Annotated in this window: 206 protein-coding genes and 4 pseudogenes (2 of these 210 only partly in view); 121 read left to right on the top strand and 89 right to left on the bottom strand. The window is 64.7% G+C overall.

Features of this window, described 5'->3' with window-relative positions:
- The 3 genes in view from HZZ16_RS05880 to dctP are tightly spaced (each overlapping or abutting the next) and all read right to left on the bottom strand, a layout consistent with a single transcriptional unit that may run on beyond the window.
- A protein-coding gene (locus HZZ16_RS05880; protein ID WP_197947565.1) for a TRAP transporter large permease crosses the window boundary here: on the bottom strand, positions 1 to 244 show its start. It extends 1,112 nt beyond the left edge of the window; only the first 244 of its 1,356 coding nucleotides appear in the window; it begins with the start codon at positions 242 to 244; its stop codon lies beyond the left edge, outside the window.
- Positions 241 to 798, bottom strand: a complete 558-nt coding sequence (locus tag HZZ16_RS05875) for a TRAP transporter small permease (protein ID WP_197947564.1) — start codon at positions 796 to 798, stop codon at positions 241 to 243. Before HZZ16_RS05875 ends, HZZ16_RS05880 begins: the two co-directional genes overlap by 4 nt.
- Entirely contained in the window at positions 795 to 1,814 is a 1,020-nt protein-coding gene (dctP, locus tag HZZ16_RS05870; RefSeq protein ID WP_197947563.1) for a TRAP transporter substrate-binding protein DctP, read from the bottom strand. Before dctP ends, HZZ16_RS05875 begins: the two co-directional genes overlap by 4 nt.
- Positions 1,815 to 1,937: 123 nt before the next feature.
- Here dctP and HZZ16_RS05865 point away from each other — a divergent pair, with 123 nt between their 5' ends.
- On the top strand, positions 1,938 to 2,621 hold the full coding sequence (locus tag HZZ16_RS05865; RefSeq protein WP_197947562.1) for a GntR family transcriptional regulator: 684 nt from the start codon (positions 1,938 to 1,940) through the stop codon (positions 2,619 to 2,621).
- A 55-nt stretch (positions 2,622 to 2,676) separates the two neighbouring features.
- Positions 2,677 to 2,985 carry a hypothetical protein gene (locus tag HZZ16_RS05860; protein ID WP_197947561.1) on the top strand — a complete coding sequence of 103 codons (309 nt, stop codon included), beginning with the start codon at positions 2,677 to 2,679 and terminating at the stop codon, positions 2,983 to 2,985.
- Between the two features lie 420 nt (positions 2,986 to 3,405).
- Here the strand turns inward: HZZ16_RS05860 and ftsH are convergent, their stop codons facing one another.
- From ftsH to HZZ16_RS05840, 4 genes are all read right to left on the bottom strand, one after another.
- Positions 3,406 to 5,247 carry an ATP-dependent zinc metalloprotease FtsH gene (gene ftsH, locus HZZ16_RS05855; RefSeq protein WP_197947560.1) on the bottom strand — a complete coding sequence of 614 codons (1,842 nt, stop codon included), beginning with the start codon at positions 5,245 to 5,247 and terminating at the stop codon, positions 3,406 to 3,408.
- 237 nt (positions 5,248 to 5,484) lie between these two features.
- A complete protein-coding gene (locus tag HZZ16_RS05850) occupies positions 5,485 to 5,766 on the bottom strand; it encodes a hypothetical protein (RefSeq protein ID WP_197947559.1) in 282 nt (93 codons plus the stop codon).
- Positions 5,767 to 6,146: 380 nt separating this feature from the next.
- Positions 6,147 to 6,389 carry a hypothetical protein gene (locus HZZ16_RS05845; protein WP_197947558.1) on the bottom strand — a complete coding sequence of 81 codons (243 nt, stop codon included), beginning with the start codon at positions 6,387 to 6,389 and terminating at the stop codon, positions 6,147 to 6,149.
- Between the two features lie 259 nt (positions 6,390 to 6,648).
- Positions 6,649 to 7,473 carry an AraC family transcriptional regulator gene (locus tag HZZ16_RS05840; RefSeq protein WP_197947557.1) on the bottom strand — a complete coding sequence of 275 codons (825 nt, stop codon included), beginning with the start codon at positions 7,471 to 7,473 and terminating at the stop codon, positions 6,649 to 6,651.
- 432 nt (positions 7,474 to 7,905) lie between these two features.
- Here HZZ16_RS05840 and HZZ16_RS05835 point away from each other — a divergent pair, with 432 nt between their 5' ends.
- The 5 genes from HZZ16_RS05835 (at position 7,906) to HZZ16_RS05815 (ending at position 13,128) form a co-directional block, all read left to right on the top strand.
- On the top strand, positions 7,906 to 8,532 hold the full coding sequence (locus HZZ16_RS05835) for a (2Fe-2S)-binding protein (RefSeq protein ID WP_376707550.1): 627 nt from the start codon (positions 7,906 to 7,908) through the stop codon (positions 8,530 to 8,532).
- 2 nt (positions 8,533 to 8,534) lie between these two features.
- Positions 8,535 to 9,512, top strand: a complete 978-nt coding sequence (locus HZZ16_RS05830; protein ID WP_197947555.1) for an FAD binding domain-containing protein — start codon at positions 8,535 to 8,537, stop codon at positions 9,510 to 9,512.
- The gene (locus tag HZZ16_RS05825) at positions 9,509 to 11,620 is read left to right on the top strand and encodes a xanthine dehydrogenase family protein molybdopterin-binding subunit (RefSeq protein ID WP_197947554.1); all 2,112 of its coding nucleotides are present in this window, start codon (positions 9,509 to 9,511) and stop codon (positions 11,618 to 11,620) included. The genes HZZ16_RS05830 and HZZ16_RS05825 overlap by 4 nt, the downstream gene beginning before the upstream one ends.
- A gap of 22 nt (positions 11,621 to 11,642) precedes the next feature.
- Positions 11,643 to 11,813, top strand: a complete 171-nt coding sequence (locus HZZ16_RS05820; protein ID WP_197947730.1) for a DUF2783 domain-containing protein — start codon at positions 11,643 to 11,645, stop codon at positions 11,811 to 11,813.
- A 127-nt stretch (positions 11,814 to 11,940) separates the two neighbouring features.
- A complete protein-coding gene (locus tag HZZ16_RS05815) occupies positions 11,941 to 13,128 on the top strand; it encodes a CaiB/BaiF CoA transferase family protein (protein ID WP_197947553.1) in 1,188 nt (395 codons plus the stop codon).
- A gap of 1 nt (position 13,129) precedes the next feature.
- Here the strand turns inward: HZZ16_RS05815 and HZZ16_RS05810 are convergent, their stop codons facing one another.
- Positions 13,130 to 13,852, bottom strand: a complete 723-nt coding sequence (locus tag HZZ16_RS05810; RefSeq protein WP_197947552.1) for a DUF72 domain-containing protein — start codon at positions 13,850 to 13,852, stop codon at positions 13,130 to 13,132.
- A gap of 87 nt (positions 13,853 to 13,939) precedes the next feature.
- On the opposite strand from HZZ16_RS05810, the gene HZZ16_RS05805 reads away from it, so the two are divergent.
- Positions 13,940 to 14,155 carry a hypothetical protein gene (locus HZZ16_RS05805; RefSeq protein WP_197947551.1) on the top strand — a complete coding sequence of 72 codons (216 nt, stop codon included), beginning with the start codon at positions 13,940 to 13,942 and terminating at the stop codon, positions 14,153 to 14,155.
- A 1-nt stretch (position 14,156) separates the two neighbouring features.
- On the opposite strand, the gene HZZ16_RS05800 is transcribed toward HZZ16_RS05805, so the two are convergent.
- The 4 genes from HZZ16_RS05800 to HZZ16_RS05785 form a co-directional block, all read right to left on the bottom strand.
- The gene (locus HZZ16_RS05800; protein ID WP_197947550.1) at positions 14,157 to 15,305 is read right to left on the bottom strand and encodes an amidohydrolase; all 1,149 of its coding nucleotides are present in this window, start codon (positions 15,303 to 15,305) and stop codon (positions 14,157 to 14,159) included.
- Positions 15,306 to 15,495: 190 nt separating this feature from the next.
- The gene (locus HZZ16_RS05795; RefSeq protein WP_197947549.1) at positions 15,496 to 16,584 is read right to left on the bottom strand and encodes a mandelate racemase/muconate lactonizing enzyme family protein; all 1,089 of its coding nucleotides are present in this window, start codon (positions 16,582 to 16,584) and stop codon (positions 15,496 to 15,498) included.
- A gap of 143 nt (positions 16,585 to 16,727) precedes the next feature.
- Complete coding sequence (locus HZZ16_RS05790) at positions 16,728 to 17,921, bottom strand: M20/M25/M40 family metallo-hydrolase (RefSeq protein WP_197947548.1); 1,194 nt, start codon at positions 17,919 to 17,921, stop codon at positions 16,728 to 16,730.
- 67 nt (positions 17,922 to 17,988) lie between these two features.
- Positions 17,989 to 19,230 carry an MFS transporter gene (locus HZZ16_RS05785; RefSeq protein ID WP_197947547.1) on the bottom strand — a complete coding sequence of 414 codons (1,242 nt, stop codon included), beginning with the start codon at positions 19,228 to 19,230 and terminating at the stop codon, positions 17,989 to 17,991.
- Positions 19,231 to 19,468: 238 nt separating this feature from the next.
- Between HZZ16_RS05785 and HZZ16_RS05780 the strand changes: the two genes are divergently transcribed.
- The 3 genes from HZZ16_RS05780 (at position 19,469) to HZZ16_RS05770 (ending at position 21,624) form a co-directional block, all read left to right on the top strand.
- Complete coding sequence (locus tag HZZ16_RS05780) at positions 19,469 to 20,908, top strand: TAXI family TRAP transporter solute-binding subunit (protein WP_197947546.1); 1,440 nt, start codon at positions 19,469 to 19,471, stop codon at positions 20,906 to 20,908.
- A 126-nt stretch (positions 20,909 to 21,034) separates the two neighbouring features.
- Positions 21,035 to 21,265: a hypothetical protein gene (locus HZZ16_RS05775; RefSeq protein WP_197947545.1), complete on the top strand. Its 231-nt coding sequence runs from the start codon at positions 21,035 to 21,037 to the stop codon at positions 21,263 to 21,265.
- Positions 21,266 to 21,438: 173 nt separating this feature from the next.
- Entirely contained in the window at positions 21,439 to 21,624 is a 186-nt protein-coding gene (locus HZZ16_RS05770) for a hypothetical protein (RefSeq protein ID WP_197947544.1), read from the top strand.
- A gap of 59 nt (positions 21,625 to 21,683) precedes the next feature.
- Here the strand turns inward: HZZ16_RS05770 and HZZ16_RS05765 are convergent, their stop codons facing one another.
- Together HZZ16_RS05765 and HZZ16_RS05760 are read right to left on the bottom strand one after the other, a co-directional pair.
- Positions 21,684 to 22,064 (bottom strand): avidin/streptavidin family protein, encoded by a 381-nt coding sequence (locus HZZ16_RS05765; RefSeq protein WP_210342359.1) that lies wholly within the window; start codon positions 22,062 to 22,064, stop codon positions 21,684 to 21,686.
- A 10-nt stretch (positions 22,065 to 22,074) separates the two neighbouring features.
- Complete coding sequence (locus HZZ16_RS05760) at positions 22,075 to 23,595, bottom strand: CYTH and CHAD domain-containing protein (RefSeq protein ID WP_197947543.1); 1,521 nt, start codon at positions 23,593 to 23,595, stop codon at positions 22,075 to 22,077.
- 161 nt (positions 23,596 to 23,756) lie between these two features.
- Here HZZ16_RS05760 and HZZ16_RS05755 point away from each other — a divergent pair, with 161 nt between their 5' ends.
- Entirely contained in the window at positions 23,757 to 23,894 is a 138-nt protein-coding gene (locus HZZ16_RS05755; protein WP_197947542.1) for a hypothetical protein, read from the top strand.
- Between the two features lie 121 nt (positions 23,895 to 24,015).
- On the top strand, positions 24,016 to 24,189 hold the full coding sequence (locus tag HZZ16_RS05750; RefSeq protein ID WP_197947541.1) for a hypothetical protein: 174 nt from the start codon (positions 24,016 to 24,018) through the stop codon (positions 24,187 to 24,189).
- 195 nt (positions 24,190 to 24,384) lie between these two features.
- Here the strand turns inward: HZZ16_RS05750 and HZZ16_RS05745 are convergent, their stop codons facing one another.
- From HZZ16_RS05745 to HZZ16_RS05740, 3 genes are all read right to left on the bottom strand, one after another.
- On the bottom strand, positions 24,385 to 25,953 hold the full coding sequence (locus HZZ16_RS05745) for an autotransporter outer membrane beta-barrel domain-containing protein (RefSeq protein ID WP_197947540.1): 1,569 nt from the start codon (positions 25,951 to 25,953) through the stop codon (positions 24,385 to 24,387).
- Between the two features lie 442 nt (positions 25,954 to 26,395).
- Positions 26,396 to 26,632, bottom strand: a complete 237-nt coding sequence (locus tag HZZ16_RS37870; protein WP_283815754.1) for an HGGxSTG domain-containing protein — start codon at positions 26,630 to 26,632, stop codon at positions 26,396 to 26,398.
- Positions 26,633 to 26,661: 29 nt separating this feature from the next.
- Positions 26,662 to 27,294, bottom strand: coding sequence for a hypothetical protein (locus tag HZZ16_RS05740; protein ID WP_197947539.1), 633 nt, complete (start codon positions 27,292 to 27,294; stop codon positions 26,662 to 26,664).
- 429 nt (positions 27,295 to 27,723) lie between these two features.
- Here HZZ16_RS05740 and HZZ16_RS05735 point away from each other — a divergent pair, with 429 nt between their 5' ends.
- Positions 27,724 to 28,707, top strand: a complete 984-nt coding sequence (locus tag HZZ16_RS05735) for a Bug family tripartite tricarboxylate transporter substrate binding protein (protein WP_197947538.1) — start codon at positions 27,724 to 27,726, stop codon at positions 28,705 to 28,707.
- 9 nt (positions 28,708 to 28,716) lie between these two features.
- Here HZZ16_RS05735 and HZZ16_RS05730 read toward each other — a convergent pair whose 3' ends face one another.
- Positions 28,717 to 29,175, bottom strand: coding sequence for an NUDIX hydrolase (locus HZZ16_RS05730; protein WP_197947537.1), 459 nt, complete (start codon positions 29,173 to 29,175; stop codon positions 28,717 to 28,719).
- 108 nt (positions 29,176 to 29,283) lie between these two features.
- Here HZZ16_RS05730 and HZZ16_RS05725 point away from each other — a divergent pair, with 108 nt between their 5' ends.
- The gene (locus HZZ16_RS05725; RefSeq protein WP_197947536.1) at positions 29,284 to 30,375 is read left to right on the top strand and encodes a DUF1236 domain-containing protein; all 1,092 of its coding nucleotides are present in this window, start codon (positions 29,284 to 29,286) and stop codon (positions 30,373 to 30,375) included.
- A gap of 42 nt (positions 30,376 to 30,417) precedes the next feature.
- On the opposite strand, the gene HZZ16_RS05720 is transcribed toward HZZ16_RS05725, so the two are convergent.
- On the bottom strand, positions 30,418 to 31,380 hold the full coding sequence (locus HZZ16_RS05720; RefSeq protein ID WP_197947535.1) for a lytic transglycosylase domain-containing protein: 963 nt from the start codon (positions 31,378 to 31,380) through the stop codon (positions 30,418 to 30,420).
- 177 nt (positions 31,381 to 31,557) lie between these two features.
- Between HZZ16_RS05720 and HZZ16_RS05715 the strand changes: the two genes are divergently transcribed.
- Positions 31,558 to 32,595 carry a L,D-transpeptidase family protein gene (locus HZZ16_RS05715; RefSeq protein ID WP_376707549.1) on the top strand — a complete coding sequence of 346 codons (1,038 nt, stop codon included), beginning with the start codon at positions 31,558 to 31,560 and terminating at the stop codon, positions 32,593 to 32,595.
- Here the strand turns inward: HZZ16_RS05715 and HZZ16_RS05710 are convergent.
- The 3 genes from HZZ16_RS05710 to HZZ16_RS05700 all read right to left on the bottom strand — a co-directional run bounded on the left by HZZ16_RS05710 (position 32,592) and on the right by HZZ16_RS05700 (position 35,149).
- On the bottom strand, positions 32,592 to 32,867 hold the full coding sequence (locus tag HZZ16_RS05710; protein WP_197947534.1) for a hypothetical protein: 276 nt from the start codon (positions 32,865 to 32,867) through the stop codon (positions 32,592 to 32,594). The two genes, HZZ16_RS05715 and HZZ16_RS05710, sit on opposite strands and share 4 nt — an antisense overlap.
- A gap of 77 nt (positions 32,868 to 32,944) precedes the next feature.
- Positions 32,945 to 33,802 carry a VOC family protein gene (locus tag HZZ16_RS05705; RefSeq protein WP_197947533.1) on the bottom strand — a complete coding sequence of 286 codons (858 nt, stop codon included), beginning with the start codon at positions 33,800 to 33,802 and terminating at the stop codon, positions 32,945 to 32,947.
- 156 nt (positions 33,803 to 33,958) lie between these two features.
- Entirely contained in the window at positions 33,959 to 35,149 is a 1,191-nt protein-coding gene (locus HZZ16_RS05700) for a urate hydroxylase PuuD (protein WP_197947727.1), read from the bottom strand.
- Between the two features lie 232 nt (positions 35,150 to 35,381).
- Between HZZ16_RS05700 and HZZ16_RS05695 the strand changes: the two genes are divergently transcribed.
- Positions 35,382 to 36,722, top strand: coding sequence for a PQQ-dependent sugar dehydrogenase (locus HZZ16_RS05695; protein WP_197947532.1), 1,341 nt, complete (start codon positions 35,382 to 35,384; stop codon positions 36,720 to 36,722).
- Between the two features lie 157 nt (positions 36,723 to 36,879).
- Here HZZ16_RS05695 and HZZ16_RS05690 read toward each other — a convergent pair whose 3' ends face one another.
- Positions 36,880 to 37,680 (bottom strand): SDR family NAD(P)-dependent oxidoreductase, encoded by an 801-nt coding sequence (locus tag HZZ16_RS05690; RefSeq protein WP_197947531.1) that lies wholly within the window; start codon positions 37,678 to 37,680, stop codon positions 36,880 to 36,882.
- 243 nt (positions 37,681 to 37,923) lie between these two features.
- Between HZZ16_RS05690 and HZZ16_RS05685 the strand changes: the two genes are divergently transcribed.
- Genes HZZ16_RS05685 through cyoD form a run of 4 tightly spaced genes read left to right on the top strand, consistent with a single transcriptional unit; the run spans position 37,924 to position 41,771 of the window.
- Complete coding sequence (locus HZZ16_RS05685) at positions 37,924 to 38,757, top strand: cytochrome ubiquinol oxidase subunit II family protein (RefSeq protein WP_197947530.1); 834 nt, start codon at positions 37,924 to 37,926, stop codon at positions 38,755 to 38,757.
- The gene (gene cyoB / locus HZZ16_RS05680) at positions 38,747 to 40,747 is read left to right on the top strand and encodes a cytochrome o ubiquinol oxidase subunit I (RefSeq protein WP_197947726.1); all 2,001 of its coding nucleotides are present in this window, start codon (positions 38,747 to 38,749) and stop codon (positions 40,745 to 40,747) included. The genes HZZ16_RS05685 and cyoB overlap by 11 nt, the downstream gene beginning before the upstream one ends.
- Positions 40,747 to 41,388: a cytochrome (ubi)quinol oxidase subunit III gene (locus tag HZZ16_RS05675; protein ID WP_197947529.1), complete on the top strand. Its 642-nt coding sequence runs from the start codon at positions 40,747 to 40,749 to the stop codon at positions 41,386 to 41,388. The genes cyoB and HZZ16_RS05675 overlap by 1 nt, the downstream gene beginning before the upstream one ends.
- Entirely contained in the window at positions 41,385 to 41,771 is a 387-nt protein-coding gene (gene cyoD / locus HZZ16_RS05670; RefSeq protein ID WP_197947528.1) for a cytochrome o ubiquinol oxidase subunit IV, read from the top strand. The genes HZZ16_RS05675 and cyoD overlap by 4 nt, the downstream gene beginning before the upstream one ends.
- Positions 41,772 to 41,992: 221 nt before the next feature.
- Here the strand turns inward: cyoD and HZZ16_RS05665 are convergent, their stop codons facing one another.
- The gene (locus HZZ16_RS05665) at positions 41,993 to 42,781 is read right to left on the bottom strand and encodes a thermonuclease family protein (RefSeq protein ID WP_197947527.1); all 789 of its coding nucleotides are present in this window, start codon (positions 42,779 to 42,781) and stop codon (positions 41,993 to 41,995) included.
- Between the two features lie 202 nt (positions 42,782 to 42,983).
- Between HZZ16_RS05665 and HZZ16_RS05660 the strand changes: the two genes are divergently transcribed.
- From HZZ16_RS05660 to HZZ16_RS05650, 3 genes are all read left to right on the top strand, one after another.
- Positions 42,984 to 44,582 carry a GMC family oxidoreductase gene (locus HZZ16_RS05660; protein WP_197947526.1) on the top strand — a complete coding sequence of 533 codons (1,599 nt, stop codon included), beginning with the start codon at positions 42,984 to 42,986 and terminating at the stop codon, positions 44,580 to 44,582.
- Positions 44,583 to 44,802: 220 nt separating this feature from the next.
- Positions 44,803 to 45,252 carry a hypothetical protein gene (locus HZZ16_RS05655; protein ID WP_197947525.1) on the top strand — a complete coding sequence of 150 codons (450 nt, stop codon included), beginning with the start codon at positions 44,803 to 44,805 and terminating at the stop codon, positions 45,250 to 45,252.
- A 92-nt stretch (positions 45,253 to 45,344) separates the two neighbouring features.
- Complete coding sequence (locus HZZ16_RS05650) at positions 45,345 to 46,364, top strand: S1C family serine protease (RefSeq protein WP_197947524.1); 1,020 nt, start codon at positions 45,345 to 45,347, stop codon at positions 46,362 to 46,364.
- Positions 46,365 to 46,508: 144 nt separating this feature from the next.
- Here the strand turns inward: HZZ16_RS05650 and HZZ16_RS05645 are convergent, their stop codons facing one another.
- Positions 46,509 to 50,066, bottom strand: coding sequence for an indolepyruvate ferredoxin oxidoreductase family protein (locus tag HZZ16_RS05645; RefSeq protein WP_283815752.1), 3,558 nt, complete (start codon positions 50,064 to 50,066; stop codon positions 46,509 to 46,511).
- Between the two features lie 84 nt (positions 50,067 to 50,150).
- Here HZZ16_RS05645 and HZZ16_RS05640 point away from each other — a divergent pair, with 84 nt between their 5' ends.
- The 3 genes from HZZ16_RS05640 to HZZ16_RS05630 all read left to right on the top strand — a co-directional run bounded on the left by HZZ16_RS05640 (position 50,151) and on the right by HZZ16_RS05630 (position 53,686).
- Positions 50,151 to 51,092, top strand: coding sequence for a hypothetical protein (locus HZZ16_RS05640; RefSeq protein ID WP_197947522.1), 942 nt, complete (start codon positions 50,151 to 50,153; stop codon positions 51,090 to 51,092).
- Positions 51,093 to 51,309: 217 nt separating this feature from the next.
- Positions 51,310 to 52,008, top strand: coding sequence for a cysteine hydrolase family protein (locus HZZ16_RS05635; protein WP_197947521.1), 699 nt, complete (start codon positions 51,310 to 51,312; stop codon positions 52,006 to 52,008).
- 10 nt (positions 52,009 to 52,018) lie between these two features.
- Positions 52,019 to 53,686 carry a regulator gene (locus HZZ16_RS05630; protein ID WP_197947520.1) on the top strand — a complete coding sequence of 556 codons (1,668 nt, stop codon included), beginning with the start codon at positions 52,019 to 52,021 and terminating at the stop codon, positions 53,684 to 53,686.
- Positions 53,687 to 53,743: 57 nt separating this feature from the next.
- Here HZZ16_RS05630 and HZZ16_RS05625 read toward each other — a convergent pair whose 3' ends face one another.
- The 10 genes from HZZ16_RS05625 to HZZ16_RS05580 all read right to left on the bottom strand — a co-directional run bounded on the left by HZZ16_RS05625 (position 53,744) and on the right by HZZ16_RS05580 (position 63,131).
- Entirely contained in the window at positions 53,744 to 54,568 is an 825-nt protein-coding gene (locus HZZ16_RS05625) for a carbohydrate ABC transporter permease (protein ID WP_197947519.1), read from the bottom strand.
- The gene (locus HZZ16_RS05620) at positions 54,565 to 55,503 is read right to left on the bottom strand and encodes a carbohydrate ABC transporter permease (protein WP_197947518.1); all 939 of its coding nucleotides are present in this window, start codon (positions 55,501 to 55,503) and stop codon (positions 54,565 to 54,567) included. Before HZZ16_RS05620 ends, HZZ16_RS05625 begins: the two co-directional genes overlap by 4 nt.
- The gene (locus HZZ16_RS05615; RefSeq protein WP_197947517.1) at positions 55,500 to 56,849 is read right to left on the bottom strand and encodes an ABC transporter substrate-binding protein; all 1,350 of its coding nucleotides are present in this window, start codon (positions 56,847 to 56,849) and stop codon (positions 55,500 to 55,502) included. The genes HZZ16_RS05620 and HZZ16_RS05615 overlap by 4 nt, the downstream gene beginning before the upstream one ends.
- Positions 56,850 to 56,905: 56 nt before the next feature.
- A complete protein-coding gene (gene soxA / locus HZZ16_RS05610) occupies positions 56,906 to 57,685 on the bottom strand; it encodes a sulfur oxidation c-type cytochrome SoxA (RefSeq protein ID WP_197947516.1) in 780 nt (259 codons plus the stop codon).
- Positions 57,682 to 57,999, bottom strand: coding sequence for a thiosulfate oxidation carrier complex protein SoxZ (gene soxZ, locus HZZ16_RS05605; protein WP_197947515.1), 318 nt, complete (start codon positions 57,997 to 57,999; stop codon positions 57,682 to 57,684). Before soxZ ends, soxA begins: the two co-directional genes overlap by 4 nt.
- Positions 57,999 to 58,466 carry a SoxY-related AACIE arm protein gene (locus HZZ16_RS05600; RefSeq protein ID WP_197947514.1) on the bottom strand — a complete coding sequence of 156 codons (468 nt, stop codon included), beginning with the start codon at positions 58,464 to 58,466 and terminating at the stop codon, positions 57,999 to 58,001. Before HZZ16_RS05600 ends, soxZ begins: the two co-directional genes overlap by 1 nt.
- A gap of 4 nt (positions 58,467 to 58,470) precedes the next feature.
- Positions 58,471 to 58,902: a sulfur oxidation c-type cytochrome SoxX gene (soxX, locus tag HZZ16_RS05595; RefSeq protein WP_197947513.1), complete on the bottom strand. Its 432-nt coding sequence runs from the start codon at positions 58,900 to 58,902 to the stop codon at positions 58,471 to 58,473.
- Positions 58,903 to 59,106: 204 nt separating this feature from the next.
- On the bottom strand, positions 59,107 to 60,378 hold the full coding sequence (locus HZZ16_RS05590; RefSeq protein ID WP_197947512.1) for an NAD(P)/FAD-dependent oxidoreductase: 1,272 nt from the start codon (positions 60,376 to 60,378) through the stop codon (positions 59,107 to 59,109).
- A 104-nt stretch (positions 60,379 to 60,482) separates the two neighbouring features.
- On the bottom strand, positions 60,483 to 62,669 hold the full coding sequence (locus tag HZZ16_RS05585) for a xanthine dehydrogenase family protein molybdopterin-binding subunit (protein ID WP_197947511.1): 2,187 nt from the start codon (positions 62,667 to 62,669) through the stop codon (positions 60,483 to 60,485).
- Between the two features lie 12 nt (positions 62,670 to 62,681).
- Positions 62,682 to 63,131, bottom strand: coding sequence for a (2Fe-2S)-binding protein (locus HZZ16_RS05580; RefSeq protein ID WP_197947510.1), 450 nt, complete (start codon positions 63,129 to 63,131; stop codon positions 62,682 to 62,684).
- A 339-nt stretch (positions 63,132 to 63,470) separates the two neighbouring features.
- Here HZZ16_RS05580 and HZZ16_RS05575 point away from each other — a divergent pair, with 339 nt between their 5' ends.
- A complete protein-coding gene (locus HZZ16_RS05575; RefSeq protein ID WP_197947509.1) occupies positions 63,471 to 65,075 on the top strand; it encodes a B12-binding domain-containing radical SAM protein in 1,605 nt (534 codons plus the stop codon).
- A gap of 4 nt (positions 65,076 to 65,079) precedes the next feature.
- Here the strand turns inward: HZZ16_RS05575 and HZZ16_RS05570 are convergent, their stop codons facing one another.
- The 6 genes from HZZ16_RS05570 to HZZ16_RS05545 all read right to left on the bottom strand — a co-directional run bounded on the left by HZZ16_RS05570 (position 65,080) and on the right by HZZ16_RS05545 (position 72,008).
- The gene (locus HZZ16_RS05570; protein ID WP_197947508.1) at positions 65,080 to 66,468 is read right to left on the bottom strand and encodes an MFS transporter; all 1,389 of its coding nucleotides are present in this window, start codon (positions 66,466 to 66,468) and stop codon (positions 65,080 to 65,082) included.
- 416 nt (positions 66,469 to 66,884) lie between these two features.
- A complete protein-coding gene (locus tag HZZ16_RS05565; protein ID WP_197947507.1) occupies positions 66,885 to 67,631 on the bottom strand; it encodes an SDR family NAD(P)-dependent oxidoreductase in 747 nt (248 codons plus the stop codon).
- A 156-nt stretch (positions 67,632 to 67,787) separates the two neighbouring features.
- The gene (locus HZZ16_RS05560) at positions 67,788 to 68,699 is read right to left on the bottom strand and encodes an MBL fold metallo-hydrolase (RefSeq protein ID WP_197947506.1); all 912 of its coding nucleotides are present in this window, start codon (positions 68,697 to 68,699) and stop codon (positions 67,788 to 67,790) included.
- 33 nt (positions 68,700 to 68,732) lie between these two features.
- Positions 68,733 to 69,938 (bottom strand): NAD(P)/FAD-dependent oxidoreductase, encoded by a 1,206-nt coding sequence (locus HZZ16_RS05555; RefSeq protein ID WP_197947505.1) that lies wholly within the window; start codon positions 69,936 to 69,938, stop codon positions 68,733 to 68,735.
- 41 nt (positions 69,939 to 69,979) lie between these two features.
- Positions 69,980 to 70,969: an alpha/beta fold hydrolase gene (locus HZZ16_RS05550; RefSeq protein ID WP_197947504.1), complete on the bottom strand. Its 990-nt coding sequence runs from the start codon at positions 70,967 to 70,969 to the stop codon at positions 69,980 to 69,982.
- 97 nt (positions 70,970 to 71,066) lie between these two features.
- The gene (locus HZZ16_RS05545; RefSeq protein WP_197947503.1) at positions 71,067 to 72,008 is read right to left on the bottom strand and encodes a helix-turn-helix domain-containing protein; all 942 of its coding nucleotides are present in this window, start codon (positions 72,006 to 72,008) and stop codon (positions 71,067 to 71,069) included.
- 477 nt (positions 72,009 to 72,485) lie between these two features.
- On the opposite strand from HZZ16_RS05545, the gene HZZ16_RS05540 reads away from it, so the two are divergent.
- A complete protein-coding gene (locus HZZ16_RS05540; RefSeq protein ID WP_197947725.1) occupies positions 72,486 to 73,415 on the top strand; it encodes a helix-turn-helix domain-containing protein in 930 nt (309 codons plus the stop codon).
- A gap of 183 nt (positions 73,416 to 73,598) precedes the next feature.
- Here HZZ16_RS05540 and HZZ16_RS05535 read toward each other — a convergent pair whose 3' ends face one another.
- On the bottom strand, positions 73,599 to 74,342 hold the full coding sequence (locus tag HZZ16_RS05535; RefSeq protein ID WP_197947502.1) for an SDR family NAD(P)-dependent oxidoreductase: 744 nt from the start codon (positions 74,340 to 74,342) through the stop codon (positions 73,599 to 73,601).
- A gap of 163 nt (positions 74,343 to 74,505) precedes the next feature.
- On the opposite strand from HZZ16_RS05535, the gene HZZ16_RS05530 reads away from it, so the two are divergent.
- The 4 genes and pseudogenes from HZZ16_RS05530 (at position 74,506) to HZZ16_RS38085 (ending at position 78,610) form a co-directional block, all read left to right on the top strand.
- Positions 74,506 to 75,276 carry a methyltransferase domain-containing protein gene (locus HZZ16_RS05530; protein ID WP_197947501.1) on the top strand — a complete coding sequence of 257 codons (771 nt, stop codon included), beginning with the start codon at positions 74,506 to 74,508 and terminating at the stop codon, positions 75,274 to 75,276.
- A gap of 195 nt (positions 75,277 to 75,471) precedes the next feature.
- On the top strand, positions 75,472 to 76,485 hold the full coding sequence (locus HZZ16_RS05525) for a DctP family TRAP transporter solute-binding subunit (RefSeq protein WP_197947500.1): 1,014 nt from the start codon (positions 75,472 to 75,474) through the stop codon (positions 76,483 to 76,485).
- Between the two features lie 148 nt (positions 76,486 to 76,633).
- Positions 76,634 to 77,113: pseudogene (locus tag HZZ16_RS38090) on the top strand (TRAP transporter small permease); the annotation flags it as partial.
- Between the two features lie 216 nt (positions 77,114 to 77,329).
- Positions 77,330 to 78,610, top strand: coding sequence for a TRAP transporter large permease (locus HZZ16_RS38085; protein WP_246509988.1), 1,281 nt, complete (start codon positions 77,330 to 77,332; stop codon positions 78,608 to 78,610).
- Positions 78,611 to 78,751: 141 nt separating this feature from the next.
- On the opposite strand, the gene HZZ16_RS05515 is transcribed toward HZZ16_RS38085, so the two are convergent.
- Complete coding sequence (locus tag HZZ16_RS05515) at positions 78,752 to 79,822, bottom strand: glycosyltransferase family 4 protein (RefSeq protein WP_197947498.1); 1,071 nt, start codon at positions 79,820 to 79,822, stop codon at positions 78,752 to 78,754.
- A gap of 275 nt (positions 79,823 to 80,097) precedes the next feature.
- Between HZZ16_RS05515 and HZZ16_RS05510 the strand changes: the two genes are divergently transcribed.
- The 4 genes from HZZ16_RS05510 to HZZ16_RS05495 are packed head-to-tail and all read left to right on the top strand — an operon-like array spanning position 80,098 to position 86,001.
- On the top strand, positions 80,098 to 81,861 hold the full coding sequence (locus HZZ16_RS05510; RefSeq protein ID WP_197947497.1) for an ABC transporter ATP-binding protein: 1,764 nt from the start codon (positions 80,098 to 80,100) through the stop codon (positions 81,859 to 81,861).
- 58 nt (positions 81,862 to 81,919) lie between these two features.
- The gene (locus tag HZZ16_RS05505; protein ID WP_197947496.1) at positions 81,920 to 84,124 is read left to right on the top strand and encodes an amylo-alpha-1,6-glucosidase; all 2,205 of its coding nucleotides are present in this window, start codon (positions 81,920 to 81,922) and stop codon (positions 84,122 to 84,124) included.
- 18 nt (positions 84,125 to 84,142) lie between these two features.
- Positions 84,143 to 84,664: a PRC-barrel domain-containing protein gene (locus HZZ16_RS05500; RefSeq protein WP_197947495.1), complete on the top strand. Its 522-nt coding sequence runs from the start codon at positions 84,143 to 84,145 to the stop codon at positions 84,662 to 84,664.
- A 23-nt stretch (positions 84,665 to 84,687) separates the two neighbouring features.
- Positions 84,688 to 86,001: an MFS transporter gene (locus HZZ16_RS05495; RefSeq protein WP_197947494.1), complete on the top strand. Its 1,314-nt coding sequence runs from the start codon at positions 84,688 to 84,690 to the stop codon at positions 85,999 to 86,001.
- A gap of 43 nt (positions 86,002 to 86,044) precedes the next feature.
- Here HZZ16_RS05495 and HZZ16_RS05490 read toward each other — a convergent pair whose 3' ends face one another.
- From HZZ16_RS05490 to fixL, 4 genes are all read right to left on the bottom strand, one after another.
- Positions 86,045 to 86,743, bottom strand: coding sequence for a helix-turn-helix domain-containing protein (locus tag HZZ16_RS05490; RefSeq protein ID WP_197947493.1), 699 nt, complete (start codon positions 86,741 to 86,743; stop codon positions 86,045 to 86,047).
- A gap of 102 nt (positions 86,744 to 86,845) precedes the next feature.
- Positions 86,846 to 87,262: a response regulator transcription factor gene (locus HZZ16_RS05485; RefSeq protein WP_197947492.1), complete on the bottom strand. Its 417-nt coding sequence runs from the start codon at positions 87,260 to 87,262 to the stop codon at positions 86,846 to 86,848.
- 43 nt (positions 87,263 to 87,305) lie between these two features.
- Positions 87,306 to 87,923, bottom strand: coding sequence for a response regulator FixJ (gene fixJ, locus HZZ16_RS05480; protein ID WP_197947491.1), 618 nt, complete (start codon positions 87,921 to 87,923; stop codon positions 87,306 to 87,308).
- A gap of 3 nt (positions 87,924 to 87,926) precedes the next feature.
- A complete protein-coding gene (gene fixL, locus HZZ16_RS05475) occupies positions 87,927 to 89,444 on the bottom strand; it encodes a sensor protein FixL (RefSeq protein ID WP_197947490.1) in 1,518 nt (505 codons plus the stop codon).
- A 217-nt stretch (positions 89,445 to 89,661) separates the two neighbouring features.
- Between fixL and HZZ16_RS05470 the strand changes: the two genes are divergently transcribed.
- The 10 genes from HZZ16_RS05470 to ccoS all read left to right on the top strand — a co-directional run bounded on the left by HZZ16_RS05470 (position 89,662) and on the right by ccoS (position 99,098).
- Positions 89,662 to 90,495, top strand: coding sequence for a universal stress protein (locus HZZ16_RS05470; protein ID WP_197947489.1), 834 nt, complete (start codon positions 89,662 to 89,664; stop codon positions 90,493 to 90,495).
- 39 nt (positions 90,496 to 90,534) lie between these two features.
- Positions 90,535 to 90,960 (top strand): CBS domain-containing protein, encoded by a 426-nt coding sequence (locus tag HZZ16_RS05465; protein ID WP_197947488.1) that lies wholly within the window; start codon positions 90,535 to 90,537, stop codon positions 90,958 to 90,960.
- A gap of 224 nt (positions 90,961 to 91,184) precedes the next feature.
- On the top strand, positions 91,185 to 92,834 hold the full coding sequence (ccoN, locus tag HZZ16_RS05460; protein WP_197947487.1) for a cytochrome-c oxidase, cbb3-type subunit I: 1,650 nt from the start codon (positions 91,185 to 91,187) through the stop codon (positions 92,832 to 92,834).
- Positions 92,835 to 92,846: 12 nt separating this feature from the next.
- Entirely contained in the window at positions 92,847 to 93,581 is a 735-nt protein-coding gene (gene ccoO, locus HZZ16_RS05455) for a cytochrome-c oxidase, cbb3-type subunit II (protein WP_197947486.1), read from the top strand.
- Positions 93,582 to 93,594: 13 nt separating this feature from the next.
- Positions 93,595 to 93,759, top strand: a complete 165-nt coding sequence (locus HZZ16_RS05450) for a cbb3-type cytochrome oxidase subunit 3 (protein ID WP_172783919.1) — start codon at positions 93,595 to 93,597, stop codon at positions 93,757 to 93,759.
- A gap of 6 nt (positions 93,760 to 93,765) precedes the next feature.
- Positions 93,766 to 94,641, top strand: coding sequence for a cytochrome-c oxidase, cbb3-type subunit III (gene ccoP / locus HZZ16_RS05445; RefSeq protein ID WP_197947485.1), 876 nt, complete (start codon positions 93,766 to 93,768; stop codon positions 94,639 to 94,641).
- A gap of 121 nt (positions 94,642 to 94,762) precedes the next feature.
- A complete protein-coding gene (gene ccoG / locus HZZ16_RS05440) occupies positions 94,763 to 96,229 on the top strand; it encodes a cytochrome c oxidase accessory protein CcoG (RefSeq protein WP_197947484.1) in 1,467 nt (488 codons plus the stop codon).
- 15 nt (positions 96,230 to 96,244) lie between these two features.
- On the top strand, positions 96,245 to 96,730 hold the full coding sequence (locus HZZ16_RS05435; RefSeq protein ID WP_197947483.1) for a FixH family protein: 486 nt from the start codon (positions 96,245 to 96,247) through the stop codon (positions 96,728 to 96,730).
- Positions 96,731 to 96,741: 11 nt separating this feature from the next.
- Complete coding sequence (locus tag HZZ16_RS05430) at positions 96,742 to 98,931, top strand: cation-translocating P-type ATPase (protein ID WP_197947482.1); 2,190 nt, start codon at positions 96,742 to 96,744, stop codon at positions 98,929 to 98,931.
- Entirely contained in the window at positions 98,931 to 99,098 is a 168-nt protein-coding gene (ccoS, locus tag HZZ16_RS05425) for a cbb3-type cytochrome oxidase assembly protein CcoS (protein WP_197947481.1), read from the top strand. Before HZZ16_RS05430 ends, ccoS begins: the two co-directional genes overlap by 1 nt.
- Here ccoS and HZZ16_RS05420 read toward each other — a convergent pair.
- Both HZZ16_RS05420 and HZZ16_RS05415 read right to left on the bottom strand, forming a co-directional pair.
- Positions 99,095 to 100,297 carry an MFS transporter gene (locus HZZ16_RS05420; protein WP_197947480.1) on the bottom strand — a complete coding sequence of 401 codons (1,203 nt, stop codon included), beginning with the start codon at positions 100,295 to 100,297 and terminating at the stop codon, positions 99,095 to 99,097. The genes ccoS and HZZ16_RS05420 overlap by 4 nt on opposite strands.
- 112 nt (positions 100,298 to 100,409) lie before the next feature.
- The gene (locus HZZ16_RS05415) at positions 100,410 to 100,889 is read right to left on the bottom strand and encodes a cupin domain-containing protein (RefSeq protein WP_197947479.1); all 480 of its coding nucleotides are present in this window, start codon (positions 100,887 to 100,889) and stop codon (positions 100,410 to 100,412) included.
- A 260-nt stretch (positions 100,890 to 101,149) separates the two neighbouring features.
- On the opposite strand from HZZ16_RS05415, the gene HZZ16_RS05410 reads away from it, so the two are divergent.
- Complete coding sequence (locus HZZ16_RS05410; protein WP_197947478.1) at positions 101,150 to 101,866, top strand: peroxiredoxin-like family protein; 717 nt, start codon at positions 101,150 to 101,152, stop codon at positions 101,864 to 101,866.
- A gap of 207 nt (positions 101,867 to 102,073) precedes the next feature.
- Here HZZ16_RS05410 and HZZ16_RS05405 read toward each other — a convergent pair whose 3' ends face one another.
- Positions 102,074 to 102,961, bottom strand: a complete 888-nt coding sequence (locus HZZ16_RS05405) for a LysR family transcriptional regulator (protein ID WP_197947477.1) — start codon at positions 102,959 to 102,961, stop codon at positions 102,074 to 102,076.
- A gap of 180 nt (positions 102,962 to 103,141) precedes the next feature.
- Here HZZ16_RS05405 and HZZ16_RS05400 point away from each other — a divergent pair, with 180 nt between their 5' ends.
- The 3 genes from HZZ16_RS05400 (at position 103,142) to HZZ16_RS05390 (ending at position 106,209) form a co-directional block, all read left to right on the top strand.
- Positions 103,142 to 103,966 (top strand): 3-hydroxybutyrate dehydrogenase, encoded by an 825-nt coding sequence (locus tag HZZ16_RS05400; RefSeq protein ID WP_197947476.1) that lies wholly within the window; start codon positions 103,142 to 103,144, stop codon positions 103,964 to 103,966.
- A 58-nt stretch (positions 103,967 to 104,024) separates the two neighbouring features.
- Positions 104,025 to 105,170 (top strand): DUF3734 domain-containing protein, encoded by a 1,146-nt coding sequence (locus HZZ16_RS05395; protein ID WP_197947475.1) that lies wholly within the window; start codon positions 104,025 to 104,027, stop codon positions 105,168 to 105,170.
- A 91-nt stretch (positions 105,171 to 105,261) separates the two neighbouring features.
- Entirely contained in the window at positions 105,262 to 106,209 is a 948-nt protein-coding gene (locus HZZ16_RS05390; protein ID WP_197947474.1) for an oxygenase MpaB family protein, read from the top strand.
- Positions 106,210 to 106,351: 142 nt separating this feature from the next.
- On the opposite strand, the gene glgA is transcribed toward HZZ16_RS05390, so the two are convergent.
- Positions 106,352 to 107,767: a glycogen synthase GlgA gene (gene glgA, locus HZZ16_RS05385; protein ID WP_197947473.1), complete on the bottom strand. Its 1,416-nt coding sequence runs from the start codon at positions 107,765 to 107,767 to the stop codon at positions 106,352 to 106,354.
- 193 nt (positions 107,768 to 107,960) lie between these two features.
- Between glgA and HZZ16_RS05380 the strand changes: the two genes are divergently transcribed.
- The 8 genes from HZZ16_RS05380 to HZZ16_RS05345 all read left to right on the top strand — a co-directional run bounded on the left by HZZ16_RS05380 (position 107,961) and on the right by HZZ16_RS05345 (position 116,956).
- On the top strand, positions 107,961 to 109,157 hold the full coding sequence (locus tag HZZ16_RS05380; RefSeq protein ID WP_197947472.1) for a CaiB/BaiF CoA transferase family protein: 1,197 nt from the start codon (positions 107,961 to 107,963) through the stop codon (positions 109,155 to 109,157).
- Positions 109,158 to 109,288: 131 nt separating this feature from the next.
- On the top strand, positions 109,289 to 110,824 hold the full coding sequence (locus HZZ16_RS05375; RefSeq protein WP_197947471.1) for an ABC transporter substrate-binding protein: 1,536 nt from the start codon (positions 109,289 to 109,291) through the stop codon (positions 110,822 to 110,824).
- Positions 110,825 to 110,831: 7 nt separating this feature from the next.
- Positions 110,832 to 111,782 carry an ABC transporter permease gene (locus HZZ16_RS05370; protein ID WP_197947470.1) on the top strand — a complete coding sequence of 317 codons (951 nt, stop codon included), beginning with the start codon at positions 110,832 to 110,834 and terminating at the stop codon, positions 111,780 to 111,782.
- A complete protein-coding gene (locus tag HZZ16_RS05365) occupies positions 111,769 to 112,641 on the top strand; it encodes an ABC transporter permease (RefSeq protein ID WP_197947469.1) in 873 nt (290 codons plus the stop codon). The genes HZZ16_RS05370 and HZZ16_RS05365 overlap by 14 nt, the downstream gene beginning before the upstream one ends.
- Complete coding sequence (locus HZZ16_RS05360) at positions 112,638 to 113,630, top strand: ABC transporter ATP-binding protein (protein ID WP_197947468.1); 993 nt, start codon at positions 112,638 to 112,640, stop codon at positions 113,628 to 113,630. Before HZZ16_RS05365 ends, HZZ16_RS05360 begins: the two co-directional genes overlap by 4 nt.
- Positions 113,627 to 114,598, top strand: a complete 972-nt coding sequence (locus HZZ16_RS05355) for an ABC transporter ATP-binding protein (RefSeq protein WP_197947467.1) — start codon at positions 113,627 to 113,629, stop codon at positions 114,596 to 114,598. Before HZZ16_RS05360 ends, HZZ16_RS05355 begins: the two co-directional genes overlap by 4 nt.
- Before the next feature lie 75 nt (positions 114,599 to 114,673).
- Positions 114,674 to 115,741: an alcohol dehydrogenase gene (locus HZZ16_RS05350; RefSeq protein ID WP_197947466.1), complete on the top strand. Its 1,068-nt coding sequence runs from the start codon at positions 114,674 to 114,676 to the stop codon at positions 115,739 to 115,741.
- Between the two features lie 135 nt (positions 115,742 to 115,876).
- Complete coding sequence (locus tag HZZ16_RS05345; RefSeq protein WP_197947465.1) at positions 115,877 to 116,956, top strand: isocitrate/isopropylmalate dehydrogenase family protein; 1,080 nt, start codon at positions 115,877 to 115,879, stop codon at positions 116,954 to 116,956.
- A 184-nt stretch (positions 116,957 to 117,140) separates the two neighbouring features.
- On the opposite strand, the pseudogene HZZ16_RS05340 reads toward HZZ16_RS05345, so the two are convergent.
- The 5 genes and pseudogenes from HZZ16_RS05340 to HZZ16_RS05320 all read right to left on the bottom strand — a co-directional run.
- A pseudogene (locus HZZ16_RS05340) lies at positions 117,141 to 118,010 on the bottom strand (translation factor GTPase family protein); the annotation flags it as partial.
- Between the two features lie 242 nt (positions 118,011 to 118,252).
- Positions 118,253 to 118,999 carry an acyl carrier protein gene (locus HZZ16_RS05335; protein WP_197947463.1) on the bottom strand — a complete coding sequence of 249 codons (747 nt, stop codon included), beginning with the start codon at positions 118,997 to 118,999 and terminating at the stop codon, positions 118,253 to 118,255.
- Positions 119,000 to 119,053: 54 nt separating this feature from the next.
- Positions 119,054 to 119,875 carry an enoyl-CoA hydratase gene (locus tag HZZ16_RS05330; protein ID WP_197947462.1) on the bottom strand — a complete coding sequence of 274 codons (822 nt, stop codon included), beginning with the start codon at positions 119,873 to 119,875 and terminating at the stop codon, positions 119,054 to 119,056.
- Between the two features lie 283 nt (positions 119,876 to 120,158).
- Complete coding sequence (locus tag HZZ16_RS05325; RefSeq protein ID WP_020608151.1) at positions 120,159 to 120,530, bottom strand: helix-turn-helix domain-containing protein; 372 nt, start codon at positions 120,528 to 120,530, stop codon at positions 120,159 to 120,161.
- A 29-nt stretch (positions 120,531 to 120,559) separates the two neighbouring features.
- On the bottom strand, positions 120,560 to 121,609 hold the full coding sequence (locus tag HZZ16_RS05320; protein WP_197947461.1) for a LysR family transcriptional regulator: 1,050 nt from the start codon (positions 121,607 to 121,609) through the stop codon (positions 120,560 to 120,562).
- Positions 121,610 to 122,109: 500 nt separating this feature from the next.
- Here HZZ16_RS05320 and HZZ16_RS05315 point away from each other — a divergent pair, with 500 nt between their 5' ends.
- From HZZ16_RS05315 to HZZ16_RS05285, 7 genes are all read left to right on the top strand, one after another.
- Positions 122,110 to 122,376, top strand: a complete 267-nt coding sequence (locus HZZ16_RS05315; protein ID WP_025034806.1) for a hypothetical protein — start codon at positions 122,110 to 122,112, stop codon at positions 122,374 to 122,376.
- A gap of 207 nt (positions 122,377 to 122,583) precedes the next feature.
- On the top strand, positions 122,584 to 123,315 hold the full coding sequence (locus tag HZZ16_RS05310) for a cytochrome c biogenesis CcdA family protein (RefSeq protein ID WP_157280996.1): 732 nt from the start codon (positions 122,584 to 122,586) through the stop codon (positions 123,313 to 123,315).
- 143 nt (positions 123,316 to 123,458) lie between these two features.
- Positions 123,459 to 123,731: a hypothetical protein gene (locus HZZ16_RS05305; RefSeq protein WP_036025895.1), complete on the top strand. Its 273-nt coding sequence runs from the start codon at positions 123,459 to 123,461 to the stop codon at positions 123,729 to 123,731.
- 260 nt (positions 123,732 to 123,991) lie between these two features.
- Complete coding sequence (locus HZZ16_RS05300; RefSeq protein WP_197947460.1) at positions 123,992 to 125,536, top strand: peroxidase family protein; 1,545 nt, start codon at positions 123,992 to 123,994, stop codon at positions 125,534 to 125,536.
- A 311-nt stretch (positions 125,537 to 125,847) separates the two neighbouring features.
- On the top strand, positions 125,848 to 126,846 hold the full coding sequence (locus tag HZZ16_RS05295) for a TRAP transporter substrate-binding protein (RefSeq protein ID WP_197947459.1): 999 nt from the start codon (positions 125,848 to 125,850) through the stop codon (positions 126,844 to 126,846).
- 82 nt (positions 126,847 to 126,928) lie between these two features.
- Positions 126,929 to 127,444: a TRAP transporter small permease gene (locus HZZ16_RS05290; protein WP_197947458.1), complete on the top strand. Its 516-nt coding sequence runs from the start codon at positions 126,929 to 126,931 to the stop codon at positions 127,442 to 127,444.
- A complete protein-coding gene (locus HZZ16_RS05285; RefSeq protein WP_197947457.1) occupies positions 127,441 to 128,760 on the top strand; it encodes a TRAP transporter large permease in 1,320 nt (439 codons plus the stop codon). The genes HZZ16_RS05290 and HZZ16_RS05285 overlap by 4 nt, the downstream gene beginning before the upstream one ends.
- Positions 128,761 to 128,811: 51 nt before the next feature.
- Here HZZ16_RS05285 and HZZ16_RS05280 read toward each other — a convergent pair whose 3' ends face one another.
- Positions 128,812 to 130,086 (bottom strand): serine hydrolase domain-containing protein, encoded by a 1,275-nt coding sequence (locus HZZ16_RS05280; protein WP_197947456.1) that lies wholly within the window; start codon positions 130,084 to 130,086, stop codon positions 128,812 to 128,814.
- 161 nt (positions 130,087 to 130,247) lie between these two features.
- Between HZZ16_RS05280 and HZZ16_RS05275 the strand changes: the two genes are divergently transcribed.
- The 3 genes from HZZ16_RS05275 (at position 130,248) to HZZ16_RS05265 (ending at position 132,337) form a co-directional block, all read left to right on the top strand.
- Entirely contained in the window at positions 130,248 to 131,165 is a 918-nt protein-coding gene (locus HZZ16_RS05275; protein ID WP_197947455.1) for an intradiol ring-cleavage dioxygenase, read from the top strand.
- Positions 131,166 to 131,333: 168 nt separating this feature from the next.
- Positions 131,334 to 131,732, top strand: a complete 399-nt coding sequence (locus HZZ16_RS37080) for a hypothetical protein (RefSeq protein WP_197947454.1) — start codon at positions 131,334 to 131,336, stop codon at positions 131,730 to 131,732.
- An 80-nt stretch (positions 131,733 to 131,812) separates the two neighbouring features.
- A complete protein-coding gene (locus tag HZZ16_RS05265) occupies positions 131,813 to 132,337 on the top strand; it encodes a hypothetical protein (RefSeq protein WP_197947453.1) in 525 nt (174 codons plus the stop codon).
- Positions 132,338 to 132,445: 108 nt separating this feature from the next.
- Here the strand turns inward: HZZ16_RS05265 and HZZ16_RS05260 are convergent, their stop codons facing one another.
- Together HZZ16_RS05260 and HZZ16_RS05255 are read right to left on the bottom strand one after the other, a co-directional pair.
- The gene (locus HZZ16_RS05260; protein WP_197947452.1) at positions 132,446 to 134,173 is read right to left on the bottom strand and encodes a bifunctional protein-serine/threonine kinase/phosphatase; all 1,728 of its coding nucleotides are present in this window, start codon (positions 134,171 to 134,173) and stop codon (positions 132,446 to 132,448) included.
- A gap of 67 nt (positions 134,174 to 134,240) precedes the next feature.
- Entirely contained in the window at positions 134,241 to 135,080 is an 840-nt protein-coding gene (locus tag HZZ16_RS05255) for a formate/nitrite transporter family protein (RefSeq protein WP_197947451.1), read from the bottom strand.
- 678 nt (positions 135,081 to 135,758) lie between these two features.
- Between HZZ16_RS05255 and HZZ16_RS05250 the strand changes: the two genes are divergently transcribed.
- From HZZ16_RS05250 to HZZ16_RS05200, 11 genes are all read left to right on the top strand, one after another.
- Positions 135,759 to 137,081 (top strand): CmpA/NrtA family ABC transporter substrate-binding protein, encoded by a 1,323-nt coding sequence (locus tag HZZ16_RS05250; protein WP_197947450.1) that lies wholly within the window; start codon positions 135,759 to 135,761, stop codon positions 137,079 to 137,081.
- Between the two features lie 63 nt (positions 137,082 to 137,144).
- Positions 137,145 to 138,041 carry a nitrate ABC transporter permease gene (ntrB, locus tag HZZ16_RS05245; RefSeq protein ID WP_197947449.1) on the top strand — a complete coding sequence of 299 codons (897 nt, stop codon included), beginning with the start codon at positions 137,145 to 137,147 and terminating at the stop codon, positions 138,039 to 138,041.
- An 11-nt stretch (positions 138,042 to 138,052) separates the two neighbouring features.
- On the top strand, positions 138,053 to 138,847 hold the full coding sequence (locus HZZ16_RS05240; RefSeq protein WP_197947448.1) for an ABC transporter ATP-binding protein: 795 nt from the start codon (positions 138,053 to 138,055) through the stop codon (positions 138,845 to 138,847).
- 341 nt (positions 138,848 to 139,188) lie between these two features.
- Positions 139,189 to 140,580 (top strand): MFS transporter, encoded by a 1,392-nt coding sequence (locus tag HZZ16_RS05235; RefSeq protein WP_197947447.1) that lies wholly within the window; start codon positions 139,189 to 139,191, stop codon positions 140,578 to 140,580.
- Between the two features lie 130 nt (positions 140,581 to 140,710).
- Positions 140,711 to 141,139 (top strand): globin family protein, encoded by a 429-nt coding sequence (locus HZZ16_RS05230; RefSeq protein WP_197947446.1) that lies wholly within the window; start codon positions 140,711 to 140,713, stop codon positions 141,137 to 141,139.
- 10 nt (positions 141,140 to 141,149) lie between these two features.
- Positions 141,150 to 142,367: an NAD(P)/FAD-dependent oxidoreductase gene (locus HZZ16_RS05225; protein WP_197947445.1), complete on the top strand. Its 1,218-nt coding sequence runs from the start codon at positions 141,150 to 141,152 to the stop codon at positions 142,365 to 142,367.
- A gap of 1 nt (position 142,368) precedes the next feature.
- On the top strand, positions 142,369 to 145,071 hold the full coding sequence (locus HZZ16_RS05220; RefSeq protein ID WP_197947444.1) for a nitrate reductase: 2,703 nt from the start codon (positions 142,369 to 142,371) through the stop codon (positions 145,069 to 145,071).
- Between the two features lie 284 nt (positions 145,072 to 145,355).
- Positions 145,356 to 146,252 carry an SMP-30/gluconolactonase/LRE family protein gene (locus HZZ16_RS05215; RefSeq protein WP_197947724.1) on the top strand — a complete coding sequence of 299 codons (897 nt, stop codon included), beginning with the start codon at positions 145,356 to 145,358 and terminating at the stop codon, positions 146,250 to 146,252.
- An 8-nt stretch (positions 146,253 to 146,260) separates the two neighbouring features.
- A complete protein-coding gene (locus tag HZZ16_RS05210; RefSeq protein ID WP_197947443.1) occupies positions 146,261 to 147,100 on the top strand; it encodes an aldo/keto reductase in 840 nt (279 codons plus the stop codon).
- A 187-nt stretch (positions 147,101 to 147,287) separates the two neighbouring features.
- On the top strand, positions 147,288 to 148,229 hold the full coding sequence (locus HZZ16_RS05205; RefSeq protein ID WP_197947723.1) for a DMT family transporter: 942 nt from the start codon (positions 147,288 to 147,290) through the stop codon (positions 148,227 to 148,229).
- A gap of 60 nt (positions 148,230 to 148,289) precedes the next feature.
- Positions 148,290 to 149,369, top strand: a complete 1,080-nt coding sequence (locus HZZ16_RS05200) for a zinc-binding dehydrogenase (RefSeq protein WP_197947442.1) — start codon at positions 148,290 to 148,292, stop codon at positions 149,367 to 149,369.
- A gap of 5 nt (positions 149,370 to 149,374) precedes the next feature.
- Here HZZ16_RS05200 and ppk2 read toward each other — a convergent pair whose 3' ends face one another.
- Together ppk2 and HZZ16_RS05190 are read right to left on the bottom strand one after the other, a co-directional pair.
- A complete protein-coding gene (ppk2, locus tag HZZ16_RS05195) occupies positions 149,375 to 150,289 on the bottom strand; it encodes a polyphosphate kinase 2 (protein WP_197947441.1) in 915 nt (304 codons plus the stop codon).
- 93 nt (positions 150,290 to 150,382) lie between these two features.
- The gene (locus HZZ16_RS05190) at positions 150,383 to 150,844 is read right to left on the bottom strand and encodes an Lrp/AsnC family transcriptional regulator (protein ID WP_027571162.1); all 462 of its coding nucleotides are present in this window, start codon (positions 150,842 to 150,844) and stop codon (positions 150,383 to 150,385) included.
- Between the two features lie 131 nt (positions 150,845 to 150,975).
- Here HZZ16_RS05190 and HZZ16_RS05185 point away from each other — a divergent pair, with 131 nt between their 5' ends.
- A complete protein-coding gene (locus HZZ16_RS05185; protein ID WP_197947440.1) occupies positions 150,976 to 153,339 on the top strand; it encodes a thiamine pyrophosphate-binding protein in 2,364 nt (787 codons plus the stop codon).
- A 329-nt stretch (positions 153,340 to 153,668) separates the two neighbouring features.
- Positions 153,669 to 154,775: pseudogene (locus tag HZZ16_RS05180) on the top strand (aldehyde dehydrogenase family protein); the annotation flags it as partial.
- 258 nt (positions 154,776 to 155,033) lie between these two features.
- Here HZZ16_RS05180 and HZZ16_RS05175 read toward each other — a convergent pair.
- Positions 155,034 to 156,011 (bottom strand): SMP-30/gluconolactonase/LRE family protein, encoded by a 978-nt coding sequence (locus HZZ16_RS05175; RefSeq protein WP_197947439.1) that lies wholly within the window; start codon positions 156,009 to 156,011, stop codon positions 155,034 to 155,036.
- A 90-nt stretch (positions 156,012 to 156,101) separates the two neighbouring features.
- On the opposite strand from HZZ16_RS05175, the gene HZZ16_RS05170 reads away from it, so the two are divergent.
- A complete protein-coding gene (locus tag HZZ16_RS05170; protein ID WP_197947438.1) occupies positions 156,102 to 156,926 on the top strand; it encodes an NAD-dependent epimerase/dehydratase family protein in 825 nt (274 codons plus the stop codon).
- A 63-nt stretch (positions 156,927 to 156,989) separates the two neighbouring features.
- On the opposite strand, the gene HZZ16_RS05165 is transcribed toward HZZ16_RS05170, so the two are convergent.
- Together HZZ16_RS05165 and HZZ16_RS05160 are read right to left on the bottom strand one after the other, a co-directional pair.
- Positions 156,990 to 157,553 (bottom strand): hypothetical protein, encoded by a 564-nt coding sequence (locus tag HZZ16_RS05165; protein ID WP_197947437.1) that lies wholly within the window; start codon positions 157,551 to 157,553, stop codon positions 156,990 to 156,992.
- A 33-nt stretch (positions 157,554 to 157,586) separates the two neighbouring features.
- Entirely contained in the window at positions 157,587 to 158,750 is a 1,164-nt protein-coding gene (locus HZZ16_RS05160; protein WP_246509971.1) for a TAXI family TRAP transporter solute-binding subunit, read from the bottom strand.
- A 216-nt stretch (positions 158,751 to 158,966) separates the two neighbouring features.
- On the opposite strand from HZZ16_RS05160, the pseudogene HZZ16_RS37075 reads away from it, so the two are divergent.
- Positions 158,967 to 159,259 (top strand): annotated as a pseudogene (locus HZZ16_RS37075) (NAD-dependent epimerase/dehydratase family protein); the annotation flags it as partial.
- A 7-nt stretch (positions 159,260 to 159,266) separates the two neighbouring features.
- Here the strand turns inward: HZZ16_RS37075 and HZZ16_RS05155 are convergent.
- Genes HZZ16_RS05155 through HZZ16_RS05140 form a run of 5 tightly spaced genes read right to left on the bottom strand, consistent with a single transcriptional unit; the run spans position 159,267 to position 161,705 of the window.
- Complete coding sequence (locus HZZ16_RS05155) at positions 159,267 to 159,677, bottom strand: cupin domain-containing protein (RefSeq protein WP_197947435.1); 411 nt, start codon at positions 159,675 to 159,677, stop codon at positions 159,267 to 159,269.
- 43 nt (positions 159,678 to 159,720) lie between these two features.
- Positions 159,721 to 160,173, bottom strand: a complete 453-nt coding sequence (locus HZZ16_RS05150; protein WP_197947434.1) for a carboxymuconolactone decarboxylase family protein — start codon at positions 160,171 to 160,173, stop codon at positions 159,721 to 159,723.
- Entirely contained in the window at positions 160,166 to 160,288 is a 123-nt protein-coding gene (locus tag HZZ16_RS37860) for a hypothetical protein (RefSeq protein WP_283815748.1), read from the bottom strand. The genes HZZ16_RS05150 and HZZ16_RS37860 overlap by 8 nt, the downstream gene beginning before the upstream one ends.
- Positions 160,289 to 160,333: 45 nt before the next feature.
- Positions 160,334 to 160,861, bottom strand: a complete 528-nt coding sequence (locus tag HZZ16_RS05145) for a YkgB family protein (protein WP_197947433.1) — start codon at positions 160,859 to 160,861, stop codon at positions 160,334 to 160,336.
- A 31-nt stretch (positions 160,862 to 160,892) separates the two neighbouring features.
- Complete coding sequence (locus tag HZZ16_RS05140; protein WP_197947432.1) at positions 160,893 to 161,705, bottom strand: SDR family NAD(P)-dependent oxidoreductase; 813 nt, start codon at positions 161,703 to 161,705, stop codon at positions 160,893 to 160,895.
- Between the two features lie 104 nt (positions 161,706 to 161,809).
- Between HZZ16_RS05140 and HZZ16_RS05135 the strand changes: the two genes are divergently transcribed.
- Complete coding sequence (locus tag HZZ16_RS05135) at positions 161,810 to 162,742, top strand: LysR family transcriptional regulator (RefSeq protein WP_197947431.1); 933 nt, start codon at positions 161,810 to 161,812, stop codon at positions 162,740 to 162,742.
- Positions 162,743 to 163,273: 531 nt separating this feature from the next.
- The gene (locus HZZ16_RS05130; protein ID WP_197947430.1) at positions 163,274 to 164,986 is read left to right on the top strand and encodes an IlvD/Edd family dehydratase; all 1,713 of its coding nucleotides are present in this window, start codon (positions 163,274 to 163,276) and stop codon (positions 164,984 to 164,986) included.
- Between the two features lie 12 nt (positions 164,987 to 164,998).
- On the opposite strand, the gene HZZ16_RS05125 is transcribed toward HZZ16_RS05130, so the two are convergent.
- Positions 164,999 to 165,793 carry an enoyl-CoA hydratase/isomerase family protein gene (locus HZZ16_RS05125; RefSeq protein ID WP_197947429.1) on the bottom strand — a complete coding sequence of 265 codons (795 nt, stop codon included), beginning with the start codon at positions 165,791 to 165,793 and terminating at the stop codon, positions 164,999 to 165,001.
- 227 nt (positions 165,794 to 166,020) lie between these two features.
- On the opposite strand from HZZ16_RS05125, the gene HZZ16_RS05120 reads away from it, so the two are divergent.
- The gene (locus HZZ16_RS05120; protein WP_197947428.1) at positions 166,021 to 167,238 is read left to right on the top strand and encodes an NAD(P)/FAD-dependent oxidoreductase; all 1,218 of its coding nucleotides are present in this window, start codon (positions 166,021 to 166,023) and stop codon (positions 167,236 to 167,238) included.
- Positions 167,239 to 167,242: 4 nt separating this feature from the next.
- Here the strand turns inward: HZZ16_RS05120 and HZZ16_RS05115 are convergent, their stop codons facing one another.
- Positions 167,243 to 168,151 (bottom strand): ribokinase, encoded by a 909-nt coding sequence (locus HZZ16_RS05115; RefSeq protein ID WP_197947427.1) that lies wholly within the window; start codon positions 168,149 to 168,151, stop codon positions 167,243 to 167,245.
- Between the two features lie 6 nt (positions 168,152 to 168,157).
- Positions 168,158 to 169,051 (bottom strand): sugar kinase, encoded by an 894-nt coding sequence (locus tag HZZ16_RS05110; RefSeq protein WP_197947426.1) that lies wholly within the window; start codon positions 169,049 to 169,051, stop codon positions 168,158 to 168,160.
- Positions 169,052 to 169,263: 212 nt separating this feature from the next.
- On the opposite strand from HZZ16_RS05110, the gene HZZ16_RS05105 reads away from it, so the two are divergent.
- The 9 genes from HZZ16_RS05105 to HZZ16_RS05065 all read left to right on the top strand — a co-directional run bounded on the left by HZZ16_RS05105 (position 169,264) and on the right by HZZ16_RS05065 (position 179,001).
- A complete protein-coding gene (locus HZZ16_RS05105; RefSeq protein ID WP_197947425.1) occupies positions 169,264 to 170,112 on the top strand; it encodes a VOC family protein in 849 nt (282 codons plus the stop codon).
- A 192-nt stretch (positions 170,113 to 170,304) separates the two neighbouring features.
- Positions 170,305 to 171,012 carry a TetR/AcrR family transcriptional regulator gene (locus HZZ16_RS05100; protein WP_197947424.1) on the top strand — a complete coding sequence of 236 codons (708 nt, stop codon included), beginning with the start codon at positions 170,305 to 170,307 and terminating at the stop codon, positions 171,010 to 171,012.
- A gap of 202 nt (positions 171,013 to 171,214) precedes the next feature.
- Entirely contained in the window at positions 171,215 to 172,024 is an 810-nt protein-coding gene (locus HZZ16_RS05095) for an ABC transporter permease (protein ID WP_124160619.1), read from the top strand.
- 56 nt (positions 172,025 to 172,080) lie between these two features.
- Positions 172,081 to 173,073: an ABC transporter substrate-binding protein gene (locus HZZ16_RS05090; RefSeq protein WP_197947423.1), complete on the top strand. Its 993-nt coding sequence runs from the start codon at positions 172,081 to 172,083 to the stop codon at positions 173,071 to 173,073.
- A 114-nt stretch (positions 173,074 to 173,187) separates the two neighbouring features.
- Complete coding sequence (locus HZZ16_RS05085) at positions 173,188 to 174,036, top strand: ABC transporter ATP-binding protein (RefSeq protein ID WP_197947422.1); 849 nt, start codon at positions 173,188 to 173,190, stop codon at positions 174,034 to 174,036.
- 225 nt (positions 174,037 to 174,261) lie between these two features.
- Entirely contained in the window at positions 174,262 to 175,653 is a 1,392-nt protein-coding gene (locus HZZ16_RS05080; RefSeq protein ID WP_197947421.1) for an enolase-like domain-containing protein, read from the top strand.
- Positions 175,650 to 176,801 carry a Gfo/Idh/MocA family protein gene (locus HZZ16_RS05075; RefSeq protein WP_197947420.1) on the top strand — a complete coding sequence of 384 codons (1,152 nt, stop codon included), beginning with the start codon at positions 175,650 to 175,652 and terminating at the stop codon, positions 176,799 to 176,801. The genes HZZ16_RS05080 and HZZ16_RS05075 overlap by 4 nt, the downstream gene beginning before the upstream one ends.
- 131 nt (positions 176,802 to 176,932) lie before the next feature.
- Positions 176,933 to 178,138: a dihydrodipicolinate synthase family protein gene (locus HZZ16_RS05070; RefSeq protein ID WP_197947419.1), complete on the top strand. Its 1,206-nt coding sequence runs from the start codon at positions 176,933 to 176,935 to the stop codon at positions 178,136 to 178,138.
- Entirely contained in the window at positions 178,138 to 179,001 is an 864-nt protein-coding gene (locus HZZ16_RS05065) for a sugar phosphate isomerase/epimerase family protein (protein ID WP_197947418.1), read from the top strand. The genes HZZ16_RS05070 and HZZ16_RS05065 overlap by 1 nt, the downstream gene beginning before the upstream one ends.
- Before the next feature lie 18 nt (positions 179,002 to 179,019).
- On the opposite strand, the gene HZZ16_RS05060 is transcribed toward HZZ16_RS05065, so the two are convergent.
- The 3 genes from HZZ16_RS05060 to HZZ16_RS05050 all read right to left on the bottom strand — a co-directional run bounded on the left by HZZ16_RS05060 (position 179,020) and on the right by HZZ16_RS05050 (position 183,792).
- Positions 179,020 to 180,474 (bottom strand): Spy/CpxP family protein refolding chaperone, encoded by a 1,455-nt coding sequence (locus HZZ16_RS05060; protein WP_246509970.1) that lies wholly within the window; start codon positions 180,472 to 180,474, stop codon positions 179,020 to 179,022.
- 658 nt (positions 180,475 to 181,132) lie between these two features.
- On the bottom strand, positions 181,133 to 182,347 hold the full coding sequence (gene rocD / locus HZZ16_RS05055) for an ornithine--oxo-acid transaminase (RefSeq protein ID WP_197947417.1): 1,215 nt from the start codon (positions 182,345 to 182,347) through the stop codon (positions 181,133 to 181,135).
- A 224-nt stretch (positions 182,348 to 182,571) separates the two neighbouring features.
- On the bottom strand, positions 182,572 to 183,792 hold the full coding sequence (locus HZZ16_RS05050) for a cytochrome P450 (RefSeq protein ID WP_197947416.1): 1,221 nt from the start codon (positions 183,790 to 183,792) through the stop codon (positions 182,572 to 182,574).
- A gap of 105 nt (positions 183,793 to 183,897) precedes the next feature.
- Between HZZ16_RS05050 and HZZ16_RS05045 the strand changes: the two genes are divergently transcribed.
- The 9 genes from HZZ16_RS05045 (at position 183,898) to cnbZ (ending at position 195,332) form a co-directional block, all read left to right on the top strand.
- Positions 183,898 to 184,440 carry a phosphonopyruvate decarboxylase gene (locus HZZ16_RS05045; RefSeq protein WP_197947415.1) on the top strand — a complete coding sequence of 181 codons (543 nt, stop codon included), beginning with the start codon at positions 183,898 to 183,900 and terminating at the stop codon, positions 184,438 to 184,440.
- Positions 184,437 to 185,027: a thiamine pyrophosphate-dependent enzyme gene (locus HZZ16_RS05040; RefSeq protein ID WP_197947414.1), complete on the top strand. Its 591-nt coding sequence runs from the start codon at positions 184,437 to 184,439 to the stop codon at positions 185,025 to 185,027. The genes HZZ16_RS05045 and HZZ16_RS05040 overlap by 4 nt, the downstream gene beginning before the upstream one ends.
- Before the next feature lie 139 nt (positions 185,028 to 185,166).
- On the top strand, positions 185,167 to 185,868 hold the full coding sequence (locus tag HZZ16_RS05035; RefSeq protein WP_197947413.1) for a TetR/AcrR family transcriptional regulator: 702 nt from the start codon (positions 185,167 to 185,169) through the stop codon (positions 185,866 to 185,868).
- A gap of 1 nt (position 185,869) precedes the next feature.
- Positions 185,870 to 187,063, top strand: a complete 1,194-nt coding sequence (locus tag HZZ16_RS05030; protein WP_197947412.1) for an efflux RND transporter periplasmic adaptor subunit — start codon at positions 185,870 to 185,872, stop codon at positions 187,061 to 187,063.
- Between the two features lie 70 nt (positions 187,064 to 187,133).
- Positions 187,134 to 190,229, top strand: a complete 3,096-nt coding sequence (locus tag HZZ16_RS05025; RefSeq protein WP_197947411.1) for a MexW/MexI family multidrug efflux RND transporter permease subunit — start codon at positions 187,134 to 187,136, stop codon at positions 190,227 to 190,229.
- 131 nt (positions 190,230 to 190,360) lie between these two features.
- Positions 190,361 to 192,943: an ATP-binding protein gene (locus tag HZZ16_RS05020; RefSeq protein WP_197947410.1), complete on the top strand. Its 2,583-nt coding sequence runs from the start codon at positions 190,361 to 190,363 to the stop codon at positions 192,941 to 192,943.
- On the top strand, positions 192,940 to 193,329 hold the full coding sequence (locus tag HZZ16_RS05015; protein WP_197947409.1) for a response regulator: 390 nt from the start codon (positions 192,940 to 192,942) through the stop codon (positions 193,327 to 193,329). Before HZZ16_RS05020 ends, HZZ16_RS05015 begins: the two co-directional genes overlap by 4 nt.
- Positions 193,326 to 194,576 (top strand): adenylate/guanylate cyclase domain-containing protein, encoded by a 1,251-nt coding sequence (locus HZZ16_RS05010; protein WP_197947408.1) that lies wholly within the window; start codon positions 193,326 to 193,328, stop codon positions 194,574 to 194,576. Before HZZ16_RS05015 ends, HZZ16_RS05010 begins: the two co-directional genes overlap by 4 nt.
- Positions 194,577 to 194,585: 9 nt before the next feature.
- Positions 194,586 to 195,332: a 2-amino-5-chloromuconate deaminase CnbZ gene (gene cnbZ, locus HZZ16_RS05005; RefSeq protein WP_197947407.1), complete on the top strand. Its 747-nt coding sequence runs from the start codon at positions 194,586 to 194,588 to the stop codon at positions 195,330 to 195,332.
- Positions 195,333 to 195,503: 171 nt separating this feature from the next.
- Here cnbZ and HZZ16_RS05000 read toward each other — a convergent pair whose 3' ends face one another.
- From HZZ16_RS05000 to HZZ16_RS04945, 12 genes are all read right to left on the bottom strand, one after another.
- Positions 195,504 to 196,388 (bottom strand): ABC transporter permease, encoded by an 885-nt coding sequence (locus HZZ16_RS05000; RefSeq protein WP_197947406.1) that lies wholly within the window; start codon positions 196,386 to 196,388, stop codon positions 195,504 to 195,506.
- Positions 196,389 to 196,391: 3 nt separating this feature from the next.
- The gene (locus HZZ16_RS04995; protein WP_197947405.1) at positions 196,392 to 197,333 is read right to left on the bottom strand and encodes an ABC transporter permease; all 942 of its coding nucleotides are present in this window, start codon (positions 197,331 to 197,333) and stop codon (positions 196,392 to 196,394) included.
- 10 nt (positions 197,334 to 197,343) lie between these two features.
- Positions 197,344 to 198,852, bottom strand: a complete 1,509-nt coding sequence (locus HZZ16_RS04990; RefSeq protein ID WP_197947404.1) for an ABC transporter substrate-binding protein — start codon at positions 198,850 to 198,852, stop codon at positions 197,344 to 197,346.
- A gap of 22 nt (positions 198,853 to 198,874) precedes the next feature.
- Complete coding sequence (locus tag HZZ16_RS04985) at positions 198,875 to 199,981, bottom strand: ABC transporter ATP-binding protein (RefSeq protein ID WP_210342356.1); 1,107 nt, start codon at positions 199,979 to 199,981, stop codon at positions 198,875 to 198,877.
- A complete protein-coding gene (locus HZZ16_RS04980) occupies positions 199,981 to 200,970 on the bottom strand; it encodes an ABC transporter ATP-binding protein (protein WP_197947403.1) in 990 nt (329 codons plus the stop codon). Before HZZ16_RS04980 ends, HZZ16_RS04985 begins: the two co-directional genes overlap by 1 nt.
- The gene (locus HZZ16_RS04975; RefSeq protein WP_197947402.1) at positions 200,967 to 201,677 is read right to left on the bottom strand and encodes a DUF1028 domain-containing protein; all 711 of its coding nucleotides are present in this window, start codon (positions 201,675 to 201,677) and stop codon (positions 200,967 to 200,969) included. Before HZZ16_RS04975 ends, HZZ16_RS04980 begins: the two co-directional genes overlap by 4 nt.
- Before the next feature lie 9 nt (positions 201,678 to 201,686).
- The gene (locus HZZ16_RS04970; RefSeq protein WP_197947401.1) at positions 201,687 to 203,492 is read right to left on the bottom strand and encodes a gamma-glutamyltransferase family protein; all 1,806 of its coding nucleotides are present in this window, start codon (positions 203,490 to 203,492) and stop codon (positions 201,687 to 201,689) included.
- A gap of 88 nt (positions 203,493 to 203,580) precedes the next feature.
- Positions 203,581 to 204,570 carry an ABC transporter ATP-binding protein gene (locus HZZ16_RS04965; protein WP_197947400.1) on the bottom strand — a complete coding sequence of 330 codons (990 nt, stop codon included), beginning with the start codon at positions 204,568 to 204,570 and terminating at the stop codon, positions 203,581 to 203,583.
- A complete protein-coding gene (locus tag HZZ16_RS04960) occupies positions 204,567 to 205,553 on the bottom strand; it encodes an ABC transporter ATP-binding protein (RefSeq protein ID WP_197947399.1) in 987 nt (328 codons plus the stop codon). Before HZZ16_RS04960 ends, HZZ16_RS04965 begins: the two co-directional genes overlap by 4 nt.
- 13 nt (positions 205,554 to 205,566) lie before the next feature.
- On the bottom strand, positions 205,567 to 206,538 hold the full coding sequence (locus HZZ16_RS04955; RefSeq protein ID WP_197947398.1) for an ABC transporter permease: 972 nt from the start codon (positions 206,536 to 206,538) through the stop codon (positions 205,567 to 205,569).
- Between the two features lie 10 nt (positions 206,539 to 206,548).
- Positions 206,549 to 207,529, bottom strand: a complete 981-nt coding sequence (locus tag HZZ16_RS04950) for an ABC transporter permease (RefSeq protein WP_197947397.1) — start codon at positions 207,527 to 207,529, stop codon at positions 206,549 to 206,551.
- A 104-nt stretch (positions 207,530 to 207,633) separates the two neighbouring features.
- The gene (locus tag HZZ16_RS04945; RefSeq protein WP_197947396.1) at positions 207,634 to 209,229 is read right to left on the bottom strand and encodes an ABC transporter substrate-binding protein; all 1,596 of its coding nucleotides are present in this window, start codon (positions 209,227 to 209,229) and stop codon (positions 207,634 to 207,636) included.
- Positions 209,230 to 209,553: 324 nt separating this feature from the next.
- Between HZZ16_RS04945 and HZZ16_RS04940 the strand changes: the two genes are divergently transcribed.
- From HZZ16_RS04940 to HZZ16_RS04915, 6 genes are all read left to right on the top strand, one after another.
- A complete protein-coding gene (locus HZZ16_RS04940) occupies positions 209,554 to 209,811 on the top strand; it encodes a DUF6489 family protein (protein WP_197947395.1) in 258 nt (85 codons plus the stop codon).
- Complete coding sequence (locus HZZ16_RS04935; RefSeq protein WP_197947394.1) at positions 209,811 to 210,611, top strand: esterase/lipase family protein; 801 nt, start codon at positions 209,811 to 209,813, stop codon at positions 210,609 to 210,611. The genes HZZ16_RS04940 and HZZ16_RS04935 overlap by 1 nt, the downstream gene beginning before the upstream one ends.
- 46 nt (positions 210,612 to 210,657) lie before the next feature.
- Positions 210,658 to 212,208, top strand: a complete 1,551-nt coding sequence (locus tag HZZ16_RS04930) for a WS/DGAT/MGAT family O-acyltransferase (protein ID WP_197947393.1) — start codon at positions 210,658 to 210,660, stop codon at positions 212,206 to 212,208.
- A 10-nt stretch (positions 212,209 to 212,218) separates the two neighbouring features.
- Positions 212,219 to 213,214: an alpha/beta fold hydrolase gene (locus tag HZZ16_RS04925; RefSeq protein ID WP_197947392.1), complete on the top strand. Its 996-nt coding sequence runs from the start codon at positions 212,219 to 212,221 to the stop codon at positions 213,212 to 213,214.
- A 131-nt stretch (positions 213,215 to 213,345) separates the two neighbouring features.
- Positions 213,346 to 216,585, top strand: coding sequence for a bifunctional cytochrome P450/NADPH--P450 reductase (locus HZZ16_RS04920; RefSeq protein ID WP_197947391.1), 3,240 nt, complete (start codon positions 213,346 to 213,348; stop codon positions 216,583 to 216,585).
- A 30-nt stretch (positions 216,586 to 216,615) separates the two neighbouring features.
- Positions 216,616 to 217,290, top strand: a complete 675-nt coding sequence (locus HZZ16_RS04915; protein WP_197947390.1) for a spermidine synthase — start codon at positions 216,616 to 216,618, stop codon at positions 217,288 to 217,290.
- A 127-nt stretch (positions 217,291 to 217,417) separates the two neighbouring features.
- On the opposite strand, the gene HZZ16_RS04910 is transcribed toward HZZ16_RS04915, so the two are convergent.
- Together HZZ16_RS04910 and HZZ16_RS04905 are read right to left on the bottom strand one after the other, a co-directional pair.
- On the bottom strand, positions 217,418 to 217,879 hold the full coding sequence (locus tag HZZ16_RS04910) for a nuclear transport factor 2 family protein (RefSeq protein WP_197947389.1): 462 nt from the start codon (positions 217,877 to 217,879) through the stop codon (positions 217,418 to 217,420).
- A gap of 122 nt (positions 217,880 to 218,001) precedes the next feature.
- On the bottom strand, positions 218,002 to 218,916 hold the full coding sequence (locus tag HZZ16_RS04905) for an alpha/beta fold hydrolase (RefSeq protein WP_197947388.1): 915 nt from the start codon (positions 218,914 to 218,916) through the stop codon (positions 218,002 to 218,004).
- A 162-nt stretch (positions 218,917 to 219,078) separates the two neighbouring features.
- Between HZZ16_RS04905 and HZZ16_RS04900 the strand changes: the two genes are divergently transcribed.
- The 10 genes from HZZ16_RS04900 to paaC form a co-directional block, all read left to right on the top strand.
- The gene (locus tag HZZ16_RS04900; RefSeq protein WP_172784029.1) at positions 219,079 to 219,459 is read left to right on the top strand and encodes a hypothetical protein; all 381 of its coding nucleotides are present in this window, start codon (positions 219,079 to 219,081) and stop codon (positions 219,457 to 219,459) included.
- On the top strand, positions 219,456 to 220,538 hold the full coding sequence (locus HZZ16_RS04895) for a PHA/PHB synthase family protein (protein ID WP_197947387.1): 1,083 nt from the start codon (positions 219,456 to 219,458) through the stop codon (positions 220,536 to 220,538). The genes HZZ16_RS04900 and HZZ16_RS04895 overlap by 4 nt, the downstream gene beginning before the upstream one ends.
- Complete coding sequence (locus HZZ16_RS04890; protein WP_197947386.1) at positions 220,535 to 221,128, top strand: GNAT family N-acetyltransferase; 594 nt, start codon at positions 220,535 to 220,537, stop codon at positions 221,126 to 221,128. The genes HZZ16_RS04895 and HZZ16_RS04890 overlap by 4 nt, the downstream gene beginning before the upstream one ends.
- A gap of 212 nt (positions 221,129 to 221,340) precedes the next feature.
- Positions 221,341 to 221,796, top strand: coding sequence for a phasin (locus tag HZZ16_RS04885; RefSeq protein ID WP_197947385.1), 456 nt, complete (start codon positions 221,341 to 221,343; stop codon positions 221,794 to 221,796).
- Positions 221,797 to 221,995: 199 nt separating this feature from the next.
- Entirely contained in the window at positions 221,996 to 223,282 is a 1,287-nt protein-coding gene (locus HZZ16_RS04880; RefSeq protein ID WP_197947384.1) for a DUF445 domain-containing protein, read from the top strand.
- 188 nt (positions 223,283 to 223,470) lie between these two features.
- Positions 223,471 to 224,241 (top strand): esterase/lipase family protein, encoded by a 771-nt coding sequence (locus tag HZZ16_RS04875; RefSeq protein ID WP_197947383.1) that lies wholly within the window; start codon positions 223,471 to 223,473, stop codon positions 224,239 to 224,241.
- A 223-nt stretch (positions 224,242 to 224,464) separates the two neighbouring features.
- Positions 224,465 to 225,331, top strand: a complete 867-nt coding sequence (paaX, locus tag HZZ16_RS04870) for a phenylacetic acid degradation operon negative regulatory protein PaaX (RefSeq protein WP_197947382.1) — start codon at positions 224,465 to 224,467, stop codon at positions 225,329 to 225,331.
- Between the two features lie 75 nt (positions 225,332 to 225,406).
- Positions 225,407 to 226,399: a 1,2-phenylacetyl-CoA epoxidase subunit PaaA gene (gene paaA / locus HZZ16_RS04865; RefSeq protein WP_197947381.1), complete on the top strand. Its 993-nt coding sequence runs from the start codon at positions 225,407 to 225,409 to the stop codon at positions 226,397 to 226,399.
- 9 nt (positions 226,400 to 226,408) lie between these two features.
- Positions 226,409 to 226,696, top strand: coding sequence for a 1,2-phenylacetyl-CoA epoxidase subunit PaaB (gene paaB / locus HZZ16_RS04860; protein ID WP_197947380.1), 288 nt, complete (start codon positions 226,409 to 226,411; stop codon positions 226,694 to 226,696).
- A 13-nt stretch (positions 226,697 to 226,709) separates the two neighbouring features.
- Positions 226,710 to 226,816: the beginning of a 1,2-phenylacetyl-CoA epoxidase subunit PaaC gene (paaC, locus tag HZZ16_RS04855; protein WP_197947379.1), read on the top strand. 670 nt of this gene lie beyond the right edge of the window; the window shows 107 of its 777 coding nt (coding positions 1–107); it begins with the start codon at positions 226,710 to 226,712; its stop codon lies off the right edge, out of view.

Below are 226,816 nucleotides of genomic sequence, written 5' to 3'. Positions count from 1 at the left end.
CCTGTCCGGCCTTCGACTTGCCGATCGCGGCGCCTTTCAGGATGAAGAGCGGGATCGCCAGCAGCGTGATCGAGGCCATCTCCTCGTAGACGTTCTGCGTCACCGTATCGAGCGATGCGGCGGGCATGAAGTAGTACATGAAGATGACGGCGACCGCGCCGAGCGCGAGCGCAATCGGCATGCCCGAAGCCATGACGGCGAGGGTCGCACCACCATACATCAGTCCGACGGCAAGCGTGCTCATTTGCTCCTCCATGTCTCGAGGCTCGCGGCGAGCTGAAGCGCGATCTGCAGCGTCATCAGCGTCATGCCTAGCGACATCATGCTGTAGGGAATCCACAGCGGCGGGGCCCAGGTCGATCCGGACACCTGTCCGTCGACCCAGGCTTCGTGGAACAGCGTCCAGGATTTCCAGGCGAAGAAGGCGCAGAACAGCAGGCTCGCGGCGTCGACCACGAGAATGCGGATCGCATTGCCGCGCTTCGACAGATAGCCGGTGAGGGCCTCGATGCCGATATGGCCGCGCCCGGCCTGCACGAACGCGGTGGACAGGAACGTGGCGCCGACCAGCAGGAACACCGCGGCCTCGTCCTGCCAATAGGTTGCCGCGTCGAAGAAGTAGCGCGCGGCCACGCTGTAGCTCAGGATCGTGCTCGCGACGATGAGCGCAATCGAGCAGAGCACGACGATGGCCCTGTTGAGCAGGGTCATCGCGCGCGCGATGCGTCCGACCGGGGAGCCGGGGCGCGCCGCGGTCACGGCGGCGGAATGGCCGAGATCGATGCCGTGTGCGCTCATGAGCCCGCCTCCATGGCGAGCTTGATCAGGCGAGCGCAGTTCTCGTTCTTGCCCGCGTAGTCCTTCCAGGCCGTCTCGCGCGACAGATCCCGCCAGGCCTGAACGGTCTTGTCGTCGAGATCGTGCACCGTCGCGCCGGCGGCCTGGTAGACCTTGGCGACACGGACATCGTCCTCCACCGCTGCATTGCGGCCGAACGCTTCGAGCTCGGCGCCGACCGAGACGATGATGTCGCGCTCCTCGTTCGACAGCCGGTCGAACACCGCCTTCGACATCACGAGCGGCTCGAGCATGAACCAGTAGCTCTTGGCCCGCCCCGTCGTCAGATGCTTGGCGAGTTCCTCCAGACGGAAGGAGGTCAGGCTGGTCGAGGAGGTGAGGGCGGCATCGCACGCCCCGGTCTGCATCGCCGCATAGAGCTCGTTGGAGGGCAGCGAGAGCACCGAGGCACCGGCAGCCTGCAGCACGAGGTCCATCTCGCGCGAGCCGCCGCGGACCTTCATGCCTTTGGCATCGCCGACCGCGACCAGCGGGCGCGAACGGCTGGCGACGCCGCCGGCCTGCCAGATCCAGGTGATAATGACGAGGCCCTTGGCGGCGAGGAATTTGCTGAACTCCTGGCCGATCGGCATGTTCTTCCAGCCGAGTCCTTCGTCGTAGCCGGTGACGAGGCCCGGCATCAGGCCGATGTTCAGCTCGGGAAGATCGCCGCCCGCGTAGGAGATCGGAATGAGGCTCATGTCGAGCGCGCCTTTGCGCATCGCCGAGACCTGGGCGTTGGTCTTCATCAACGACGAGCCCGGATAAACTTCCGCGGTCATCGCGCCCTTGCTGCGCTCCTGGATCAACGCCGCGAAACGCCGGCACAGCCGGTCGCGGAAATCGCCCTCGGTGGCGGTGCCTCCCGGAAACTGATGCGAGATCTTCAGGGCCGTCGCCGCGCGCGCCTCTCCGAACCGGAGCAGAGCCGGGGCCGCGATTCCCAAGGCGAGGGCTTGGCGTCTTGAAATCCTCATTCCATACCTCCCGTTGCTCGATTGCATTTTTTATTTCCTATCTTGCATACAATTCGCATATCAACTGCATGCTGTATGTTTTGTCAAGCGTATGGTATGGAAACGTACGATAAGGTGTATACAATGAGCCAGGCCTTCAGACTGAAACAGGCGATCGAAGACGCTGTGATTGCTGGGGAATTTCAGCCCGGCGACCGCTTGGACGAAGCCTCGCTGGCGGAGCGATTCGGGGTATCGCGGACGCCCATCCGGGAGGCGCTGCTGCAGCTCGGGGCCGAAGGCTTCATCGATGTCCGCCCGCGCCGCGGCGCCATCGTCAGCGTCCCGTCACCGACCCGGCTGTTCGAGATGTTCGAGACCATGGCGGAGATCGAAAGCGCCTGCGGACGGCTGGCCGCGCGGCGGCTGACGCCGGACAATGATGCGGCGATGGAAGCTGCGCACCGGGCCTGCGAGACGGCCGCGCGAAACGGCGACAGCGAGCAGTACTACGCCGACAACCGCAACTTTCACGAAGCGATCTACCGCGCCAGCCGCAACAGCTTCCTGGCCGACCAGGCCTTCGCCCTGCACAAGCGCTTGAGCGCCTATCGCCGCATCCAGCTGCGGGCCCGCAACCGGCTGCTGCAGTCGCTGCAGGAGCATGCCGGCATCCTGGAAGCGATCCGCGCCGGCGACGAGCAATTGGCCGCAACGCGCCTGCACGACCACGTTCTGGTGCAGGGCGAACGATTCTCGGACATGGTCCTCGGCCTTTCACCTGCCGGCCAGTCTCCTGCCGAAGGCAGGAGGGAGACAGCGAAATAGAGCTGGCCGCTCGGATCTGCTCTCCGAGCGAAGCGGACATGCTCCAGACAGGCTCTTGAAACGCGAAGCCTTCACTCCAATCTGGTCCACGCAGGCGCCGATGAGGCTGCACGCATGTTTGGTTCGTGGGATGGATGATTATCGTGATCTCGTGAGCGCGGCTCTTGCGCTGTTTTGCGCCGGCTTGATGTTGGTGGCTGGCCATCTCCTGATCGAATGGCACGCCAGAAGTACCGATCCCGGCATGAAGATCGAGGCGCCGAAGGGCGAAGGCGCGCCCGCGCCGCTCATCTCGAACGGTTCGCCACCGGACAGGAGGATGATCGAACTTCCCGCCGAGATCAGGCGCAAGCGCGCTGCGTGAGGGCCCGGACCGAGTCCAAGCGCGCGACGAAATGAGGCTCGATCGCCGCAAAGAGGGAGGTGCGCTCCCGCTTGCGGGAGAGGGTTGGGGAGAGGGTGTCTCCGCAATGGGACAATCCCCAAGCGGAGAAAGCCCTCACCCGGCCCTTCGAGCCGACCTCCGCTGCAGGCGCGGGGCAATCGCATATGGACATCACTGTGATTGTCCGCAGGTTTGCTCGGCCTCTCCCGCTTGCGGGAGAGGCCGACGCGCTCGCAGAGCGCGGCGGGTGAGGGCTCTCGCCGCGCAGGGAAATCTTCCGCAATCCCGAGCAATCCCGACGCGAAAACACCCTCTCCCCAACCCTCCCCCGCAAGCGGGCCCCGCAGGCAGGAGGGTAAACAAGCCGCGGCAATCGATTCGACTTAAAGCCCTTCCGCCCTAGATGGCCCGCAGTCCTTCCTTGGGCATCTCCCGGATCAGCGCATCGATGTCGCTCTGCTCCAGCGTCTCCTTCTCGAGCAGCTTCTTTGCGGCGCGGTCCAGGATCGGCCGCCGGGTGGTCAGGATGCCCTGGGTGCGCTGGAAGACCTGGTCGACGATGGTTTTCACCTCGTGGTCGACCGCGGCGGCGGTCTCTTCGGCATAATCGCGCTCGCGCGTCGGATAGGGACGGTCAGGACCGGCCAGGAAGTTGCCGGGATCGCGCTCATAGGCGACGCTGCCCAGACGCTCAGACATGCCGTAACGCGTCACCATACTGCGGGCGATGTCGGTCACGCGGCGCAGGTCGTCCGCCGCACCGGTCGACAAGTGCCCGAACACGATCAGCTCCGCGGCGCGGCCGCCGAGCAGCACCGCCATCTTGTTCTCCAGCTCCTCCTTGGTCATCAGGAAGCGGTCTTCGATCGGCCGCTGAATGGTGTAGCCGAGCGCGCCGACGCCGCGCGGGATGATCGAGACCTTGTGCACGGGATCGGTCCCCGGCAATGAGAGCGCGAGGAGGGCGTGCCCCATCTCGTGATAGGCGACGATCTCGCGTTCCTTGGCGTTGAGCAGGCGGTTGCGCTTTTCCAGCCCTGCGACCATGCGCTCCACCGCATTGGTGAAATCGCTCATGGTCACCGCCTCGGCGGCGCGGCGCGTCGCCAGCAGCGCGGCTTCGTTGACGAGGTTGGCGAGATCCGCGCCGGTGAAACCAGGGGTGAGCGCGGCGACGGCGTCTGCGTCGACATTCTCGGCGAGGCGCACCTTCTTCATGTGCACCTTGAGGATCTCGATGCGGCCCTTCTTGTCGGGCCGGTCGACCAGCACCTGCCGGTCGAAGCGGCCGGCCCGGAGCAGGGCGGGATCGAGGATTTCGGGCCGGTTGGTGGCGGCGAGGATGACGAGCCCGGAGCGCGAATCGAAGCCGTCGAGCTCGACGAGCAGCTGGTTGAGCGTCTGCTCCTTCTCGTCATGGCCGCCGGCGAAGGGGCCGATGCCGCGGGCGCGGCCCAGCGCATCGAGCTCGTCGATGAAGATGATGGCCGGCGCCTTTTCGTGCGCCTGCTGGAACAGGTCCCGCACCCGTGCCGCACCGACGCCGACGAACATCTCGACGAATTCCGAGCCGGAGATCGAGAAGAACGGCACTCTGGCCTCGCCGGCCACGGCCTTGGCGAGCAAGGTCTTGCCCGTGCCCGGCGGCCCCACCAGCAGCACGCCTTTCGGCATGCGGCCGCCGAGGCGACCATAGTCGGTCGGATTCTTCAGGAAATCGACGACCTCGCGGAGCTCGTCCTTGGCCTCGTCCACGCCTGCGACGTCGGCAAAGGTGACGCCGGTGTCGGATTCGACGTAGACCTTGGCCTTGCTCTTGCCGATCGCCATCAGCCCGCCGCCGATGCCGCCGCCTTCGGCCATGCGGCGGCCGATGTACCACCAGATGCCGAAGAACAGCAGCACCGGCATGACCCACGACAACAGGTCGCGCAGAAACGTGCTCTCGATCTGCCCGGTGAAGCGGACGTTGTACTTCTCGAGTTCCTGGGCGACGTCCTGGTCGACGCGCGTGGTCACGAATTGCTTCTGGCCGCCGGGCAGCGCTTCCTTCAATGTGCCCTGCAAGGTGCGGTCGGAGATGCCGACCGTCTCGACTTTCCCCTGACGCAGCAATTGCTGATATTCGCTGTAGGGGATCACGGCGATCTGGTGCGCCGCCGAGATCAGATACTGAATCAGGAAGACCGCGAAGATCGCGGCGATGGCATATCCGAGATTGAAACGGGCGTTCTTGTTCATGCGAAGACCAGATCCGATCGCGTCAGGCGGGCCGGGCTAACATCGTGGCGCATCTTGGCGCGCGCTCGGGCCCGGTGCGCGTCCGGACCTGCATCTTACGGGCAAAACGTCTCCCGCTGCCCTCGGTTCCCGATCCGCTTCCGGTGAGAGGCGCCTCGCATGCGATGCGCCGTGCTTAGGCGATCGAGATGCCGGGCAGCGATAAGGCCCGGTTGCAGGCCGGGCCTTTGCATCAGCTCACCATGGATACCAGTAAGGGTATGCCGCGGGATAATACCGGACGGTCCGATAATATCGGGGTCCGTAATAATATCCCGGCGGACCATAGACCGGCGCATAATAGACCGGAGGTGCGGCCGCTGCGGCCAGCGCTCCGGTGAACAGTCCGAGCGCGAGGGCCGGACCGATGCCCGGACCTCCCCAGTGATGATGATGGCCCCGCCAATGGGCCGAAGCCGGCGCAACCGTTCCGATGAGGAGCGTTGCTGCCGCGGCGATTGCAAGAGCAAGCTTTCTCATGTGACTTCCCTCAGGTACGCGCCCGCGAAACGCACGGGCTTCTCGATCCTCTGCATGAGTTTGGTTTCGCCGGGCGCGGCGCCCGGCAGTGCTTGAACTTAGGATTGGCGATGACGACTTCAAGTCTCGGGCAAGCCTTCACGGATCCGACCTTTGGTCGCAGTGCGCTGCCATCATTGCCGCCTCACTGTTGGGCGGCGCTTTCGCTGCCGGGGCCGCTGAGCCACAGGGGGCCTGTACTCATCGATCGGCTGGCCGACGCGACGTCCGTCTGACCGCCGGCGGCGGCCTTCTCCCTCTCGCGGCGCGCCCTCTACAGGGTGATCGGAAAGCACACTGGAGAGGCCGCCCTGGAGCGGCCTCTTCTTTCGCAGAGACCGTTATTGGCCCCGCAGCTTTTCCCCCGTCTTGTCGCCGTGATCGGTGGAGCGTTTGACTTTGCTGCTGGACGTGGTGCCAGCGCCAGTCGTCATCTTCGGGGAACCCTTGCCAGCGTCATTCGACATGCTGTTATTGGTCCGATCAACGCCCGGGCTTCCGGCCCCGCCGCCGCCTTGGGCCAAAGCAATCGTGGAAGTCATAGCCAACGCAGCAGCAGTCGCAATCGTCGGTAGTTTTCTCATCGCGCTCTCCTTTTCATGGAAGAGAAACAAACGTCCGATGCTGGATTTGTTCCTACCGATTTAGGGCTGGCCGCGATCAATCGAAGCCGTCTTCAGGTTCTGTGATTGCACTCCTCCAAAAGCGCTGGGGAGCGATGATTTGCAATGGGGCAAACTGCGAAGAACTCAGGTCGGGCAAATCAGGCTCGCTGAAGGGCGATGACCGAACTTCAGTTCGCCAATGCTCAAGAAGTGTCACAAGCAGACATCCGATGTGACTCTACAAGGATCTGCGGAAATTTCGCGGCGTCGTGCCGACAATTCTGCGGAAGGTCTGTGCGAAAGCCGACGGCGTCGAATATCCGACTGCAAGCGCAACTTCACTGATCGAGAGATTTGGATCATTCAGAAGCCGTTGTGCAAGCAACATGCGTTGCCGAGTTAGCCAGACATGCGGCGTCAATCCGGTCGAGAGACGGAACGCCGTGCAGAAATGATAGCGGCTGCGGCCGACCAGCGACGCCAGTTCGTCGAGGCCGATCGGCTTGTCGAGATGAGCCAGCATGTAATCGGTCACACGCTTGAGCTGCCAGCGCGCGAGCCCGCCGCGAGCATAGGCGAGGCTTTGCGGCATCTGTACTACGCTGTGCAAACGCAATAACTGGATGCAGAGGAGGTCGACCGCGCGATCGACCAGCAACTTTGCCGAAGGATCGACAATGACGTCGGGATTGCTGAGGATCGCGAGAATCTGCGAGGTCACAGCGTCTTCGCTGCCGACGCGTGGCATCAGCTCTACATTGCCTCGTCCACCGATGAGTGTTCGGCAATGCTCTAGTCGTTCGTTGGTGAGATAGACATGGGAGACGTGTAGCGGTCCTTCAACTTCCCAATCTCCATCATGCCGATCGGGAATCACAGTGATGGAATTCGGCCGCAGCGGGGCAGAGAGCCGCCGTCGCTCAACCGTCCATGCACTGTGCTGAGGCTCACCATAATAGGTGCCGACAAGGTGTCCGGGCATGCCTGGGGCATAGCCGTAACGCGTGCCGCGAACAAAACGATGAGTGAGTTGAGTGCCGCACTTTAGCTGGATGGGTGCCAAAGGCGGGGGTGCCTCCGATAGCAGCCGGATCATCGACTGGAAAGGATTTCGTTCTCGTGTGTGTACCGGATCAGGCATCGCTTTGGTTACGCAATATTTGACCGCACCCGTGACCGGCGCCTTATCGATACCAATATTTCACGACATTGCGGGGAATGGAAGCTGGTGGTCCCGAAATGTCGCAATGTCTGGCCGATTGCACAAATAGTGATCATGATTGACATCGCGGTTATCGAGGCAACTCCGATGGCAACATTGCGCGAGGGGCGGGCTTGATTCATTGCGCCCAGTCTACCCCTCACAGCTGGGGCGGCCGCGAGAGGCGAGAGGCACTTCGTCGCAAGATTGCGATGGTCGCCGCAATATCGGAACGGTGCGTCCGCCGGGATCATGGCCTACTGGGCCGGATCATCCGAGGGGATTCCGACCACCATGACAAACCAAGAGCCGTTCGCCGCCGGCTGTGCTGAGACCGAAAGCACGCAGGGAGGAGTATCGCGTCGTTCGGTTCTGCTGACCGTCGGGGGAGCGGCGTCCATGGCGGTCGTGCCCCAAGTTGCCGCGCAATCGACATCCGAAGGTAGTCCATCCGCGCCAACGGCACGGGTTCGTCTGGCAGTGAACGGGGTGCGGCACGAGCTCGACCTGGATACGCGGCAATCCCTGCTCGACGTCCTGCGCGAAGATCTTGGTCTCACCGGCACGAAGAAGGGCTGCAATCAGGGCGCCTGCGGCGCTTGCACTATCCTCCTCAACGGCAGGCGCGTCGTGTCGTGTCTGACGCTGGCTGCGATGCATGACGGGGCCACAGTCGAGACGATTGAGGGTCTGGAGAAGAATGGCGAGCTTCATCCGCTCCAGAGCGCGTTCGTCGAGCACGACGGCTTGCAATGCGGCTTCTGTACCCCGGGGCAGATCATGTCGGCCGTCGGCTGCATCGCCGAAGGACATGCCGGCTCGCCGGACGACATTCGGTTCTGGATGAGCGGCAACATCTGTCGCTGCGGGGCGTATCCCGGGATCGTCGCCGCCGTTGCCGACGCTGCCAAGAGGGTTTGACCATGCTCCCGTTCACGATCGAGAAGGTGAGGTCCGTCGAAGCCGCCATCGCCGCCGCGTCCTCCGGACGCCGACTCATCGCAGGCGGGACGACGTTGATTGATCTCATGCGCGACGAGGTGGAGCAGCCGCAGCAGCTCGTCGACATCAACGCGCTTCCGCTTTCCGAGATCCGCGTCGACCGATCCGATCTCGTCATCGGCGCGCTCGCGCGGATGGCCGACGTGGCCGCCCATCCCGACGTCCAGCGCCTCCACCCGATGGTCGCCGAGAGCCTGATCGAAGGAGCCTCGCCGCAACTGCGCAACATGGCCTCCATCGGTGGCAACCTGCTCCAGCGCGTGCGATGCCCCTATTTCCGGATGCTGGACGCAGCCTGCAACAAGCGCAGCCCTCTCTCCGGTTGCGCCGCGCTCGGCGGCCTCAATGCCGGCCACGCCATTCTCGGCACCAGCGATCACTGCGTGGCAACGCACCCCTCGGACGTCGCGGTCACGCTGGTCGCACTCGACGCCACGATGAGGGTCGTGGGTCCGAAGGGCGAGCGCACTTTCCTGGTCGAGGAGCTGTTTCGCTTGCCCGGCGATACTCCCCATCTTGAGCACACGCTTCTGCCGGGCGAGCTCATCGTCGAGGTGCGGGTACCCGGAGGACCGGTTGGCCGCCGGGGGCGCTATCTCAAGGTGCGTGACCGCGCGTCATATGAATTTGCGCTGGTCTCCGCGGCAGCGGCCCTCGACGTTGCGGACGGTGTGATCCGCGGCGCGCGGCTCGCGGTTGGCGGGGTCGGCACCCGACCGTGGCGAATGCGCGCCGTGGAATCGGCGCTGATCGGCAAGGTGCCGGATCGGAAGGTGTTCGAGGCGGCCGCCAGATTGGCCTTGGAAGGAGCGCTTCCGCTTTCCGGCAATCGCTACAAGCTCGAACTCCTGCCGCGGACGATCGTCCGCGCCTTCGAGATGACGGGAGGAATCGCATGACGATGGCCATCATCGGACGGCCGCTGGCTCGCGTGGATGGCCGCGCCAAGGTCACGGGCGCCGCCCGGTATGCAGCCGATTTCAATCAGCCGGGCCAGGCCTATGCGGTCATCGTCAGCGCGACCGTGGGACTCGGCCGCGTGACCGGCATGGACAGCGCTGCAATCGAGAAGATGCCGGGCATTCTCGCCGTTCTCTCGCACCTCAACGCGCCGCGCCTGGCGTACGGGCAGCACAAGAGCTACATTGATCCGGCGACAGGCGAGCGGCTGCACGTGCTGCAGGACGAGCGCATACGCTTCCACGGCCAGCCGGTGGCGGTCGTCGTTGCCACGACCATCGCGCAGGCGGAGCGCGCCGCCGCGGCGCTGCGCGTCTCCTACAATGCCGAGCGGCCGGTCGTCGATTCCGCCGGTCCCGAAGCCCGTCCCATCGTGCCGGAGGCGGGCAGGCAGCCGGATGCCCGGCTTCCGGCCGACAAAGCGCGCGGCGACGCCGACCGCGCGCTCGCCGAATCGCCGGTGAAGGTCGACGAGACGTACGACATCGCGCGCGAGAACCATAATCCGATGGAGCCGCATGCGACGATTGCCAGCTGGAACGGCGACCGCCTGACCCTTTGGAGCAAGAGTCAGTTCGTCGTCAACGAGCAGGCCGAGATCGCGGCCATCTTCGGTCTGCCGCTTGAGAACGTCACGGTGATTTGCCCGTTCATCGGCGGCGCTTTCGGCACCTCGCTCAGGACCTGGCCGCATGTGACGCTCGCGGCCATGGCTGCCCAGCACGTTCGGCGCCCCGTCAAGCTCGTGCTGACACGCAAGCAGATGTTCTTCACGACCGGACACCGGCCGCGCACGGTGCAAAGAATCGCTCTCGGCGCCACCGCAGACGGCAAGCTGACCAGCGTCGTTCACGAAGGCACGGGCGAGACGAGCCGCTACGAGGAGTTCATGGAGGCCCTGACCTCGGTCACGACCTTCCTCTACTCCTGTCCGAACGTGCGGACGCGCTACCGCCTGGTGCCGGTCGATACCGGCACGCCAAACCACATGCGTGGTCCCGGCGAGGCGAGCGGTGTGTTTGCTCTCGAATGCGCCATGGATGAGTTGGCCTACAAGCTCCGCCTTGATCCGATCGATCTGCGGCGCCGCAACGAGCCGGCAATCGACGAGGGAGAAAACAAGCCCTTCTCGAGTCGGTCGCTGATGAGGTGCTACGACCTTGGGGCCGAACATTTCGGCTGGGCGCGGCGTACGCCCGAACCGCGCTCGATGCGTGACGGCCGGCTGCTGGTCGGGATGGGCGTTGCTTCCGCAAGCTATCCCGCCTTTCACGCGCCGGCCACCGCGCGTGCGCGACTGCTGCCGGACGGCACCGCCGAGGTCGAGATCGCGGCCAGCGACATGGGCCCGGGCACCTATACGTCCATGACGCAGGTCGCGGCCGAGACCCTCGGTCTTCCCGTCGAGCGGGTGCGCTTCAGCCTCGGTCGCTCGGACTATCCGCCCGCACCGTCTCATGGCGGCTCGTGGACCATGGCCTCGGTCGGCTCCGCGATCCGCGCCGCCTGCATTGCTGTGCGCGAAGAGGCCGCGAAGGGTCGGACCGATCGACCGATCGAAGCCACGGCCTCATCCCAGCGGGATCCCCAGGCCGCCGAAAGATTCTCGATGCACTCCTTCGGCGCGGTCTTCGTCGAGATCGCCGTGGATCCCGACGTCGGCACGATCCGCGTCCGTCGCGCGGTGGGCGCCTATGGCATCGGCCGCGTCGTCAATCCGCGCCTCGCCCGCAGCCAGTGCACCGGCGGCATGGTCGGCGGCATCGGCATGGCGCTCATGGAGCGCACCGTCCTCGATGCTCGCGACGGCCGCCCGGTCAACGCTCACATGGCGGACTACCTGATGCCGGTCAACCTGGACATTCTGCAGCTCGAGGCGCACTTCGTCGAGGAGGCGGATCCGCACGTCAATCAACTCGGGGTCAAGGGTTTGGGCGAAATCGCCCTGGTGGGTATCGCCCCCGCGATCGCCAACGCCGTGTTTCATGCGACCGGCAAGCGCGTTCGCGCCCTCCCGATCCGGATCGAAGACGTGCTGACCGCTTAGTGCTGGGCTCAGACTCGGCGATCTGCCTCCGCATGACGGCTTCTACGCCGAGCTGATCAACGGCCAGCGCGATCTCGACGAGGAGCAGGCATTGCGCATGAACGCGCGGCTGATCCTCATTCTCGCCAATCACATCGGCGACCGCAAGGTGCTCACCGAGGCGATCGGCTGCGCCCCCGCAGGCGGCGGCTGAGTCATGGAATTTCGCCTCGCGAGAGACGGCGACGCCGGCTGTGCCGGCTGCCTAGGCCCATGCCTGCCGCGATCTTGCCGCGGCAGCTAGTCCCTGTAATCTGCAGGAAACAACAGGGAAGGGTGCGATGGGAGGAGTCTTGGAGGGCGTGCGCGTGCTCGATTTCGGGCGCTATATCGCAGGGCCCTATTGTGCGACCTTGCTGGCCGAGTTCGGGGCCGAGGTCATCCGCGTCGAGAAGCGCGACGGCAGCGAGGATCGGTTCGTCGCGCCGGTGGGTGAAGGCGGCGAGGGCGCGCTGTTCCTCCAGATCAATCGCAACAAGAAGGGCATCACGCTCGATCCGATGAAGGCGGAAGGCCAGGAGGTGATGCGCCGCCTGATCGCGACCGCGGACGTCGTGGTCGCCAACCTGCCGCCGCAGACGCTGCGCGCGATGAAGCTCGATTACGACTCGCTGAAGGCAATCAAGCCGGACATCATCCTGACCACGGCGACCGCGTTCGGCGGGCCGGGCCCGTGGTCCGACCGCGTCGGCTTCGATGGCGTCGGCCAGGTGATGTCGGGCTCGGTGTACATGACGGGCACCGGCGATCCGCCGTACCGGGCCGCGGTGAACTGGGTCGATTTCGGCACCGCGCTGCACTGCGCCTTCGGCACGCTCGCCGCGCTGATCGAGCGCGGCAAATCCGGGCGCGGGCAGATCGTCGAGGGCGCGCTGCTCGCAACCGCTTTGTCCTTCACCAATGCCACGCTGATCGAGCAAGCCGTCATCGACGTCAACCGCGTGCCGACGGGCAATCTCGGCCAGACCGCTGCGCCCGCCGACATCTACCGCACCAGGGACGGCTGGGTGCTGTGCCAGGTCACCGGTCATCCGCTGTTCAAGCGCTGGGCGCGGCTGATGGGCGAGGAGGAGCTGTGGCTGAACGATCCGCGCTTTGCCGATGACATCAGTCGCGGCAACAACGGTCGCATCATCAGCGAGCGGATGGCGCGCTGGTGCGCCGAGCGCACCACGCAGGAGGCCGTCGACACGCTGGGCCAGGCGATGATCCCGACCGGCCCCGTGCTCTCGCCGCAGCAGGCGCTGGATCATCCGCACATTCGCGCCGCCGGCTTCATGCAGGACGTCGGCTATCCGGGCCTGCCGAAGCAGGCACCGGTTGCCCGCGCCGCGGTGCGGCTGTCGGAAACGCCCGGCGAGATAGCAAGCCGCCCTCCGACGCTCGGCGAGCACACCGATCGCGTCCTCGCCGACCTCGGCTATGGTGCGGACGAGATCGCGGCGCTTCGGCAAGGCGGCATCATCTAGATCACAGCAGCTGCTTCAGCGCCTTGGCATCGGCGGGTGCCGCGCTCTTCTGGTCGTTGTCGAAATAGACGTAGACGTCACAGCCCTGCCGCTTCCACGACTTGATGCGCTTGGCCCATTGCGCCAGAGTAGCCTTCGTATAATGCCCGTGATAGCGCCCGCCCGGCCCGTGTCCGCGCACATAGACGAAATCCGCGGTGCGTTTCCACGGCGCCGGCGCATCGTGATGGTCGGACAGGCACAGCGAGATGTTCTCCTCCGCCAGCATCCGCAGGATGCGCGGCTGATACCAGCTCGGATGTCGGAATTCGAAGCTGTAGCGCCGCTTTCGTGACAGCAGCTTGAAGAACGACGCGAGCCGGTCCGCGTTCGCCTCGAATTGCGGCGGCAGCTGGAACAGGATCGGGCCGGCCTTGCCGCCGAGCCTGGATATGCGGTCCTCGAGCAGCTCGAGGCTGTTGACGGAGCGGTCCGACAGGCGCTTCCAGTGCGTGATGAATTTGGAGGCCTTCCAGGCGAACACGAAATCGCGCCCGGTCTGCTCCCGCCAACCCGTCACCGCCTCCGGCGTCGGCGTGCGGTAGAACACCCCGTTCAGCTCCGTGGTGTCGAACTGCCCGGCATAGTAGCTGAGCTGCTGCTTCAGCGTCACGCCCTCGGGAAAGAACGGGCCGCGCCAGGAGGCGTAGTGCCAGCCCGATGTTCCGATCAGAACGCGCGCCATGTCTCACGTGCCATCGTTGCCATGTGCCGGGGGGAACGTCCGTGCGGCCGATACGTTTCTCGTCAGCATCAACGAGGACCGGAACCGATGTACGCGCTGTTCGAAGGCAACAAGCAGATCGGCAATCCCTTTCCGACCGAGAAGGAGGTGTGGGAAGCCGCCTTGATCGAGGGCCTCGTGACCGACGTGCCCGTTGCGGACGAGGAGGGCGGCCACATTCTGCCTGCCGGATATCACGTCGAGCGCGTGGAGGAGACATTCGCGCCGCGGCCGGACTGGAAGCTGCCGCGGGAAATCTCCTGAGCTAATTCGTCGCCAGCGCCGCCTTGGCCACTTCGGCCATCCAGTGCGAGGCGACGGGCAGGATCGCGTCGTTGAAATCGTAGCGCGGACCGTGCAGCTCGGCGCCATCGCGCAACTCGCCATTGCCGATCCAGACGAAGGCGCCCGGCCGCTGCTGCAGGTAATGGGCAAAATCCTCGCCGGCCATGCTGGGCGCGAGATCGCGCCGCACCGGCGCCTGCACCTTCTCCGCGGCCATGCGGGCGAGGTCGGCCTCATCGGGCGTGTTGATCACGACGCCGACACCCCAGACGATCTCGGGCGTGACCTTGACGCCGAAGCTGGTCGCGATTCCGGCGCAGGTGCGCTCGATGCCGTCGAGGATGATGTCCTTGACCGCCTCGCGATGGTAGCGCAGCGTGCCGCGGATGGTGACGCGTCCGGCGATCTGGTTCGGCGCGGTGCCGCCTTCGATCGTGCACAGCGACAGCACGGCGGTGTCGAGCGGATCGACGCTGCGCGAGGTAACCGACTGCAGCGCAACGATGAGGTGCCCGGCCGCCACCACCGGATCGCGCGTCAGATGCGGCATGCCGGCGTGCCCGGCGTGGCCCTCGATCGTGATGGTGATGCGCCCGCCGGAGGCCATGACGACGCCGTCGTGCACGGCGATGGTGCCGGCGGCAAGGCCTGGCCAGTTGTGGAAGCCGAAGATCCGCTCCATCGGAAAACGGTCGAACAGCCCGGCCGCGACCATCGCCCGCGAGCCGCCAAAGCCTTCCTCGGCCGGCTGGAAGATGAAATCGACCGTGCCGCTCCAATTGGCATCAGTGGCGAGCAGCACTGCTGCGCCCAGCAGCGAGGCGGTATGGCCGTCATGGCCGCACGCATGCATCACGCCCGATGTCTTCGAAGCGTAGGGCAGGCCGGTGTCCTCGGTGATCGGCAGTGCATCCATGTCGGCGCGCAGGCCGACCCGCCTTTGCGCATGGCCGCGCGTCAGGGTCGCGACGATTCCGTGCCCGCCGATATTGGCCTCGAAGGGAATGCCGAGCTCGGTGAGCTTGTCCTGCACGAAGGCGGCGGTGGCTTTTTCCTGGAGCGACAGTTCGGGATGCGCATGCAGGTGCCGGCGCCACGCGGTCAGTTTCTGGTGCAGTTCGGGGGACAAGGCGGGGGATCTTTCGCAAGGTGTCGGTTGCCGTCACCATAAAGGATTATCACCGTCGTGCACCCCGCGCCTTGGAATGCCTCGCGTGCAGCCACATCGTCATGGCCGGGCTTGACCCGGCCATCCACGTCTTGCTTCGCAGCTGAAAAGAACGTGGATGCAAGGGACAAGCCCGGGCATGACGGGTGCCCTACCCCGCCAGCTTCGCCAGCCCCTTCCAATCGAACCCGATCCCATGCCCGGGCCTGTCGGGCGCCAGCGCCAGCCCGTCCTTCAGCACCAGCGGATGCTCGATGTATTTGTCGAGCCCGAATCCGTGCGCCTCCAGATAGGAGCGGTTCGGGCAGGCCGCGAGCAGGTGCACGGTGACGTCGTGCGCGCCATGGCTGGTGACCGGCAGGTTGAACGCTTCCGCCAGCCGCGCGATCTTCATGAACGCACTGACGCCGCCGCAATTGGTGACGTCGGGCTCGGGATAGGACACCGCGCCACCAGCGATGTAGTTCTTGAATTCCCACAGCGAGCGCAGATTCTCGCCCGCCGCGATCGGCACGCCGCCGGCCTGCATGATGCGCACATGGCCGGCGACGTCGTCGGGAATGATCGGCTCCTCCAGCCAGGTGAGGTCGTATGGAACGAAAGCACGCGCGGCGCGGATCGCCTCCTCGACCGTCCATTTCATGTTGGCATCCGCCATCAGCGGAAAGCCGTCGCCGAGATGCTGCCGCATCGCGGAGATGCGCGCGACATCCGACTTGAGATCGGGCCGGCCCACCTTCATCTTGATGGCGCGAAATCCCTTGGCGAGGTTGCCGTCGGTCTGCTTGAGCAGCGCATCGACCGAGAGATCGAGGTCGATGCCGCCGGCATAGCACGGCACGTGCGCGTCGAAGCCGCCGAGCAGGCGGTACAGCGGCAGCTTGGCGCGCCGCGCCTTCAAGTCCCACAGCGCGATGTCGAGTGCCGAGAGCGCCAGCACCGCCGGCCCGCCGCGGCCGCCATAATGCAGCCCCCACCAGACATGATGCCAGATCGCCTCGGTGTCGTCGGCCTCGCGCCCCTCGACCAGCGGCGGGATCTCGCGCTTGAGAATGTCGGCCACAGCCCCGCCGTTGCGCCCGACCGTATAGGTGTAGCCGACGCCCTCGGCGCCATCGGCATCACGGATGCGGCAGGTGATCAGCTCGAACGCCGTCATGTCGCCATGCGTGGAGTCCGACAGCGTGATGGGGAGGGGGATCCGGTAGAGCCCGGTCTCGATGTTCGCGATGCGCGGCATGTGGCCTCCCTGTTTTTATCTTCGTAGGGTGGGTTAGCTAGCGATTGCGCGAAGCGCAAACGCTGGCGTAACCCACCTCTTCTGTTGCCGTGGATGGATATGGTGGTGGGTTACGCTGGCGCTAACCCACCCTACAACCCAACTCACCGCATCGTCGCCAGCTGCACCGCCAGCGCGCAGGCGCGGTCGTATTCGTCGAGATTGATCCATTCGTCCACCGTGTGCGCCTCGTTCTGGCCGGCACCGAAGGTCACGGTCGGAACGCCGTGGCGGACCATCCAGTTGGCGTCTAAGCCGCCATTGGCGGCGCGCACGTTCGGGGTTCCGCCCACCGCAGACACCGCCTCGATCGCGCGTTTGACCACAGGCAGAGTCTCCTTCATGCGGAACGGATAATAGTCGGTCTCGGCCTTGAACTTGACCTTGCCGGACTTGCCTTGCGCGTTGGTGACCTTCTTGGCCGCCTTCTCGAACGCGGCCTTGTAGGCCTTGGTGATCTCCTTGAAGAACTTTCCGTCGTGGCTGCGGCTCTCGCCGCGCACATGGACGTAGTCGGTGACGACGTTGGTGGCATCGCCCGCGGGGCGGCCTTCGCCGCCGGTGACGGGGCCGACATTGCTGGTGCCTTGCTTCTTGCCCTTCACCACCTTGCCGAACCAGCCGCCGGCCCTCACGTCGGCAAGCGCCAGCGCCATGATCATGGTCGAGGAGATGCCGCGCTCGGGTGCGACGCCGGCATGCGAGGCGCGGCCGAAGATCTCGACGGTCCAGCGATCGGCGCCGACGGCCCCGATCACGACATTGGAGGCCGAGCCCCCATCATAGTTGAACGCCATCACCGGCTTGCCGAGCTCGTCGAGCTTGACGTGGCGCGCACCGTAGAGACCGCTCTCCTCGCGGACGCAGAACAACAGCGTGATCGGCGGATGATCGAGCTTCTGCTTTTCGAGCTCGGCCGCCAGCGTCACCAGCACGCCGCAGCCGCAGCGATTGTCGCCGCCGAGCGCAGTCCTGGCCTCGTTGACGATCTTGCGGCCCGACAGCTTTGGCTTCGCACCGGCGCAGAGAGGCACCGTGTCCATGTGGGTCATGAACATGATCCGCGGCTGGTTGTGCAACGCGCCGCGGCCGGGCAGGTCGACGATGAGGTTGCCGGTCTCGGTCGGCACCGGAATGCGCGTGTTGGCGTCGTCGAGCCGGATCGCGTTGGCTGGCACGCCGCTCTCCTTCAGCGCGGCCGTGAGCTCCCGCCCGATCGCCGCCTCCTGTCCGGTGACGCCCTCCACAGCGAGGAAGCGCATGAGACGATCGGTGGCGGCTTTGGTGTCGACAGGCATGGACTCGAATTCCCCTGATGCGGATGGCGGCGCAGCATCTCCTGCGCTTCCGCATTTCGCAAGGGGCTCAGACGCGCTGCGTGTAGATCAAGAAAATCAGCACGCCGAGCGCCAGCGCCGCCGCCATGAACAGCAGCACCGCCGGCAGCCCCGCGAGCGCCGCCACCGCGCCAGTGACGGACTGCATCAGCGCGGTGCCGAGAAAGAAGGCGAGATTGACGGCGGCAAGCGCCTTGCCGGCGACCTGCGCATCGACGAGTTGCCTGGACATGCCGAACAGCAGCGGCTGCGCGGAGGTGAAAAGCCCGATGAGCACGAACAATGCCAGATCGTAGGACGGCGGCATGACGGTCACGCCGAACAGCCATGCAACCGCAAAGTGCGGCGCTCCCAGCGCCATCAGCGCGAGCAGCAGCGCTGCGACCGAGTGCGTGCCGGCGACCAGTTCGCGGCGGCGGCCGAGCCTGCGGTCGATCATGCCGACCAGCAGCGGGCCTGCGATCATTGCCAGCGTGAAGGCGCCGAGCTGGTTGCCGGCCTCGACCCGCGTCAGGCCCTTGATCTCCATCAGCCAGGGTCCGCCCCAAAGGCCGCGCAGCACCAGCGTGCTCGCCAGCGACACCATCGCCAGCGCGATCACGCCGCGCAGCGGCCGCGACAGGCCGAGCCTGACCACATCGATCATCTGCGACAGCGGCGAGGACGAGTCCTTGTGCTCGGCCGGCTGGTGCGGCACCAGCACGAACACCGCGAGCGCGACGAGGATGCCGCCGATCGCGGAGATCCAGAAGCCGGCGCGCCAGCCGTACGTGTCGATCACGAAAGCGAGCGGGCTCGCCGACAGCAGCATGCCGACATTGCCGATCGAGAGAATGGCGCCCGACCACAATCCGAATCGCGCCGCCGACAATTGCTTGGCTGCGAGCGTCATCGGGCACATCAGCATGCCCGATGTGGCGACGCCGAGCAGCAGCTGCCCGACGGCGAAGCTCTCAGGTCCCGTCGCAAACCCCGAGGCCACCGCGCCGAACACGGTTCCCGCCAGCAAGCCGAGCGACACCGGCCGCACGCCGAAGCGATCCATCGCCGCGCCGACCGGGATTTGCGAGGCCGCAAAGGCGAAGTGATAGACCGACGTGAGGCTCGCCAGCGCCTGCGGCTCGATGTGGAAATCCGCCGCCATCAGGTCGAGGCTCACCGCCGGAATGGTGCGCAGCAAGGTCGACAGCATGTGGCCGCAGGCGAGCGCGACCAGCGCGAAGATCAGCGCGCGGGTGGCAGTGCCCGCGTTGTCGGCGGTCGTGGTCATGGGGGTCCCGTCCCGAGGAGGTTTTTTGCTGGGATACATGATCGCGGGTGCGGGTGCCAATGGCGGCAGCGCGACCTCCTCATGCCGGAATGTGGCTTCTCCGGATCACGGCACCGGCATGCCCGGCTGGCAGCCGATCAGGCCGCGAATGGGTATGAACCAGGCCAGCCGCCACGACGTTATGGCCGGGAAAACGTGGTATCCTGCAGGAAGCGTTTGATCTGTGGTAGCAGCGGCAATGTCTTCGTCCGAGAGTCCAAGTCAGACGACCAGTGACGCGGCCCGCCGAGAGCGGAGAAGGAGCAATTCCCTCCTGCTCGCCCTCGCCGTTGGATTTCTCATCTTTGGCGCCGCTGCGGGTGCACTCTACTATGCGTTACGGCCGGACGTTTTGCGGGTCGCGGTTGGGCCGGCCGGCAGCGACGATGCCAAAGTCATTGAGGCAATGGCCGATGCGTTCGCCAGCGAAAGCCGAACGACGAGGCTCACTCTGATCAAGACTGCCGGGGCGGTGGAGGCTCTCGCCCAGCTTGGTGCTGGCAAGGCCGACCTCGCCGTCGGCCGCGGTGATCTGGAAATGCCCGCCGAGGCGCAGACCGTCGCCGTCGTGCGCAAGAACTTCGTCGTGCTCTGGGCGCCCTCCGGGCTTGCGGGCAAGGGCTCGAAACGAAAGCCATCGCCGAAGATCAAGGAGGTCGCCGATCTCGCCGGGCGCCGCGTCGGCGTGATCGGGCGGACGCCGGTGAATCCCGCGTTGCTGCGCGTCATCCTGAGCGCCTCCGGAGTCCAGCCCGACAAGGTCGCCGTGGCGCAGTTCGGCACCGACCAGATCGAGGAGCTCGCGCGCGATCTCACCCTCGATGCCTTCATGGCGGTCGGGCCGCTCGACAGCAAGATCACATCCGATGCCGTCGCCGCAACGGCGCGGGTGCGCGGCGAGCCGAAGTTTCTCGCCATCGAGGCATCGGAAGCGATCGCGATCAAGCATCCCCGGTATGAATCGGAGGAGATTCCGCCCAGCGTCTTCAATGCCGATCCGGCTTGGCCAGGTGACAAGGTTGAGACTGTCAGCGTCAGCCATCTGATCGTGGCGAGAAAGAGCTTGCCGGAAGCGACGGTTGCCGCGTTTTTCCGCCAGCTCTTTGCCGTTCGACAGGCGGTCGCGAGGCAGGTCTCAGGCGCGGCACACATCACCAAGCCCGACCTCGAAAAGGACGGCGAGCTGCAGGTCCACCGGGGCGCGGCAGCCGTCATCGACGGCAACGAACGCACGTTTCTCGACCGGTATGGCGACTATTTCTGGTTCGGGCTCCTGCTTCTCTCCGGGATCGGCTCCGCCGCCGCTTGGTTGCGCCGCTATCTGAACCGCGACGAGAGGGACGACAACACCAGCCATCGCAACAGAATCATGGCCATGGTTTCCAGCGCAAGGATCGCGGAATCCAATCAGGAGCTCGTAGCATTGCAGCGCGAGGCCGATACCATCATCGCCGAGACGCTCGAATGCTATGATGACGGCGCGATCGAGCAAGAGGAGCTCGCTGCCTTCGGACTGGTGCTCGACCTCTTGAGCAATGCCATCGCCGAGAGGCGAGCCGCATTGCAACGGACCACGCTCGAAACGGTCCGCGGCGCGGTCGCGAGCCATGGCGCTACGCCGCGGGGACAAGTGTCTTAGATGCCTCCGCGGTGCGCGCGACGGTTGCAACAGCCGCCTCGGCATACCCGCCTTCGCTGTCGAGGGCTTCCGCCGGTGGACGTAGGAACAAAACAGACATCGTCTCTCTTACCTCGCTAAGGAGACGTGATCATGCTGTCCTCGAGACCACCACGGCCCATTCGCACAACGCTCGATCTTGCGAGCGCCGAGCAGGTCAAGTCCGTACGCAGGCGGCTTCGCATCTCCAATGCCGATCTGGTCAGGATCGTCGACAAGATCGGCAACTCTCTGGCGGCCATCGAGAAGGAAGTGGAGCTCGAAAGACTGGCCGCCCAGCAGTGTCGTGCCCAGGACGGGCAGACTTCTCTCGAATGAATCAAAGCCGTTAAATCAAGGAGAATTGCGATGAACGGTCTGATCTACCTCATAGGGCTCATCGTCGTGATCGCCGCCATTCTTTCGTTCTTCGGCTTGCGATGACCGCCACGGTCCTGCAGGCTGACGCACCGCCCACCCGATGAAGTCGTTTGCAGCTTGGCGTGCACCAAATGGTTGATCCGCACCAGGTCAATATCATCATAGCGACGACGGTTTGCGCGTTCTTCAAGGACGCTCCCGACGCTCAAATCGGAACTGAAGAAGCCAAGCTGCTGGCCAAGCAGATCACTGAAGCGCTGAACGCAGCTGGGCTGCAGGTTGTCCCTGTGGATTTGGAGATCAAGGGCTCCCGCTAGCCGCACCCGCTGGGGGAGAGGTGAATCCGACCGCCGACCGAGCTCAATTTCGTCGCGCCTCAGCTCCGCTCGAACGTGTCGACATTCGTCGTCACGGCGCGCCACCAGTTCACCGGTTTCGGCTGCGCAGGTTCGCCCTCCCTGGACGCACTCAGCGCCTGGTCTGCGATCACGAACCAGGCGGTCTCCATCTTGCCGTGACGCAGCAGTCCGGTATAGGAGACGGCCCGGTCCCCCGTCGCCGACGAGCCCACCGCGACGAAGGCGATGCAATTGCCGCTGTGAAGCCCGGTGATCGGCATCGCTTGTCCGTAGAAGCCGCTGTCTTCGAGCGCGGTCTCGAAGCTGCCCTCGATGCGGCCGTTCGCATCGTCAGTGATGCGCAACACAGAACCGAATTGATTTCGCCAATTGCCTATCCAGACCACATCGGTTCCCATGTTGGTTCTCCTAGGCGCGTCCATTTGGCTCGGCGCGCAGCCGGCGCAATCGATGCAGCTCCTTTGCTGCGTCCTTCATCAGCCCGTCCGCGGCCTTGCGTTCCGCACCGACGATGATGCCCGCTGCGAAAGCCTGGGCGCGGCGGTGCGCAGGTGGCGCCGTCAGTGCAGCCTCCGCTGCCAGCTCGCGGTGCGCCATGAAGTCGTTCAGCGATCCCAGCGCGGATTGAATCCGCTTCAGCCGATCGGACAGGGCTGCGAGCTCCTTCCGGTCGCCATCGCTGTAGAGGCTCTCGAAAAAATCCACGGCGTAGCGAATCTTCTTGATCCTGATCCGAAGCTTGTGGCGCTGCATCGGATCGAGCTCGTTGAGGCGCTTGCCCTGCTTGCGGGCCTTCCTGATGCGCCGATCGAGCATCTCCGCGGCGTACGCGGCGATCGTGCCGTCATCATCGGTGTGAGGCCGTCCGCCCTCGATCCACTCGATCACGTCGATCAGCAGGCGGCGGTAACGCGCCGACGTGACCGCTTCGCGTGCGCGCTCGAATGCCGCCTGCCGTTGCGCGGCGAATCTCGTGCGGATCGCGCGGGCGCCGCGTCGGGGCACGTCCTGATCGGTGATCGGCTGGATGCTCTCGTTCAGGAACACGTCGATTTCACGCGCCGGCGCCAGTTCGCCCGTGAGCCATTTCAGCTCGGTCTTGATCCGCGCGGTGCTCGCACGCGGCAGAATGTCGGCGAACAGCGAGATGGCCGCACGCAGCCGCCGCAGGCCGACACGCATCTGATGGACGCCTTCGGCGTCCATGTCACGTACGGGATCCGCATTCGCTGTGACGTGGCGCAGCGTCGAATGTGCGACGACGCGGAACGCCTCGCGCGGCGAGAGTTCGCCCTTCAGTGCGATCGGCTCGGCGTGCTGCGCGCCGTCGCCGTCTCCCGCGACGAGCTGGTAGCCTCGTTCGGCCTTCGAGCGCAGATCGAGCTCGGCGCCCGTGCTGCGTTCGAGCTTGCGCGCCAGCCGGAACAGGTCCGCGATCCGTCCCGACTTCAGTTCCAGCTCCAGCTCGGCGACCGGGCGTGACCGGCGCCCGGCGCTGATCCGGCCTCGGTCGACCGCGAGTTCGATCTCGCTGTTCCGGACCCGTTGCGCCCGCGTCGTGCGATGAATATCGGTCTGGAAAACCGGCTTCAGCTTGCGGGGAAGCTTTGCGGTCGCGAGCTGCCGAAGCGGCGTATTCGCGGTCATCCCGAGGTCGGGCTTTGCATCGGAAACCTCGTGCTCCCATTCGCCGCGCGTCACGCCGCCCGTGCCGTCTGCCTTTACGGTTTGCACGTAGCGGCCCTCGATCTTGCGGACGCGCAACGTCATGCCGTGGCGCATCAGCTTGTGCCTGTTGGTATCGAAGTAGGTCGACACGAGCGATCGCTCGGACTGGTCGGAGCGCCGCCCGCTCAAACTGCCGTTCCGCAATACCGACGCCGATTTGCGCGGCGCAAGGCGGAATTTCAGTTCCGTTTCTGCGGTCATGAGAGGTCTTCCACACTTTCCGAACTCAAAGTGCGCCGGCGCGGGAAGTTCCGGCGCCGCGCGCATTCCAACCCGGACGACTGGTCATGGAAACTTCACGGAACACGGCGTGCGCACGCTTGATTGAGATGCAGCGTCCCACGAAGCGAAGGAGGACTCCATTGAGCCGCATGAATGCAATCGCGATCCTCGTCATCGCGCTCGTTCTCGCCGTCGGGTCCGCCGCGCTCTATCGTCTGGATACCGGCGACGGCGGCCGCACCAGTCGGGTCGATTCGGCGAGGACCGCCTCGGATTGAGCGCAGGCCTGTCGTGGCTTTTCCCTGCGGTTATCGTTCGAGACGCCCGCTTTTCTGGCGCGTTCGCACTCTCACGCGTTCGGTTCGTGCCTCCGAGGCGAGTTCCGCCAACGTGCACCAAATGGTTGATCCGCACCAGGTTAATACCATCGTCGCGACGACGGTTTGCGCGTTCTTCAAGGGCCTTTCCATCGCTCAAATCGGAACTGAAGAAGCCAAGCCTCTGGCCAAGCAAATCACTGAAGCGCTGAACGCAGTGGGCTGCAGATTGTGTCCGGCGAATACACCGCCCTAGCTCTATGGCTGCGGCACGTCTGGTTTAGGGCGTGTACTCATAAATCCGCGCGATGTCCGCTTATTCCCCGACAGCGGCGGAGGAGCTGACAATGCGCGAGGTCCGAGAAGAGGCCACGACCGGACATCGGCAAGTTGAGCCAGCAAGCATGGTCATAGTGAACCAACCGGGTCGACCTAACGTAATGGGGGCTTTTCAGGCGAATAGGAAGTCGTGGGCTGTCAGTACGCTGGTGAAGTTGTGCAGAGTGACTTGATCCGTTCCTGCAGTAATGACGGTATCAGTTCCGCTTTGGACGATGACGAGATCGCGGAATGACTCTACGCCCTCCACATCAATAAACTCGATACGGTCATGCTGGCGCTGGCTGAAGTCTTCGATGGTGTTGTTGGTTCCGATCGTCATCGGACCATCGTCCTTGAACACGAATCGATCATTGCCGCCCTTAGCGCCACCTGCCAATAACCCGTCACCCCATAGAACATTCTTGACGGCGCAACCCGGTGCCGCGGTCCCGGCGATCAGGATGTCGCTGCCGCCCCTGCTGGAATCGTTGAGGGATTGCGCGTCCCCGTATAGAAAGTTGTTAAGCTGACCACTGCCGCTGTTGTTGTCGCCACCAATCAGAACATCGTTGCCGCCCCGAGCGCAACCGGACATGTCGCGCGCGTCGCCCTGGAGGACGTTATCGATGCTTCCGTCGCCGGAAGTGTCGCCGCCGTTTAGGGCGTCGTTGCCGCCCGCAGCATGGCCGGAGATGCTAAGAGCGTCGCCGCTGGCTTCATTGACCGCCTGCTTACCGAGTTGGCCGATGATTTCCGACAGCACGGCCACGTCATCGCCCCCGCGGCTAGAACCGGACATCTTGCCGCCCGCGTCACCATAGAAAGTGTTGACAAGATCAATGCCCGTCGTGAAGGCGCTGGTTGTGAAGGAGCCGCTGGCCTTGAAGATATCGTTGCCGCCCTGAGCGTGGCCAGACATGTTTCCGCCCGCGTCGCCGTAGAACGTGTTGAACACTCCGCTGAGAGCCAGGACGGCAAAAGTGTCATCGCCACCTTTGCTGTGCCCGGTCATGTTGCCACCCGCGTCACCGTAAAAGGAGTTGGTGGAGTTCTCCAATCCGCCAAAGAAGCTAATGTCCCCTGTGAAAGTATCGTCGCCGCCTTGACTGTGGCCGCTCATGTTGCCGCCAGCGTCGCCATAGAAGGTGTTGCTGGAAATGGAGCCCCCCGTGAAGCTATCATTGCCCCCTTTACTGTGGCCCGACATGTGGGTGCCGGCGTCGCCGTAAGCGATAGTGCTTGCAAATACTTCGATTGGCGTGAACGTGTCGGAGCCGCCTTGCGCAAAATCAAAAAGTCCGCCCCCGGCATCGCCGTAGAATTTACTGCCGGAAAACAAGCCACTACTGAAGGTATCGTTGCCTCCTTTACTGTGGTCGAACATGTTGTCGCCCGCATCACCGTAGAAGGTGTTGGACGTGGAACCACCTCCGGGTGGATTGCCGCCGCCCGTGAAGACGTCGTTTCCACCTTTACTGTGGTCGAACATGCTGCGGACCGCGTCGCCGTAACCGAAGTTGACGGCGTTAAATGATCCTCCGAAGATGGTATCGTTGCCGCCTTTGGCGAAATCGAACATGCTGCCACCCGCATCGCCAATCAAAACATTTGTGGTCACGGGTTGACCCACGAGGGTGTCATCGGTGCCGAAATGATGATTGCGTAGATCTCCGGGAGTAAACGGAACGCGCTTGAACATCGGCAAGCTCCTCCCTCATTCTAGTCGCCCCCCCCCGCGTGAGGGGGCCAAGTAGTACTCTCAAAAGGGAGGGGGTAAGTTGACAAAGATCAACTTCAGAGCGAGCCCCGACAGAACAGCTACGGCTCTAGCGCCGATCCGCCGCTTAGGGAGCATTGCAGCTTCACGGAGCCTGTGCGCTCTGTGGGATAGTAGAGCGGCAATGTCTCGCAAACGAACCAAAGAAAGCTTCGAGTCTTCGTTGGTCTGCTAAGGGTCAAAACCGGCAATACTCTGATTGAGCAGAAAATATCTGCTTAGACTCCAAAAGCAACGTCTGCGCCTTTATGAGTACACGCCCTGGATCCATCAGAGTCTTCGCCTTCTAGGTCAGGTCTTGCGCCGGAAATGACGCGCTTCCATTCGCCCGTGCCACGACCGGCGCCGGAGGTCGCGCCGCAATCTACTTCAGCTCATTCAGAAGCTTCCAAGCGTCCTCCAGCAAAGTCTTCACCTGGTGTCGCTCGGCGCGACCATCCGGTGTGCACATTCCATGTCGATATGCATTCCGGTTGCCCCTCGGGGCGCCCGATCTCGGCGCGCCGCCATGCATGCGGCAGCGGCGCTTGCCGTGGATCGCCGGCGCGCGGCAGGCGGTGCTGTCGCGGGTCCGCGCCCCGCAGCGCGGGCTCGCCGCCATCGCGTGGGTGTTTCGGACGTGACCGCCGCTCATGCGCTGGCGCCTTGCGTTGCGCCGGCCCATTCGCGTTCGCCGGCTGCGCCGGAAGTGGCATCCAGATCGGGACCGATCAGATGCGCATGCTGCGTGACGTTGCCCACGATCGCCCGTCCGCCGTCCTGCACCGACAGGTTCTGCACTGTGATCGCTTTATCGTCGCTGTTGCGATGACGGTTCAGCGCCTCGACCTGGGCGGCGAAGGTGCGGGCGAGGCGGGTCAGTGCGCGGGTGGCGCTCTCCTGCTGGGCGAGATCGTCGGTGCAGGCGAGCCGGCAGGCGCAGCGCATCGCCGCCATGTGCACCGACACCATCTGCGACGCCAGCATGGCCTCGACGGAATCCTTCGGCGCGATGCTCCTGATCGTCGAGATCATGAAGGCGAGGTTGGCTTCGTCGGGCTGGTGTCCGCTCGCGCTCGCCTTGACCAATTGCCTGAGCATGCCGTGCATCGCGTCGCGATCGGCGGCGCCGAGCGCCTCGGCCAGCAGCCGCTCGCCGGCTTGCGGGTCCGGATGGCTGATCGCGATGCGCCGTTTGTAGAGTTTTACGCGCGGGTTCGCGGCGGGGGCGCCATCGTTTGCCGCGAGCGGCGAAGTGATGGGACGCGAGAGAGCTGTCGTCATGTGCGGTGTCCTTCTGGCGGCGCAGGCGCGAACGGCCGTTCGCCGTTGCGCGCGAATGCGAATTTCGAGATGTCGATGAGGGGTTTATGCGCAATCGCGTCGGGACGGCTCCGGCCTCGCAGGCCATGACGCTCGCGACTGTTGCGATGATGCCAGTATGCCACTGTTTTGCCCGACGCGCCAGAATTTATTTCGTAAATCCGAAATAGCTTCGTACCTCCCGCAAGTCCTTGTTCTGACAGGGGCGGTCTACTGTGCATGGGGTTGTTTTCGCACTTTTTGCTTGGAGACAGCGTTGGCCTGCCGCGGGGCGGAATGCCGGCAGCCAATCGCGATTGCGAAATCCGGCACGGCCGCTCATCATGATCGTCGAAGGCGTCGCACCAACAAGCATGCACAAGCGGCGCCAAGAAGTCTGGGAGAGAACGAATGCAACGAACGGCCCGCCTGCTGGCAGTCATCGCAGGACTATGCGCCTTGGCGCTGGCGACAGAGGCTCTCGCGCAGAAATACCCGACGCGGCCGGTCAAGATCATGGTCGGCTTCAGCGCGGGTGGCCCGGTCGACGTCGTCGCGCGCATCGTCGGCGACCAGCTCGGCAACAAGCTCGGCCAGCCCTTCGTGGTCGAGAACCGCGCCGGCGCCAACGGCATGATCGCCGCCGAAGGCGTCGCGCGCGCCGATGCGGACGGCTACACCATGCTCGCCTGCAACTCGTCGACGATCACGCTGAACAAGACGTTGTTCAAGGAGATCCGCTACGACCCCGAGAAGGATTTTGCGCCGCTCACCACGGTGGTGTCGGCGCCGCTCGTCCTCGTCGTCAACCCCGAGAATCCCAAGACGGCGAACATCAAGTCGGTGGCCGATCTCGTCGCTGCGGCCAGGGCCGCGCCCGGCGCGCTCGCCTACGGCTCCGGCGGCAACGGCAATCTCGCCCATCTCGCCATGGAGCTGCTCAGCCAGAAGGCCGGCATCAAGCTGATCCACGTGCCCTATCGCGGCGGTTCGGCCGCCGAGGTCGGCATCCTCGCGCAGGAGGTGCTGGCGGTGTTCGATCCGCTCTCCGCCGTGCCGCTGGTCAAGGCCGGTAAGCTGCGCGCGCTGGCGGTGTCCTCGGCCGAGCGGCTGCCGGCGCTGCCCGACGTGCCGACCGTGGCGGAAGCCGGCTATCCCGGATTCGACATCTCGTTCTGGGTCGGCTTCTTCATGCCCAAGGCAACGCCCGCGCCGATCCTTCAAACCCTGCACCGGGAGATCGTCGCCGCCGCCAAGGATCCCTCGGCCGAGGAGAAGCTCGGCTCGCAGGGCGTCGTCAGCGTGCTCAGCCCGGCCGATTACGCCGCGAAGATCGCCAAGGAGACCAAGGAGCTCGCCGAGGTGGTCGCGGCCGCGAACATAAAGGCGGAGTGAGGCGGCGCGCTATCTGCCGATCAGCTGCTCGAGCCGGTCAAGCAGCGGACGCTGTCCTGCGTTGATCTTCTCCCGCGCCGCGTCGAGCGTGAACCATTCGGCGCGGTCGACTTCCGGAAAGGCCTGCCGCTTGCCGCTGCGCGGCGGCCATTCCATTTCGAACGTGTTGCTGCGGATACTGCGCACGTCGAGATCGAGCTCGGCCGCGAAGGCGGTGACGAGCTTGCCCCCGCGCTGCCTGACCTGGCCAAGCGGCGTCAGCGGCACGGACAGCTCGAGTCCCAGCTCCTCGGCGAACTCCCGTCGTGCCGCGATCTCTGCGTCGTCTCCGTCCGCGTACTCGCCCTTCGGGATCGACCATGCGCCCAGATCCTTGTTGCGCCAGAACGGCCCTCCGGGATGGACGAGGAGCACCTCGATGCTCCGTCGCGTGCGGTAGGCAATGATCCCGGCACTCTTCGATGGCATTGCAGGTTCCGCAGAATAAGAGGCGCGGCCTTCCCTCGGTAAAAACTGGAACCGAGCGTTTTAGCGCAGGTTAGTAGCCAATGTTCATTTGATGAAAGGGAGTGAACCATGATCCGCCTATTGGCAACCACCGCATTGGGGGTGGTGCTGGCGAATGCCGCCTTTGCGCAGTCGCCGAACCCGAGCACGAAGCCCGAGCAGACGCCGCAATCCCAGTCGAACTCCGCCGCGCCATCCCCCACCTCGCAGTCCGCGGCGGACAAGCAGCAGACCACATCGCAACCGCAGCAATCCCCGACGTCGGGAACGCCAGCCCAGACCACGCAGGCTAACCCACCACCGTCCGGCTCCGGCACGGCCAATACGGGCTCGACCGCGCAGTCGCAGAGCGGAACGGCAAATTCCAATGCAGCCGGCAACCAGCCTGCAACGCAGCAGAGCGCCAACCCGCCACCTGCGAACACCAACCAGGCGCAGGATCGGTCCAATCCGCCGCCGGCCACCAGCAATCAGGCCCAGCAGGCGCCCGCTGCATCCGGAACCAACCAGGCCCAGCAGGCGCCGACGAGCAATCAGCCGCAGGGCGAGCGTACAGGCACCAGTTCGCAGGCGGCCGCCCAGAGCGACGTCAATCTCAACAAGCAGCAGGAGACCAAGATCAGCGCGTCGATCTCGCACCTCAACGTGCGGCCGCTGACCAACGTCAATTTCTCGCTGAACGTCGGCACGGTGGTGCCGCGCGACGTGCACCTCTCGACGCTGCCGCCCGACGTCGTCGAGATCGTGCCGCAATATCGCGGCTACAGCTTTGCGCTGGTGAAAGATCAGATCGTCGTGGTCGATCCGGCGACCTACAAGATCGTGACGGTGCTGCCGTACTCAGGGCAGTCCACGGCGACAACGACGACGACCACGCGCGAGCGCAGCGCCAGCAAGTTCTCGGACCGGGATCGCGAGGTGATCCGCAAGCATGCGAAGACCCGCACCGAAGGACGCAGCGAGGCGCGGACCACCGGCAGCACGGCACGCACGGAGATTCGCGTCGGTGATCGCGTCCCTGATACCGTCGAGATCGAGGAGTTCCCGACGACGGTCTATCGCGATGCGCCGGACTTGCGCGAATATCGCTACATCCACCGCGACAGCCGGACCTACGTCATCGAGCCGCGCGAGCGGCGGGTGATCGAGGAAATCGACTAGCTCGATCGAGATCGGAGCCGCGCAAGCGAGCGGCTCCGTTTCCTAACCGGACGTCCGTTCACGCGATGCGATGCGAACGGCGCGCGCCTTCGCGCTCTTTCCGGCGGCGCGTGCCGCGATCATGCTGCGAGCCTTGCCGGGACCCGCGGCATTCTTCCGCAGCAGGGTTGCGAACCGCTTGCGCGCGCGGTTCGTCGTCAGGCGCGCCGCCAGTTGCTCGGCCTTGCGAACGATGCTCGCAACTGAAGGCGTCAGGTTCACCGGGACCCAGGCGACGTCCTTGGCCTTCGAAAGACTGCCGATGCCTTCGCATGGCGCTTCGCGCGGCAAGTCGATGCGGATCGCGAGTGCCTCCGAGCGTTCCGTCCAGTCTTCGGCTTTGGTGCCGGTGATGATCCGGACATAGTCGCGCGTTTCGCGCGGCAGCTCGCTCTGCCTGGCAAGCCATTTCTGGATGCGGCCGGGACCGGCATTGTAGGCGGCGGCGGCAAGGCCGAGATTGCCGAAATCGTCGCGCAGCTTGCGCAGAAATTTCGCCGACGCCGGCAGCGCCTTCATCGGATCGAAGGGATCGTCGAGCCCGACCTCGGCGGCCGTTTGCGGCATAAACTGCGCGACGCCCTGCGCGCCAGCATGGCTGACCTCGTTGGACTTGAAGCGGCTCTCCTGCCAGATCAGGCGCGCGAAGAACGGCACCGGAATGCCGCTGGATTCGGCGGCCTGGCGCAGCGCGTGACAAAATCGTTCGGTCGGCGAGGGCTCCGCCTGCACCGCCGGCTCGACCGCGCGCGGTGGCTCGATCACCTGCTCGTAAGCCGCGTGCGCGTTGGCAAGCTCGATCGCCTGCACGCTGGCGACGAAGAGCTCGACCACCGGAACAAGTGGCGAGGCATGATTGTTCTTGAGAACGGTGGTGTCGAAACGTGATGCTTGCCGGGACGCCGACGGATCGAAGTCGCACATCAGAAGCAGAAACGCGGCGCAAGCCGCGACGACAAATCGCATTTGCTGGGACAACCTCGAACTGTGGGATGAACGGCCAGCGATGCGCCGGCGATAGCAAGTTCTTAACCGTCCGATTGCGGCAAAGCTGCGATCTCGTCGGTTCCTTCGGTGTTACTACGGTGTTCCCGAACAGAAACCTTCCGCGGTTTTGCGGACTGTTTGCGAGTGGGATGCGCGATGACGATGCGATGGATGCTAGGCGCGGTGATTGCACTGTGGCTCGCAGGCCCGGCGCTCGCAGGCAATCTCGATCCGGCTGCGGTGAACGAGGCTGCGCGTCCTGCGAAGCCGCCGGTCACCGACAAGCTGAATGCAGCCGTGGTGAAACTTCAGGTGCTGCTCGATCGTGCGCAATTCTCGCCCGGCGAGATCGACGGCAAGTTCGGCGAGAATGCGCAGAAAGCGCTCAAGGCCTTCGCGGAGCAGAACGGCATCGCATCCGACAAGGTTCTGGCGCCGGAGCTCTGGGACAAGCTGAGCGCAGCGAGCGAGGGCCCGATTCTCGTCGACTACAAGATCACGGACGCCGACGTGAAAGGGCCTTTCCTGAAGCAATTGCCGAGCACGCTCGAGGGCATGAAATCGCTGAAGGCGCTGAGCTACACCAGCCCTCTCGAAGGACTTGCCGAGAAATTCCACATGAGCGCTGATCTGCTCAGGGCGCTCAATCCGGGCAAGGCCTTCGACAAGGCCGGAGAGACGATCGTCGTTACCAACGTTCCGGCACGGCGCGAGCTGCCGCGCATCGCCCGGCTCGACATCGACAAGACGAACGGGACCTTGAAAGCGTTCGACGCCAGCGGCGCTCTGCTGGCGTTCTATCCGGCGTCGGTCGGCAGTCCGGATCGCCCGACCCCGACCGGAACGCTGAAGGTGACCGGCACCAACGAGCAGCCGACCTACCATTACAATCCCGAGTACAAGTTCAGAAGCGTCAAATCCAACAGGCCGTTCGACATCCAGCCAGGGCCCAACAATCCGGTGGGAGCATACTGGATCGGCCTGTCGGCGCAGGGCTACGGCATCCACGGGACGGCAGAGCCCGACAAGGTCAGCAAGTCGGCGTCGCACGGCTGCGTTCGCCTCACCAATTGGGACGCGCGCGTGCTCGGCGAGAACGTGAAGCGCGGCACACCGGTCGTCTTCCTCGATGCCCCGACGGAATCCTCCTCGAGACGGCAGGGTACGCCTGCTGCGAAGCGTGCCGCGAATTAATCCTTCGGAAAATCCTTGCGCATCGCGATCTCCGCCGCGTCGCCGGGCGACAGCACGGCCTGGTCGAAGGCGGCCTGCGGCTTCGTCATGATATCGTAGAGCGAGATGCCCTTGATCGGCTTGCCCATGAGCTCGCGGACGCATTCGGCGAGCGTGCCGTTGTAGACGAGATAGGGCGGACCCCGATCCCTCAGCCGCTCGCCCTTCAGCGACGGCCATTTCTTCAACTCGGCCGGCGCGTCATAGGCGATCGGCGATCCCTCTTTGAACATGCGTTTGGCCCCGGTGGCTTGGATGGCCGGGAAGCCTACAGCCACCGGGTAAACGCCCGTTAAAGAATTGGTTCAAATCAGCCGGCGACGAAGGCGAGCAGGGTGCCGTTGGCCTTGGCCGGCGGCACGCAGATCGCAGCTCCGCTCCGCACGGCGGCCGACCCCAGCGCTTTCTCGGTGGCCGCGAGATCGCCGCTGACGAGCACCAGGGCGGCGCCGCCGCGCTCTGAGAGGCCGCTCAGCGGAACGCCCGGATAGCGCTTGGCGAGCTGGTCCAGCGTCAGATAGACGAAGTCGGCGCGATTGCCGCCCGAGGGCACGGTGACTGCGCCGTCTGCGTCGGTCTTTGCCTCGCGGTCGATCAGGCGGGCGAGATGCGCGGCCTCCTTGGCGGGCTCCGGCGTTGCGATCAGCGTCTGCTTGATCCGCTTGGCCGCATTGGCGTGGGTCATCAGCTCGGGGATCCACACGGTCTCGCGGGTCTTGTGCTGGCAGGCGAAGATGCGCACGCCGCCTGGCGCTTCCGCCGTCGGCCACATGAAGGTGCGGAATTTCGCCGCCGAGATCGTGCCGTCTGGCAGCGTGACAGGGCGTTCGAAATCGGTGGGGCCGATCGGCGTCAGGCCTCGCGCGCGGATCTCCTCGGCGCCGGCGGCGCTATCGATCGCTGTGAAAGCGATGCGCTCGATGCCTTCGCCATGCCGCTCGACGAAGGCGCGGGCCGGCGCATTGTGCTCGGTCGCCACCAGCACGCCGAGCAGCTCCATGTAATCGGGGTCGAACATGATGGTGTAATTGCCGGTGCCCATATGCGCGCTGTGGGTGCCGCGCGGCGAGACCGTGAAGCCGAGTTGCCTGTAGTTCTCGGCGGCCATGTCGAGGTCCTTCACCATGACGACGGCGTGGTCGATACCGATGACGTTCTTGAGGGCCACTGTTCTTATCCCCGATTGCAAGCTGACTTTGCGCCGCGCCGGCGGCTGCCGGCCATGTCTACGCCGGATGTGCGGCCAAGTCATTTTCAAAGTCATTTTCAATTCGGCGAGAGAAGCGGAATTTCATTCCGCGAGAAGGCATCCTTCCGACGCGGCTCAGCGCGCCTGTTCGATATAAGCCGCGAGGACGGCGCGCTCCTCGCCGGTCATCTCCGTGATGTTGCCCGGCGGCATCGCGTTCGACCAGGCCGCGACCCGCCCGATCAGGCGGATGTTGCGATGGATGTGCTCGGGCGTGTGGAGCAAAATGCCCTTCGGCGCGGTGACGATGCCGGCCCAGACCGGCTCGGCTGCATGGCACATGCTGCAGCGGGACATCACGATCTCCTCGACATTGGCGGCCGTGACCGGCGCTGACAATGCGCCCGTCTTCACCTCGCGCGGTCCGGCGGCGGAGAGGAGGAGGATCGCAATCACGCCGGCCGCGGCCACGCCCCACACCCACCAGGGCGACTTGCGCCCGGCATGACGCTCGTTGAAGAAGTGGCGGATCACCGGCCCAAGCGCCAGGACGATCGCGACGATGATCCAGTTGAAGCGCGTGGCGTAAAGCAGGGGATAGTGGTTGCTGATCATCAGCACGACCACGGGGAGCGTCAGGTAATTGTTGTGAACCGACCGCTCCTTGCTGGCGTTGCCGAGCTTCGGGTCGGGCGCCTGTCCGGCGATCAGGCTGGCCACGATCTTCTTCTGGTTCGGGATGATCAGCGTGAAGACATTGGCCACCATGATGGTGCCGATGATCGCGCCGATCTGGTTGAAGGCGCCGCGTCCGCTCAGCACATGGGTGAAGGCCCAAGTGAGTGCGACCAGGAACAGATAGCCGCCGATGGCGAAGGGCAGCTCGCGCTGGGCGAGCCCGGTCCGACAGGCGGCCTCATAGAGCAGCCACGCCAGCGCGAGGCTGCAGAAGCTGAACAGTCCGGCCTGGAATGGCGTGAGGTCGAGGATCGACTTGTCGACCAGGAACAGATCGGCCTCAAGATAATACACCACCACCATCAGCGCGAAGCCGGACAGCCAGGTGGTGTAGGCTTCCCATTTGAACCAGGTCAACTCGTCCGGCATCTGGCTGGGCGCGACCAGGTATTTCATGATTCGGTAGAAGCCGCCGCCATGGACCTGCCAGGCCTCGCCCTGCACGCCGTCGGGCAGGTCAGCCTTCGGCTTCAGGCTGAGGTCGAGGGCGATGAAATAGAAGGAACTGCCGATCCAGGCGATCGCGGCCACCACGTGCAGCCAGCGCAGCAACAGGCTCGCCCATTCCGATATGACGGATCCCCACATGATCTCCCCATCCGGCGCGACCTGGATGCCGCAGCCTCCATGACCGTAACCGGCGATTGCTGCCCTCACAATGTGTCGCACCGTTCAACCGCATTTTCCAGTATGCTGGGCTGCGGCTGATGCACATCGTGCGGGCATGATCTGACGTGGGATTCGGCACGCGCCAAACTCGCCACAGACCTTTTGCGGGTGATCGGCGTTGACGCACGATACGAGCAAGGCGGAGGACGACGTGAGCAACAGATTAACATTCGTGGCGACGCTCGCAGCGCTGCTGGTTGCGGCGGCGGCGGCCGGCGCACGCGCCGAGCCAGTGTTGCAGGGCAAGGACGCCTATGGCGATTGGCGCGCCGACAAGCCCGGCACGGTCAGGCTGATCCGGCCGCAGGATCTGGTCAGGCCCGGCGCCACGCGATCGGTTGCGAGCTCGTCGCGCGTGGTGCCGCGTCCGGCGGAAGCCGAGCTCCAGGTGCCTTCCGGCTTCAAGATCGAGCTGTTCGCCGAGGGCCTGCGCGCGCCGCGCATCATCCGCGTGGCGCCGAATGGCGATGTGTTCGTCGCGGAAACACGCCCCGGCACCGTCCGCGTGTTGCGCGCGGACGAGGGCGGCAAGGTCGCGGCCAACGAGGTGTTTGCCAGCGGCCTGCGGCAGCCATTCGGCATCGCCTTCTTTCCGAACGGCGACAACCCGCAATGGGTCTATGTCGCCAACACCGACAGCGTCGTCCGCTTTCCCTACCAGGCCGGCGATTTGAAGGCGCGCGGCAAGGCGGAGACGATTGTCGCGAGCCTGCCGCATGACGGCGGCCATTCCACCCGCGATGTCGTCTTCACGCCCGACAACAAGCGTATGCTGGTGTCGGTGGGTTCGCTCAGCAACGTCGCCGAAGGCATGGGCACGCCGCCCGGCGGGATGGAGGCATGGTCGAAGACTCAGCCGCTCGGCGCCACATGGGCCAGCGAGCTCGAGCGTGCCGGGGTGCTGGCCTTCAATCCTGATGGCAAGGAGCGAAAGATCTATGCCACCGGTCTCCGCAACTGCGTCGGCCTCGCGATCCAGCCGCAGACCGGTCTGCCCTGGTGCTCGACCAACGAGCGCGACGGCCTCGGCGACGATCTCGTGCCCGATTACGTCACCAGCGTGAAGGAAGGCGCGTTCTACGGCTGGCCGTGGTTCTATATCGGTGGCAATGAAGACCCGCGCCATGCCGGCGCACGGCCGGACCTCAAGGACAAGGTGACGGTGCCTGATGTGCTGATCCAGCCACACTCGGCCTCGCTCGGTATGACCTTCTACCAGGGCGCGCAGTTTCCGCCCGAATACCAGGGCGACGCCTTCGCCGCCGAGCACGGCTCCTGGAACAGGTCGAAGCGCACCGGCTACAAGGTGATCCGCATCCGCATGAAGGACGGCAAGCCGACCGGCGAGTACGAGGATTTCGTCACGGGGTTCGTCGTGAACGACACGGAAGTGTGGGGGCGCCCCGTGGGCGTCGCCGTGGCGAAGGATGGATCGCTGCTGGTTTCGGAAGATGGCAACGGCACGATCTGGCGGGTGACATATTCGCGCTGAGCGCCTTCTCTTCGCCTCTCCCCGCGTGCGGGGAGAGGCCGACGCGCGCAGCGCGGCGGGTGAGGGGACTCTCCACGAGTCCATCTGCCACGTCTGCGCGGAGACTCCCTCTCACCCCAACCCTCTCCCCGCAGGCGGGGAGAGGGAGAAGAACGACCTACCCCCGTCTCACGCTGGCACCACCATCCACCGGCAGCGTCACACCCGTGATGAAATTCGCTTCATCGCTCGCCAAGAACAGCGCGGCGTTGGCGACGTCCCAGCCGGTGCCCATCTTCCTGCGCAGCGGCACCTTGCTGTCGCGTTCGGCTTCGACCTCGGCACGGGTCTTGTGCCACTCGCGGGCACGGGTGTCGACCGCCATCGGCGTGTTCATCAGGCCGGGCAGGATGACGTTGGCGCGGATGCCGTATTCGGCATTCTGGTAGGCGAGCTGTTCGGTGAAGGCGATCATCGCCGACTTCGTCGCCTTGTAGGCGACGTAAGGATAGGTGGTGATCGCCGCCATCGACGAGATGTTGATGATGGCACCGCTTCTCTGCGCGCGCATGATCGGGATCACCTCTTTCGCCGCCAGGATGCAGCTCTTCAGATTGATGGCGATGACGCGATCGAACGCCTCCTCGGTCAATTGCAGCAGCTCGGCATCGCCACCGGCGAGGCTGACGCCGACATTGTTGTGGAGCACGTCGATACGTCCCCAGCGCGATTGCGCCTCCGCAACCATCGCCTTGATGTCCGCAGCTTTGGTCACGTCCGCCTTGAAGGCCGCCGCCGTGCCGCCTTTCGTGGTGATCATCGCCACCGTCTCCTGCGCCGATTCCAGATGGTGGTCGACACACAAGACCTTGGCTCCCTCGCGCGCGAAGGTGAGCGCGGTCGCGCGGCCGTTGCCCATACCTTCGCCGGGGCTTTGCCCGGCCCCGACGACGATCGCGATCTTGTCCTTCAAGCGCATCTCGGTTCACTCCCGTCCTTGTCATTATTTTCGTGCAGACTAGCAATCGCGCTGGTGGGAGAGAAGTGCGCGCTTTCCGCGTTCATGTCATTGACATCACACGGAATTGCATGTGGCGGCCGGTCCATCGCGCATGGCTGACCGTTGCAGTCCAGGAACCGATCCGACGTCGCTGCGTTTGTCGCGGAGCCTTTCCCGCGCTAGGCTCAATCCCGGGGCTTCCCAACCACCAGTGGCTTGCCGATGAATCTGCTCGATCCGCAAGGGACCGTGGCTGCGGCCAACAGGACCATTTTGGTCGATTCCGTCTTCATCATGCTCGTGATCGTGGTACCGACGATTTTCGCGATTCTGGCTTTTGCGTTCTGGTTTCGCGCTTCGAACCCCAAGGCGCGTTACCAGCCTGAGTTCGTCTATTCCGGCCGCGTCGAAATGGTGGTGTGGTCGATCCCGGCACTTACCGTGATCCTGCTCGGTGGCGTCGCCTGGATCGGCTCGCACCAGCTCGATCCGGCTGCGCCGGTGCCCGGCACCGGCAGCCCGGTGCGGATCCAGGTCGTCTCACTCGACTGGAAGTGGCTCTTCATCTATCCGGACCAGCGCATCGCCACGGTCAACACGCTGACCGTGCCGGCCGGCGCCGAGCTGAATTTCCAGCTGACCTCGTCGAGCGTGATGAACACGTTCTTCATCCCGCAGCTCGGCAGCATGATCTACACCATGAACGGCATGGTGACGAAGCTGAACCTGCGCGCCGACAATGAGGGCAAGTTGCAGGGCCTGTCCGCGCATTTCTCGGGCGACGGCTTTCCCGACATGATGTTCGACGTCAATGTGATCTCGCCGCTCGCCTTCCCGGACTGGGTTGCGAATACGGCGAAGGCGGATGCGGTGCTGAACGAGGACAGCTACAGGAAGCTGATGCAGCAGGGCGTCGAGTGGGGGCGGCCGACCTACCGTCTCGAAGACCCGCGCCTGTTCGATCTGATCGCGACCCAGCACATACCGCCCGGGCCGGGGCCGGAGCTCGCGTCCGAAGCAGGCCGATCGCACAGTGGAGGCCATGATGCTCGGTAAGCTCGATTGGTCGGCCATCCCGTTCGACCAGCCGATTCCGCTCGTCGCCGGCGCGGTGGTGCTGGTCGCGATCCTCGGCGTGCTGGGTTGGGTCGTGGTGAAGGGACATCTGCCCTATCTCTGGCACGAATGGATCACCAGCGTCGATCACAAGCGCATCGGTGTCATGTACATCCTGCTCGCCTCGGTGATGCTGCTGCGCGGCGGCAGCGACGCCATCATGATGCGGATCCAGCAGGCGATGGCTTACCAGTCGCAGGGCTATCTGCCGCCGGAGCACTACAATCAGATCTTCTCCGCGCACGGCACCATCATGATCTTCTTCGTGGCGATGCCGTTCGTGATCGGGCTGATGAACCTCGTCGTACCGCTCCAGCTCGGCGTGCGCGACGTTGCCTTCCCGACGCTCAATTCAGTCGGCTTCTGGCTGACGGCGACCGGCGCGCTATTGGTCAATATCTCGCTCGTGGTCGGCGAATTCGCGCGCACCGGCTGGCTCGCCTTTCCGCCGCTGTCGGAGTTGTCCTATTCGCCCGGCGTCGGCGTCGACTATTACGCCTGGTCGCTGCAGATCTCCGGCGTCGGCACGCTGGTGGCCGGCATCAATCTCGTCACCACCGTGCTGAAGCTACGCACCAAGGGCATGAATTACCTGCGCATGCCGATGTTCTGCTGGACTACGCTGGCCTCGAACCTCCTCATCGTCGCGGCGTTCCCGATCCTCACCGCGACGCTGGCGATGCTGCTGCTCGACCGCTATCTCGGCTTTCACTTCTTCACCAACGAGGCCGGCGGCAACGTCATGATGTTCATGAATCTGATCTGGGCCTGGGGCCATCCCGAGGTCTACATCCTGGTGCTGCCGGCTTTCGGCATCTTCTCCGAGGTGGTCTCGACGTTCTCCGGCAAGGCGCTGTTCGGCTACCGCTCCATGGTGCTCGCGACCATGGCGATCTGCGTCATCTCCTTCATGGTCTGGCTGCACCATTTCTTCACGATGGGGGCGGGGCCGGACGTCAACGCCATCTTCGGTATCGCCAGCATGATCATCGCGGTGCCGACCGGCGTGAAGATCTACAATTGGCTGTTCACGATGTATGGCGGCCGCATCCGTTTTGCGACGCCGATGCTCTGGTCGGTCGGCTTCATGGTCACCTTCATCATCGGCGGGTTGACCGGCGTCCTGCTCGCGGTGCCGCCGGCCGATTTCATGCTCCACAACAGCATGTTTCTGGTGGCGCACTTCCACAATGTCATCATTGGCGGCGTGCTGTTCGGCGCCTTCGCCGGCTTCGAATATTGGTTTCCGAAGGCGTTCGGCTTTCGCCTCGACGAGCGTTGGGGCAAGGCGGCGTTCTGGTTCACCCTCACGGGCTTCTTCGTCACCTTCATGCCGCTCTACGTTGCCGGCATGCTCGGCATGACGCGGCGCATGCAGCATTATGACATCGCGGCCTGGCGGCCCTGGATGATCATCGCTGCATTCGGCATGGCCGTGCTGACTATAGGCGTGATCTGCCAGATCGTGCAGCTCGTGGTCAGCATCCGCAATCGCGAGGCGCTGCGCGACCGCACCGGCGATCCCTGGGACGGGCGCTCGCTGGAATGGGCGACGTCGTCGCCGCCGCCGGTGTTCAACTTCGCGTTCAACCCCGATGTCCGTGGCGAGGATGCCTATTGGGACATGAAGGCGCACGCGAAGCAGCAATCGCTCGCGCATGAGACGCCGGATTATCAGGACATCGAGATGCCCCGGAATTCCCCGACCGGATTCGTCTGTGCCTTCTTCGCCACCATCATGGGATTCGCGCTGATCTGGCACATCTGGTGGATGGTGATCCTGGGCGGCTTGGGCGCTTGGGCGACCTTCGTCGTGTTCGCCTGGCGCGACCATGACGAATACGTCATCCCGGCCGAGGAGGTCGCCCGCATCGACCGCAGCAACATCGAGGAACGGCGCAGCCTCGTCAGCATGGCGGGAACAGTCTGATGGCGATGACCTCGACCGCAGGCCACGCGCACGCCGATCCCCATCACATCGGCCTCGTCATCGAGCATCCCGGTCCCGCGCCGAAGCGGATCGTGACCGCCTACGGCTTCTGGATCTTCCTGCTCTCCGACATCGTGATGTTCTCCTGCTTCTTCGCGGCCTATGCGGTGCTGTCGGGCCAGACCGCCGGCGGCCCGAAGGGCTCGGAGATCTTCGAGCAGAGGAACGTGGCGATCGAGACGGTCTGCCTGCTGTTCTCGAGCTTCACCTGCGGCATGGCCAGCATCGCCGCCGACATGCGCAACCGGTTCTGGTTCTATCTCGCCATGAGCGTGACCTGCGTGCTCGGCCTCATCTTCCTTGTGATCGAGTTCCGCGAATTCGCCGACCTTGTCGCGCGCGGCTACGGCCCGTCACGCAGCGCGTTCCTGACCGCGTTCTTCTCGCTGGTCGGATGCCACGGCCTGCATGTCTCCGCCGGCGTGCTGTGGCTGCTCACCATGATGGCCCAGGTGTTCGCAAAGGGCTTTCGCGCCGACATTTTGCGCCGGATGACGTGCTTTGCGCTGTTCTGGCATGCGCTCGACATCATCTGGGTCGCCGTCTTCTCCGTCGTTTACCTGCTCGGGAGTGCGCCATGAGTGAGCAGACGCATGGGATCGTCAAACACGACCTCGCGCCGGGCGAGGAAGAGGAGCATAGCGTCGGCGCAAGGATTCTCGGTTACGTCGTCGGGCTCGCGCTCGCGCTGCTGCTCACGGCGACCTCGTTCTTCATTGCCGGAACGGACCTGGTCTGGCAGCCCTCGATTCCCGTCGCGCTGATCGTGCTCGCGATCGCGCAGATGGGCGTGCACCTGGTGTTCTTCCTGCACATCACCACCGGCCCCGACAACACCAACAACGTGCTGGCTCTCGCCTTCGGGCTGCTGGTGGTGTTCCTGGTGGTGGGTGGCACGGTCTGGATCATGGCGCATCTCAACGCCAACATGCCGCCGATGGACCAGATCATGCGGATGCAGTGACAGACCCCGCAAAAAGAAAGAGCCGCTTGCTTGTGACAAGCGGCCCAAGTCTAGGGAGGAAACGCCCAAGCAAAGACAATCGGCCGAAGCCGGATTGCTGCCAAGGAAACGCTCGCGCAAGGCGCTTGCGTCGGCTTACAAATGCAGCAACCGTCGATGAAGTTCAATTCCGGATCAATACGGTCCCGGACTACTACTCACGGGTGCGTGAGGGAACTTGCTCACCTTGGCCGGCGGCAATTGTAGGCCTTTCGGAAGCCGGCCGCCTGAGCGTCGTCCTCCGAGCAGAACCAGCGATCCGGTTTCGTGGTGGCGGGATAGCTCGGGCACCCGCGCAGATGGTAGATGCCGATATTGCCGGTGACGCGGGCGCGCACCGCGAGCTTGCCCTTGATGCTGCAGCTGGGAGGCATGGTGAGCTCCTCCGGAAACAGCACAGCGCGGATTTCCTTGTCGCGGTCGGGCCGGCAGGCGGCGCCCAGCAGCGCACCTTCCTTCTTGCCGCTACGGAAATCTTGCGGCGCAACAAAACAGCCCTTCCAGATCCCGGCCGCCGCCGTCTTCGCCTCGTTGGCTGCGGGCTTGATGTTGGCCTTGATCGGCTCGCGTGCGAGGGCAAAGCCGAGCTTGATCAGCTGCTCGTTCAAGCTGGCCTTGTCGCCTTCGGCCGTGCAGATGGCGCGGTGCCGCTTGCCAAAACTCTTCTCGGGTCCGACATCGTCGCAGCGCACCGTCCGTTTGTTGATCAGCTTCGCCAGCTGGTCGCGGGCCTCGATCCCGCAGGTCCAGGCATCGGCGTGATCGTCGATGCAGACCTGGTCGAGCTCCGGCGCGTCGACGCCGTCGAGCCGGTAGGTGACGTCGCCGAGCTGGACCGAGTTGCCGTCACGGGCCGTGGCTGCGCCGGTCAGCGCGGAAACTGGTCCGGACGAGGCCAGAAATCCGGACAAGGCGAGAAACGAAACGAGCGCAAAAGCGCGGGCGGTGGCAAAGAATTTCTGGAAGGACATACGGTCTCGCTATCGATGGCTCGTGCGCCCCGTTCCTAGCATCCGGATGTGGCGAGACCAATGGTCTGCGCCTCGCGAAGTGCGACATTCCGGCCCCGCGGCTTTACTCCGCCGTCGCTCTGCCCGTATCGTTCGCCGGCCTCGCGAGGCGCGAAAGGCCGAATCGCCCGGTAAGCGGCAAGGGGGGAGGGACAAGGTTGCGATGAAAGACCCCGTGGATGTCCTGATCATCGGCGCCGGCGCTTCGGGCGCGGCGGTGGCGTGGTCGCTGGCCGAAACCAAGATGCACATTCTCTGCCTGGAGCAGGGCGGCTGGATGAACCCGGCGGAATATCCCAGCACCGGCCGCGACTGGGAGGCCAAGTTCTACGGCGAATGGTCGTCGAGCCCCAACGTCCGCGGCCGGCCCGAGGACTACCCGATCAACGACGACAACTCTCCCATCAAGGTCGTGAACTACAACGCTGTCGGCGGCTCGACCGTGATGTACACCGCGCACTGGCCGCGGCTGCATCCTTCCGATTTCAAGGTGAAGACGCTGGACGGCGTCGCCGACGATTGGCCGATCGATTACGACGCGTTGACCCCGTTCTTCGAAGAGAACGACCGCATGATGGGCACGTCGGGCCTGTCGGGCGATCCGCTGTCGCCGCTGACGCATCCGCCGATGCCGCAGCAGCCACTCGGATTGTCCGGCGCAATCATCGCCAAGGCCATGAACAAGCTTGGCTGGCATTGGTGGCCCTCGGACACCACGGTCGCGACGATGGACTACGAGGGCCGGGCGCGCTGCATCAATCTCGGCCATTGCACGCCGGCCTGCGCGCAAGGCGCAAAAGCCTCCACCGACATCACCTATTGGCCGCATGCGATCCGCGCCGGCGTCGAGCTGCGCACGCATTGCCGGGTGCGCGAGATCACCACCGACGAGAACGGCATGGCCTCGGGCGTGGTCTATTACGACAAAGACGGCATCGAGCAGTTCCAGCCCGCGCATGTCGTCGTCATCGCCTGCAACGGGGTCGGCACGCCGCGGCTGCTGCTCAACTCGGCGTCCGGCCGCTTTCCCAACGGGCTTGCCAATTCGTCGGGCCTCGTCGGCAAGAACCTGATGTTTCACCCCTATGCGCAGATCTACGGCTATGTGAAGGAGCCGACCGACTCTAACCGCGCGCCGCCGACCTGTCTGTGGAGCAAGCAATGGTACGACACCGACCTGTCGCGCGGTTTCGTGCGCGGCTATGGCGTGCAGTTCGTGCGCGGGGCCGGGCCGGTGTTCGAGGCCGTGGTCAGCGAGCAGAAGGGCATTTTGCCGTGGGGCGAGGATCACCACCGCGTCTTCCGCAAGCTCAACGGCCACCGGCTTGGTTTCTCCGCAATCTGTGAGGATCTGCCCGAGGAGCACAATCGCGTCACGCTCGATCCGGTGCTGAAGGACAGCCACGGCATTCCCGTGCCGAAGGTCGACTACACCATCAGCGAGAACAGCCGGAAGATGATGGAGCACGCGCTGGCGCGTGGCCGGGAGTTTCTCGAGACGGCCGGCGCGAGCGACATCTGCGTCAACTCTCCGATCCCCTGGGGCGGCTGGCACCTGCTTGGCACTGCGCGCATGGGCACCGAGCCCGAGCGCTCCGTCGTCAACGAATGGGGCCGCTCGCACGACGTGAAGAACCTTTTCATTGTCGACGGCAGCATCTTCGTCACTTCTGGCGGCGTGAACCCGACCTCCACCATCCAGGCCCTCGCGCTCTACATCGCCGACCAGATGAAGCAGCGCCTGGCGAATTTGTTCGACTGATCATGATGCGGATCCAAGCGAGCGGCGATCTCGGTGCACCTCTCCCGCTTGCGGGAGAGGTCGGCGCGTCCGGGCGATGCGAAGCATCGTCCCGCGCGCCGGGTGAGGGCTCTCTCCTCTGGGGGAATCCCTCCGCGGAGACACCCTCTCCCCAACCCTCCCCCGCAAGCGGGGGAGGGAGCGCACTGTCATCGCCGCACGAGCTTTGGAAGTGAACAAAATGTCTGATCAACTCACCCTCACGCCGCGGCAGCGGGATGACTTGCGCACCATCGCGGCGATGATCATTCCTCCGAGCGAGGAATATCGCGTTCCGGGCGCCGACGACGACATCATCCAAGCCGACATCCTTGCAACGCTCGGCCGCGACACCAGGCCGGTTGTGGCGGCGCTCGATCATCTGGCGCGGCTCGCCGGGATGCCGCTGGCCGACCTCGAGCCCGCCGCGCGCGATGCCGTGGCGAAGGAGTTTCGCAGTTCCGGCGGCGTTGTCGCCGCAACGCTCGTCCGTGTCGTGCTGCAATGCTATTATCGCGATGACCGCGTGCTGGGCTCGCTCGGGCTCGAACTCCGCGCGCCATTCCCCAAGGGCCATGTGCTTCCGGACGGCGACTGGTCGCTGCTCGATCCGGTCAAGGCAAGAGGCGGCGCGCTGAGGCGGGCGCCCTAGCCATCTGGGCAGTCCAGGTCCTGCGCTCCAGGCGCGCACCTTGCGCGGCAGGGAGCAGGCCACCATCTGTGTGAGCCTCAAGGACTCTTGCCATGTTGGATTTCACCTCAGATATCGCCGATGACGCACCGTCATCGCGAACGACTGCGGCCGCCCCGGTCGATGACCGGGCGCTGCTGGACGCCTATTCCAATGCTGTGATCGACGTGACCGACCGGGTCGGGCCCGCGGTCGTGCGGGTCGAGACCGGGCCGAAAGTGCCTGATAGACACGAGCGCGGCGGGCTCGGCTCCGGCATCGTGATCTCGCCGGATGGACTCGTGCTCACCAACAGTCATGTCGTCGGCACGTCGAAGGAGATCCGGTTGCGCGACGTCGAGGGCCATGTCGGCGATGCCCAGGTGCTCGGCGTCGATCCCGACACTGATCTGGCGCTGCTGCGCGCCGACGGCGTGCGCCATCTGCCCTATGCCGCGCTCGGCAATTCCAAGAGCCTGCGGCGCGGCCAGCTCGTGATCGCGATCGGCAATCCGCTCGGCTTCGAATCGACCGTGACGGCCGGCGTGGTCTCCGCGCTCGGCCGCTCGATCCGCTCGGTGAACGGGCGCACCATCGAGGACGTGATCCAGACCGATGCCGCGCTCAATCCCGGCAATTCCGGCGGGCCGCTGGTGTCGTCGAACGCCGAGGTGATCGGCATCAACACCGCGATCATCAACGGCGCGCAAGGCATCTGTTTTGCGGTCGCCAGCAACACCGCGCAATTCGTGCTGTCGGAGATCATCCGCCACGGCTATGTCCGCCGCGCCTATATCGGCGTCGCCGGGCAGACCGCGCCGGTCCCGCGGCGGCACGCCGTGCTGGCCGGGGTCGAGAACAAGATGGGCGCGCTTCTGATGCAGATCGAGCCGGACGGTCCAGCAGCGAAGGCGGGACTGCTCCCTGGCGACGTCGTCATCAGGCTCGACGGCGTCGAGATCAACGGCGTCGACGATCTGATCCGCGTGCTCGACCGCGACCGGATCGGCCGCCGGCTCGCTATGGACGTGCTGCGCCTCGGCCGCCTGCGGGCGATCGACATCGACCCGATCGAGCGCAAGCCGGCGCGTTAGGGCGGAGCAATGGCGAGCACCTCTCCACAACCTCGTCATTGCGAGCGCAGCGAAGCAATCCAGACTGTCTCCATGGAAAGACTCTGGATTGCTTCGTCGCAAGGGCTCCTCGCAATGACGCGGAGAGAGGTGGCGCCCTAACCTCTACTCCGCCGCCGCGGCAAAGCGGCTGTTCTCGAGCTCCGCTTCCAGCCGCGCCGTCTCGGCCGCCGCCAGCTTGATGTTGGCTTCCTTGATGTGGCCGAAACCACGGATGGTTTCCGGCACGCGCGCGAGCCGCGCCAGCAGCGGGATCTGCTCCGGCTTGAGCCCTGTGATCCGCTGATCGATCATCGTCAGATAATCCGCGATCAGCTTTCGCTCGGTCCGACGCTCCTCGGTGCGGCCGAACGGATCGAATGCGGTGCCGCGCAGGACCTTGAGCCTGGCGAGCAGGCGGAAGGCGTGGATCATCCAGCCGCCGAACTCCTGCTTCTGCAGATGTCCGGTCGTCTTGTCGCGCTTGGCGAAGATCGGCGGCGCCAGGTGATACTTCAGCGTGAAATCGCCGTCGAACTTCTCTGACACCTTCTTGGCGAAGCTGCCGTCGGTGTAGAGCCGGGCGACCTCGTATTCGTCCTTGTAGGACATCAGCTTGAACAGGTTCTTTGCGACCGCTTCGGTGAGCTCGGTTGACCTCGGCGAAGCCGCGCTCTCCGCCTTGCGCACCTTCGCGACGGCTGCGAGGTAACGGTCGGCGTAGGCCTTATTCTGATAGAAGGTCAAAAACTCCGCGCGGGTCGCGATGATGTCGTCGAGCGATTTCGCCGGCGCGGACGCTCTCGCCTTGAACTGGAGCACGCTGCGCACGCGCGACATGTCGTGAGCAGCGAGCCGGCCCCAGGTGAAGGCGAGCTTGTTCATCTCGATCGCAGCGCCGTTGATCTCGATGGCGCGGAGCAGGGCCTCCAGCGACAGCGGGATCGCGCCCTTCTGGAAGGCAAAGCCGAGCATGAAGGGATTGGTCGCGATGGAATCGCCCATCAGGGCCGCGGCAATGCCGGTGGCATCGATGATGTCGAGGTTGTTGTCGCCGATGGCGTCGCGGAGCACGGTCTGCATCGCTCCCATCTCGAAATCGAGATCGGGGTTTTGCACGAAGCTCGCGGTCGGCTGCAGATCGGCATTGATATAGGCCTTCGTCACGCCGCGCTCGGCGCGGCTCAGCGCCGTCGGACCCGCCGAGACGATCATGTCGCAGCCGAGGATGACGTCGGCACCTCCCGTGGTGATGCGGACCGCGGAGATGTCTTCCGGCTTCGGCGCGATGCGGACATGGCTCATCACCGCGCCGTTCTTCTGCGACAAGCCGGTGAAGTCGAGCGCCGAGCAGCCGCGGCCATCGACATGGGCGGCCATGCCGAGCAGGGCCCCGATGGTGATGACGCCGGTGCCACCGATGCCGGTGACGAGGATGTTGTAGGGGCCCTCGAGCTCACGCGCGGGAGGCCGCGGCAAATCGGCGAACAATTGCCCGGAATCCACAGCCGAGGTTTTCATCCGCTTCAGCGTGCCGCCATGGACGGTCACGAAGCTCGGGCAAAACCCCTCGACGCAGGAAAAGTCCTTGTTGCAGTTCGACTGGTCGATCTGGCGCTTGCGGCCGAACTCAGTCTCCAGCGGCTGCACCGAGACGCAATTCGAGGCCTGCGAGCAATCGCCGCAGCCTTCGCAGACCAGCTCGTTGATGAAGGCGCGCTTGGCCGGATCCGGATAGAGCCCACGCTTGCGGCGGCGGCGCTTCTCGGCGGCGCAGGTCTGATCGTAGATGATGACCGTGAGGCCCTTGATGTCGCGCAGCTCGCGCTGCACGGCATCGAGCTCGCGGCGGTGATGGATCGTCGCGCCCTGCGGGAAATAATTGCCTTCCGGGTATTTGCTCGGATCGTCCGAGACGATCGCGAGCCGCTTGACGCCTTCGGCCCAGACCTGATGGGCGATTTGCGCGACGTTGAAGGCGCCTTCGGCCGGCTGGCCGCCGGTCATGGCAACGGCGTCGTTGTAGAGGATCTTGTAGGTGATGTTGATGCCGGCGGCGGAGGCGGCGCGCAGCGCCAGCAGGCCGGAATGCGTGTAGGTGCCGTCGCCGAGATTCTGGAAGATGTGATTCTCGGTCGTGAAGGGCGACTGGCCGATCCAGTTCACGCCCTCGGCGCCCATATGCGAGATCAAATCCGTACGGCGGGTCGGCATGCTCAGGGCCATGCCGTGGCAGCCGATGCCGGCCATGGCGCGGCTGCCCTCGGGCACGCGCGTCGAGGTGTTGTGCGGGCAGCCCGAGCAGAAGAACGGCGTGCGCGCCAGCTTGATCTGCGTGCTCGTCGTGACTGGGTCGTCGAAGGCCTCGAGCCGGGCGAGGCGCTGCTCCAGCACCGGGCTGTGATGGCCGAGCTTGCGCAAGCGCGCCACCAGCGCGCCAGCGACGATGGTCGGCGTCAGCTCGCCCTCGCTCGGCAACAGCGGTGCGCCGCGCTCGTCGCGCTTGCCTGTCACAGTCGGACGCCGCGACGCATCGATGTTGTAGAGGATGCGCATCAACTGGTCTTCGATGAAGCCGCGCTTCTCCTCGACCACCAGCACGTCCTGAAGGCCTTCGGCGAAACGTTTGGCACCGCTTTCCTCCAGCGGCCAGGTCAGGGCGACCTTGTAGATGCGCAAGCCCAGATCTTGCGCGTCCTTGTCGGTGATGCCGAGGTCGGCCAGCGCCTGGCGCAGATCGAGATAGGCCTTGCCGGTCGCGACGATGCCGAGCCGCGCGGGCTTGGAATCGAGCACGATGCGGTCGAGCCGGTTGGCGCGGGCGAACGCCTGCACGGCGGCCATCTTCGGCCCGAACAGGCGCTTCTCCGCCTCCAGCGGCGGATCGGGCCAGCGGATGTTGAGGCCACCGGGCGGCATCTCGAAATCATCGGGCACCACGATCTTGATGCGTTCGGGGTCGCTATAGATCGAGGCCGAGCTCTCGACGGTTTCGCTGATCGCCTTGAAGCCGACCCAGCAGCCGGAGAAGCGCGACAGCGCGAAACCGTAGAGGCCGAGGTCGAGATAGTCCTGGAGCGTGGCAGGATTGATCACGGGAATCAGTGCCGCCGCGAACACCTGCTCGCTCTGATGCGCCAGGGTCGAGGACTGGCAGCCATGGTCATCGCCGGCGAGCGCCAGCACGCCGCCGTTGCGCGAGGTGCCGGCGGCATTGGCATGCTTGAGCGCATCGACCGAGCGGTCGACGCCCGGGCCCTTGCCGTACCAGATGCCGAACACGCCATCGACCTTGGCGCCGGGAAACAGGCCGACCTGCTGGCTACCCCAGACGGCGGTTGCGGCCAGATCCTCGTTCAGACCGGGGACGAAAGCGATGTCGTGCTGCTGAAGGTGCGACTTCGCGCGCCACAACGCGTGGTCGTACATGCCGAGCGGGGAACCGCGATAGCCCGAGATGAAGCCGCCGGTGTTGAGGCCCTGGAGCCGGTCGCGTTCGCGCTGCAACATAGGCAGGCGGACCAGGGCCTGCGTGCCGGACAGGAAGATCTGCTTCGATTCGAGCCGGTATTTGTCGTCCAGCTCGACCTGCAACAGCGTCATTTCGGAAGTCCTCGTCTCTTGGTCGGCGTTGAGGTTTGCGCTGCGGGAGGGAGTAGGGCTGCGCGAAGCGGATTGTGACAGTCAAAAGTATGCGTTGGCGAAGTCAATATCGCTGGCCGCATCCGTGGCGCTCCTGCTAGTCATGGCTTGCACGCGGAGGAAAACATGACGGCGTTCGAGACCGAGATCACTCAAACCGGAGGCGCCTTGGTCGGGCCGTGGCGCCGGCCGCGACAGATGCTGCAGGCGCAGACCTACGACGCGCACGCCTCGATCCATGACGACGCCACCGCGCAGAAGCTCGGCTTCAAGGGCGGCACTATCGAAGGCCCGACGCATTTCAGCCAGTTTGCCCCGCTTTGCGAGCGGCAATGGGGACAGGTCTGGTTCGAAAGAGGTTGCCTCTCTGCCCACTATCGTAGCGTCTGCTACGAGGGTGAAGAGGTACAGGCGATCCTGATGGCTTCTTCGGGTGAGCAACCGGAGTGTCAAATTCAAATGGTGAAGCGGGACGGCACCGAGGTGTTGCGCGGCACGGCTTCCATCGTCGACAGCCCCACGGCCCTTGATCTGCGTCTGCGTGAGCTTAAGCCGCTCGCCGACCCGGTGATCCTTCGCGACGTGAAGGTCGGTGTGACCGGCAAGCGGCAATCGGTGCGCATGGCCTTCGACCAGAACATGGGCGACCTCTATCCGTTCTCGCTACGGCAGAAGCTCGCCGTCATCACCGAGAACTCGCCGTACTATTCGGGTGCTGATAATCCGTGGGGCAGGCCCATCATCCCGATGGAGATGCTGAGCGTGCTGTTCCAGTACCGCTCCAAAGACGATCCATTGCCGACCAAGGGCCCCGCCGTCGGCCTGTTCGCCGATCAGGAGATCCGCTTGCTGAAGGGTCCGCTCTTCGTGGATGAGGAGTATGAGGTCGAGCGTGAAGTGGTCGCGCTCTCGGGCAGCCGCCGCACCGAAAGCGCCTGGATCAAGACGCGCGTGTTCGACAAAGCGGGCGCGATAGTCGCAACGATGCTGCTCAACGCGGCAACGCTGAAGGAGTCTTACGCCCCGTATGAAAAAGAGCATCGGCGGCTGTATGGGGCGGCGTCGTAGCGCTCGCTCCTTCTCCCGGAATGACGGCGGAGCCCGCTCATCCCTTGGGCAGATGCATGTCGCAAAGCCGTCGCACAGGGAATGAGCAGACGCCGATCGCCGGCGTAACCTTCTGACCAGACGAAGGATTCCCTCGCCGATCGCGCGCCATCGCAATTGTACACAATGGCACGGCGCTTGCAGAACTCCCGGCCAGGAGAGTTCTCGCGGGGCCGTCATGTTGAACTCAGCCAAGCCGACCAAGGGCGTCGTCAGCGCCGAGCCCGAGCCGATAACGCTCGACTGGCCCGCCACCGCGCTTCTCATCATCGACATGCAGCGGGATTTCATGGAGCCCGGCGGCTTCGGCGAGACGCTGGGCAACGACGTCAGCCAGCTCGCGCGCGCGGTGAAGCCGATCGGTGCGGTGCTGACGGCGGCGCGCGAGACCGGCATGCTGGTCATTCACACGCGCGAGGGGCATCTGCCCGATCTCTCGGACGCGCCGCCGGCGAAGGTGGAGCGCGGCGCGCCGAGTCTTCGCATCGGCGATCCCGGTCCGATGGGGCGCATCCTCATTCGCGGCGAGGCCGGCCACGACATCATTCCCGAGCTCTATCCGCTCGACAGCGAAATCGTGATCGACAAGCCCGGCAAGGGGGCGTTCTACGCCACCGAGCTCGGCGAGGTCCTGGAGAAATACGGCATCGAGAATTTGCTCGTGTGCGGCGTCACCACTGAGGTGTGCGTCAACACCACCGTGCGCGAAGCCAACGACCGCGGCTATCGCTGCGTCGTCATCGCCGACGGCTGCGCGTCCTACTTCCCCGAGTTTCACGAGATGGGCCTGAAGATGATCAAGGCCCAGGGCGGCATCTTCGGCTGGGTCGCGGATTCAGCCGCAGTTCTGGAGGCGATGAAGGTTTCGACCACATAGGGGTATTATCATGAGCACATTGACGGGGGCGGCCGGCAGTTCTGATCTGAACAAGTCCGGGTTCAAGCCGGCGCTATGGACATCGGGCGACTGGAACGCGTTTTTCGGCTTCGGCACCAACATCCTCGTCAACATGCTGGTGCTCACGGGTCTGCTGCGCTTCGTGCTGAAGATGCCCGACAGTCTCGTGTTCGGCCGCATCCTGCCCGCACTGGGGCTGATGATGTGCCTGTCCACCTTCTATTACGCCTATCTCGCCTACCGTCTCGCCCAGAAGACCGGCCGCAACGACGTCTGCGCGCTGCCGTCGGGCGTCAGCGTGCCGCACATGTTCATCGTCACCTTCGTGATCATGCTGCCGATCACCCTCAAGACCGGCGATCCGCTCAAGGGTTGGTCGGCGGGTCTCGTCTGGGTATTCTTCCAGAGCTTCATCCTGATGATCGGCGGCTTCATCGCGCCGTTCATCCGCAACATCACGCCGCGCGCGGCGCTGCTCGGCACGCTCGCGGGCGTCTCCGTCACCTTCATCTCGATGCGGCCGGCGCTCGAAATGTACATGACGCCGCAGATCGGTCTCGTCTGCTTCGCCATCATCCTGGTGAGCTGGTTCGGCGGCGTGAAATACTGGCGCGGCATTCCCGCAGGCCTCGTCGCGATCGCGGCCGGCATGATCATCGCCTGGGGCTCGAACCTGTTCGGGCTCGGCCTCGGCGGCCTGAGCGTCGCGGGTGTCGGCGCGGCCTTTGCCAATTTCGGCTTCTCGGTGCCGATCCCGGCGTTTGGCTACGTCTTCTCCGGCTTTGAATTCCTCGGCATCATCCTCGTCACCGCCATTCCGTTCGGCATCTACGACCTCGTCGAGGCCATGGACAATGTCGAGAGCGCGGAAGCGGCCGGCGACGACTATCCGACAACGCGGGTGCTCACCGCCGACGGCGTCGTCAGCCTGATCGGCTGCCTGATGGGCAATCCCTTCATCAACGCCGTCTATATCGGTCATCCCGGCTGGAAGGCGATGGGCGGACGGATCGGTTATTCGGCTGCGACCGGCATCATGGTGGTTGTGCTGTCCTGGTTCGGCATCATCTCGGTGCTGCTGGCGCTCGTGCCAGTTGTCGCGATCTCGCCGATCCTGCTCTATATCGGCATGCTGATCGGCGCGCAGGCGTTCCAGACCACGCCGGTCAAGCATGCTCCCGCGATCGTGCTGGCGCTGACGCCGCATCTGGCGGCCTGGGCCAAGCTCCAGATCGACACGATGCTCGGCTCCACCATAACCGCAGCGGCAACAATTGGTGGTTTGGCGGCCGACAAGGCTGATGCAGTGAAGGCGGCCGCGATCGCCGCGCTGCCGCAGCAGGGCGTGTTCTATCACGGACTTGAAGTGATGGGCGGCGGCGCCATCCTCGGCGGCCTCATCCTCGGCGCCATCGGCGTCTTCATCATCGAACGCGATTTCGAGAAGGCGTCCGCCTTTGCGTTGGTCGGGGCAGTGCTGACCTATTTCGGCTTCATGCACGGCGAAGCCGTCGGCATCGGCGGCGGCTTCGGCGTCACCCCGGCAGTGGCGCTCGCCTATGCCGTGATGGCAGCCGGCCTGTTCGCGGCGAGCAAGCTCGGCGCCGCCGAACACAACGCCGCGCATCCGGAGATGTCGGCCGCACCGGCGGAGTAGGGTGAAATCGCAACAAGAACGGCCGGGCGGTGAGCAGGCGTCCGGCCGCTTCATTTTTCATCCGCCCTTCACCGCCCCCGCCGTCAGCCCGGCCACGATCTGCCGCTGCGCCAGCACCGTCAGCAGCAGCACCGGGAAGGTCACGATCAGCGCGGCGGCGGCCAGCGGTCCCCAGCTCAGCTGGTCGAACGAGATCATGTTGTAGACCGCAACCGGCAGCGTGCGGGTCTCGCGTCCGGCCAACACGATGCCGAACACAAAATTGTTCCAGGAGAAGATCACGGCGAGAATGAAGGCGACCGCGATGCCGGGCTTCGCAATCGGCAGCGCGACGTGGCGGAACACCTGCCAGCGGCCGGCACCATCGATCAGGGCGGCTTCCTCCAGCTCCATCGGAGTCGTCTCGAAATAGCCGATCATGATCCAGATCACGATCGGCACGGTGACGACGAGATGGATGATGATCTGTGGCACCAGCGTGCCCAGAAGGCCGAGCCACTGGAACAGCAGGAACAGCGGGATCAGATAGGACAGGCCGGGTGTGATGCGGGCAATCAGGATGACGATCGCGGATTTATGCGCGGCCATGCGTGCGATGCCGTAGCCGGCGGGGACGCCGACCAGCAGCGCTAGTGCGGTCGCGCTGCCGGTGACGATCAGGCTGTTCGTGAAATAGGTCAGGAAGCGGTTGGAGGCGAGCACGTCGGCATAGTTCTTCCAGGCGATGCGATCCGGAAAGAACACCGGCGGGTAGGCGGCATTGTCGACCTCGAACTTGAGCGACAGCGAGATCATCCAGAGGAAAAACAGGATCGCCGGCGACACGATGACGAAGACGGAGAGCCACAGGCCGATTCTGCCGACGATCTGACGGGATGTCATGCGCCGCTCGCGATCTCGGTCCACAGCATGCGCTGGCGGGTGTGGAGCATCACCGCCGCAAGCAGGACGATCAGCAGGAAGAACACGACCGCAATCGCCGAACCGTAGCCGAGGTCGTAATAGGTGAAGGCGACGCTGTAGAGATAGATGTTGATGGTCTCCGATGCCGAGCCCGGTCCGCCTTGGGTGATCGCGAAGATGATGTCGAAGCTCTTCACCGCGTCGATCATGCGGATCATGCCGGCGATGAACAGGAACGGCATGATCAGCGGCAGGGTGATGAAGCGGAAGACCTGCCAGAAGCTGGCACCGTCGATCTGCGCGCTCTCATAGGGCTCGGTCGGGATCGCGGCGAGACCGCCGAGCACGATCAGCATCACCAGCGGCGTCCACTGCCAGGTCTCGACCAGCACCAGCGAGGGAATGACGGTCGTGGGATGAAAGACCCAGAGCTGCGCGGGAATCCCGACCAGCGACAGCAGGTAATTGAGCACACCGAGTTGCGGGTGGAACATCATGGTCCAGACCAGGGCGATCGCCACCGGTGTCGCCATCATCGGCATGATGAAGACGCCGCGCAGAAATCCACGGCCGGCGAAGTTCTGGTGAAACACCACGGCAGAGAGCGTGCCGAGGATCAGCGGCAGCACCACCGACAGCACGGTGTAGACCAGCGTGTGGCCGACCGCCTCGAGAAAGCGCGGATCGCTGGTCAGTCGCAGATAGTTTGAGAACCCGACGAAGGTGGTGGGCGAGCCGATCTTCCACTCGTTCAGGCTCATCCAGATGGTGAAGACCCACGGAAAGATGATGATGGCGAGCACGACGACCAGCGCCGGCACCACGAACGGCCAGTAGGACGGCGGCCGCAATTCCTTCTCCGGCGCGGCCTCGGTCGAAGCCGCTGCCGGAGTCGATTGTGTCAACGCACTCACGCCTTTTCGCTACGCTCCAGGATTGGCCGATATTGTTCGTGCGCCTTCTTCAACTCGGTCGCGGGATCCGCGCCTGACAGTGTCGAGGTGAGCGCCGCGCCGACGAGGTCGCGGAATTCGGCGACCGGAATCACGACGGGCAGGCCGAGCTTGTTGATCTTGGCGGAATCGATCACCGATTGCAGCCATTCCTTGGGCATCTTCACGCCGCTTTGAATCTCGGGATCGTTCAGGACCGAGTTGCGGAACGGCACGCCGCCGCCCGCCTGCAGCAGCCGCGCGCCCTGCTTCTTCGAGACCACCCATTGGCAAAGCAGATAGGCGGCTTCCTTGTTCTTGCTCGCCGCAGCAATGCCGATGCCGTCGCCATAGGTCGCGGAATATTGCCCCTTCGGTCCGGCCGGCACGACGGTGTAGCCGACCTTGCCGACCACGCGTGAGGCGGCCGGATCCTCCAGCGGCGGCGCCCAACCGACGCCGTCGATCCACATTGCGGAGCGGCCTTGGGTGAACGAGGCCATCGACTCCATCCAGTTGAAGCCGGCAACGCCGGGCGGGGCGACCCTGGTCAACAGCGTCTGATAGAGCTTCGTGGCCGCAACCGCTTCCGGGCCGTCGGTCTGGATGTTGCCCTTGGCGTCCAGGAATTCGCCGCCATAGTTGAGGAAGAAATTGGTCCACAACGTCATGTTGGCGTTGCGCAGGCCGCGTCCGACGAAGCCGTAGGTACCGTCCTTGGCATCGGTGAGCTTTTCGGCGGCCGCGACCATCTCGTCAAACGTCTTCGGGACCGCGACGCCCTTCTTCTCGAACAGCTCCTTGTTGTAGTAGAGGATGAAATAATCGACCGACCAGGGCAGCGACAGCATCTGGCCCTTGTCGTTCTTGGCGTATTGCAGGCCCGCGGCGGAGAAATCGCTTTCGACGAGATCCGGCGCGGTCAACGTCGGGTCCTTCATGAAGGGCGTGATGTCGGCGAGCCAGCCGGCTTTCTCGAACTGCCGCTTCTGTACATGATAGCTGAGATGCACGACGTCGAAGCTCGGCCGTCCCGAGGTGAGCTCGATCACGACCTTCTGGCGCTGCTGCTGCTCAGGGATCTGCTCGGACTCGACCTGGATGCCGGTGAGCTCGGTGAACTCCTTGATGTTCTTTTGCAGGTTGTCGCCGCGCGGACCCTTGGCGAGGATAACCTCCAGCTTGGTCCCGGCGTATTTCTTCCAGTTGACCTCGGCGCGTGCCGGCAGTCCGGTCAGGCTGAGCGCGCCGGCCGCGGCGGTGCCCTTGAGCAGCGTGCGGCGCGAGATGTTGTAGTTGGCCAATTTAGGTCCCTCCCTCTGATTCATATTCTTTGGGAGGGATACTAGCGGCCGTACCACGCCTGCCTAGCCCTAATCTGCCATCAGGGCCGCACGGCCGGCGTTTCCATCGGCAGGCCGCGCGCGCGCGACATCAGGTACAGTTCGAGCGCGACCAGCTCGGGTGAGCCGTAATCATAGGCTTGGGCGCGGACACCGCTCATGCAGCTGCGCAGCCGTCGCTCCAACGAGCCAAGCGTCTGCCATTCCAGTCGATACAGCGGATAGCCGGTCGGCTGTCCTTGCGTGATCGGGGCGCCCGCGAGGCGCTTGTCGAAATTGTCGTCATGGCAGTTGGTGCAGGCAAGGTTGAGTTGGCCTTCGCGCTCCATGAAGAGCTCGCGCCCTTGCTCGACGAATGGCCCGAGCTGCGGATCGTCGCCGGCGGTGATCGGAACGCTGCGTGACTGGTGGCCGACGAAGGCCGACAAGGCAAGCAGGTCGCGGCTCTCGTAGGGCAGCGGCGTCGCCTGCTGATGATTTGTCCGGCAGAGATTGATCCGCTGGTCGAGCGTGACGGGGCGCGCGAGGGCCTTGTCGAAGGCGGGATACCGCGCCGCGACGCCCTTCATGCTGCCGCGCGCATCGCCGTGACAATCGGCGCACGCTCTGTCGGCACTGCCGATCTTCTTCTTCCACAGCTGCTCGCCGTGGAGCACGAACAGCATGCCGGGATTGGCGGTGTCGTCATCCTGCATCGCGCGGGTGTCCGGACCCATGAAGGCATAGCCGGATCGGCGCGCATCGGACGGGATCTCTCCGGCAAGCAGGGCGGGGCCCGTGGCGAGCAATATCGCCGCCGCTATCGCGCGCCAAGCAATCATTCGACCGTGATCGACGCGGAGGCGGTGGATGAATAGCCGTTGTCGCCGATCCACTCGAACTCGAGCTTGCCGCTCTCCTTGGCCACCGTGAAGAACGACAAATATGGGTTCGCCGCGACCGCCGGAAACAGGTCAGCACGAAAGACCTCGGCGCCGTTGTAGCGGCAGATGAAGGTCGTGATGATGTCGCGTGGCACGAGCTTGCCGTCCGCGGTGTGGCGGAATCCCGTTTCCATGATGTGCGAGGTCAGCGTGCGGATCTCGATGATCTCGCCGCGTTTGGCTTTCGAGGGAACGTTGATGAGGGCCGCCATCAGTTCATCTCCTCGGTGCAGGCCGCCAGCGTCACCACGACGTCGGCGGCAACCTGCCAGAATGTGTTGTCGGACAGGCGCGCGATCGCGACCACCTTCTGGGTATCGGCGAGCCGGATCCGGGTCGAGACCTGGGCTCGACCGGCGGAAGGACTAAGATAGAAATTGGCGATGTTCGGCTGCGGGTTCTTCTCGTTGAAGACGTGGATGCTCTTGACGTAGTCGTCCGTCGTCATCGGGCTCGCAACGCTGACCGTCATTGGCACCGTGTTGCCGTTCTCGACCAGCGGCGGAATGTCGAGCCTGATCCTGCCGCTGCGAAGCTGGGCTTCGCCGACGAGGTTACGGATCGCGGCGTTGAGCATCGCCGGCGTCGCTTGAAGCGGCCGCAGCGTCACGATCGGGACCGTGCCGGCGACGGTCACGCCTCCGGCAAGGTTCAAGAATTGTCGTCGCGTCGTTGGCATGAACCTAGTCCCGAAGCGTTGCAAGAAAGGCCACGATGTCCTCGATCTCCGCAGCCGACAAGATCGGCTTCCCGGCGAAATTGCGCCCGACGCGGACGAGGCCGTCGTTGCGATAATAGGACGGCATGATGGTCTCGGGGTTGAAGCGCGAGGCATCGACCAGTCGAAGCCGCAACTGGCTCACGGACCACCGGTTCCCGGCACCGGCGAGATCAGGCGCAAGGTCGCCCTGGAACCGCGTTTCCGGGAATGGGCCGGAATGGCAGAGCATGCAGGTCGTCGTGCGCGCGAGCACCAGCGCGTGCCCGCGCGTGGCATCGCCGGGTGAGCCTGTGAGCGAGACTGGAATGCCGTCGCCGACGATTGTGTAGGGCACGAGCTCGTCGGCTTGGGTCGGCAAGGCGAAGGCGAGGCTTGCCACGATGAGGGCGGCCATCGCAGCTATCGGAGGGGTTATCTGAGGTCGCCGCGAGCTCCACTTACCTCTCCCGCTTGCGGGAGAGGTCGAGCCGAAGGCGAGGGTGAGGGCTCTGTCCTCTTGGAGGTTCTCGCAAGCGGAGACACCCTCTCCCCAGCCCTCCCCCGCAGGCGGGGGAGGGGGCGCACTGTGGTCGTGGCGGCAAGCTCGTTCCTTCATTGCCTAGCCAAAGGTGTCCGCCGTGATCGTTTCAAACCAGCGCTCCGCCTCCGCGGCCTCTCGGGCGCGCAATTCGCGCGGCGCGTCGACCGGGCTCGTGGCGCCACCCTCGACCTCAGCGAAGATGTCGCCCCTGGGCTCGTAGTTGCCGGCCAGCGAAAAGCCGTAACCGGGCGCGACGACGTTGTAACAGACGCCTGTCAGGCGTGGCGTGTCCGGCGCGCGGCCGGCAAGGAGATTCACGATCGCGCCAGCGCAGGCCTTGCCCTGCGCGCTCGCAGCTGATGCCGATTTGGGAATGCCGCCGCCGAGGCAGGCATCGCCAATGACGTGGACGTTCCGAACGAGTTTCGACTCGAACGTGATGGGATCGATCGGGCACCAGCCGGTTGCGTCCGCAACGCCCGAGATTCCGGCGATGCGCCCCGCGCGCTGCGGCGGGATGACGTTGGCGACATCAGGGGTGTAGTTGCCGAACTCCGTGACGATGGTACGCGTCGTCGGATCGACCGAGGTGACGCGGCCGCCTTGCGACAGTGCGACGCGCTCGATCATGTCGCCATAGAGCTCCTTCCACGCCTTCTCGAACAGCCGCTGCTGCGAGAATGCGTCCTTGGCATCGAGGATCAGAACTTTGGAGCGCGGCTTTGTCGACTTCAGGTAATGCGCGATCAGGCTCGCGCGCTCGTAGGGCGCTGGCGGGCACCGGGAAGGATTGGCCGGGATTGCAATGGCGACCGTGCCGCCGTCCGCCATCGCTTCCAATTGCCGACGCAGCAAAAGAGTCTGAGCGCCGGCTTTCCAGCCGTGCGGCATCGTCTCCGGCGCGGCACCGTCGTAGCCGGGCAGGGCTTCGAGATGGAAGTCGATGCCGGGCGAGAGCACGAGGCGGTCATAGCCGAACGTGGTGCCATCGCCCGTCGTCACACGGCGCGTTTGCGCGTCGATGCCCGTCGCAGCCTGGGCGACGATGCTGATGCCCCCGGTGGCAAGCTTGTCATAGCCGAACTGCTGCGCTTCGATCTCGCGCAGGCCGGCGATCACCTCGTTGCTGAAGGGACAGGAGATGTAGGTCTGGTTCGGCTCGATCAGGGTGACCTGCAATTTAGCATCGGCGCGCTTGAGCGCGCGGGCACAAGCCGCGCCGCCAAAGCCGCCGCCGACCACGACGACGCGGCCCGCCGATTGCGCGTGCAGGATCGAAGGTGCGGCGAGCGATGTGGCCGCGATGGCGATGCCGAGGACGGCATTCCGCCGCGTCACCGGCGCATTCATGAGACCTGTCCGGAAAATGCTGCGGCGGCCGATACGGCCGCCGCGATTTGTCGTTTGAGCATGATCTTTTCGGATAACCGCTCCACACTTTTCCGGATCATGCTTTACGCGAAGGTGATGTTCTGGTCGCGCAGCGGCACCTGGCGGATGCGCTTGCCGGTCGCGGCGAAGTACGCATTCAGCACGGCCGGCGCCGCGACGCCGATGGTTGGCTCGCCGACGCCGCCCCAGAACCCGCCGCTCGGCACCATCACGGTCTCCACCTTCGGCATCTCGTTGATGCGCATCGAGTTGTAGGTGTCGAAGTTGGTCTGCTCGATCTTGCCGTCCTTGACGGTGCAGCCGCCGTAGAACAGCGCGGAGAGACCATAGACGAAGGAGCCGGCGACCTGCCGCTCCACCTGTGCCGGATTGACGACATAGCCGGGATCGGTGGAGGCGACGATGCGATGCACCTTGATCTTGCTGCCGTCGGTCACCGAGATCTCGGCGGCGCCGGCGACATAGCTGCCATAGCCCATCACCTGGGCGATGCCGCGATAGACGCCTTGCGGCGCCGGCGTGTTCCAGCCGATCTTCTCGGCCACCGCATTGAGCACCGCGAGGTGCTTGGGGTGATTGCCCATCAGCTTGCGGCGGAATTCGAGGGGGTCCTGGCCTGCGGCATGGGCGAGCTCGTCCATGAAGCATTCCATGTAGATCGCGTTGTGATTGACGTTCACACCGCGCCAGAAGCCGGGCGGGACGTGCGGGTTGCGCATCGCATGCTCGACCAGAAGGTTCGGCACCGAATAGCCGAATGCGGCTTCGCCGGATTGGGCGACGCCCTGGAATGCCGCGGGATCCATCCCGTTCTGCAACGCTTCGGGGCGCAGCGAGAACAGGATCGATTGCCCGGAGAGGCGGTAGTGCAGCGCGATCAGGTTGTTGTTGGCATCGAACGCGCCGGTCATCTTGCACTGGGTGATGGGGTGGTACCGACCGTGCGCCATGTCCTCTTCGCGCGACCAGAGCAGCTTGATCGGCGTGCCCGGCATCTGCTTGGCGATCATGACGGCCTGGCGGACATAGTCGGTCTGGCCACGCCGGCCGAAGCCGCCGCCGAGCATCACCTTGTGCACGTCGCACTTCTCGGCGGGCAGGCCGGACGCCTCCAGCACTGCCGCGAAGGCGGCCTCGCCGTTCTGCGTCCCGCACCAGACCTCGCATTTGTCGGCCGTGTAGAGCGCGGTGGCGTTCATCGGCTCCATCGTGGCGTGGTTCTGGTAGGGATAGGAGTAGACGGCCTCGACCTTCTTGGCGGCACCGGCAATCGCGGCCTTCGCGTCGCCGTTCTTGTTGCCGACATAGGCCGGCTGCGAATTGTCGAGACCCTCGGCCAGCCACTTCGCGATCGACTCGCTGGAGACTTTCGCGTTGTCGCCCTCGTCCCAGACGATCGGCAGCGCCTCCAGCGCGGTCTTGGCGTGCCACCAGGTGTCGGCGACGACGGCGACGGCGGTGTCGCCGACCTTGACGACCTTCTTGACGCCTTTCATGTCGGCGATCTTGGCTTCGTCAAAGCTCTTCAGCTTGCCGCCGAACACCGGGCAGTCCTTGATCGCGGCGTTCAGCATGCCCGGCAGCTTGACGTCGATACCGTACACCATCGCGCCGGTGGTCTTGTCGGCGGTGTCGAGCCGATTCACGCCCTTGCCGATCAGCTTCCAGTCCTTCGGATCCTTCAGCTTGACGTCTGCCGGCGGCGTCAGTTTCGCCGCAGCCTCGGCGACCTTGCCGTAGGTCGTGGTCCGGCCTGACGGCGTATGGGTAATGACGCTGTTCTCGGCCCTGCATTCGGAGGCCGGCACTTTCCAAGCGTCGGCTGCGGCCTGGATCAGCATCACGCGCGCGGTGGCACCGCCCTTGCGGACATAGTCCTGCGAGGAGCGGATGCCGCGGCTGCCGCCGGTGGAGAAATCACCCCAGACGCGCTTGCGGGCGACGCTCTGGCCGGGGGTCGGATATTCGGTCGTGACCTTGGTCCAGTCGCATTCGAGCTCCTCGGCAACCAGCTGGGCGAGGCCGGTCAGCGAGCCCTGGCCCATCTCCGAGCGGGCGATGCGGATCACCACGGTGTCGTCGGGCCTGACCACGACCCAGGCGCCGATCTCGGGCGAGCCGTCGGCGGCGCGGACCACGGAGGGGCCGCCGAGGGGGAGGTCGAGGCCGATGGCGAGGCCGGCACCGACCGCAGCCGTGCCGATGACGAAGGCGCGGCGGTTGAGCCGCGGCGAGATATGCTTGTTCATGTGGGGATTTCCTTACGCGCTCGCGATCGTGTGGATCGCCTCGCGCACCTGCTGGAAGGTGCCGCAGCGGCAGATATTGGTGATGGCCTCGTCGATATCGGCGTCGGTCGGCTTCGGTTTCTCGTTCAAGAGTGCGGCCACCGCCATGATCATGCCGCTTTGGCAATAGCCGCATTGCGGCACGTCCTGGGCGATCCAGGCCTCCTGCACCTTGTGCAGCGTATCGCCCGAGGCAAGCCCCTCGATGGTGGTGATCTGCTTGCCCTCGGCCTCGCTCACCGAGATGCCGCAGGAGCGCATCGCGACGCCGTCGAGGTGAACCGTGCAGGCGCCGCATTGTGCAATGCCGCAACCGTATTTGGTGCCGGTCAGGCCGGCATTCTCTCGGATCGCCCAGAGCAGCGGCGTATCCGGCTCGACATCGAGCGTGAAGGTTTTTCCGTTGATTGTTAGGTTTGCCATCGCAAGTCCCCTGATTGGCCCAATCCACCGATTGAACTCAGGGGCGCAATGTGTCGGGCAAACTGGAACGGTTCAAATCAACAGTCCGAGGGGTGGCGGGGACGCATGGCCGTGCCGCTCTGGGGTATGGACCGAGACGCGCTTTTGCCTCATCCCTTCACAATCGATTCAGGTTGACGCCTTTTTCCGAGGGCGTCAATCCGCTGCCTGAGGCGACGTCCGGCCGTGAACGCCGGTTCCTGAGCCCGCGTGGCTTGCGCAGCGGCGACAGTTTGTCCTTATTGCCGGGGTGCAAGTCGCGGGCGCTTTGGTACACTGCGCCGCCGCAAAAGGAGTTCCATGAACGTGCCGAGTCCCTGCAATGTACTGATGCTCTACCCGCTGTTCTCGGCAGAGTCCTTTTGGACCTTCGGCGAATCCTGCAAAGTGTTGGGCGTCAAGCGCCCGGCCGCCCCTTTGGGCCTGATCACCGTTGCCGCGATGTTGCCCGAGAGCTGGACCGTCCGGCTGATCGATTGCAACACGGCGCCCTTCGGGGAGGAGGATCTCGCCTGGGCCGACGTCGTGTTTACCGGCGGAATGTTGCCCCAGCAGGCCGACACGTTGCGTCTGATCGAGCTCTGCCGCGCCGCCGGCAAGCCGGTCGTGGTCGGCGGTCCCGACCCCACCTCGAGCCCCCACATCTATGAGCGAGCCGACTTCCGGGTGCTCGGCGAGGCCGAGAGCGTCATCGACGAATTCATCGCGGCCTGGGAGAGTGGCGCGCGATCCGGCGTCTTCACCGCACCGAAGTTCCAGGCCGACGTCACCAAGACGCCGGTGCCGCGTTTCGACCTGCTCAAGTTCGAGGACTATCTCTATCTCGGTGTGCAATATTCGCGCGGCTGTCCCTTCACCTGCGAATTCTGCGACATCATCGAGCTCTATGGGCGCGTGCCGCGGACCAAGACGATCGAGCAGATGTTCGTCGAGCTCGAGACGCTCTACAAGATGGGCTATCGCGGCCATCTCGACTTCGTCGACGACAATTTCATCGGCAACAAGAAGTCGCTGCGGCAATTCCTGCCGAAGCTCGCCGAATGGCAGCGCACGCACGGCTATCCGTTCGAATTCTCCACGGAAGCCTCGGTCAATCTCGCCGACGATCCGGAGCTCTTGGAGCTGATGGGTGCGGCCAATTTCTTCGGCATCTTCGTCGGCATCGAAAGTCCGGACCCGGCGACGCTGGTCGCGATGCGCAAGAAGCAGAACACGCGGCGCAACATCGCCGAGAGCATCCACAAGATCTATGCCGCCGGCATGCTCGTCACCGCTGGCTTCATCGTCGGCTTCGACAACGAGAAGGTCTCGATGGCGGACTCGATGATCGACTTCATCGAGGAGGCGGCGATCCCCGTCGCCATGGTCGGCCTGCTTTATGCCTTGCCGAACACGCAGCTCACGCGGCGCCTGGAGCGCGAAGGCCGGCTGCATTCCGGGCACGATGTCGCGCCGACCATCGGCGCCGACCAGTGCATGGCGGGCATCAACTTCGATCCGGTCCGCCCGTTGCGCGACATCCTGACGGACTACAAGCGGGTGCTGGAGCACATCTACAGCCCGGCCGCCTATGCGGGACGCGTCGACCGCCTGATGACGCTGCTCGACCGGTCGAGGCAGCGCTCCGAGCTTGCCGAAGGCGATATTCGCTCCAAGCTTGGGGCCATGGAGACGGTGCACAAGGTGGTGTCCGCGCTTCCTGAGGCGCGGGGGCCGCTCTGGCAGACCTTCATGAACTGCGCCAAGCGCGACACGTCATCGGCGCGCATTGCCGTGCAGATGATCGCCGCCTATGCACATCTCGGGCCGTACTCGCGCAAGGTCATCGCGGCGATCGACCAGCGCCTGGCCGAGCTGGACAACGAGACCGTCGCTCCGGTGGCTGTCGGCGTGACGGCGGCCTGACGGCTTACTTCACCGCGAGCCGCAAGAAGCTCATCACGCTGCCGAGCGCGGCAAAGCCCGCGCCGAGCGCCAGCGCCAGTGTGGCGCCGTCGTGGCCGGCGAGTGCGAAGCAGGCGGCGGCGAGCGCCGCGCCGGTCGTCTGCCCGGTCAGGCGCGCGGTGGCGACGATGCCGGAGGCGCTGCCGCTGCGGTGCGGCGGCGCGCTTGCCATCACCGCCTTCATGTTCGGCGCCTGGAAGAAGCCGAACCCCATGCCGCAGATCACCATCCGCCAAATGATGTCGGCAATTGCTGGATTGGGCGGCAGCGTCGCCAGCAGCGCCATGCCGAGGCCGAGCAGCACAAGCCCGATGCCGCCGAGCAGGCCGACGGCGTGGCGGTCCGAAAGGCGGCCTGCGATCGGGGCCATGATGCCGACCACCAGCGGCCACGGCGTCATGAAGAAGCCGGTCTCGACCTGCGAGCGGCCGAGTACATCCTCGAAATAGAACGGCAGCGAGACGAAGGCGAGGCCTTGCACGGCGAAGGAGCACACGGCCGTTGCCGCCGACAGCGCGAACATCGGCCTGGCGAACAGGTCGATCGGCAGCATCGGCGCGGGATGATCGGCGTGGCGGCGGGTCAGGATCACGCCAAGCGCGAGGGCGGTGACCAGCTCGATGCCGACCACGACGGGCGACAGATTATGCGCGGCGCTGCCCATGCCGGTGATAAACAGGCCGAGGCAGACGGTGGCCAGGATCGCGCCGAGCAAGTCGAAGCCGTGATCGGCGCGCGGGGTCTTCGGCAGCATCGCAAAGCCGATGCCGATGGCGAGGAAGCCGAACGGGATGTTGACGGCGAACAGCCACGGCCACGGTCCGAGCGCGAGGATGGCGGAGGCGATCGAGGGCCCGAAGGTGAAGGCGGTCGCGACCACGAGCGCGTTGTGACCGAAGCCACGGCCGAGCATGCGGCCGGGATAGACGAAGCGCACCAAGGCCGTGTTGACGCTCATGATGCCGCTCGCTCCCAACCCTTGCAGCGTGCGCGCCACCAGGAGACTGTCCAGCGACCATGCCACCGCGCAGAACAGCGCGGCGATGGTGAACAGGATCAGGCCGCCGAGATAGATGCGCTGGTGCCCGACGATCTCGCCGAGCGCCCCGAGCGGCAAGAGCGTCGCCACCAGCGCGATCTGGTAGACGTTGACGACCCAGACTGACTGCTCCGGCGTGACGTGCAGGTCGGCGGCGATGGCGGGCAGGGCGATGTTAGCGATCGCCGTGTCGAGCGAGGCCATCGCGAGCGCAGTGAAGATCGCCGCGACCGCCCAGCGCCGCTGCGCGGCCGGCAGGCCGTCCGCGATGGGCTGGTCGGACTCGCGCGCGGCGGCAGGTAACGTGATCGTCATTTTCGTTGGCGCGCTGCTCCGGCGGCGGGACGTTTGGCATGTACTACGGAGACGCCGGCTTCCACAGACGCAAGCTTGCATGCTGTGTATGCGCGAAGGTCACGCGATGCGGCTGCGCTGCGAGCGCAGGGCGAGGCCAAAAGAACAAAGTCGCAAAACAACCCCATGCACAGTAGGAGGCCCTTTGATCGACAAGGCATTTTTCCGCCGTGTCGCGGCGGCTTTCGCGGGGCGCGATCACGTTGACCCGTCGGGCAAAACACTGGCAGAATGCCAACGTGCCAGCGATCGGGCCGGGAGCAGGCCGCATGCGCGTCTTGCGCGCGCCGTCTCCAGTTTGCGACGAATAGTTGGCGGGAGACTCGAAGTTCACGTGCTTCTTCGCGTGGCGCCGACAGGCCACCGACCGCGCGAGATCATGCCAGTCCCAGGCCGCCATCGACGGCGATCACCTGACCGGTGACCCACGCCGAGGCGGGACCGGCGAGTTGGACGACCCATTCAGCGACATCCTCGGGCACGCCGCGGCGGCCGAGCGGTATGCTGGCGCGCTCCTGTTCCTCGACCGCTGCGGCCTGCTCCGCCGACAATCCCATCATGCCCGTCAGCGCGCTCGTCTCCGTTGGGCCCGGTGCAACGGCGTTCACCCTGATTCCGATCGGAGCCAGCTCCAGGGCCCAGCACCGCGTCAAATGCTCCACGGCGGCTTTGCTGGCTGCGTAATGGGACAGTGCTGCAGCCGCTTTGTGTCCGAAGGTGCTGGAGATGTTGACGATCGCGCCGCGCCTGGCCTTGAGATGGGGAAGCGCTGCCGACGCGAGCAGACTTGGGCCGAGCACGTTGACGGCGAAGATGTCTGTGATGCGATCGGCGGTCACATCGGCGAGCGGCAGGATTGCGCCGGCGCCGGCATTGTTGACCAGCGCATCGAGACGGCCCCATTTGTCGAGCGCCTTCGCAATGGTACGCTTGGCGTCCTCGGCGGACGCCGCGTCCGCCGTCATTCCCGCGATGTTCTCGTGTTGCAGCATGGTCTCGTTGATCAGGCTCGCCCGTCGGCCGGTGATGAGCACCTGATAGCCCTGTTTCGCGAAGCGGAGCGCCGCTGCGCGGCCGATGCCTGAAGTGCCGCCGGTGACGACAACGACCTTTTGATCTTGCATGTTCTTGTCTCTCGTGCGGTCCGCCGCACCAATTGGTCGGAGTTTACAGGTCGCGGCGGCCGATTCCCTAGTGTACCGGCCGCCGTGAGGGGTGTGATCCGGAGGGAGCGCTCGATCATCCCGGGGGCGCGCTCCAGTTGAGCCTGTTCTTGCCCGTCAGTAGTCCCAGAACACCGGGACCCAGCGGAAGGCATTGCCGGCGGCCGCGACATGGCCGACCGATGGGAACGGCATGTGCGTGGCCACCAGCAGCTCGCCGCTCTCCGCGAGCTCCCGCAACAGCTGGATACGAACGCGCGCCGCCTCCTCAGGGTCGTGCTCGAAGCCGTTGTGCCATTCGGGTTGGTCGAACCCGACCGCAAACACGGCATCGCCGGCAAAGGTCAGCGCTTCGCCGCCGGACGCCACGCGGACCACGCTATGTCCGGGCGTGTGACCGCCGGTGCGGCGGACGACGACACCGGGCGCAACCTCGTGCTGCTCCTCGAACCGCCGGATCTGGCTGCCGTACATCTTCACGAACTGCTTGGCGGCGGCCCGAAGCGCATCGGGGAATCCCTGCGGCATGTTGGTATGGGTGAAATCGGGCGACTCCCAGAACTTGACCTCGGCGGCGGCCACGTGGATCCGCAGGTCCTGGCGTAGCCGCTCCTTCACGCCGTCGACCAGCAAGCCGCCGACGTGATCCATGTGCATGTGGGTCAACACGAGATCGGTCACGGAGGAGAGGTCGATTCCGGCGGCCTCCAGGCGCTTGATCAACTGTCCGGCGCGCGGCAGATGCAGGTCGGGATCGGACCCAAGTCCGGCGTCGATGAGAATGGTCTTGTCGCCACTTCGCACCATCACCGCATTCAGTGCCCAGTCGAACGCATCCTGAGGCAGGAACATCTGCTTCAACCAGTTGGCTCGTACGGCCGGGTCAGCGTTGTGCGCCAGCATGGTGGTCGGAAGCGGCAGCACCCCGTCGCTGACCACCAGCACGTCGATGTCGCCGATACGCACCGCGTAGCGCGACGGCACGAGCTCTTCGGGTTTCGTGGCAATGGAAGCGTTGTGCAGATTCATCCTGGTCTCCTTTTCAAGATCGGGGGTTCGTTGCTAGAGCGCGGTGACGCGCTCGGGATCGGCGGAGGCGAGCGCTGCGGCACGCTCGGCCTTGGGCGGATAGATCCAGACCGTGTTGATCTCCTGCTTGGTCTTCTTGGCGACGTCGCCGACCATCTCGACCGTGCGCTCCCAGCCGCGGGTGAACAACGCGCCGGCTTCGCCGAGGTCGAGGCAGGTGACGTAGGCTTTCTGGTGATAGGGTCTGGTCGGAACGCCCAGCAGCTCGGCGGTGGCATTGTTGCCGGCGAAGGCGCCCATCCGGGTCGCGTGCTGACACGACATCAGCGCGTAATTGCCGACATCGTCACACGCGGCCCGTGCGGCATCGCCGGCGGCGAAGACGCCGCTCACCGATGGGACCCGTAGTTCGCGGTCGACGAGCAGCCGGCCAAACCGGTCGCGCTCGGCAGGGATCTGCGCCGTCAACGGCGCCGCGCGCATACCGGCGGCCCAGATCACCGTCTCGCATTCGATCTGCTCGCCGTTGGAGAGCGTGACGCCGGACTTGTCGAGCGAAGCCACGCCGACACCGAGCCTGGTCTCGATGCCGAGCTTGCTCAGCGCCTCCTCGATGATGGGGCGGGGGCCTGCGCCCATGTCCGGGGCGATCGCCTCGTTGCGGTCGACGACGACCACGCGCAACTGGGCGTTCTTGCCGAGAATCTTGCGCAGGCGCGACGGCAGCTCTGTCGCCGCCTCGATGCCGGTGAATCCGCCGCCCGCGACGACGACGGTGTTGCGTGCCTTCGAGGCCGGGCGGCTCAAAAGCCCATGGAGGTGACGATCGAGCGCGATGGCGTCATCGAGCTGGTCGACGCTGAAGCCGTGCTCGGCAAGGCCGGGAATGTTCGGCCGAAACAGTCGGCTGCCGGTGGCGACCACCAGCCGGTCGTAGGACAGCGTCTTCCGCGTGCCTTGCGTGCCAGCGACCTCGACGACCTTGGACTTGGTATCGATCGCCTCGGCATGGCCCCTGACATAGACGACGTCGATCGCGTTGAGAACGTCCTGCAGCGGTGCTGTCAGGGTCTCGGGATTCGGTTCGTAGAGTCGCGGGCGAACCACGAGCGTCGGTTCGGGCGCGACGAGCGCGATCTCGAGCTTATCGGGTGAAACGCCCTGTATGTCGCGCAGGCGGGCGGCTGAAAGGGCGGCATACATGCCGGCAAAGCCGGCACCAATGATGACGATGCGCATGTCGACTGGTCCTTGGTTGATGCGATTGCGATGAGGCGAGGCTAGGCCGTTACGAACCTGAGCAAGTCGGCATTGACGAGGTCGGGATGCGTCGTGCAGAGGCCATGCGGCAGCAGGTCATAGATCTTCAGTGTGCTGTGCTTCAGGAGTCGGGCCGACAGCGGTGCCGAGTCGGCAACGGGGACGATCTGGTCGTCGCCGCCGTGCAGCACGAGCGTCGGCACCGCAATGCTCTTCAGGTCTTCGCTGAAGTCGGTTTCGGAGAAGGCCTTGATGCCGTCGTGATGGGCCTTGCTGCTGCCCGTCATGGCTTGACGCCACCAGTTCCAGATCACGGCCTGGGAAGGCTCGGCGCCCGGACGATTGTAGCCGTAGAAGGGACCGCTCGCGAATTCGAAGTAGAACTGCGACCTGTTGGTGGCGAGCCGCCGGCGCAAGCCGTCGAACGCGTCAAGCGGCAATCCGCCGGGATTGGACTCGGTCTTCAGCATCAGGGGCGGCACGGCGCCGATGAGCACGAGCTTGGCGACGCGCTCCCGGCCATGGCGCGCCACGTATCGCGTCGCCTCGCCGCCACCGGTGGAGTGGCCGACGTGAATGGCGTTGCGAAGATCGAGGTGCTGGGCGAGGGCGGCGACGTCGGCGGCATAATGATCCATGTCGTGGCCGTCGCTGACCTGGCCAGAGCGGCCATGGCCGCGGCGATCATGCGCGATCACGCGAAAACCCTTGCCGAGGAAGAACAGCATCTGGGCGTCCCAGTCGTCGGCGCTGAGCGGCCAGCCATGATGGAAGACGATCGGCTGCGCGGACTTCGGTCCCCAATCCTTGTAGAAGATCTGGACACCGTCGCTGGTGGTGACGAAGGCTGCACCGTCGTTCTTGCCGATCGAGAGCGCGGTGCTCTTGGCATCGCGGCCCACCGCCGAGGTCGAGCGGACGGTCAACGACGCCGTGTACAGAAGCGTCGTTGCCAGGATGTTTCGGCGCGAGGTGCTCGCGAGCCGGCTGACGGATGTTATCAAGGGCATTTGCTGCTCCATTGCAGGTTGGGGGCACGATGGATGTCTACCGAACCGGATTTGCTCGTGCCCCAGCGCGATTGCCGCGATTGCAGCGCGATTGCTGCTATCGCGCGCGGCGCCGCCAATCGCTCGGCGATTCCCCGGTCAGCTTTCGAAACGCGGCGGCAAAGGCGGTCTGCGAGGAGTAGCCGAGCGTGACGGCGATCGAGACGACGGAGGCGTCGGTGTCACGCAGCATGTTCATGGCTTGCTCGAGCCGGTGCTGCCGCAGCCAGGCATGCGGAGAAAGCCCGGTACTGTCTTTGAAGGCGCGGCAGAAGTGAAAGCGCGACAAGCCGGCCTCGGCGGCAAGCGCCGCAAGCGAGACGTCGGCATCACTGTCGGAGCGCAACCGCTCGATCGCCCGAAGCAATGTTTTCGGCGCCAACCCGCCCCTCGCCGGCGCGATCGTGCTTGGCGAGCCGGTGTGCGCAGCCAGCAGACGCGTCGCCAGTAAATCCATGAGTTGCTGCCGGAACAACGTATCCAGCGCCTCGTTTCCGTCCAGCACGTCCGCCGCGCTCAGGAGCAGGCGGGACGTGACGGGATCGGGATGCGCGGTTCGCTCCAGGAGCTCGGACGGTGCCCCGACTTCGGCTTCGTCCGCCACGCGCTTCAGCGTTGTCTGCGGAAGGTAGAGTTGAACGACGTCGACGGGTTTTGGAATGTCCCACCGGGAGCTCGACCCTTCTGGAATAATGATCACGACTCCCGGACGAAACGTCCCGATTGCGACGGATTGCCCGGATCGCCGCTCCATGCGTTGCACCGCGCCGTTGTAAGCCATGATGACATGATGGCTCATGGGCGCGACGACGTCGTGCAACGGATCGTGCTTCCAGTGAGCAATGCCGGCGCCGGAGGAATCCAACGCCATGCGGAAAGGCACCGTGCCGAGCACGCGGGCCATCTCCACATCGGCAGCGGGTCGATCGCCTGCCTGGTCGCGCCGCACTCCAGACGCGGCGGTTTCGTTCTGAGATTCGCGCAAGACGACTTTGCTCATGGCTTCGCTCGTGTGGCGGCGCGTCGCTGATGCGCGACAAATTGATCATGGTTTCAGCGGCCGCAGAGCGGGGGCCGAACGGCCGGACTGGTGGTCTTTGCTCAAGGGGTGGATCGGGTCCGAAGGCGATCCGTCGAGGTCCCGATTCCGTTGATTTACGGGTTCTAGGCAGCGCCACGACCTGTGTCTTTCCTGATACTGCCGCGCATTGCCTGATCCTGCTGCGCGCACGACAGACGCGCGTCACTCGCGTGCGTTTGTGAAAAGTCGTGATGTCGACATCGCGGTTCGCTGGCCCCTCACGCCGTCAGAGCACAAACCGATCATTTTGAAATGTTTGATAAAATCGGATGGGACTCGATCGGGGGCGGGTGCGACTTCGTCGGTCGTGGACAGCGGTGGGTGCTTACCGCTATAGGATCCTGGAAATGGCAGGTTGCTGTGGCCTGCTCCATGACGGCACAGACGAGACATCCGATGGGCAGGACAGGCGCGTACGGTGAACGGCTTGGAGCATTCCTCCGCCTCGATGAAGTGCCGCCCACGCTGATGACGCGGTCGCTGCGCAGCGCCGAGATCGCAGTCACGGAAACGCGAAGCGACCATCCCGTGCTGGGTCTGTCCGGGTCGTTTGCTGCGGAAGATGCCTATCTCGTCAGCCTGAAATTGCGCGACTATCCGGAGTGCGAGATCTGGGAGCAGGGTCGTCGCCTCACGAAGGCAGACGTCCATGCCGGGACGACTTATCTATACGATCTTAAGGCTGACCCCCGCTACGTGATCGACAAACCGTTTCACTCTCTGCACTTCTACGTGCCGCGTTCGGCGCTCGATGGTCTCGCCGATCAGTCGGGAGCGCGGCGCATCGATGCGCTCGACTGCGGCCCCGTCGGGCACGATGATGCCATCGTCCGTCATATCGGCGCTTCCTTGCGCGAGGGACTGCGCCGACCGGACGAGGCCAACCAACTGTTCGTCGATCACATGATGCTGGCGCTCGCAGCTCATGTCGCCGAGACCTATGGAGGCTTTCGGCACAACGCCGAGACCGGCCGCGGTGCCCTTGCGCCATGGCAGCTCGCGCGCGCATGCGACAAACTCGAAGCGGATCTCGGGGGCAAGATGCCGTTGCAGGCGATCGCTGCGGAGCTCGGCCTCTCCGTCAGCCATTTCTCTCGTGCGTTTCGCGCTGCGACCGGTCTGCCGCCTTATCGCTGGCTTCTGCATCATCGCGTGAGAACCGCCAAGCGTCTGATGCGTGAGCACGGTCCATCACTGTCCGAGGTTGCTATTTCGGCCGGCTTTGCCAACCAGAGCCACTTCACGCGAGTGTTCTCCGCGATCGTCGGCGTCAGCCCGGGTGCATGGCGGCGCGATGCGATGGGAACAGCAAGCCGCGAAGGTTAGGCCTGCTTCGTCGAACCCACCTTACGGCACACACGTGATGAGCTCGTAGACGACGACCCCAGCGCCGAGACAGCGCCGCCAAGGATTGGCGCCGCGGATGCTACGGGCTGATGCCGCCGCAACCCGCCATCCACCGCAGGGCTGTCGCAATTGAGAGCCTTTCCCTGCGCATCACATGAATTCCTAGAACTGATACCGCCGCAAGCCCCCATCCACCGGGATCACCGTGCCCGTGATGTAGCGCGCCACCGGCGAGGCCAGGAACACCGCGAGTGCGGCCAGATCTTCCGGCTCGCCCCAATAGCCGACGGGGATCTCCTCCTCGGCAAAGCGCTCGCGATAATCCGGCGGGTAGTTGCGGCGGATCTGCTCGCTCATGATGCGGCCAGGCGGGATGCAATTGATGGTGATGCCGTGCTTGCCGATCTCGCGCGACAGGCCCTTGGCCCAGGCGTGCACGGCGGCCTTGGCGGCGAAGGCGGCATTGAGGCCCTCCGGCTCGGACTTGCCGGTGATGTTGACGATGCGGCCCCATTTGCGCTCGATCATCTGCGGCAGCAGTGCATGCGCGATGCGGCGGTAGCTGGTGAAGTTGAGCGCGATCGCCTCGTCCCATTTGCTGTCGGGTGCATCGACCGGCAGGGGACGGCTGCCGCCGGCATTGTTGACGAGGATGTCGACATGGCCGAGCTCCTTCAGGGCGAAGGCCGCGATGTTCTCGGCGGCGTCCTTGGCCATCACATCCTGCACGAATGGCGTGATCGATCCGCCGCCGACCTCCTTCACCAGCTCGGCTAGCAGATCGGCGCGGCGCGCCACGCCGACGACGCGCACACCTTCGGCGGCGAGGCCCTTGGCGATGGCGCGGCCGATGCCGATGCTCGCGCCGGTGACGACAGCGGTTTTCGATTTGAGCCCGAGGTCCATGGTCGCACGCTTTCTTGGTCGTTGCTGCTTTTTGCTGCTCGTTGCCTGCCCTGTCCCGCGGGCCCTGCGAATTGCCCGACCGGGACGAGCAGTGGTAACCAAGAGACTTGCCGAAGGACAAGAGCCTTGGCGAAGGCAATATGAAAAACAAAAGGCGTCGAAGATGGTCTGGGATCCGCAGCAATATCTGAAGTTCTCCGGCCATCGGCTCCGGCCCGCCGTCGACCTGTTGATGCGGATTCCGGATTTTGCCCCGCGCGCGATCGCCGATCTCGGCGCCGGCGCCGGCAACGTCACCAAATTGATCAGGGAGCGCTGGCCGGAGGCACGCGTGATCGGGGTCGAGGGCTCGGCGGAGATGGTCGCGGCAGGACGCAAGGCCGCGCCTGACGTGGAATGGTCACATGAGGATCTCGGCCATTGGAGTCCCGCCGGGCAGTACGACTTGATCTATTCCAATGCCGCACTGCACTGGCTGCCCAATCATGCGGCACTGTTTCCGTCGCTGATGGAGAAGGTGACGCCTGGGGGCATGCTCGCGGTGCAGATGCCGCGGAATTTCCTCGCGCCGTCGCATGTGCTGATCGGCGAGACCGCGCTCGACGGCCCATGGCGGTCCAAGGTGGAGCATCTCGTCACCGCGCCGCCGGTGGAAGGGCCGGCCTTCTATCACGATCTGCTCGCGCCGATATCGGCCAACATCGACATCTGGGAGACCGAATATCTGCAGGTGCTCGAAGGCGACAATCCCGTGAAGGAATGGACCAAGGGCACCTGGCTGACGCGCTATCTCGACGTGCTCCAAGGCGAGGAGAAGGCCGCGTTCGAAGCCGCCTACGGGATGCGCGTCGCAAGGGCCTATCCGAAGAATGCGGCGGGGCAGACGCTGTTCCCGTTCCGGCGCCTCTTCATGGTCGCGCAACGCAAGGGCTGATGGCACTGCCGCAATGCGGCATAATCGCTCGTTCGCTTGGACGCGCTGGCGCCGGCTTGCGCATCCGGCGGTCGTCACGTTAGCTTGGCTGCGGCAAAATTGGGCTTAGGTCTAGTTGTTCGGGTGGCGGATTGCTGCCACTACTGGCCTGAAAAACAAGAAGAACCCGGTTAGAGGTTGTTGGGAGGTACGTTCATGCGCAAGCTGCTTGCCGCGGTCGCCGCCGCGGCTGTTCTCTTGGCTCCTCTCTTGGCTCCAGCCATCGCCCAAGCCCAGAGCCCTATCGTCATCAAGTTCAGCCACGTCGTCGCCAACGACACGCCGAAGGGCAAGGGCGCGCTGAAGTTCAAGGAGCTCGCCGAAAAATACACCGATGGCAAGGTCAAGGTCGAAGTCTATCCGAACTCCACGCTCTACAAGGACAAGGAGGAGATCGAGGCGCTCCAGCTCGGCTCGGTGCATATGCTTGCGCCCTCGACCGCGAAGTTCGCGCCGCTCGGCATCAAGGAATTCGAGGCGCTGGACCTGCCCTGGCTGTTCAAGGACGAGGTGACCTATGCCAACGCGATGAAGGGCACGGTCGGCAAGTGGCTGTTCCAGAAGCTGGAGGCCAAGGGCATCACCGGCCTCGCTTATTGGGACAACGGCTTCCACATGGTCTCCGCCAATCGGCCGCTGATGAAGCCGACGGATTTCCAGGGCCTCAAGTTCCGCATCTCCGGATCGAAGATCGCCGATCAGTATTTCCGCATCATGGGCTCGATCCCGCAGATCATGGCGTTCTCGGAAGTGTATCAGGCCTTGCAAACCGGTGTGGTCGACGGCTGCGAGAACACCGCGTCCAACTACCTCACTCAGAAGTTCTACGAGGTGCAGAAGGACATCACCGTGTCCTATCACGCGCATCTGCAATATGCCGTCATCGTCAACTCGAAATTCTGGTCCGGCCTGCCGCCCGATATCCGCGCCCAGCTCGACAAGGCGATGGCGGAGGCGACCGACTACACCAACTCGATCGCGCGCCAGGAGAACGAGGAGGCGCTGGCCGAGATCAAGAAGACCGGCAAGACCAATCTGCATTATCTCACCGAGGCCGATCGCAAGGCCTGGCAGGAGGCGATGCAGCCGACGTATAAATGGGCCAAGGGGCGGGTCGGGCAGGAGGTGCTCGATCTGCTCGCCAAGGAACTCGACGTCAAGATGAACTGACGGGCTGCGCCCCAATAACAACAATACCAACGGTCGGGGGTGATCGCGCTCCCGGCCGTTGCGCTTGAACGATCCAATCCGGGGGGACAAGTTGCTGCGTGTGCTGAATCGTTTTCTCGATCATCTCGAGGAATGGCTGATCGCGACGATGATCGCGGCTGCGACGTCGCTCATCTTCGTCGCGGTGTTGCACCGTTACGGCGCCGGGCTGTCGATCGACATCGCCAAATGGGCGGAAGCCCGCAACCTGGCCTTCCTCGCCGTGCCCGCGCGCGCGACGTTCGCCTGGCTCGCCGCGCTCGATTTGTCCTGGGCGCAGGAGCTCTGCATCTATATGTTCATCTGGATGGCGAAGTTCGGCGCCGCCTACGGCGTGCGGACCGGCATCCATGTCGGCGTCGACGTGCTGGTCAATATACTGCCCGGCGGCTCGCGCCGCCGCATCATCACCTTCGGCCTTCTCTGCGGTGCGCTGTTCACCGCCATCGTGGGCTATTTCGGAGCCGCCTTCGTCAGCCACATGTGGCAGAGCGGCCAGCAGTCCAACGACCTCGAAGCGCCGATGTGGATGGTGTATCTCACCATCCCGCTCGGCTCCGGCCTGATGTGCTTCCGCTTCCTGCAGGTCGCCTGGTCGTTCTACCGCACCGGCGAGCTGCCGCATCACGATGTGGCCGGCGTCGAGGGTGTCGAGGCGGATCCGGTGCATCCGGCGCCGGTCACGCCCACCCAAGTGGTCCGGGACGAGCGCAGCCCGCTCGGCTGGATCCTGATGCTGCTGCCGGTTTTGATCGTCGCGCTGTGCTTCGCGCATGCGGCCCATGTCATCACCCTGCCGCAGGGCCTGCGCGTCTTCATCGTGTTCGCGCTCCTGCTCTCGCTGATGCTGACGGGCATGCCGATCTCGATCGCGCTGGGTCTCACCGTGCTCAGCTTCATGTTCACGCTGACCGACGTGCGGACCGAATCGGTGGCGCTGAAGCTGTTCACCGGCATCGAGAATTTCGAGATCATGGCGATCCCGTTCTTCATCCTCGCCGGCAACTTCCTGACCCATGGCGGCGTGGCCCGGCGGATGATCACCTTCGCAACCTCGCTGGTCGGCCATTGGTACGGCGGCCTCGCGCTGTCGGGCGTGGTCGCCTGCGCGCTGTTCGCCGCGATCTCCGGCTCCTCGCCGGCGACCGTGGTGGCGATCGGTTCGGTGATCCTGCCCGCGATGGTCGCACAAGGCTTTCCCAAGCGGTTCGGTGCGGGCGTGATCACGACGTCGGGCTCACTCGGCATCCTGATTCCGCCATCGATCCCGATGGTGCTTTACGCCGTCTCGACCAACAGCTCGGTCGGCAAGCTGTTCATTGCCGGCATCGTGCCGGGGCTTGCGCTGGCCTCGCTGCTCGGCGCCACGACGTTCTATCGCGCCTGGCGCAACGACTATCCGCGGATGCCGAAGGCCACCTTCGTCCAGCGTCTCGATGCGTTCCGCAAGTCGATGTGGGGCATCCTCCTGATAGTGATCGTGATCGGCGGCATTTACAGCGGCCTGTTCACGCCGACCGAGGCGGCCGCCGTCAGCGCGGTCTACGCCTTCATCGTCGCGGTGTTCATCTACAAGGACCTGAAGCTACGCGACGTGCCGCGCGTGCTGCTGTCGTCGGCCAATCTTTCGGCGATGCTGCTCTACATCATCACCAATGCCGTGCTGTTCTCGTTCCTGATGACCTACGAGAACGTGCCGCAGGCGCTGGCGCAATGGATGATCGACCAGGGCCTGGGCTGGATCGGCTTCCTGCTGCTCGTCAATTTGCTGCTGCTGCTGGCCGGCAACGTGATGGAGCCGTCCTCGATCATCCTGATCATGGCGCCGATCCTGTTTCCGGTCGCGGTCAAGCTCGGCATCGACCCGATTCATTTCGGCATCCTGATGACGGTCAACATGGAGGTCGGCCTGTGCCATCCGCCCGTCGGGCTCAATCTCTACGTCGCCTCGGGCATCGCCAAGATGGGGATCACCGAGCTCACGGTCGCGGTGTGGCCATGGCTGCTGACGATGCTGGGCTTCCTCGTGGTGGTGACGTATTGGCCCGGCCTGTCGCTGTGGCTGCCGCGGCTACTCGGGATGTAGCGAGGCGATAGGTGTACACTCTCTCCTTGTGGAGAGTTTCAATGTGGAAGCAACCCCACCCAAGTGAGTGTGCCGCTCCGTTCTCGAAGCCCTCTCCCACAAGGGGAGAGGGCACTTTGACTGGCACCGATGTAGAAGGCCCTACTCCGCGCTGCTCACCAGCTTGATCCGCGGTGCCTGCACCTCGGTCAGGCTGCGATAGGCGGCGAGGTAGTCCAGGGCCATGCGCCGCGCGGTGAAGCGCGTCTCGAACTGCTTGCGGATGGCGGTGCGGTCGAGTTGCGGAAGCCGCTTCACCACGCCCGCGGCGCTGATGACGTCCTCGACGATGAAACCGGTGAGGCCCTCGTCGATGATCTCCGGCACCGAGCCGCGGTTGAAGGCGACGACCGGCGTTCCGCATGCCATGGCCTCGATCATGACGAGGCCGAACGGCTCCGGCCAGTCGATCGGCAACAGCAGGCCGAGCGCGCCGCTCAGGAAATCCGATTTCTCGTGATCGCTGATCTCGCCGATGAAATCGATCAACGGATTGTTCTCGATCATCGGCCGGATCAGCTCGTCGTAATAATCCTGGTCGGCACGGTCGACCTTCGCCGCGATCTTGAGCGGAATGCCGCAATGGGTCGCGATCTTGATGGCGCGGTCGACGCCCTTCTCGGGCGCGATGCGGCCGAGCACGGCGAGGTATTCCTGTTTCGCCGGCTTCGGCCTCAGCAGCTTCTCCGGCAGGCCATGGTGGATCGTGGTCACCCAGTTCGCCTGCGGCACCGGCCGCCGCTGCGCATTGGAGATCGAGATGACGGGCATCTTGGAGAAGGTGTTGAAGACCGGCTGATGCTCCGGCAGATCGAGCCGGCCGTGCAGCGTGGTCACGAACGGGGTCGGCTGGCGGTGGAACAGCGACCAGGGATAATAGTCGAGATGGAAGTGGAGGAAGTCGAACTCCTCGTCGTCACATTTCTGCCGCACCCGCTCCAGCAGCACCATGTGCAGCGCATTGGGATCGCGCACGGAACCGTCCAGCCGAAGCGCCCGCGGCCATAATGCATCGAGCTTGGCGGATGTCTGCGAGTCGCCGCTGGCGAAAAGCGTCACGTCATGGCCCAGGGCCACCAGCTCCTCCGTCAACCAATGCACCACCCGCTCGGTGCCGCCATACAGCTTGGGTGGAACAGCCTCCGTCAACGGAGCTACCTGCGCGATGCGCATCTCACCATCTCCTCTGCGATCATGAATGTTGAAACCCCCGCCTGTACGGCACCGGCAAATGCCAGACGAGGGAACGTTCCCGCACCTGCGAAGTTCCTTACCCCGAACGTTACATCTTCGACACGTCGGCGGAACGTCGCGATGCTGCCACTACATCTTCGCAGATCGTCCGCATCCGCATGTCGTGATGGAATTGCCCGGGAACCGAGGCGAAGCGGTCGATGTTCACTCGACCAGTAACGAAACGAAAATCAGCATAACGGGGCGACAGCCATATGGATCAGCTTTCTGGATACGCGCGCAGGCCATTTGCCTTTGTCTTGCGCTATCTCCGGCGTCGTCTCGCGTCGCATTTGGTGATCCTGACCGCGGTCGTGGGGGCCGTTGCCTGCTCCGTAGGCACTCAATATGGTGTCAAAGCCCTGGTCGACGCCTTGTCCGCCGGACCCTCGTATGGCGGTGGCGTATGGCTGGCATTCATTCTGCTCATGTCACTGATTGCCGCCGACAACTTCCTGTGGCGGATCGCGAGTTGGACAGCGAGCTTCACCTTCGTCCGGGTCACGGGCGATATACGGCGCGACATTTTTCGTCATCTGACCGGGCACGCGCCGAGCTACTTCTCGGACCGGATGCCCGGCATGTTGACGAGCCGCATCACCGCGACCTCGAACGCGGTGTTCACCGTCGAGAACATGTTCGTCTGGAATGTGTTGCCGCCCTGCATTGCCACAATTGCGGCAATCATCCTGATTGGAACCGTCAGCCCCTACATGGCGCTCGGCCTGATCGCGATCGCGGGCGGCATGGTGGTTGCCATGTTTCGCCTTGCCGCGGCCGGCAAGCCGCTGCACGACGATTTCGCCGACAAGGCCGCGCTGGTCGACGGCGAGATGATCGACGTCATCAGCAACATGCCGCTGGTGCGCGCCTTCTGCGGCATCAGCCACGAACATGAGCGGTTCGACGCGACGGTGAACCAGGAGCTGACCGCGCGAAGCCGCAGCCTGCGTTATCTGGAAAAGTTGCGGCTGTTGCATGCCGCCATCACCGTGCTCTTGACGATTGCGCTGATGGCCTGGGCGATCTCGCTCTGGCAGAAGGGCGAAGCGACGACCGGCGACGTCGTGCTGGTCTGTACGCTCGGCATCTCCATCCTGAGCGCCACGCGCGATCTCGCGGTGGCGCTGGTTGACGTCACCCAGCACGTCGCGCGTCTGACCGAGGCGATCGCCACGCTGCTGGTGCCGCACGAGCTCCGCGACCACCCCGAGGCCGGGCCCCTGGTCAAGAGCGGCGCCGCCATCGCGTTCAACAACGTCACCTTCGGCTATCCCGGCGGCGACAAGATCTTCGAGCGGTTCAGCCTGCGCCTCCAGCCCGGCCAGCGCGTCGGACTGGTCGGCCAGTCCGGCGGCGGCAAGTCGACGCTGTTCACGCTGCTGCAGCGCTTCTACGACGTCGACGCGGGCAGCATCACCATCGACGGCCAGGACATCTCGAAGGTGACGCAGCTGAGCTTGCGCGAGGCGATTTCCGTCGTGCCGCAGGACATTTCCTTGTTTCATCGCTCCATTCGCGAGAACATCCGCTACGGCAGGCCGAACGCGACCGACGACGAGGTGCTGCGCGCGGCGATCGCGGCGCGCTGCGACTTCGTCGAGAGCCTGCCCGAGGGCCTCGACACCATGGTCGGCGACCGCGGCGTCAAGATGTCGGGCGGCCAGCGCCAGCGCATCGCCATCGCGCGCGCCTTCCTGAAGGATGCGCCGATCCTGCTGCTGGACGAGGCGACCGCCGCGCTGGACAGCGAATCCGAGGAGGCGATCCGCGAAGCGCTGTCGCGCCTGATGCGCGGCCGCACCGTGATCGCGATCGCCCATCGCCTCGCGACGCTGCGCAATTTCGACCGTGTCGTGGTGTTGAGGAATGGTAAGATCATCGAGGACGGCTCGCCCGAGCGTCTGATGCAGGGTCACGGGCCGTATCGTGAGCTGGTCACGCAGGAAATGAGCCGGCTCGCGCAAGCCGCCGCGTAAACCAACAGTCCCGTTCTCTAGTCGGTTGCGTTTCGAAACCAGCGCAGGGGAGCAGCTCATGTCGGCCGAAGCCGTAACCCAATTCGTCTCCGTGACGCGGACCCCGGAACAGGTCGCGGAACAGCCTTTCTACATTCCGATGACCGGGCCGTCGGCCCGGCCGCGGCGTTCGCTCAAGCACGACGACACCTTCATCGTGCTGGACAGCCACGGCGACATCGGCGCGTCGGCCGGCGGGCCGGACGGGCTGTTCCATCATGACACGCGCTATCTCGCGCGGCTCGAGCTCGTGCTCGACGATCTCCAGCCGCTGCTGCTCGGATCGAATCTGCGCGACGACAATTCGGCGTTGACCGTCGATCTCACCAATCCGGATATCTACCGGCAGGGCAACCTCGTCCTGCAGAAGGACCTGTTGCACGTCGTGCGCACGATCTTCCTGTGGCGCGGCACGGCGTACCAGCGCATCGGCGTGCAGAACCATGGCGACCGGCGCACCAGCTTCAACCTGACGCTGCTGTTCGGCAATGACTTCGCCGATCTGTTCGAGGTCCGCGGCGAGCGGCGACCGCGCCGCGGAATCGGAACGAGCCGGCTGCTAGGACCGACCGACGTCCTGTTCGAATATCGCGGTCTCGACGACACCGAGCGGACCACCGGGCTGCATTTCGATCCGCGTCCGACGCGGCTCTCGGTCGATGCCGCAACCTGGGAGCTCAACCTGGAGCCGCACCAGGCCAAATCGCTGTTCGTCGCGGTGTCCTGCAACCGGCCGGTCACGGAAAAGCCGGTGCGGTTCTTCCCGGGTCTGCTGGCGCACCGCCGCGAGATGCGGCTTCAGACCGCTGGCGCCGCCAGCATCGAGACCTCCAACAACATCTTCAACGAGGTGCTGTGCCAGGCCATGGCCGACCTCAACATGCTGATGACCGAGACACCGCAGGGACGCTATCCCTATGCCGGCATCCCCTGGTACTCGACGACGTTCGGGCGCGACGGCCTCATCACCGCGCTGCAGATGCTCTGGGTCGATCCGCGCATTGCCAAAGGCGTCCTGCGCCGGCTCGCGCATTTCCAGGCCGCGGCGGTCGATCCGCTCGCCGACGCCGCGCCCGGCAAGATCCTGCACGAGATGCGCGGCGGCGAGATGGCTGCGCTCGGGGAAGTCCCGTTCGCGCATTATTACGGCAGCGTCGATTCGACCGCGCTGTTCGTGCTGCTCGCAGGCAGCTATTTCGAGCGCACCGGCGACGAGGCCACGCTGATCGAGCTGTGGCCCGCGATCGAGGCGGGGCTGGCCTGGATCGACGGTCCCGGCGATCCCGACCAGGACGGCTTCGTCGAATACCAGCGCGCGACCGAGAAAGGGCTGGCGAACCAGGGCTGGAAGGATTCCTACGACGCGATCTTCCATGCCGACGGCCGGCTTGCCGAGGGCAATATCGCGCTCGCGGAAGTCCAGGGCTACGTCTTTGCCGCCAAGCAGCTCGCTGCGCGTTGCGCGCTGCGGCTCGGCAAGCCGGACCGGGTTCGCAAGCTCGAGGCCGAAGCCAGGGCACTCGCCGAGCGCTTCGAGCAGGCGTTCTGGTGCGAGGAGCTCGGCACCTATGCGCTCGCGCTCGACGGCAAGAAGCGGCCCTGCAAGGTCAGGACCTCGAATGCCGGGCAGGTCCTATTCAGCGGCATGGTCCGCGAGGACCGCGCGCGTCTCGTCGCCGCCGATCTGATGCGGCCGCATTTCTTCTCGGGCTGGGGCATCCGCACCGTCGCGCAAGGCGAGGTGCGCTACAACCCGATGTCTTATCATGACGGATCGATCTGGCCGCACGACAACGCGCTGATCGCGCTGGGGCTGGCGCGCTACGGCCTCAAGCATTCGGTGGCGCACGTCTTCAAGGGTCTATTCGATGCCGCGACCTACATGGACCTGCGCCGGCTGCCCGAATTGTTCTGCGGCTTCCGGCGGGAGAAGCGGCGCGGGCCGACGCTTTACCCGGTCGCCTGCGCGCCGCAGGCCTGGGCCAGCGCGACCCCGTTCACGCTCCTGGAAGCGGCGCTCGGCCTCGAGTTCGACGTCGCGCGCGGCGAGATTCGCCTGCGCAACCCGCATCTGCCGGCGTTCCTCAACGAGGTGATCCTGCGCGATCTGCGCCTCGGCGAATCCAGCGTCGATCTTCGCGTCAGCCGGCACGGCGACGACGTGGCGCTGGAAGTGTTGCGCACGCGCGGCCAGATCCAGGTCTCGATCGTGCTGGCGCGCTAGAGGCGCGAGGAGGAGGTCATGCGTGCGATCGGAAGATTGGTCCTGGGCGTGGCGATCGTCGCAGGCTTGACGGTCGCCGGATCGCGCGCGGCCGAGGAGCCGCCTGCATCCCCGAGCGAAGCAAAGGCACCGGCAAGTGTGCAACCGCCGGCTTCCACCGTGCCCGTCACGCCCAAGGACGCCGCGCCGCCGCCATCGGTGACCATCATCGGCGCGAGCGAGGCCCACGGCGTTCTCGGCCGCGACGTTCGCAGCGCCGCCGGCGAGGACATGGGGCGCATCGTCGACGTCATCGTCGATCGCACCGGCCATGTCCGCGCTGCGGCGATCGATTTCGGCGGCTTCCTCGGCGTCGGCAGCCGCAAGATCGTCGTCGACTGGAACGCGCTGCGCTTCGGCAAGATCGCCAACAAGAAAGACAGCATTACGCTGGAATTGACCAAGGCGCAGGTCGCGGCCGCACCGGAATACAAGGAGGACACGCCGATCGTCGTGCTCGGTGCGTCCGGCAGCCTTCAGCCGCTGCAAGCGATTCAGTGAGGTGCAGGGAGGGCTGACCGCCCGTGCTGTTGTCGAGGAAGCCGAACCATGCGGATCGCGGCGGCGTCGTCGAGCAGGACAACGTCGCGGAGCCGGCGGCTGCGGGCATTCCGGCACCGTCGCGGCAGAGCCTGCGCGGCCTCGACTGGTTCATCTTCTTCCTCGCCGACGTGCAGACTGGATTCGGTCCCTTCATCGCGGTCTATCTGACGACGCAGAAATGGACCCAGGTCGAGATCGGGCTCGTGCTGTCGATCGGCGGCATCGTCGCCCTGATCGGCCAGATGCCGGGCGGCGCGATCATCGATGCCGCGAAATCGGAGCGCCTCGTTGCCGCCCTCGCGATCGCGACCATCGGCGCCTGCGCGCTGGCCTATGCGGCGATGCCGATCTTCCCCGTCGTGGTCACCGCCGCCACGCTGCATGCGATGGCGAGCTGTGTGCTCGGGCCGGCGATCGCGGCGATCAGCCTCGGCCTCGTCGGTCCGCTCGCGATCGGCGAACGGCTCGGCCGCAACGCGCGTTTCGCCTCGCTCGGCAACGGCGTCGCGGCGGCAGTGATGGGCACCGCCGGCTATCTGTTGTCGAGCCGCTCGGTCTTCCTGGTCACCTTCCTGCTCGCGATCCCGACCCTGATCGCGCTGTCGCGCATCCGCGAGAACGAGGTCGACATCAGGCGCTGTCACGGCGAGATGCCGCCTGAAGCCGCCGACCGCGGCGACCCCAATATCTGGCACCTGATCCGGCAACGCCCGCTCATCGTGTTCGCGCTCAGCGTGCTGCTGCTGCAGCTCGCGAATGCCGCGATGATGCCGCTGATGGCGAGCGTGGTGACGGCGCGGTCGAGCCAATGGGCGACCGTGCTCGTCGCCTTTTGCATCGTCGTTCCGCAAGCGATCGTGGCGCTGCTGTCGCCGATGGTCGGGCGAAAGGCGCAAGCCTGGGGCCGGCGGCCGCTGCTGCTGATCGGATTCGGCGCACTGGCGATTCGCGGCCTGTTGTTTGCGACCGTGCGCGATCCCTATCTGCTGGTCGCGGTGCAGGTGTTCGACGGCATCACCGCGGCGGTCTTCGCGGTGATGATTCCGCTGATCGTTGCCGACGTCGCCTTCGGCAGCGGGCATTTCAATCTGGCGCAGGGGATCGTCGGCACCGCGATGGGTATCGGCGCGTCGCTGAGCACGGTGCTTGGCGGCTATGTCAGCGACAAATTCGGCAATGCCACCGCATTCATCGGGCTGTCCGGTGTTGCCGCAGCGGGACTCCTGCTGATCCTCTTTGTGATGCCGGAGACGCGGCGCACGGGTCTGACCGCCACCAAAGAAATGGCCGGCTAAACGGAGTCAGCCGGCCCGAAGTGGTGGGGAGGAAGATTAAGGATCAGGCGTCGAGATTGTGCAGGCGCTGGCGGTTGCGCAGCACGATCTGGCGGGCACCGGAAAAACCGAGAATGCCCTGAGCGTGAAGCTGCGACAGCGCGCGCGACACGGTCTCCAAAGTAAGGCCGAGATAGTCGCCGATGTCGCGGCGGCACATGGGCAGCGCCATCATGCCGGCGACGGCGAGGCGGCGGTCCATTTCGAGCAGGAAGGTCGCAACGCGCTCCATCGCAGTCTTGCGGCCCAGCAGCAGCATGTGATCCTCGGCATGGCGCAGCTCGCCGGCGGTCATGGCCCAGAGCTTGCGGGCGACCTGCACGTCGGTGCCGGCCGCCTCTTCCAGGCTGACGCGCTTCACGAGGCGCACGGTAGTGTCGATGATGGCTTCAGCGGCGAGGCGGTGAATGGGACCGGATTCGAGGCCGAACACGTCGCCGGGAAGATGGAAGGCGCCGATCTGGCGGCGACCGTCGGAGAGAAGCTTGTAGCTGCGCACCGCGCCGGTGACAACCTGATAGACATATTCGGCCGCCTCGTCCTCGCCGTAGATCTCCTCGTCCTTGCCGTAGGAGAACTCGGTGGCGACCAGGCCGATATGACCGGCGATGGCGCCGAACTGGTCGGTAACGGGATGGGCAGGAGCAATCTTGCCACCGACTTGGGTGTTGATCGCCTGGGTGTTGAGCGTCTGGGTCAGCATCTGCGCCATCTCCGTTGTGATGACGCTTTCCTACGCGGTACCGGGTGCTTCGAAAATTCGCGAGATATCTTAAGGGGGTTGCCTTACGTAGAATCCCGTAGGTCAGGCGGGGGGCCGGTCCTTGATGGCGTGGCGGATGCACTTGACGAGGTTTTCGTCCAGAAGCGGCTTTAGGACCACTTCCTTGATGCCCGCCGTTGCGGCCCGGGCCGAGATGTTCTCGTCGGGATAGCCGGTGATCAGGATCACGGGCGCGTCGCGGTGGGATTTGCGCAGCCGGCCGGTCAGGTCGATGCCGTTGATGTCGGGCATCTTGTAGTCGATGACGTAGCAGTCCGGCCCGGGCGCGGCGCCGAGATTGAGCAAGGCCATGCCGCTCCTGAAGGTCCGCACGGCGAAGCCGTCGGTCTCCAGCAGGAACCGCAGCGATCCGAGGACTGCGGCATCATCGTCGACCACAAAGACGGTGGGTTGTGGGGAGGACGACGGCCGCGCACGATGTGGGCTGACATCAACCATGCTGTCTCGCTAGCATGGCGCCGTGAAGCCGCCTTGACCTGCCTCAATCGTTGAGCATGCCGGCGCGCATCGCGAGGCGAACCAGTTCCGATAGGCTGCTCGCTTGCATCTTTGTCATGACGTTGGCCCGGTAGACTTCGATGGTCCGCGGGCTGATGTCGTATTCGCGGGCGATCAGCTTGTTGGACAGGCCCGCGACCAGCCCCTCCATGACCTGGCGCTCCCGCGGGCTCAAGGATGCGACGCGGGCAGCGATGTCTTGCGCGACGGCTTCGTTCTTGGCGGCGGGCTCGGCCTGGCGGAGCGCCGACTCGATCATGGCGGTGAGACGGTCGTCATCGAATGGTTTTTCCAGGAAGTCGATCGCCCCGAGCTTCATCGCCTCGACCGCCAGCGGCACGTCGCCATGACCGGTCATGATCAGAATAGGGAACGGGCTTTGCTGCGCCTTCATCCGCTTCAAGAGCTCGATGCCGTCGAGGCCGGGCATGCGCACGTCGGAGACGACGCAGCCGAAACGGAGGCCGGGCAGGACTCCGAGAAAGGCGAGCGCGTCGTCGAACAGGGTGACGGCGAAGCCGGCGGAATCCAGCAGGAAGTTCAGCGAGTCCCGCATCGCCGCGTCGTCGTCGATGACGTAAACGTTTCCCTTGGTCGTCATGGATCAGCTCTCGTCAGTTGCCGGCAGGGTGAAGCGAAACGTCGCTCCGCCCGCTGCGTTGCTCTCGGCCCACAGGCGGCCGCCATGGGCCTCGATGATCGAGCGGCTGATGGAGAGTCCCACGCCCATGCCGGTGTCTTTGGTGGTGAAGAAGGTCTGGAACAGGTTTGGAATGACGTCTTCCCGGAAGCCGATGCCAGTGTCGGAGACCTCCACCTCGATCATGCCGTCGCCGACACGGGTGTTGGCGACGACGAGCTCGCGGCGCTGCGACTGCGCCATCGCCTCGAGCGCGTTGCGGAACAGGTTGACCAGCACCTGCTGAATCTGCACCCGGTCGGCGAGAACGAGGTCGGCGTCGGGATCGAGGCTGAAGCGGAGCTGCACGTTCTGCTCGCGCGCGCCGGCTAGCCCGAGCGCGCCGGCTTCCTCGATCAGCTTGGACAGGCTCTCGACCCGCTTCTCGGACTCGCCGCGGGAGACGAAGTCGCGCAGGCGGCGGATGATCTGGCCGGCGCGCAAGGCCTGCTCCGCGGCCCGGTCCAGCGCGCTTTCGACCTTCGGCATGTTCGGATCGGTGCTGCCGGCGAGGAGGCGCCGCGATCCCTTCATGTAATTGCTGATCGCCGCCAACGGCTGGTTGAGCTCGTGGGCGAGCGCGGAAGCCATCTCGCCCATCGCGGTCAACCGCGACACGTGCACGAGCTCGGATTGCAGCTCCTGGAGCCGCGCCTGGGTCTGCTGATGCTCGGTGAGGTCGCGCACGAAGCCGGTGAAATAGGGCTCGCCCGCGCGTTGCGTCTTCCCGACGGACAGGTGCATCGGGAACGTCGTGCCGTCGCGGCGTTTGCCCGTCACGATCCGGCCGATGCCGATGATGTGCGGATCATTGGTCCTGAGATAGCGCTCGAGATAGCTGTCGTGACGCGACTGGTCGGGCTCCGGCATGAGAATGCTCACGTTCCGACCGATCGCTTCCTGCCTGCTGTAGCCGAACAGCCGCTCCGCGGCGCTGCTGAAGAGCTGCATGATGCCGCGTGAATCGATGACGATCATGGCATCGGGCACGGTTTCGAGAATCGAGCGAAGATGATTCTCCTGGGACCGAAGGTCCTCCTCGAGCTGCTTCTCCTCGTTGATGTCGAGGAATATCCCGCTGAGGTGATGCGGCGTGCCCGTCTCGTCCCGGATCACACCGGCCCTGGCCCGGATCCATTGACCGTTTCCGGACGCGCCGCCGATCTTGAAGGACAGGTCGAGACCCCCGCCGCCTTCCGATGCGCGCCCGATCGCCTTCAGGAGGTGGTCCCGATCGCCCGGCTCCAAGAGGGAAAGAAAGAGATCGTAGCTGACGCCCTGGTCCGGCCGCAGGCCAAACAGCTGCCTGGCCGTGTCCGACCATTCGAGTTTGCGGGTCTGCAGGTCGAGGTCCCAGGTGCCGACCCCGAATCCCTCGATGCGGACCCGGAAATGCTCGCCCCGACCATCGTCTGCCGGATGGGTCACGCGGGTCGGCGTCAAGCTTTGCTCCTCTTCTCGGCGGATCCGCAGGATGCTCTTACCGCTCCGGCAATGTCGCCCAAGGCTTGGCCGGAGGCAAGCACGGACGTTGAATCCACTGGCGGATTGCCCTCGGATCGGCAAGCGGCCGGCACAAGCGCTCGATTTGATCTAGCTCAGCCTGTTGCCCGGCAGCAGGTCTAGGATTCGAAAGAATTCTGCAATGCTGGAGATCCCGATGACATACGCGACCGTCATGGTCAGCCTGGCGCTCGATCAGCCCAACGAAGCGCGTCTTCAGGTCGCAGGCGAACTCGCCGAACGATTTGAGGCGGCCATCGTTGGGGTCGCTGCGGCGCAGTTCGCCCCGCCGCTCTATTTCACCGACGGCGCAGAGGCGCAAGCGCTGATCGACGAGGGTGAAGCTTCGATCAAGCGGCGGCTGGCCGGCCTCGAAATGCAATTCCGCGCGGCCGTAAAAAATCGCGGCGGACACGCGGAGTGGCGCAGCGCCATTGATTATCCGGCGCGCTTCGTGGCGGCGCAGGCGCGTTGCGCGGACATCCTCGTCAGCGGTGGCCACAGCCCGGCCTTCTCCGATGCTTTCTCGCTGGCGAGCCCCAAGGACCTGATGATGCAGGCCGGCCGCCCGCTTCTCGTCGTTCCCGACCGGGCCAACTGGCTCGACCTGCGCAACGTGCTGGTGGCGTGGAAGGACTCGCCGGAGGCGCGGCGGGCAGTGGCCGGCGCGCTGCCGATGCTGCACAAGGCGAAGGACGTCACCATCGTGGAAACCCCGGAGCGGGGCGACGACCGTTCGGCCGTGATGGCCGGTGTCAGCGACGTTGCCGCCTGGCTCGGCCGTCACGGCGTCACCGCGACTGCGCGCGTTCTCGAGGCCGCAGGAAACGAAACCGCTGCTGCGCGGTTGGAGAAAGTCGCCGCCGACGTCGGCGCGGGCCTGATCGTCGCGGGCGCCTATGGTCATTCGAGATTTCGCGAACTGATCCTCGGAGGCGTCACGCAATATCTGGTGACGCAAACCGCGCGTAGTGTGCTGCTGTCGCACTGACCACCGGCCGGCCAGTTGAGGAATTGAGGAGGACGCGCCGTGTACCAGTTTCTTGAACAGACCGTCGACGGCTACATGACGCGCAACGTCAAGACGGTGCAGCGCGACCTCGACTTGTTCCAGCTCAGCGAGATGTTCGAGACCGACGATTTCAATTCCTATCCGGTCGAAGACGATGGGCAGGTGGTCGGCATCGTCACCAAGTTCGACATCCTGAAGTGCTTCGCCTTCACGCCGAGCCAGATGTTGCCGCGCTACGACGACCTGATGAGCCGCAAGATCGGCGACGTCATGACGCCCGAGTTCATCTATGTCAGCCCCGACACGCGGCTGACACGCGTGCTCCAGATCATGGTCGAGCACCGCATCAGGAGCATCATCGTGCTCGACGGCACACAGAAGCTGGTCGGCATCATCGCGCGCGAGGACGTCATCGCGGCGCTCAAGGCGACGGCGCGGGAGTGATGTCTGGATCTTTCGGTTCCAACCTCCGTGATTTCACGGAGGTGTCTCGAAGGATGTGACCGCAGGACCAAGCTCTTCACGTGCGATGGCGCTGCGCGCGCGGGGGGAGAAGGCACCTCAGCTGGCCTCACACATCAACAGAAATCCATCCATCTTGATTTCAATCAATTCGTCGCGAGGGTGAATGTGGTTTCTGGCAGCGTGTTCTTTCAGAGAGAATCCGCATGAGCCAGCCCTCCATCTCAAAATCCATGACCATCGGTGAAAGCGGCTTGGCTGTCGTATTCGCAGTCACCGCTTTCCTCTGCGTGATCGCCTCGGCCAAGGCGCTCGATGCGCCGTTCGCATTCCACGCCGCGCTCAGCGCGGCGGCGAGCGTGGCTGCGGTGTTCTTCATCGTCAACCGCTACTTCGAGCGGCCGGCGGCGTTGCCGCCCCAGGAAATCAACGGCCGCCCGAACTACAACATGGGGCCGATCAAGTTCGCCTCCTTCATGGCGATGTTCTGGGGCATTGCCGGATTCCTCGTCGGCCTCATCATCGCCTCGCAGCTGGCCTGGCCCGCGCTGAATTTCGACCTGCCCTGGATCAGCTTCGGCCGCCTGCGGCCGCTGCACACCTCCGCCGTGATCTTCGCCTTCGGCGGCAACGTGTTGATCGCGACCTCCTTCTATGTGGTGCAGAAGTCCTGCCGCGCGCGCCTTGCCGGCGATCTCGCGCCGTGGTTCGTCGTGCTCGGCTACAACTTCTTCATCCTGATCGCGGGCACCGGCTATCTGCTCGGCGTCACGCAGGGCAAGGAATACGCCGAGCCCGAATGGTACTCGGACCTCTGGCTGACCATCGTCTGGGTGGTCTATCTGCTGGTCTTCCTCGTCACCGTCATCAAGCGCAAGGAACCGCACATCTTCGTCGCGAACTGGTTCTATCTCGCTTTCATCGTGACGATCGCGGTGCTGCATCTCGGCAACAATCCCGCGCTGCCCGTCTCCGTGTTCGGCTCCAAGTCCTACATCGCCTGGGGCGGCATTCAGGACGCCATGTTCCAGTGGTGGTACGGCCACAACGCGGTCGGCTTCTTCCTGACCGCAGGCTTCCTGGCGATCATGTACTACTTCATCCCGAAGCGCGCGGAGCGGCCGATCTATTCCTATCGGCTGTCGATCATCCACTTCTGGGCGCTGATCTTCCTCTACATCTGGGCCGGCCCGCACCATCTGCACTACACGGCGCTGCCGGACTGGACGCAGACGCTCGGCATGACGTTCTCGGTGATGCTGTGGATGCCCTCCTGGGGCGGCATGATCAACGGCCTGATGACGCTGTCGGGAGCCTGGGACAAGCTGCGTACCGATCCCGTGCTGCGCATGCTCGTCGTCTCGGTCGCCTTCTACGGCATGTCGACGTTCGAGGGTCCGATGATGTCGATCAAGGTGGTCAACTCGCTCAGCCACTACACCGACTGGACCATCGGCCACGTGCATTCCGGCGCGCTCGGCTGGGTCGGCTTCGTCTCCTTCGGCGCGCTGTATTGCCTGGTGCCGTGGGCCTGGAATCGCAAGGGCCTCTACAGCCTCAAGCTCGTCAACTGGCACTTCTGGGTCGCCACCCTCGGCATCGTTCTCTACATCTCGGCGATGTGGGTGTCCGGCATCCTCCAGGGCCTGATGTGGCGCGCCTACACCTCGCTCGGCTTCCTCGAATATTCCTTTATCGAGACCGTCGAAGCGATGCATCCCTTCTACATCATCCGCGCCACAGGCGGCGGCCTGTTCCTGATCGGCTCGCTGATCATGGCCTACAATCTCTGGATGACGGTTCGCGTCGGCGAGCAGGAAGTCCAGATGCCCGTCGCTCTTCAGCCGGCGGAATGAGGAGCTCAAGCAATGTCGTTCTGGACACGCCACCAAATCTTCGAGAAGAACTCGATCATCCTGATCGTCGGCATCCTGCTGGTGATCGCGGTCGGTGGTCTCGTCGAGATCACCCCGCTGTTCTACCTCAAGAGCACGATCGAGAAGGTCGACGGGGTCAGGCCCTACACGCCGCTCGAGCTCGCGGGGCGCAACGTCTACGTCCGCGAGGGCTGCTATCTCTGCCACTCGCAGATGGTCCGGCCCTTGCGCGACGAGGTCGAGCGCTACGGCCACTTCTCGCTAGCCGCCGAGAGCATGTACGATCACCCGTTCCAGTGGGGCTCCAAGCGCACCGGCCCGGATCTCGCCCGTGTCGGCGCCAAATATTCCGACGACTGGCACGTCACCCATCTGACCAACCCGCGGGCGATCGTGCCGCAGTCGGTGATGCCCGGCTATCCGTTCCTCAGCAAGACCGAGGTCGACCCGGATGCGATCGCCGGCGACATGCGCGCGCTCAGGACCGTCGGGGTGCCCTATAGCGACGAGCAGCTCGTCAATGCCGCCGCCGACCTGAAGGCCCAGGCCGACCCGGACAATGCCGGCGCGGACGCCTTCACCAAGCGCTACGCCAAGGCCGTCGTACGCAATTTCGACGGCAAGGCCGGCACGCCGACCGAGATGGACGCGCTGGTTGCGTACCTGCAGATGCTCGGCACGCTGGTCGACTTCAAGATCTACAACGAGAAAGCCAATCTTCGCTGAGAAGGCATGAACGATGAAAGCCATCCTGACCGTCCATAATCTTGCGTCCGATCTCGTGACCACGATCTGGACACCGGCGTTCGTCGCGATCTTCCTCGCGATCATCGCCTACGCATTTTGGCCCCGTAACAAGGCTGCGTTCGACAAGGCAGCGCACCTGCCCTTGCGGGAGGAGTGAGAAACCATGACCGATCATTCTAGCGACATCGATTCCGTCTCCGGCAAGTCCACGACCGGACACGAGTGGGACGGCATCAAGGAGCTCAACACGCCGCTGCCGCGGTGGTGGGTGATCACCTTCTATCTCACCATCGTCTGGGCGATCGGCTACTGGATCGTCTATCCGGCCTGGCCGCTGATCCAAAACAATACCACCGGCCTGTTCGGCTATTCCTCGCGCGCCGACGTCGCGGTCGAGCTTGCCAACCTCGAGAAGATCCGGGGTGACAAGATGGCGGCGCTGGGCACGGCCTCGCTCGCCGACATCGAGAAGGACCCGGCTCTGCTGGCGCTCGCCCGCGCCAAGGGCAAGACCGTGTTCGGCGACAATTGCGCGCCGTGCCACGGCACGGGTGCGACGGGGTCCAAAGGCTATCCCAACCTGAACGACGACGAATGGCTGTGGGGCGGCACGCTCGATCAGATCATGCAGACCATCCAGTTCGGCGTGCGGTCGGGCCATGCCAAGACCCATGAGGGCCAGATGCTCGCCTTCGGCAAGGACGGCGTGCTGAAGGGCGACGAGATCGTCACGGTCGCCAATTACGTGCGGTCGCTGTCGGGCTTGTCCACCCGCAACGGCTATGACGCCGCCAAGGGCCAGAAGATCTTCGCGGAGAATTGCGCCGCCTGCCATGGCGACGCCGGCAAGGGCAACCAGGAGATGGGCGCACCTGATCTGACCGACAAGATCTGGCTCTACGGCTCCGACGAGGCGAGCCTGATCGAGACCATCGGCCAGGGCCGCGCCGGCGTGATGCCGGCCTGGGAAGGCCGGCTCGATCCCGCCACCATCAAGGCGATGGCGGTCTACGTCCACTCGCTGGGCGGCGGCAAATAGGCCGATCCGCGACCGACGACTTCCGGCGGGGGCGAAGAAAAGCGCCCCCGTTTGCGTTGGATCAACCCGCGCGGCGGTGCCGGGTCTAGGTTCAATCGCACCTTTGAAGAAGCGCGAGGCGATGAACAAGACCGTCAATCCGAACGAACTGAAACCCGCGGACGACGTCGGGCCGCTCTATGCGGCCCGCAAGAAGGTCTATCCGCAGAGCGTCTCGGGCACGTTCCGCCGAATCAAATGGACCCTGATGGCGGTCTGCCTCGGCGTCTATTATTTCCTGCCCTTCGTGCGCTGGAATCGCGGTCTCGGCGCGCCGAGCCAGGCGGTGCTGATCGATCTTCCCAACAGCCGCTTCTATTTCTTCTTCATCGAGCTGTGGCCGCAGGAGGTCTATTACTTCACCGGCCTGTTGATCGTCGCCGCGGTGGCGCTGTTCCTGATGAACTCCGTCGGCGGCCGGATCTGGTGCGGCTATCTCTGTCCGCAGACGGTGTGGACCGACCTGTTCTATGCGGTCGAACGCCTGATCGAGGGCGACCGGCGCGAGCGCATGAAGAAAGATGCCTCGAGCGATCCGATGAAGCTCGAGCGCATCTCCGAGATCGTACTCAAACATTCGATCTGGCTCATGATCGCCTGGTGGACCGGCGGCGCCTGGGTGCTCTACTTCAACGACGCGCCGACCCTGGTGAAGGAGCTCGTCACCTTCCAGGCGCCGATGATCGCCTATATCTGGATCGGCATCCTCACCACGACGACCTATCTGCTTGCCGGTTTCATGCGCGAGCAGGTCTGCACCTATATGTGCCCGTGGCCGCGCATCCAGGCTGCGCTCACCGACGAATGGGCGCTCAACGTCACCTATCGCTACGACCGCGGCGAGAAGCGCACCTCGGTGAAGAAGGCCGCCGAGTTGCGCGCCCTCGGCCAGCAGGTCGGCGATTGTGTCGACTGCTACCAGTGCGTCGCGGTCTGCCCGACCGGCATCGACATCCGCAACGGACCGCAGATGGAATGCATCCAGTGCGGACTCTGCATCGACGCCTGCGACAATGTGATGACGAAGATCGGCCGGCCGAAGCGGCTGATCGGCTACGACAACGACATCAACATCCACCGCCGCCAGGAAGGCAAGGCGCCGATCTACCGGATCGTCCGCGCCCGCACCATCGTCTACAGCGCGATCATCGCCGCGGTCGGCGGCATCATGATCTACACGCTGGCGACCCGCAGCCTGCTCGACGTCAATGTGCTGCACGACCGCAATCCGGTCGCGGTCAAGCTCAGCGACGGCTCGATCCGCAACGCCTATACGGTGCGGCTGCTGAACAAGAGCGGCTATGACCGCGCCATTGCCATCGACGTCGAGGGACCGGTCAATCCCATGATGCACGTCGTCGGCGTCGATTCGGCGACGCCGGACCGGCCTATCATCGTGATCCCGCGCGACTCCACCAGCGAGCTGCGGCTGCTCGTCACGGCGCCGGCCGAGAACAATTCAGAGAAGTCGATTCCGGTCCGCTTCCACGTCATGGATATCGGACTGGGCGTCGCCGCAAGCGCCACCGACAATTTCGTCGTGCCGTAGATGCAGGAGACTATCATGGCTTCCAAGCCGCTGACCGGAACAAAAGTCTTCCTGATGCTGGTCGCCTTCTTCGGCCTCGTGATCGGCGTCAACGCGACCATGATGAAGCTCGCGATCGCGACGCTGCCCGGCACCGACGTCGACAGCCCCTATGCCGCGGGCCTGACCTACGAGCGCGAGATCTCGGCGGCGCAGGACCAGGCCGCGCGCAAATGGAAGGTCAACGCCCATATCGAGCGCCGCAATGACGGCGGCGCCTCGGTCCAGGTCGAGGCCCGCGATGCCGGCGGCCAGCCGATCTCCGGGCTGAAGTTCGGCGGCCGGCTGGAGCGGCCGACCGACAAGCGCGCCGACCTCGCGGTCGAGCTCACCGAAGCCGGCAGCGGTCTCTATCGCGGCAGCGCGGCGTCCGTCGCGCCGGGCCAATGGGACCTGGTGATCGAGGGCGAGACGCGAGGGACGCGCGTGTTCATGTCGCGCAACCGCGTGATCCTGAACTGAAGGATTCCGTCATGCAAGTCACGCGCGATTTCTCTCATTACGTCCGCGACGCGGACGAGGGTCTCCGGCACATTGATCTCGCCGTCGAGGGCGTCCACTGCGCCGGCTGCATGGCCAAGATCGAGCGCGGGCTCTCGGCCATCCCCGACGTCACCCTGGCCCGCGTCAACCTCACCGATCGCCGCGTCGCGCTGGAATGGAAGGCGGGCACGCTCGACCCCGGCCGCTTCATCGATCGCCTCGAGGAGCTCGGCTACAAGGCCTATCCGTTCGAGACCGAGAGCGCGGAGGTCGCCGAGGTCGCCGCATCCCGCTTCCTGCTGCGCTGCCTCGGCGTTGCGGCCTTCGCCACCATGAACGTGATGATGCTGTCGATCCCGGTATGGTCGGGCAATGTCTCGGACATGCTGCCGGAGCAGCGCGATTTCTTCCACTGGCTGTCGGCGCTGATCGCGCTGCCGGCGGCGGCCTATGCCGGCCAGCCGTTCTTCCGCTCGGCCTGGCGCGCGCTGTCGGCGAAGACCACCAACATGGACGTGCCGATCTCGATCGGCGTGATCCTGGCGCTCGGCATGTCCGTGGTCGAGACTATCCACCACGCCGAGCATGCTTACTTCGATGCGGCGATCATGCTGCTGACCTTCCTCTTGGTCGGCCGCTTCCTCGACCAGAACATGCGGCGGCGGACCCGCGCGGTCGCCGGCAATCTCGCCGCGCTGAAGGCGGAGACGGCGGCGAAGCTCATCGGGCCCGACGAGATCTCGCAGGTGCCGGTGGCGGCGATCAATCCCGGCGACATCGTGCTGCTCAGGCCCGGCGAGCGCTGCGCGGTCGACGGCACCGTGATCGAAGGCCGTTCCGAGATCGACCAGAGCCTGATCACTGGCGAAACGCTCTATGTCACGGCCGAGCAGGGTACGGCGGTCTATGCGGGATCGATGAACATCTCGGGCAGCTTGCGGGTGCGGGTCTCGGCCGCCTCCGAGGCGACGCTGCTCGCCGAGATCACACGGCTGCTCGATAACGCGCTCCAGGCGCGGTCGCGCTACATGCGCCTCGCCGATCGGGCCTCGCGGCTCTATGCGCCGGTGGTGCATGCGACCGCGCTCCTGACCATCCTCGGCTGGGTCGTCGCCGGTGCGAGCTGGCACGATGCGATCGTGACCGGCGTCGCCGTGCTGATCATCACCTGTCCCTGCGCGCTCGGGCTTGCGATCCCGACGGTGCAGACGGTGGCCTCGGGTGCGATGTTCAAGGCCGGGGTGTTGCTCAATGCGGGTGATGCGATCGAGCGGCTGGCCGAAGCCGACCATGTGATCTTCGACAAGACCGGCACGCTGACGCTGCCCGATCTCCAGGTGATGAATGCGGCCAACATCCCCGCCGATGTCTTCGAGCTCGCCGGCCGGCTCGCACTGTCGAGCCATCATCCCGTGGCAGCCGCTGTCGCTCAAGCTGCCGGTGCGAAGTCTCCGATCCTCAGTGCGGTGGAGGAGGCCGGGCAGGGGGTCCGTGCGACCGTCGACGGCCTCGAGCTTCGCCTCGGCCGTCCCTCCTTCTGTGGCGCCGAGGCGCTGGTCGGCAGCGCCGCGCTCGATCCCGAAGCCTCCGTCGTCGCGTTCAGCAAGGGCAGCGACAGGTTCATCCTCTCGGTTCGCCAGGGCCTGCGGCCCGATGCCAAGGCGGTGATCGCGGCTCTGAAGGCGCGCGATATCGGCATCGAGATTCTCTCCGGCGATCGCGAGCCGGCGGTGAAGGCCGCGGCCCAAGCGCTCGACATCCCCGAGTGGCGCGCCGGCGTCACCCCGGCCGACAAGATCGCGCGGGTCGAGGAGCTGAAACGGCGCGGCACGAAAGTGCTGATGGTCGGCGACGGCATGAACGATGCGCCCTCGCTTGCGGCGGCCCATGTCTCGATGTCGCCGATTTCGGCCGCGCATCTCAGCCAGGCCACCGCCGATCTCGTCTTCCTCGGCCGACCGTTGGCTCCTGTCGTCTCCGCCATCGACGCCTCGCGCAAGGCGCTGCATTTGATGCGGCAGAACCTCTGGCTTGCGATCGGCTACAATGTGCTCGCGGTGCCGGTTGCGATCAGCGGCGTCGTGACGCCCCTGATCGCGGCTGCCGCCATGAGCGGTTCGTCGATCCTGGTGATGCTGAACTCGCTGCGCGCCCGCAGCGCCTCGCGGGAGATCGTGTGATGGAGATCCTGGTCATCCTGGTCCCGCTGGCCTTGATGCTCGGAGGTGCCGGTCTCGTTGCTTTCCTCTGGTCGCTCAGAAGCGGCCAGTACGACGATCTCGACGGCGCCGCCTGGCGCGCGATCGCCGACGACGAGCCGCCGCAGGAAGCGCCTCTGAAACGCTAGCGTTTCAGAGCGAATGTGAGCAGGGCTGCGGCCGCGAGCGCCGCGCCCACGCCGAATGTGCACGCCTGCCATCCGAAAGCGTCGAACAGGCGCCCGAGCACGGCCGTACCGACCAGTCCGCCGCAGAAGTAGCACGCAAGATAGGTCCCGCTGGCGATGCCGCGATTGTCGGCTGCGGCCTGTCCGACGAAACCCGTCGCGGCGGCCTGTGCGAAGAATGTGCCGACGCCGACCAGGACCATGCCGGCGAGCACTTCGCCCAGACGCGGCGCCAGCATCAAGGGCAGGCCGAGCCCGGCGACAGCGAGCGCGCTCCAGATCGTGGGCCGCGTTCCCAGCCGTGCGGCCACCTTGCCAGCCAGAAGCGTCGTGACGACCGACGGCAGGAAGACGAAATAGACGAGGCCGAGATCCATCATACGAAGCGACAGCGGCGGCCGCACCAGCACGAAATTGACGTAGGTGAAGGTGCCGATGAAGGCGAACAGGATGCAGAAGCCGATGCCGAAAGCGGCGCGCAGCTGCGGATTGCGCCAGTGCGCGATGGTGGCGGCGAGCGGCGAAGCCGGCGGCATCATCGCATGCATCGGCCGCACGCGGTTGACGGTGAAATAGACCAGCGCCGCGCCGGCAAGATTGAGCGCCGCGAAGAAATAGAAGTTCCAGGCGAGGCCGAGGCCATCGGCCAATGCGGCCGAGATCAGCCGGCCGACGAGATTGCTGGCGACATTGCCGGTGATGTAGGCGGCAAAGGCGCCGCCGGCGTCCATGGCGCTGCATTGCTCGCCGAGATAGGCGAGGGTGAGCGCGAAGGCTGACGCCATGCACAGGCCCTGCGCGACCCGCAATGCGGTGAAGATGGCAAGATTAGGCGCGACAGCAAGCAGGCTGGTGGGGATCGCAAGCAGGGCCAGGCTCAGCAGGATGCCCGTTCGCCGGTCGATACGCGGGCTGAAGAAGCCGACGACGAGGCTGGCTGCGGCCATGCCGAAGGTGCTGGCGTTGACGGCGAAGCCCATCGCTGCGGGTGTAACGCCGTAGTGCCGTGTCAGCGAGGGCAGGATCGCCTGCGTCGCGAAGAGATCGACGACCGTCAGGAATGCGGTGAGGCCGATCACGAGCGAGCGAAACGCCAGACCCGGCGAGTGCGCTTCCATCGTCGTCGCAGCCGGTTTGATCGACGCGGAAAGATCGGTCATGTCGTTGCGCTCCGCAGATCTGTCATTCCGGGCTGGTGCGTCAGCGCCAGACCCGGAATCTCGAGATTCCGGGTTCGCTTCGCGCCCCGGAATGACTTGCTACCAAAAGCCGTCACATGTGCTTATCGTTGGGATCCTTGCGGACGTCGCCGACATAGAGAATGACCGTCTCCTTGCCGAGGTTCTTCCACCAATGCGAGGTGCCGTGGACTTCGGGGCGAATGTCGCCGGCCTTGTGCACGATCGGGTCGACGCAGTTGGAGGCGTATTCGACGATCTCGCCCTGCTGCACGAAGATCAGGGCAGGGCGGTCGTCGTGGCTGTGCCAGGGCACGATGCCGCCGGGCGCGATGGTCAGCTTGCGAAAGCGCAGCTCGCGGCCCTCGATATGGGCGGGCTGCTTGCCGAGATCGATCGCACCGAGCGTCACGTCGGTGACGCCGACCGGCTTGTAGTCGACCATCGGCTGCGCATTCGGTTTGGTCTTGCCGGCCGGACATTCGCCGGCGAAAACCGGCGTCGCAAATGTCAGCGCGCCGAGAACGGCAACGCTTGTCCAAACCACGCGCGACATTGTGAGATGGCTAGACATGGAAAGTCTCCTCTGTTGGCCGCGAGCCCTGATGCCCGCGGGCTATGGCAGGAGCTTGGTCGAGACCCTCTCCATCCTGAAATGCCGACTTGCTTTCGATGCGATAGGCCCGCGCTATGCCGATACGCGGCAGCTATCGAACCGATTGGGCATCGGCATTTCCGCTTTCGCAGCATCCGGCGTCCGATGGCGGCTCGCCCCTTGCGGGCGCCCGAACCGGGGAATTAGAATTCGCCCTCGAGGAAAGCCGGAGCAGGAAGATGACCTCTCTCTCGCCAGCCGACGCCGAACAGCTCAGGCTCGCGTTCCAGCGGTGCCGCGACATGGACAGCACGCTGAACGAACAGCTCCGCGCCTATGCCGATGCGAGCCGCAAGGTCTTTCCGGCCTATGGCGAGGCGGTCGATCGCCTGGTCGCGCGATTGAACGACAACGGCGGCGGCGAGACCGCGCCGCGGCCGGGTGATCCGATGCCGCCGTTCATGCTGCCCGACGAGGGTGGGCGTCTCGTGTCGCTGCCCTCGCTGCTGGAGGGGGGCCCCGTCGCGGTGATGTTCTTCCGCGGTCATTGGTGTCCCTATTGCCGGCTCAATGTCCGCGCCGTGGTCCAGGCGCTGGACCGGATCAAGGCGATGGGGGCGCAGGTCGTCGCGATCGTGCCGGAGACGCAGGAATATACCGGGCAGCTCAGGGCCGAATCCGGCGCGCCGTTTCCGATCCTGACGGATCTCGACAACGGCTATGCGCTGTCGCTCAACCTCGCGATCTGGCTCGGCGCCGAGATCCAGCAATTGCTATCCTATCAGGACATGGCGAAATTCCACGGCAATGACGGCTGGATGCTGCCGATCCCGGCCGTTTTCGTGGTCGGACGGGACGGCATCGTGAAGGCCCGCTTCGTCGATCCGGATTTCCGCAAGCGCATGGAGATCGACGATTTGATCGAAGCGCTGGAGCGCGCGAGCCGGGAGAATTGAACGCCCTCACTTTCTTCCTTCTCCCCTTGCGGGAGAAGGTGGCGCGCGGAGCGCGCCGGATGAGGGGTATCGATCCGCATGCACTGATGCTCGCGGAGACATACCCCTCACCCAAGCGAGTCTGCGTCTGCCAGCGTCGCTGCCCTCTCCCACAAGGGCCGAGGGCACAGCAATGCGCATCTCGCGTGGTGCAAGAGCGCCCATCTGCTACCCCGCAATCTCTCTCCAGTCCGCGCCTCGCAGCATGCGCATCACGGCATTGCCCACAGCGGTGCGTTGCCGGCCGGCGACCCCATAGAGATTGACGGTGCGGCGGGCGTCCAGCCCCGTGACCGCGGCGCGGGTCAGCCGCTCCGGCACCGGTGAGGTGTGCGGCACCATGGCGATGCCCATCTCGGCCTCGACCAGCTCGATCAAATCGCGCTCGTTCGAGACCTCATGGCCCTGTTCGATGTCGATGCCGTGCTCGCGCAGGCTCGCGGAGATGCGGCGCGCGTGCTCGCAGAAGGTTCGGCTCAGCAGCAGCTCCGATCGCAGATCGTCCAATTCGACCGAGCTGCGGCCGGCCAGCCGGTGCCCGTCGCCGACGACGAGCTCGAAGCTCTCGGTGAACAGCGGCCAGACATCCAGCCGGTCCCAGGCCTCGTCGATCTCGGCCGCAATGCCGAGCTCGGCTTCGCCCTTCTTCAGGAAGTCGCCGACGTCCCGGCCCGAGCCGCGCAGGAAGCGGAATTCGAGCCGGTTGAACTGCCGCTTGATCTCGTTGAGATGCGGAATCAGCAAAGTGAGGTCGATCGAATGCGTCAGCGCAATGCGGAGCGCACCGATCTCTCCGCTCTTGAATGAGGAGGCGAGCGAGCGCGCGCCGATGGCCGCGTCATAGCACTGTTTCAGAAGCGGATGCATGCGCTGGCCGAGCTCGGTCAATTGCGCAGCGGGGCGCTCGCGGCGGAACAGATCGCCGCCAAGCTCGGCCTCGAGCTGCTTGATCGCGCGCGTCAGCGAGGGCTGCGTGACGTTGCACTCCTCGGCCGCGCGCGTGAAGTTCAAAAGCTGCGCCACCGCGAGGAAATAGCGGACCTGGTGCATTTCCATGGATCGGCTCCCAGCAAAAATCGACCGGAAATCTAGCCGATCAGGGCGCGAAATGACATCCCGCCTGCGATAGCGCGGACGTATGGACTCGGAAGCCAACCGGCATTTCCGCAAATCCCGGAGATCCCGCACATTTCGCTCCAGCCTGGCGCAGTTCGCGCCGAGAAAGAGGTCTGGATCATGAACATCCCCATCAAGACGCAGACGTCCGCTTCGTCACGCGTGCTGGCCGGCAAGGTGGCGCTTGTCACCGGGTCGACCAGCGGCATCGGTCTCGGCATCGCACGGACCCTCGCCGCCTCCGGCGCCGACATCGTGCTCAATGGCCTGGGCGTCGCCAGCGAGATCGGCCGGACGCGCGAGCAAATCGCCGCCGAGTTCGGCGTCAAGGCCAGCTATTCGCCCGCGGACATGACGAGGCCGAAATCGATCGCCGAGATGATCGCTGCGACGGTGGCCCAATCCGGCCGGCTCGACATCCTGGTGAACAACGCCGGCATCCAGCATGTCGCGCCGCTCGACCAGTTCCCGGTCGAGAAGTGGGACCAGATCCTCGCGATCAATCTGTCCTCGGCCTTCCACACCACGCGGCTGGCATTGCCGGCAATGCGGCAGAACGGTTTTGGCCGGATCATCAACATTGCCTCGGCGCACGGCCTGGTCGGCTCGCCGTTCAAGGCAGCCTATGTCACCGCCAAGCATGGCATCGTCGGTCTCACCAAGGTGACGGCATTGGAGACGGCGGAGCAGGGCATCACCTGCAACGCGATCTGCCCCGGCTACGTCTATACCCCACTTGTCGAGGCACAGATCGACGGGCAGGCGAAGGCGCACGGCATATCGCGCGATCAGGTGATCCGCGACGTTCTGCTGGCACAGCAGCCCAACAAGCGCTTTGCCACGGTCGAGGAACTCGGCGCGCTGGCCGTATTCCTGTCGACGGACGCGGCGGCCTCGATCACCGGTATTGCGCTGCCGGTTGACGGCGGTTGGACCGCGCATTGACAGGGCCCGGCGCAGCAAGTCGAATAATCGAACGGTGCAAGCTCACCAGGAGCGAGATATGGGCACGCAGGACAATTTGCAGCATAAGAAGTTCGACCTGCCAGGTCAGGTCGTTCTCGTGCTTCAGGGCGGCGGCGCGCTCGGCTCGTACCAGGCCGGGGTCTACCAGGCCTTGCACGAAGCTGGCATCGAGCCGGATTGGATCATCGGCACCTCGATCGGTGCCATCAATGCGAGCCTCATCGCCGGCAACGCGCCCGAGCACCGGCTCGCGCGCTTGCGGGAGTTCTGGAAGCGGATGGAGCAGCAGCCGGTCTGGGACTGGCGCACTGCGTTTCCAGGCTTCAACGAGAAGCTGGCCTATTGGTCGACCGTGACCCACGGCATTGCCGGTTTCTTCCGGCCCAATCCGCTCGCCCATGCCGGCGATTCCTATCCGCTGGGCGCCGATCACGCCGGCTATTATTCGACCGCGCCGCTGGAGAAGACGCTGAGCGAGCTCGTCGATTTCGATCTGGCCAACCGCTGCGCGCCACGCCTGACGGTCGGTGCGGCTCATGTCGGCACCAGTGAAATGCGCTATTTCGACAGCCGCGACGGCGAGCTGACGGTGAAGCATGTGATGGCGTCGGGCGCGCTGCCGCCGGCTTTCCCCGCCGTGCGCATCGACGGCGAGCTCTATTGGGACGGCGGCATCCTGTCGAACACGCCGACCGAAGCGGTGTTCGACGACAATCCACGCCGGGATTCGCTGATCTTCTCCGTGCATCTGTGGAATCCCGTCGGGCCGGAGCCGACCACGATGGCGGAGGTGCTGAACCGGCACAAAGACGTGCAATATTCCAGCCGCATCGCCAGCCAGATCGTGCGACAGCAGCAGGCCCATCGTCTGCGCCATGTCATCAACCAGCTCGCGGCGCGGCTGCCCGAGAGCGAGCGCAACGATCCCGCGGTGAGGGAGCTGACGAGCTACGGCTGTCCAACCCGCATGCATGTGGTGCGGCTGCTGGCGCCGCAGCTCGAGCACGAGACCCATACCAAGGATATCGACTTCAGTCCGTCGGGAATCTCGCGGCGCTGGCATGCCGGCTATGCGCACACGAAATCGGTGCTGGCGCGCAAGCCCTGGATCGGCGAATTCGACCCGCTCGCCGGCGTCGTGCTGCACGAGCATATGGACGAGATGCCGATGGCGGCGGAGTGAGGGCTTTGTCCGCCATGGCTTCGCACGACGACGATTTTGCAGGCGCGCGTTCCGGAGTATGGTTGCCGTATCTTCGTCGCGAGGCTTGCAATTGGTCGCTGAGAAAGATCTGGAGGAGGCGCTCGATATCCTGCGTGCCAACGCGGCGGGACCAGTCGCGGGCGTATTCGGTCCGGCCTCACTGACCTGGCAGATCGACCGGGAGGCCGTGCTCTTTCTCGGCGCCGGCCGTGCGCTGCTGCTGCAACTGGCCCATCCATGGGTGGCGGCGGCGATCGCCGAGCATTCCAGAACCTTTGCCGATCCGATCGGCCGCTTCCATCGCACCTTCGACATCGTCTTTACGATGGTGTTCGGCTCGCTGGACCGGGCGCTGCTGTCGTCCCGACAGCTGCATCGGCGTCACAGCATGATCGTCGGCGAGATGCCCGAGACCGTGGGGCCGTTCGCGACCGGCTCGCGCTACTGCGCCAACGACATCCCCGCGCTGCGCTGGGTCCACGCGACGCTGGTCGAGACCGCGCTCATGGCACATGATCTGGTGCTGCCGCCACTCTCGGCGGAGAAGCGCGATCGCTATTGGAGCGAGGCCAGGCTGTACGGCGCCCTGTTCGGATTGACGGGGAATGATTTGCCGGCGGACTGGTCCGGCTTCGTCGCCTACACCAGAGCAATGGCGCAGTCGGAGACGCTGACGGTCAGCAGCGCAGCACGCGAGATCGCGGCGCATATCTTCACGGGCGCACGCCCGTGGTTGCGGCCGCCGCGCTGGTATCGCGCGCTCACCGCGAGCATGCTGCCGGAGCGCTTGCGTGCAGGCTTCGGCTTCGAGCTCGACGCGCGCGGAATCCGATCCGCGGAAAACGCACTGCGATGGATCAGGCGCGTCTATCCGAAATTGCCTGACAGGCTGCGCTATGTCGGTCCCTACCAGGAAGCGCAGGCGCGGCTGCGGGGCGAAGCGCAACCCGACTGGATGACACGCTGTCTCAATCGCGCCTGGATCGGCCGGCCGCAGATGGACGTGCGCGGGAAATAGGGTCTCAAGGCCAAGCTTGTTGCAGCTTGTCATTCCGGGGCGCGCGGAGCGCGAACCCGGAATCCATTTCTCCCAGCATTCCGGCGGAACGATGGATTCCGGGTTCGCGCCAAGCGGCGCGCCCCGGAATGACAGCGGTGTCTCACACCGACGCCAGCTTGCGGTACAGCGCGCTGTAGCTGCCGGCCGAGATGCTCCAGGAGAACGAACGCCCCATGGCGCTGCGGCGCATCGTATCGAGCTGATCGTGGGCCATGAAGGCCGAGAAGGCCCGCCGCACGCCGCCGAGGAAAGATTCCCGCGAGGGTTTTGAGAACAGAAATCCCGTCTCGCCGTCGCTGATGGTCTCGGCGAGGCCGCCGGTCTGGTGACCGATCGGCAGCGAGCCGAAGCGCTGGGCGTACATCTGGCTGAGCCCGCACGGCTCGAACCGCGACGGCATCAAGGTGAAGTCGCTGCCGGCGAAGATGCGCCGCGCCTGGGCGTCGTTGAAGCCGATCGCAACCCCGATCGCGTCGGGGCGACGGCGGTGCGCGTCAATCAAAGCCTGCTCGAGCGCGGGCTCGCCGGAGCCGGTGACCACGATCTGTCCGCCGGCATCGACGATCTCGTCAGCCGCCGACAGGACGAGGTCGATGCCCTTCTGGTGCACGAGACGCGCGACGATGCCGAACATCGGCCCGCGCGAGACCGCCAGTCCGAACTGCTTGCGGACGTAGTCCGCGTTCGCCTTCTTGCCGACCCAGTCGCCGGCGCCGAATTGCTGGGCGAGCTGGGCGCAGGAGCGCGGGTCCCAGCTCTCGTCGATGCCGTTGAGGATCCCGGTGAGCTCGGCGGCGTCCGAGCGCAGGCGGAGCAGGCCCTCCAGGCCACAGCCGAACTCGGGCGTGGTGATCTCCCGCGCATAGGTGCCGCTGACCGTGGTGAGGTGGGAGGCGTAGACGAGGCCCGCCTTGAGGAAGGAGACCTGATCGTAGAACTCGACGCCGTCGATGTGGAAGGAGCTCTCCGGTGCGCCGATCCGCCGCAGCGAGTCCTTCGGGAAGAGGCCCTGATAGGCGAGGTTATGGATGGTCAGGATGGACGGCAGCTTGGCGCCCTGCCAGGCCAGATAGGCCGGCACGAGCGAGGCCTGCCAGTCGTTGGCATGGATCAGGTCTGCTGCCCAATTCTTGTCCAGCTTGCCCATGGCGAGCTCAGCCGCGGCCGAGGCGAGGCGCGCGAAGCGGATGTCGTTGTCGGGCCAATCGCGCCCGAACTCGTCGCCATAGGGGTTGCCGGGTCGGTCGTAGAGCTGCGAGCACAACAGCACATAGACCGGCAGGCCATCCTTGGTCGCGGCACGGCCGACCGAGCAGGCCGGCATCTCCGCGAATGCAGGACAGCGGCCGACGACCTGAACATGCGTGAGTTGCTCGATGATGTCGCGATAGCCGGGCAGCATGATCCGGATATCGGTGAAGGAGCGAAGTGCGCGAGGGAGGGCGGCGGAAACGGCGCCCAGTCCGCCAACGCGGACGAAGTCGTCCATCTCTGTGGTGACGAACAAGACCCTCAAGAACAGCCGCCCTCTTCCGACCCCCGCTTGCTGCTATGCAAGAACGGGTCCAGTTGTGCTGGAAATCCAAAGCCCGCCCACGCGGCACGTCTGCTCGGTAAACACTTTCCTACTCAGCCGCCGCCCTCTAGGGTCGCCGCATCAACAACAAAGAACTTCGATGGTTCCAAAGACTCGAGAGACGCAGGTAGGCATGCAGCTAGCAGATAAGCATGAGGGGACATTGACAAAGGTCATGGCGGGTCTGCGGGTGCTGGATTTTTCGACCACGATCGCCGGGCCCCATTGCACCCGGATGCTCGCCGACATGGGCGCCGAGGTCATCAAGATCGAGACGGACGGCGGGGAGACGATGCGGACCCGGCCACCCCTCCGCAACGGCTGCAGCACCGCGTTCGGCCAGCTCAATGTCGGCAAGAAGAGCGTGGTCCTCGACCTCAAGTCCGAGGACGGCAAGGAGGCGGTGCGCCGGCTGGCCGCGACATCGGACATTCTGGTCGAGAACTTCCGTCCCGGCGTGATGCGCCGCCTTGGGCTCGACTACGACAGCCTGCGTCAGGTCAACCCGAGGCTGATCTACTGCTCGATCTCGGGCTACGGCCAGACCGGCCCCTCGGCCGAGCTGCCGGCCTACGCCCCGGTGATCCACGCGGCCTCGGGCTACGACATGGCCCATCTCGCCTACCAGCCGGGCCGTAACCGGCCCGATTATTGCGGCATCTACCACGCCGACGTCGTCACGGGGACCTATGGTTTTGGCGCGATCGCGTCCGCGCTCTATCAGCGCACCGTGACGGGTGTTGGCCAGCACATCGACGTCTCCATGCTGGAAACCATGCTGTCGCTGACGCTGACCGAGCTGCAGAGCTCGCAATTCGCGGTGGCGCCGCCGCCACGCCCGATGTTCGGCCCGACCGAGACGGCAAGCGGCTACGTCATGATCACGATCGCCAGCGAGAAGACGTTTCAGGCCTTGATGGGGGTGATCGGCCGCCCGGACTGGGTCTCCGATCCACGCTTCGCCACCTATGCCGCGCGGCGCGAGAACTGGGCCGAGCTGATGGACGGCGTCGAAATCTGGTCGCGGCAGCTTTCGACCGATGCGTGCCTGCGCGTGCTTGGGGCTGCCGGCGTGCCGGCCTCGGCCTATCGCAGCGTGTCCGAGGCCTTGGCCGATCCGCAGCTTGCGCATCGCCGTGCGCTCTCCGAGGTCAGGGACGAGGGCGGCTCATTCCAGGTGCTCAACCTGCCGTTTCGGATGTCGGGGGCTGACACGGCGCCGGCCAAGACCGTGTCTGTGCTCGGCGAGCACACCGACGCGTTGCGCCAGGAGATCGGCCTTGCGGGCGATACGACAATTCCGCCAGGCAAAACGGCCGCGACATCCTGAGTCTTATCGCCGCCACATGCGGCGTTTGAACTCTCGCTCGTTCCTCTTGCCGAAGCGGGCATTTGTCGCCAAGCTCGCTGCCGAGTCATTCAACGATCCGAAACATCGGACGAAGGATCCCGGGAGGAACCATGACGAACGCGGCGGCCGTGGCACGCAGGCGCGTGCCGATTTTCCTCGTTGCGGCATTTGCGCTTGTCTCGCCAGTGCAGGCGCAGAAATCGGGCGGCAGCATCACAGTCGGCCAGGAGCTGGAGATCGCGGGCTTTGATCCGCTCAAGGTCGGCGTCTACGACACCTCGACCTTCACCGCTGCCGCCGCGATCTTCGACACGCTGACCACGCTGAATGAAAAAGGCGAGGCCGCGCCGAAGCTCGCGGTGTCCTGGACCCATTCCGACGATTACAAGACCTGGACCTTCAAGCTCCGCGAAGGCGTCAAATTCCACGACGGCACGCCGTTCAATGCGCAGGCCTTCAAGGAGAACTTCGACCGGCAGAAGGACCCCGCCAACAAGTGCCGCTGCGCTTTCTACATCACCAACGTCAAGGAGGTGCTGGCGCCGGACGAATACACGGTCATTTTCAATCTAACCGATCCTTCGGTGAACTGGCCGGCAGTGATCACCATCCAGAGCTCCAACAACGTCATTCATTCGCCGACGGCCTGGAAGACCAAGGGCGACGATTACAACCGCAATCCGGTCGGCACCGGTCCCTACGTTCTGAAATCCTGGACCGCCGGCGACCGCATGGTGCTGGAGAAGAACCCGAACTATTGGGACAAGGGCCGTCCCTATCTTGACCGTATCATCCTGAAGCCGCTGCCGGATGCGCAGTCGCGCTTCGCCTCGCTGCAATCGGGCGAGGCCGACATCATCTGGGACGACGAGAACGACGCCGACAACATCATGAAGGCGCAGAAGGACCCCAAGCTCACGGTGCACACCTACAAGGGCTCCGGCGCGCAGGTCTACGCCTTCAACACCAAGGTGGCGCCGTTCGACGACGTGCGGGTGCGGCAGGCGCTGGTGATGGCGATCGACCGTCCGAAGATGTCGCAGGCGATCAGCAACGGCCTCAGCCGGCCCGCGAGCAATCCTTACGGCGATGGCTCCTGGGTCAAGTGCAAGGACGACGGCGCGCTGCCGTCCGATGTCGAGAAGGCCAAGGCGCTGATCAAGGAGTACGGCAAGCCGGTCGAGTTCAAGATGCTGGTGACTGCAACGCCCCGCGGCCGCATGGTCGGCCAGGTGCTGCAGCAGTTCTGGAAGCGCGTCGGCGCCAACATGGAGATCGAGCAGGTCGACCAGGCCACGATTCCGACGCGCGCCTTCACCCGCCAATTCCAGCTGACGCCGTGGCGCATCGTCGATCTTGCCGATCCCGATCCGCAGATGTACGCGAATTTCCGCAGCGGCAGCCCGCTGGCGCTCGCCGGATACTCGAACCCCGAGCTCGACAGGCTTCTGGACCATGCGCGCGTCACCGCCGACATCGGCCAGCGCACGGAGGATTACTGCGCCATCAGCCGCCTGATCAACAAGGAGGCGATCTGGTTCTGGACCTTCCAGAACACCTATTACGCGCTGTCGAGCGCCAGGCTGAAAGGCTTTCCCAAGATCTACAACGGCGTGATCGACGTCTCGACCACCTGGCTGGAATGACGGCGCAATGCTGAACTTCGTCGTCCGCCGGCTGCTCGGTATGCTGCCGGTCCTGCTCGCCGTCTCGTTGCTGACGTTCCTGATCGCCTCGCTGCTGCCGGGCGATCTCGCTCTCGTCATCCTCGGCGACCAGGCAACACCGGAGAATGTCGCGGCGCTGCGCCGCGACATGGGGCTCGACCAGCCGCTGTGGTGGCGTTACCTGAGCTGGCTCGGTCATGTGTTGCAGGGCGATCTCGGCCGCTCGTTCCGCACCGGGCAAACGGTGCTGCAGGCGGTCGCGGAGCGGATTCCGGTCTCGCTACAGCTGATGCTGATGGCCGAGTTCATCGGGCTCCTGATCGGCGTTCCGATCGCGATCGCCTGTGCCGCGCGCGCCGGCGGCGCGTTCGACCGCTTCATGACCGGCAGCGCGTTCGCGATGCTGTCGATGCCGTCGTTCCTGGTGGCCATCCTATTGATCTATCTGTTCGCGGTCGAGCTGCGCTGGCTGCCGGCGACCGGCTATGTGCCGTTCACCGAGGCGCCGCTGGCGAACTTGCGGTTCTTCGTGCTGCCGGCGCTGACGTTGGCGCTGGCGGAATGGCCGGGGATCATGCGCGTGCTGCGCTCCGACATGATCGCGACCTTGCAGGAGGATTATATCGCGCTGGCCAAGGCAAAGGGCCTCAAGCCATCCCGCATCCTGTTCGTGCATGCGCTGAAGCCTTCGTCGCTGACCCTGGTGACAGTGACCGGCATCAATATCGGCCGCCTGCTCGGCGGCACGCTGATCGTGGAATCGATCTTCGCGCTGCCTGGTATCGGCCGGCTGCTGGTTGGGGCGATCTACACCCGCGACCTCGTCATTCTCCAGGGCGTCGTGCTGCTGGTGGCCTGCGGCTTCGTCATCGTCAACTTCATCGTCGACATGCTCTATGCCGTGCTCGATCCGAGGATCCGCCATGGCCACGCTTGAGCTGTCGATTCCCGACGAGGAAGTGGCTGCGCCGGTCGGCCGCAAGCGCAAGCTCGGCCTGTTGTTCTGGATCGCAAGCGCTTGGCTTGCGATCATCCTTTCGCTCGCGATCCTGGCGCCGGTGCTGCCGCTGCAGAACCCTGTCGACATGGACATGCTGGAACGGCGCGCCGCCTTCTCCGGGGAACACTGGCTCGGCACCGACGGGCTTGGCCGCGACGAGCTCGCCCGGCTGATCTTTGGTGCGCGGGTGTCGCTGACGGTCGGGCTGATCGCGCCCATGATCGGCCTCGTCGTCGGCGGCGCGCTCGGCCTGCTGGCCGGCTATTTCCGCGGCCGGTTCGAGACGCTGGTGGTCGGCAGCATGGACGTGCTGCTCGCTTTCCCCCCGCTGATCTTCGCGCTCGCGGTGGTCGCCTATCTCGGGCAGTCGGTCCCTAACCTCACCGTCGTCCTCGGCGTCCTCGGCATTCCCGCCTTCATGCGCGTGGCGCGCGCGGCGACGCTGACGCTGGCGCGGCGCGAGTTCGTGATCGCGGCCGAGGCGCTCGGCGCGAGCCATGCGCGCATCCTGCTGCGCGAGCTGCTGCCGAACGTCATCCTGCCGCTGCTCGCCTTCTTCCTGCTCGGCGTCGCCGTCACCATCGTGGTCGAAGGCGCGCTGTCCTTCCTCGGCCTCGGCGTGCCGCCGCCGATGGCAAGCTGGGGCAGCATGATCGGGGAGGGACGTGACAGTCTGGACGTCGCGCCGCGCCTCGCCTTCCTGCCGGCGGCAGCGCTGTTTGCGACCGTGCTGGCGTTCAACCTCGTCGGCGACACCTTGCGGGCCCTCACCGACCCACGTCAGGGGGCCCTGTGAGCGCGCCGCTCTTGAGCATCGAGGATGTCGCGGTCGAGCTGCCGACCCCGCGCGGAAACCTGCGCGCCGTCGATCACGTCGATCTTTCGCTGCAGGCCGGTCGCACGCTCGGGATCGTCGGTGAATCCGGCTGCGGCAAGACCATGCTCTCCCGCGCCGTGCTGCAGCTGCTGCCGAAGAAGGCGAAGCTGACGGGCCGGGTGATGTTCGACGGCGAGGATCTGGTGCGGCTCGAGCCTGAAAGCCTGCGGCGCCTGCGCGGACGCGATCTCGCGGTCGTGTTCCAGGACCCCATGACCTCGCTCAACCCGGTGCTCACCATCGGCACGCAGCTGATGGAGACGATCCAGGAGCACCTCGAGCTCGACGCGCCCGCCGCGAAAGCGCGCAGCATCGAGCTGCTCGCCGCCGTCGGCATTCCCGCGCCGGAGCAGCGGCTCGCGCAATATCCGCATCAATGCTCCGGCGGCATGCGCCAGCGCATCGCGATTGCGATCGCACTGTCCTGCGAGCCGAAGCTCCTGATCGCGGATGAGCCGACCACCGCGCTCGACGTCACCATCCAGGCGCAAATCCTCGATCTGCTCGCGCGCGAGCAGCGCCGCCGCCACATGGCGATGATCATCATCACCCACGATCTCGGCGTGGTCGCCGGCCGCGCCGACGAGGTCGCGGTGATGTATGCCGGCCGGGTGGTGGAGCGCGCGCCGACGCAAGCGTTGTTCAAGCGCATGCACATGCCCTACACCGAGGCGCTGCTGGCGGCGATCCCGAAGCTGGAGACCGCGCCGCATACGCCGCTGCCGGCGATCTCGGGCCGTCCCCCCGATCCGACGCGCCCGCTGAAGGGCTGCTCCTTCGCGCCGCGCTGCCATTATGCAACCGGGCGCTGTCATGAGGCCAAACCGGTCCTGACGAGCGCCGAGATGCGGGGACATCTCTACGCCTGCTTCCACCCGATCCGGATGACCGAGGGGATCGGGGCATGATGCAGCTTGCCGTGCGGCCCGCGCCCCTCCTGAACGTCGACAATCTCGTCGTCGAATATGGTCTCGGCAACAAGACGGTGCATGCCGTTTCCGGTGTCAGCCTCCAGGTCGCGCGCGGCGAGACGCTGGGGCTGGTCGGTGAATCCGGCTGCGGCAAGTCGACGCTCGGCCGCGCGGTGCTGCAACTGCGACGCGCCAAGTCCGGTCGCGTGATGTTCGACGGCGAGGACCTCACCGCGATGGAGGGCGAGGCGCTGCGCAGGATGCGCCGCCGCGTGCAGCTGATCTTCCAGGACCCGATTGCTTCGCTCAATCCGCGCCGGCGCATCGGCGACATCGTCGCCGAGCCGCTGATCATCGCCGGCCTCAAGGATGCCGCCGAGCGCAAGCGCAGGGTTCACGAGGTTCTGTCCGCGGTCGGGCTCGACCCCGATCTCGTGGCGAACCGCCTGCCGCACGAATTCTCCGGCGGCCAGTGCCAGCGCATCTGCATCGCGCGCTCGCTGGTGCTCAACCCGGAATTCATCGTCTGCGACGAGCCGGTGTCGGCCCTCGACGTCTCCATTCGCGCGCAGATCCTCAACCTGCTGGAGGAGATGAAGGCGCGCTTCGGTCTGACGCTGCTGTTCATCGCGCACGATCTCGCGGTGGTCAAAGCGGTCAGCGACCGCGTCGCGGTGATGTATCTCGGCCGGCTCTGCGAGGTCGGACCCTCCGAGCAATTGTTCGCACGGCCCGCGCATCCCTACACCGCGCTGCTGTTGCAGGCGATCCCGGTGCCGGATCCGGACGTGCGTCCCGCCGAAAGTGTGGCGGCCGGCGAGCCGCCATCGCCGATTGCGCCGCCATCCGGCTGCCGCTTCCGCACCCGCTGCCCGCGCGCCGATCAGCGTTGCAGCGCGGAGATACCGGAGTTGCGCGAAGTCGCACCCGGCCAGTTCGCCGCTTGCCACCATCCGCTGGCCTGAACTAAGACCGGTTTGTCTGGTCGCGCCGACCATGGCATGGTGGCACGACAACAAGAAGCATGCGGGAGGACGCCGATGAAGAGTTTCAAGGTTGCCGATTTCAAGGCGCCGCTGTTGGAGGTCGACGAGGCGACGCCGCAGCCCTCGGGCACGCAGGTGCTGATCAAGGTGAAGGCCGCAGGCGTCTGCCACAGCGACCTCCACATCTGGGAAGGCGGCTACGATCTCGGCCATGGCCGCAAGCCGCTCTCATTGAAGGATCGCGGCATCAACCTGCCGCTCACCATGGGCCACGAGACGGTCGGCGAAGTCCTCGCCTTCGGTCCCGACGTGAAGCCGACCGACCAGGGCGACCTGAAGATCGGCGATGTCGGCCTCGTCTATCCCTGGATCGGCTGCGGCAAATGTGCCACGTGCCTCGCCGGTGACGAGAACATGTGCCTGACGCCCCGCTCGCTCGGGGTCTATTGCGACGGCGGCTATTCCGATCACATGCTGGTGCCGCACCCGCGCTACCTGCTTAATCTGAAGGGCCTCGATCCCGCGACGACCGCGCCTTATGCCTGCTCGGGCGTCACCACCTATAGTGCGCTGAAGAAAGTCGAGCAGCATTTCGACACGCCGATCGTGATGTTCGGCGCCGGCGGCCTCGGGTTGATGGCGCTGTCGCTGCTGAAGGCGATGGGCGGCAAGGGCGCGATCATGGTCGATATCGACGCGAGGAAGCGCGAGGTGGCCGAGAAGGCGGGTGCGCTCGCGACCGTCGATCCCAAGGCGCCGGACGCGCTGGAGCAGCTTGCCAAGAAGGCGGGCAGCCCGATCCGCGCCGTGATCGACCTCGTCGGCAATTCTGCTACGACGCAGCTCGGCTTCGACTGCCTGACCAAGGGCGGCAAGCTCGTCATCGTCGGCCTGTTCGGCGGCGGGGCGACCTGGGCGCTGCCGCTGATTCCGATCAAGGCGGTGACGATCCAGGGCAGCTATGTCGGCAACTTGCGCGAAACGCAGGAGCTGCTCGACCTGGTGCGGTCGAAAAAGGTGCCGCCGATCCCGGTGACGCAGCAACCGCTCGCCAGGGCCAACGACGCGTTGCTGCAATTGCAGCAGGGCGCAGTGGTCGGGCGTACGGTGCTGACGCCGTAGTTCGACGCTCTCTCTTCCGTCATTGCGAGGAGCGAAAGCGACGAAGCAATCCAGAATGTCTCCGTGGATGCAGTTCTGGATTGCTTCGCTTCGCTCGCAATGACGACTTGGTTGACACCTTCCTTGAGGCCTTAAATGTCCGCAAACAACGCCTTCCACATTGCCGTGCTCGCCGGTGACGGCATCGGTCCCGAGGTCATGGCGCCGGCGCTGGAGGTGCTGCGCAAGGTCGGCGAGAAGTCCGGGCTTGGCTTCCGCTTCACTGAGGCGCCGGCGGGCGCCAACCACTACCTCGCGACCGGCAAGTCGATGCCGGATAGCACCATCAAGCTCTGCGAGGAGGCGGACGCGATCTTGCTCGGCGCCTGCGGCCTGCCGTCGGTGCGCTACCCCGACAACACCGAGATCGCGCCGCAGATCGAGCTGCGCTTCATCTTCGATCTCTATGCCGGCGTCCGTCCGGCGCGCCTCATTCCGGGCGTGCCGAGCCCGATCGTCGGCGCGGACCAGCGCGGCATCGATCTCGTCGTGATCCGGGAGTCCACCGAAGGCCTGTTCGCCTCGATGGGCAAGGGCGTCGTCACCCATGAGGACGCGCGCGAGACCATGGTGATCACGCGCAAAACCTCCGAGCGCCTGTTCGAGTTCTCGTTTCGCCTCGCCGAGCGGCGCAAGTCACGCGGCAAGCCGGGCGCACTCACCTGCGTCGACAAGGCGAACGTGTTCAAGGCCTTTGCGTTCTTCCGCGGCATCTTCGACGAGATTGCCACGAAGCATCCTGACGTGAAGATCGACCGGCTCTATGTCGATGCCTGCTCGGCGATGCTGGTCAAGCGTCCCTGGGATTTCGACGTGATGGTGATGGAGAACATGTTCGGCGACATCGTCTCCGACATCACCGCGAGCCTGATCGGCGGCCTCGGCATGGCGCCGTCCGCCGACATCGGCGACAAATACGCGGTGTTCCAGCCGTGCCACGGCACGGCGCCTGACATCATGGGGCAGGGCAAGGCCAATCCGACCGGCATGATCCTGTCCGCGGCGATGATGCTGGATTGGCTCGCTGAGAAGCATGGTGTGGAGAGTGCGGCGGAAGCCGGCATGACGATCGAGCGTGCCGTGGATCAGGTCTATGCCGGCGGCATCAAGCCGATGGAGTTCGGTGGCAGCAACGGCACGGCGGACATCACGAAAGCGGTGCTCGCAGCGCTGTAGCCGAGAATGCCGTCAGGAGAAGGGGTCTGGCGGCCCCTTTGTCATTGACCAGCCGCGCCCGTGATGGTGGTGAGGCCAGCCCCACGGACGCGGTCCGTAAAAGCGGGGAGAGGAATCCTCCCGAACATGTGCTCACAGGGGCGACGTCGCTCCTGTCTTGCCGTCCTCATCCGCGAGGCATCGTTCAAGCACGCATCCCGATCGCAGGCCGGAACGGCGGATCATTCTCGGGCGAGGGTGCAGGGGCATAATGATCGAATTGCATTGTAACGGTTGCGCGATCTTGGCTCATCGAGCGCACGTCATTCACGTAACCGAACATGTTCATGAGCGGTACAATCGCGTTGATGACGGCGGTATTGCCGCGCGCATGTTGGCCCTGGATCCGCCCGCGTCGCAAATTGAGACCTGAAATGATGGAGCCGATATAATCCTCCGGGGTCACCACCTCTACCTTCATGATCGGCTCGAGCAGCACCGACCCAGCCTTCTGGAGTGCCCCGCGGAACGCCGCACGCGCGGCGATCTCGAAGGCCTGCGCCGAAGAGTCGATGTCATGATACTTGCCATCGATCAGCTCAACCTTGATGTCGATCACCGGATAGCCGGCGACCACTCCCGAGGAGAGCACGCTCTCGATGCCCTTCTCGACGCCGGGGATGTACTCTTTCGGCACTGCGCTGCCGGCAATCCTGGACTCGAACCGATAGCCCTTGCCGAGCTCGTTCTGCTCGATCCGCAGCTTGACCGCCGCGAATTGGCCGGAACCGCCCGACTGCTTTTTGTAGGTATATTCCACTTCGGCCGGCCGAGTGATGCGCTCACGGAACGCCACCTGCGGCTCCCCGACTCTGAGGTCGATGTTGTAAGTACGTTTGAGGACATCGAGCTTGGCGTCGAGATGGAGTTCGCTCACGCTCTTGATGATAGTCAGTCCGGACTCGTGATCGATCGACATTTCGAAGGCAGGGTCGTCGGCCGCAAGCTTCGCCAGCGCAATGCCGAGCTTCTGTCCATCGGCCTTCGACTTCGGCTCGATTGCGAGCTCGACCAGCAGCGGCTGTGAGGACATTTCACCCGCCGTGAGATACGGATTGATTCTGGGATGGCCGGATTTCCAGTTCACCCATTCCTCGGCCTCGCGATACGAAACGAAGTCGGCGATCGGCAGTTCGGTGAGCTCGCCGCGCTGAATGACGCGCCAGCCGCCTTGTTGAAGGCGCTGGATAACGAAGCATTCTACGGGAAAGTCGATCATTGGACGTATCAGCCCTCAAGCAGGCATGTCCCACATCCTTACGACGTAGGATTCGCGTGCTCGGCAAAAAAAGTGGTCTCCGGCGAGATTGCGATTTTGTGTCCAGTAATGCCGCGCAGGATCGCTGTGAGTGCAAACCACCTGTCGGCCGGCGCGCATTCCTTGTTCTCCGTGGTCAGTTTCGCAAAGCTGCAGCCTGCCGCCTCGCGCGCCAACTCCCCGATCGTGAGGATGCGACGCGGAACGGTCCGGAAGGTCAGCCACTTCTTGTAGCCAAAGCAACCAAAGCAGAGGGCGGCCGCCAAAAGAAGTGCAAGCCGATTGTCCAACGAGATCCCACCGGCGTGCCACAGGCAACCGAGCAGCCCCAATGCGAAGGAAACCAGCCAACGGAAAGGTCCGGGCCATCTCTCTGACACCCGGAAAGAAGTTTCCAGACTTGGAAGATCAAGGCCTGAAGTTTGCGCAAGCCGTCGCCATTTCGGAGCCATCGAGCGGGGCTCGATTCGCTCAAGAATCGAGATAGACGTTTGAGGGGTGATTTCGCCTTCAATTCCCATCAGTTTGAGTGTCTGACGCAGGCGGTAGAACGCCGCTTGAGAAAGGCACGCCCGTGTCGTGCTTCCGGCGTTCCGATTTTTCAATTCGATCAGATCGTAAAGCTGGCCGACGGTCCGTGCCTGCTCGGCTTCCGCGTCGGTCAGCTTGATCCCAAAGGTTCGCTCAACCTCGTGGATGACGTCCACATCGTCACCGTCGCCGACGAGATTCAGCGTGTCTTTCATGTTTAACCCACAGGCTGCCGTGATTGTAGCATTGTCGCGATCGGGCGCCAGAGCCTACTTCCCCGTAAACTGCGGCTTGCGCTTTTCCATGAAGGCCTGCCGGCCCTCGCGGAAATCCGCGCTGTCCATGCAGGCATTGCCGATCGCCTTGATCGCCTCCATGTCGCGCCGGCTCTCGTCCTTCACTACCTGCGCGATGGTGATCTTGGCCGCCTTGATTGCGAGCGGGGCGTTCTGCGCGATCGTCTCGGCGATCGTCATGGTCTCGCCCCAGAGCTCGCCTTGTGGAAACACGCGCTCGACGAGGCCGATGCGCAGGGCCTCGGCGGAATCGATGCGCATGCCCGTGTACATCAGCAGCCGCGCCCAGGCCGGGCCGACCAGCGACACCAGATGCCGCAGGCCGTCATAGCCATAGGCGATGCCGAGCTTGGCGGCGGGAATGCCGAACTGGCTGTCCTGCGAGGCGAGGCGGATGTCGGCGAGCATCGCGACCTGCATGCCGCCGCCGAGGCAGTAGCCGTCGATGCAGGCGATGGTCGGCTTGGGATAATCGGCGAGCAGCGCGCGCTGGGCGGCGCTGCGCTTGGCGTATTCCTCGGACGCCGCGGCATTGTGCCTGACCTTCTCGAACTGGCTGATGTCGGCGCCCGAGACGAACGCCTTGCCGCCGGCGCCGCGCAGGATCACGATGCGCACCGTGTCGTCGTGGCGCAAGGCCGTCAGCGCCTCGCCAAATCCCTCCCACATCTCCAGCGACATCGCGTTGCGCTTGTCGGGATTGTTGAAGGTGATCACGCCGACGCCATCGGTCGCGTGCGTCAGAATCTTGCCGTCGGCGTAAGGTGTTCCGGTCGTGCTGAAAAGGTCTGGCATCGCGCGCTCGCTGCTCGGTAGCGAGGCGCAATGTGCGGCGCAGGCACCGCCGCGGTCAACCGGCGCAGGAGAGCAGAGCCTGCATTCGCCCGTGTTGCGATTGCATGGCGCGCGGCGTTCGACGGAGGCCGAAGCCCAAGAAAAAGGGGCGGCCAGGCCGCCCCGAGACAGGCCGCGCGCAGTTGCGCGCAAACATCTTTCGGCCGATCTCGTGCAATCCGGCCGCGCCCCCGTGACGCGGCGGATTGAACGTTGGCCGTGAAGGCCGGACCGTCGACCGGCCTCAGCTCTCGTTCGCCGCGATCGATTCCATCAGCGAGACGAGCTGACGCTGCACCGTCTGGTCCTTGATCTTGCTGTAGGCGCGCAGCAGGCGGAGGCTGAAGGCCGAGTCGAGGAAGAGCAGGCTCTCGACTTCACGGGCCTTGTTGTCGCCGTCGTAGAAGAAGGTCACGGGCACATCGAGGGCGGAGGCGATCTGCTGAAGCCGAGCCGCGCCGACGCGATTAACGCCCTTCTCGTATTTCTGCACCTGCTGGAAGCTGACGCCGAGCTTCTCGCCGAGCTCGGCCTGCGAGATCTTCATCTCGACGCGCCGCAGACGGATCCGCTTGCCAAGCTCGATGTCCGGCTTGCCCGCGCTGCGCTGCTTCATTCTTTTCGCCGCTGCTTTCATCTCTGTTTTCACCTTTGTTCTTCGGTTGAAAATCCCCCGAAGAGCTGGGTCAGGGGTTCGCCCATATACGAGTCCTTGAATTCATGCGGGTGCACGAACTCTTCCTTAAACCACGGGAAGCGGGCCGGATTGAAAGCCTCGATCAGCCAGTCAATCATGTGCCGCACGCGCGGGATACGGCCGCTACCGGGGTGGTAGGACAACCAGATATCCAGCGGTCGGTTCAGCTCGACCTCCAGTGGAATCAGTTTCCCGCCGAGCGCAATGGCGTAGCTCGGGAAGACGCCGATGCCGGCGCCATTCGCGACCGCCCAATAATTGGCGCTCGAGACGTTCGTCTTCATGACCAGAAGGTCACGTTCGGACACGCCCGGGAAGAAGCTCTCGAAGGATTCCTTGGCGGCGAGCTGATCGGCGAATTGCAGCACCAGACGATGCTTGATCAATTCCGCCGCCGAGCGCGGCGCGCCATGCTTTGCGATGTATTTCTCGGAGGCCCAGAACATCAGATGCATGCGGCCGAGCCGCACCAGCTTGATGTCCAACGCTGAGGGACGCGACAGGTGGATAGCGACGTCGGCCTCGTGGCGCGAGACGTCGGCCGAGCGCATCGCGCAATGCAGGTCCACCAGGATCTTCGGATAGGCCTGCTGGAATTCGACGAGACGAGGAGCAAGCCAGAATGTGCCGAGCCCCTCGGTGACGGCCACGCGGACCTCGCCGGACAGCGCGTTCGCCATCGAATCGCTGGCGCGCAGCACGTCGAAGGTGGCCGCCTCCATGCGCTCGACGGCGGAGACTACCAGGGCACCCTCATCGGTCAGATGGGTGCCGTGGACGTCGCGCGTAAATAACGTGGTGCCGGTCTGGCGTTCGAAATCGTCAATCCGGCGCCGCACCGCGTTGATCGACAGCGACAGGCGCTCGGCCGCGGAGCGAAAGCTTCCGCATCGGACAACTTCCAAAAATATACGGGCGGCGTCCCAATCGGAGAGGCCGCTGAGATTTGTCTTTGGGCGTTCCGTCAGACGAACGCCCCTTTCCGCCAAGGTGTGCATACAAGTCCCTTCGGAACGCTAAACTGGCAGAATCTGGCGCAAACCACAACCACGACGGGTTGGGGAACGAAGAGTTTTGAAGGTCATCCTTACTACCTTAGGGGTATTTACTACCTTAGGGGTATTTGGATGCTCCCATGGGCTGGGAATTCGGGCGAGGCTATCGGCTCGAGTGAGGGGTATGGCGTGAGTTCCGTTGCGAGCCGCGAGATGGCTGCGGGATTGCCGGTGTTGACCGCAATGAATGGTCTTGCGCGGCAGTCGATGCCGTCGCCGCTGCTGGATCGATCGCACCGCGTCAGGCGTTTGCTCCCGGAGCAATTCGGCAACCGCCAATGGCGCCGCATCGCGATGCGCGCGGAAACACGGTTCCACAGCAGAAACACACTGAAATCAGAGTTCGAAGGCGCAGTCGCCTCGTGTTATCTTTGGTCTTCCATGGGGGCCGAAGGGGGCGTGACAGATACGTCTCGCAGGCCGAATTAACGGAAAGAACGCCGGTGTCGCATTCAGACGAACAGTTGCAGTCGGTGCTGGAAACGCTCGAGGAGTGCCGCAGGGTTCTCAATGCGTGCAACAGCCGCGAGTCGGCCGAGATGCTGTCCATCGTCATCCTCGACGTCAGGATGAAACTGAAGGGAATCGACAGTGCCGATCTCAAGGCGCTGTGCGACGAAATGCTGCGGAGCGCTGCCAGCGAGCCGCCGCCCCCCTCCAAGCAGACGCAGGACCAGCCCCGGCGTCCGCTGCTCCGCGTGGTGAAGTAGCCTCGCCGCCGAATTCTCGCTTTCTGGCGAGGATTGTGCGCGTCCCGATGCCGCATCTGTGATCACGGAGGGCATCGGGCGGAGCCCTGGTTTTGTGCGCTTCTGTTGCGCATTCTCCGGCATCGGCTACACCAGAGCCGGTTCGGCTCCGGGCCGGGCGCGTTCCCTGCGCGCCCTAACGGGGCCTGAGATGGCTCCGATTGCATCATGCAAAATGTTTCGATTCCGGCGGCGCTGATTGCCGGCCTCGTCAGCTTCCTCTCGCCTTGCGTCCTGCCTCTGGTTCCGCCCTATCTAGTCTACCTCACGGGCGCCACGATCGAGCATGTCGAGAGCGATGAGCCGGTTGCGGCCTCCAAGCGCGCGATCATGATGTCGGCGCTCCTGTTCGTGCTCGGCTTCTCCACCATCTTCGTGGCGCTCGGCGCCAGCGCTTCGCTGATCGGCGGGCTGATCCGTGCCTGGTCGGCGGAGCTGTCGATCCTCGCCGGCATCGTCATCATCATCATGGGCCTGCACTTCCTTGGCCTGACGCGCATCGGCTTTCTGATGCGCGAAGGACGCCTGCCGATCCCCAAACCGGTCGGCTTGTGGGGCGCCTATATCATGGGCCTCGCATTCGCGTTCGGCTGGACGCCCTGCATCGGCCCAATCCTCGCCGCGATTCTCTCGGTCGCCGCGGCGGAAGCCACGGTGACGAGGGGCGCCGGCCTGCTCGCGGTCTATTCCGCGGGCCTCGGTATTCCATTCCTGATCGCCGCGCTGATGATCGAACAGTTCTCCGCGCTGTTCGCGCGCATGAAGGGCCAGCTCGTCAACGTCGAGCGCGCCATGGGCGTCTTGATGGTGCTCACCGGCATCGGCTTTCTCACCGGCGCGGTCTCGAATGTGAGCATCTGGCTGCTGGAGACATTTCCGGTGCTGCAGACGATCGGTTAGGGCGCGCGGGGACCGGGTTTTCACGGACAAAAAAGGAGAGGAACCGTTGAAATCCGTCAGGCATGCTGTCACGGAACGACGATTCCAAACCTTTCCGGTCCCGAGGCGTTGCATCGTGGGACAACTCGCATGGTGGAGATCACGTGACCAAGACACTGCGCTTAGAACCCTTGTCGGACAACGCGGCTTTGGTTGCCTGGCAGTTTTTGGGACAGCCATTGCAGGAGTGGCCGAGCTGGGTTCAGTCGAACTGTTCGCTGCAGAAGGATGCCGACGGAAAATTCGAGCTTCGGCACGAGCGGCGCAGCGGCACCCAGATCGTCTATCTCGGCGAGTGGCTGGTGAGAGATCTCGATGGGGGCGTGGACTTCTACACGGACGCTGAGATCTGGTCGCGGTTCGCTGCCAAGCGCTGAAGCGCTGAAGAGCTTGGCCCGCGCGTCGATCGCGCCTTAGTCTTTCTTGCTCGAGCTCCGGGCGATCAAAAGCCTGTGTCGCTGGTGGGGCAAAAGGCCTCGCCGGTAGGACTCACCCACAGAATGCAATCTGTGGTAATATTTCGTCGTACTGCACCCTGAGGGGCAATTCTTCTGAACGTATACTGAAACGAGCATTTCAGACCAATCGACATCTTCGGCGCCCCTCTCCCTTACAGCATTCTGAGCAGGAGCAAGCGATGGGAACCGACGTGAATGTTCATCCCGGTCACGGCAAGGCCGGACGTCAACCGACGCGACAATTTCTGGATACGCTTTCCGGACACGACGATCCGGGCATGTTTGGCCGGATGTTTCCGACCCTGGAGCCGCTGGCTGTCGACGACGCTCCGCTGCATGAGCTCGCCGACGCGATGAAGGATCCCGCCCCCGGCGACGCCGCCGGAAACAATTCCAACGTCCCGGCGGGTTTCACCTATCTCGGGCAATTCGTCGATCATGACATCACGCTCGATCTGACCTCGTTCGGCGAGAAGGAAGCCGATCCGACGGCGGTCACGAATTTTCGCACGCCCGCGCTCGATCTCGACAGCATCTATGGTCTCGGCCCCGACGGAAGCCGCCATCTGTACGCGCGCAATTCGGCGAGCGACAACGGCAAGACACCGGGTCCCAAGCTGCTGATCGGCAAGACCGTCAACGTCGATGCCATCACCGGCGATCATCGCAACGACCTGCCGCGCAATCCCGAGGGGTTTGCCCTGATTGGCGATCACCGCAACGACGAGAACCTTGTCGTCGCGCAAACCCATCTTGCGATGCTGAAGTTTCACAACAAGGTCTGCGATCAGCTCGCCGCGTCCGGCAAGCCGGCGGGCGAGATCTTCGAGGAAGCGCGCCGGATCGTGACCTGGCACTACCAATGGATGGTCCTGCACGATTTCGTGGAGCGGATCACCGAGAAAGGGATCGTCGCGAAGATCCTCGAGCAGGGGCGGCGCTTCTACCGCTTCAAGAAGACCCCATACATGCCCGTCGAGTTTTCGGGCGCCGTCTATCGTCTCGGCCACAGCATGGTGCGCCAGGTCTATAGCCACAACCGGATCTTCACGCCCGGTGGCCTCGCGCCGGCGACCCTCGACCTGCTGTTCAGGTTCACCGGGCTGTCGGGCGGCATCATCGGCGATCTGGCGCCAAACCCGATTCAGCCGCCGCTCCCGCTTCCGGTGCTTTCGAGCAACTGGATCATCGACTGGCGCCGCTTCTATCAGGTCCTGCCGAACAATCCTCCGGGCGTGACGCTCAATCCGTCGCGCAAGATCGACCCGTTCGTCGTGCCGCAGCTCCACACCTTGCCCGGCGATGGCGGCAGCCTGCCGTTCCGCAACCTCAAGCGCGGCGTGTTGCTGGGATTGCCGTCAGGGCAGGACGTCGCCAAGGCCATGAAGATCAAAAATCCGCTGACACCGGAAGAAATCTCGAAGGGGAGCGACGGCGGCGTGGCGAAAAAGCATGGCCTGCACCAGCACACCCCGCTCTGGTACTACATCCTCAAGGAGGCGGAGCAGCGGGGCGGGGGCGAAAGGCTCGGCCCGGTCGGCGCGACCCTGCTTGCCGAGGTCTTCGTCGGCCTCGTCCATGGCGACCAACAGTCTTATCTCTGGCTCAAGGGCAAGACCTGGAAGCCGACGCTGCCATCGCAAGTGCCGGGCGAATTCACGATGGCCGACCTGCTGCGTTTCGTCGGGGATATCAGCCCGATCGACGGCATCTCGACGGTCTAAAGCATGATCCGAAACGCGCGACGTTGGTCCGGAAAGATCGACGTCATGCGATCAACTCCGGAAGGGCGGCCGCCGCCGAGACGGCCGCTCTCCCATCACGCGGTTTCCGTGCATCAGAGCCCGCCGGCCGGAGCGCAAGTTGCAGTGCAACAGCGCGTGCCGGGGCGCCAGCGCGACGAAGAGGCCCGCCAGCGCACGCGAAATGACTTCCGTCCCGTCGAGGTTTTTCATACGCTTGCCTCTCGCAAGCCGCATAACGGCTGCGCTCACGGCTCGGCGACAGGGCCGGAGCATCAAAGGGAGGGGAGACGATGAGGCGAAGGTCATTTCTCGCAGGTATCGGTGCAACCACTGCGGCAGCTGCCATCGGCATGCCGTCGATCCTGAGGGCGCAAGCCCCGATCACGCTGAACGGTGCCGTGCAGTTCAACGACGACCATGCCTTCAACCGGGCCCTGCTGCGGTTCGAGGAGCTGGTGAAGAAATATTACGGCAAGCCCGTCAACTTCACCCTGCACAGGAACTCCTCGCTCGGCCTCGAGAAGCAGTATTTCGAGTACATGTCGCAGGGCAAGGCAGTCGATTACGGCATCGTCTCGCCGGCTCACATGTCGACCTTCGCCAAGGCCGCTCCGTTCATCGATGCGCCCTTCGTGTTCAAGGGCATCGAGCACATGAACAAGGTGGTCGAAGCCAATATCCTGGCGCCGATCGCCGACGAGGTCGCGGCCAAGGCCGAGGTGGTCCTGATCGGCTATGCCGGCGGCGGCATCCGCAACATCTTCGCCAACAAGCCGCTCAAGAATCTCGCCGATCTCAAAGGCCTCAAGGTGCGCGTGCAGGGCGCGCCGATCTGGTCGAAGACCTTTGCAGCCGTCGGCATGAGCCCGACCGTGATCGCCTATAACGAAATCTACAATGCGATCCAGAACGGCGTCATCTCGGCCGGCGAGAACGAGGCGGCCGGCGTCGAGGCGATGAAGTTCTACGAAGTGGCGCCGCATCTGAGCCTGACCCAGCACGCCGTATCGATCCGGCCGATCTGCTTCTCGGTAAAGACGCTGAAGACCCTGCCGAAGGATCTGCAGGACGCGATCATGAAGGCGGGCAAGGAGGCCGGCGATTACGGCCGCCAGCTCGAGTCGAGCGAGGAGGTCGTCAAGCTCGACACGCTGGAGAAAGCCGGCAAGCTCAAGCGCGTTCCTTTCGAGGAACGGGACGCCATGAAGAAGCTCGCCGACCCCGTGATCGCCACCTACGCCAAGGAGATCGGCGCGGAGGGCATTTTCGACAAGATCAACGTCGTCTGAGGCCGCCGCGTCCGCCGACAGCATTCCGGGCAGGCCCCGCTTCCTGCCCGGACATGGCGGATGAGCGCCGTACGGAGCTCCAATGTCCGAAATGCACGTCCCGTCCACACCGTCGCTGTGGCGTCGCGTCACCGCGGCCTATGCGAAATTGCTGGAATTCCTGCTCGCCGCCTGCGTCGGCATCCTGGTCATCCCCGTCACGTTGCAGATCGTCTCGCGCTACACGCCGTTCATTCCCTCCTACATCTGGACCGAGGAGATGGCGCGGTTCCTGTTCGTCTGGACGATCATGATCGGCGCCATGGTGGGCATCCGCGAAGCGCAGCATTTCGAGGTCGACGTGTGGCCCGATCTGTCGCGGCGGTCGGAGGCCGCGGTGCGGATCCTCGCGCGGCTCGGCGTGCTGGCACTGGCCCTCGTGTTCGTTTGGGCCGGAATCGAATTCACACGCTTCGCCTGGAACAGGACGTCGGAGCTGGCCGATCTGCCGCTCTGGCTGATCCACATCGCTTGGCCGGTGGCCGGCGTGACCTGGATCGTGTTTGCCGGTGAACAGATCCTTGATGAAATGCGCGTTCTGGTCGGGGCACAGAGATGAGCGGCACTGTACTTTCTGCCGGACAGGCCGCCATGGTGCTGTTCGGGGTCTTCATCGGTCTGCTGATCGTGCGCGTGCCGGTTGCCTTCGCGCTCGGCCTTGCCTGCGTGCCGATCCTTCTGATCGAGCCGCGCCTGTCGCTGATGGTGCTCGCGCAGGAGACCTTCAACGCTTACAATTCCTTCATCCTGCTCGCGGTGCCGTTCTTCCTCTTGACGGCGAACCTGATGAGCATCGGCGGCATCACCGACCGCCTGGTGGCGCTGTCGCGCTCGATGGTCGGGCACTGGCCGGGATCGCTGGCGCAGATCAACGTCGTGCTGTCGGTGTTCTTTGCCGGCATCTCCGGCTCCTCGACGGCCGATGCCGCCAGCCAGTCCAAGATCTTCATCGATGCGCAGAGCAAGGAGGGCTACGACCTTTCGTTCTCCATCGCCATCACGGCGGTGTCGGCGGTGCTTGCCGTCATCATCCCGCCGTCGATCCTGATGATCGTGTGGGGCGGGCTGATCTCGACCTCGATCGCGGCGATGTATCTGGCCGGCATCGTGCCGGGCCTTTTGATTGCGGGCGCGCAGATGGCGACGGTGCACGTCTATGCGGTGCGCCGCGGCTACCCGACCTATCCGAAGGCGACCTGGGTCGAGATGCGACGCGCCATTTGGCGGTCGATACCGGCGCTGATGACGCCGTTCATCATCGTCGGCGGCATTCTGCTGGGCTGGTTCACCGCGACCGAGTCCGCCTGCGTCGCGGTGCTCTATTCCGTGGCGCTCTCCGCGTTCTTCTACCGCGAGACGGGCCTGCGCGAATTGTACAAGGCCTTGCTCGACACCGGGCGCCTTGCGGGTGTGGCGCTGTTTTGCGTCGGCACCGCAAGTGCGTTCGGCTGGCTGCTCGCCTACTACAAGATCCCGCAGGAGCTGCTCGCCAACGTCTCGACCTGGGGCATGGGCACGGTCACGGCCGGCTTCTTCATCGCCTTCTGCTTTCTGGTGGTGGGCTGCTTCCTCGACGCCATTCCGGCGATCATCATCGTCGGCACCGTGCTGGAGCCGCTCGCCAAGTCCATCGATCTTCATCCGGTCCAGTTCGCGATCATTTCCATCGTGTCGCTGGCGTTCGGACTGGTGACGCCCCCCTACGGCCTCTGTCTGATGATCGCCTGTTCGATCGCGGGCGTGCGGCTGCGCTATGCCCTGAAGGACACGGTGATCATGCTGATCCCGATGCTGCTCGTGCTGGCGGCGGTGATCATTTGGCCCAGCGTGTCGTTGTTCCTGCCGCGCCTGATCGTGCCGGAAATGCTCAAGTGAAGGGCGATGGCGTGGTCCCGCGACCGGCGGCCGCGGGATCGTCGCGGTGGGCTACAGACTGCTTTCTGTGATCGCGGCGTAAACCATGCTGCGCAGCTCGCGGCGGATCGGGTAGGCGCTCGACGGCAGCACCTGCGTCATGAAGATGGCGATCAGGTCCTCGGCGGGATCGATCCAGAACGAGGTCGTGGCGGCGCCGCCCCAATTGTATTCGCCGGGGCTGCCGGCGATCAACGTCTCGGCCGGGCGCATAGTGACGGCGAAGCCGAGACCGAAGCCGATACCGTTATAGGTCGCTTCCGAGAACAGCGAGCGCGAGACTTCCGGCAGCGCACGACCGTCCGGAATGTGGTTGGTCGTCATCAGCGCCAGCGTCTTCGGCCCGATCAGCCTGACGCCGCCGAGCTCGCCGCCATTGATCAGCGCACGGCAGAAGGTGAGATAGTCGGCGACCGTCGAGCACAGGCCGCCGCCGCCGGAGATGAACGAGGGCGGCGACAGGAACGAGCTCGTCGTCGGATCGTCCTGGAGCGTCAGCCCCTCGCGGCGCTGGCCGGCATGGAAGGTCATGCCGCCGCCGGGATCGGCGGAATAGCAGGCCGCGAAGCGATGCGCCTTCGATGCCGGCACGTGGAAATCGGTGTCGGTCATGCCGAGCGGATCGAGGATGCGCTGTTTCAAGAACTGCTCGAACGGCATGCCGGAGATCTTGCCGATGAGATAGCCGATCACGTCGGTCGCAACGGAGTAATTCCAGGCCTCGCCCGGCGAAAACTCCAGCGGGATCTTGGCCAGACCCTCGATCATGGTTTGGAGTGTGCCTGACTTCTCGACTTCGCCGATCTTTTCAGTGCGATAGGCGGCATCGACGTTGGAGCGTTGCTGGAAGCCATAGGTGAGCCCAGACGTGTGGCGCAAGAGATCGACGATCAGCATCGGCCGGGACGGCGGCCGGGTCAGGAACGCCGGGTAGGTGCCGGCGACAAACACGCCGAGGTCCTTCCACTCCGGAATGTATTTGGCGACGGGCTCGTCGATCGCGACGAGGCCTTCCTCGACCAGCATCATGAAGGCGACGCTGGTGAGCGGCTTGGTCATGGAATAGATGCGGTAGATCGTGTCGTCCTTCACCGGCACCTTGCGCTCGACATCGGCAAAGCCCTGCACCGAGCTGTGCGCGACCTTGCCGCGGCGGTAGACCAGAAGATGCGTGCCCGGGAAACGGCCGGCATCGATGTACCGGCGCTTGAGATGCGCATCGACGCGGTCGAGCGCGGCCTTGGACATGCCGACCGATTCGGGCGAGGCGGGGGTGGGGGCGAGCATCGGTTCCTCCGGGGCGTTTTGTCGGAAAGTTGATACCGAAATGGCGGCCGCATTCCAAGTCGGTTGCGCTTAACGAGGCCGAGCCGGCTGGTGTAGACTCAGGCCCCGGAACGCAAGGAGCCTGCCAGGGCCAACGAGAAGAACGCGAGGGCAAACGCACCATGACTCAGTTCACCGAGACCGAACTCACCGAAGCCGTCGTCAAGAGCTTCGACCACACGCCCGACACGCGCGCGAAATTCCTGCTGCAGGAATTGGTGAGGTCGCTGCACGATTACGTGAGCAAAACCGGTCTCACTTTCGAGGAATGGGAGTACGCGATCGATTTCCTGACCCGAACGGGGCAGAAATGCACGGACACGCGCCAGGAATTCATCCTCTTGTCCGACGTGCTCGGCGTCTCCATGCTGGTCGACGCCGTCAATCACAGGGATCGCGACGGTGCCACGGAGACCACGGTGCTCGGCCCGTTCTACGTCGGTGAGCACAAGGTGACTGCGCACGGCACCGACATCTCGCCGAACAACCAGACTGGCGAGCGGATGTTCGTGCAGAGCCGCGTCACCGATCTCGCGGGCAAGCCGCTCGCCGGCGTTCCCGTCGACGTCTGGCATGCCGATGACGACGGCTTCTACGATTCCCAAAAGCCGAACTACGACGAGGTCGGCGCCTCGGCGCGGGCGCGCTTCATCACAGATGACGATGGCCGCTTCTACTTCCGCACCATCCTGCCGTGCAGCTATCCGATCCCGATCGATGGTCCGGTCGGCGAGATGATCGTGCAGACCGGCCGTCACCCGATGCGCCCCGCGCACGTGCACTTCCTCGTGAACGCCAGAGGCTATGAGCCGCTGATCACGCACGTCTTCATGGACGGTGACAAATATCTCGATTCCGACGTGGTGTTCGGCGTCAAGGACGACCTCGTCGCCAAGGTCGAGCCGCGCAACGATCCGGTGATGCCCGACGGCACCAAGGCGAACGGGCGGTGGCATCTGATGAGTTACGAATTCCACCTCAAGCCGGGCAGCGGCATGGCGCCGAAACCGCTGGGGGTGAAGACGGCGGAGCCGGCGTGAGGGCTTGCTAAGAGGCGCGGCAGCCTGGACGCGTACGACATCAGCTGTGCCGCTGAAAGAAGTGCAGTTATGGACCTCAGCGAATTTCCGAGTTGGACGACTTGAGGACATTCAAGCTGAAAAATGATAGAAGAGCCCGCACCTGCTTGGTGACCGCCGGAGCAAGCTGTGCCTAAGTATTTTCCGATCGACGCGGGCGTGAGATTCGACTGCGATAAGAGCGACCTTCTCGCGATCAAATGGGAAGCCTATAGTCTTTCGGCGGACTTCCAACTGCCGGACGCAAAGAGGCAGGCGCTTCGTGTTCGCTTCAATAGCGCGACAATAGTGCGTCTCTTGGACGAAATGCCGCTCAGCACCGAACAACAGCCTACGAAGAACGAGGGACTAGTTCCAAGGCACTTCGCATATCGCGTAGAGGGTTCTACCTTCGCGGACACCCAGTCGGAACCATGGAAGAAGGTTCATCATCCTGTTCGACATTACGAATTTATCACGGGATGGGGCTGCATGGATGTGCTCTCCGGAGCAGACCCGACTTTTGAAGTTATCGATATCAGCGACTGACGAAGGTCCGGAACGAGTCACAGCTGGTATTGGCAACCTTGGTCGCCACAATTGGATCGTTGGTCACCCGGATCTTCTGCATGGAAAGAAAATCAGCACTGCACGAGCTACTTGAGCTTAAAAAGCCGCTGGACGAGATCCAGCTCACACTGGACGGTTTCGAGCGGGATATCGTCCCTTTGGTTATCCTCGAGCGAAGGCATGTGGCGTCGATCCTTCGTCGTTATTGCGACGGCGAATTGAACCGCCATGACGTCGAACGCTGGGCCAGCTTGATCGTGTCCCGCAACGACATCGACTACAATTCAGACGTCATTGTAAGGGAGTATCTATTAGAACTCGCACTTCCTGCAGACAGTCAGCTAACGAGAGAGCGCGCCGGCAAATCCGCGGTTGCGTTGATTGAAGGGCCGACCGCAAAAGCCGTCCAAGCTGCTGCGCGCGTCCTTCACGATGAAGCGATACGTCATGGTTGGTGGGGCAAATACAGGAAGTCTTACGATGAGCTTGCTGCGACCGATCCCATCGGGAAGTTGGAGTTCGACGGCCTAGTGGAGCGTATGCTGATAGCGGCCATGCAAGCTAAAGCTGGCGATAATCTCTGACCAACGGACCGCCTGATATGTCCACTTTGGGATCACGGGCGGCGATGCTCTGAGCGGTCGCATTATTTCCGCTTGCTCGTCAGAAACTAACGTTCGCGCCTTAAACGTTTACCGCGCGTGCAGCAGCGCCAGCAGCACGACAACGGCGCAGGCGAGCGCGGCCGAGATCAGCTTCCAGAACATCAGCGGGTTGCGCTCGAGGAGAGGCGTGATGCGCGTGTTCAGATAAGCCGGATTGGGATTTCTGAGCTCGAACACGAACTCGGACATGTCCTCGTGGCGCTTGTTGGGATCGGGATGCAGTGCTTTCTTGAGCGCGCCGTCGATCCAGCCCGGGATGCCGCGCTCGGCATCGATTGCGGGGCGGTATCGTAATTTCCACGCGTCCGATCGTCCGCGGATTTTGGCGAGCTGAGCGCCGTAAGGCAGATGCCCGGTCAGCATCTGGTAGCAGATGGCGGCCAGCGAGAACATGTCGGAGCGGGGCGAGCCGCCTTCGCCCAGGAAATACTCCGGCGCCGTGTACTGGACCGTGCCGAGAAATTCCGCGTCGGCCGATCGCGGCGCCGCTTCGGCGACACCGGCGACCCTCACCGATCCGAAGTCGATGATCTTGGCGGTGCCGGTCTTGTCGATCAGGACGTTGTCGGGCCTGAGATCCTGGTGCAGCATCTCCATGCGATGGAAGGCGCGAAGTCCGGTGGCGATCTGCTCGATGATCCTTCGCACCGTCTCCAGATCGGGACGCGGATTGTCGAGCATCCATTGCCGCAGCGTCCGCCCCTCGACGAACTCGGTCGCGACGTAGAGGTAGTTGCGCCGCGTCGATCGCGATCGCGGCTTGAGCACGTACGGACTGTCGATCCGCCGCGCGATCCACTCTTCCATGAGGAAACGTTTCAGGTAGGCCTGGTTGTCGCGCAGGTCGATCGAGGGAATCTTGAGCGCGACCGTTTCCTCGGTCTCCGCGTCGACCGCGAGATAGATGTGGCTGCGGCTGCTGCCATGGATCTCCCGGATGATCCGGTAGCCGTCGAACATCGCGCGCGGCTCCAACAGAGGCGGCAGCGGCAGCGCCGCGGTCCGATCGAAAACGCCCGTTTCCTCCGGCACCGCATCGATCCGCAGGATCTGCACGGTGATGTTGTCGTCGCTGCCGCGCCGATAGGCCTCCTCCACGATCGCCTTCGCCGCGCCGTCGAGCTCGGCTGCGTGCTCGTTGATTGCACTCGTGACGAAACGCGCATCGACGAACTCGTACGCACCGTCCGTCGCCAGCAGGAAGGTGTCGCCGGCCTGGATCTCGACCGTCTGATAGTCGATCTCGAGCTGCGGATTGATGCCGAGCGCGCGGCCGAGATAGGTCTGCTCCGACGACACGATGACGCGGTGATCGTCGGTCAGCTGCTCGAGCGCCTTGCCGGCGAGGCGGTAGATCCGGCAGTCGCCGACATGGAAGATGTGCGCGGTCGCCGCCTTGATGACCATGGCGCTGAGCGTGCAGACATAGCCCTTGTCGCGGTCGTAGGCATATTGGCTCTTGCGCGTCTGCGCATGCAGCCAGGAATTGGTCGCCTCCAGCACGCGGCGGGCGGAGGTCTTCACCGTCCACGATTCCGACGTGCAGTAATAGTCCATCAGGAAGCTCTTGACCGCCGACTCGCTGGCGATCTGGCTCACCGTGCTCGAGGAGATGCCATCGGCGAGGACGGCCGCGATGCCCTTCAGGCTGAGCAGCGGCTCCTCCGGAATCAGGACGCCGTGAAAGTCCTGGTTGATGGGCTTGCGACCCTTGTCGGAGTGCTGGCCGATCGAGATCTGCAGTCCGCGGGACATCGTCGCCACCAAGGCAAAGAGAGCCTCACCCTACACGGGCGAGGCTCTCTTGTTGAGGTGCGTGTGATCAGGCCGCGACGCGGGGCTTTGCAGCCTTGTCGGCCTGACGCTTCGGCAGAGTCATGACATGGGTGGCATAGAGGGTCATGCCGGTGAAGGCGAGGCCGCCGACGAGGTTGCCGAGCACGGTCGGGATCTCGTTCCAGATCAGATAGTCCATGATCGAGAACTTCGCGCCGAGCAGCAGGCCCGACGGGAACAGGAACATGTTCACGACGGAATGCTCGAACACCATGTAGAAGAAGACCAGGATCGGCATCCACATCGCGATGACCTTGCCGGGGACCGAAGTCGAGATCATGGCGCCGACCACGCCGGTCGAGACCATCCAGTTGCAGAGCATGCCGCGCAGGAACAGCGTCGCCATGCCCGCCGCGCCGTGCGCGGCATAGCCAAGGGTTCGGCCCTCGCCGATAGTGCCGATGGCCGCGCCGACCTTGTCGGGCGCCTGCGTGAAGCCGAAGGTCGTGACGAAGGCCATCATGAAGGCCACGGTGAAGGCCCCGGCGAAATTGCCGACGAAGACGAGACCCCAATTGCGCAGCACGCCGTTGAGCGTGACGCCCGGGCGCTTGTCGATCAGCGCGAGGGGCGAGAGCACGAAGACGCCGGTCAGGAGGTCGAAGCCCAGGAGATAGAGCATGACGAAGCCGACGGGGAACAAGAGCGCGCCGACCAGCGGCTGGCCGGTGTTCACGTTGATCGTGACGGCAAACCAGGCTGCGAGGGCCAGGATCGCGCCGGCCATGTAGGCGCGGATGATGGTATCCCGGGTGGACATGAAGATCTTGGACTCGCCCGCATCCACCATCTTGGTGACGAATTCCGAAGGCGCGAGATACGACATCAATGGTTCCTTTTGCTTCGTAAGTGAGATGGACACGCCCTGGCGAGAGCGCGGCTGAACGTCATCGGCCGTGCGGGCTGCCTGCCGCGCACGAGGGCTATGGAAAGTTTGGATGCTCAGGGAATCGCGTCACGAGGACTCTGAAGCCGGGAGACCGCGAAGCAGGTGAGCTTCCGGGACGCAGCCGCCAGAGGCTGCACCAATGCGGCGATGCCGCAGTCTTCGTTGACGGCAATTGGAGAAGCAAGTTGTGTGCCGCTGGGGCGCGTCAGAAATATAAAGCAATTTCAATGCGATCTCATTCTACTTGGGCTGCTACTGGCGCCTTCGCGGCCTCTTGATTGAGCTGCTGCACAAGCTTTGTGCGTCGCACAAGGAATGTGCAGATCGCAAATTTCGCATGCGGAACTAGCCTGCGACAGTTTGGCGCGAGCGCTGCAATCCATTGAACTATCTTTGTTTTTCAGAAGGCCACGCTTGGCATGAAGCTTGAATAGTTCCAGCCGACGCCATTGAAGCCGTCCCGCGAGACATCTCATCCGATTTGCTGACGCCACCAGACGGGGGTCCCCCCGTCGCGCGTTCGCATGCGCCAAGGACGGCGCGCCGGACGGACGGGCTGCTCGCGCGCACAGCCGCAAATCATTCCCGCAACGACGCAAAAGGACGACACTGCCTATGACCAAGCGCATCCGCCGGCCCTCGGAAACGACCGGCCTCAGCCGCCGGCAATTGTTGAAGGCCACCGGCTCGACCGCCGCACTGCTCGCCGCCGCCAAGCTGAATTTCCCCGCCGGCGCCTTCGCGCAGGACGCAGGCCCCGAGGTCAAGGGCGCCAAGCTCGGCTTCATCGCGCTCTCCGATGCCGGCCCGCTATTCGTCGCCAAGGACAAGGGCTTCTTCGCCAAGCACGGCGTGCCCGACACCGACGTGCAGAAGCAGGCGTCCTGGGGCACCACGCGCGACAACCTCGTGCTCGGCTCCGAAGGCAATGGCATCGACGGCGCGCACATCCTCACCCCGATGCCGTATCTGATCTCGGCCGGCAAGGTGACGCAGAACAACCAGCCGACGCCGATGTACATCCTGGCGCGGCTCAATCTCGATGCCCAGTGCATCTCGGTCGCCAAGGAATATGCCGACCTCAAGCTCGGCACCGATGCGGCGCCGTTCAAGGCGGCCCTGGAGAAGAAGAAGGCGTCCGGCAAGGCCGTGAAGGCTGCGATGACCTTTCCCGGCGGCACCCACGATCTGTGGATCCGCTACTGGCTCGCCGCCGGCGGCATCGATCCCGACAAGGACATCGAAACCATCGTGGTGCCGCCGCCGCAGATGGTGGCGAACATGAAGGTCGGTACCATGGACTGCTTCTGCGTCGGTGAGCCCTGGAATCTCCAGCTCATCCACCAGGGCATCGGCTACACCGCCGTCAACACCGGCGAGATCTGGAACAAGCATCCGGAGAAGTCCTTCGGCATGCGCGCGGCCTTCGTCGATAAATACCCGAGGGCCAGCAAGGCGATCCTGATGGCCGTGCTGGAAGCCCAGCAATGGGCCGACAAGGCGGAAAACAAGCAGGAGCTGGCCGCCATCATGGCCAAGCGGCAGTGGATCAACTGCCCGGTCGAGGACGTCTACGATCGCACCGCCGGCAAGTTCGACTATGGCATCCCCGGCAAGGTGGTCGAGAACTCGCCGCACATCATGAAGTACTGGCGCGACCATGCCTCCTATCCGTTCCAGAGCCACGATCTCTGGTTCCTTACCGAGGACATCCGCTGGGGCAAGTACGAGCCGAACTTCGACACCAAGGCGCTGATTGCCAAGGTCAATCGCGAGGACATGTGGCGCGACGCGGCCAAGTCCCTCGGCGTCGCCGCCGCCGACATTCCGGCCTCCACCTCGCGCGGCAAGGAGACCTTCTTCGACGGCAAGGTGTTCGATCCGGAAAATCCGGCCGCCTATCTGAAGTCGCTCGCGATCAAGCGCGTCGAAGTCTGATGGAGCCCTGCGGCCGCCTTTCGGGCGGCCGCATCGTCCTTGCCACGCCGGAGAGAGATAGCGATGAACATGACTGCCACGAAGATCGAGGTTGAGACCGCGACGCCTGCCGCAACAATTGCGCCGGTCGTCGCGCTGACGCCGAAGCGTCCCCCGCGCGCCGAAGCTTACGCACGCATGGCACGCGAGACCGCCGTGCGCGTGATCCCGCCGCTGGTCGTGATCGCGCTGCTGACGCTGGTGTGGGAGCTGGTCTGCCGGCGAGCCGGCTCGGCGCTGCCGCCGCCCTCAAAAGTATTTGCGGATACCAAGGAGCTGATCTTCGATCCGTTCTTCGACCGTGGCGGCATCGACAAGGGGCTGTTCTGGCATCTGTCCGCCAGTCTCCAGCGCGTCGCCTTCGGTTACTCGCTCTCGGCCATCGCCGGCATCGCGCTCGGCGTGCTGGTCGGGCAGTCGGTCTGGGCGATGCGCGGGCTCGATCCGCTGTTCCAGGTGCTGCGCACCATTCCGCCGCTCGCCTGGTTGCCGCTCTCGCTCGCGGCCTTCCGCGACGGCCAGCCTAGCGCGATCTTCGTCATCTTCATCACCTCGATCTGGCCGATCATCATCAACACCGCAGTCGGCATCCGCAACATCCCGCAGGACTATCGTAACGTCGCCGCGGTGGTGCAGCTCAATCCGCTGGAATTCTTCGCAAAGATCATGATCCCGGCGGCGGCGCCCTACATCTTCACGGGCCTGCGCATCGGCATCGGCCTGTCGTGGCTCGCGATCGTCGCCGCCGAGATGCTGATCGGCGGCGTCGGCATCGGCTTCTTCATCTGGGACGCCTGGAACTCCTCGCATATCAGCGAGATCATCCTGGCGCTGTTCTATGTCGGTATCATCGGCTTCGTGCTGGACCGCCTGATCGCGGGGCTCGGCAAGTTCGTCACCCACGGTACCGCGCAGAACTGAGGAGAGGGGACATGACCGCCTATCTGAAGCTCGACCACATCGACAAGGTCTTCACCCGCGGCGCTGCCACGACGGAGGTGCTGAAGGACATCAACCTGACGATCGAGAAGGGCGAATACGTCTCGATCATCGGCCATTCCGGCTGCGGCAAGTCGACCCTGCTCAACATCATCGCAGGGCTGACCGGCGCCACCACAGGCGGCGTGCTGCTGGAAAACCGCGAGGTGAACTCGCCGGGGCCCGATCGCGCCGTGGTGTTCCAGAACCACAGCCTGCTGCCGTGGCTGACCGTCTACGAGAACGTCAAGCTCGGTGTCGACAAGGTCTTCGCCAAGACCAAGTCCCGTGCCGAGCGCGACGCCTGGGTGATGCACAATCTCAACCTCGTGCAGATGGCCCATGCTAGGGACAAGCGTCCTTCGGAAATCTCCGGCGGCATGAAGCAGCGCGTCGGCATCGCACGGGCGCTGGCGATGGAGCCGAAGGTGCTGCTGCTGGATGAGCCGTTCGGCGCGCTCGACGCGCTGACCCGTGCTCACCTGCAGGATTCGGTGATGGCGCTGCATCAGAAGCTCGGCAATACCATCCTGATGATCACCCACGATGTCGACGAAGCCGTGCTCCTGTCTGATCGCATCGTGATGATGACCAACGGACCGAGCGCGCGCATCGGCGAGGTGCTGGAGGTGCCGCTGGCGCGGCCGCGCAAGCGGCTCGATCTCGCGGCCAACGCCACCTATCTGAAGTGCCGTCAGCGCGTGCTCGAATTCCTCTATGAGCGTCATCGCTTCGTCGAGGCCGCGTAAGTCACGCGTTCACGCGAGATAGGCCCGCGCCCAATTAAACGACATCAAGCTCAATCCTTGTGCGTCGCACAGGGATTGAGCGAATCGCAAATTTAGCGTGCGGAAAAGCCCTGCAAAGAATTCGGGCAATACGAATAACGCCCTGAAATCCCTGTGTTTCCTGCGTGCTCGCAACTGGCACGGAAATTGAAGCGTCTTTGCGCGACGCCAACGACGACGTCCCTCAACATCATCAAATCAGCATCGTGATCTCGCCACCGGGGGTGAAGCCTCGGAGCGCGCCTCCGTGACCGGAGGTAGAGCCTGCAACGACGCAGCGGTGAGCCTGGAAGGGATAATCAATGACGAAGAATCCGACCCCGAACTCCAACTGGATTTCAGACTGGCGCCCCGAGGATGAGGCGTTCTGGAACACGACCGGCAAGTCGATCGCGCGGCGCAACCTGATCTGGTCCATCGTAGCCGAACATATCGGCTTCTCGGTCTGGCTGATCTGGAGCATCGTCACCACCAAGCTGCCGCAGGCCGGTTTCCACTACACCACCGACCAGCTGTTCCAGCTCGTCGCCGTACCGGGCCTGATCGGCGCCTTCATGCGCTTTCCCTACACTTTCGCGGTGACGACGTTCGGCGGCCGCAACTGGACCATCTTCAGCGCAGCGATCCTGTTCATCCCAACCTTGTCGCTCGCCTATTTCGTCAGCCAGCCCGATACGCCGTTCTGGCTCATGCTGCTGGTCGCCTCGACCGCGGGTCTCGGCGGCGGCAATTTCGCCTCCAGCATGACCAACATCTCCTTCTTCTTTCCCGACCGGATGAAGGGATGGGCGCTCGGCCTCAACGCGGCCGGCGGCAATATCGGTGTCTCCAGCGTGCAGCTGCTGACGCCGATCCTGATGACGCTCGCCGTCTTCAACCTGTATCAGGCGACGCCCGTCGACGGCATCTTTCTGCAGAATGCCGGCCTGATGTGGGTGCTGCCGATCGCAATCGCGGTGTTCGGCGCCGTGTTCTACATGAACAACCTCACCACGGCGAAATCGTCGGTGAAGAACCAGCTCGCGATCGTCAAGCGCAAGCACACCTGGATCATGGCCTATCTCTACATCGGCACGTTCGGGTCCTTCATCGGCTACTCGGCGGCGTTTCCGCTGCTGCTCAAGACGCAATTCCCCACCGTGACGATCTCGATCGCCTTCCTCGGCCCGCTGGTCGGCTCGCTGTCGCGTCCGCTCGGCGGCTGGCTCGCAGACCGGGTCGGCGGCTCCATCATCACCTTCTGGAATTTCATTGTGATGGCGGGCGCCACGGTCGGCGCGCTCTACTTCGTCGGGCACAAGGATTTCATCGGCTTCCTGTCGATGTTCCTGATCCTGTTCGTGACGACGGGCATCGGCAACGGCTCGACCTACCGCATGATCCCCTCGATCTTCCGCGAGGAGAACCTGTTCAAGGTGCGCGGCAAGGGCGATTCGGCGCGCAGCGCTGCCCTGAAGACCGCGAGCATCGAGAGCGGCGCGGCGGTGGGCTTCATCGGCGCGGTCGGTGCCGTCGGCGGCTATCTGATCCCGAGCGGTTTCGGCAAGTCGATCGCCATGACCGGCGGGCCGCAGCTCGCGCTCGCGGTCTATCTCGGCTTCTACGCCTCCTGCCTCGCTCTGACCTGGTGGTTCTACCTGCGTCGCAGCCCGCAGGGTGAAGGCGCGCCAAGCCTCGCCGAGGCGCGGGTGTGAGCACGGCAAATTGGCACGAATGTCGCTTCTCCCCGCATGCGGGGAGAAGTCTCTCTGATGACGTTTGATCCATGAACTTTGTCCGCAATGGCGCGGACGAAGGCAGACCGAAACAGACAGGAGAACATTTATGACGCCCGAGCAGATTACCCTCATTCAGCAGAGCTTCGCCAAGGTCGCGCCGATTTCGGAAGCCGCCGCGGTGCTGTTCTACGACCGTCTGTTCGAGGTGGCGCCGTCCGTGCGCGCGATGTTTCCCGAGGACATGAGCGAGCAGCGCAAGAAGCTGATGGGCATGCTCGCCGCCGTGGTCGACGGCCTGTCGAACCTGGAGTCGATTCTTCCCGCGGCCTCCGCGCTCGCCAAGCGTCACGTCGACTATGGCGCCAAGGCCGAGCACTACCCCGTGGTCGGCGCGACCTTGCTGTGGACCCTCGAGAAGGGTCTTGGCGAAGCCTGGACGCCCGAACTCGCCGCAGCCTGGACCGACGCCTACGGCGTGCTGTCCGGCTACATGATTTCCGAGGCCTACGGCGCGCAAGCGCAGGCCGCCGAATAGGAGATGCGTTGTGAGTGAACCGCTGGTCATCGTCGGGAACGGTATGGCGGCCGCGCGTCTGGTCGACGAGCTCGCCAAGACCGCGCTCGGCCGCTACGCGGTCGCCGTGATCGGCGAAGAGCCGCGACTCGCTTACAATCGCGTGCTGCTTTCATCCGTGCTGGCCGGCGAGACCGGCTCGCACGAGATCGAGCTGCGGCCGGCCGATTGGTGGCGAAACCGCGGCGTCACGGTGCGCTACGGCTATCGCGTCACCGAGATCGATGTCGGCCGCCGCGAGCTCAAGATCGCGGGCGAGGAGAGCATGGAATATTCCAAGCTCGTGCTCGCCACGGGATCGACGCCGCTGCGGCTCAACGTGCCGGGGGCCGATCTTGCCGGCGTGCACACGTTTCGCGACACCCGCGACGTCGACCTGCTGCTGACGCTGGCCGCGGCCAAGAAGCGCGTCGTCGTGGTCGGCGGTGGCCTGCTCGGGCTCGAAGCGGCCTACGGTCTCGCCAAGGCCGGCGCGCCCGTGACGCTGCTGCATCTGATGGATCGGCTGATGGAGCGCCAGCTCGACGCGCCCGCGGCCGACCTGCTCAAGACGCTGGTCGAGCGCAAGGGTATCCGCGTCATGCTCAATGCCGCGACGGCCTGCATCCACGGCGACGGCCACGTTCAGGCCATCGAGCTTGCCGACGGCAGCCGTATCGAGGCCGATGCGGTGATCTTCGCCGCGGGGATCAAGCCGAACGTCGCGCTGGCGAAAGAGGCGGGGATTGCGGTCAACCGCGGCGTCGTCGTCAACGACGTGATGCAGACCTCCTCGTCCGACATCTTTGCGCTCGGCGAATGCGCCGAGCATCGCGGCACCTGCTATGGCCTGGTCGAGCCGGCCTATGAGCAGGCGCGCGTGCTGGCGCGGCATCTGGCCGGCCGGCCCGCCGCCTATCAGGGCAGCGTGGTCTCGACCAATTTGAAGGTCTCCGGCGTCAACGTGTTCTCCGCCGGCGACTTCATGGGCGGCGAGGGCAGCGAGAGCCTCGTGCTGTCGGACCGCAGGCGCGGCACCTACAAGAAGCTGGTCATCGCCGACAGCCGGCTCACCGGAGCCGTGCTGATCGGCGACACAAACGATGCGCTCTGGTACCTCGAGCTGATCCGCAATCGCGACAAGGTCGCGGCGATCCGCACCGACATGATGTTCGGCCGCGCACTGGCGCAGCCTTCGAAAGCGGCGTGATATGACGGCGATCGATCCAATTCTCCGCACCACCAAGACCACCTGCCCCTATTGCGGCGTCGGCTGCGGCGTGCTCGCGACGCCCGACGGCAAGGGTGGTGCAGCAATCGCGGGCGACCCCGATCATCCCGCCAATTTCGGCCGGCTGTGCTCGAAGGGCTCCGCGCTCGGCGAAACCGTCGGGCTGGAAGGGCGGCTGCTCTATCCCATGATCCGCTGCAAGGGCGTGCTGGAGCGCGTCGCCTGGAGCGATGCGCTGGACCACGTCGCCCATCGCATGCAGCACATCGTGGCGCGCGACGGCGCGGATGCGGTCGCGTTCTATCTCTCCGGCCAGCTGCTGACCGAGGACTATTACGTTGCGAACAAGCTGATGAAGGGGTTTGTCGGCACCGCCAATGTCGACACCAATTCGCGGCTCTGCATGTCGTCCTCGGTCGCGGGCCATCGCCGCGCTTTCGGAGCCGACACGGTGCCCGGCTGCTACGAGGATCTCGACCAGGCCGATCTGCTGGTCTTCGTCGGCTCGAACGCGGCCTGGTGCCATCCGGTGCTGTTCCAGCGCATGTTGAAGAACAGGCAGGAGCGCGGCGCCCGCATGATCGTGATCGATCCGCGCCGCACCGACACCGCCAGCGATGTCGACCTGTTCCTCGGCCTCAGGCCCGGCACCGACACCGCGCTGTTCTCCGGTCTGTTCGTGCATCTCGCCGACAATGGCGTGCTGGACCAGGATTATATCGCGCAGAACACGTCTGGCTTCGACGATGCGCTGGCGCGCGCGCGCAACATCGCCGGCAGCGTCACTGCGACTGCGCTCGCCACGGGCCTCTCCGAGCAGGACGTCGCCGCCTTCTTCAGGACGTTCCTCGACACCGAGAAGGTCGTCACGCTCTATTCGCAAGGCGTCAACCAATCGGCGCAGGGCACCGACAAGGTCAACGCCATCCTGAACTGCCATCTCGCCACGGGGCGCATCGGCAAGCCGGGCGCCTCGCCGTTTTCGCTGACCGGCCAGCCCAACGCGATGGGCGGCCGCGAGGTCGGCGGCCTCGCCAACATGCTCGCGGCCCATATGGGCTTCACGCCGCCCGACATCGACCGTGTCAGGCGGTTCTGGAAGGCGCCGCGCATCGCAACCCATGAGGGGCTGAAGGCGGTGCAGCTGTTCGAGGCGATCAACCGCGGCGAGGTCAAGGCGCTCTGGGTCATGGGCACCAACCCCGCGGTGTCGTTGCCCGACGCCGACATGGTGCGCGATGCCCTGAAGAAGCTCGAGCTGTTCGTGGTGTCCGAGAACGTGCTCTCCAACGACACCGTCGCGGCCGGCCCGCACGTGCTGCTGCCGGCGCTGGCCTGGGGCGAGAAGTCGGGCACGGTGACCAATTCGGAGCGGCGCATCTCGCGCCAGCGCGCGTTCCTGCCGGCGCCGGGCGAAGCGCGTCCCGATTGGTGGATCCTGAGCGAGACCGCAAAGCGTCTCGGCTTCGGCGACAGCTTCAATTACAAATCGGCCGCCGATATCTTTCGCGAGCATGCCGCGCTCTCGGCCTTCGAGAACAATGGCAGCCGCGATTTCGACATCGGCGCGCTGACCTCGCTGTCGGACGAAGCCTTCGATGGTTTGGAGCCGGTGCAGTGGCCGGTGCGCGAGGGCGGGACGCCCGGCGAGCGCTTCTTCGCGCAAGGCGGCTTCTTCACCAATGACGGCAAGGGCCGCTTCATTGCACCGGAGGTGCCGGCGCTGCGCGGCGAGACCGGCCCGTCGCGCCCCTTAAGGCTCAACACCGGACGCATCCGCGACCAGTGGCACACCATGACGCGCACGGGCTTAAGCCAGCGGCTGGGCGCGCATCTGCCCGAGCCGTTCGTCGAGCTCCATCCCGACGACGCCGGCAAATACGGCATTGCCCATGACGGCTATGCCCGCATCACCACCGATTACGGCCAGTGCATCCTGAAGGCCGTCGTCAGCGACCGCCAGCAGCGCGGCACCCTGTTCGTGCCGATCCATTGGAGTGCGATGAACGCCTCGCATGGCCGCGTCGGTGCGCTGGTGCAGTCCTTCACCGATCCGTTCTCGGGTCAGCCGGAATCCAAGGCGACGCCGGCCGCGATCGCGCCGTACGAGTTCGTCTTCCGCGGTTTTGCCTTGTCGCGCAAGCAGCTCGATCTGCCGCAAAACCTGTTGTGGACGCGCGTGACCGTCAGCGGCGGCTTCGGCTATCTTTTCGCCGACAATGCGGATCTCGCCCGCTGGCCCGCCTGGCTCGAGAACGTCGCCGGCGAGGACGTTGCCGAATATCGCGATTTCGGCGGCGGGGTTTTTCGCGCAGCTTCGTTCGCAGGCGATCGCATCGAGACCTGCCTGTTCGTCGGCCCCGCGCATGATGCCGGCGACTGGGAAGTGGTGAAGAGCCTGTTCGCGGCCGATCAGGTCACCGACGAGCAGCGCCGCATGCTGCTGTCGGGCAAGGCAGGCGAAGGCGCGGCCTCGACCGGCCCCATCGTCTGCGCCTGCTTTGGCGTCGGCCGCGGCACCATCTGCGACAGCATCGCGAGCGGCGCGCGCACCGCCGCCGAAATCGGCGCCAAGCTCAAGGCCGGCACCAATTGCGGCTCCTGCATCCCCGAGCTGAAGCGCCTGATCGCGACGACGGAAGTGCCGGTGAAGGAAGCCAAGCTCGCAAGCGCGGCGGGGTAGCTCCTCTCCTTCCATCGTCATTGCGAGCGCAGCGAAGCAATCCAAAGTCCCTCCGCGGTGGCAGTCTGGATTGCTTCGCTGCGCTCGCAATGACGGCGCGGATGCGGCTCTTTCCAAAACGATCTCGTCCCCGGACGCGCCGCAATCGTTGCGCGTTGCAGCGCGTCCGGGACACGAGAGCGCCGTGGGCGCGGCTACTCCGCCATGCCTTCACCCAATCGACGCGCCGCCGATTGTGCCCTATGGTGCCGCGCTCCTCCTCAAAACGTCCAAAAGTAACAATGATGTACCTGGAAACGCCGCCGCGCCTGATCGAGACCAGGCTGTTCACCGCCATGCCCGACAGGTTTCGCCGCAAGGGCGTGCGAACCGATTGGGCCGATGCCAACCGGCCGAATGTGCCGACCGACAGTTTCATCGAGGGGCCATCCTTCGACAGGGACGGCAATCTCTTCATCGTCGACATTCCCTTCGGCCGCATCTTCCGAATTGCGCCCGATGGTGAATGGTCGCTCGTGATCGAATATGAGGGATGGCCGAACGGCCTGAAGATCGCATCCGACGGACGCATCCTCGTCGCCGATTACAGGCATGGAATCATGGAGCTCGATGCCGAAGCCGGCCGCGTCAAGCCGGTCGTGACCGGGCGCAATTCGGAATCGTTTCGCGGCTGCAACGATCTGCATCTCGCCTCCAACGGCGATATCTATTTCACCGACCAGGGCCAGACCGGGCTGCACGATCCGACTGGCCGGGTTTATCGATTAGCCGCGAACGGCCGCCTCGATTGCCTGCTCGACACCGGCATCAGCCCCAACGGTCTCGTGCTCGACCCAACCGAAACGGTGCTGTTCGTCGCGATGACTCGGGACAACGCGGTGTGGCGGCTGCCGTTCATGAAGGACGGCAGCGTGTCCAAGGTCGGCCGCTTCTGCTCGCTGTTCGGCACCAGCGGACCGGATGGGATGACCATGGATGCCAAGGGCCGCCTGTTCGTCGGCCATGCCTCGCTCGGCCACGTCTTCGTGTTCGCGCCGAACGGCGAATTGATCGCGCGGATCAAGTCGTGCGCGGGACCGAATTGCACCAATGTCGCGATCGGTGGCGAAAACAAGGACCGTCTCTATATCACGGAGTCTTCGACCGGCAGCGTGCTGGTCGCTGATATTGGCGGACTGTGAGCTTTAACATGAACACAAAACCCTTCGGCAAGACCGGCGCCAACGTCTCCGTCATCGGGCAGGGCACCTGGTATCTCGACCACGGCGACCGCAAGCGCGCGATCGCGGCGCTGCAGCGCGGGGTCGATCTCGGCATGACCCACATCGACACCGCCGAGATGTACGGCGATGCCGAGCTCGTCATTGCGGACGCGATCGCAGGCCGGCGCGATGAAGTGTTCCTCGTCTCGAAAGTGCTGCCGAGCAATGCCTCGCGCCGCGGCACCATCACCGCCTGCGAGCGCTCGCTGAAGCGGCTGAAGACCGATCGGCTCGATTGTTATCTCTTGCACTGGCGCGGCTCCTATCCGCTGGAGGACACCGTCGCTGCGTTCGAGGAGCTGGTGCAATCAGGCAAGATCAAATCCTGGGGCGTCTCCAATTTCGATGCCGACGATCTCGACGAGATTCTCGAAGTCTCCGGCGAGGGCCGGATCGCCTGCAACCAGGTGCTCTATCATCTGAAGGAACGCGCGATCGAACACGCGGTGATCCCGTGGTGCGAACGGCACAATGTCGCCGTCGTTGCCTACTCGCCGTTCGGCCACGACGATTTCCCCGCAAGCAGCAGCAAGGGTGGCGCCGTGCTGGCGCGCATCGCGGAAGCGCATCGTGCGACGCCGCGTCAGGTCGCGCTGAGCTTCCTGACCCGTGCGACTACGGTGTTCACGATTCCGAAGGCCTCGTCTGCGGAACATGCCGGCGAGAATGCGGCGGCGGGCGATCTCGTGCTGACGAAAGACGAGGTTGCCGCGCTTGATGCGGCGTTTCCGCGCGGGCCGAAGCCGCGCGGCCTGCCCATGCTGTAGTGCACAACGGGCAATATTAACGGAGCATTGACGCGCGCGGCGGCTCGCGCATATCGGCATCCTGTTTTCGGAAGTTGTGAACGCGGGGCATTTGTCGTTTTTTACGGCTGTTCTCGATTCGCATTTTGCCCGGGTTCCAGCCGTGACACCGCCGCCCGCCGCAGCCGCAAGGCTCGACAGTATTCCCATGCCCGTGCCGGAGAAGAAGCAGGAGGCTCGCCGCGCGCCTGCGCGCGTCGATCATCCCTTCAAAGGCATCGCGCTGATCCTGCTCTCGACGGTGTTTCTCGGCTGCTCCGACGTCACTGCGAAATATCTTTCGACCAGCCTGCCCTCGATCGAGATCACCTGGATCCGGTTCCTCACCTTCACGCTGCTGTTCACGCCAGTGATGCTGCCGGCCTCGCCGTTCTATGCGATGCGGACCAAGCGTCCGGGCCTGCACGTGATGCGCGGGGCGGCACTGCTCGGCTCCTCGCTGTTCTTCATCACTGGCCTCGGCTTCCTGCCCATCGCGGAGGCCTCCGCCACCGGCTTCGTCGCGCCGCTGTTCGTCACGGCGCTCTCGATCGTGTTCCTCGGCGAGAAGGTCGGCATGCGCCGCTGGCTCGCCACCGCGCTTGGCCTCATCGGCGTGCTGATCATCCTGCGCCCGGGCACCAGCGCGTTTCACCCCGCCGCCTTCTTTCCGTTGGTCTCGGCGGCATGCTGGGCCGGCACGCTGATCCTGACGCGGATGATGAGCGGACGCGAAGCCGTCGTCACCACCATGGCCTATTCCTCGCTCACCGGCCTTGCCATCCTCACCGCGATCGTGCCGTTCGTCTGGGTGACGCCGTCCTGGACCGCGATCGCACTCGGCATCTTCATCGGCGTCGCTTCGACCGCGGGCCAGTGGATCGTCGTGCTGGCCTATCGCTACGGCGATGCCTCGGTGCTGGCGCCGTTCTCCTACTCCCAATTGTTGTGGGTCAGCATTCTCGGCTTCTTCCTCTTCGGCGAGGTTCCGAGCATCTGGACCGTTGTCGGTGCAGCCTTCATCGTCGCCAGCGGTCTCTACATCGCCCATCGCGAGCGCGTCCGCCGCGCCCAGCTCCTGGTGCTGGAAGAGCGTTCTCCGAACGCCTGACGCAAGTTCGCAGCTTTCGCGTCGTGCTATCAATGGCTCCAGCGATCAGGGAGGAGCTGGATGCGCGCCGCGATTTTCAGGAACGGTGAAATTGTCGTTGGCCGGATGGCCGAGCCGACGCCGGGCCCCGGCCAGATTCTGGTCAAGACGCTCGCCTGCGGCATCTGCGGCTCCGACCTGCATGCACGCCAGCACGCCCATCGCATGGTGGAGATGGCGCGGAAGGTCGGGCGCAAGCCGATGGACCTCAGCCGCGATGTCGTGTTCGGCCACGAGTTCTGCTGCGAGATCGTCGATTACGGTCCCGGCACATCGCGCAAGCTGAAGCCGGGAACCCACGTCTGCTCGCTGCCCGCGCTGGTGACGCCTGCGGGTATCGAGGGCATCGGTTACTCCAACGACAATGTCGGCGGTTATGCCGAGGCGATGCTGCTGAGCGAAGCGCTGCTGCTCGAAGTGCCGAACGGCCTCGCGCCGGAGCATGCGGCGCTGACCGAGCCGCTGGCGGTCGGCGTTCATGCCGTCGCCAAAGCCAATATCCGTGGCGGGGAGGTGCCGCTCGTGATCGGCTGCGGTCCGGTCGGGCTTGCCGTGATCGCCGCGCTGAAGCTCAAGCGGCTGCATCCGATCGTTGCGGCCGACTATTCGCCGGCGCGGCGCGCCCTCGCGGCAAAGCTCGGCGCCGACATCGTCGTCGATCCCAAGGTGTCGCAGCCTTACGCGACCTGGGCCGAGCACGCGCAGATGTCGGAGGCCGAGAAGGCGGCGCGGCCGCCGTTCCAGGCCATGCTGCCGGCGCTGAAGCCCGCGATCATTTTCGAATGTGTCGGCGTGCCCGGCCTGTTGCAGCAGGTGTTCGAGGGCGCCCCGCGCGATGCGCGCATCGTCGTGGTCGGCGTCTGCATGGAGAGCGACAGAAGCGAGCCCATGCTCGGCATCATGAAGGAACTGAACGTCCAATACGTGCTCGGCTACACGCCGGAGGAGTTCGCTGCGTCGCTGCGCCTGATCGCGGACGGACAGGTGGACGCAGCCGCGATGGTCACCGCCGAAGTCGGCCTCGACGGCGTCGCAAAAGCGTTCGCCGACCTCGCCAACCCCGAAGCGCATACCAAGATCATCGTGCAGCCGTGGCGATAGGAGCGTCAATATTTCGCCGGCACGTACATCTCCGGCGGGACCGGGCCTCGCTGATAGTCGGGATGTCGCACGCGCGGCGGCAGCGTCACCGGAGCCCGCACGACCTCCCGGTACGGGATCTGAGTCAATAGATGTGCGATGCAGTTGAGCCGGGCGCGCTTCTTGTCCACGGCATCGACGATCCACCACGGGCTATCCGGCAGATGCGTGTGCTCCAGCATCGTCTCCTTGGCCTTGGTGTACGCCTCCCAGCGACTGCGCGACTCGACGTCCATCGGGCTCAGCTTCCACTGCTTCAGGGGATCCTTGATGCGCATGGTGAAGCGGAATTGCTGCTCGTCGTCGGTGATGGAGAACCAGTATTTGACCAGGATGATGCCGGAGCGGATCAGCATGCGCTCGAACTCCGGCACCGTCTTGAAGAACTCCTGATATTCGTCCTCCGAGCAGAAGCCCATCACGCGCTCGACGCCGGCGCGGTTGTACCAGCTGCGGTCGAACAGCACGATCTCGCCGCCGGCCGGCAGGTGCGCGACGTAGCGCTGGAAATACCATTGCGTGCGCTCACGCTCGTTCGGCGCGGGGAGCGCCGCGACGCGGCAGATGCGGGGATTGAGGCGCTGGGTGATGCGCTTGATCACGCCGCCCTTGCCGGCGGCGTCGCGGCCCTCGAACAGCACCACGACCTTCTTCCTCTCGCTCTGCACCCAGTCCTGGAGCTTGATCAACTCGCCCTGGAGGCGAAGCAGCTCCCGGAAATAGAGCCTGCGATCGATCGTCGGTTTCAGGGTTCCGGTCTCGTCGAGGAGCTCGTCGAGACGGGCGTCATCCATCTCCATCTCCAGTTCCTCGTCGAGATCGTCGGCCATTTCCTGGATGATGCGCTCGCGCTTGGCGATTTGAGAGGTGCGGTCGGTCATGGGTTCTTCTCTCCGCTAGGATGCCAGTTACCAACGACCATCGGCGGGCTTTGTTGCGCCCATCTGACAACCCGCCAATCCCTCGGAGCCAGGTCACACCGGCAGCGCGATCGAATATTTCACCTGGCTGAGCGCAAAGCTCGATTCGATTGAGGCGATACCGTCGAGCCGGGTCAGCTTGGTCTTCAGGAAGGTCTCGTAGGAGGCGAGGTCGGCGGCGACGACGCGGAGCAGATAATCGCGGTTGCCGGTCATCAGATAGCACTCCAGCACCTCATCCCATTTCGAGATGGCGCGGGCGAAGCGGTTGAGGTCCTCCTCCTTCTGCCGCGCCAGCTTGATCGAGATGAAGACGCTGACATGCAGTCCCAGCGCCTTCTGGTCGACGGTCGCGACATAGCGCGAGATGACGCCGCGCTCCTCCAGGAGCTTGACCCGGCGATGGCAGGGCGAGACCGAGAGCCCAACCTTGTCGGCGAGCTCCTGCATGGTCAGGCGGCTGTCGTTCTGAAGGTGGCTGAGGATCTTGCGGTCGATGGCGTCGAGTTCGGGCATTGGGATGAAACCTGCTTCTGCTCGGTCATGTTAGTAAAATATCCCAATATCCACGGGTATGGCGCGAAAAATTGAGAAGTTTGACGCAGCTGGCAGGCGTATGATCGGGGCATATTTGCCGGAGCATCGCCATGCCCGTTGACCCCGCCCGTCTCGACATCCTGACCGCTCTCAGCCGTAAGGCGCTGTGGCTGTCGTCCTGGACCATCCACCACGCCAACCACATCAGGCCCAATGCCGACGGCCTTAAGGTCGGCGGCCACCAGGCCTCGTCTGCCTCGCTCGCCACCATCATGTCGGCGCTGTACTTCCACGTGCTGCGGCCCGAGGACCGCGTCGCGGTGAAGCCGCATGCGAGCCCGGTGTTCCACGCCATCCAATACCTGTTCGGCCGGCAGAGCCGCGAGAAGCTGGAGAATTTTCGCGGCTTCAAGGGCGCGCAGTCCTATCCCTCGCGCACCAAGGACGTCGACGACGTCGATTTCTCCACCGGCTCCGTCGGCCTCGGCGTCGCGCAGACGCTGTTCTCTTCGCTGGTGCAGGATTACGTCAAGGCGCATGGCTGGATGAAGGATCGCCGCGAAGGGCGGATGATCGCCCTGGTCGGCGATGCCGAGATGGACGAGGGCAACATCTTCGAGGCGCTCGCGGAGGGCTGGAAGCACGGCCTGCGCAACACCTGGTGGGTGGTCGACTATAACCGCCAGTCGCTCGATGCCGTCGTGCGCGAAGGTCTGTGGGAAAAGTTCGAGACCATGTTCCGCAATTTCGGCTGGGACGTGGTGATCGTGAAATACGGCCGCCTGATGCGCGAGGCCTTCGCCGAGCCCGGCGGCGAAGCCTTGAAGCGCTGGATCGACAATTGCCCGAACGCGCTCTATGCGGCACTGTGCTTCCAGGGCGGCGCGGCCTTCCGCAAGCACCTCCATGACGAGATCGGCGACCAGGGCCCGATTACGAAACTGATCGACAAGCGCAGCGACGAGGAGCTGCTGGCGCTGATGTCGAATCTCGGCGGCCACGACATGGCGAGCATGCTGGAGGCGTTCGAGCAGATCGACCACGACCGCCCCGTCTGCTTCATCGCCTACACCATCAAGGGCGTCGGCCTGCCGTTCCAGGGCCACAAGGACAACCACGCGGGGCTGATGACGGTCGCGCAGATGGAGAAATATCGCGACAGCCAGAACATCCGTCCCGGACACGAATGGGACAAGTTCGAAGGGCTGTCGCAGGATGCAGCCGAGCTGGAAGCCTTTCTCGCGCGGGTGCCGTTCAACCAGGATGGTCGCCGGCTCACGGCGCCCGTCGTCGAGGTGCCGCAGCAGCTCGCGTTCAAGCCGTCGCCGCAGATGTCGACCCAGCAGGGCTTTGGTCTCGTGCTAAACGAGATCGCGCGCAGCGACAATGAGCTCGCCAGGCGCATCGTCACGACCTCGCCGGACGTCACTGTCTCCACCAATCTCGGCCCCTGGGTCAACCGCCGCGGCCTGTTCGCGCGCGCCGAGAAGGCGGACTTATTCCGCAGCGAGAAAATTCCCTCGACCTACAATTGGGACGCTTCGCCGAAGGGCCAGCATCTGGAGCTCGGCATCGCCGAGATGAACCTGTTCATCATGCTCTCGGCGCTCGGCCTGTCGCACCAGATCAACGGCGAGCGGCTGTTGCCGGTCGGCACGCTCTACGATCCCTTCATCGAGCGCGGGCTCGATGCGCTGAACTACGCCTGCTACCAGGACGCCCGCTTCATGGTGGCGGCGACGCCGTCCGGCATCACGCTCGCGCCTGAAGGCGGCGCGCATCAGTCGATTGCAACGCCCTTGATCGGCATGGCACAGGACGGGCTCGCCTCGTTCGAGCCGGCCTTTGTCGACGAGCTCGCCGTGATCATGGCTTTCGGCTTCGAGCACATGCAGCGCGAGCCGGGCGAGGGCGGGTCCGTGTATCTGCGCCTCTCCACGCGCGCGATCGAGCAGGCGCAGCGGATCATGACACCGGAGCTGCGACAGGGCATCACCGACGGCGCCTATTGGCTGCGCAAGCCGGGGCCGAATGCCGAGGTCGTGATCGCCTATACAGGTGCGGTCGCGCCGGAAGCAATCGAGGCGACCGGCTTCATCGGCGAAAGCCGCCGCGACGTCGGTCTGCTCGCGATCACCTCGGCCGATCGCCTCCATGCGGGGTGGACCGCGGCGCGGAAATTGCGGCGCGATCGCCGCGGCGTGCAGCATCTCAGCCACATCGAAAAGCTGCTGGCGCCCCTGCCGCGCGACTGCGGCATCGTGACCGTGATCGACGGCCATCCCGCCGCGCTCGGCTGGCTCGGCAGCGTTCGCGGCCACCGCGTCGAGGCGCTCGGCGTCGAGCAGTTCGGCCAGACCGGCAGCATCGCGGACCTTTATCGGCACTACGGCGTCGACGCCAATGCCATCATCGATGCGGCCGAAAGCCTCACCACCGGCGCCCCGGTGTTGCATCGGAAGATGGCGGTGTAGCGGAGGTAACCCGTCGCATGGGCCCCGGCTCTGCAGCGCATCACTGAAGAAGTGCTGCGCTGCGTCCGGGGCATGAGACTGTCTAGCCTCGTTACAATCTCGTGTCCCGGACGCGCTGCAGCGTGCAACGCTGCTGCGCAGAGCCGGGATCCAGGGCCGCTTGCCTCGCTTCAAATCGCGTCACATATTCCGCTCGCCGCAACGCTGGCCCCGCATATGGCGGGTTCAATTGCCGGCGCTTTCGTGCAAGGATGCCTGCCGAAACGCCCCCTCCAAGCCCCCAAGAAGAGGTTAACGATGGTCAATCGCATGCAATTCTACATCGACGGGGCCATCTCATGACCACGCTCGACGTGCTCAAGAACTATCATTTCGAGGAGCCGGTCGGCACCGCCATGGTGCTGCGCGAGCCGATTGGCGTGGTCGGCATGATCACGCCCTGGAACTGGCCGCTGAACCAGATCGCCTGCAAGGTCGCGCCCGCGCTCGCCGCCGGCTGCACCATGATCCTGAAGCCCAGCGAGTTCACGCCGACCTCGGCGCTGATCTTCGCGGAAATCCTGCATGAGGCCGGCGTTCCCAAGGGTGTGTTCAACCTCATCAACGGCCTCGGCCCCGAGGTCGGCGCCGCCATGAGCGAGCACCCCGACATCGACATGATCTCCTTCACCGGCTCGACCCGCGCCGGCATCGACGTTGCCAAGCGCGCAGCTCCCACCGTGAAGCGCGTCAGCCAGGAGCTCGGCGGCAAGTCGCCGAACGTCATCCTCGAAGGCGCCGATCTGCAAAAGGCGGTGACCGGCGGCGTGATGCACATGTTCAACAATTCCGGCCAGTCCTGCAACGCGCCCTCGCGCATGATCGTGCCGCTCTCGAAGATGAAGGAAGTCGCCGCCATCGCGAAGGCTGTCGCCGACAAGACCAAGGCCGGCGATCCCCGCGCCGAAGGCACCACCATCGGCCCGGTGGTCAATCGCGGCCAATGGGACAAGATCCAGGGCCTGATCAAGAAGGGCATCGACGAGGGCGCAACGCTCGTTGCCGGCGGCCCGGGCCTGCCCGAAGGCGTCAACAAGGGCTTCTATGTCCGCCCGACCATCTTCGCCGATGTCACCCCTGACATGACGATCGCGCGCGAAGAGATCTTCGGGCCGGTGCTGACCATCATCGGCGCCAAGGACGAAGCCGACGCGGTCAAGATCGCCAACGATACGCCGTACGGCCTCGCCGGTTACGTCACGGGTCCGACGGTCGAGGACGCCAAGCGCGTCGGCCGCCAGATCCGCGCCGGCAACGTCAACCTGCAGGGCGTGCCCAACGACCGCACCGCGCCGTTCGGCGGCTACAAGCAGTCCGGCAACGGCCGCGAGTGGGGCAAGTTCGGGCTCGAGGACTTCCTCGAAGTGAAAGCCGTCGCCGGCTTCAACGCGGCGTAAGTTTATCGCTTGAAGGAATTGACGCCGGAGCGGGCAACCGCTCCGGCGTTTTTTCGTCATTGCGAGCGAAGCGAAGCAATCCAGATTCCCTCCGCGGAGACAGTCTGGATTGCTTCGTCGCAAGTGCTCCTCGCAATGACGGAGGACAGACCTCGTAGGATAGGCAAAGGCGCGCTCTTCGCGTGACGTGCCCACCATCTCGCGACGAGCAAGACATTGGTGGGCACGCTTCGCTTTGCTCACCCTACGAGTACAGCGTTAGCCGCCGAGCGCGCCTTGCGTGTTCACATACAGCGCGTAGATCGACTGGCTCGCCGCCATGAACAGGCGGTTGCGCTTGACGCCGCCGAAGCAGACGTTGGCGCAGCGCTCGGGCAGCGCGATGCGGCCGATCATGACGCCGTCGGGCGCGAACACCACGACGCCGTCGAGCTCGGGATCGCCCATGCCCCAGCCGCACCAGAGATTGCCATCGATGTCGCAGCGCATGCCGTCGGGCGTGCCCGGTCCGGCATCGATATGGACGCGCTTGTTCGAGATCGTGGTGCCCTCGGGCGAGACGTCATAGGCGAGGATCTTGCGGTTCGGAACGCCCCGCGATTCCACGACATAGAGGATCTTCTCGTCCGGCGAGAAGGCGAGCCCGTTCGGCCCGAGCACGCCCTCGGCAACGATGGTCGCCTTGCCGGTCGCGGGATCGAGCCGATAGACGTTGGGCTCGATCTCGGGTTCGGCCTTGTAGCCCTCGTAATTGCCGAGCAGGCCGAAGGTCGGATCGGTGAACCAGATCGAGCCGTCCGATTTAACAACGACATCGTTCGGCGAGTTCAACCGCTTGCCGTTGAATTGATCCATCAGCACGGTGATGCTGCCGTCATATTCGGTGCGCACCACGCGCCGGCCGCCGTGCTCGCAGGTGATCAGCCGGCCCTGCCGGTCACGCGTGTTGCCGTTGGCAAAATTCGAGGGCTTGCGGAACACGCTGACGGCACCGGTCTCTTCCTCCCATTTGACGATGCGCTGGTTCGGGATGTCGCTGCACAGGAGATAACGCCCGTCGCCGAACCACACCGGCCCCTCGGCCCAGCGCAGGCCGGTCGCCAGCCGCTCCACCGCCGAAAGTTTCAGCCAGTATTTTTCGAAGCGGGGATCGAATGCCCTAATCGCGGGATCGGGGTAATAGGTCGCCGGGCGCCAGCCTGGCCGCTCCTCGGTGCGGGACGATGCCTCATTCATGCCGGTTCTCTCGTTTCGTTCCCTCTGGACAATCCTGCTATCATTAGAGACACGTGACCGCAAATTCGGTCACTAACGGCGAGGGATAACATGCCGCGTATCTTGATGACGGGAGCTTCGGGCGGAATCGGCACGAGTCTGCGGAAACTGCTGCCACCGATCTACCCGGATCTCCTCCTCTCCGACATCAAGCCGCCGGCCGATCTCGGTCCCAATGAAAAATTCAAGGCCGCGGACCTGGCCGATCTCGCGCAATGCGAGGCGATCTGCGAGGGCATCGATGGCATCCTGCATTTCGGCGGCTATTCGGTCGAAGGCACCTGGGATCAGATTCTCCAGGCCAACATCATCGGCGGCTACAATCTGTTCGAGGCGGCCTACCGCAAGGGCGTCAAGCGCGTGGTGTTCGCCTCGTCGAACCACGCCGTCGGCTTCTATCCGCGCCACCACAAGATCGGCACCGACGTCACCCCGCGTCCCGACGGCCGCTATGGCGTCAGCAAGGTGTTCGGCGAGGCCGTCGGCGCGCTCTACGCCGACAAGCATGGGCTGAAGGTGACTTGCCTTCGCATTGGGAATTTCGGCGACATGCCGCTCGACCATCGCCGGCTCTCGATCTGGCTCAAGCCGGACGATCTCGTGCAGCTCTGCCGCATCGGGCTCGAGCATCCCGACATTCATTTCGAGATCTTCTACGGCGCCTCTTTCAACGAGCGCGCCTGGTGGGACAACCATCGCGCCTACGAATTCGGCTATCGTCCCACGGGCCGCGCCGAGGATTTCCGCGAGCACGCCATGGCCGAGCAGGCCAAGCTGAAGCCGGATCCGGTCGGCGATTACTTCCAGGGCGGCACGTTCTGCAGCATGGAGTTCGATGCTGACCCGAGCCGGATCATCGACTGGAACAAGCGGTAGGCGGCGGTCGTCAGCTCGCAATTGCGGCCGCCGGGCCAAGCGCCCGGCTTGCAATGCACGTCGTCATTTCGCAACGCGCGCTTCCTGCTTCCTGGTCACATGCCAGAGCACCACATGGTAATGCGGCTCATCCACACCGGGGTGACCCAGGTTGAAGTAGATGCTGATGTGGTCGACTGGCCGCGCTGACCCAGTCCCCTCCGACGACTTGTGATCGTCGATGTCCTTGATCGGGACCATGTACACGGTCGCCACCAGACGATCCCTGCGATCGAAGCACAGGAACGGCCCCAACGGCAACGTGTCGGGCTTCACGAAAATGAAGCCGAGGCCCGGAAAGAACTTTGGGAAGTTCACGAGATCGCTGACCCGCTTGTATCCGTTTTTTTCAGCGATCTTCCGCTGATTGGCCGGGGGGCGAACGATTTCGCGCTTCCTGTGCGCCTTGGTGCTTCGGTGAGGGACCGTCCTGGTTCGCTCGGTCTTCTCGGCCGGTGGCGCGGCCGCCGGTGCGAGTGTCTGCGGCGTTGGAGGAAAGAGGGGAGCAAATTGGGCGGCAGAATGCCTCACGTCGGCGATCAAGGCGAGCAATGCAGCCAAGGCTGCGCTCACAAGCGCGTTGCGCATCGACACCTCCCACATTTGCCTGCCAATTCTTGCTCAGTTATCCGGGTTGCGTTCTCGCCAGCGCAGGAAGTCCCGGAATAAATCTTCCCGGTCCGCCGAATTGGCGCTCGGCTTTCCCTCGAGGAACCGGCCGAACGCCTTGCGAAGCGCGGCCTCGCCGCCGGATTGCTGCTGGAGCCAGCGCTCTGCCGGTCGGAATCGTCGCCATCCTGGCAGCTGCGCGGCCAGGTTCACCTCGTGCCATTTGGGGTGATGTGCGCCCGCTAGAAATTCAGGAAAGCGCGTGAACAATGTCTGGACGAAGAATTCCAGCAACCGAAACCGCTCGCTGCCGCTCGGCCAGTTGTAGGCGAAGAGAGCGGATTTGATCGCGATCGTGTCGACGCTTGCTTCGGCGGCGATCATATTCGGGTAGTCCTTGTGGCGGAACGTCGATGGCAGATAATCTTGCTGCAGAAGCTCCTTGAAGTAGGGGATTGGCAGGAGGTGAATACCATCGAGTTGCGAGACCTGCGTCAGGAAGCTGACCGGTTTTCCTGAGACGAGCAGAGCGGCGGAGAGATCCCCCTTCCTCAGACCATCCAGCGCGGCCTCGGGTCCCAAGTTCGTCTCGCTGATCTTGATGCCCAGACGGTTCAACACTTCGCGGCCGAGGATAGCGCCGGCACTGCCGTCATCACCGAGATTGACCTTCTTTCCCGAAAGCTCCGTCAGGCTTCCGATCTCCGGCCGCGCGAGAAGATGGAACTCCTCGATATGGAGCGGCGCAATGTAGGTCAGTCTGTCTGAAATATCCCCGAAGGTTCTTGTCTCCCGAAGCCGGTTGACCAGAACGACGGGTGCGATCGCCACGTCAGCGCCTGCGAGGGTGAGCACATCGAGGACGTTGCGGATACCGCCGTTCCCCACCATGGGCAGGACCCGCAATGCGACTTGGCCACGAGGGCCGGTCTCTTGGCCGCCGGCCAGCGTGGTCGCAATGTCCTGAGCGATCGCGAATTCAGTGCATTGCGGCGTACCGGTTACGAAGCCCACTGTATACGGGTCCGCAGATCGCCCCGTTTCCTTCTTGGGAGTGCCTTCCTTTCTCGGAGACACCTTCGAGGATTCGCTCGGAGAGGCGGGCGGTCCCTTTTGCGCGAAAGAAGCCTGGACCTGCCCGCCGAAGTAGGCCGCTGCAATCAATGCGATGAACAAACCGGCCCGCATCGCTCCGCAGACCCTCATTGTTCAACCCGCTCGGCCAGCGCTCCCGTGCGACGTGACATGCTCCGAGAGACTGTTACCTGTCGCGTCTGAAGCGGGACCGAGGCTAGTGCTTGGTCTTCCAACGCGGCCAGGGCAGCGGCGTTCCGTGATAGATGCCTGCAGCAGAAGATTGCGGGCTAGCGCCGGCCTCGCCCGGCTCTCGACTGGCTGAAGCACGATCTCGTGCAGCTCTGCCGCATCGGGCTCGAGCATCCCGACATTCATTTCGAGATCTTCTACGGCGCCTCCTTCAACGAGCGCGCCTGGTGGGACAACCACCGCGCCTACGAATTCGGCTATCGTCCCACGGGCCGCGCCGAGAATTTCCGCGAGCACGCCATGGCCGAGCAGGCCAAGCTGAAGCCGGATCCCGTCGGCGATTACTTCCAGGGCGGCACCTTCTGCAGCAGGAGTTCGACGCCGATCCGAGCCGGATCATCGACTGGAATAAGCGGTAGAGATCGTTCACCGGCCGAGCGTCAACAGCGGCTTGCCCGTCTCGACAATGTAGGTCGCAAGCTCCGCGGCGTTGCCGCTGCCGACATTCTTCACCGCATGATGCACTCCGTGAGGAATGAGCAGCACGTCGCCGGCCTTCAGGATCACGGGCGGCCTGCCATCGAGCCGATATTCCAGCTCGCCTTCGATCAGATAGACGAGCTCTTCGCCCGGGTGACTGTGCCTGACGGCGACGACGCCCGGAGGAAAATCGGCGCGAACCTGGACGACCTCGCGCCCGGGCGCACTCAGAGCTTCCTTCATGAGATGTGTGCGCTTGATGTCTCCCAGTCGTGGCTCTTCGGATCGTGCCGAGAGCGAAGCCAGGCTGGTTGCGGCGATCAGCGCCGCCGCAACCACGATCCCACGTTTCGTCATGTGAATGACCTTTCGCGTTGTGCAGGATGTCGTGGGGAGCGCATCAGCCGGCGGCAGTCGCCGGTGTTGCGCGAAAGCTGATGGCGATGCGGTTGTAGGCGTTCATCAGGCTGATCGCGATCGTGAGGTCCACGAGCTCACGCTCTTCGAACACGGCGCGTGCGGCCTGGTATGCCTCGTCGGGCACGCCGGTCTCGGCAACCCGTGTCACCGTCTCCGCCCAGGCCAGGGCAGCCCGTTCGCGTTCGTCGAAGAGATTGCCGGCCTCGCGCCATGCCTGCAGCAGCGCGATCTTCTCGACCTTTTCTCCCTTCTTGAGGAGGTCGCGGGTGTGCATGTCCAGGCAGTAGGCGCAGTTGTTGATCTGAGAGATCCGCAGATAAACCAGCTCGATCAGCGTGGCGGAAAGCTGGCTCTGCAGGACGTAGCCGTAGACGCCGCCGAGCGCCTTGATGCCTGCCGGCGCGATCTGGTTGTAGTCGAGGCGCTTACTCATGTTTCTCTCCTTGACGGTGATTCTGTTGAACGGCAGTGGTTAGATCCTTCTCGCTGCTGTCGACGACGAACATTGCGAGCAGCGCGAGCTCGCCGAGGATGAACCGTATTTTCATGGCGGGGCTCCTGTTTCGAGTTCGGTTGCGCTGTGGCGTGAGCTCTCACCTGCGGATGACGGCCTTCAGCGAGTCCGTGAGCACCCAGAAGGAAGCGGCGAGCAGGCCGATGTCCTTCAGCAGGAACTGTCCCGGAGCGACCGTGATCGCAGGTGCCCCGAGCTCCGGCACGACGACGCCGGGCGTCGAGATCATGAAGCTCAGCGTGGTGACGAACAGCCCGGCCGACAAAAGGCCGCCGGCCGCGGAGTAGATCGGGCTGGACAGCCGGAGCGCGATCAGAAGCCCGATGCTGAGCTCGACGAAACCGAGGAAGGTCGAGAAGCCGCGCACCGAGAACAGCGTGTAGAACCATCGCAGCAGCGGGCTGTTCTCGACCAGGGGCACCAGTCCCTGCGCTTCGTAATCGGTGAATTTCATGCCGCCGAACCAGGCGTAGATGATTGCGAGTGACGCGTAGAGACCGATCCGGCTGATCGGTTCGGCGTAAGCGAGCAGGCGTTCAGACTGTTCGCGCCAGCTGATCGTGCGGCGCAGCGCGAAGGTGGACGAGTGGATGATGATGCGTGACATGATTGTCTCCTTTTGATGCTGGGATATTCGCTCACGCATTCACGTGCGTGTGCAGGTTGTAGCGAGGGGCGGGAATGGCGCTCGAGAGCTTGTTCGTCATGGCAAGCCGCGCGCTCTCGTGGCGATCCCACTCCGACTTGTCGGCGAGCGCCGGGATCGTCACGACTTCGCCGAGATCGAGACCGGCGAGGGCCGCGTCGACCATGTCGGCGGCCGACATGACGATCTCTGCCGGCAACTGGTGAACCGGCGTGCCCGCGACATCCCAAAACTCCGTCGCAGTGGCGCCCGGCAGCACGGCCTGAATGCGGATGCCCTTTCCGGCGAGCTCGTGAACGAGTGACTGGGTGAATGCGAGCACGAAAGCTTTCGAGCCGCCGTAGACGCCGTTGAGCAGCTCCGGCGCGATCGCGACGATGGAGGCGATGTTGATGATCGTGCCATGGCCGCGAGCGATGAATCCGGGCACCGCTGCGTAGGTCAGGCGCGTCAGTGCACCGACGTTGAGGCGGATCATGTCCTCCATCTTGTCGATGTCGGAATCGATCAGCGGGGCCGACGCGCCGACGCCGGCGTTGTTGACCAGCACCGAAATGTCGCCGTTGGTTCTGATGAGTTGCTCGACGCGGCGCAGGTCGGCAGCGGATGTGAGATCGGCTTCCACCGTTTCCACCTTGCGGCCGGTTTCGTTGCCGAGCCTGCGCGCGAGCGATGCAAGCCGCTGCCTGTTGCGCGCAACGAGGATGAGGTCGTGGCCGCGTTTCGCCAGGCGGTCGGCGTAGATCGCGCCGATTCCGGTCGAAGCTCCGGTGATGAGGGCAGTGCCTTTTCTGGTCTGGGTCATTTCGTCTCTCCTTCGGTTTTGGTGCGGAGAGGAATAGGCACTTCCGGAAATGATGGGTATCTGGCAAAATCGGGATCTGCCCTTCCAGAATATGGAAGTGTCCCATGGATCGTCTCGAAAGCATGTCGGTCGTCTTGGCGGTGGCGGAGGCGGGCAGCCTGTCGGCCGCCGCGCGCCGCCAGAAAATGCCGTTGGCAACGGTGAGCCGGAAGGTGTCGGAGCTCGAGGAGCACCTCCAGACCAAGCTGTTTCATCGCTCGAGCCGCGCGCTCGTCCCAACGGACGCCGGGCGCTCCTACATCGCCGCGGCCAAGCGAATTCTCGCCGATCTCACCGAAGCCGAGCGCGTTGCCTCCGGCGAATACACGACGCCGCGTGGTGATCTGAGCATCACGACCCTGGTCGCGCTCGGGCGCCTATGCTTGCAGCCGATCCTGGCCGAGTTTCTTGCGGCATTTCCGGAAGTGGACGTTCAGCTCATCTTGCAGGACCGGACGCTCAACCTTCTGGACGAGCACATTGACGTCGCGCTTCGCGTCGGCGATCTCGCCGACAGCGGCCTGATCGCCGTACGGGTGGGAGAAATTCATCGCGTTGCCTGCGCCAGCCCGGCCTATCTGAAGCTGCGGGGAACGCCGAAGGCTCCCGATGATGTCTCCGCCCACGACTGCATCAGCTATCCTCCGCTACAATCGCCGGGCACGTGGAGATTCAAACAAGGGCAGACCGAGTATGCAGTGCCGGTGCGGTCGCGCTTCATTGCGAGCACACTGGAATCGGCCATCGATGCCGCACGCGCAGGCATCGGGATCACCGTTGCGTTCTCTTACCTCACGTCGGATGCGCTCAGGTCTGGAGAGCTCGTTGCACTCCTGCAGGACTTCCAACCGCCGCCGCAGCCGGTCAGCTTCGTCTATTCGCCCAACCGCTTCATGCCGGCGAAGCTGCGAACGTTTCTCGATTTCGCAGTGCCGCGCCTGAGGACGCGCTTGGCCGACCTGCCCGGAAACGTTGCGCCGCGGAGGCCGCGGACGTAACTGCGTCGGGCGCGCACATCAGAAATGCAAGTTGAGACACAGCAGCGCCCGGTGAGCCGCTCGAACTGATCGAGGTTGAGGCTGCGAACGGCCCAACCTTCTCCTACAACATCTCGAAGGAGGTCGGCATCTCCGGCACCTGGCAGGTGCAGGTTGCCGGCAAGGCGATCGGCGACGCGCGAACCAAGGGCACTGATCGAAGCAAGGAGCTTGGTTCACGCGAAGTCCCTGCGATTGCAAGTCATTCGCAACACCGACTCCACAGAAATGGCCGAGCGTGCGACTACTTGCTAATCATTTCTCAGTTGCGTTCAATGGAATTCACTTCCATCGGAAGGCGGGTCGGATACAGATCCACGCCGGAGAGGCTGAAGGCCGGAGATTCGGTGCGCGTTCGGGCGCCATCGAGGGCGGCGAGGCCGTCCCATGCTCAGAAGTGTCCCAAAACCAAACGCCAGGCCTGCAACTCGCTTTATTGACAATCAGGCGGCCGGCTTTACCACCACGACAAAAGCTGAAGGGAGCGCCGTGATGACGAGTGGCTTGCGCAAGGGTCTGACGAGCTATGGCGATGCCGGCTTCTCGCTGTTCCTGCGCAAGGCGTTCATCAAGGCCATGGGCTATTCCGACGATGCGCTGGAGCGCCCGATCGTCGGCATCACCAACACCTATAGCGACTACAATCCCTGCCACGGCAACGTCCCGCAAATCATCGAGGCCGCCAAGCGCGGCGTGATGCTGTCAGGCGCGATGCCGTTCGTGTTCCCGACCATCTCGATCGCCGAGAGCTTTGCGCATCCGACCTCGATGTACCTGCGCAACCTGATGGCGATGGACACCGAGGAGATGATCCGCGCCCAGCCGATGGATGCGGTGATCGTGATCGGCGGCTGCGACAAGACGCTGCCGGCGCAGGTGATGGCCGCGATCAGCGCCGATTTGCCGACCGTGGTCATTCCGGTCGGTCCCATGGTGGTCGGCCATCACAAGGGCGAGGTGCTGGGGGCCTGCACCGATTGCCGCCGTCTCTGGGCCAAATATCGCGCCGGCGACATGGACGATGCCGAGATCGAAGCGGTGAACGGGCGCCTCGCGCCGTCGGTCGGCACCTGCATGGTGATGGGCACGGCCTCGACCATGGCCTGCATGATCGAAGCGATGGGCCTGTCGCTGCCGATGAGCGCGACCATCCCGGCGCCGCATGCCGAGCGGTTCCGTCTTGCCGAGGCCAGCGGCAAGGTTGCCGCGGAGATGGCCAAGGCCAAGGGGCCGAAGCCGAGCGAAGTGTTGACGCAGGCCTCGTTTAGGAACGCGCAGGTCGTGCTGCAGGCGATCGGCGGCTCGACCAACGGCTTGATCCACCTGACCGCGATGGCGCATCGCTCGCCGCACCGGCTCGATCTCGCAGCGTTCGACCAGATCGGCCGCGAGGTGCCGGTGCTGGTCGATCTCAAGCCGTCCGGCGAGCACTATATGGAGCACTTCCACCACGCCGGCGGCGTGCCGAAACTGCTGGCGCAGCTCGGCGATCTCGTCGATCTCGATGCCAGGACCATCAGCGGCCAGACGCTGCGCGAGATCGCGGCGAATGCCGAGGACGTGCCCGGCCAGGACGCGATCCGCCCGCGCGACAATCCGATCAAAAGGGAGGGCGGCCTCGCCATCCTGCACGGCAATCTCGCGCCGCGCGGTGCGGTCATCAAGCAGTCGGCCGCGAGCCCGAAGCTGCTGCAGCACACCGGGCGTGCCGTCGTGTTCGAATCCGTCGAGGACATGACCTTGCGGGTCGACGATCCTGATCTCGACGTCACCGCTGACGACGTGCTGGTGCTGCGCAACGCCGGCCCGAAGGGCGCGCCGGGCATGCCGGAAGCCGGTTATCTGCCGATCCCGAAGAAGCTCGCGCGCGGCGGCACCAAGGACATGGTGCGCATCTCGGATGCGCGCATGAGCGGCACCGCGTTCGGCACCATCGTGCTGCACATCACCCCAGAATCCGCCGTCGGTGGGCCGTTGGCGCTGGTTGAGAACGGAGACATGATCCGCCTCGACGTGGCCAAGCGCAGCATCGAGCTCTTGGTCGATGCCGCCGAGCTGGAGCGGCGCCGCGCCGCGTTGAAGCCGGCCACAGCGCCGGAGGAGGCACGGCGCGGCTACGCCTGGCTGTTCAACGAGACCATCCTGCAGGCCGACGAGGGCTGCGATTTCGACTTCATGCAGAGGACGGGCCCCGCGAAGGGCTGAGCCATCGCCTCGCTACTTGCTCTTGCTCGTGAACTTCTTCACGGCGCTGCGGAACGCCTCCGTGTTCATCGCCATGATGATCTTGTGCTCCTCGGCATCGAGCTGCTGCTTCACCGGCGTGGTCGCCGCTTGATAGACCAGCTGCTTGGTGCCGGCGATCGAAGCCGGCGGGTTCTGCGCGAGACGCTCGGCAAGTTGTCGCGTCGCTGTCTTCAGCTCGGCGGCAGGAGCGACCTTCGCAACCAGACCCCATTCATAGGCCTGCTGCGCGGTAAAATTGTCCTCGGCGAGAAAGATCTGCAGCGCGCGGCGCGAGCCCACCGTGCCGACGATGCCGACCGTCGAGCCGCCGTCCGGCGACACCCCGATTTTGGCATAGGCCGGCGTGAACTTGGCGTCGTCAGCGGCGATGCAGAGATCGGTGACGAAGGCGAGGCCCATGCCGGCGCCGGCGGCCGAGCCGTGCACGCTCGACAGCGAGATCTTCGGCATGCGCCTGACGATCTCGATGAAGGCGTGATAGTGCTTCAGGAGCTCGCCGACCACGGGCGTCACCGTGCCGGCTTCGGCGGCGGCCCCGATCGTCTGCAGATCGCCGCCGGCGCAGAACGCGCGGCCTTCACCTTCGAGCACGACGACGCGGATGTCGTTCGCGCCTTCGAGATAGGCCGCGAGCTGCTCGAGCTTCTGCGCAATCGCAAGGTCGATCGCGTTGAACGCGGCAGGGCGGTTCAGCGTGATGGTCGCAATCGGGCCGTCGATCCGCAGCAGGGCGGGATCGTCGGGCTTTGAGACGGGAGCGGTCATCTTAAAATTCTCCGGCAGGAGGTCGAGGCTCGAACTAAATCGCAGAAGGGCAGGGGTGACAATCCCCGGCGCGCGCTCTTGCGCCGGGCGGAACGATAGGCTCAAATGGAGCCGCTTTCGCCAAGGGACGGACACGAGCGCCGGCTCCTCGCAAGGCCAGCAAGCAAAATCAGCGAGAGAGGAGGCGGCATGGGTCACGCTCGTGTCTTCTGGAAATGGACTGTCCGATGACTGGCCCGGTGATCATCGTCGGTGCCGGCCATGGCGGCTACCAGGTCGCGGCATCGCTGCGCCAAGCCGGCTTTGCCGAGCGCATCTGCCTGATCAACGACGAGGCGCATCTGCCCTATCAGCGGCCGCCGCTCTCCAAGGCCTACATCAAGGGCTCCGCGGGTCCGGAGAGCCTGATGTTCCGGCCCGAGAAGTTTTATCAGGATCAAAGCATCGAGCTGATCGCCGGCCGCGCCGCCTCGATCGACCGCGCCGCGCGCAAGGTGCACCTGGCATCCGGCGCGACGCTGGATTACGGCCATCTCGTGCTCGCGACCGGCGCGCGCAACCGGCTGCTCGATCTGCCGAATGCCAATCTGCCCGACGTGAAATATCTGCGCATCCTCGACGACAGCGAGGCGCTGCGCGCGATCATGCCGTCGAAGACGCGCGCCGTGATCATCGGCGCCGGCTTCATCGGCCTCGAGTTCGCCGCGACCGCCCGCATCAAGGGCCTCGAGGTCGACGTGCTCGAGCTCGCCCCGCGCGTGATGGCGCGTGCGGTGACGGCGGAGGTCTCGGAGTATTTTCAGGACCGCCACCGCGAAGCCGGCATCCGCATTCATCTCGGCGTGCAGGCGACCTCGATCGAAGCGGAGGGCGGCAAGGTCACCGGCGTGTCGTTGAGCGACGGGCGGCATCTGCCCGCCGATCTCGTCGTGGTTGGCGTCGGCGTGCTGCCGAATATCGAGCTCGCGGCCGAGGCGGGGCTGCCGGTCGCCGCCGGCATCATCGTCGATGAATATCTGTCGACGGCTGATCGCAACATTTCCGCCATCGGCGATTGCGCGCTGTTCGCAAGCCCGCGCTTCGGCGGCTCGCTGCGGCTGGAATCGGTGCAGAACGCCACCGATCAGGCCCGCTGCCTCGCCGCAAAACTGACCGGCGACAAGAAGCCGTACGACAGCCATCCCTGGTTCTGGAGCGACCAGGGCGAGGACAAGCTCCAGATCGCGGGGCTGACGACCGGCTACGACCGCGTCGTGCTGCGCGGCGATCCTGCCAAGAAGGCGTTCTCGGCGTTCTGCTATCACGGCGACAAGCTGCTCGGCATCGAATCCATCAACCGCGCCGGCGATCACATGTTTGGCCGCCGCTTGCAGGCCATGGACCGCACCATCACGCCGGAGCAGGCCGCGGATGAGAGCTTCGACCTGAAGAGCGCGCTGGCGTAGGCCTCTACAGCACCGCCGCCACTTCGTCCGCCGTCGGCATCGACGGTCCGGCGCCCATGCGCTGCACGCTGATCGAGGCGGCCGCGTTGGCGAAGGTCAGCGCATCGCGCAGGGCTGCGCCGTCAGCGAGTTGCTCGGCCAGGGCGCCGACGAAGCAGTCGCCGGCGCCTGTGGTGTCGACAGCCTTCACCACACGGCCTGGTACCTCAATTTCCTCGCGCCCCGCCAGTGCGAGCACGCCGCGCTTGCCGAGCGTGACGCAGATGGTCTGGTCCTCGTGCGCCTGAAGCTGTCGCGCGACATCGATGATGCGGGCGGCCGCGTCGCTCTCGGAGAGCTCCACGCCTGCGAGGAAGCCGAGCTCGGTCTCGTTCAGGACGAGGATGTCGACCAGCGCCAGCAGCTCGCCCGGCATCTTCTGCGCCGGCGCCGGGTTCAGCACGGTCACCGCCCCCGCCGCGCGGGCGCGATGGAAGAAAGCAGCGATGGCAGGCAGCGGAATCTCGAACTGGCTGACGGCGACGTCACCCTTCAGGAGCGGCACGACGCTGACGTCATCGGCGCCGACCAGCCCGTTCGCTCCGGGAACGACGACGATGGTGTTGTCGGCCTCGGCCACCGTGATGATGGCCGTCCCGGTGTGCGTCTCGGCCGTCTCCACGACGTAGCCGAGATCGATGCCCTGCTCGCCGAGAAAGGCCTTCAGCTCGGCGCCGAACGAATCCCTGCCCAGCCGTCCGATCAGCGTGGTCCGCGCCCCTAACCGTGAGGCCGCGACCGCCTGGTTCGCGCCCTTGCCGCCCGGAAAATACAGCACCTGGCGGCCGGCGACGGTCTCGCCGATTCGTGGATGGCGCTCGGCGATCGCCACCACATCCATGTTGATGCTGCCGGCGACGAAGACGCGCCCCATCTTTTTCTAGACCCTGATCTCGAACTCGTGCCTGACCTTGGCGATGTCGACCAGCGTCGGCAAGCCGGCCTCGTTGCCGAGGCGCTGGATCTTGAATGTCGAGGCGGCGCGGGCAAAATCGAAATGCTCGCGCCAGCTTTTGCCGGGATGGGCGAGGTAGGAATAGACATAGGCGCCGTGGAAGACGTCGCCGGCGCCGTTGGTGTCGATCACGCGCTCGCGCGGGATCGGCATCGCGGGCATCACCTGCACTGTCCCTGTCTCATCGTACCAGAACAGGCCCTTCTCGCCCATCGTGACGCCGCCGATCTTGCAGCCGCGGCTTTTGAGGTAGTCGAGCATCTTCTCCGGCGTCAGGTCCATCTGCTCGCACAGGCGCTCGGCGACGATGGCGACGTCGATGAATTCGAGCAGCTCATGGGTGTTGGTGCGCAGGCCGCCGCCGTCGAGCGAGGTCAGGATGCCGGCCTCGCGGCATACCTTGGCGTAGTGGATCGCGGCATCCGGCTGGTGGCCGTCGACATGCAGCGCGCGGCAGCCGCCGAGATTGAGCATCGGAAAGGGGTGGATGTGCTCGTCGTCGCGGCAGCGGACGATGGCACGCTTGCCGTCGTTGGGCATGATGAAGGAGAGCGAGGACTGTTTGACCTTGCGCCCATGCAGCGAGATGCCGTACTTCGCGCACATGTCCTGGAACATGCGCCCGAGCCAGTCATTGGCTGCGGTCGCGATCAGGTCCGGCACGATGCCGAGCTTGGCGCAGCAGAAGGCCGCCGTCACCGCGTTGCCGCCGAAGGAGACCGCGTAGTCACGCGCCACGTGCTTCTCGTCGCCGGTCGGCATGTGGTCGGTGATGAAGACGACGTCGATATAGGTCTGTCCGATGAAGAGAGCCTGCATTGCTTGTCCGTGATGCGCTTGTGGTCCCGGCCGGCGGAATTACTCTAGCACCGGTTCCGCTCCGGAGGGACGCTGAAATTATTCGCAAATCTGCCGCCCGAAGCGCTTGAGGTCAGCATGGTCCGGGAATACGACCATCACTGGCCCATGCCAAGCCCGGACAAACGCCGTCTTTCGCTCCCGGGGTTCCCGGTCCACAAAAAGGGTGCAGAATGATCACCGGCCTCGATCATATCGTCGTTCTGGTGGGCGACATCGGTGCGGCCAAGGCGGCCTATCAGACGCTGCTCGCCCGCGCGCCGGCCTGGCAGAACTCGGGCGAGGGCGCCGACCGGGTGCTGTTCACCCTCGACAACATGAGCATCGAGCTGATGGCCCCTCACGGCTTCAGCATCACCGCCGACCGCATGCGCGCACTGCTCGGCGACCACGAGGGCGTGCTCGCCAGCCTGTGCTTTCGTGTCGCCGACATCGGCAAGATGCACCGGCGGCTGGAGCGGGTGGCCTTGAAGCCGGATCCGGTCGCAGAGGTCGAAAGCAGCGATGCGGTCACCGGCGCCGTACTGCACTGGAAGCGCACGCGGGCCGCCACCGAGCTGACGCGCGGGGTGCGCATGTTCTTCCTGGAGCTGGCCGACGAGCGCCCGAAGTCGGCCGCAACCGACATCGCGCCGATCGAGGGGCTCGACCACGTCGTCATCACCACCGAGGATTCCGAGCGCGCCGCTGCGCTCTACGGCGCCCGGCTCGGCCTCGATCTCGCGCTCGACCGCTCGCACCAGGACTGGGGCCAGCTGATGTTCTTCCGCTGCGGCGACCTCATCGTCGAGGTGGTGCGCCGCCCGGTCGCGGGCGGCGACGCCGCGCATGACCGGCTCTGGGGCCTGAGCTGGCGGGTCGCCGACATCGACGCCACCCGCGCCCGCCTGATCGCTGCCGGACTCGACGTCAGCGAGGTGCGCACCGGCCGCAAGCCGGGCACGCGCATTATGACGGTGCGCAATGGCACCTGCGGGATCCAGACCGTGTTGCTGGAGCGCTCGCCGAAGCCGGTGGATTAGAGACCCCCTCTCTCCCCGTCATTGCGAGGAGCCCTTGCGACGAAGCAATCCAGACCCGTTTCCGCGGTGGCAGTCTGGATTGCTTCGCTGCGCTCGCAATGACGGTGTTGAAGCAGGTGCCTCCCTCTCTCCTATGCGGCGGGCTGCGCGCATGATAAATGCGAGCCAGGCGATCACCAGCGAGCACCCAGTTTGGCGAAGGCAAAGCGAACTCTGAAATGGCAGCGCGACCCCGAGGGGATGCGGCTGCGCATTCTCGAAGCCGCCAAGCAGGAGTTTTCCGCCCATGGCCTTGCCGGCGCGCGTGTCGACCGCATCGCGGCCAAGGCCGGCGCCAACAAGCGCATGCTCTACTACCACGTCGGCAACAAGGACGAGCTCTATCTCGCCGTGCTCGAAGGCGCCTATGACAAGATCCGCAGCGAAGAGCGGGGGCTCGACCTCGAACATCTCGATCCCCCCGAGGCGATCCGCCGCCTGATCGAGTTCACCTGGAATTACTTCCTGCGCAATCCCGAATTCCTGTCGCTGCTGCAGACCGAGAATCTCGCGCGCGCAAAGCACCTGAAGAAATCGACCAAGGTCAAGTCGATGCACTCGCCCTTCGTCGAGATGATCCGCGCCGTGGTGCGCCGCGGCGTCGATAGCGGCGATTTCCAGGTCGCGGTCGACCCGGTGCAGCTCTACATCTCGATCGCGGCGCTCAGCTTCTTCTACCTCTCCAACTCGGCAACGCTCAGCGTGATCTTCGGCCGCGATTTGCTGGACAAGAAGGCCAAGGACGAGCGGCTGGCCCACATGGTCGGTCTCGTGCTGGCCGCGCTGACGGGCAAGTCCGCCGCGCTGTTCGAGATCGCGAAGGCGCCGAAGTCGCGCGCCGCGGTCGTGCAGGCGGTATAGTCCTCAAGCTTCCATGTCCGTCATGGCCGGGCTTGACCCGGCCATCCACGTGCATCCGCGCGTAGGAGAGACGTGGATGCCCGGGACAAGCCCTGGCCTCACGGGGAACCCCGGCGCAAAACGTCACAGGGAAAGCTCTGGACAGTATTTATCCAACGGGTTAATTTCTGCCCATAACGAAGAAAACTGCCGGGAGCGAAAATTGGCCGAGCCGAAGCCGCAAAACGCTGTTTCCAAGCTGCTGAATGCAGCCTGGGTTCGGCCGTTCTTGTTCCTGGTCTTCATCGTCGTCGCCTGGGATCTCGCGATCCGGATCTTCAAGATTCCCGCCTACCAGATCCCGTCGCCGCTCGATGTCGTCGCCGTGCTGCGCACCGAGTGGCCGGAGCTGCTGCGCCAGTCCTGGCCGACCACCTATGCCACCGTCTGCGGCTTCCTGCTGTCGGCATTGTTCGGCATTCCCGTCGCGATGCTGATCGCGGGCTCGAAGACGGTGGAGAGTTACGTCTATCCGCTGCTGGTGTTCTCGCAATCCGTGCCGAAGATTGCGATCGCGCCGCTGTTCGTTGTCTGGTTCGGCTTCGGCATCATTCCCAAGGTGATCTCGGCGTTCCTGCTCGGCTTCTTCCCGGTGGTGGTCTCCGCGGTGCAGGGCTTCAAGTCGGTCGACCCCGACATGGTCGATCTCGCCCGCGCCATGCAGGGCAGCCGCCTGCAGGTGTTTCGCGCGGTGAACCTGCCGCATGCGCTGCCGGCGATCTTCTCCGGCCTCAAAGTGTCGGTGACGCTGGCCGTGGTCGGCGCGGTGGTCGGTGAATTCGTCGGCTCCAATTCCGGCATCGGCTACGTGATGCAGCGCTCGATCGGCACGTTCGACCTGCCGACGATGTTCGCCGCGCTCGTGATCCTCGCGCTGCTCGGCGTGATCCTGTTCTGGATCGTCGACCGGATCGAGAAGCTGGTCATTCCCTGGCACGTCAGCCAGCGCGAAGACGTGATTTTCGCCTCGTAACCAAACAACGAGCGGCCAGCAACGGCCGCCGCAACGAACGGCAAGGGAGAGAAACGATGAAGCGGTTGATTGGGGCTGTCTCGGCGGTGCTGCTGGGTCTTGCGGCGATGCCGGCGCAGGCAGCCGACAAGGTCGTGCTGATGCTGAACTGGTACGTCTATGGCGAGCACGCGCCGTTCTATTACGGCAAGGCCAAGGGCATCTACGCGGCCGAAGGCATCGAGCTCGAGATCCAGGAAGGTCGCGGCTCCGCTGCGACCACGCAGGCGGTTGCCGCCAAGACCGCGGACTTCGGCTATGTCGACGTGCCCACCATGATGCGCGCCGCGATCAAGGGCGCGCCCGTGGTGGCGACCGGCGTGCTGCTGCAGACCTCACCGATGTCCGCGATGGGCTTCGCCGACAAGAACATCAAAAAGCCCGAAGACATCAAGGGCAAGACGGTGGCGATCACGCCGGCGGATTCCATGACCCAGATCTGGCCGCTGTTCCTGAAGAAGACCGGCCTGAAGGAGAGCGACTTCAAGACGGTCGCCGGCGATGGCCAGACCAAGCTCAATGCCGTCATCAACGGCCAGGCCGACCTTCTGCTCGGCTACGTCATGGATCAGTCGATGAAGATCAAGGACGCCACCGGCAAGGACGTCTATCCGATCAAGTTCGCCGACTACGGCATCAACATGGTCTCCTCCGGCATCATCGCCAATACTGATTATGTGAAGGCCAATGCCGATCTGGTCCGCCGCTTCATGTCGGCGACCACGAAGGCGGTGGAAGCCGCCGAGAAGGAGCCGAAGGCTGCGGCGCAGGCGATCCTCGATGCCAACCCGAAGGGCGGCAAGATCGACACGCTGACGCAGGGTTTTGAGCTGACCATCCCGCTGTACCGGACCGCGGAGACCAAGGGCAAGCGTCCGTTCCAGGTCACGGAGCAGAACATGACTGATACGGTCAATCTGATGGTCGAGTATGGCGGGCTCGACGCCAAGGCCAAGGAGAACCCGAAGGCCTTCTACACCAACGACTACCTGCCGAAGAGCGGGTCGTGAGCGCCCCGTCATTCCGGGGCGCCCGAAGGGCGAACCCGGAATCTCGAGATTCCGGGTCTGGTCCTTCGGACCATCCCGGAATGACGGTTCTCATGGTCGAACGGGCTTAATTGGATGAACCCAGCAACAAGGCCAAATGAAACCGCGCAGCCGGCCGCACATTTGAGACTGGTGAGCGGCCGGGCTGCCGGCGACGCATCGGGCATCAAGCTGTCGGGCGTATCCAAGACCTACCGGACACGCGACGGCGACGTGCCGTCGCTGCAGCCGCTCGACTTCCACATCAATGACGGCGAGTTCTTCGTCGTGGTCGGCCCTTCCGGCTGCGGCAAGTCCACGCTGCTCAAATTGATCTCGGGCCTGCTGGCGCCGACCACAGGCGAGATCCTGGTCGAGGGCCAGAAGGTGACGACGCCGCACGGCAATGTCGGCATCGTGTTCCAGAACGCGTTGCTCTTGCCCTGGCGCAACATCCTGGGCAACGTGATGCTTCCGATCGACATGAAGCGCCTGCCGCGCCAGGAATATCTCGACCGCGCCAAGTCGCTCCTCAAGCTGGTCGGCCTCGAAGGCTTCGAGAAGAAGCTGCCCTGGCAGCTTTCCGGTGGCATGCAGCAGCGCGCCTCGATTTGTCGCGCGCTGGTGCATGATCCCAGGATCATGCTGATGGACGAGCCGTTCGGCGCGCTTGACGCGCTGACGCGCGAGCGCATGAATGTCGAATTGATGCGGATCCAGCGCGAGACGAAGAAGACGGTTCTGCTGATCACGCATTCGATTCCGGAAGCCGTATTCCTCGCCGACCGCGTGCTGGTCATGACCGAGCGCCCCGGCGCGATCGCCGCGATCTACGATGTCCCGCTGCCGCGCCCGCGCTCGCTCGACGCGATGGCCGACCCGGTGTTTACGGATCTCGTGCAGCGCATCCGCAAGCATTTCTTCTCGCAAGGCGCGTTGGATTAGAGAGCAATGCGATTGAGCCAGGCTCCGACCGCGAAGATGGTGCGCTCCCTCCCCCGCCTGCGGGGGAGGGTTGGGGAGAGGGTGTCTCCGCATCGGGACACTCCCCCAGAGGATGAAGCCCTCACCCGCCGCGCTTCGCGCGACGGCCTCTCCCGCAAGCGGGAGAGGCGCGTCGTCCGCGGCCATACCGCCCGTACCAAGCCCACCGTGTATTGTTGTTAGATCATGTCCCCCCGCCTGAAGCTGCGAGACATCGCCTTCTTCGAACGCCCCGTGCAGTTCGCGCGGCCGTTCCGCTTCGGCGCTGTTACCATCAACGCGACGCCGCAGCTGTTCGTCCGGGCCGAGATCGAGGTCGAGGGCAGGGGAACCGCGGTCGGTGCCAGTGCCGAGCTGCTGGTGCCAAAGTGGTTCGACAAGCGGCCGGAGCTGTCGCCGGCGCAGACGGTCGACGGGTTGCGCCGTTCGCTTCAGATCGCACGTGGGCTCTATCTGGCACGGAGCGGCTTCCAGACGGCGTTCGATCTGCATGCATCCTGCATCGGTGCCCAGGTCGCGACCTGCGCAAAGAAGAATATTCCGGCGCTGGTAGCAAGCTACGGCCCCGCGGAGATCGACAAGGCCATCCTCGATGCGCTGCTGCGCGCGATGGGGACCAATTTCTTTGACGGGATGGCCGCGAACATCGCCGGGATCGATGCGCGGCTTTCTCCCGACCTGAGCGAGAGGGACATCGGTGCGTTTCTCTCCGGCCGGGTGCCGCTGGAGCGTGTTGCGATCAGGCATACCGTCGGCCTTGACGATACCGTTGAAGGCGAGGGCGGCGTCGCCGACCCGCGCGAGAACGCCGGCGCCCGCTATTTCAAGCTCAAGCTATCAGGCGATCCGGCTGCCGATGCGGCGCGGCTCGCGCGGATCGGCAAGGAGCTCACCACGCTCGGACGCGACTACAAGGTGACGCTCGATGCCAACGAGCAATACGCGAATCTCGCCGCGCTGCAGGCCCTGATGGACCGGCTCGATCATGACGCCACCCTGCGCCCGATCGCCACGCGCCTGCTCTATGTCGAACAGCCGATGCCGCGCGACATCACGCGGCAGTCGCCGCTCGGCGCGCTCGCCGCGCGCGGCTTCATCATCGACGAGGCCGACGATTCCTACGATGCATTTCCGGCAGCGCGGGCGCTCGGCTATCGCGGCATCTCCTCGAAATCCTGCAAGGGCCTCTACAAGTCCATCGTCAATGCTACACGCGCGGCGAAATGGAGTGCGGAAGGCGAGACCTTCTTCGTGACGGCCGAGGACCTGACCTGCCAAGCCGGCCTCGCCGTGCAGCACGACCTCGCGCTCGGCGCCTTCATTGGCGTCACTCACGCCGAGCGCAATGGCCATCACTATGTCGACGGCTTCGGCGAGACGCCGGCCGCCGAAGCTGCGGCCTTCGCTGCCGCGCATCCCGATCTCTACGCCGATGCCGGGCAGGGCATCCGGCTCTCCATTCACGACGGCGATCTCCTGACGGGATCGCTTCACACAGCAGGCTTTGCCACCGCGGTCCATCCGGACTGGTCGGCGCTGCGCCCGCTCGAACAGCCACTTCAGGAGCAATTGGCATGACCACTCAACGCCTCGGCCTCATCATGAACGGCGTCACTGGCCGCATGGGGCTCAACCAGCATTTGATCCGCTCGATCGTCGCCATCCGCGACCAGGGCGGCGTCCGCCTGACAAACGGCGACCGCGTCATGCCCGATCCGATCCTGGTCGGCCGCAGCGCCGACAAGATCGAGGCGCTGGCGAAGCGCTACAACATCACGCGCTGGACCACCGATCTAGATGCCGCGCTCGCCGATGAGAACGACACCATGTTCTTCGATGCCGCGACGACGCAGGCGCGTCCCGGTCTTCTGACCCAGGCCATCAACGCCGGCAAGCATGTCTATTGCGAGAAGCCGATCGCGACGAATTTCGAGGAAGCCGTCGAGGTCGTGAAGCTCGCCAATGCCAAGGGCGTCAAGCACGGCACGGTGCAGGACAAGCTGTTCCTGCCGGGGTTGAAGAAGATCGCCTTCCTGCGCGACTCCGGGTTCTTCGGCCGTATCCTCTCGGTGCGCGGCGAGTTCGGCTATTGGGTGTTTGAAGGCGGCTGGCAGGAGGCGCAGCGACCGTCCTGGAACTACCGCAGCGAGGACGGCGGCGGCATCATCCTCGACATGGTCTGCCATTGGCGCTACGTGCTCGACAACCTCTTCGGCAACGTCCAGAGCGTGAGCTGTATCGGCAGCACCGATATCCCCGAGCGCTATGACGAGCAGGGCCAGAAGTACAAGGCGACCGCGGACGATTCCGCCTACGCCACGTTCCAGCTCGAAGGCGGCATCATCGCCCACATCAACATGTCGTGGGTCACGCGCGTCTATCGCGACGACCTCGTCACCTTCCAGGTCGACGGCACGCTCGGCTCGGCGGTCGCAGGGCTCACTGACTGCATGATCCAGGCGCGGCAGGCGACCCCGCGACCGGTGTGGAATCCCGATGAGAAGCGGCTGCACGATTTCTACGGCGACTGGCAGAAGCTGCCCGACAACGTCACCTACGATAACGGCTTTAAGGAGCAGTGGGAGATGTTCATCCGCCACGTCTACGAGGACGCGCCCTACAAGTTCACGCTGCTCGAAGGCGCCAAGGGCGTGCAGCTCGCCGAATGCGCGCTGAAGAGCTGGAAGGAGCGGCGATGGATCGACGTCGCCCCGATCAAGGTGTGAGGTCGAATAGATAGAGCCCCGATGCCCGCCAAGCCGTCATTGCGAGCGAAGCGAAGCAATCCAGGATCTTTCCGAGGAGGCAGTCTGGATTGCTTCGCTTCGCTCGCAATGACGGGGAAAGGTTCGAAATCATGAACAAGCCCGTCCAGCCCAAGTCTGCTCCTTCAATGTCATCCCTGTCGCTCAAGCTGCCGAAGGCCGATCGCTCGATCGAGACCTACCGGCTCGCGGCTTCGCGCACGTTTCCCGCAAAGCTCGAAGGCCCGCTGAACCGCATCGCCTTCTCGGCCGTGCACACCGTCGCCGATCCCTTCGCCGACAACGATCCCTGGCTGTCGGCCGCGGTTGACTGGGACAAGACCATCGCCTTCCGCGAGCACATCTGGGACCTCGGCCTGGGCGTTGCCGAAGCCATGGACACCGCGCAGCGCGGCATGGGCTTGGACTGGCCGACCTCGCTGGAGCTGATCACGCGCTCGGTCGCCGCCGCCAAGCGCCGCAATGCGCTGGTGTTCTCCGGTGCCGGCACCGATCATCTCGCGGTCGAGGGCGCCAAAAACCTCGACGACGTCATCCGTGCCTACGAGGAGCAGATCTCGGCGGTGGAGAAGATCGGCGGCCGCATCATCCTGATGGCCTCGCGCGCGCTCGCCAAACTCGGCCGCAACGCCGACGACTACGCCAAGGTCTACGACCGCGTGCTGTCGCAGGTCCGCGAGCCCGTGATCATCCACTGGCTCGGCGACATGTTCGATCCGGCGCTGACGGGCTATTGGGGCACCGGGGATCTCGACAAGGCCATGGACATTGCGGTCGCCATCATCAACGGCAATGCCGCCAAGGTCGATGGCGTCAAGGTCTCGCTGCTGGACAAGCGGCGCGAGATCGACATGCGCCGGCGCCTCGACAAGCGCATCAAGATGTACACCGGCGACGATTTCAACTACGCGGAGCTGATTGCCGGCGACGAACGGGGCTTTTCGCATGCGCTGCTCGGCATCTTCGACGCCATCGCGCCGGCGGCGTCCTATGCACTGTCACGGCTCGCGGCAGGCGACGTGGCTGGCTTCCACGACGTGCTAGGCCCGACGGTGCCGCTGTCGCGTCATATCTTCAAAGCGCCGACGCGGTTCTACAAGACTGGCGTGGTGTTCATGGCCTATCTCAATGGCCACCAGGATCACTTCACCATGGTCGGCGGACAGGAAAGCACCCGCTCGACGCTGCATCTCGCCGAGCTGTTCCGTCTCGCCGACAAGGCCGGCCTGCTCGCCAACCCTGAACTCGCGACGCAACGGATGAAGACCGTGCTCGCTACCCACGGTATCGAATCCTGATGCGCGATTTTTCGTCAGACCATCGCTGGCTGTCGCTGAACACGGCGACCGTCCGCAAGCAGGGCAACCTCGTCGAGATCATTGATGCCTGCGCCAAGCACGGCATCCGCGCCATCGATCCCTGGCGCGACCAGGTCGCCGCCGTCGGGCTCGATCGTGCCGCGCGCGCGGTGCGCGAGGCCGGTCTCGAACTGTCCGGCTATTGCCGCGGCGGCATGTTCACCTCGGATGCCGCGCGCCGGGGCGAGGTACGCGACGATAACAGGCGCTGTGTCGATGAAGCCAAGGCACTGGGCGCGCCCTGCATCGTTCTCGTCGTCGGCGGCCTGCCGCAATATTCGCGGCCGGGCAGCGAGGCGTCGAAGGATCTCGTGGCAGCGCGCGGACAGGTCGAGGAAGCGCTTGCCGACATGCTCGACTACGCGCGGCAAGCAAAGCTGCCGCTGGCGATCGAGCCCTTGCATCCGGCCTATGCCGCTGAACGCGCCTGCGTGAACACGACCAAGCAGGCGCTCGACATCTGCGACCGGCTCGACCCCGGCCGCACCGGCATGCTCGGCGTTGCGCTCGACGTCTATCACATCTGGTGGGACCCGGAGCTGATGGGCCAAATCGCGCGCGCCGGCCAGGATCGCCTGCTCGCCTTTCATGTCTGCGACTGGCTGGTGCCGACCAAAGACATTCTCAATGACCGCGGCATGATGGGCGACGGCGTCATCGACATCAAATCGGTGCGTGCGGCGGTCGAAGCGCAAGGTTTCGCCGGCTATTCGGAGATCGAGATCTTCTCCGACAATTGGTGGGGCAAACCGATGGACGAGGTGCTGCGCACCTGCATCGCGCGGCATAAGACTGTGGTGTAGATCTCCCGCCTCACGCCCTCACTGGCCTGCGACCTGTTGCAGCCTGTTGAAGCGCGCCTTCTGCTCGCTGCTCAGCGTGGCATAGAATTCGTCCAGGGCGGGTTCGACCAGCTTGGCGGCCGTCAACATGGCCTCGAGCCGGTGCTGCATCGTCTCAAGCCGTCCAACAGGCGTGAGCGGCACATCGTTCGGGCAAGCTGCCTGCAGACTTTCAACGCCCTTGGCTGTCGCTTCACTGAGGCGGTCGAGCGCCTCCTTCTGCCTGCCGGCCGGGTGGAGCACAGCCTCGATCCTTTCGATCGGCAGCTGGGTCAGGCCGGATTTCGGATCGCCACAGCCCTCGGTGCTGGCTTGCTGCTGCGGCGAGCGCTCGCCGACATTGGGACCGAGCGCGTTGAAGCGGGCCTGCTGCTCGTCACTGAGCGAGTTGTAGAAATTCTCCAATGCCGGCCGCACGATCTTGACGGCTTCAAGCGTCGCGCTGATGCGGTTCATCATCGCGCGCAAGCGGCCAGGGGGAGTCAGTGCATAAGTCTCCGCGCAGGAGTCCTTGAACACACCGGCAGCGTTGGCCGCCGCCGTCTTGAGCTCGTCCAACAATGCGCGTTGCTCGGGCGTCGGCCGCACCGCCTGTGCGATATCGGCAAGCGGCCAGGCGGTCACACCCTTGTCGGGTGTGGCGCACAATTGCTGAAGCGTCTGCGGGCTCACGCTGGCGCGCTGTCGCGCGCGGTAGCTGCCGCCGGCTTGCGGATAGTCATACGGACTGGTGCTGGCATAAGCGGAGTAAGGGCCGTCGCCGCCCCAGAATACGGTGTCGACGAAGTCGTCATAGGCGTACGCCCAATAGCCGGGCTCGTAGGCATAGGACCAGAACGTGTAGTTGAAGATGTCGGAATAGGCGTAAGGCCAGAACACGGGCCCAAGCCAAGCCACGAACACCGCGGGATGGCGATGTCGCCAGGCCTGTCGGGGAGCCCAGCCGCTCTGGCGGGTGGTGAGCGCGGCCTGAGCTTGTTGCGCAGGAGCCTGCTCGCGGAAGCGCTCGGCAAACCGCCCGCGCTGGGCGGCCTGCGCTGCGGCCGCAAGTGCCGGAGCGCGCTCCGCCGGAGCCTGCAATCCAAGCCGCTGCTGGCGCGCCAGGTCAATTTGCTGCGCGCGCTGCTCTCGGCCAAGCAAGCGGTTCTGCGCCTCGAGCATTCGCTGCTGCGCGCGTTGCGCTTGCACGCCTTCGGGCTTTTGCGACTGCAATTGCTGCACCCGCTGCTGCAGGCGTTCGATGCGGGCCTGGCGCTCCGCCGTCTGGCGCGACAGCATGTCGCGCTGCCGCTGCTCGACGTGCTGCGTGCGCTGTTGGACGCGTTGCTCGCGCTCAAGAAGCCGGCTCTGCGACTGCAGCAAGCGTTGCTGCTGCTGTCGCGCCCTTGCGCCTTCCGGCTTCTGCGATTGCAATTGCTGCACGCGCTGCTGCAAGCGGTCGATGCGGTCTTGGCGTTCCGCGGATTGGCGCGAAAGCACCTCGCGCGGCGGTCCCGATCGCGCGCTCACGGCCGGAGGTGCACTTGGGCGCGCAGGGGCGGCGATGTGCGGCGTCGGCCGCGGTGCCATGGCCGGGCGTTGCGGTGCTGCCGGCGGGCGATGAAATTCGGGCCGCGGCGCGGCGACGCGCGGCGCGGCCCGCGGCGGCGGTGCAGCGAAGTGCGGGGCCGGACGCGGTGGAGGTGAGGCCATATGCGGCGCCGGACGTGGCGCCATGGCCGGTCGCTGCGGCATGGAAGGGGGATGGAAGGCTGGCGCGGCGGGACGCGCCATGGCTGGCGGTGCTGCCGGACGCGCCATGGCTGGCGGCGCAGCCGGGCGGGCCATGGCCGGTGGTGCTGCTGGCCGCGCTGCCGGTGCTGCGGCGGGACCCGGTGGTCCGCCCCTTCCATGTCCCGGAGGTCCCTGAGCGAAAGTGTCGACGCTGGCTCCCAGCATCGAGACACCAACCAAAACGGCCCTTAGGCAAACGCCACGCGGAAGCATGATCGTAGCTCCCAGCTCGTAATCGCCCACGATGTTCAACGCACAGCTGGCGGAATCGTTCGTCCTTGGCCGCCGTCGGCATTGCGATCTTCCGACGCAGGCAGCCTCACGAGAGATCCTGCGTCAGGGTGGTGGCGAGCCGCTCCAGTGCCCAGTCAACCTGGTCGCTTGTGATCACCAGCGGCGGGGCGATCCGGATCGTATGCTCATGGGTATCCTTGGCGAGGATGCCCTTGGCCTGGAGCGCCTCGCAGTAGCGGCGTGCCCGCCCGGCCTCGGAATGAAGCTCGACCGCCAGCATCAGGCCGCGCCCGCGTACCTCGCGGATCGTATTGGCGCGGATGTCCTTCAAGCCCTCCAGAAAGCGCGCGCCCTGTGTGGCCGCGTTCTCGATCATGCCTTCCTCGACCAGTACGCGCATCGCCGCGCGGGCCACGGCGCAGGCAAGCGGGTTGCCGCCGAAGGTCGAACCGTGCTGCCCGGGTCGCAAGGTCCCGAGCACGTCGTTGTTCGAGAGCACGGCCGAGACCGGATAGAAGCCGCCGGACAGGGCTTTGCCGAGCAGCGTCACGTCCGCCTCTATACCCTCGTGCTGTTCGGCGAGCAGCTTGCCGGTGCGGCCGAGCCCGGTCTGGATCTCGTCGAGCACCAGCATCACATTGTTGGCGCTGCAGAGCTCCCGGACCACAGTGAAATAGCCGGCGGGAGGAATGATGACACCGGCTTCGCCCTGGATCGGCTCGACCAGGAAGGCGACCGTATTTGGGGTGATTGCTTCCTCAAGCGCCGCGGCGTCGCCGAACGGGATGATCTTGAATCCGGGGGCGAACGGCCCGAAGTGTCCGCGTGTCTCGGGGTCGGTTGAAAAGCCGACGACGCCCAGCGTGCGTCCGTGGAAATTGTTGGCACAGACGATGATCTCGGCCTGGCCGTCCGGCACGCCCTTCACCTCGTAGCCCCATTTGCGCACCGACTTGATTGCGCTCTCGACCGCCTCCGCGCCGCTGTTCATCGGCAGCACCTTGTGGGAACCGGTGAGTGCGGCGATCTCCTCGTAGAACAAGGCGAGCTGGTCGTTGTGGAAGGCACGCGAGGTGAGCGTCAGCCTGTGCGCCTGTTCGACCATCGCGGCCAGGATCTTGGGGTGGCAGTGGCCCTGGCTGACCGCCGAATAGGCCGAGAGGCAATCCAGATAGCGGTTGCCTTCGGTATCCCAGACCCAGACACCTTCGCCGCGCGACAGGACGACGCCGATCGGTTCGTAATTACGGGCCCCGAAGCGTGCCTCTGTTGCGATGAAATCGATGACCGACGAGCTCATCTGTCGTCACTCCATTGCTGCGCGGCGTCCACCGACTGCATCGGCGGTCGCGCGTAAATGAATGTGGGTATCAGTTTGTCAGCTCGGAAGCCTTGATGCGCCGATGGCGCGGCGCGGCCTGATAGTCCCGAAATGTCAGGTGGTTCTACCGGGCCACAGGGCACCGTTCCGCGACCCGGCCTCTACTGTGCATGGGGTTGTTTTCGCAGTTTGTCGTCGCGCCCTCAGCCAAGCGAGCAAGGCACGCTCAAAAAGCCGCGGAACCGCACCCGTCCGCCGCGCACCGGCTGGCCGCTGACGCCATAGTTCGGGAAGCGCGCCAGGAAGCGCGAGATCGCAATCGCCCCTTCCAGCCGCGCCAGCGCCATGCCGGCGCATTGATGCGCGCCGGTGGCGAAGGCGAGGTGCCGGTTCGGCGTGCGCGCGATGTCGAAGCGTTCGGGGTCGGGAAACTGCGCGGGGTCGCGGTTGGCCGCGCCGATGCACAGCGTCACCGACGTGCCGGCCTCGAGCATGACGCCGCCGAGCTCCACCCTCTCGGTGGTCATGCGGTTGCCGAGCTGGTTGGAGCTCTCGTAGCGCAGCATCTCCTCGACCGCGGTCTTGATCATGTCCGGGTTCTCGATCAGGAGCTGCTTCTGGTCGGGATGACGGTCGAGCGCCACCAGGCCGTTGCCGATCAGGTTCGTGGTGGTCTCGTGGCCGGCATTGAGCAGGAAGATGCAATTGTGCAGCAGCTCCTTCTCGGTCAGCCGCTCGCCGCTACCTTCTCCTTGGATGAGGCGCGTCAGCACGTCGCGCTCGGGGTTGCCCGGCTTGGCGCGCCGGCGCGCCACCAGCGTCTGCAGATAGACGAGGAAGTCCGCCACCGCCTTGTTGCCGCGCGCAGCAACCTCCGCCGACACCACCGGTTCGAGCGCGCCCAGAATCGCCAGCGACCAGTCGCGCAGCGGCCCGCGCTCGTCGTGGGGCACGTCGAGCAGATTGCCGATCACCTCGATGGGGATCGACGCGGCAAAGTCCTCGATCAGTTCGCAATGGCCTTTTGCCGCGATGGCATCGAGCAGGCCGTCGACGAGCTTGATCAGGCCCCGCTCCATGCTCGCGATCGCGCGCGGCGACAGCGCGCCCATGATCAGGCGGCGGACGCGGGTATGGGACGGCGGGTCGTTGAAGACGAGGCTGGTGGTGTGGTGCTCGTAGAGCGGCGTGGCGCCGTATTTCGGCGCGAACTCGCGCTTCTTGTCCGAGCTGAACGACTTCGTGTTCTTGTAGGTGGTGACGAGATCGTCATAGCGGGTCAGGAACACGGTGCCGCTGGCCAAGCGCTTGACCGGCTCGTTCTCCCGCAGTGCACGATAGGTTGGATAGGGGTTGTCGTAGAACTCCGGCGTCAGCTTCTCGAGGTCGAAGCTTGCCGCCAGCGCCTTCGCATCTGCGTTCATCCCGTTATACTCGCCGGTTAAAGCCGATATGCCGTTTTTGTTGTTCTGGTCGACGCGTGCATGCGTCTACAGTCTTTGCACCTTGCTAGCCGACCGGACAGGAAAATGCACGCACGCGCTGACGCTGCCGACACGGCGCCGAACTGGCCCGACGATATTTTCGCGACCTTGCAGCGCTTCGACGTCCGGCAGGTGCCTTACGTGCCGGACGCCGGTCATTCCAGGCTGATCCAGCGCGTACTGAGCTCGTTCACCATGCGCGGCATCGCGCTGACGACGGAGGAGGAGGGCGTGGCGCTGCTCGCCGGCGCCTGGGCCGGCGGACAGCGCGGTGTGCTGCTGATGCAGTCGAGCGGCGTCGGCAATTGCATCAACATGCTGTCGCTGATCCCGATCCTGCGCTTTCCGTTCCTGACGCTCGTGACCATGCGCGGTGAGTGGGGCGAGTTCAATCCGTGGCAGGTGCCGATGGGCTCGACCACGCAAGGCGTGTTCGAACTCTCCGGCGTCAAGGTGCTGCGCGCCTCGCACGCGGCCGAGGTGCCGGTCGTGCTGGAGGCCGCCGCAGCCCAGGCCTACAACGCGCTGACGCCCACCGCCGTCCTTTTGTCGCAGCGCCTGATCGGCGCCAAGGTTTTCACCAAATGAACAAGGCCAATCTCCTCGACCGCCGGCAGGTGGTGTCCACGTTGCTGGCGAACCGCAAGGACGTCGTCGCGATCGGCGGCCTCGGCGCTTCCACCAACGACATGTGCGCCGCCGGCGACCACGCCCGCAACTTCTATCTCTGGGGCGGCATGGGCGGCGCCGCGATGATCGGGCTGGGTCTGGCACTGGCGCAGCCGCAGCTGCCGGTGCTGGTCATCACCGGAGACGGCGAGATGCTGATGGGCATGGGCAGCCTTGCCACGATCGGCCTGCAGAAGCCGGCCAACCTCTCGATCGCAGTGCTCGACAACGAGGCCTATGGCGAGACCGGCGGCCAGACCAGCCACACCTCCTCCGCCGCCGACCTCGTCGGCATCGCCAGAGCTTGCGGCATTAACGACAGCCGGGCCGTCACGACCATGGCCGAAGTCGAAGCCTTCGCAAAAGCCGTCCACGACATTTCCGCGGGTCCGCGCTTTGCCAATGTGAAGATCGACAGCGCCAATCTGGAGCGGATCCTGCCGACGCGGGACGGGGCCTACATCGTCAACCGGATCCGCGCTGACCTCGGCTTCCAGCCGATCTAGGCGGTCCGCCCATCCCTTGCGAAACGCCTGCACGCGGGCCGTGCAGGCTCGATCAATTTCCATTGATCCTACGTCGCACGCAGGTTGCGATGCAACATAGTGCTTGACTCCTGCGTGGGTGAGTGCTTACTCACCCAGCATGAGCTCATTGCGTATGACGAGCGACCTGAGGCGTCAATTGATCCTCGGCGCCGCAAAGCGCTGCTTTGCCCGACACGGCTATACCGGCACCACGACGAAGAGCGTGGCGGCCGCCGCTGCCATTTCCGAGGCGCTGCTGTTCAAGCATTTCCCGTCCAAGGCGGCGCTCTATGCCGAGATCCTCAGCGACGAATGCGAGGCGGATCCCGCTCTGATGGAGCTGCTCGAGCGGGAGCCGTCGACCGCTACTCTCGTTGAATTGATCCGCGGCATGGTCGAACACTTCCTCCAGATCGCCGACGGTCCCGATCAGGAAGAGGCCCAGCGCTTGCGGCTGATGGCCACGAGCCATTTGGATGACGGCGAATTCGCCCGCTTGCTCTATGCCAAGATCGAGACGCTGATCGGCGCTGTGTTCGTGGCCTCGCTCGAGCGTGCGATTGCGAGCGGTGACGCGCGGCCCTGCGCTGGCGAGCCGCTCAACCTGTTCTGGTTTGCGCATCATGCGGTGATGACCGCGGCGCTGACCAGGCTGCCGGCCACGCCCTGTCTCGCTTACGGCAGGGCGACCGACCTGGAGCGGCAGCTCTGTGAGTTTCTCCTGAGGGGTATTGGACTTAACGACGCCGCAATTGCTTCGCATCTGAGCCGCAATCAGGCCGCGGATGAGAACCAGGCGGCGATTGCAGAAAGTGCATGACATGAACATCGTGGCCGAAAACAAGATTTCGGGGCAACCGATCGACAACAAGGCTCCCAAGCGTCCGGTCCGGCCGGTGCGCTGGTTCATCATCGTCGGCATGCTTCTGGCCGTGCTCGTCGGTGGGCTCGTCTGGTTCAATTCTTTCCGCGGCCAGATGATCAAGCAGTTCTTCGCCAACAATAAGCCGCCGCCGACCCCGGTCAGCGCGGCCGAGGCGAAGTCCGAGGTGATCCCGAACCTGCTCACCGCGGTCGGCAGCCTCGTCGCCGTGCACCAGGTCGACGTCAGCGCCGACGTCAACGGCCGCGTCACGGAGATCAAGTTCGAGCCGGGCACGCGTGTCGAGGCCGGCACGCCGCTGGTGCAGCTGTTCGACGCGCCGGAGCAGGGCGACCTGGCCAATTACAAGGCGCAGGCGACCGTCGCGCAGCTGTCGCTTGATCGCGCCAAGCAGCTGGCCTCGCGCCAGTTCGGTCCGCAGGCGACCGTCGATACCGCGCAGGCCGCCTACGACCAGGCGCAGGCGGGCATCGCCAAGACCGAAGCGTTGATCTCGCAGAAGCTGGTGCGTGCGCCGTTCGCCGGCGATCTTGGCATGCGCAAGGTCGAGGTCGGTCAGTATCTCACCGCCGGCACGGCGATCGTGTCACTGACCGATCTGTCGGAGCTGTGGGCCAACTTCACGGTGACGGAAAAGGATTCCGGCAGCCTCAAGGTCGGCCAGACCGTCCGGCTGAAGGTCGATGCCTATCCGGGCCGCACCTTCGAGGGCAAGATCACTACGATCGAGCCGCAGATCGCCACCGACACCCGCAACATCCGCGTGCAGGCGACGATCGCCAATCCGGAGAAGATCCTCAAGCCCGGCATGTTCGTGACCACGACTGTGGTGCTGCCGGAAAAGCCGGCCGTGATCACGGTGCCTGAAACGGCAGTCGATTACACGTTGTACGGCGACTCGGTGTTCGTGATCACCGAAAAGAAGGAAGAGGACGGCAAGACCAGCCTGTCGGCGGTGCGCACCTTCGTGCAGACCGGCAACCGGGTCGAGGGTCGCGTCGAAATCGTCAAGGGCCTGAAGCCAGGCGACAAGGTCGTCGCTGTCGGCCAGCTCAAGCTGCAATCGGGCTCGCCGGTGTCGATCTCGACCGATCCGGCTCCGCAGATCCCGGCGCAGCCGCCGCGCTACTGACAACATCCTCGCGTGATCCGGGCCGGCCGGATCACGCATCTTGAGACCAAAGAAATCGAGATCGCCCGCGATGGCCTTTACCGACATTTTCATCAAACGACCGGTCCTGTCGGTCGTCGTCAGCCTACTGATCCTGCTGATCGGCCTGCGCGCGGCGATGGTGCTGCCGATCCGGCAATATCCGAAGCTGTCGAACACGGTCATCAACATCACGACCGTCTATCCCGGCGCGTCCGCAGATCTGATCCAGGGCTTCATCACCACGCCGATCGAGCAGGCGGTCGCCTCCGCCGAGGGCGTCGACTACATCACTTCGTCCTCAGTGCTCGGCACCTCGACGATCCAGGTCTACATCAAGCTGAATTTCGACCCGAACCAGGCGCTCACCGAAGTGCTGGCGAAGACCAATTCGGTGAAGTACCTGATCCCGAAGGAATCCAACGACCCGATTGTCACCAAGACCACGGGCCAGACCACGGCCGTAATGTATCTCGGCTTCTCCTCGGAGGAGCTGTCGGGCTCGGCAATCTCCGACTATCTGACGCGCGTGGTGCAGCCGGTGCTGTCGACCGTCGACGGCGTCGCCTCGGCCGACATTTTGGGCGGCCAGACCTTTGCGATGCGGCTGTGGCTCGATCCGGTGAAAATGGCGGGCCGCAACGTATCGCCGGCGGACGTTGCGGCGGCGATCCAGGCCAACAACTTCCAGTCCGCGGCGGGCCAGACCAAGGGCTATCTGATCGTCTCGAACGTCTCGACCAATACGGGTCTGACCAACGTCGATCAGTTCAAGAAGATGATCGTCAAGGCCAAGGACGGCGGCTTCGTGCGGATGGAGGATATCGCCACCGTCGAGCTTGCCGCCCAGAGCACGGACGCAAGCGTCGCCTTCAACGGTGAGCACGCGATCTTCATCGGCGTGCAGGCAACGCCGCAGGGCAACCCGCTGACGCTGGTGAAGGGCGTGCGCGCGCTGTTCCCGGAGCTCGAGCGCAATCTGCCGCCGTCGATGAAGATGAAGGTCGCCTACGACTCGACCAAGTTCATCCAGTCCTCGATCGAGGAGGTAGAGAAGACGCTGGGCGAAGCCGTGATCATCGTGATCGTGGTGATCTTCCTGTTCCTGGCTTCGCTGCGTTCGGTCATCATTCCCGTCGTCACCATTCCGCTGTCGATGATCGGCGTCTGCACCTTGATGCTGGCGCTGGGGTTCAGCTTCAATCTCCTGACCCTGCTCGCGATGGTGCTCGCGATCGGCCTCGTCGTCGACGACGCCATCGTCGTGGTGGAGAACATCCACCGCCATCTGGAGGAGGGCAAGACGCCGGTCCAGGCCTCGCTGCAAGGTGCGCGCGAGATCGTGGGTCCTGTCATCTCGATGACGATCACGCTCGCGGCGGTGTACGCGCCGATCGGTTTCCTCGGCGGCCTCACCGGTTCGCTGTTCCGCGAGTTCGCCTTCACGCTTGCCGGCTCGGTGATCGTGTCAGGCGTGATCGCGCTGACGCTGTCGCCGATGATGTGCTCGGTGCTGTTGAAGAACGCCGAAGAAGGCCGGTTCGCCAAGCTCGTGAACCGGGTGTTCGGCGCGATGACACGTTGGTACGGCCGCAAGCTCGATCGCTCGCTGGACTACAAGGCCATCACCGGCCTGTTCGCGCTCACGATCCTCGGCCTCGTCGGCTTCCTCTACATGCACACCTCGAAGGAGCTTGCGCCCGAGGAAGACCAGGGCATCGTGTTCGCGGTGACCAAGGCGCCGAAATACGCCAACATCGACTATCTCGATTTCTACGGCGAGAAGCTCGACAAGGAATTCGCGAAATTCCCCGAGACTGATCTGCGCTTCGTGCTGAACGGCATCAACGGCCCGCAAGGCGGTATCGCCGGCATGCTGCTCAAACCCTGGGACGAGCGCAAGCGCTCCTCGATCCAGCTGAAGCCGCTGGTGCAGGCCGAGCTCTCGAAGATTGAGGGCGTGCAGGCCTTCGCGTTCAACCTGCCGCCGCTGCCGGGCGGGCCGGGTGGCTTGCCGATCCAGATGGTGATCAACTCCACCGCTGGATTCCAGACCGTCTATGAACAGATGGAGAAGCTGAAGGCCGCCGCGCGCAAGAGTGGCATGTTCATCGTCTCCGATAGCGATCTCAACTTCAACCAGCCGAACGTGAAGGTGACGATCGATCGTACCAAGGCCCAGGATCTCGGCGTCAACATGCAGAACCTCGGCGCCACGCTGGCGGTGCTGCTCGGCGGCAATTACATCAACCGCTTCAATCTCGAGGGCCGGTCCTACCAGGTGATCCCGCAGGTGCCGCGCGCCAAGCGGCTGTCGCCGGAATCGCTCGGCGGCTACTATGTGACGACCAATACCGGCCAGCAGCTGCCGCTGTCGACCGTGGTGTCCATCGAAACCAAGACCGACCCGAATTCGCTGACCCACTTCAACCAGCTCAATTCGGCGACGTTCTCGGCCGTGCCGATGCCGGGCGTGACCGTCGGCGCGGCGGTGGATTTCCTCGAAAGCGAGGCCAAGAAGCTGCCGCAGGGCTTCAGCCACGACTATCTGGCGGATAGCCGGCAATATGTTCAGGAGGGCAATCAGCTCGCGATCACTTTCGGCTTCGCGCTGATCATCATCTTCCTTGTACTAGCGGCGCAGTTCGAGAGCCTGCGCGACCCGCTGGTCATCATGATCTCGGTGCCGATGGCGATCGTCGGTGCGCTGATCCCGCTGTTCTTCGGCGTGGCGACCATGAACATCTACACCCAGGTCGGTCTGCTCACCCTGGTCGGCCTGATCACCAAGCACGGCATCCTGATGGTGGAGTTCGCCAACGAGCTCCAGGTCAACGAGCGGCTTGACCGCCGTTCGGCCATCGAGATGGCGGCCCGCATCCGCTTGCGGCCGATCTTGATGACGACGGCCGCGATGGTCACCGGCCTGATCCCGCTCCTGACCGCGACCGGCGCGGGCGCGGCCAGCCGCTTCTCGATCGGCCTTGTGGTCGTCGCCGGCATGTCGATCGGCACGCTGTTCACGCTGTTCGTGCTGCCGGCGGTCTATGTGGTGCTGGCGACCGACCATCGCGCGGCAGCGGATTCCGAGCGGAACAAGCAGGTCAACGAGCTCGACCTCGATTCAAAGGTGCTGCGGCCGACCTGAGGCCGCTGGCGGGCTAGTCCGGAGAGGGCGGCAGCGGAGATCCGCTGCCGCCCCTTTTTGTTCGGCATCTGGCGAGCCCCTTCCCGCGCTTGCGAGAGACAAGGTCTGGTCTTCTTGCTAGGTTCCGTGGGATGAGCCTGTCCGTCCACCCCGACACACCCCAAGCCGGGACGCTGCCGAGCGCGGCGCTGGGCAAGGCCGCCTCCGCTGAAACGGCGGGGCGCGGAATCCGGACCCGGCTCTTCGCCAAATACGTCGCGCTGTTCGTGGCCGTCGTCGCTATTGCGCTGCTCGCCAATGGCCTGTTCGAGGCCTACTTCTATTATCGCGAGCACAAGGCCTCTCTGATCCGGGTCCAGCACGAGCAGGCCGAGGCGGCCGCGGCCAAGATCGGCCAGTTCGTCAAGGAGATCGAGAGCCAGCTCGGCTGGACCACGCAGCTGCCGTGGTCGGGTGGCTCGATCGAGCAGCGCCGGTTCGACGCGCTGCGCCTGTTGCGCCAGGTGCCTGCGATCACCGAGCTGGCCCAGGTGGATTCGACCGGCAAGGAGCGGCTGCGGGTCTCGCGGCTGGCGATGGACGCGCTCGACAGCGGGATAGACCTGTCGAGTGATCCGAAGTTCACCGAGGCGGTCGCCCGCAAGGTCTATTACGGGCCGGTCTATTTCCGTCGGGAGTCCGAACCCTATATGACGCTGGCGCTTGCGGGCGCACGCAAGGATGCCGGCGTCAGCATCGCCGAGGTCAATCTCAAGCTGATCTGGGACGTCGTGTCCCAGATCAAGGTCGGCGAGCACGGCAACGCCTACGTGGTCGGTCCGGAGGGCCGCCTGATCGCGCATCCCGACATCAGTCTCGTTCTGCGCAACACCGACATGTCCGGCCTCGCGCAGGTGCGGGGTGCTCGAGCCGGTGGCGGCACGATGCCGGACTCATTGCAGGAGGCGACCAACATCCAGGGGCAGACGGTTCTGACGGCCTCAGCCCCGGTCGCGCCGCTAGGCTGGACCATGTTCGTGGAGCTTCCTGTCGAAGAGGCCTACGCTTCGCTCTATGCCTCGTTGCAACGGCTTGCCATCGTACTGCTCGCCGCATCCATTTTCGCGGTGCTCGCCGGGGTTTTCCTGGCGCGCCGCATGGTCGGGCCGATCCAGGCGCTACGCAGCGGCGCCGAGCGGATCGGCGGCGGCAACTTCTCCCAGCGCATCTCGATCAAGACCGGCGACGAGCTCGAAGGCCTCGCCGACCAGTTCAACGAGATGGGCGCGCGCCTGCAGGAATCCTATGCCGACCTCGAGAACAAGGTCGAGCGGCGCACAGCGGAATTGAGCGAGGCCCTGCAGCAGCAGACTGCGACCGCCGACGTGCTGAAAGTCATCAGCCGTTCGGCATTCGACCTGCAAGCCGTGCTGAACACGCTCGTTGGGTCGGCGGCGCGCTTGTGTGACGCCGATGAAGGGACGATCTTTCGCCCTCGTGATGGGGTCTTCTATTTGGCCGCAAGCTGCGGGCTCGACCCGGAGCAGGAGAACAAGCTCCGGACGTTCGCTTCCATACCCGAGCGGGAAAGCGTGGTCGGACGCACGCTGCTCGATCGAAAGACAGTCCATGTCCCGGACGTGCAGGCCGATCCGGAATTCGCACCCTCTTCCGCCCGCAGGCGCTCCAACGTGCGGACGATGCTTGGCGTGCCTTTGCTCCGAGAGGGCGCCCCGATCGGAGTATTCGTCTTGACGCGACACATGGTGCGTCCCTTCAGCGAGAAGCAAATCGAACTCGCAACCACCTTTGCCGATCAGGCCTTGATCGCGATCGAGAATGTCCGACTGTTTGAGGAAGTCCAGGAGCGCACCACAGAGCTGTCGCAGTCGCTCGAGGATCTCCGCGCCGCGCAGGACCGCCTGATTCAGACCGAGAAGCTCGCTTCCCTTGGCCAGCTCACCGCCGGCATCGCCCACGAGATCAAGAACCCGCTCAACTTCGTCAACAATTTCTCCGCGGTCTCGACCGAGCTGATCGACGAGCTCAACGAGGTCCTGCAATCGGCTGCGCTCGACGGCAAGACGAAGGAGGAGGTTGACGAGCTGACCGGCATGCTCAGGGCCAATCTCGAGAAGGTGGTGCAGCACGGCAAGCGCGCCGATTCCATCGTCAGGAACATGCTGCTGCATTCGCGTCAGGGGTCCGGAGAGCATCGTGCCGTCGACATCAATGCGGTGGTCGAGGAGAGCCTCAATCTCGCCTATCACGGCGCGCGCGCCGAAAGGCCTGCCTTCAACGTCACGCTTCAGCGCGATGTCGACCCGGCTGCCGGCATGATCGACATCTATCCCCAGGAGATCACGCGCGTCTTGCTGAACCTGATCTCGAACGGGTTCTATGCCGCAGCCAAGCGCAAGGAGAGCGAGGGCGATGCGTTCGAGCCCACCTTGCGCGCGGCAACGAAGAATCTCGGCGACAGGGTCGAGATCCGGATTCGCGACAACGGCACCGGGATTCCAGCCGATGTGAAGGAAAAGATGTTCAATCCCTTCTTCACCACCAAGCCGGCCGGCGAGGGCACGGGACTCGGTCTTTCCATGAGCCACGACATCGTGGTGAAACAACACGGCGGCACGATCGACGTGAACACCACACAAGGTGTATTCACCGAATTCATCATCACGCTGCCGCGGACGATGGCGGCGCGCGACACTTCCGGAGGAAAGTCTTGAACGTTTACATCCTGGTCGTCGATGACGAGCCCGACGTCGAGGCACTGTTTCGGCAGCAGTTCCGACGCGACCTGCGCGCCGGACGCTTTCAGATGGAGTTTGCGCTCTCGGCCCCCGAGGCGCTCAAGCGCGCCGCTGAAATTCGTGATCCCTCGCTGATCCTGATCCTGTCGGACATCAACATGCCTGGCATGAGCGGGCTCGATATGCTGCCGACCGTGCGTTCCGCGCATCCCGATGTTCCCGTCATCATGATTACGGCCTATGGCGATGCCGAGACGCGCCGCAAGGCGATCGAACGGGGCGCCGTAGGGCTCCTCACCAAGCCGATCGACTTTGCGCTGCTCCGCCAGGAGATCGATACGAGGCTCGAGCAAGCCGCATGACTGCGACCATCCTCTTCGTCGACGACGAGCCGGACCTCGAGGCGCTGATCCTGCAGAAGTTCCGTCGGCAGATCCGCGATGGACAGCTCGCGCTGATCTTCGCGCGTGACGGCCTGGAGGCGCTGGAATCGCTGGAGCAGAATCCGCATGTCGACATGGTGGTCTCAGACATCAACATGCCGCGCATGGACGGCTTGTCGCTGCTCGCGAAGCTCCAGGAGGCCGAGGAGAAGAAGTCGACCATCATCGTCTCCGCCTATGGCGACATGAGCAACATCCGCACCGCCATGAACCGCGGTGCGTTCGACTTCCTGACCAAGCCGATCGACTTCGCCGACCTCGAAGCCACGATCGAGAAGACCATCCGCCACGTGGAGATGCTGCGCGAGGTGCGGCGGCGCCAGATGGAAGCCGAGCGCGCCCATGCCTCGCTGTCCCGTTTCTTCTCGCCGGAGATCGCAAGGCGGCTGGCCGCGAATGCCGATGGCGACGGCATCGAGGTGCAGTGGCGCGATGTCGCCACTCTCTTCACCGATATTACCGGCTTCACCTCGCTGGTCGAGACCGCGCCTCCGCAGACCCTGGGCGAGCTCCTCAACGAATATGTCGGCGGCATGACCGAGATCGTCTTCGCCCATGAGGGGACGGTGGCCAAGATCATCGGCGATGCGATCCAGGTGCTGTTCAACGCCCCCGGCGACCAGCCGGACTATGCAACCCGTGCGGTCGCCTGTGCCCATGCCCTCGACGCCTGGGCGGAGGACTTTTCGGCGCGCTGGAAGGCAAGAGGCGTGAGTTTCGGAGCCACCCGCATCGGCGCCCATGCCGGTCCGGCGCTGGTCGGCAATTTCGGCGGCAACCGCTTCTTCGACTACACGGCCTATGGCGACACCATCAACACGGCGGCTCGGCTGGAGGCGGCGAACAAGCATCTGGGAACGCGGATATGCGTCAGTGCCAGCGTTGCGAACGGGGCCGAGAATTTTCATGGCCGTCCCGTGGGCGACCTGATGCTGCGCGGACGCAGTGAGCCGCTGCGCGCATTCGAACCGCTGCCGCTGGCGCGGTTCGAGGCGCCGGCGACGGCGCAATATGCCGAAGCCTTTGCCAAGATGGAGGCCGGCGATGCCGCCGCCATGCCGGCCTTCGCCGCGCTGGTCGGCATGCACGCCGACGATCCGCTGGCCGGATTTCACCTGAAGCGCCTGCTCAACGGCGCCAAGGGCACTCGCATGCAACTGGAATAGGAGTCCGCCATGACGCGCGAATTCTCGGCCGGCAACTATCGTTTCATTCCGTCCGTGTTCCAATATTCCGCCGGTGCTGCCGCGGATGAGGGCTATGAGATCGAGCGGGTCCGGTTCGACCGCCTGGTGCCGCTCGCGGAAGGCTTTGCGCTGGCCGCAAAGTTCATCCAGGAGGCCGGGCGCCCGCTGACGGCGTTCTGCGCCTGCGAGCTGCGCTCGCCTGCGGCCTTCAGCGAGGAAGGCTTTCGCGCGTTCAATCTGCACTATGTGAAGACGTTGTCCGAATGGGGCATTTTCGACGGCACCACCAATCCGGTGGCGCGCAGCAATGTCTGCCCCGAGATCGATCCGCCGACCGAGCCGTCGTTCTATGCGTTTTCCTTCACGCGCCCGACGCGGTCGAGTCTGCCGAGCTTCGTCATCGCCGGCGGCGCCGAGGCGCGTGAGGGCAGCGGCACCTATGTCGAGCGCACCGTGCGCTACCGCGACCTCAGCCCGGAGGGGCTGCGTGAGAAGGTGCGCTTCACCACCACATCGCAGATGGAAAACCGGATGGCGGCCTTCGGCTTCGGCTGGAAGGATACGACCGGCGTGCAGGCCTATTCCGTGCACGACTTCCACCATGCGCTGGTGGACGAGCTGGTTCGCCGTGGCGCGCTCCGCTCCGGCCTGACCTGGCATTTCGCCCGTCCGCCGGTGGTCGATCTGGAATTCGAGATGGATTGCCGCCGCGTGCTGCGGGAAGTGGTGATCTGAGCGGTCGATGGCTGATCCTCACCTCTCCCAAGGGGAGAGGTCGGCGCGTAGCGCCGGGTGAGGGGTTTTGTTCCCTCGATAGAGCTGATCCCCTCACCCGAATTGCTTCGCAATTCGACCTCTCCCTTCGGGAGAGGTGAACGAACCTCGCGGTTAGCCCTTTGCGTCGCTTCAGCGCTGCCTTGGGTCGAGCGCGTCGCGCAGGCCGTCGCCGAGCAGGTTCAGCGACAGCACGACCAGGAAGATCGCAAGGCCCGGCCAGATGGCCATCCAGGGCGCCTGGGTCAGGAAGCGTTGTGCCGCGTTGAGCATGCTGCCCCAGGATGGCGCCGGCGGCTGCTGGCCGAGGCCGAGGAAGGACAGGGCAGCCTCGGCGATGATGGCCGCAGCGATCGAGAGCGTCGCCTGCACCAGCAGTGCCGGCAGGATGTTCGGCAGGATGTGCGAGAGCGCGATCCGCCAAGGCGGATTGCCGAGTGCGCGCGCGGCTTCGACATAGTCTTCGGCTTTGACGACGAGCACCTGGCCGCGGGTCAGGCGGATGAAGATCGGCGTCGCCGAGATGCCGATCGCGATCATGGCATTGCCGAGGCTCGGGCCGAGGAACGCGGCGAGGGCGATCGCCAGGATCAGGAACGGGCAGGCCAGCATCGCATCAGTGATGCGGCTGATCAGCGCGTCGGTGAAGCCGCCGCGATAGCCGGCGAGGAGGCCGAGCGGCACGCCGATGCCGAGCGCGATCGCAACCGAGATCAGCCCGGCGAGCAACGAGGCGCGCGCGCCGTAGAGGACCCGGCTGAGGATATCGCGGCCGAGCTCGTCGGTGCCGAACCAGTGGGCCGCGGTCGGCGGCTTGCGCACCAGGCCCCAGCTCGTCGCAATGGGATCATAGGGCACGATGAGCGGGGCGAGCACGGCAAGGGCGATGAACATCGTGAGCACGACGAGCCCAAACACTGCCGCCTTGCGCTTGAACAGCCGCCGACGCGCGCGGCGGGCCGGGCTATCCAGCTCGTCGGCTCGCGTGAGAGGGCTCGGCAGCGCGGCGTCCATCATCGATCAGCCCCGGAGCCGCGGATTGACGAGGATATAGGCGATGTCGGCCACGAGATTCAGCGTGATGTAGACCGTGGCCGTCACCAAGACCACGCCCTGCACCACGGCATAATCGCGGTTGAATACGGCATCCACGATCAGCTTGCCGAAGCCGGGAATGGAGAAGATCTGCTCGGTCAGGACCGCGCCGGAGAGTAGCGTGCCGAGCTCGAGCGCGCCGAGCGTGATGACGGGCGTCAGCGCATTGCGCATGGCGTGCTTGAGGATTACCGTGCGCTCCAACAGTCCTTTGGCGCGCGCGGTGCGAACGTAGTCGCTTTCCAGCACCTGAAGCATGGCGCTGCGCGTATGCCGCATGAGGATCGCGGCGATCGCATTGCCGAGCACGAAGGCCGGCATGATGGTGACGGCGAGGCTCGCGCGCCAGTTTTCGGTGAGCGGCACGTAGCCTGAAGCCGGCAGCCATCCAAGCTCGATCGAGAACAGGAAGATCAGCATGATCCCGAGCCAGAAGTTCGGCGTCGAGATGCCCCATAGCGCGAAGAGATTGGCGCCATAGTCCCAGGCCGAGCCTTTCTTCACGGCCGCGACGATGCCGGCGGGAATGCCGATCAGCACCGCGATCAGGATCGCCATCGAGCCGAGCTGCAGCGTCACTGGCAGCTTCTGCGCGATCAGCTCGCGCACCGGCATCTTGTTGCGCAGCGACTCGCCGAAATCGCCCGAGAGCACGCCCTTGATCCAGTAGGCGTACTGCACCGGAACGGGCTGATCGAGTCGGTACTGGCGTCGGATCTGCTCGATCACGGCGGGATCGCGCTCTTCGCCCGCCATCACCAGCGCGGGATCACCCGGCAGCAATTGCTGCAGCGAGAAGATCAGCACCGAGACGAAGAACAGCGTCGGCACGATATGCACAAGGCGGCGGGCGAGGAAGTTCAGCATCCTCGCAGCGTCACTTCAGCTTGAGACCGACAACGCGGACGAGGCCGTCCGGCATCTGCCTGTAGCCTTCCAGCTTGGTCGTGTGCGCGATGATGATGCGGCGGTGGTAGAGGTACAGCAGCGGTTCTTCCTCCTGAACCAGCTTGGCCAGGACCTCGTAGCTAGCCTTGCGCTTGGCGGGATCGGTGACGAGCCGCGCCTCCTCCAGAGCCTTGTCGGCTTGCGGATTGTTCCACCCGCCGTAGTTCTGCGGCGCGCCGTTGTGCAGGAACACGAAGGTGTTGCCGTCAGGATCGACGCGGCCGCTCCAGGCGAGCATGTAGGCCTGATAATCGCCGGCTTCCGCTTGCTTGAGCCCGGTCGCGAACTCGGTGACGCGGATCTTCATGTCGAACCCGGCTTCCGCCGCCATCGACTGGATCACCTGCGCCGGTGTTTCGGTCTCCGCGCCCTTGGGCACCAGGAAGTCGACGCTGACCGGCGGCGTCACGCCGGCTTCCTTCAGCAGCGCCTTGGCCTTCTCGACGTTGCGGGGACGGACCGGAAGGGATTTCTGATAATAGGGGTGATCGGGATTGACCCATTGATTGCCGACCTGGAACTCGCCGTTGAACACGACCTGGTTGATCGCCTCGCGGTCGATGGCAAGGTCGAGTGCCTGCCGCACCTTGGCGGATTGGCTGAGCGGGCCCTTGGCCTTGTCCTTGCCGATGTTGAGCGTGATGCCCTGGTAGCCGAGCTCGATGGCGGTCGCGACCTTCAGCCGCGGGTCGGCGCGCACCTCCTTAAGATCGGTGGCGAGCACGCGCTCGATCAGATCGAGGCCGCCGGATTTCAGGTTGGCGAGCCGCACGGTGGCATCGACGATCGGCTGGAACACGATCTTGTCGATGAAGACGTTGTCCTTGTTCCAGTAGTCGGCGAATTTTTCGACCACGATGCGGTCCTGCTGCACGCGCTCGACGAACTTGTAGGGGCCGGCGCAGACCGGGCGCAGGCCGAACTTGTCGCCGGCCTCCTTGGCCGCCTTCGGCGACATCATCATGCCGGCCCGGTCAGTGAGCTGAGCGAGCAGGGGCGAGAACGGCGACTTCAGCACCAGCTTGATCGTGAGGGGATCGACGACCTCGACGTGATCGACCGAGGCGAGCTCCGGTTTGCGGAACGAGCCGGGGAACGTCAGATGCCGCTCCAGCGAGAACTTTGCGGCCTCGGCATCGAACGGCTCGCCGTCGTGGAATTTCACGCCGGGCCGCAGCTTGATAACCAGCGCCTTGCCGTCGTCGGTGGTCTCGCTTCCCAGCGCCAGCTGCGGCACGATGTTGAGCTTCTCGTCGATGTCGAACAGCTTGTCGCAGAAGGAGGAGAACACGATGCGGCCGACATAGGTGCGCGCCATCGTGGGGTCGAGAATATCGGGGTCCTCGGCGAGGCCGATGCGCAGCGTGGTCTGGGCTTGCGCGGCTCCAATCGACATCAGTACAGCGGCGGCCGTTGCGGCCAGGCGAAACATCTTCATCGGTCAATCCCCATTGCTTCGGCTATTTCGTTGCGGACGCGGCGCACTGTATACCAACCCCGGCGAGGCTCGTGCCTTCCGCCTTTTGGCTGAAGGCCGCGACCAGTTTTGCAAGCGCCGGCGAAAACCCGCCGGCGGTGGGTAGGATGGCGGCAGCAGACGGCAGCTCCGCGGTGCGGTGACAGGCGGTGGCGTGGCCCGTGCCGTCGGCTAGCAGCGCAGGCGGCTCGCTGCGGCAGCGCTCGATTACGAACGGGCAGCGGGTGTGGAAGCGGCAACCGGCGGGCGGATTGAGCGCGCTCGGGATTTCGCCCTCCAGGAGCACCGTCGTTCGTTTCGCCTTCGGCTGCGGCAGTGGGATCGCGGACAGCAGCGCGCGGCTGTAGGGATGGCGCGGCGCGGCGAACAGCGCGTCGGCTTCCGCCGTCTCGACGATCTGGCCGAGATTCATCACCGCGACGTGGTCGGCGATATGCTTGACCACGGCGAGGTCGTGCGAGACGAAGATGTAGGCGAGGCCAAGCCGGTCCTGGAGCTCGCGCAGCAGATTGAGGATCTGCGAGCGGATCGAGACGTCGAGCGCCGAGACCGGCTCGTCGCAGATGATGAGCTTCGGCTCGACCGCGAGCGCACGGGCGATGGCGATGCGCTGGCGCTGGCCGCCGGAGAATTCGTGCGGATAGCGGCGGGCGAGGCGCGGCTCCAGCCCCACCAGCCGCAGCAGCTCGGCGACGCGCTCGGCTCGCCGCGCTGGCGGCACCAGATCGTGCAGCGCCAGCGGCTCGGTCAGGATCTGGCCGACCGTCATGCGTGGATTGAGCGAGGCGTAGGGATCCTGGAAGATGATCTGCGCCTCGCGGCGGAAGGCGCGCAAGGCCCCGGCGTCGAGCGCGAGCAGGTCGCGGCCGTCGAAGCGGATCGTGCCGGCATCCGGCTCGATCAGCCGCAGCACCAGGCGGCTGACGGTGGACTTGCCGCAACCGGATTCGCCGACCAGCGCCAGCGTCTTGCCGGCCTCGAGCGAGAACGACACGCCATCGACCGCCTTGACGTGCGCCAGCGCGCGGCCGAGCAGCGAGCGCCGGGCGACGAAATGCTTAACCAGGGCGTTGACTTCGAGGAGCGCCATCACGACACCAGCAATTCGAGCGGTGCGCGGATGCAGCGCGAGAGGTGGCCGACGCTGACTTCGACCAGCGGCGGCGGCAATCTGGTGCAGGCGTCGAGTACGAAGGGACAACGCGCGGCGAAGCGGCAACCGGCGGGCGGCTGTGCCATGTTCGGCACCATGCCTTCGATCGTCGCGAGCTGCTCGGCGCGGTGGTCGAGCCGCGGGATCGAGCCGAGCAGGCCGACCGTGTAGGGATGCTGCGGCGCGGAGAACAATTCATCGACCGGCGCGCGCTCGACGATCTCGCCGGCATACATCACCGCGACCTCGTCGCAGACCTCGGCGACGACGCCGAGATCGTGGGTGATCAGGATGATCGCGGCGCCGCTCGCGGCCTTCAGCTCGCGCATCAGCTCCAGGATCTGGGCCTGCAGGGTCACGTCGAGCGCCGTCGTCGGCTCGTCTGCGATCAGCAGGCGCGGGTCGCAGGCGAGTGCCATCGCGATCATCACGCGCTGGCGCATGCCGCCGGAGAGCTTGTGCGGATAGTCGTCGATGCGCCGCTCGGGCGAGGGGATGTGGACACGGCGCAACAGCTCGATCGCGCGCTCGCGCGCGCTCCTCCGCGAGCCGCCGCGGTGACGCAGGATCGTCTCGATGATCTGGTCGCCGATCGTAAAGCTCGGATTGAGCGAGGTCATCGGCTCCTGAAAGATCATCGCCAGCCGGTTGCCGCGCAGATCGCGCAGCGTCTGGTCCGGCGTCGTCAGCAGGTCGAAACCGTCGAAGCGGATCGCGCCGGATATTTCCGCGCTCTGCTTCGGCAGCAGGCCCATGATCGCCAGCGACGTCACGCTCTTGCCGCAGCCGGATTCGCCGACCAGACCGAGCGTCGCGCCATTGGCAACGCTGAGATCGACGCTGTCGACCGCGTGGGTGATGCGGCCATCGTCGCCATGAAAGCGGATGCGCAGATCCTTGATCTCGATGAGGGGGCTTGCGCTCATGATCGTCTCGCGCGCGCCGCAGCGATGCTGGCGTCGATGACGCTGCGATCGGTGTTGCCGGCCGGGTTCTGCCGCGTCGGCATGGATGGGCGGAAGTGTACCCAGAGCTCCTGGCTGACTTGCTCAAGTCGTTCGAGCTCACCGAGTGGATCGGGATGGTCGTCGGCGCGAATGTCCAGCGCCGGCCATTCCTCTTCGCCGTGGATCACGAGCGCGGCCGATTGCTTGCCGCGCTTGTCGCCGCCGGCGGCTTCGCCGGCGCGCATCGCCGCGAGCAGACGGCGCGGGAAGGGCAGGCTGTCGCTCGCGATGTAGGTCTTCGCTGTCTCGTCGAGCACGTCAGGCCCGGTGAGCATGTTGCCGGCGATCGAGAAGCCGCTGCCGGCAATGTGACCGCACCAATCGATGCAGTCGCGCCCGGTATGCGCGGCGATGGCGCCGCTCGCATCCATAACGTGGACCTGTCGGCTCTCGCGGCCGTCATCGGTCGCCAGCAGCGTGGCGAGCACGTCGTGGGCGTTGAGGCCCTCGCGCAACAGCTTGACGCCGTCGATGCCGTAATAGGGATTGACGAAGGCCTGCGTCGCGATGGCGCCGAGGCCGGCGGCAATATAAGGCACGCGCGCGCCGACGGCGAAGAAGCGGGTTGCAACCGCGATGCCGAACTGGCCGGTGGCAGGATCGCGCGCGATGATCGACCAGGTCATGTGCTGCCTTCAGCGCCCCGCCGCGTAGCCCTGCATGCCGCGTGGATTGGCGGCAGCACGGCGGCGGCGACCTACGCGTGAGGCCGCGGTGAGGCGGCCCTCCGACCAGTCCGGCCCGACCTCGACGATATGCCCGCGCTCGCGCAGGTTCTCGATTGTCGCCTTCGGTACGCGGTTCTCGACCACGAGCACGCCGGGACGCGCGGTGCGCGGCCAGAACGAGATCGGGAAATGCTCGGAATGCCAGGCCGGCGCGTCGATGGCTTCCTGGAGATTGAGGTTGCAATGGACGTGGCGCAAGAAGAATTGCGTGATCCACTGGTCCTGCTGATCGCCACCGGGCGAGCCCCAGGCGAGGTAAGGCTCGCCATCGCGCAGCGCCATGGTCGGAGAGAGCGTCGTGCGCGGCCGCTTCCCTGGCGCGAGCGCGGCGGGATGATCTTCCTCCAGCCAGAACATCTGGGCGCGGCTGCCGAGGCAAAAGCCGAGCTCGGGAATGATCGGCGAGGATTGCAGCCAGCCGCCCGACGGCGTCGACGACACCATATTGCCGTCCCTGTCGATGATGTCGAAATGCACGGTGTCGCCGCGCACCTCGCCGAAGCGGCCCACGGTGGGCTCGCCGGCGCCGAGCGCGCCGACGGCCTCGCGCTGGCCCTCGGCCCGGCGCAGCTTGACCTCGCCGCCGAAACCCTCGACCGAGCCCGGAATGAAATCGAGCGAGGCCTTGTCGGTGACGAGCTTGCGGCGCTCGTCGTTGTAGGTATCCGACAGCAGCGTTTCGATCGGGATCTCGTTGAACTTGGGGTCGCCGTAGAATTTTTCGCGGTCGGCGAAGGCGAGCTTGGCGCATTCGATCTGGAGATGGATGAACTCGGGCCCGGTCGGGTCGAGGCCATCGAGCGCAAAGCCCTGCAGCAGCGCGAGCTGCTGCAGCGTCACCGGCCCCTGGCTCCAGACGCCGGCCTTGCAGACCGTGTAGCGGCCATAGTCATAGGTGAGCGGCGCCTCGACCGTCGGCTGCCAGCGCGCCATGTCGTCGGCGGAGAGCACGCCGCGATGCGGCGAGCCGCTGACGTCCATCACCTCCTGCGTCCGGCAGAACTTGTCGATGGCCTCCGCGACGAAGCCTTGCGACCAGGCTTTGCGGGCGCGCTCGATCTCGGCTTCGCGGCCGCCGCCGCCGCTCTCGGCCTCGCTGAGAATGCGGGCGTAGGTCGCAGCCAGCGTCTTGTTGGTGAACAGCCTGCCCGGCTTCGGCACTTCGCCGTTCGGAAGGTAGACGGCGGCCGAGGTCGGCCAGTGCTTGCGGAACAGCTGCTCCACGGTCTGGATCGTGGCGCAGGCGCGCTCGACCAGCGGATAGCCGTCGCGGGCATAGGAGATCGCCGGCTCCAGCACGTCACGCACCCGCATCGTGCCGTAGTCCCGCAGCAGCATCATCCAGGATTCGAAGGTGCCCGGGACGCAGGCGGCGAGCAGGCCCGTGCCCGGCACCATATCGAGGCCTTCGCTTCTGTAATGCGCGATGGTGGCGCGCGCCGGTGCCGGGCCCTGACCGCAAATCACCTCGGTGCGGGCGCGCTTGACGTCATGCACGATGATGGGCACGTCGCCGCCGGGACCGTTCAGATGCGGCTCGACTATCTGGAGCGTGAAGGCGGTCGCAACGCCGGCATCGAAGGCATTGCCGCCTTTTTCCAGCATGGCCATGCCCACGGCCGTCGCAATCCAGTGCGTCGAGGCGACGACCCCGAACGTGCCCTCGATCTCGGGCCTCGTCGTGAACGGATCGGGATTGATATTGCTGCCCATGGGACTTCACCACCTTATTTCCGGCGCGCGCAATTGATCACAGCCGATGCTGGTATGCCAAATGCGCAGGCCGCATGGCACGCGCGCGTCAAGCTGGGACCGGCGCGGTGTTGACCGCGTGGCAGGCGACGCCATCGATCAATTCCGGCGTCTCCTTGCGGCAGAGATCGAACGCCAGCGGACAACGCGGATTGAAGGCGCAGCCGGAGGGCGGATTGATCGGGTTCGGGATCTCGCCCTTGACCGGAATGCGCTGGCGGCCGCTCATGGCAAGATCAGGCACGGCGCCGAGCAGCATCTTGGTGTAGGGCATGCGCGGGTTGGCGAACAGCTCGCGTCCTTCCGCGATCTCGACGATGCGGCCGAGATACATCACGCCGACGCGGCTCGCCATATGGCGCACCACGGCGAGGTTGTGGCTGATGAACATGTAGGTCAGACCGAACTTGTCCTGGAGGTCGCGCATCAGGTTGAGGATCTGCGCCTGCACGGAGACGTCGAGCGCCGAGGTCGGCTCGTCGCAGACGATGAATTCGGCATCGGAGGCGAGCGCCCGCGCGATCGCGATGCGCTGGCGCTGGCCGCCGGAGAATTCGTGCGGGTATTTCAACCGGTCGTCCGGATGCAGGCCGACGAGGCTGAGCAGCTCGCCGACGCGGGCCTGGATGTCGCGCTCGCCCTGGATCAGGTCGAAGGCGCGGATCGGCTCGGAGATGATGGCATCGACCCGGAAGCGCGGGTTCAGGCTCGCATAAGGATCCTGGAAGATCATCTGGATACGGCGGCGCAGCTTCCGCCGTGCGAGGGCCTGCCGCGGGTCGGTCATGGAGATGCCGTCGATCAGTACGTCGCCGGCGCTTGGCGGCAGCAGGCCGACCACCATGCGTGCCACCGTGGTCTTGCCGGAGCCGGACTCGCCGACCAGGGCAAATGTCTCGCCCTTCCTGATGTCGAAGGTGACGTGATCGACCGCCTTGAGATATTCGAGATGCCCGCCTTCGAGCACGCGGTTGAGCCAGGGCTTCGAGACGTCGAAGACGCGGCGCAGGTTTGTGGCCTGGACGAAGGGAGCGCTCATGCCACGCTCTCCGCCGGCACATCGTCATAGAGGTGGCAGGCAACGGATTGCGCGCCGCGCGGCAGCGGCTCCGGCCGCTCGACACGGCAACGATCGAAGGCGAAGGCGCAGCGCGGATTGAACGAGCAGCCGCGTGGGATCGCCGACAGGCGAGGCATCGAGCCCGGGATCTGCACCAGGCGCTTGTCCTCGCCGGCAAGTGTCGGGATCGCGCCCATCAGGCCCTTGGCGTAAGGGTGCAGCGGATTCTTCACGACGTCCTGCACCGGGCCGATCTCGGCGACACGGCCGGCATACATCACGGCGACGCGGTCCGAGGTCTCGGCAATCACGCCCATGTCGTGGGTCACCAGCATCACCGCGGTGCCGTGGTCGCGGCCGAGTCGCTTGATCAGCGAGATGATCTGCGCCTGTACGGAGACGTCGAGCGCGGTGGTCGGCTCGTCCGCGATGATCAGCTCGGGCTCGGCGCAGATCGCGAGCGCAATCACGACGCGCTGGCGCATGCCACCAGAAAACTCGTGGGGATAGCCGTCGATACGCTTCTCCGGCGCGGGAATGCCGACTTCGGCGAGCAGATCGATGGCGCGGCGGCGGGCGGCCGACTCGGACAGATTGAGATGGGTGCGGATCGTCTCCACGATCTGGTCGCCGACCTTGTACAGCGGGTTCAGCGATGTCAGCGGATCCTGGAAGATCATGCCGATGCGCTTGCCCCTGATACGGCGCATCTCCTCTGGCGGCAGATTGTCGATGCGCAGGCCCGCGAGATGAATCTCGCCGCCGGCGATGCGGCCGGGCGGATCGATCAGACCGATCACCGACAGGCCGGTGACGGACTTGCCGGCTCCGGACTCGCCGACGACGCCGAGCACCTCGCCCTTGGCGATGTCGAACGAGACGCCGTCGATGGCGCGCAGCGTGCCGCGGCGGGAGGCGAACTCCACGTGAAGATCGCGTACGGAAAGGACGGGTTCGGTCATGGACGAGGCGTATTCATCGAAGCTTCGGATTGAGCGCGTCGCGCAACCAGTCGCCGAGCAGGTTGATCGACAGGATCAGCGCCGCGAGCGCGAGTCCGGGGAAGGCAACGATCCACCATTCGCCGGCGAACAGGTAATTGTTGCCGATGCGGATCAGCGTGCCGAGCGAGGGCATGGTGTCCGGCAGGCCGACGCCAAGGAAGGACAGTGTCGCCTCGGTGATGATGGCGAGCGCGAGGTTGATGGTGGCGATGACCAGGATCGGGCCCATCGTATTCGGCAGCACGTGTCGCAACATGATCTTCGGCGCCGGCAGGCCGATCAGCTGCGCGGCGGCCACGTAGTCCTTGTTCTTCTCCACCATCACGGAGCTGCGCACAGTCCGGGCATAGCCCACCCAGAAGCTCAGGCCGATCGAGATCACCAGCACCGCCAGCATGCTGGTGGCGTCCAGCCGGTTGCCGAGGATCGACTTCGCGATGCCGTTGACCAGGAGCGCGATCAGGATGGCTGGGAAGGTGAGCTGCACGTCGGCGATCCGCATGATCACGCCGTCGACTGCGCCGCCGAAATAGCCGGCGATCAGGCCGAGCGCGATGCCGAGCGCGCCGGCGAAGATCACGCCGGCGACGCCCACGGCGAGCGAGATGCGCATGCCATAGAGTATGGCGGAGAACACGTCGCGGCCCTGCTCGTCGGTGCCGAGCAGGAACGGGCTCTGACCGTCCGTGGTCCAGAGCGGTGAAATCCGCGAATTCATCAATTGCAATTGTGCCGGGTCGAACGGGTTCTGCACCGCGAGCACGGACGCAAAGATCGCAAGCAGGAAGAACAGGACCGTGATGGCCGCAGCCACCATGGTGAGCTTGGAGCGGCGGAACGAATAGAACAGGTCGCTGTCGAGCGTGCGGCTGAACCAGCCATGGGCGGCCTGCACCGGCTGCGCGCTTTGCTTGTCGGAATTGGAGACGACTGCGTCGGACATGCAGGCTGCCCTATGCGGCGCGACCGACGGTCGAGCGCAGGCGCGGATCGACCACCGTGTAGAGGATGTCGACCACCAGATTGATGGTGACGAAGATCAGTGAAACCATCAGCAGGTAGGCGGCCATGATCGGAATGTCGACGTTTTGCACGGCCTGGACGAACAGAAGCCCCATGCCCGGCCATTGGAACACGGTTTCGGTGATGATCGAAAATGCAATAACCGAGCCAAACTGAAGCCCGGCTACGGTGATCACCGGGATCAGCGTGTTCTTCAGCGCGTGGCCGAAATGGATGGCACGCGTGGTCAACCCCCTCGCGCGGGCGAAGCGGATATAGTCGGTCCGCAACACTTCCAGCATCTCCGCGCGCACCAGCCGCATGATCAAGGTCATCTGGAACAGGCCGAGCGTGATCGCAGGCATGATCAGTGCCTTCAGTCCCGACACCGTGAGCAGGCCCGTCGTCCACCAGCCGAGCTTGACTACCTCACCGCGGCCGAACGACGGCAACCAGCCCAATGTCACTGCGAACAGATAGATCAGGAGAATGCCGATCAGGAAGGTCGGCAGCGAGATGCCGATCAGCGAGACCGCCTGGAATAATTTGGCCAGTACGGTATCGCGCTTGAGCGCTGAATAGACGCCCATCAGGATGCCGAACACCATTGCAAACACGGTCGCACAGATCGCAAGTTCCAGCGTCGCCGGCATGCGCTCCATCAACAGGGCCGCGACCGGTTGGCGGAACTGGTAGGAGACGCCGAACTTGAACTGCGCCGCATCGGCGAAATAGCGCACGAACTGCACCGGTACGGGGTCGTCGAGGCCGAGCGACTTGCGCACGATCGCCCGCTCGGCGGCCGATGTGTCGATCGAGACGATCTGGTTGACGGGGTCGCCGGCAAAACGGAACATCGAGAACGCGATGATGCCGACGGCGAACATGACGCCGATGGCCTGAACGGCGCGGCGAAGCGTGAAAGCGAGCATGCCTTCCACTTTCCTTGGGTGAGCGTACGGCCGACGTCCTTGGCGGCCGGAAAAGGAGAGATCCCGGAAGGCAGATGCCGCCGGGACCTCGTGTTCAACCGATGCTATTCCTTCTTGGTCGCCCAGTGGAACATGACGAGATTGTCGGCGCGCTGCGGCAGGTTGACCTTCTTCGATACGCCCCAGGCCAGCGCCTGCTGGTGCAGCGGAATGTAGGCCCAGTCCTTCATGCCGATTTCGTAGGCCTGCTTGATCAGCTGGTTGCGCTTGGCGGTGTCGGTTTCGACCAGCACCTTGTCGGTGATGGCGTCGAACTCCTTGTTGCAATAGCCGCCGAGATTGGCCTCGCCGCGCGAGGACTTCGCATCGTCGCGGCAGCCCATGATGTCGTAGAGCACGTTGTGCGAGTCCATCGTGCTCGGGGTCCAGCCCAGCAGGTAGAACGAGGTCTGGTAGCCGCCCTGTTTCAGCACCTTGGCGAAGTACTGCGCCTTCGGCTGCGCCAGGAGATTGATCTTGACGCCGATGCGGGCGAGCATGCCGACCACGGCCTGGCAGATCGCGGCATCGTTGACGTAGCGGTCGTTCGGGCAGTCCATGGTGACCTCGAAGCCGTCGGGGTAACCGGCTTCGGTCAGGAGCTTCTTGGCGCCGTCAGGATCGAATTTCGGCCGCGTGAACTCCTTGGACAGCACGAACAGTTCCGGCGCGATCATCAGCGCCGACGGCGTCGACAGGCCGCGCATCACGCGCGTCTTGATCAGCTCGATGTCGATCGCCTTGTAGAAGGCCTCGCGGACGCGGGTGTCCTTGAACGGGTTCTTGCCTTTGACGTTGGAGTACAGCAGCTCATCGCGCATCTGGTCGAAGCCGATGAAGATGGTGCGCAGCTCCGGCCCCTTCAGCACCTGAGCGTTCGGGCTGGAATCGACGCGGGAAATGTCCTGGATCGGCACCGGCTCGATCACGTCGACTTCGCCCGAGAGCAGCGCCGCGACGCGGGTGGCATCGGAGGCGATCGGGGTGAAGATGATCTCCTTGAGATTGCCTTCGACCTTGCCCCAGTAATTGGGATTGGCCTTGAACACCGTCTTCACGCCGGGCTGATGGCTTTCAATGATGAAGGGACCGGTGCCGTTCTCGTTGAGCGAGGCGTAGCTCGGCGTGGTGGCCGCCACCGGCGTCGGATCGACGACGTTGTTCTCCTCGGCCCATTTCTTGTTCATGATGTACCAGACATCCCACGCATTATGCAGGATGGGATTGGGCGAGGGCAGAACGAAGTCGACGGTGTAGTCGTCGACCTTCACGACCTTCACGTCGGGCGCAAGGCGGGTCTGCATGTTTGACCCCTTCTTGCGAACGCGATCGGCGGAGAACAGCACGTCGTCGGCCGTGAAGGGATTGCCGTTGTGGAATTTCACGCCTTTGCGCAAATGGAATCGCCAGCGGGTCGGCTCCGGCGTTTCCCAGCTTTCCGCCAGTGCCGGAATGATTTTGAGGTCCTTGTCGCGCGCGGTGAGGCCCTGATAGACGTGGCCGAGATGGGCGTGGGTGGTGCTCTCGTTCAGGGTATAGGGATCGAGCGACTTCAGGTCACCCTGGTTGGCATAACGTAGCGTCTGGCTCGATGCTGGCGAGACCGCCAACGCAAGCGTACCGGCGAGCGCCGCCGCAAACAGACTTTGACCGACTGACATTCTTGACCCTCTCCACACTGCCGCGCCGGTGATTTTTGATTGTTCGGCGGGGCTGACTGATCCATGTTGCCCAGAGTTCTCGACCCGTGCAAGCGCCATTCCAGCAAGGAACGCGCCAAGTTGCACCGCTGTGCAGCAATGCTGCCCGGCAATCCCCGCGGGCGGCCAGGCTTGCTTCTGTGTGGTCGCGGGCCGGCCAATTTTGATTGACCATACCAGTCGATCGGGAAGCCAGTCCGTACGGCTTCCCCTCAGGTCGCTTGCGTTGCAGACCTTCTCGCGGTGATACTCCGAGAGGTCGCTCGAATCTCATCTGGAGGGGACATGAAGGTTAACATCGAAATCGACTGCACCCCCCTCGAAGCCCGCCAGTTCTTCGGTCTGCCCGACGTGGCGCCGATGCAGACGGCCGTGATGGAGAAGCTGCAGCAGCAGGTCTTGAGCAACATCGAGAAGGTGTCGCCGGAATCGCTGATCCAGAGCTGGTTCACCTTCGATCCCAAGATCGCCGAGCGGTTTCAGGACATGTTCGTCGCCATGGCCGGCCTCGGCGGCACGCGCGGCGGCGATAAGAAGAAATAGTGTCGCCCGGAGCGGACGGGGCGCTGCAAGAAGGCCGGCTCCGTCCGCCGGGTCTCGGCCTGCTGCTGGCTGAGGCCCGTGGGCTATTCGAGTTGAATGCGAGCCTGTTGCTGTCGCCGCTCCTGATGCGGGCGCCGCGGGGCGACGGCCATCCGGTGCTGGCGCTGCCGGGCTTTCTCGCCAGCGACCTCTCGATGGTGCCGATACGGCGCTATCTCAGCGAGCTCGGCTATGAGGCGCATGCCTGGCGAATGGGCCGCAATCTCGGCGGGCTCGGGCGAATGCGGGACTCGCTGCGCATGCGCTTGGCCGAAATCCATGCCGCCACGAGACACAAGGTCAGCCTGGTCGGGTGGAGCTTAGGGGGCGTCTATGCCCGCGATCTCGCGCTTTGGGCGCCCGATAAGGTCCGCTACGTCGTCACGCTCGGCAGCCCTTTTGCCAACGACGTGCGGGCCACCAACGCCACGCGGCTCTACGAGACGTTGTCCGGCGAGAAGGTGGAGGACTTTGCGCAAGCGCGCGAGGCGATTGCCGGCGATCTGCCGGTGCCGGCAACATCGATCTATTCGCGCGCCGACGGCGTCGTGAACTGGCGGACCTGTCTGCTGCGCCCCTCCGACCGTGCCGAGAACATCGAGGTGCTGCTGGCGAGCCATATCGGTCTCGGCGTGAACCCGGCGGTGCTGTGGGCCGTGGCCGACCGCCTGGCGCAACCGGAGGGAGACTTCTGGCCATTTGACCGGGCGGGGCCGTTTGCCATTGCATATGCCCCGCCGGACCGGGCAGTATCGGCCTGACGAGAAGCGCCACCAAGGCGCCCGGCGAACATTCTCGGAGGGAACCATGGCTGACGGTAAGAAGCTGTCGTCGCTTGACGCGTCGTTTCTCTATCTGGAAACACCGGAGATGCCGATGCATGTCGGCAGCATGGCGATCTTCCGCCTACCTGACGACTACAACGGCGATTTCTTCGAAGACTTCAAGGCGATGATCGTCTCGCGCCTGCACATCGCGCCAATTCTCAAGGCGCGGCTGGAGAAGGCGCCGCTCGACATCGATCATCCCTCCTGGGTCGAGGACGACCAGTTCGACATCGACCGCCATATCTTCCGGGCCAGCCTGCCGCAGCCGCGCGATCGCGCCACGCTCGAGCGCATCGTCGGCTGGATGCATGCCAAGCTGTTGAACCGCGCCCGCCCGCTCTGGGAGTTCTACGTGTTCGAGGGCATGAAGGACAACGAGGTCGGGCTCTATTCCAAGATGCACCATGCCGCGATCGACGGCGGCGCCGGAGCGGCGCTGACCAACATGATCTACGACATCTCGCCGATCCCGCGGAAGGTCGATCCGCCAACCGCGGGCAGCAAGCCAGGGCAGGAGCCGCGCGACATCGCCGCCAACCTGCTCGATTCCTACCAGCAGCTGTTCAGCCAGCCGCTGGAGGCTTCGCAAGCGGCGAAGAACCTGCAGCTGCCGCGCACCGGCAAGAGCGATATCGGATCGATCCTGTTCGATAACGCGATGTACCAGATCGAGAGCGCGGTGCGCTTTGCCGGCAACATCCCGACCGTGCTCAAGAGCGTCTCCGACGTGCTCGGCAAGATCGCCGATCCCAGGTCGCGCGAGAGCCTTGCCAGCATGGTGTCGCCGCCGACCATGCTCAACAAGACGATCTCGTCGGAGCGGAGCTTTGCCGGCGTGTCGATCCCGCTGTCACGGGCCAAGGCGCTGGCCAAGCAGGCCGGCGGCAAGCTCAACGACGTGGTGCTGGCGCTCGCCTCCGGCGTGGTCCGCCGTTATCTCCTGCAATATGGCACGCTGCCGGCGAAATCCCTGACCGCCGCGGTGCCGATCTCGCTGCGCGAGGAGGGCAACACCGAGGCCAACAACCAGGTGTTCGGCATGATCTGCTCGATCGCGACCAACGTCGCGGATCCCAAGGCGCGGCTCGAGGCGATCATCGCGCAATCGACCAAGTCCAAGGAGATGTCGCATCCTTTGCGGGCCTTGATGCCGCAGGTCTCCAACATCTCGATGCTGGGCGCGCCGATCATGGTGCAGATCCTGGCGCTGCTCTATAGCCGCTCGAACCTTTCCGACGTGCTGCCGCCCGCGGCCAACATCACCGTGTCCAACGTGCCCGGGCCGCGGCAGACTCTTTATGCCGCCGGCGCCGAGCTATTGCACATCTTCCCGGTGTCGATCTCGACCCACGGGCAGGCACTCAACATCACCGTGCAAAGCTATCGCGACCAGCTCGATTTCGGCTTCATCGTCGGCGCCAACATCATTCCGCATGTGCAGGTGATGTGCGACATGCTGCCCGAGGAGTTCGCCGCGCTGGAGGCGGCGTACACGCCGCCGGCCACCGATATCAAGGGCGCTGCGGAGTAAGGAATTTGCAATGATTGAAATGCCGCCGCTCAAGTTCGCGACGACGAACGGAATCCGCATGGGCTATTACGAGGCGGGCCCGGCCGATGACAAGCCGCCGCTCGTGCTGTGCCACGGCTGGCCCGAGCTCGCCTTCTCCTGGCGCCATCAGATCAAGGCGCTGGGCGAGGCCGGCATCCGCGTGATCGCGCCCGACCAGCGCGGCTACGGCGCGACCGACAGGCCCGAGCCGGTCGAAGCCTATGACATGGAGCACTTGACCGGCGATCTCGTCGGTCTGCTCGATCATCTCGGGATCGAGAAGGCGATCTTCGTCGGTCACGACTGGGGCGGCTTCGTCGTCTGGCAGATGCCGCTGCGGCATCCCACGCGCGTCGCCGGCGTCATCGGCGTCAACACGCCGCATTGGGACCGCATGCCGATTGACCCGATCGTGCTATTCCGCCAGCGTTACGGCGACCAGATGTACATCGTCCAGTTCCAGGATCCCGCGCGCGAGCCGGACAAGATCTTCGGCAGCCGGGTCGAGCAGACCTTCGACGCCTTCATGCGCAAACCGCTGGCAAAGCCGGCGACGAAACCGGACGAGCCGCCGATCGCGGGTGTCGGCGCCTCGTCGAAGACCAATCTGGCTTTTCCGCAGATGATTGCGGCGTACGATGCCAAGGTCGATCCGCGCACGCCGATCCTGTCGGCTGACGAGAAGAAGGTGTTCGTCGACACCTTCACGAAGACCGGCTTCACCGGCGGCATCAACTGGTACCGCAACTTCACCCGCAACTGGGAGCGCGCGAAGGGGCTGGACCACCACATCCACGTGCCCTCGTTGATGATCATGGCCGAGAACGATGCCGTGCTGCCGCCCTCGGCGGCCGACGGCATGGACAAGCTGATTCCCGATCTCGAAAAGTATCTGGTGAAGGACAGTGGCCATTGGACGCAGCAGGAGAAGCCGGAAGAGGTCAGCGCCAAGCTGATCGAATGGCGTAGAAGGCGGTTCGGGTGACGACGCGGTCGTCGATGTAGATGAGACGTCATTCCGGGATGGTCCGAAGGACCGGACCCGGAATCTCGAGATTCCGGGTTCGATGCTGCGCATCGCCCCGGAATGACGTAAAGCAGGGGGAAGCGCATTTAATGTCGTCATCCAAGAACCGTCTGGACCCGATTCCGCAGCCGCCCAGCAAGCCGGTGGTTGGCAACATGCTGTCGCTGGATGCGGCCGCTCCCGTGCAACACCTGACGCGGCTCGCCAAGGAGCTTGGTCCGATCTTCTGGCTCGACATGATGGGCTCGCCGATCGTCGTCGTCTCCGGCCACGATCTTGTCGACGAGCTCTCGGATGAGAAGCGGTTCGACAAGACGGTGCGCGGCGCGCTGCGGCGCGTGCGTGCGGTCGGCGGCGACGGCCTGTTCACCGCCGACACCCGCGAGCCGAACTGGAGCAAGGCGCACAACATCCTGCTGCAGCCCTTCGGAAACCGCGCCATGCAGTCCTATCACCCAAGCATGGTCGACATCGCCGAGCAGCTCGTCCAGAAATGGGAGCGGCTCAATGCCGACGACGAGATCGACGTCGTGCACGACATGACCGCGCTGACGCTGGATACGATCGGCCTGTGCGGTTTCGATTACCGGTTCAATTCGTTCTACCGGCGCGACTATCATCCTTTCGTCGAGTCGCTGGTGCGCTCGCTCGAAACCATCATGATGACGCGTGGCCTGCCGTTCGAGCAGCTCTGGATGCAGAAGCGGCGCAAGACGCTGGCCGAAGACGTCGCTTTCATGAACAAGATGGTCGACGAGATCATCGCCGAGCGGCGCAAGAGCGCGGAAGGCGTCGACGACAAGAAGGACATGCTCGCTGCGATGATGACCGGCGTCGACCGCGTGACCGGCGAGCAGCTCGACGACGTCAATATCCGCTACCAGATCAACACCTTCCTGATCGCGGGGCACGAGACCACCAGCGGCCTGTTGTCCTACACGCTCTATGCGCTGCTCAAGCACCCGGAGATTCTCAAGAAGGCCTATGACGAGGTCGACCGCGTCTTCGGCCCCGACGTCAACGCCAAGCCGACCTATCAGCAGGTGACGCAGCTCACCTACATCACGCAGATCCTCAAGGAGTCGCTGCGGTTGTGGCCGCCGGCGCCGGCCTACGGCATCACGCCGCTGAACGACGAGACCATCGGCGGCGGCAAGTACAAGCTGAGGAAGGGCACGTTCGTCACCATCCTGGTGACGGCGCTGCATCGCGATCCCAGCGTGTGGGGTCCCAACCCGGATGCGTTCGACCCCGAGAATTTCAGCCGCGAGGCGGAGGCAAAACGGCCGATCAATGCCTGGAAGCCGTTCGGCAACGGTCAGCGCGCCTGCATCGGCCGCGGCTTCGCCATGCATGAGGCAGCGCTCGCGCTCGGCATGATCCTGCAGCGCTTCAAGCTGATCGACCACCAGCGCTACCAGATGCACCTGAAGGAGACGCTGACCATCAAGCCGGAAGGCTTCAAGATCAAGGTGCGGCCGCGTGCCGACCGCGAGCGCGGCGCCTATGGCGGGCCCGTTGCGGCTGCTTCCTCGACGCCAAAGGCGCAGCGTCAGCCCACCACGCGGCCCGGCCACAACACGCCGATGCTGGTGCTGTACGGCTCCAATCTCGGCACCGCCGAGGAGCTCGCAACGCGCATGGCGGACCTCGCCGAGATCAACGGCTTTGCCGTGCATCTCGGCCCGCTCGACGATTATGTCGGCAAGCTGCCGCAGCAGGGCGGCGTGCTGATCATCTGCGCTTCCTATAACGGGGCGCCGCCGGACAATGCGACGCAGTTCGTGAAATGGCTCGGCGAGGATCTGCCGAAGGATGCCTTCGCCGGCGTGCGCTACGCCGTGTTCGGCTGCGGCAACAGCGACTGGGCGGCGACCTATCAATCGGTGCCGCGCTTCATCGACGAGCAATTGTCGGCGCACGGCGCGCGCGCGGTCTATCCGCGCGGCGAGGGCGATGCGCGCAGCGATCTCGACGGCCAGTTCCAGAAATGGTTCCCCGCGGCCGCGCAAGTCGCGACCAAGGAGTTCGGCATCGACTGGAATTTCACCCGCACCGCCGAGGACGATCCGCTCTATGCGATCGAGCCGGTCGCGGTGACCGCCGTCAACACCATCGTCGCACAGGGCGGCGCGGTGGCGATGAAGGTGCTGGTCAATGACGAGCTCCAGAACAAGTCCGGCGCGAATCCTTCCGAGCGCTCGACGCGCCACATCGAGGTGCAGCTGCCGGCCAATGTCCGCTACCGCGTCGGCGATCACCTCAGCGTCGTTCCGCGCAACGATCCGACGCTGGTTGATTCGGTGGCCCGCCGCTTCGGCTTTTTGCCGGCCGATCAGATCAGGCTCCAGGTCGCCGAAGGCCGACGCGCGCAATTGCCGGTGGGCGAGGCCGTCTCGGTCGGCCGCCTGCTCAGCGAGTTCGTCGAGCTGCAGCAGGTCGCGACCCGCAAGCAGATCCAGATCATGGCCGAGCACACCCGCTGCCCGGTCACCAAGCCGAAGCTATTGGCCTTCGTCGGCGAGGAGGCGGAGCCGCTCGAGCGCTATCGCTCCGAGATCCTAGCCAAACGCAAATCGGTGTTCGACCTGCTGCTCGAATATCCGGCCTGCGAATTGCCGTTCCACGTCTATCTGGAAATGCTCTCGCTGCTGGCGCCGCGCTATTACTCGATCTCGTCCTCGCCGTCGGTCGACCCGGCGCGTTGCAGCGTCACCGTCGGCGTAGTCGAAGGGCCGGCGGCCTCCGGCCGTGGTACGTACAAGGGCATCTGCTCGAACTATCTCGCCAACCGGCGGGCGGGCGATACGATCTATGCCACCGTGCGCGAGACCAAGGCGGGCTTCCGCTTGCCGGATGATCCATCCGTGCCGATCATTATGGTCGGTCCGGGTACGGGACTCGCGCCGTTCCGCGGCTTCCTCCAGGAGCGCGCCGCGCGCAAGGCGAAGGGGGCGATCCTCGGTCCATCCATGCTGTTCTTCGGCTGCCGTCATCCGGAGCAGGATTTTCTTTACGCGGAGGAACTGAAGGCGCTGGCGGCGAGCGGCATCACGGAGCTGTTCACCGCGTTCTCGCGCGCGGACGGGCCGAAGACCTATGTGCAGCACGTGCTCGCGGCGCAGAAGGACAAGGTCTGGCCGCTGATCGAGCAGGGCGCGATCATCTATGTCTGCGGCGACGGCGGCAAGATGGAGCCCGACGTGAAGGCCGCGCTGGTCGCGATCCATCGCGAGAAGAGCGGCAGTGATGCTGCTGCCGGCGCGCGCTGGATCGAGGCGATGGGCGCGAACAACAGGTATGTGCTGGACGTCTGGGCGGGAGGGTGATTGCCGATCGGTTCGTGCTAAACCTCGCCCATGATTCCCTGGGAAAAAATCGACACCGCCAAGATCCCTGGTTCCGACGAGGAGCTCCGCCTGATGCGGCGGGGCAAGGAGTTCTCCATCAAGCTCGGCAGCAACGAGCTGATGAACAGCCGCCTGTCGGGCTCCGAAGCGGCACTGGCGACGCTTGCCGCTAGGCAGATCGAGAAGGTTGCCAAGCCGGTCGTCCTGATCGGTGGCCTCGGCATGGGTTTTACGCTGCGCGCGGCGCTGGCCGTGCTTGGAGCTCAGGCGAAAATCGTGGTCTCCGAGTTGGTCCCGTCGGTCGTTGCCTGGGCGCGGGGCCCGATGGCGGAGGTCTTTGGCGACAGCCTTGATGATGCCAGGGTGAGCATTCGCGAGATCGATGTTGGCGAAGTCATCCGGGCCAACCGTTCAGGCTTCGACGCCATCCTGCTCGACGTCGACAACGGACCCGAGGGGCTGACCCGGAAGGGCAACGACGCGCTCTACGACGCCGGCGGGCTCTCGTCGGCGAAGGCGGCGCTGCGGCCGGGAGGCGTGCTGGCCGTCTGGTCGTCGGGACCCAATCCGGCGTTCACGGGGCGCCTCAAGCGCGCCGGCTTCGGCGTCAACGAAGTCAATGTTCGCGCCACCGGCAGAGGCGGCGGCGCGCGCCACGTGATCTGGATCGCGAAGAAACAGTAGGGTGGGCAAAGCGGCCGTAGCTCGAAGAGCGAAGCGCGTGCCCACCGCCTCCAACGAGGATGCGGATGGATGGTGGGCACGGCGCGCGAAGAGCGCGCGCCTTTGCCCACCCTACGCAGCTGCGATGTCAGAACATCGTGTTGCCGTTCGCCGGGTTTTCAGGAATCTCCTGAACGACGTCCCAATGCTCGACGATCTTGCCGTTCTCCAGCTTGAAGATGTCCACGATCGCGCGGCCCCTGGTGCCGGGCTCGCGAACCGAATGAACGTGCAGGATGACGAAGCCGCCTTCCGCGAAGCTGCGCTTGATCTCGCTGCGCGAGTTCGGAAACTTCTCGCGCAGGAAGCCGATGAACTTCCGGAAGCCGTCCGGACCATCAGGAGCGGTTGGATTGTGCTGGACGTAACGGTTGCCGACATAGGCGAGGGCGGCGTCGGCGTCCTTCTGGTTGAGCCCCTTTTCATAGAAGGCCAGCACAGTTTGGCGGTTGGCCTCTTCCTGCGCGCTGGCGGCCATCGCGGCGCCGCCAGCGAGAGACAACATGAGAATGGAAGCCGCCATTGCCGCGGATCGGATGATGAAATGCATGTGAGCTCCGAGAGGCCGCAGCCTCTGATTGGCGTCTGAGACGGCTTCTATAGCCTTCATCGGAACCCCCGTTAAGACAGGCACCGGCAGCTCACATGGTCACCGGGAGGAGACCGGCCGGCTTAGGCGGCCTGCGCCGCCGCGCCATGCGCGTGCTTGTCGATCGCCCCGATGATCTCCGGCCAGAAGCGCATCGGCAGTGCGTGGCCCATGCCCTCGATCATCAGCAGCTTTGCGTTAGGGATCGACGCGGCCGTGTCCTTGCCGCCTTCGGGACGGACCAAGGGATCGACGGTGCCGTGAATCACGAGCGTCGGAACCTTCACGGCGTGCAGCCGCTCCTTGCGGCTGCCGGAGGCGAGCACGGCGCGGAGCTGGCGGCCGACGCCGGCCGGATTGAGCCCGCGCGCGAACACCCGCTCGGCGCGGCCGGGATCAAGCGCTTCCTCTTCCGGGAAATGTCCGGCGCGCAGCACCTTCCAGGTCTGGCCGTAGCGGACGATGAACTCCTCCTTGCTGCGCGGCGGCGGCGCCATCAGCATCGCGGCGGCCTCGCGGGTCGGGGGCGGTATACGCGGATTGCCGGTGGTCGACATGATCGAGGTCAGCGAGCGCACGCGATGCGGAAACGACAGCGTCACCTCCTGCGCGATCATGCCGCCCATGGACGCCCCGACGAGATGCGCCGATTTGATGCCGAGCGCATCCATCAGGCCGACCGTGTCCCTGGCCATGTCGATCAGCTTGTAGGTGGCGGCGACGGGAATCCGCAACAAGCGCAGCTTCAAGAGCTCGAACGGCGTCAGCCGCTTGCCGCCGGTGAGATGGCTCGACTTGCCGATGTCGCGATTGTCGAAGCGGATCACGCGGAAGCCGCGTGCGGCGAGCTGCTCGCAGAACGCATCGTCCCAATGGATCATCTGCGCGCCGAGACCCATGATCAGCAGCAGCGGCTCGGCATTCTCGTTGCCGAAGATCTCGTAGCAGATGTCGATGCCGTTGGCGCGGACGGTCTGGGGCGGGTGATGGGCGGTCACGGGTCCCTCCTGCTGACCGATGCTGTATCGCACGGTTTCGTTCCGCGAAGAAGCGGCATGTCCGACGCTGCGCCGGCTGCTTGCCGGTTGACCGGCACCGCGCAACGGTGTGGTATGGCGGGACAAGAAGGGTGCAAAGCCCTCCGCATTGGGAGGACGCTGATGACCGACAAGATCACCGATCCGGTCGCCTTGTGGCAGAAGATGGTCGGCGAAATGGAGAAGGGTTTCAACTCCTTCGCGACCAAGGCGATGGAGACGCCCGAATTCTCGCAGGCCATGAACCGCGCCGGCGGCGTAGCTGCAGGTGCTCAGAAGCAGTTCGGCGATCTCATGGAGAAATACCTGCTCTCGATGAACCTGCCGAGCCGCGAGCAGATGACCGGCATTGCGGAACGGCTCCAGTCGATCGAAGGCCAACTCGGCGAGATCAAGTCGATGCTGAGCCAGATGTCGGCCAATTCGGGCGCGCAGCAACCCGGCGCGGCGCCGCGGCCGCCGCGCACCAAACGTCCGCCGTCCGAAGGCGGAGACCAAAAATGAACGCGCCGGCGGGACTTGATCTTGCCTCAATCCCGGAGCGCATCCAGTCCGAGGTGCAGCGCGCGATTCAGCGCAGCATCAAGGGCGTCGAATATTTCTCGACCTCAGGCCCCTCGCTCGGCTCGACGCCAAAGGACGTGCTGCACTCGCGCGGCACCATGAGCCTCTATCACTACCGGCCGATGACGGACGAGATTTACCGCGTGCCGGTGCTGATCGTGATGGCAACCACGAACCGCGGCTACATCCTCGACCTCGTACCCGGCCAGAGCTTCATCGAGTTCCTGCTGAAACGCGGCTACGACGTCTACATGCTGGACTGGAGCGCGCCGCGGCCGGAGGAGAAGAGCCTGCGCATGGAGGACTATGTCCTCGACTTCATCCCCGATTGCGTCCGCCGCGTGCAAGCCGATTCCGGCGAGCAGGACGTTTCCGTCATCGGCTATTGCTTTGGCGGCGTGCTATCGCTGCTCTACGGCTCGATCCACCAGGACGGGCCGATGAAGAATCTGATCTGCTTCACGACGCCGATCGATTTCCGCGAGATGAAGCTGTTCTCGAACTTCTCCGACCGCCGCTATTTCGACGTCGACCACCTCGTCGACAGCGTCGGCAACGTGCCGCCGGAGATGATCCTGTCCTCGTTCGAGATGCTGCGCCCGGCCTCGCGCACGGTGGGCCAGATCCAGCTCTGGGAAAACATCTGGAACGACGAGTTCGTGAAGTCGTACCGCATGTTCGACCGCTGGGCGACGGACACGCTGCCGCTCGCCGGCGAATATTTCCGCACCATCACCAAGGACCTGATGTGGGACAACAAGCTGTTCAACGACACCATGTCGGTCGGCGGCCGCGCGGCCAAGCTCGAGAACATCACGGTGCCGATCCTGCATGCGGTCGCCGAGCACGATCACATCGTGCCCTATGAGGCCGCCAAGCACCTGATCGCCAAGATCGGCTCGACTGACAAGGAAGAGGTGATCCTGAAGGGCGGTCACGTCTCGCTCGTCGCCGGCGCCAACGCGGTGAAGCGGCTGTGGCCGAAACTGGATTCCTGGCTGGGAAAGAGATCGACATGAGCGAGCAGCGTTCCTATCCACGCCACGTCGCAACCGATGCCGGCGCTATCGAGATCCGCCTGATGTCGCCCGCCGACGAGGCCGCGGTGCTGGCCTTCGGCAAGGGCCTGCCGACTCACGATTTGTTGTTCCTGCCGCGCAACATCAGTGAGCCGAAGGTGCTTTCGGCCTGGGTCAAGGAGATTGAGCGCGGAGCGATTCAGAGCCTGCTAGCGGTGAGAGAGGGCAGGGTCGTTGGTTGCGGCACGCTGGTGCGCGATCCTCATTCCTGGTCGCCCCATGTCGGTGAGATCCGGATGGTGGTTTCGCCCGAGGTCCGCGGCAAGGGCGTGGGCAAGGCGCTGTCGCAGGAGACGTTTGCGCTCGCGCTCGGCGCGGGCCTGGAAAAGCTCTCGGTCCAGATGACGGTGGATCAGCAGGCGGCGATCGCCCTGTTCGAGAGTCTCGGCTTCAAGGCCGAGGCCCTGCTGCGGGACCATGTCCGTGACGTCGACGGCAAGACCCACGACATCGTCGTGCTCGGCCATAACGTCGCGCAGGTCCAGGCTCAGATGGAGGCATACGGGCTGCCAGGCGCAGTCCAGCACTAGCCGGCATTAGGGCCGGATCGAGCCGATCATCGAGTTCCCATCGCCAGAGAGGCATCACGGTGCCTCTCATTCAAGCTATTCACGATTTCGTGATATCGCAGTGCAATACGATTATTGCGCCGCACAATTAACCGTGCCATATAAGCAGTGCCCCGGGCCAATGCGGACGGGGTGAGCCCATAGCTCAGACCATTGAGGATGGAGAGAACCCCATGACCACTGAAACCAACTCCGCTTTCGAGGGCTTCAAGGACGCTTTCAAGAACATCCAGAACCTGGAAGTTCCCGAGGCCGCCCGCGAATTCGTCAAGAAGACTGCCAACACCGCCAAGGATCGTGCTGCCGAGGTGTTCGCTGGCTCCGAGCGCGTGACCGCCGCCGTCGAGAACGCGGTGACCGAGTCCATCACCGAGGCCGGCAAGATCAGCCGCAACATCCAGCAGGCGATCTACGAGGACGCCGAGGCGTTCTTCTCGGGCATCGACAAGCTCGCGTCCGCCAAGTCGGTCAGCGAAGCCGTCGAGATCCAGTCGAGCCTGCTCCGCTCCCGCGGCGAAGTGTTCGTCTCCCGCGCCAAGGCGACCGCCGACTATCTCGGCAAGCTCGCCGCCAACGGTGCGAAGTCCGCTCAGGACAATTTCGCCAAGGTCTACAGCAAGACCGCCTGATCCGGCGCCTGAGCACAAACTGAATTTCAGGCCCGCTTCGGCGGGCCTTTGTTTTTCTGCGACGCCGTCATTGCGAGGAGCTCGCGACAAAATTGCGCAGCAATTTTGCGCTGATGCGACGAAGCAATCCAAAGTCTTTCCTCTGAAAGATTCTGGATTGCTTCGCTTCGCTCGCAATGACGAGTACTGTGATGCAGTCATGGACTCGTCTGTCACCTTCTCCTTCGACACCCCCGGCGATGCCGCACGCGCGGCCGAGCTCCGCCGCGTCAAGGCGCTCGCGACTTTGGTGCTGGCCTCGACGCTGGCACTGTTCGTCATCGCAAAGTGGCTGCTGCCCGTGCATCCGGTGTTCGGCTTCATTGCCGCCTTTGCGGAAGCCGCCACCATCGGCGGGCTCGCCGATTGGTATGCCGTGGTGGCGCTGTTCAAACGGCCGCTCGGCCTGCCGATCCCGCACACCGCGATCATCCAGAGCAACCAGGCCCGCATCGCCGACAAGCTCGGCGAATTCATCCAGGTGCATTTTCTCGAGGCGGGTCCCGTCGAGGCCAAGCTGAAGGAGATCGATTTCGGCTCCTTCGTCGCCGACTGGCTGCGCGACCGCAAGCGCAGCGACGACCTCGCGCGCTTTGCGCTGCGTCTGTTGCCGGAGGCCGTGTCCGCAACCGAAAGCTCCGGCCTGATGACATTCATCATCCGCCGCATGTCCTCGCAGCTCCAGGCAATCGACCTTGCCCCTCTCGCGGCCGGCACGCTGCGCGGCTTCGTCGCGGAGGGACGGCACCAGATCCTGTTCGACGATCTCCTGCGCGTGATGCACGAGACCTTGAACCAGGCAGAGACGATGGCGATGATCCGCGAGAAGGTGCGCGCGGAATTGCCGACCCTGCTCAAGCTTTATCGCGCCGACAAGTTTCTGGTGAACAAGATCGTGGCCTCCGCCACCGCCTTCTTCAACGAAGTGCGCAGCGATCCCAAGCATCCGTTTCGCGGCGAGTTCGACCGCATGGTGCTGAGCTTCGTCGACCGGCTCGGCACCGACCAGTCCTATATCGACCGCATCGACGGATTGAAGCGCGACCTGCTGGCGCGGCCCGAGCTCGCCGATCTCGCGCGCACCGTCTGGGCCAACACCCGCTCCTTCATCGAGCGCAGCGCGAGCGGCGAGACGCAGGTGCTGCAACATCATCTCGCCGGGATGTTCGTCTCGGCGGGCGAGGCGCTCGCCAGCGATGCCGAGCTGCGCGGCGAGATAAACAAGGGTCTCGTGACCGTACTGCGCAGCTTCGTCGCAGACCAGAAGAGCGGCGTCTCGACCTTCATCTCCGATCAGGTCAAGGCGTGGAATATGACGCAGCTGATTTCGCTGATCGAGATCAACATCGGCCGCGACCTGCAATACATCCGCTTCAATGGCTCATTGATCGGCGGGCTCGCCGGGCTCGCGCTCTACACCGTAGAATCCCTGCTCCGATTGTTGTGACTTTTGCGTCACGGCCGTTAGCATTAACGCGCGGGCCTATTGTCGCCGCGCGTCCCTGCCGCTTGAATGTTGGGAACCGGCCGCCTAGCTGATTCATGCTGCGCTGCGGAACGATCAAGAAGCCGGCGTGTTGGAATTCATACCCATTTCCCGGCATCCCCGCCGGCGCCTCTTCAGGGAAAACATTGATGACCGCTACTGCCCAGACGCTGCGTCCGCCGTCCCGCACCTTGATGTTTCTGGAGGGGCGCGCGATCCACGAGTTCGGCGCATTCCTCGGCGCGCTTCCGCTGTTGAGCCTTGCGCCGCGCGGCGATGGGCATCCGGTGCTGGTGCTGCCGGGCCTCGTGGCTTCCGATGTCTCCACACGCGCGCTGCGCGCGTTCCTGACCAGCAAGTGCTATCCGGTCAGCGGCTGGCGCCAGGGACGCAATTATGGCCTGCGCGAGGGCGTTCAGGACGCCATGGTCGATCTGGTCCATGAGCTCAGCGACACGCACGGCCGCAAGATTAGCCTGGTTGGCTGGAGCCTTGGCGGCCTCTATGCGCGCCAGCTCGCCAAGATGATGCCGGAGCGCGTGCGCCAGGTGATCACGCTCGGCAGCCCATTCGCCGGCGATCCGCGCTCGACCAATGCCTGGCGCGTCTACGAATGGGCGAGCGGGCGCAAGGCTGACGAGGTCGATCCGCGTTTTGGCGGCGAGCTCGCCGTGCCGCCGCCGGTGCCGACCACCGCCATCTTCAGCCGCACCGACGGCGTCTGCGCCTGGCAGGGCTGCATGGAGAAATCGGGCGCACAGACCGAGAGCATCGAGGTCGAAAGCAGCCATTGCGGCATGGGCCATCATCCCGCCGCGGTCTATGCCGTGGCCGATCGCCTCGCGCAGAAGGAAGGCCAATGGCGCCCGTTCGACCGCAGTGGCTGGCGGAGCGTGGTGTATCCCGATCCGCATCGGTGATGTCTTGCCTCTCCCCGCCTGCGGGGAGAGGCCGGATTGCATCGGAGATGCAATCCGGGTGAGGGGGACTCTCCGCGAGTCCATCTGCTAGCGAGTTTGCGGATGCAGCCCCTCACCCCGACCCTCTCCCCCGTAAGAACGGGGAGAGGGAGACTCAAGAGCTCTCCGCGAAAGCGCTGCCCGTCCATTGTCGCGCCCGCATCAAACGCGCTATGGCTCGCGCATGGCGCACCCGCTCTCCCGCATCATCGACCAGCTCAAGCGCGAGCCCTCGCGTACCGGCTCCATCGTTATCACCGTGTTCGGCGACGCCATCGTGCCGCGCGGTGGCTCGGTGTGGCTCGGCACGCTGCTGGAATTCTTCCAAAGCCTAGATATCGATAGTGGCGTGGTGCGCACCGCGATGTCGCGGCTTGCCGCAGATGGCTGGCTGACGCGCGAGAAGGTCGGCCGCAACAGCTTCTATCGGCTGGCCGACAAGGGCCGCCAGACGTTCGAGGCCGCGACGCGCCACATCTACGATCCGCCGCCCTCCGACTGGACGGGGCGCTTCGAGCTGCTGCTGATCGGCAATGGCGGGGATCGCGACGCTTCGCGCGAAGCGCTGCGCAATGCCGGCTTCGGCACCCCGCTGCCGGGCGTGTGGGTCGCGCCATCGGGCGTGCCGGTGCCGGATGAGGCGGCGGCCGCGATCCGGCTCGAAGTCTCGGCGGAAGACGACAGCGGCCGCCGTCTGCTCAGCGCGAGCTGGCCGCTCGATCGGACCGCGGACGCCTATCTGAAATTCATGAAGACCTTCGAGCCGCTGCGCGCCGCGATCGCGCGCGGTACCGATTTGTCCGACGCCGACGCATTCACCGCGCGGATCCTCTTGATCCATCATTACCGCCGCGTCGTGCTGCGCGATCCGCTGCTGCCCCAGAACCTGCTGCCGCCGGACTGGCCGGGCAGGGCCGCCCGCGAACTCTGCGGCGAGATCTATCGCGCGCTGCTTGCTCCGTCCGAACAATGGCTCGACAGCCATGGAACCAATGAAAAAGGGCCGTTGCCGCCCGCGCGAAAGTTGCTGGAACGGCGGTTCGGTGCCTGACCATTATGTTACAGAAATATCTTGCATGGCGTAAATATTGTTATATATTCCCTCCCAATAAACGGGAGGACGCGCATGTACACCCAGGCGCTGAACACGGCCGAGACCGCTGATCGCGATCTGGAGGACGCAGGCAAAGCTGCGCAATTCCAGGCCCGCATTGATGCCGAGGAGCGCATCGAGCCGAACGACTGGATGCCGGCGGCCTATCGCAAGACGCTCACCCGCCAGATCTCCCAGCACGCGCATTCTGAAATTGTCGGCATGCTGCCCGAAGGCAACTGGATCACGCGCGCGCCGACCTTGCGCCGCAAGGCCGCGCTGCTCGCCAAGGTGCAGGATGAATGCGGCCATGGCCTCTATCTCTACGCCGCCGCCGAGACGCTCGGCTCCTCGCGCGAGGAGCTGGTCGACGCCATGCTCGCCGGCAAGGCCAAATATTCTTCGATCTTCAACTATCCGACGCTGACCTGGGCCGATATCGGCACGATCGGCTGGCTGGTCGACGGCGCCGCGATCATGAACCAGATCCCGCTGTGCCGCTGTTCCTACGGGCCCTATGCGCGCGCGATGATCCGCGTCTGCAAGGAGGAATCCTTCCACCAGCGCCAGGGCTACGAGATCATGGTGACGCTGTGCCGCGGCTCGGAGGAGCAGAAGGCGATGGCGCAGGATGCGCTGAACCGCTGGTGGTGGCCGGTGCTGATGATGTTCGGCCCGCCGGACGCGACGAGCCAGCACAGCGACACCTCGACGAAGTGGAAGATCAAGCGCTTCTCCAATGACGAGCTGCGCCAGAAGTTCGTCGATGCCACAGTGCCGCAGGCGCAATATCTCGGCCTCACCATTCCCGATCCCGGCATGGCGCAGGACGCCGACGGCCATTGGCGCTACAGCGAGATCGACTGGACCGAATTCAAGCAGGTGCTCGCCGGCAACGGCCCCTGCAATCGCGACCGGATGGCCGCGCGCCGCAAGGCGCACGAGGAGGGCGCCTGGGTGCGCGAGGCGGCAGCTAGCTATGCCGCCAAGCGCGCCCAGCGTCAGACCGCCCAGGCTGCCGAATAGGAGAACGATATGGCCACGCCGAACACGCCGCTCTGGGAAGTCTTCATTCGCAGCCGGAACGGGCTCGCGCACAAGCATGTCGGCTCGCTCCATGCGAGCGACGCCACCATGGCGCTGCAGGCCGCCCGCGACATCTACACGCGCCGCGGCGAGGGCCTGTCGATCTGGGTCGTGCCCTCGAGCACGATCACCGCGAGCGATCCCGCCGAGAAAGGCATGATGTTCGAGCCGGCGGAATCCAAGATCTACCGGCACCCGACGTTCTACGAGGTGCCGGAAGAAGTGGGGCACATGTGATGGGGATGATGTGATGTCTTGCGCCAACATCCAGGTCTCCGAAACCCCGCTGGTGCTCTACGCGCTGCGCCGCGCCGACGATGCGCTGATTCTCGGCCACAGGCTGTCGGAATGGTGCGG

The sequence above is a fragment of the Bradyrhizobium glycinis genome (genome assembly GCF_016031655.1).
GTDB classification, from domain to species: Bacteria; Pseudomonadota; Alphaproteobacteria; order Rhizobiales; family Xanthobacteraceae; genus Bradyrhizobium; species Bradyrhizobium glycinis.
Note: the sequence above shows the minus strand (reverse complement) of the source record. Positions and strands in the feature narration are given on the sequence as shown.

Bases quoted from the DNA above. Each gene is read 5' to 3' on its own strand.
- HZZ16_RS05075 (WP_197947420.1), top strand. From the start codon at position 175,650: ATGACCACTCAACGCCTCGGCCTCATCATGAACGGCGTCACTGGCCGC.
- HZZ16_RS05150 (WP_197947434.1), bottom strand. From the start codon at position 160,173: ATGAGTAAGCGCCTCGACTACAACCAGATCGCGCCGGCAGGCATCAAG.
- HZZ16_RS05250 (WP_197947450.1), top strand. From the start codon at position 135,759: ATGACCAAGCGCATCCGCCGGCCCTCGGAAACGACCGGCCTCAGCCGC.
- HZZ16_RS05710 (WP_197947534.1), bottom strand. From the start codon at position 32,867: ATGTTCAAAGAGGGATCGCCGATCGCCTATGACGCGCCGGCCGAGTTG.
- HZZ16_RS05355 (WP_197947467.1), top strand. From the start codon at position 113,627: ATGATGCAGCTTGCCGTGCGGCCCGCGCCCCTCCTGAACGTCGACAAT.
- HZZ16_RS05875 (WP_197947564.1), bottom strand. From the start codon at position 798: ATGAGCGCACACGGCATCGATCTCGGCCATTCCGCCGCCGTGACCGCG.
- HZZ16_RS05590 (WP_197947512.1), bottom strand. From the start codon at position 60,378: ATGAATGCGCCGGTGACGCGGCGGAATGCCGTCCTCGGCATCGCCATC.
- HZZ16_RS05790 (WP_197947548.1), bottom strand. From the start codon at position 17,921: ATGCCTGTCGACACCAAAGCCGCCACCGATCGTCTCATGCGCTTCCTC.
- HZZ16_RS05370 (WP_197947470.1), top strand. From the start codon at position 110,832: ATGCTGAACTTCGTCGTCCGCCGGCTGCTCGGTATGCTGCCGGTCCTG.
- HZZ16_RS05190 (WP_027571162.1), bottom strand. From the start codon at position 150,844: ATGCCCGAACTCGACGCCATCGACCGCAAGATCCTCAGCCACCTTCAG.
- HZZ16_RS04950 (WP_197947397.1), bottom strand. From the start codon at position 207,529: ATGCTCGCTTTCACGCTTCGCCGCGCCGTTCAGGCCATCGGCGTCATG.
- ftsH (WP_197947560.1), bottom strand. From the start codon at position 5,247: ATGAACAAGAACGCCCGTTTCAATCTCGGATATGCCATCGCCGCGATC.
- dctP (WP_197947563.1), bottom strand. From the start codon at position 1,814: ATGAGGATTTCAAGACGCCAAGCCCTCGCCTTGGGAATCGCGGCCCCG.
- HZZ16_RS05540 (WP_197947725.1), top strand. From the start codon at position 72,486: ATGGGCAGGACAGGCGCGTACGGTGAACGGCTTGGAGCATTCCTCCGC.
- HZZ16_RS05140 (WP_197947432.1), bottom strand. From the start codon at position 161,705: ATGACCCAGACCAGAAAAGGCACTGCCCTCATCACCGGAGCTTCGACC.
- ccoN (WP_197947487.1), top strand. From the start codon at position 91,185: ATGAGCCAGCCCTCCATCTCAAAATCCATGACCATCGGTGAAAGCGGC.
- HZZ16_RS05720 (WP_197947535.1), bottom strand. From the start codon at position 31,380: ATGCGATTTGTCGTCGCGGCTTGCGCCGCGTTTCTGCTTCTGATGTGC.
- HZZ16_RS05040 (WP_197947414.1), top strand. From the start codon at position 184,437: ATGAACAAGGCCAATCTCCTCGACCGCCGGCAGGTGGTGTCCACGTTG.
- HZZ16_RS05740 (WP_197947539.1), bottom strand. From the start codon at position 27,294: ATGACGACAGCTCTCTCGCGTCCCATCACTTCGCCGCTCGCGGCAAAC.
- HZZ16_RS05725 (WP_197947536.1), top strand. From the start codon at position 29,284: ATGATCCGCCTATTGGCAACCACCGCATTGGGGGTGGTGCTGGCGAAT.
- HZZ16_RS05770 (WP_197947544.1), top strand. From the start codon at position 21,439: ATGGTTGATCCGCACCAGGTCAATATCATCATAGCGACGACGGTTTGC.
- HZZ16_RS05365 (WP_197947469.1), top strand. From the start codon at position 111,769: ATGGCCACGCTTGAGCTGTCGATTCCCGACGAGGAAGTGGCTGCGCCG.
- HZZ16_RS05375 (WP_197947471.1), top strand. From the start codon at position 109,289: ATGACGAACGCGGCGGCCGTGGCACGCAGGCGCGTGCCGATTTTCCTC.
- HZZ16_RS05115 (WP_197947427.1), bottom strand. From the start codon at position 168,151: ATGGGGCGCGTCTTCGTCGCCGGCAGCATCAACATGGATGTGGTGGCG.
- HZZ16_RS04990 (WP_197947404.1), bottom strand. From the start codon at position 198,852: ATGAAGATGTTTCGCCTGGCCGCAACGGCCGCCGCTGTACTGATGTCG.
- HZZ16_RS05050 (WP_197947416.1), bottom strand. From the start codon at position 183,792: ATGAACGCAGATGCGAAGGCGCTGGCGGCAAGCTTCGACCTCGAGAAG.
- HZZ16_RS05330 (WP_197947462.1), bottom strand. From the start codon at position 119,875: ATGCCAGACCTTTTCAGCACGACCGGAACACCTTACGCCGACGGCAAG.
- fixJ (WP_197947491.1), bottom strand. From the start codon at position 87,923: ATGACGACCAAGGGAAACGTTTACGTCATCGACGACGACGCGGCGATG.
- HZZ16_RS04920 (WP_197947391.1), top strand. From the start codon at position 213,346: ATGTCGTCATCCAAGAACCGTCTGGACCCGATTCCGCAGCCGCCCAGC.
- HZZ16_RS05135 (WP_197947431.1), top strand. From the start codon at position 161,810: ATGGATCGTCTCGAAAGCATGTCGGTCGTCTTGGCGGTGGCGGAGGCG.
- HZZ16_RS04925 (WP_197947392.1), top strand. From the start codon at position 212,219: ATGATTGAAATGCCGCCGCTCAAGTTCGCGACGACGAACGGAATCCGC.
- HZZ16_RS05685 (WP_197947530.1), top strand. From the start codon at position 37,924: ATGAATCTGCTCGATCCGCAAGGGACCGTGGCTGCGGCCAACAGGACC.
- HZZ16_RS05570 (WP_197947508.1), bottom strand. From the start codon at position 66,468: ATGACGATCACGTTACCTGCCGCCGCGCGCGAGTCCGACCAGCCCATC.
- HZZ16_RS05635 (WP_197947521.1), top strand. From the start codon at position 51,310: ATGTTGAACTCAGCCAAGCCGACCAAGGGCGTCGTCAGCGCCGAGCCC.
- HZZ16_RS05515 (WP_197947498.1), bottom strand. From the start codon at position 79,822: ATGCGCATCGCGCAGGTAGCTCCGTTGACGGAGGCTGTTCCACCCAAG.
- HZZ16_RS05020 (WP_197947410.1), top strand. From the start codon at position 190,361: ATGAGCCTGTCCGTCCACCCCGACACACCCCAAGCCGGGACGCTGCCG.
- HZZ16_RS37860 (WP_283815748.1), bottom strand. From the start codon at position 160,288: ATGAAAATACGGTTCATCCTCGGCGAGCTCGCGCTGCTCGCAATGTTC.
- HZZ16_RS05175 (WP_197947439.1), bottom strand. From the start codon at position 156,011: ATGAATGAGGCATCGTCCCGCACCGAGGAGCGGCCAGGCTGGCGCCCG.
- HZZ16_RS04975 (WP_197947402.1), bottom strand. From the start codon at position 201,677: ATGACCTGGTCGATCATCGCGCGCGATCCTGCCACCGGCCAGTTCGGC.
- HZZ16_RS05205 (WP_197947723.1), top strand. From the start codon at position 147,288: ATGCCCGTGCCGGAGAAGAAGCAGGAGGCTCGCCGCGCGCCTGCGCGC.
- HZZ16_RS05555 (WP_197947505.1), bottom strand. From the start codon at position 69,938: ATGCGCATCGTCATCATTGGTGCCGGCTTTGCCGGCATGTATGCCGCC.
- HZZ16_RS05085 (WP_197947422.1), top strand. From the start codon at position 173,188: ATGAACCCAGCAACAAGGCCAAATGAAACCGCGCAGCCGGCCGCACAT.
- ppk2 (WP_197947441.1), bottom strand. From the start codon at position 150,289: ATGACCGACCGCACCTCTCAAATCGCCAAGCGCGAGCGCATCATCCAG.
- HZZ16_RS05105 (WP_197947425.1), top strand. From the start codon at position 169,264: ATGATCACCGGCCTCGATCATATCGTCGTTCTGGTGGGCGACATCGGT.
- soxZ (WP_197947515.1), bottom strand. From the start codon at position 57,999: ATGGCGGCCCTCATCAACGTTCCCTCGAAAGCCAAACGCGGCGAGATC.
- HZZ16_RS05810 (WP_197947552.1), bottom strand. From the start codon at position 13,852: ATGGCGCGCGTTCTGATCGGAACATCGGGCTGGCACTACGCCTCCTGG.
- HZZ16_RS04965 (WP_197947400.1), bottom strand. From the start codon at position 204,570: ATGAGCGCTCCCTTCGTCCAGGCCACAAACCTGCGCCGCGTCTTCGAC.
- HZZ16_RS05185 (WP_197947440.1), top strand. From the start codon at position 150,976: ATGCCCGTTGACCCCGCCCGTCTCGACATCCTGACCGCTCTCAGCCGT.
- cyoD (WP_197947528.1), top strand. From the start codon at position 41,385: ATGAGTGAGCAGACGCATGGGATCGTCAAACACGACCTCGCGCCGGGC.
- ccoG (WP_197947484.1), top strand. From the start codon at position 94,763: ATGAACAAGACCGTCAATCCGAACGAACTGAAACCCGCGGACGACGTC.
- HZZ16_RS04985 (WP_210342356.1), bottom strand. From the start codon at position 199,981: ATGGCGCTCCTCGAAGTCAACGCCCTGGTTAAGCATTTCGTCGCCCGG.
- HZZ16_RS05780 (WP_197947546.1), top strand. From the start codon at position 19,469: ATGTCTTCGTCCGAGAGTCCAAGTCAGACGACCAGTGACGCGGCCCGC.
- HZZ16_RS05660 (WP_197947526.1), top strand. From the start codon at position 42,984: ATGAAAGACCCCGTGGATGTCCTGATCATCGGCGCCGGCGCTTCGGGC.
- HZZ16_RS05585 (WP_197947511.1), bottom strand. From the start codon at position 62,669: ATGAACAAGCATATCTCGCCGCGGCTCAACCGCCGCGCCTTCGTCATC.
- HZZ16_RS05010 (WP_197947408.1), top strand. From the start codon at position 193,326: ATGACTGCGACCATCCTCTTCGTCGACGACGAGCCGGACCTCGAGGCG.
- HZZ16_RS05395 (WP_197947475.1), top strand. From the start codon at position 104,025: ATGGGCACGCAGGACAATTTGCAGCATAAGAAGTTCGACCTGCCAGGT.
- ccoP (WP_197947485.1), top strand. From the start codon at position 93,766: ATGACCGATCATTCTAGCGACATCGATTCCGTCTCCGGCAAGTCCACG.
- HZZ16_RS05400 (WP_197947476.1), top strand. From the start codon at position 103,142: ATGAACATCCCCATCAAGACGCAGACGTCCGCTTCGTCACGCGTGCTG.
- HZZ16_RS05280 (WP_197947456.1), bottom strand. From the start codon at position 130,086: ATGCTCGCCCCCACCCCCGCCTCGCCCGAATCGGTCGGCATGTCCAAG.
- HZZ16_RS05130 (WP_197947430.1), top strand. From the start codon at position 163,274: ATGACGAGTGGCTTGCGCAAGGGTCTGACGAGCTATGGCGATGCCGGC.
- HZZ16_RS05325 (WP_020608151.1), bottom strand. From the start codon at position 120,530: ATGAAGCAGCGCAGCGCGGGCAAGCCGGACATCGAGCTTGGCAAGCGG.
- HZZ16_RS05240 (WP_197947448.1), top strand. From the start codon at position 138,053: ATGACCGCCTATCTGAAGCTCGACCACATCGACAAGGTCTTCACCCGC.
- HZZ16_RS05110 (WP_197947426.1), bottom strand. From the start codon at position 169,051: ATGCAGGCTCTCTTCATCGGACAGACCTATATCGACGTCGTCTTCATC.
- HZZ16_RS05300 (WP_197947460.1), top strand. From the start codon at position 123,992: ATGGGAACCGACGTGAATGTTCATCCCGGTCACGGCAAGGCCGGACGT.
- HZZ16_RS04995 (WP_197947405.1), bottom strand. From the start codon at position 197,333: ATGCTGAACTTCCTCGCCCGCCGCCTTGTGCATATCGTGCCGACGCTG.
- HZZ16_RS05650 (WP_197947524.1), top strand. From the start codon at position 45,345: ATGTTGGATTTCACCTCAGATATCGCCGATGACGCACCGTCATCGCGA.
- HZZ16_RS05850 (WP_197947559.1), bottom strand. From the start codon at position 5,766: ATGAGAAAGCTTGCTCTTGCAATCGCCGCGGCAGCAACGCTCCTCATC.
- HZZ16_RS05565 (WP_197947507.1), bottom strand. From the start codon at position 67,631: ATGCAAGATCAAAAGGTCGTTGTCGTCACCGGCGGCACTTCAGGCATC.
- cnbZ (WP_197947407.1), top strand. From the start codon at position 194,586: ATGACGCGCGAATTCTCGGCCGGCAACTATCGTTTCATTCCGTCCGTG.
- HZZ16_RS05795 (WP_197947549.1), bottom strand. From the start codon at position 16,584: ATGCCGCGCATCGCGAACATCGAGACCGGGCTCTACCGGATCCCCCTC.
- HZZ16_RS05320 (WP_197947461.1), bottom strand. From the start codon at position 121,609: ATGCACACCTTGGCGGAAAGGGGCGTTCGTCTGACGGAACGCCCAAAG.
- HZZ16_RS05165 (WP_197947437.1), bottom strand. From the start codon at position 157,553: ATGCGCAACGCGCTTGTGAGCGCAGCCTTGGCTGCATTGCTCGCCTTG.
- HZZ16_RS05510 (WP_197947497.1), top strand. From the start codon at position 80,098: ATGGATCAGCTTTCTGGATACGCGCGCAGGCCATTTGCCTTTGTCTTG.
- paaX (WP_197947382.1), top strand. From the start codon at position 224,465: ATGGCGCACCCGCTCTCCCGCATCATCGACCAGCTCAAGCGCGAGCCC.
- HZZ16_RS05730 (WP_197947537.1), bottom strand. From the start codon at position 29,175: ATGCCATCGAAGAGTGCCGGGATCATTGCCTACCGCACGCGACGGAGC.
- HZZ16_RS05210 (WP_197947443.1), top strand. From the start codon at position 146,261: ATGAACACAAAACCCTTCGGCAAGACCGGCGCCAACGTCTCCGTCATC.
- HZZ16_RS05615 (WP_197947517.1), bottom strand. From the start codon at position 56,849: ATGAATCAGAGGGAGGGACCTAAATTGGCCAACTACAACATCTCGCGC.
- paaA (WP_197947381.1), top strand. From the start codon at position 225,407: ATGTACACCCAGGCGCTGAACACGGCCGAGACCGCTGATCGCGATCTG.
- HZZ16_RS05470 (WP_197947489.1), top strand. From the start codon at position 89,662: ATGACATACGCGACCGTCATGGTCAGCCTGGCGCTCGATCAGCCCAAC.
- HZZ16_RS05700 (WP_197947727.1), bottom strand. From the start codon at position 35,149: ATGTGGGGATCCGTCATATCGGAATGGGCGAGCCTGTTGCTGCGCTGG.
- HZZ16_RS05290 (WP_197947458.1), top strand. From the start codon at position 126,929: ATGTCCGAAATGCACGTCCCGTCCACACCGTCGCTGTGGCGTCGCGTC.
- HZZ16_RS04890 (WP_197947386.1), top strand. From the start codon at position 220,535: ATGAGCGAGCAGCGTTCCTATCCACGCCACGTCGCAACCGATGCCGGC.
- HZZ16_RS05760 (WP_197947543.1), bottom strand. From the start codon at position 23,595: ATGACCGCAGAAACGGAACTGAAATTCCGCCTTGCGCCGCGCAAATCG.
- HZZ16_RS05070 (WP_197947419.1), top strand. From the start codon at position 176,933: ATGAACAAGCCCGTCCAGCCCAAGTCTGCTCCTTCAATGTCATCCCTG.
- HZZ16_RS05080 (WP_197947421.1), top strand. From the start codon at position 174,262: ATGTCCCCCCGCCTGAAGCTGCGAGACATCGCCTTCTTCGAACGCCCC.
- HZZ16_RS05275 (WP_197947455.1), top strand. From the start codon at position 130,248: ATGACTCAGTTCACCGAGACCGAACTCACCGAAGCCGTCGTCAAGAGC.
- HZZ16_RS05765 (WP_210342359.1), bottom strand. From the start codon at position 22,064: ATGGGAACCGATGTGGTCTGGATAGGCAATTGGCGAAATCAATTCGGT.
- HZZ16_RS04880 (WP_197947384.1), top strand. From the start codon at position 221,996: ATGGACTCGTCTGTCACCTTCTCCTTCGACACCCCCGGCGATGCCGCA.
- HZZ16_RS04910 (WP_197947389.1), bottom strand. From the start codon at position 217,879: ATGCATTTCATCATCCGATCCGCGGCAATGGCGGCTTCCATTCTCATG.
- HZZ16_RS05785 (WP_197947547.1), bottom strand. From the start codon at position 19,230: ATGACCACGACCGCCGACAACGCGGGCACTGCCACCCGCGCGCTGATC.
- HZZ16_RS05295 (WP_197947459.1), top strand. From the start codon at position 125,848: ATGAGGCGAAGGTCATTTCTCGCAGGTATCGGTGCAACCACTGCGGCA.
- HZZ16_RS05230 (WP_197947446.1), top strand. From the start codon at position 140,711: ATGACGCCCGAGCAGATTACCCTCATTCAGCAGAGCTTCGCCAAGGTC.
- HZZ16_RS05435 (WP_197947483.1), top strand. From the start codon at position 96,245: ATGGCTTCCAAGCCGCTGACCGGAACAAAAGTCTTCCTGATGCTGGTC.
- HZZ16_RS05535 (WP_197947502.1), bottom strand. From the start codon at position 74,342: ATGGACCTCGGGCTCAAATCGAAAACCGCTGTCGTCACCGGCGCGAGC.
- HZZ16_RS05345 (WP_197947465.1), top strand. From the start codon at position 115,877: ATGTCCGCAAACAACGCCTTCCACATTGCCGTGCTCGCCGGTGACGGC.
- HZZ16_RS04885 (WP_197947385.1), top strand. From the start codon at position 221,341: ATGACCACTGAAACCAACTCCGCTTTCGAGGGCTTCAAGGACGCTTTC.
- HZZ16_RS37870 (WP_283815754.1), bottom strand. From the start codon at position 26,632: ATGGCGGCGAGCCCGCGCTGCGGGGCGCGGACCCGCGACAGCACCGCC.
- cyoB (WP_197947726.1), top strand. From the start codon at position 38,747: ATGCTCGGTAAGCTCGATTGGTCGGCCATCCCGTTCGACCAGCCGATT.
- HZZ16_RS05545 (WP_197947503.1), bottom strand. From the start codon at position 72,008: ATGAGCAAAGTCGTCTTGCGCGAATCTCAGAACGAAACCGCCGCGTCT.
- HZZ16_RS05235 (WP_197947447.1), top strand. From the start codon at position 139,189: ATGACGAAGAATCCGACCCCGAACTCCAACTGGATTTCAGACTGGCGC.
- HZZ16_RS04895 (WP_197947387.1), top strand. From the start codon at position 219,456: ATGAACGCGCCGGCGGGACTTGATCTTGCCTCAATCCCGGAGCGCATC.
- HZZ16_RS05410 (WP_197947478.1), top strand. From the start codon at position 101,150: ATGACCTCTCTCTCGCCAGCCGACGCCGAACAGCTCAGGCTCGCGTTC.
- HZZ16_RS05065 (WP_197947418.1), top strand. From the start codon at position 178,138: ATGCGCGATTTTTCGTCAGACCATCGCTGGCTGTCGCTGAACACGGCG.
- HZZ16_RS05865 (WP_197947562.1), top strand. From the start codon at position 1,938: ATGAGCCAGGCCTTCAGACTGAAACAGGCGATCGAAGACGCTGTGATT.
- HZZ16_RS05525 (WP_197947500.1), top strand. From the start codon at position 75,472: ATGCGCAAGCTGCTTGCCGCGGTCGCCGCCGCGGCTGTTCTCTTGGCT.
- soxA (WP_197947516.1), bottom strand. From the start codon at position 57,685: ATGATTGCTTGGCGCGCGATAGCGGCGGCGATATTGCTCGCCACGGGC.
- HZZ16_RS05215 (WP_197947724.1), top strand. From the start codon at position 145,356: ATGTACCTGGAAACGCCGCCGCGCCTGATCGAGACCAGGCTGTTCACC.
- HZZ16_RS05155 (WP_197947435.1), bottom strand. From the start codon at position 159,677: ATGACGAAACGTGGGATCGTGGTTGCGGCGGCGCTGATCGCCGCAACC.
- HZZ16_RS05490 (WP_197947493.1), bottom strand. From the start codon at position 86,743: ATGCTGACCCAGACGCTCAACACCCAGGCGATCAACACCCAAGTCGGT.
- HZZ16_RS05745 (WP_197947540.1), bottom strand. From the start codon at position 25,953: ATGTTCAAGCGCGTTCCGTTTACTCCCGGAGATCTACGCAATCATCAT.
- HZZ16_RS05600 (WP_197947514.1), bottom strand. From the start codon at position 58,466: ATGCCAACGACGCGACGACAATTCTTGAACCTTGCCGGAGGCGTGACC.
- HZZ16_RS05285 (WP_197947457.1), top strand. From the start codon at position 127,441: ATGAGCGGCACTGTACTTTCTGCCGGACAGGCCGCCATGGTGCTGTTC.
- HZZ16_RS05675 (WP_197947529.1), top strand. From the start codon at position 40,747: ATGGCGATGACCTCGACCGCAGGCCACGCGCACGCCGATCCCCATCAC.
- HZZ16_RS05335 (WP_197947463.1), bottom strand. From the start codon at position 118,999: ATGAAAGACACGCTGAATCTCGTCGGCGACGGTGACGATGTGGACGTC.
- HZZ16_RS05090 (WP_197947423.1), top strand. From the start codon at position 172,081: ATGAAGCGGTTGATTGGGGCTGTCTCGGCGGTGCTGCTGGGTCTTGCG.
- HZZ16_RS05845 (WP_197947558.1), bottom strand. From the start codon at position 6,389: ATGAGAAAACTACCGACGATTGCGACTGCTGCTGCGTTGGCTATGACT.
- HZZ16_RS05750 (WP_197947541.1), top strand. From the start codon at position 24,016: ATGGTTGATCCGCACCAGGTTAATACCATCGTCGCGACGACGGTTTGC.
- HZZ16_RS04915 (WP_197947390.1), top strand. From the start codon at position 216,616: ATGATTCCCTGGGAAAAAATCGACACCGCCAAGATCCCTGGTTCCGAC.
- HZZ16_RS04875 (WP_197947383.1), top strand. From the start codon at position 223,471: ATGACCGCTACTGCCCAGACGCTGCGTCCGCCGTCCCGCACCTTGATG.
- paaB (WP_197947380.1), top strand. From the start codon at position 226,409: ATGGCCACGCCGAACACGCCGCTCTGGGAAGTCTTCATTCGCAGCCGG.
- HZZ16_RS05310 (WP_157280996.1), top strand. From the start codon at position 122,584: ATGCAAAATGTTTCGATTCCGGCGGCGCTGATTGCCGGCCTCGTCAGC.
- HZZ16_RS04970 (WP_197947401.1), bottom strand. From the start codon at position 203,492: ATGGGCAGCAATATCAATCCCGATCCGTTCACGACGAGGCCCGAGATC.
- HZZ16_RS05255 (WP_197947451.1), bottom strand. From the start codon at position 135,080: ATGTCGTATCTCGCGCCTTCGGAATTCGTCACCAAGATGGTGGATGCG.
- HZZ16_RS05815 (WP_197947553.1), top strand. From the start codon at position 11,941: ATGGGAGGAGTCTTGGAGGGCGTGCGCGTGCTCGATTTCGGGCGCTAT.
- HZZ16_RS05045 (WP_197947415.1), top strand. From the start codon at position 183,898: ATGCACGCACGCGCTGACGCTGCCGACACGGCGCCGAACTGGCCCGAC.
- soxX (WP_197947513.1), bottom strand. From the start codon at position 58,902: ATGGCCGCCCTCATCGTGGCAAGCCTCGCCTTCGCCTTGCCGACCCAA.
- HZZ16_RS04945 (WP_197947396.1), bottom strand. From the start codon at position 209,229: ATGTCAGTCGGTCAAAGTCTGTTTGCGGCGGCGCTCGCCGGTACGCTT.
- HZZ16_RS05640 (WP_197947522.1), top strand. From the start codon at position 50,151: ATGACGGCGTTCGAGACCGAGATCACTCAAACCGGAGGCGCCTTGGTC.
- HZZ16_RS05505 (WP_197947496.1), top strand. From the start codon at position 81,920: ATGTCGGCCGAAGCCGTAACCCAATTCGTCTCCGTGACGCGGACCCCG.
- HZZ16_RS04940 (WP_197947395.1), top strand. From the start codon at position 209,554: ATGAAGGTTAACATCGAAATCGACTGCACCCCCCTCGAAGCCCGCCAG.
- HZZ16_RS05625 (WP_197947519.1), bottom strand. From the start codon at position 54,568: ATGACATCCCGTCAGATCGTCGGCAGAATCGGCCTGTGGCTCTCCGTC.
- HZZ16_RS05125 (WP_197947429.1), bottom strand. From the start codon at position 165,793: ATGACCGCTCCCGTCTCAAAGCCCGACGATCCCGCCCTGCTGCGGATC.
- HZZ16_RS05735 (WP_197947538.1), top strand. From the start codon at position 27,724: ATGCAACGAACGGCCCGCCTGCTGGCAGTCATCGCAGGACTATGCGCC.
- HZZ16_RS05655 (WP_197947525.1), top strand. From the start codon at position 44,803: ATGTCTGATCAACTCACCCTCACGCCGCGGCAGCGGGATGACTTGCGC.
- HZZ16_RS05560 (WP_197947506.1), bottom strand. From the start codon at position 68,699: ATGAATCTGCACAACGCTTCCATTGCCACGAAACCCGAAGAGCTCGTG.
- HZZ16_RS05835 (WP_376707550.1), top strand. From the start codon at position 7,906: ATGACAAACCAAGAGCCGTTCGCCGCCGGCTGTGCTGAGACCGAAAGC.
- HZZ16_RS05420 (WP_197947480.1), bottom strand. From the start codon at position 100,297: ATGACCGATCTTTCCGCGTCGATCAAACCGGCTGCGACGACGATGGAA.
- HZZ16_RS05550 (WP_197947504.1), bottom strand. From the start codon at position 70,969: ATGCCCTTGATAACATCCGTCAGCCGGCTCGCGAGCACCTCGCGCCGA.
- HZZ16_RS05405 (WP_197947477.1), bottom strand. From the start codon at position 102,961: ATGGAAATGCACCAGGTCCGCTATTTCCTCGCGGTGGCGCAGCTTTTG.
- HZZ16_RS05200 (WP_197947442.1), top strand. From the start codon at position 148,290: ATGCGCGCCGCGATTTTCAGGAACGGTGAAATTGTCGTTGGCCGGATG.
- HZZ16_RS04900 (WP_172784029.1), top strand. From the start codon at position 219,079: ATGACCGACAAGATCACCGATCCGGTCGCCTTGTGGCAGAAGATGGTC.
- ntrB (WP_197947449.1), top strand. From the start codon at position 137,145: ATGAACATGACTGCCACGAAGATCGAGGTTGAGACCGCGACGCCTGCC.
- HZZ16_RS05415 (WP_197947479.1), bottom strand. From the start codon at position 100,889: ATGTCTAGCCATCTCACAATGTCGCGCGTGGTTTGGACAAGCGTTGCC.
- HZZ16_RS05530 (WP_197947501.1), top strand. From the start codon at position 74,506: ATGGTCTGGGATCCGCAGCAATATCTGAAGTTCTCCGGCCATCGGCTC.
- HZZ16_RS05025 (WP_197947411.1), top strand. From the start codon at position 187,134: ATGGCCTTTACCGACATTTTCATCAAACGACCGGTCCTGTCGGTCGTC.
- HZZ16_RS05690 (WP_197947531.1), bottom strand. From the start codon at position 37,680: ATGCGCTTGAAGGACAAGATCGCGATCGTCGTCGGGGCCGGGCAAAGC.
- rocD (WP_197947417.1), bottom strand. From the start codon at position 182,347: ATGAGCTCGTCGGTCATCGATTTCATCGCAACAGAGGCACGCTTCGGG.
- HZZ16_RS05805 (WP_197947551.1), top strand. From the start codon at position 13,940: ATGTACGCGCTGTTCGAAGGCAACAAGCAGATCGGCAATCCCTTTCCG.
- HZZ16_RS05825 (WP_197947554.1), top strand. From the start codon at position 9,509: ATGACGATGGCCATCATCGGACGGCCGCTGGCTCGCGTGGATGGCCGC.
- HZZ16_RS05030 (WP_197947412.1), top strand. From the start codon at position 185,870: ATGAACATCGTGGCCGAAAACAAGATTTCGGGGCAACCGATCGACAAC.
- HZZ16_RS05220 (WP_197947444.1), top strand. From the start codon at position 142,369: ATGACGGCGATCGATCCAATTCTCCGCACCACCAAGACCACCTGCCCC.
- HZZ16_RS04930 (WP_197947393.1), top strand. From the start codon at position 210,658: ATGGCTGACGGTAAGAAGCTGTCGTCGCTTGACGCGTCGTTTCTCTAT.
- HZZ16_RS05430 (WP_197947482.1), top strand. From the start codon at position 96,742: ATGCAAGTCACGCGCGATTTCTCTCATTACGTCCGCGACGCGGACGAG.
- HZZ16_RS05000 (WP_197947406.1), bottom strand. From the start codon at position 196,388: ATGATGGACGCCGCGCTGCCGAGCCCTCTCACGCGAGCCGACGAGCTG.
- ccoS (WP_197947481.1), top strand. From the start codon at position 98,931: ATGGAGATCCTGGTCATCCTGGTCCCGCTGGCCTTGATGCTCGGAGGT.
- HZZ16_RS05350 (WP_197947466.1), top strand. From the start codon at position 114,674: ATGAAGAGTTTCAAGGTTGCCGATTTCAAGGCGCCGCTGTTGGAGGTC.
- HZZ16_RS05630 (WP_197947520.1), top strand. From the start codon at position 52,019: ATGAGCACATTGACGGGGGCGGCCGGCAGTTCTGATCTGAACAAGTCC.
- HZZ16_RS05500 (WP_197947495.1), top strand. From the start codon at position 84,143: ATGCGTGCGATCGGAAGATTGGTCCTGGGCGTGGCGATCGTCGCAGGC.
- HZZ16_RS05575 (WP_197947509.1), top strand. From the start codon at position 63,471: ATGAACGTGCCGAGTCCCTGCAATGTACTGATGCTCTACCCGCTGTTC.
- HZZ16_RS05120 (WP_197947428.1), top strand. From the start codon at position 166,021: ATGACTGGCCCGGTGATCATCGTCGGTGCCGGCCATGGCGGCTACCAG.
- HZZ16_RS05715 (WP_376707549.1), top strand. From the start codon at position 31,558: ATGACGATGCGATGGATGCTAGGCGCGGTGATTGCACTGTGGCTCGCA.
- HZZ16_RS04955 (WP_197947398.1), bottom strand. From the start codon at position 206,538: ATGTCCGACGCAGTCGTCTCCAATTCCGACAAGCAAAGCGCGCAGCCG.
- HZZ16_RS05665 (WP_197947527.1), bottom strand. From the start codon at position 42,781: ATGTCCTTCCAGAAATTCTTTGCCACCGCCCGCGCTTTTGCGCTCGTT.
- HZZ16_RS04980 (WP_197947403.1), bottom strand. From the start codon at position 200,970: ATGAGCGCAAGCCCCCTCATCGAGATCAAGGATCTGCGCATCCGCTTT.
- ccoO (WP_197947486.1), top strand. From the start codon at position 92,847: ATGTCGTTCTGGACACGCCACCAAATCTTCGAGAAGAACTCGATCATC.
- HZZ16_RS05260 (WP_197947452.1), bottom strand. From the start codon at position 134,173: ATGTCCCGCGGACTGCAGATCTCGATCGGCCAGCACTCCGACAAGGGT.
- HZZ16_RS04960 (WP_197947399.1), bottom strand. From the start codon at position 205,553: ATGACCGAACCCGTCCTTTCCGTACGCGATCTTCACGTGGAGTTCGCC.
- HZZ16_RS05035 (WP_197947413.1), top strand. From the start codon at position 185,167: ATGAGCTCATTGCGTATGACGAGCGACCTGAGGCGTCAATTGATCCTC.
- HZZ16_RS05170 (WP_197947438.1), top strand. From the start codon at position 156,102: ATGCCGCGTATCTTGATGACGGGAGCTTCGGGCGGAATCGGCACGAGT.
- HZZ16_RS05830 (WP_197947555.1), top strand. From the start codon at position 8,535: ATGCTCCCGTTCACGATCGAGAAGGTGAGGTCCGTCGAAGCCGCCATC.
- HZZ16_RS05450 (WP_172783919.1), top strand. From the start codon at position 93,595: ATGAAAGCCATCCTGACCGTCCATAATCTTGCGTCCGATCTCGTGACC.
- HZZ16_RS05580 (WP_197947510.1), bottom strand. From the start codon at position 63,131: ATGGCAAACCTAACAATCAACGGAAAAACCTTCACGCTCGATGTCGAG.
- HZZ16_RS05485 (WP_197947492.1), bottom strand. From the start codon at position 87,262: ATGGTTGATGTCAGCCCACATCGTGCGCGGCCGTCGTCCTCCCCACAA.
- HZZ16_RS05145 (WP_197947433.1), bottom strand. From the start codon at position 160,861: ATGTCACGCATCATCATCCACTCGTCCACCTTCGCGCTGCGCCGCACG.
- HZZ16_RS05380 (WP_197947472.1), top strand. From the start codon at position 107,961: ATGCAGCTAGCAGATAAGCATGAGGGGACATTGACAAAGGTCATGGCG.
- HZZ16_RS05265 (WP_197947453.1), top strand. From the start codon at position 131,813: ATGGAAAGAAAATCAGCACTGCACGAGCTACTTGAGCTTAAAAAGCCG.